This window comes from Chimaeribacter arupi (assembly GCF_002858805.1).
GTDB classification, from domain to species: Bacteria; Pseudomonadota; Gammaproteobacteria; order Enterobacterales; family Enterobacteriaceae; genus Chimaeribacter; species Chimaeribacter arupi.
The window spans coordinates 1-213447 of the sequence record NZ_PJZI01000003.1 but is presented as its reverse complement, the minus strand read 5'-3'; the positions used below and the strand labels follow the sequence as shown (position 1 = coordinate 213447).

189 protein-coding genes, 4 tRNA genes and 4 pseudogenes are annotated in these 213447 nt (G+C 58.3%); 91 read left to right on the top strand and 106 right to left on the bottom strand.

All coding sequences use genetic code 11. The features are described from left to right. A partial coding sequence (locus tag CYR52_RS03550; RefSeq protein WP_277622361.1) for a S4 domain-containing protein occupies window positions 1-332 on the bottom strand: 332 nt, incomplete at its 3' end. A 558-nt stretch (window positions 333-890) separates the two neighbouring features. Here CYR52_RS03550 and rne point away from each other — a divergent pair. After that, entirely contained in the window at window positions 891-4508 is a 3618-nt protein-coding gene (gene rne, locus CYR52_RS03545; RefSeq protein ID WP_101827958.1) for a ribonuclease E, read from the top strand. Between the two features lie 73 nt (window positions 4509-4581). Here rne and CYR52_RS03540 read toward each other — a convergent pair whose 3' ends face one another. Then, window positions 4582-4869 (bottom strand): putative quinol monooxygenase, encoded by a 288-nt coding sequence (locus tag CYR52_RS03540; RefSeq protein WP_072925445.1) that lies wholly within the window; start codon window positions 4867-4869, stop codon window positions 4582-4584. A 229-nt stretch (window positions 4870-5098) separates the two neighbouring features. Here CYR52_RS03540 and pyrC point away from each other — a divergent pair, with 229 nt between their 5' ends. The 8 genes from pyrC to CYR52_RS03500 all read left to right on the top strand — a co-directional run bounded on the left by pyrC (window position 5099) and on the right by CYR52_RS03500 (window position 11176). Continuing rightward, window positions 5099-6151 (top strand): dihydroorotase, encoded by a 1053-nt coding sequence (gene pyrC / locus CYR52_RS03535; RefSeq protein WP_101827957.1) that lies wholly within the window; start codon window positions 5099-5101, stop codon window positions 6149-6151. 90 nt (window positions 6152-6241) lie between these two features. Beyond that, window positions 6242-6484 carry a DNA damage-inducible protein I gene (dinI, locus tag CYR52_RS03530; protein ID WP_072925457.1) on the top strand — a complete coding sequence of 81 codons (243 nt, stop codon included), beginning with the start codon at window positions 6242-6244 and terminating at the stop codon, window positions 6482-6484. A 232-nt stretch (window positions 6485-6716) separates the two neighbouring features. Beyond that, window positions 6717-6986 carry a hypothetical protein gene (locus CYR52_RS03525; RefSeq protein WP_072925462.1) on the top strand — a complete coding sequence of 90 codons (270 nt, stop codon included), beginning with the start codon at window positions 6717-6719 and terminating at the stop codon, window positions 6984-6986. A 225-nt stretch (window positions 6987-7211) separates the two neighbouring features. Continuing rightward, window positions 7212-7466: a biofilm formation regulator BssS gene (gene bssS / locus CYR52_RS03520; protein ID WP_072925467.1), complete on the top strand. Its 255-nt coding sequence runs from the start codon at window positions 7212-7214 to the stop codon at window positions 7464-7466. 158 nt (window positions 7467-7624) lie between these two features. Continuing rightward, window positions 7625-8740: an N-methyl-L-tryptophan oxidase gene (gene solA / locus CYR52_RS03515; protein WP_072925469.1), complete on the top strand. Its 1116-nt coding sequence runs from the start codon at window positions 7625-7627 to the stop codon at window positions 8738-8740. 202 nt (window positions 8741-8942) lie between these two features. Further along, window positions 8943-9587: a response regulator transcription factor gene (locus tag CYR52_RS03510; RefSeq protein ID WP_072925472.1), complete on the top strand. Its 645-nt coding sequence runs from the start codon at window positions 8943-8945 to the stop codon at window positions 9585-9587. Window positions 9588-9994: 407 nt separating this feature from the next. Further along, window positions 9995-10549 carry a cytochrome b gene (locus CYR52_RS03505; protein WP_072925474.1) on the top strand — a complete coding sequence of 185 codons (555 nt, stop codon included), beginning with the start codon at window positions 9995-9997 and terminating at the stop codon, window positions 10547-10549. Between the two features lie 51 nt (window positions 10550-10600). Continuing rightward, window positions 10601-11176, top strand: a complete 576-nt coding sequence (locus CYR52_RS03500; protein WP_072926838.1) for a YceI family protein — start codon at window positions 10601-10603, stop codon at window positions 11174-11176. Between the two features lie 89 nt (window positions 11177-11265). On the opposite strand, the gene trhO is transcribed toward CYR52_RS03500, so the two are convergent. Then, window positions 11266-12324, bottom strand: a complete 1059-nt coding sequence (trhO, locus tag CYR52_RS03495; protein WP_072925478.1) for an oxygen-dependent tRNA uridine(34) hydroxylase TrhO — start codon at window positions 12322-12324, stop codon at window positions 11266-11268. A 292-nt stretch (window positions 12325-12616) separates the two neighbouring features. Here trhO and CYR52_RS03485 point away from each other — a divergent pair, with 292 nt between their 5' ends. The 6 genes from CYR52_RS03485 to CYR52_RS03460 all read left to right on the top strand — a co-directional run bounded on the left by CYR52_RS03485 (window position 12617) and on the right by CYR52_RS03460 (window position 17999). Continuing rightward, window positions 12617-13723: an NADH:flavin oxidoreductase/NADH oxidase gene (locus CYR52_RS03485; RefSeq protein ID WP_101827956.1), complete on the top strand. Its 1107-nt coding sequence runs from the start codon at window positions 12617-12619 to the stop codon at window positions 13721-13723. A gap of 313 nt (window positions 13724-14036) precedes the next feature. Then, window positions 14037-14957: a Kdo(2)-lipid IV(A) acyltransferase gene (locus CYR52_RS03480; protein ID WP_072925487.1), complete on the top strand. Its 921-nt coding sequence runs from the start codon at window positions 14037-14039 to the stop codon at window positions 14955-14957. A 66-nt stretch (window positions 14958-15023) separates the two neighbouring features. Beyond that, window positions 15024-15308, top strand: a complete 285-nt coding sequence (locus CYR52_RS03475; protein ID WP_072925490.1) for a YciI family protein — start codon at window positions 15024-15026, stop codon at window positions 15306-15308. A 274-nt stretch (window positions 15309-15582) separates the two neighbouring features. Beyond that, window positions 15583-16812, top strand: a complete 1230-nt coding sequence (gene mdtG / locus CYR52_RS03470; RefSeq protein ID WP_072925494.1) for a multidrug efflux MFS transporter MdtG — start codon at window positions 15583-15585, stop codon at window positions 16810-16812. 249 nt (window positions 16813-17061) lie between these two features. Further along, window positions 17062-17442 carry a MysB family protein gene (locus CYR52_RS03465; RefSeq protein ID WP_101814285.1) on the top strand — a complete coding sequence of 127 codons (381 nt, stop codon included), beginning with the start codon at window positions 17062-17064 and terminating at the stop codon, window positions 17440-17442. Further along, window positions 17439-17999, top strand: a complete 561-nt coding sequence (locus CYR52_RS03460; protein WP_072925501.1) for a GNAT family N-acetyltransferase — start codon at window positions 17439-17441, stop codon at window positions 17997-17999. The genes CYR52_RS03465 and CYR52_RS03460 overlap by 4 nt, the downstream gene beginning before the upstream one ends. 12 nt (window positions 18000-18011) lie before the next feature. On the opposite strand, the gene CYR52_RS03455 is transcribed toward CYR52_RS03460, so the two are convergent. From CYR52_RS03455 to CYR52_RS03440, 4 genes are all read right to left on the bottom strand, one after another. Then, window positions 18012-18227: a YceK/YidQ family lipoprotein gene (locus CYR52_RS03455; protein ID WP_101827965.1), complete on the bottom strand. Its 216-nt coding sequence runs from the start codon at window positions 18225-18227 to the stop codon at window positions 18012-18014. A gap of 145 nt (window positions 18228-18372) precedes the next feature. Next, the gene (locus CYR52_RS03450) at window positions 18373-18981 is read right to left on the bottom strand and encodes a hypothetical protein (protein ID WP_072925506.1); all 609 of its coding nucleotides are present in this window, start codon (window positions 18979-18981) and stop codon (window positions 18373-18375) included. A gap of 161 nt (window positions 18982-19142) precedes the next feature. Then, window positions 19143-21701, bottom strand: coding sequence for a glucans biosynthesis glucosyltransferase MdoH (gene mdoH / locus CYR52_RS03445; protein WP_072925509.1), 2559 nt, complete (start codon window positions 21699-21701; stop codon window positions 19143-19145). Further along, a complete protein-coding gene (locus CYR52_RS03440) occupies window positions 21694-23196 on the bottom strand; it encodes a glucan biosynthesis protein G (protein WP_072925512.1) in 1503 nt (500 codons plus the stop codon). Before CYR52_RS03440 ends, mdoH begins: the two co-directional genes overlap by 8 nt. Before the next feature lie 358 nt (window positions 23197-23554). On the opposite strand from CYR52_RS03440, the gene mdoC reads away from it, so the two are divergent. Further along, entirely contained in the window at window positions 23555-24712 is a 1158-nt protein-coding gene (mdoC, locus tag CYR52_RS03435; RefSeq protein WP_072925516.1) for a glucans biosynthesis protein MdoC, read from the top strand. 72 nt (window positions 24713-24784) lie between these two features. On the opposite strand, the gene CYR52_RS03430 is transcribed toward mdoC, so the two are convergent. Beyond that, window positions 24785-25819 (bottom strand): HlyD family secretion protein, encoded by a 1035-nt coding sequence (locus CYR52_RS03430; protein WP_072925519.1) that lies wholly within the window; start codon window positions 25817-25819, stop codon window positions 24785-24787. A gap of 44 nt (window positions 25820-25863) precedes the next feature. Then, window positions 25864-27477: an MFS transporter gene (locus tag CYR52_RS03425; protein WP_072925521.1), complete on the bottom strand. Its 1614-nt coding sequence runs from the start codon at window positions 27475-27477 to the stop codon at window positions 25864-25866. Between the two features lie 243 nt (window positions 27478-27720). Here CYR52_RS03425 and CYR52_RS03420 point away from each other — a divergent pair, with 243 nt between their 5' ends. The 3 genes from CYR52_RS03420 to CYR52_RS03410 all read left to right on the top strand — a co-directional run bounded on the left by CYR52_RS03420 (window position 27721) and on the right by CYR52_RS03410 (window position 29376). Then, window positions 27721-28503: an IclR family transcriptional regulator gene (locus CYR52_RS03420; protein ID WP_072925525.1), complete on the top strand. Its 783-nt coding sequence runs from the start codon at window positions 27721-27723 to the stop codon at window positions 28501-28503. Window positions 28504-28533: 30 nt separating this feature from the next. Beyond that, complete coding sequence (locus tag CYR52_RS03415; RefSeq protein WP_072925528.1) at window positions 28534-28977, top strand: universal stress protein; 444 nt, start codon at window positions 28534-28536, stop codon at window positions 28975-28977. Window positions 28978-29136: 159 nt separating this feature from the next. Beyond that, a complete protein-coding gene (locus CYR52_RS03410) occupies window positions 29137-29376 on the top strand; it encodes a hypothetical protein (RefSeq protein ID WP_072925530.1) in 240 nt (79 codons plus the stop codon). Window positions 29377-29597: 221 nt separating this feature from the next. Here CYR52_RS03410 and CYR52_RS03405 read toward each other — a convergent pair whose 3' ends face one another. Further along, a complete protein-coding gene (locus tag CYR52_RS03405) occupies window positions 29598-29792 on the bottom strand; it encodes a hypothetical protein (RefSeq protein WP_139300248.1) in 195 nt (64 codons plus the stop codon). A gap of 412 nt (window positions 29793-30204) precedes the next feature. Continuing rightward, window positions 30205-30336, bottom strand: coding sequence for a hypothetical protein (locus CYR52_RS22995; RefSeq protein ID WP_276327344.1), 132 nt, complete (start codon window positions 30334-30336; stop codon window positions 30205-30207). Between the two features lie 208 nt (window positions 30337-30544). Here CYR52_RS22995 and CYR52_RS03400 point away from each other — a divergent pair, with 208 nt between their 5' ends. After that, the gene (locus CYR52_RS03400; RefSeq protein ID WP_072925535.1) at window positions 30545-30760 is read left to right on the top strand and encodes a YccJ family protein; all 216 of its coding nucleotides are present in this window, start codon (window positions 30545-30547) and stop codon (window positions 30758-30760) included. Window positions 30761-30796: 36 nt separating this feature from the next. Here the strand turns inward: CYR52_RS03400 and CYR52_RS03395 are convergent, their stop codons facing one another. From CYR52_RS03395 to CYR52_RS03385, 3 genes are all read right to left on the bottom strand, one after another. Continuing rightward, complete coding sequence (locus tag CYR52_RS03395; protein WP_072925539.1) at window positions 30797-31057, bottom strand: hypothetical protein; 261 nt, start codon at window positions 31055-31057, stop codon at window positions 30797-30799. 29 nt (window positions 31058-31086) lie between these two features. Next, on the bottom strand, window positions 31087-31359 hold the full coding sequence (locus CYR52_RS03390; protein ID WP_072925542.1) for a hypothetical protein: 273 nt from the start codon (window positions 31357-31359) through the stop codon (window positions 31087-31089). 101 nt (window positions 31360-31460) lie between these two features. Then, window positions 31461-31976, bottom strand: coding sequence for a YlaC family protein (locus CYR52_RS03385; RefSeq protein ID WP_072925545.1), 516 nt, complete (start codon window positions 31974-31976; stop codon window positions 31461-31463). 442 nt (window positions 31977-32418) lie between these two features. Here CYR52_RS03385 and adiC point away from each other — a divergent pair, with 442 nt between their 5' ends. The 4 genes from adiC (at window position 32419) to CYR52_RS03365 (ending at window position 38602) form a co-directional block, all read left to right on the top strand. Further along, window positions 32419-33756 carry an arginine/agmatine antiporter gene (gene adiC, locus CYR52_RS03380; protein WP_394853980.1) on the top strand — a complete coding sequence of 446 codons (1338 nt, stop codon included), beginning with the start codon at window positions 32419-32421 and terminating at the stop codon, window positions 33754-33756. A 55-nt stretch (window positions 33757-33811) separates the two neighbouring features. Beyond that, window positions 33812-36127: an Orn/Lys/Arg family decarboxylase gene (locus CYR52_RS03375; protein ID WP_101827954.1), complete on the top strand. Its 2316-nt coding sequence runs from the start codon at window positions 33812-33814 to the stop codon at window positions 36125-36127. Between the two features lie 316 nt (window positions 36128-36443). Continuing rightward, complete coding sequence (locus CYR52_RS03370) at window positions 36444-36623, top strand: hypothetical protein (RefSeq protein ID WP_072925555.1); 180 nt, start codon at window positions 36444-36446, stop codon at window positions 36621-36623. 503 nt (window positions 36624-37126) lie between these two features. Next, the gene (locus tag CYR52_RS03365; protein WP_072925558.1) at window positions 37127-38602 is read left to right on the top strand and encodes a sugar porter family MFS transporter; all 1476 of its coding nucleotides are present in this window, start codon (window positions 37127-37129) and stop codon (window positions 38600-38602) included. Window positions 38603-38674: 72 nt separating this feature from the next. On the opposite strand, the gene CYR52_RS03360 is transcribed toward CYR52_RS03365, so the two are convergent. Continuing rightward, entirely contained in the window at window positions 38675-38914 is a 240-nt protein-coding gene (locus tag CYR52_RS03360) for a hypothetical protein (RefSeq protein WP_146000769.1), read from the bottom strand. A 278-nt stretch (window positions 38915-39192) separates the two neighbouring features. Here CYR52_RS03360 and CYR52_RS03355 point away from each other — a divergent pair, with 278 nt between their 5' ends. After that, window positions 39193-39444 (top strand): CsbD family protein, encoded by a 252-nt coding sequence (locus tag CYR52_RS03355; protein ID WP_072925563.1) that lies wholly within the window; start codon window positions 39193-39195, stop codon window positions 39442-39444. 169 nt (window positions 39445-39613) lie between these two features. Continuing rightward, window positions 39614-39829 (top strand): GhoT/OrtT family toxin, encoded by a 216-nt coding sequence (locus tag CYR52_RS03350; RefSeq protein ID WP_072925566.1) that lies wholly within the window; start codon window positions 39614-39616, stop codon window positions 39827-39829. Between the two features lie 4 nt (window positions 39830-39833). On the opposite strand, the gene CYR52_RS03345 is transcribed toward CYR52_RS03350, so the two are convergent. Beyond that, the gene (locus CYR52_RS03345) at window positions 39834-40388 is read right to left on the bottom strand and encodes a helix-turn-helix domain-containing protein (RefSeq protein WP_101827952.1); all 555 of its coding nucleotides are present in this window, start codon (window positions 40386-40388) and stop codon (window positions 39834-39836) included. 70 nt (window positions 40389-40458) lie between these two features. On the opposite strand from CYR52_RS03345, the gene CYR52_RS03340 reads away from it, so the two are divergent. Genes CYR52_RS03340 through CYR52_RS03330 form a run of 3 tightly spaced genes read left to right on the top strand, consistent with a single transcriptional unit; the run spans window position 40459 to window position 41991 of the window. Then, window positions 40459-40983, top strand: coding sequence for a GNAT family N-acetyltransferase (locus CYR52_RS03340; protein ID WP_101827951.1), 525 nt, complete (start codon window positions 40459-40461; stop codon window positions 40981-40983). 40 nt (window positions 40984-41023) lie between these two features. Then, a complete protein-coding gene (locus CYR52_RS03335) occupies window positions 41024-41731 on the top strand; it encodes an SOS response-associated peptidase family protein (RefSeq protein ID WP_072925574.1) in 708 nt (235 codons plus the stop codon). 29 nt (window positions 41732-41760) lie between these two features. After that, complete coding sequence (locus tag CYR52_RS03330; RefSeq protein ID WP_101827950.1) at window positions 41761-41991, top strand: hypothetical protein; 231 nt, start codon at window positions 41761-41763, stop codon at window positions 41989-41991. Between the two features lie 11 nt (window positions 41992-42002). Here CYR52_RS03330 and CYR52_RS03325 read toward each other — a convergent pair whose 3' ends face one another. The 7 genes from CYR52_RS03325 to uvrY form a co-directional block, all read right to left on the bottom strand. Then, window positions 42003-42512 carry a GNAT family N-acetyltransferase gene (locus CYR52_RS03325; protein ID WP_072925578.1) on the bottom strand — a complete coding sequence of 170 codons (510 nt, stop codon included), beginning with the start codon at window positions 42510-42512 and terminating at the stop codon, window positions 42003-42005. 155 nt (window positions 42513-42667) lie between these two features. Beyond that, a tRNA-Leu gene (locus CYR52_RS03320) sits at window positions 42668-42753 on the bottom strand. A gap of 11 nt (window positions 42754-42764) precedes the next feature. Then, window positions 42765-42838 (bottom strand) — tRNA-Cys (locus CYR52_RS03315). Between the two features lie 64 nt (window positions 42839-42902). Further along, window positions 42903-42978: transfer RNA gene (locus tag CYR52_RS03310), tRNA-Gly, on the bottom strand. Between the two features lie 141 nt (window positions 42979-43119). Next, a complete protein-coding gene (gene pgsA, locus CYR52_RS03305) occupies window positions 43120-43668 on the bottom strand; it encodes a CDP-diacylglycerol--glycerol-3-phosphate 3-phosphatidyltransferase (protein ID WP_072925581.1) in 549 nt (182 codons plus the stop codon). 57 nt (window positions 43669-43725) lie between these two features. Then, window positions 43726-45558 carry an excinuclease ABC subunit UvrC gene (uvrC, locus tag CYR52_RS03300; protein ID WP_101827949.1) on the bottom strand — a complete coding sequence of 611 codons (1833 nt, stop codon included), beginning with the start codon at window positions 45556-45558 and terminating at the stop codon, window positions 43726-43728. Further along, window positions 45551-46207, bottom strand: coding sequence for a UvrY/SirA/GacA family response regulator transcription factor (gene uvrY / locus CYR52_RS03295; protein ID WP_072925586.1), 657 nt, complete (start codon window positions 46205-46207; stop codon window positions 45551-45553). The genes uvrC and uvrY overlap by 8 nt, the downstream gene beginning before the upstream one ends. 715 nt (window positions 46208-46922) lie before the next feature. Between uvrY and CYR52_RS03290 the strand changes: the two genes are divergently transcribed. Further along, a complete protein-coding gene (locus tag CYR52_RS03290) occupies window positions 46923-47147 on the top strand; it encodes a DUF2594 family protein (RefSeq protein WP_072925590.1) in 225 nt (74 codons plus the stop codon). Window positions 47148-47189: 42 nt separating this feature from the next. Here CYR52_RS03290 and CYR52_RS03285 read toward each other — a convergent pair whose 3' ends face one another. From CYR52_RS03285 to CYR52_RS03275, 3 genes are all read right to left on the bottom strand, one after another. Beyond that, window positions 47190-47825 (bottom strand): glycoside hydrolase family 19 protein, encoded by a 636-nt coding sequence (locus CYR52_RS03285; protein ID WP_072925593.1) that lies wholly within the window; start codon window positions 47823-47825, stop codon window positions 47190-47192. A 537-nt stretch (window positions 47826-48362) separates the two neighbouring features. After that, window positions 48363-48854 (bottom strand): CinA family protein, encoded by a 492-nt coding sequence (locus CYR52_RS03280; protein ID WP_072925596.1) that lies wholly within the window; start codon window positions 48852-48854, stop codon window positions 48363-48365. Between the two features lie 97 nt (window positions 48855-48951). After that, window positions 48952-49248: a hypothetical protein gene (locus CYR52_RS03275; RefSeq protein ID WP_072925598.1), complete on the bottom strand. Its 297-nt coding sequence runs from the start codon at window positions 49246-49248 to the stop codon at window positions 48952-48954. A 255-nt stretch (window positions 49249-49503) separates the two neighbouring features. Here CYR52_RS03275 and CYR52_RS22585 point away from each other — a divergent pair, with 255 nt between their 5' ends. Next, window positions 49504-49662, top strand: coding sequence for a hypothetical protein (locus CYR52_RS22585; RefSeq protein WP_165699063.1), 159 nt, complete (start codon window positions 49504-49506; stop codon window positions 49660-49662). A gap of 108 nt (window positions 49663-49770) precedes the next feature. Here CYR52_RS22585 and CYR52_RS03270 read toward each other — a convergent pair whose 3' ends face one another. Beyond that, window positions 49771-51354, bottom strand: coding sequence for an ABC transporter substrate-binding protein (locus CYR52_RS03270; protein WP_101827948.1), 1584 nt, complete (start codon window positions 51352-51354; stop codon window positions 49771-49773). A gap of 492 nt (window positions 51355-51846) precedes the next feature. Between CYR52_RS03270 and cycA the strand changes: the two genes are divergently transcribed. Further along, window positions 51847-53247, top strand: a complete 1401-nt coding sequence (gene cycA, locus CYR52_RS03265; protein WP_072925603.1) for a D-serine/D-alanine/glycine transporter — start codon at window positions 51847-51849, stop codon at window positions 53245-53247. A gap of 58 nt (window positions 53248-53305) precedes the next feature. Here cycA and CYR52_RS03260 read toward each other — a convergent pair whose 3' ends face one another. Continuing rightward, window positions 53306-54295, bottom strand: coding sequence for a metal-dependent hydrolase (locus tag CYR52_RS03260; protein ID WP_072925606.1), 990 nt, complete (start codon window positions 54293-54295; stop codon window positions 53306-53308). 157 nt (window positions 54296-54452) lie between these two features. Further along, entirely contained in the window at window positions 54453-55175 is a 723-nt protein-coding gene (gene rutR, locus CYR52_RS03255) for an HTH-type transcriptional regulator RutR (RefSeq protein WP_101827947.1), read from the bottom strand. Between the two features lie 315 nt (window positions 55176-55490). Here rutR and rutA point away from each other — a divergent pair, with 315 nt between their 5' ends. From rutA to rutG, 7 genes are read left to right on the top strand one after another with little or no spacing between them, the layout of a single operon-like run. Beyond that, entirely contained in the window at window positions 55491-56588 is a 1098-nt protein-coding gene (gene rutA, locus CYR52_RS03250) for a pyrimidine utilization protein A (RefSeq protein WP_072925611.1), read from the top strand. Then, a complete protein-coding gene (gene rutB, locus CYR52_RS03245; RefSeq protein WP_072925614.1) occupies window positions 56588-57361 on the top strand; it encodes a pyrimidine utilization protein B in 774 nt (257 codons plus the stop codon). The genes rutA and rutB overlap by 1 nt, the downstream gene beginning before the upstream one ends. Window positions 57362-57378: 17 nt before the next feature. Further along, window positions 57379-57768, top strand: a complete 390-nt coding sequence (gene rutC / locus CYR52_RS03240; RefSeq protein WP_072925617.1) for a pyrimidine utilization protein C — start codon at window positions 57379-57381, stop codon at window positions 57766-57768. A 22-nt stretch (window positions 57769-57790) separates the two neighbouring features. Then, on the top strand, window positions 57791-58582 hold the full coding sequence (gene rutD, locus CYR52_RS03235; RefSeq protein WP_101827946.1) for a pyrimidine utilization protein D: 792 nt from the start codon (window positions 57791-57793) through the stop codon (window positions 58580-58582). Next, window positions 58579-59169 carry a malonic semialdehyde reductase gene (locus CYR52_RS03230; protein WP_101827945.1) on the top strand — a complete coding sequence of 197 codons (591 nt, stop codon included), beginning with the start codon at window positions 58579-58581 and terminating at the stop codon, window positions 59167-59169. The genes rutD and CYR52_RS03230 overlap by 4 nt, the downstream gene beginning before the upstream one ends. 22 nt (window positions 59170-59191) lie before the next feature. Further along, on the top strand, window positions 59192-59737 hold the full coding sequence (gene rutF, locus CYR52_RS03225; protein ID WP_101827944.1) for an NADH-dependent FMN reductase RutF: 546 nt from the start codon (window positions 59192-59194) through the stop codon (window positions 59735-59737). Between the two features lie 48 nt (window positions 59738-59785). Next, window positions 59786-61114, top strand: a complete 1329-nt coding sequence (gene rutG, locus CYR52_RS03220; RefSeq protein WP_101827943.1) for a pyrimidine utilization transport protein G — start codon at window positions 59786-59788, stop codon at window positions 61112-61114. A gap of 46 nt (window positions 61115-61160) precedes the next feature. Here rutG and CYR52_RS03215 read toward each other — a convergent pair whose 3' ends face one another. Then, window positions 61161-62072: a DMT family transporter gene (locus tag CYR52_RS03215; protein WP_394854008.1), complete on the bottom strand. Its 912-nt coding sequence runs from the start codon at window positions 62070-62072 to the stop codon at window positions 61161-61163. Window positions 62073-62268: 196 nt separating this feature from the next. On the opposite strand from CYR52_RS03215, the gene CYR52_RS22990 reads away from it, so the two are divergent. Both CYR52_RS22990 and CYR52_RS03210 read left to right on the top strand, forming a co-directional pair. Beyond that, window positions 62269-62397: a hypothetical protein gene (locus CYR52_RS22990; protein WP_276327345.1), complete on the top strand. Its 129-nt coding sequence runs from the start codon at window positions 62269-62271 to the stop codon at window positions 62395-62397. Between the two features lie 219 nt (window positions 62398-62616). Then, window positions 62617-64341: a potassium/proton antiporter gene (locus CYR52_RS03210; RefSeq protein ID WP_101827942.1), complete on the top strand. Its 1725-nt coding sequence runs from the start codon at window positions 62617-62619 to the stop codon at window positions 64339-64341. A gap of 332 nt (window positions 64342-64673) precedes the next feature. Here the strand turns inward: CYR52_RS03210 and osmE are convergent, their stop codons facing one another. After that, window positions 64674-65009: an osmotically-inducible lipoprotein OsmE gene (gene osmE / locus CYR52_RS03205; protein WP_072925633.1), complete on the bottom strand. Its 336-nt coding sequence runs from the start codon at window positions 65007-65009 to the stop codon at window positions 64674-64676. 413 nt (window positions 65010-65422) lie between these two features. On the opposite strand from osmE, the gene CYR52_RS03200 reads away from it, so the two are divergent. Beyond that, window positions 65423-65926, top strand: coding sequence for a cupin domain-containing protein (locus CYR52_RS03200; RefSeq protein ID WP_241506049.1), 504 nt, complete (start codon window positions 65423-65425; stop codon window positions 65924-65926). Window positions 65927-65947: 21 nt separating this feature from the next. Here CYR52_RS03200 and CYR52_RS22580 read toward each other — a convergent pair whose 3' ends face one another. The 3 genes from CYR52_RS22580 to CYR52_RS03195 all read right to left on the bottom strand — a co-directional run bounded on the left by CYR52_RS22580 (window position 65948) and on the right by CYR52_RS03195 (window position 66960). Further along, the gene (locus CYR52_RS22580; RefSeq protein ID WP_165698426.1) at window positions 65948-66112 is read right to left on the bottom strand and encodes a hypothetical protein; all 165 of its coding nucleotides are present in this window, start codon (window positions 66110-66112) and stop codon (window positions 65948-65950) included. Window positions 66113-66136: 24 nt separating this feature from the next. After that, complete coding sequence (locus CYR52_RS22575) at window positions 66137-66277, bottom strand: hypothetical protein (protein ID WP_165698427.1); 141 nt, start codon at window positions 66275-66277, stop codon at window positions 66137-66139. A gap of 595 nt (window positions 66278-66872) precedes the next feature. Beyond that, window positions 66873-66960: transfer RNA gene (locus tag CYR52_RS03195), tRNA-Ser, on the bottom strand. Window positions 66961-67179: 219 nt separating this feature from the next. On the opposite strand from CYR52_RS03195, the gene yccA reads away from it, so the two are divergent. Next, a complete protein-coding gene (yccA, locus tag CYR52_RS03190) occupies window positions 67180-67836 on the top strand; it encodes an FtsH protease modulator YccA (RefSeq protein WP_072925639.1) in 657 nt (218 codons plus the stop codon). 152 nt (window positions 67837-67988) lie between these two features. Beyond that, entirely contained in the window at window positions 67989-68318 is a 330-nt protein-coding gene (tusE, locus tag CYR52_RS03185; RefSeq protein ID WP_072925642.1) for a sulfurtransferase TusE, read from the top strand. Between the two features lies 1 nt (window position 68319). On the opposite strand, the gene yccX is transcribed toward tusE, so the two are convergent. Beyond that, complete coding sequence (gene yccX, locus CYR52_RS03180; RefSeq protein ID WP_072925644.1) at window positions 68320-68598, bottom strand: acylphosphatase; 279 nt, start codon at window positions 68596-68598, stop codon at window positions 68320-68322. 91 nt (window positions 68599-68689) lie between these two features. Between yccX and rlmI the strand changes: the two genes are divergently transcribed. Then, window positions 68690-69880 (top strand): 23S rRNA (cytosine(1962)-C(5))-methyltransferase RlmI, encoded by a 1191-nt coding sequence (rlmI, locus tag CYR52_RS03175; RefSeq protein WP_101827941.1) that lies wholly within the window; start codon window positions 68690-68692, stop codon window positions 69878-69880. Between the two features lie 64 nt (window positions 69881-69944). Then, window positions 69945-70262: a heat shock protein HspQ gene (hspQ, locus tag CYR52_RS03170; RefSeq protein WP_072925650.1), complete on the top strand. Its 318-nt coding sequence runs from the start codon at window positions 69945-69947 to the stop codon at window positions 70260-70262. A 58-nt stretch (window positions 70263-70320) separates the two neighbouring features. Here hspQ and CYR52_RS03165 read toward each other — a convergent pair whose 3' ends face one another. Further along, entirely contained in the window at window positions 70321-70740 is a 420-nt protein-coding gene (locus tag CYR52_RS03165; protein ID WP_072925654.1) for a CoA-binding protein, read from the bottom strand. Between the two features lie 251 nt (window positions 70741-70991). Between CYR52_RS03165 and CYR52_RS03160 the strand changes: the two genes are divergently transcribed. Both CYR52_RS03160 and CYR52_RS03155 read left to right on the top strand, forming a co-directional pair. Next, a complete protein-coding gene (locus CYR52_RS03160; protein WP_072925657.1) occupies window positions 70992-71663 on the top strand; it encodes a DUF2057 family protein in 672 nt (223 codons plus the stop codon). Window positions 71664-71799: 136 nt separating this feature from the next. Then, window positions 71800-72258: a methylglyoxal synthase gene (locus CYR52_RS03155; protein WP_101827940.1), complete on the top strand. Its 459-nt coding sequence runs from the start codon at window positions 71800-71802 to the stop codon at window positions 72256-72258. 17 nt (window positions 72259-72275) lie between these two features. Here the strand turns inward: CYR52_RS03155 and helD are convergent, their stop codons facing one another. Beyond that, entirely contained in the window at window positions 72276-74321 is a 2046-nt protein-coding gene (gene helD / locus CYR52_RS03150; protein WP_101827939.1) for a DNA helicase IV, read from the bottom strand. A gap of 166 nt (window positions 74322-74487) precedes the next feature. Here helD and CYR52_RS03145 point away from each other — a divergent pair, with 166 nt between their 5' ends. Next, complete coding sequence (locus CYR52_RS03145) at window positions 74488-74925, top strand: YccF domain-containing protein (RefSeq protein ID WP_101827938.1); 438 nt, start codon at window positions 74488-74490, stop codon at window positions 74923-74925. An 83-nt stretch (window positions 74926-75008) separates the two neighbouring features. Then, window positions 75009-77156 carry a YccS family putative transporter gene (yccS, locus tag CYR52_RS03140; protein WP_101827937.1) on the top strand — a complete coding sequence of 716 codons (2148 nt, stop codon included), beginning with the start codon at window positions 75009-75011 and terminating at the stop codon, window positions 77154-77156. 63 nt (window positions 77157-77219) lie between these two features. Here the strand turns inward: yccS and CYR52_RS03135 are convergent, their stop codons facing one another. Continuing rightward, complete coding sequence (locus CYR52_RS03135) at window positions 77220-77846, bottom strand: TfoX/Sxy family DNA transformation protein (RefSeq protein WP_072925671.1); 627 nt, start codon at window positions 77844-77846, stop codon at window positions 77220-77222. Window positions 77847-78061: 215 nt separating this feature from the next. Here CYR52_RS03135 and sulA point away from each other — a divergent pair, with 215 nt between their 5' ends. Together sulA and ompA are read left to right on the top strand one after the other, a co-directional pair. Further along, on the top strand, window positions 78062-78568 hold the full coding sequence (gene sulA / locus CYR52_RS03130; RefSeq protein ID WP_101827936.1) for an SOS-induced cell division inhibitor SulA: 507 nt from the start codon (window positions 78062-78064) through the stop codon (window positions 78566-78568). 356 nt (window positions 78569-78924) lie between these two features. Further along, the gene (ompA, locus tag CYR52_RS03125; RefSeq protein WP_072925676.1) at window positions 78925-79995 is read left to right on the top strand and encodes a porin OmpA; all 1071 of its coding nucleotides are present in this window, start codon (window positions 78925-78927) and stop codon (window positions 79993-79995) included. Window positions 79996-80095: 100 nt separating this feature from the next. On the opposite strand, the gene matP is transcribed toward ompA, so the two are convergent. After that, window positions 80096-80551 carry a macrodomain Ter protein MatP gene (gene matP, locus CYR52_RS03120; protein ID WP_072925680.1) on the bottom strand — a complete coding sequence of 152 codons (456 nt, stop codon included), beginning with the start codon at window positions 80549-80551 and terminating at the stop codon, window positions 80096-80098. Between the two features lie 209 nt (window positions 80552-80760). On the opposite strand from matP, the gene CYR52_RS03115 reads away from it, so the two are divergent. Together CYR52_RS03115 and fabA are read left to right on the top strand one after the other, a co-directional pair. Further along, window positions 80761-82512 carry an AAA family ATPase gene (locus CYR52_RS03115; protein WP_072926841.1) on the top strand — a complete coding sequence of 584 codons (1752 nt, stop codon included), beginning with the start codon at window positions 80761-80763 and terminating at the stop codon, window positions 82510-82512. Between the two features lie 66 nt (window positions 82513-82578). Beyond that, window positions 82579-83097, top strand: coding sequence for a bifunctional 3-hydroxydecanoyl-ACP dehydratase/trans-2-decenoyl-ACP isomerase (fabA, locus tag CYR52_RS03110; protein WP_072925683.1), 519 nt, complete (start codon window positions 82579-82581; stop codon window positions 83095-83097). 60 nt (window positions 83098-83157) lie between these two features. On the opposite strand, the gene rmf is transcribed toward fabA, so the two are convergent. The 6 genes from rmf to rlmKL form a co-directional block, all read right to left on the bottom strand. Next, window positions 83158-83328: a ribosome modulation factor gene (gene rmf / locus CYR52_RS03105; protein ID WP_072926843.1), complete on the bottom strand. Its 171-nt coding sequence runs from the start codon at window positions 83326-83328 to the stop codon at window positions 83158-83160. Between the two features lie 282 nt (window positions 83329-83610). Then, window positions 83611-84180: a membrane integrity-associated transporter subunit PqiC gene (pqiC, locus tag CYR52_RS03100; protein WP_072925690.1), complete on the bottom strand. Its 570-nt coding sequence runs from the start codon at window positions 84178-84180 to the stop codon at window positions 83611-83613. Further along, window positions 84177-85817, bottom strand: coding sequence for an intermembrane transport protein PqiB (pqiB, locus tag CYR52_RS03095; RefSeq protein WP_101827935.1), 1641 nt, complete (start codon window positions 85815-85817; stop codon window positions 84177-84179). The genes pqiC and pqiB overlap by 4 nt, the downstream gene beginning before the upstream one ends. After that, complete coding sequence (pqiA, locus tag CYR52_RS03090) at window positions 85804-87093, bottom strand: membrane integrity-associated transporter subunit PqiA (RefSeq protein WP_101827934.1); 1290 nt, start codon at window positions 87091-87093, stop codon at window positions 85804-85806. The genes pqiB and pqiA overlap by 14 nt, the downstream gene beginning before the upstream one ends. Before the next feature lie 65 nt (window positions 87094-87158). Next, window positions 87159-89066, bottom strand: a complete 1908-nt coding sequence (locus CYR52_RS03085) for an ABC transporter ATP-binding protein (RefSeq protein ID WP_072925700.1) — start codon at window positions 89064-89066, stop codon at window positions 87159-87161. A 5-nt stretch (window positions 89067-89071) separates the two neighbouring features. Further along, window positions 89072-91192 (bottom strand): bifunctional 23S rRNA (guanine(2069)-N(7))-methyltransferase RlmK/23S rRNA (guanine(2445)-N(2))-methyltransferase RlmL, encoded by a 2121-nt coding sequence (rlmKL, locus tag CYR52_RS03080; RefSeq protein WP_101827933.1) that lies wholly within the window; start codon window positions 91190-91192, stop codon window positions 89072-89074. Between the two features lie 101 nt (window positions 91193-91293). Between rlmKL and CYR52_RS03075 the strand changes: the two genes are divergently transcribed. Continuing rightward, window positions 91294-92397, top strand: a complete 1104-nt coding sequence (locus CYR52_RS03075) for a YcbX family protein (RefSeq protein WP_101827932.1) — start codon at window positions 91294-91296, stop codon at window positions 92395-92397. A 161-nt stretch (window positions 92398-92558) separates the two neighbouring features. On the opposite strand, the gene CYR52_RS03070 is transcribed toward CYR52_RS03075, so the two are convergent. Then, on the bottom strand, window positions 92559-93107 hold the full coding sequence (locus CYR52_RS03070) for a cell division protein ZapC (RefSeq protein WP_101827931.1): 549 nt from the start codon (window positions 93105-93107) through the stop codon (window positions 92559-92561). A gap of 228 nt (window positions 93108-93335) precedes the next feature. After that, window positions 93336-94346 carry a quinone-dependent dihydroorotate dehydrogenase gene (gene pyrD / locus CYR52_RS03065; protein ID WP_101827930.1) on the bottom strand — a complete coding sequence of 337 codons (1011 nt, stop codon included), beginning with the start codon at window positions 94344-94346 and terminating at the stop codon, window positions 93336-93338. Between the two features lie 292 nt (window positions 94347-94638). Between pyrD and ssuE the strand changes: the two genes are divergently transcribed. The 5 genes from ssuE to ssuB are packed head-to-tail and all read left to right on the top strand — an operon-like array spanning window position 94639 to window position 98999. Further along, entirely contained in the window at window positions 94639-95214 is a 576-nt protein-coding gene (gene ssuE / locus CYR52_RS03060) for an NADPH-dependent FMN reductase (RefSeq protein ID WP_072925713.1), read from the top strand. Between the two features lie 23 nt (window positions 95215-95237). Further along, window positions 95238-96209: a sulfonate ABC transporter substrate-binding protein gene (locus CYR52_RS03055; protein WP_101827929.1), complete on the top strand. Its 972-nt coding sequence runs from the start codon at window positions 95238-95240 to the stop codon at window positions 96207-96209. A 57-nt stretch (window positions 96210-96266) separates the two neighbouring features. Then, window positions 96267-97418 carry an FMNH2-dependent alkanesulfonate monooxygenase gene (ssuD, locus tag CYR52_RS03050; protein ID WP_072925716.1) on the top strand — a complete coding sequence of 384 codons (1152 nt, stop codon included), beginning with the start codon at window positions 96267-96269 and terminating at the stop codon, window positions 97416-97418. A 10-nt stretch (window positions 97419-97428) separates the two neighbouring features. Beyond that, window positions 97429-98226 carry an aliphatic sulfonate ABC transporter permease SsuC gene (ssuC, locus tag CYR52_RS03045; protein ID WP_072925719.1) on the top strand — a complete coding sequence of 266 codons (798 nt, stop codon included), beginning with the start codon at window positions 97429-97431 and terminating at the stop codon, window positions 98224-98226. Further along, the gene (ssuB, locus tag CYR52_RS03040; protein ID WP_072925721.1) at window positions 98223-98999 is read left to right on the top strand and encodes an aliphatic sulfonates ABC transporter ATP-binding protein; all 777 of its coding nucleotides are present in this window, start codon (window positions 98223-98225) and stop codon (window positions 98997-98999) included. Before ssuC ends, ssuB begins: the two co-directional genes overlap by 4 nt. Before the next feature lie 72 nt (window positions 99000-99071). On the opposite strand, the gene pepN is transcribed toward ssuB, so the two are convergent. Further along, window positions 99072-101702 carry an aminopeptidase N gene (gene pepN, locus CYR52_RS03035; protein ID WP_101827928.1) on the bottom strand — a complete coding sequence of 877 codons (2631 nt, stop codon included), beginning with the start codon at window positions 101700-101702 and terminating at the stop codon, window positions 99072-99074. A gap of 497 nt (window positions 101703-102199) precedes the next feature. Here pepN and pncB point away from each other — a divergent pair, with 497 nt between their 5' ends. The 4 genes from pncB (at window position 102200) to CYR52_RS03015 (ending at window position 107855) form a co-directional block, all read left to right on the top strand. Beyond that, complete coding sequence (gene pncB, locus CYR52_RS03030) at window positions 102200-103405, top strand: nicotinate phosphoribosyltransferase (RefSeq protein WP_101827927.1); 1206 nt, start codon at window positions 102200-102202, stop codon at window positions 103403-103405. Between the two features lie 226 nt (window positions 103406-103631). After that, window positions 103632-105032, top strand: a complete 1401-nt coding sequence (asnS, locus tag CYR52_RS03025) for an asparagine--tRNA ligase (RefSeq protein ID WP_072925730.1) — start codon at window positions 103632-103634, stop codon at window positions 105030-105032. Between the two features lie 301 nt (window positions 105033-105333). Next, complete coding sequence (ompF, locus tag CYR52_RS03020; protein WP_072925732.1) at window positions 105334-106437, top strand: porin OmpF; 1104 nt, start codon at window positions 105334-105336, stop codon at window positions 106435-106437. Window positions 106438-106664: 227 nt separating this feature from the next. Further along, window positions 106665-107855: an amino acid aminotransferase gene (locus CYR52_RS03015; RefSeq protein WP_072926846.1), complete on the top strand. Its 1191-nt coding sequence runs from the start codon at window positions 106665-106667 to the stop codon at window positions 107853-107855. Window positions 107856-107925: 70 nt separating this feature from the next. Here the strand turns inward: CYR52_RS03015 and CYR52_RS03010 are convergent, their stop codons facing one another. The 7 genes from CYR52_RS03010 to cmoM all read right to left on the bottom strand — a co-directional run bounded on the left by CYR52_RS03010 (window position 107926) and on the right by cmoM (window position 118729). Beyond that, window positions 107926-108573, bottom strand: coding sequence for an MBL fold metallo-hydrolase (locus CYR52_RS03010; RefSeq protein WP_101827926.1), 648 nt, complete (start codon window positions 108571-108573; stop codon window positions 107926-107928). Between the two features lie 57 nt (window positions 108574-108630). Beyond that, window positions 108631-109182, bottom strand: a complete 552-nt coding sequence (mepK, locus tag CYR52_RS03005; RefSeq protein ID WP_072925738.1) for a peptidoglycan L,D-endopeptidase MepK — start codon at window positions 109180-109182, stop codon at window positions 108631-108633. 182 nt (window positions 109183-109364) lie between these two features. Continuing rightward, window positions 109365-111227, bottom strand: coding sequence for a L,D-transpeptidase (gene ldtD / locus CYR52_RS03000; RefSeq protein WP_101827925.1), 1863 nt, complete (start codon window positions 111225-111227; stop codon window positions 109365-109367). 231 nt (window positions 111228-111458) lie between these two features. Beyond that, entirely contained in the window at window positions 111459-115907 is a 4449-nt protein-coding gene (gene mukB, locus CYR52_RS02995) for a chromosome partition protein MukB (RefSeq protein ID WP_072925740.1), read from the bottom strand. Then, window positions 115904-116638, bottom strand: a complete 735-nt coding sequence (mukE, locus tag CYR52_RS02990) for a chromosome partition protein MukE (protein WP_072925744.1) — start codon at window positions 116636-116638, stop codon at window positions 115904-115906. Before mukE ends, mukB begins: the two co-directional genes overlap by 4 nt. Beyond that, window positions 116619-117941 carry a chromosome partition protein MukF gene (mukF, locus tag CYR52_RS02985; RefSeq protein WP_072925747.1) on the bottom strand — a complete coding sequence of 441 codons (1323 nt, stop codon included), beginning with the start codon at window positions 117939-117941 and terminating at the stop codon, window positions 116619-116621. The genes mukE and mukF overlap by 20 nt, the downstream gene beginning before the upstream one ends. Continuing rightward, window positions 117938-118729 carry a tRNA uridine 5-oxyacetic acid(34) methyltransferase CmoM gene (cmoM, locus tag CYR52_RS02980; RefSeq protein ID WP_072925750.1) on the bottom strand — a complete coding sequence of 264 codons (792 nt, stop codon included), beginning with the start codon at window positions 118727-118729 and terminating at the stop codon, window positions 117938-117940. Before cmoM ends, mukF begins: the two co-directional genes overlap by 4 nt. Window positions 118730-118862: 133 nt before the next feature. On the opposite strand from cmoM, the gene elyC reads away from it, so the two are divergent. Then, entirely contained in the window at window positions 118863-119618 is a 756-nt protein-coding gene (elyC, locus tag CYR52_RS02975) for an envelope biogenesis factor ElyC (protein WP_072925752.1), read from the top strand. Window positions 119619-119632: 14 nt separating this feature from the next. On the opposite strand, the gene CYR52_RS02970 is transcribed toward elyC, so the two are convergent. The 15 genes from CYR52_RS02970 to CYR52_RS02900 all read right to left on the bottom strand — a co-directional run bounded on the left by CYR52_RS02970 (window position 119633) and on the right by CYR52_RS02900 (window position 135724). After that, window positions 119633-120526, bottom strand: a complete 894-nt coding sequence (locus tag CYR52_RS02970) for a YcbJ family phosphotransferase (RefSeq protein ID WP_101827924.1) — start codon at window positions 120524-120526, stop codon at window positions 119633-119635. Between the two features lie 188 nt (window positions 120527-120714). After that, window positions 120715-121464 (bottom strand): 3-deoxy-manno-octulosonate cytidylyltransferase, encoded by a 750-nt coding sequence (gene kdsB / locus CYR52_RS02965; protein WP_101827923.1) that lies wholly within the window; start codon window positions 121462-121464, stop codon window positions 120715-120717. Beyond that, complete coding sequence (locus CYR52_RS02960; RefSeq protein ID WP_072925774.1) at window positions 121461-121643, bottom strand: Trm112 family protein; 183 nt, start codon at window positions 121641-121643, stop codon at window positions 121461-121463. The genes kdsB and CYR52_RS02960 overlap by 4 nt, the downstream gene beginning before the upstream one ends. A 68-nt stretch (window positions 121644-121711) precedes the next feature. Beyond that, window positions 121712-122962 carry a winged helix-turn-helix domain-containing protein gene (locus CYR52_RS02955; RefSeq protein ID WP_101827922.1) on the bottom strand — a complete coding sequence of 417 codons (1251 nt, stop codon included), beginning with the start codon at window positions 122960-122962 and terminating at the stop codon, window positions 121712-121714. A gap of 90 nt (window positions 122963-123052) precedes the next feature. Further along, window positions 123053-123268 (bottom strand): cold-shock protein, encoded by a 216-nt coding sequence (locus CYR52_RS02950; protein WP_072925779.1) that lies wholly within the window; start codon window positions 123266-123268, stop codon window positions 123053-123055. Window positions 123269-123480: 212 nt separating this feature from the next. Continuing rightward, window positions 123481-123690 carry a transcription antiterminator/RNA stability regulator CspE gene (cspE, locus tag CYR52_RS02945; RefSeq protein WP_072925782.1) on the bottom strand — a complete coding sequence of 70 codons (210 nt, stop codon included), beginning with the start codon at window positions 123688-123690 and terminating at the stop codon, window positions 123481-123483. A 323-nt stretch (window positions 123691-124013) separates the two neighbouring features. Next, window positions 124014-125006: a tetraacyldisaccharide 4'-kinase gene (gene lpxK / locus CYR52_RS02940; RefSeq protein ID WP_072925786.1), complete on the bottom strand. Its 993-nt coding sequence runs from the start codon at window positions 125004-125006 to the stop codon at window positions 124014-124016. Then, window positions 125003-126751, bottom strand: coding sequence for a lipid A ABC transporter ATP-binding protein/permease MsbA (gene msbA / locus CYR52_RS02935; RefSeq protein ID WP_072925788.1), 1749 nt, complete (start codon window positions 126749-126751; stop codon window positions 125003-125005). Before msbA ends, lpxK begins: the two co-directional genes overlap by 4 nt. A 36-nt stretch (window positions 126752-126787) precedes the next feature. Further along, window positions 126788-129022 carry a DNA internalization-related competence protein ComEC/Rec2 gene (locus CYR52_RS02930; RefSeq protein WP_101827921.1) on the bottom strand — a complete coding sequence of 745 codons (2235 nt, stop codon included), beginning with the start codon at window positions 129020-129022 and terminating at the stop codon, window positions 126788-126790. Between the two features lie 266 nt (window positions 129023-129288). After that, the gene (gene ihfB / locus CYR52_RS02925; RefSeq protein WP_072925795.1) at window positions 129289-129573 is read right to left on the bottom strand and encodes an integration host factor subunit beta; all 285 of its coding nucleotides are present in this window, start codon (window positions 129571-129573) and stop codon (window positions 129289-129291) included. Between the two features lie 60 nt (window positions 129574-129633). Then, entirely contained in the window at window positions 129634-131307 is a 1674-nt protein-coding gene (gene rpsA, locus CYR52_RS02920; RefSeq protein ID WP_072925799.1) for a 30S ribosomal protein S1, read from the bottom strand. 122 nt (window positions 131308-131429) lie between these two features. After that, window positions 131430-132119, bottom strand: coding sequence for a (d)CMP kinase (gene cmk, locus CYR52_RS02915; RefSeq protein WP_072925803.1), 690 nt, complete (start codon window positions 132117-132119; stop codon window positions 131430-131432). Between the two features lie 208 nt (window positions 132120-132327). Beyond that, on the bottom strand, window positions 132328-133614 hold the full coding sequence (gene aroA / locus CYR52_RS02910; RefSeq protein WP_101827960.1) for a 3-phosphoshikimate 1-carboxyvinyltransferase: 1287 nt from the start codon (window positions 133612-133614) through the stop codon (window positions 132328-132330). Between the two features lie 117 nt (window positions 133615-133731). Further along, window positions 133732-134817 (bottom strand): 3-phosphoserine/phosphohydroxythreonine transaminase, encoded by a 1086-nt coding sequence (serC, locus tag CYR52_RS02905; protein WP_072925806.1) that lies wholly within the window; start codon window positions 134815-134817, stop codon window positions 133732-133734. Window positions 134818-135031: 214 nt separating this feature from the next. Next, on the bottom strand, window positions 135032-135724 hold the full coding sequence (locus tag CYR52_RS02900; protein WP_072925809.1) for a DUF421 domain-containing protein: 693 nt from the start codon (window positions 135722-135724) through the stop codon (window positions 135032-135034). Between the two features lie 237 nt (window positions 135725-135961). Between CYR52_RS02900 and ycaO the strand changes: the two genes are divergently transcribed. From ycaO to pflA, 4 genes are all read left to right on the top strand, one after another. Continuing rightward, on the top strand, window positions 135962-137719 hold the full coding sequence (gene ycaO, locus CYR52_RS02895; protein ID WP_101827920.1) for a 30S ribosomal protein S12 methylthiotransferase accessory factor YcaO: 1758 nt from the start codon (window positions 135962-135964) through the stop codon (window positions 137717-137719). A 464-nt stretch (window positions 137720-138183) separates the two neighbouring features. Next, entirely contained in the window at window positions 138184-139041 is an 858-nt protein-coding gene (gene focA, locus CYR52_RS02890) for a formate transporter FocA (protein ID WP_072925814.1), read from the top strand. A gap of 59 nt (window positions 139042-139100) precedes the next feature. Continuing rightward, window positions 139101-141383 (top strand): formate C-acetyltransferase, encoded by a 2283-nt coding sequence (gene pflB / locus CYR52_RS02885; RefSeq protein ID WP_072925817.1) that lies wholly within the window; start codon window positions 139101-139103, stop codon window positions 141381-141383. 234 nt (window positions 141384-141617) lie between these two features. Next, window positions 141618-142358 carry a pyruvate formate lyase 1-activating protein gene (gene pflA, locus CYR52_RS02880; protein ID WP_072925820.1) on the top strand — a complete coding sequence of 247 codons (741 nt, stop codon included), beginning with the start codon at window positions 141618-141620 and terminating at the stop codon, window positions 142356-142358. A gap of 51 nt (window positions 142359-142409) precedes the next feature. On the opposite strand, the gene CYR52_RS02875 is transcribed toward pflA, so the two are convergent. From CYR52_RS02875 to lrp, 13 genes and pseudogenes are all read right to left on the bottom strand, one after another. Further along, window positions 142410-143555 carry an MFS transporter gene (locus CYR52_RS02875; protein ID WP_101827919.1) on the bottom strand — a complete coding sequence of 382 codons (1146 nt, stop codon included), beginning with the start codon at window positions 143553-143555 and terminating at the stop codon, window positions 142410-142412. Between the two features lie 111 nt (window positions 143556-143666). Next, on the bottom strand, window positions 143667-143906 hold the full coding sequence (locus tag CYR52_RS22860; protein ID WP_241522381.1) for a 4Fe-4S dicluster domain-containing protein: 240 nt from the start codon (window positions 143904-143906) through the stop codon (window positions 143667-143669). A gap of 108 nt (window positions 143907-144014) precedes the next feature. After that, window positions 144015-144227, bottom strand: a pseudogene (locus CYR52_RS22855) (4Fe-4S binding protein); the annotation flags it as partial. Further along, window positions 144227-144826 carry a Tat proofreading chaperone DmsD gene (gene dmsD, locus CYR52_RS02865; protein ID WP_101827917.1) on the bottom strand — a complete coding sequence of 200 codons (600 nt, stop codon included), beginning with the start codon at window positions 144824-144826 and terminating at the stop codon, window positions 144227-144229. The gene dmsD and the pseudogene CYR52_RS22855, both read right to left, overlap by 1 nt. Window positions 144827-144889: 63 nt before the next feature. Beyond that, window positions 144890-145753: a DmsC/YnfH family molybdoenzyme membrane anchor subunit gene (locus CYR52_RS02860; RefSeq protein WP_101827916.1), complete on the bottom strand. Its 864-nt coding sequence runs from the start codon at window positions 145751-145753 to the stop codon at window positions 144890-144892. 1 nt (window position 145754) lies between these two features. Next, complete coding sequence (locus CYR52_RS02855; protein ID WP_101827915.1) at window positions 145755-146372, bottom strand: DMSO/selenate family reductase complex B subunit; 618 nt, start codon at window positions 146370-146372, stop codon at window positions 145755-145757. 10 nt (window positions 146373-146382) lie between these two features. Beyond that, the gene (gene dmsA / locus CYR52_RS02850) at window positions 146383-148830 is read right to left on the bottom strand and encodes a dimethylsulfoxide reductase subunit A (RefSeq protein ID WP_101827914.1); all 2448 of its coding nucleotides are present in this window, start codon (window positions 148828-148830) and stop codon (window positions 146383-146385) included. 302 nt (window positions 148831-149132) lie between these two features. After that, window positions 149133-150425, bottom strand: a complete 1293-nt coding sequence (gene serS / locus CYR52_RS02845) for a serine--tRNA ligase (RefSeq protein WP_072925839.1) — start codon at window positions 150423-150425, stop codon at window positions 149133-149135. Window positions 150426-150531: 106 nt separating this feature from the next. Beyond that, the gene (locus CYR52_RS02840; RefSeq protein WP_072926851.1) at window positions 150532-151875 is read right to left on the bottom strand and encodes a replication-associated recombination protein A; all 1344 of its coding nucleotides are present in this window, start codon (window positions 151873-151875) and stop codon (window positions 150532-150534) included. Window positions 151876-151882: 7 nt separating this feature from the next. Continuing rightward, window positions 151883-152494 carry an outer membrane lipoprotein periplasmic chaperone LolA gene (gene lolA / locus CYR52_RS02835; RefSeq protein WP_072926853.1) on the bottom strand — a complete coding sequence of 204 codons (612 nt, stop codon included), beginning with the start codon at window positions 152492-152494 and terminating at the stop codon, window positions 151883-151885. Window positions 152495-152669: 175 nt separating this feature from the next. Next, window positions 152670-154736: pseudogene (locus CYR52_RS23060) on the bottom strand (DNA translocase FtsK); the annotation flags it as partial. Between the two features lie 1254 nt (window positions 154737-155990). Further along, a pseudogene (locus CYR52_RS23055) lies at window positions 155991-156551 on the bottom strand (DNA translocase FtsK 4TM domain-containing protein); the annotation flags it as partial. 122 nt (window positions 156552-156673) lie between these two features. Further along, the gene (gene lrp, locus CYR52_RS02825) at window positions 156674-157168 is read right to left on the bottom strand and encodes a leucine-responsive transcriptional regulator Lrp (protein WP_072925842.1); all 495 of its coding nucleotides are present in this window, start codon (window positions 157166-157168) and stop codon (window positions 156674-156676) included. Window positions 157169-157779: 611 nt separating this feature from the next. Between lrp and trxB the strand changes: the two genes are divergently transcribed. The 5 genes from trxB to infA all read left to right on the top strand — a co-directional run bounded on the left by trxB (window position 157780) and on the right by infA (window position 163713). Then, on the top strand, window positions 157780-158754 hold the full coding sequence (trxB, locus tag CYR52_RS02815) for a thioredoxin-disulfide reductase (RefSeq protein ID WP_072925844.1): 975 nt from the start codon (window positions 157780-157782) through the stop codon (window positions 158752-158754). A gap of 256 nt (window positions 158755-159010) precedes the next feature. Further along, window positions 159011-160783, top strand: coding sequence for a heme ABC transporter permease/ATP-binding protein CydD (gene cydD / locus CYR52_RS02810; protein ID WP_101827911.1), 1773 nt, complete (start codon window positions 159011-159013; stop codon window positions 160781-160783). Window positions 160784-160785: 2 nt separating this feature from the next. Then, window positions 160786-162498 (top strand): heme ABC transporter ATP-binding protein/permease CydC, encoded by a 1713-nt coding sequence (cydC, locus tag CYR52_RS02805; RefSeq protein ID WP_101827910.1) that lies wholly within the window; start codon window positions 160786-160788, stop codon window positions 162496-162498. 27 nt (window positions 162499-162525) lie between these two features. Continuing rightward, window positions 162526-163263, top strand: coding sequence for a leucyl/phenylalanyl-tRNA--protein transferase (aat, locus tag CYR52_RS02800; RefSeq protein WP_101827909.1), 738 nt, complete (start codon window positions 162526-162528; stop codon window positions 163261-163263). Window positions 163264-163494: 231 nt separating this feature from the next. Next, on the top strand, window positions 163495-163713 hold the full coding sequence (infA, locus tag CYR52_RS02795; protein WP_002211347.1) for a translation initiation factor IF-1: 219 nt from the start codon (window positions 163495-163497) through the stop codon (window positions 163711-163713). Window positions 163714-163931: 218 nt separating this feature from the next. Here the strand turns inward: infA and clpA are convergent, their stop codons facing one another. Next, entirely contained in the window at window positions 163932-166208 is a 2277-nt protein-coding gene (gene clpA / locus CYR52_RS02790) for an ATP-dependent Clp protease ATP-binding subunit ClpA (protein WP_072925857.1), read from the bottom strand. Between the two features lie 26 nt (window positions 166209-166234). After that, window positions 166235-166555: an ATP-dependent Clp protease adapter ClpS gene (gene clpS, locus CYR52_RS02785; protein WP_072925860.1), complete on the bottom strand. Its 321-nt coding sequence runs from the start codon at window positions 166553-166555 to the stop codon at window positions 166235-166237. Window positions 166556-166911: 356 nt separating this feature from the next. Between clpS and cspD the strand changes: the two genes are divergently transcribed. Continuing rightward, window positions 166912-167133 carry a cold shock-like protein CspD gene (gene cspD, locus CYR52_RS02780; protein WP_072925863.1) on the top strand — a complete coding sequence of 74 codons (222 nt, stop codon included), beginning with the start codon at window positions 166912-166914 and terminating at the stop codon, window positions 167131-167133. A 170-nt stretch (window positions 167134-167303) separates the two neighbouring features. Here cspD and CYR52_RS02775 read toward each other — a convergent pair whose 3' ends face one another. Further along, window positions 167304-169001: an ATP-dependent nuclease gene (locus CYR52_RS02775; protein ID WP_072925866.1), complete on the bottom strand. Its 1698-nt coding sequence runs from the start codon at window positions 168999-169001 to the stop codon at window positions 167304-167306. A 324-nt stretch (window positions 169002-169325) separates the two neighbouring features. Here CYR52_RS02775 and poxB point away from each other — a divergent pair, with 324 nt between their 5' ends. The 3 genes from poxB (at window position 169326) to CYR52_RS02760 (ending at window position 173516) form a co-directional block, all read left to right on the top strand. Next, window positions 169326-171047, top strand: a complete 1722-nt coding sequence (gene poxB, locus CYR52_RS02770; RefSeq protein ID WP_072925869.1) for a ubiquinone-dependent pyruvate dehydrogenase — start codon at window positions 169326-169328, stop codon at window positions 171045-171047. 149 nt (window positions 171048-171196) lie between these two features. Then, window positions 171197-172210 (top strand): low-specificity L-threonine aldolase, encoded by a 1014-nt coding sequence (gene ltaE, locus CYR52_RS02765; protein ID WP_101827908.1) that lies wholly within the window; start codon window positions 171197-171199, stop codon window positions 172208-172210. A gap of 283 nt (window positions 172211-172493) precedes the next feature. Next, entirely contained in the window at window positions 172494-173516 is a 1023-nt protein-coding gene (locus tag CYR52_RS02760; RefSeq protein ID WP_072925874.1) for an NAD-dependent epimerase/dehydratase family protein, read from the top strand. 15 nt (window positions 173517-173531) lie between these two features. Here CYR52_RS02760 and CYR52_RS02755 read toward each other — a convergent pair whose 3' ends face one another. Next, entirely contained in the window at window positions 173532-174365 is an 834-nt protein-coding gene (locus CYR52_RS02755; protein WP_072925877.1) for an N-acetylmuramoyl-L-alanine amidase, read from the bottom strand. 2 nt (window positions 174366-174367) lie between these two features. Further along, window positions 174368-174697, bottom strand: a complete 330-nt coding sequence (locus CYR52_RS02750) for a heavy metal-binding domain-containing protein (protein WP_072925881.1) — start codon at window positions 174695-174697, stop codon at window positions 174368-174370. A gap of 126 nt (window positions 174698-174823) precedes the next feature. Between CYR52_RS02750 and CYR52_RS02745 the strand changes: the two genes are divergently transcribed. The 9 genes and pseudogenes from CYR52_RS02745 to sanA form a co-directional block, all read left to right on the top strand. Continuing rightward, window positions 174824-175411: a lipoprotein gene (locus tag CYR52_RS02745; RefSeq protein ID WP_072925884.1), complete on the top strand. Its 588-nt coding sequence runs from the start codon at window positions 174824-174826 to the stop codon at window positions 175409-175411. 267 nt (window positions 175412-175678) lie between these two features. Next, window positions 175679-176407, top strand: coding sequence for an arginine ABC transporter ATP-binding protein ArtP (gene artP / locus CYR52_RS02740; RefSeq protein ID WP_072925886.1), 729 nt, complete (start codon window positions 175679-175681; stop codon window positions 176405-176407). Between the two features lie 18 nt (window positions 176408-176425). Further along, complete coding sequence (gene artJ, locus CYR52_RS02735; protein WP_072925889.1) at window positions 176426-177157, top strand: arginine ABC transporter substrate-binding protein; 732 nt, start codon at window positions 176426-176428, stop codon at window positions 177155-177157. Window positions 177158-177166: 9 nt separating this feature from the next. Further along, a complete protein-coding gene (gene artQ, locus CYR52_RS02730; protein ID WP_072925892.1) occupies window positions 177167-177883 on the top strand; it encodes an arginine ABC transporter permease ArtQ in 717 nt (238 codons plus the stop codon). Next, window positions 177883-178551, top strand: coding sequence for an arginine ABC transporter permease ArtM (artM, locus tag CYR52_RS02725; RefSeq protein ID WP_072925898.1), 669 nt, complete (start codon window positions 177883-177885; stop codon window positions 178549-178551). Before artQ ends, artM begins: the two co-directional genes overlap by 1 nt. 239 nt (window positions 178552-178790) lie before the next feature. Beyond that, window positions 178791-179522: an arginine ABC transporter substrate-binding protein gene (locus tag CYR52_RS02720; RefSeq protein ID WP_072925900.1), complete on the top strand. Its 732-nt coding sequence runs from the start codon at window positions 178791-178793 to the stop codon at window positions 179520-179522. A 196-nt stretch (window positions 179523-179718) separates the two neighbouring features. Then, window positions 179719-180600, top strand: a complete 882-nt coding sequence (gene cdd / locus CYR52_RS02715; RefSeq protein ID WP_072925902.1) for a cytidine deaminase — start codon at window positions 179719-179721, stop codon at window positions 180598-180600. Between the two features lie 232 nt (window positions 180601-180832). Next, a complete protein-coding gene (locus CYR52_RS02710; protein WP_072925903.1) occupies window positions 180833-182530 on the top strand; it encodes an NAD-dependent malic enzyme in 1698 nt (565 codons plus the stop codon). Between the two features lie 178 nt (window positions 182531-182708). Then, a pseudogene (sanA, locus tag CYR52_RS02705) lies at window positions 182709-183443 on the top strand (outer membrane permeability protein SanA); the annotation flags it as partial. Window positions 183444-183685: 242 nt separating this feature from the next. Here the strand turns inward: sanA and mglC are convergent. The 7 genes from mglC to CYR52_RS02670 all read right to left on the bottom strand — a co-directional run bounded on the left by mglC (window position 183686) and on the right by CYR52_RS02670 (window position 192198). After that, window positions 183686-184696, bottom strand: a complete 1011-nt coding sequence (gene mglC / locus CYR52_RS02700; protein ID WP_072925907.1) for a galactose/methyl galactoside ABC transporter permease MglC — start codon at window positions 184694-184696, stop codon at window positions 183686-183688. A gap of 20 nt (window positions 184697-184716) precedes the next feature. Then, window positions 184717-186237: a galactose/methyl galactoside ABC transporter ATP-binding protein MglA gene (gene mglA / locus CYR52_RS02695; protein WP_072925909.1), complete on the bottom strand. Its 1521-nt coding sequence runs from the start codon at window positions 186235-186237 to the stop codon at window positions 184717-184719. Between the two features lie 170 nt (window positions 186238-186407). After that, entirely contained in the window at window positions 186408-187406 is a 999-nt protein-coding gene (gene mglB / locus CYR52_RS02690; RefSeq protein ID WP_072925910.1) for a galactose/glucose ABC transporter substrate-binding protein MglB, read from the bottom strand. A 296-nt stretch (window positions 187407-187702) separates the two neighbouring features. After that, window positions 187703-188701 (bottom strand): HTH-type transcriptional regulator GalS, encoded by a 999-nt coding sequence (gene galS, locus CYR52_RS02685; protein ID WP_072925912.1) that lies wholly within the window; start codon window positions 188699-188701, stop codon window positions 187703-187705. A gap of 304 nt (window positions 188702-189005) precedes the next feature. Beyond that, window positions 189006-190166: a DUF418 domain-containing protein YeiB gene (gene yeiB, locus CYR52_RS02680; protein ID WP_072925914.1), complete on the bottom strand. Its 1161-nt coding sequence runs from the start codon at window positions 190164-190166 to the stop codon at window positions 189006-189008. Between the two features lie 60 nt (window positions 190167-190226). Then, window positions 190227-190889 (bottom strand): GTP cyclohydrolase I FolE, encoded by a 663-nt coding sequence (gene folE, locus CYR52_RS02675; protein WP_072925916.1) that lies wholly within the window; start codon window positions 190887-190889, stop codon window positions 190227-190229. Window positions 190890-191049: 160 nt separating this feature from the next. Beyond that, complete coding sequence (locus CYR52_RS02670; protein ID WP_072926855.1) at window positions 191050-192198, bottom strand: YbfB/YjiJ family MFS transporter; 1149 nt, start codon at window positions 192196-192198, stop codon at window positions 191050-191052. A gap of 195 nt (window positions 192199-192393) precedes the next feature. On the opposite strand from CYR52_RS02670, the gene ptrR reads away from it, so the two are divergent. The 4 genes from ptrR to CYR52_RS02650 all read left to right on the top strand — a co-directional run bounded on the left by ptrR (window position 192394) and on the right by CYR52_RS02650 (window position 196409). Further along, on the top strand, window positions 192394-193293 hold the full coding sequence (ptrR, locus tag CYR52_RS02665) for a putrescine utilization regulator PtrR (RefSeq protein WP_101827907.1): 900 nt from the start codon (window positions 192394-192396) through the stop codon (window positions 193291-193293). Between the two features lie 66 nt (window positions 193294-193359). Next, a complete protein-coding gene (locus CYR52_RS02660; protein ID WP_072925919.1) occupies window positions 193360-194484 on the top strand; it encodes an S-(hydroxymethyl)glutathione dehydrogenase/class III alcohol dehydrogenase in 1125 nt (374 codons plus the stop codon). Window positions 194485-194502: 18 nt separating this feature from the next. Then, window positions 194503-195342, top strand: coding sequence for an S-formylglutathione hydrolase (gene fghA / locus CYR52_RS02655; protein WP_072925921.1), 840 nt, complete (start codon window positions 194503-194505; stop codon window positions 195340-195342). Window positions 195343-195509: 167 nt separating this feature from the next. Next, window positions 195510-196409, top strand: a complete 900-nt coding sequence (locus tag CYR52_RS02650; protein ID WP_101827906.1) for an SDR family oxidoreductase — start codon at window positions 195510-195512, stop codon at window positions 196407-196409. Between the two features lie 95 nt (window positions 196410-196504). On the opposite strand, the gene CYR52_RS02645 is transcribed toward CYR52_RS02650, so the two are convergent. The 11 genes from CYR52_RS02645 to fucR all read right to left on the bottom strand — a co-directional run bounded on the left by CYR52_RS02645 (window position 196505) and on the right by fucR (window position 213144). After that, window positions 196505-197581: an aldo/keto reductase gene (locus CYR52_RS02645; protein ID WP_072925925.1), complete on the bottom strand. Its 1077-nt coding sequence runs from the start codon at window positions 197579-197581 to the stop codon at window positions 196505-196507. A gap of 118 nt (window positions 197582-197699) precedes the next feature. Further along, the gene (gene narI / locus CYR52_RS02640; RefSeq protein ID WP_165698430.1) at window positions 197700-198380 is read right to left on the bottom strand and encodes a respiratory nitrate reductase subunit gamma; all 681 of its coding nucleotides are present in this window, start codon (window positions 198378-198380) and stop codon (window positions 197700-197702) included. Beyond that, entirely contained in the window at window positions 198377-199078 is a 702-nt protein-coding gene (gene narJ / locus CYR52_RS02635) for a nitrate reductase molybdenum cofactor assembly chaperone (protein ID WP_101827905.1), read from the bottom strand. Before narJ ends, narI begins: the two co-directional genes overlap by 4 nt. Further along, entirely contained in the window at window positions 199078-200613 is a 1536-nt protein-coding gene (gene narH / locus CYR52_RS02630; protein WP_072925929.1) for a nitrate reductase subunit beta, read from the bottom strand. Before narH ends, narJ begins: the two co-directional genes overlap by 1 nt. Then, window positions 200610-204347, bottom strand: a complete 3738-nt coding sequence (locus tag CYR52_RS02625) for a nitrate reductase subunit alpha (protein WP_101827904.1) — start codon at window positions 204345-204347, stop codon at window positions 200610-200612. Before CYR52_RS02625 ends, narH begins: the two co-directional genes overlap by 4 nt. Before the next feature lie 102 nt (window positions 204348-204449). After that, on the bottom strand, window positions 204450-205808 hold the full coding sequence (locus tag CYR52_RS02620) for a NarK family nitrate/nitrite MFS transporter (RefSeq protein ID WP_394854007.1): 1359 nt from the start codon (window positions 205806-205808) through the stop codon (window positions 204450-204452). A gap of 702 nt (window positions 205809-206510) precedes the next feature. Next, window positions 206511-207425, bottom strand: a complete 915-nt coding sequence (gsiD, locus tag CYR52_RS02615; RefSeq protein ID WP_101827903.1) for a glutathione ABC transporter permease GsiD — start codon at window positions 207423-207425, stop codon at window positions 206511-206513. A gap of 6 nt (window positions 207426-207431) precedes the next feature. After that, window positions 207432-208352, bottom strand: coding sequence for a glutathione ABC transporter permease GsiC (gsiC, locus tag CYR52_RS02610; protein ID WP_072925937.1), 921 nt, complete (start codon window positions 208350-208352; stop codon window positions 207432-207434). Between the two features lie 63 nt (window positions 208353-208415). Continuing rightward, window positions 208416-209957, bottom strand: a complete 1542-nt coding sequence (gene gsiB, locus CYR52_RS02605; protein ID WP_072925939.1) for a glutathione ABC transporter substrate-binding protein GsiB — start codon at window positions 209955-209957, stop codon at window positions 208416-208418. 27 nt (window positions 209958-209984) lie between these two features. Further along, entirely contained in the window at window positions 209985-211829 is a 1845-nt protein-coding gene (gsiA, locus tag CYR52_RS02600; RefSeq protein WP_246538531.1) for a glutathione ABC transporter ATP-binding protein GsiA, read from the bottom strand. A 583-nt stretch (window positions 211830-212412) separates the two neighbouring features. After that, entirely contained in the window at window positions 212413-213144 is a 732-nt protein-coding gene (gene fucR, locus CYR52_RS02595) for an L-fucose operon activator (RefSeq protein ID WP_101827902.1), read from the bottom strand. Window positions 213145-213447 lie beyond the last annotated feature (303 nt).

The window sequence follows — 213447 nt, the reverse complement described above, 5'->3', positions numbered from 1 at the left end:
GTACCGGCGGGTTTGTTCAGGATCAGCAGGTGCTCGTCCTCATACAGGATACAGTCGGCCAGTGCGGCCACCTTATCCAGTTTGGCGGAAACCTGCGGCTCCTCGCGCTCAGCCACCCGCACAGGCGGAATGCGCACTTCATCCCCCGCCTCCAGTTTATACTCGGGTTTGATGCGCTTTTTATTTACCCGGACTTCGCCTTTACGCACGATGCGGTACACCATGCTTTTCGGCACCCCTTTAAGTTGGGTGCGCAAAAAGTTGTCGATTCGCTGGCCGGCCTGATCGTCAGAAATAGTGACGATTTGCACTGATGGATTCTCTGTTTTCATGGCGGCGATTCTAAATACCCGGCCGCCTTCGCGCCACTGATTTTTGTGACGCAGCCCGGCTTTTGGCCGCAGACCCGGCATAATTTTGTTTATTTACTCAGCAACCGTTACCGTCCTGCTTTCTTGTGCGTGAGTTTCTTGTAAGGCACTGCTAAAGTCACCTTGCTATAACCGTGTCTGCAATGGAATAATGCGATTTCTTTCCGCGTTAATCTCGTTAAGACAGGGAAAATAGCGGAATCAGAACGTTGCCTGATGGCACACACGCAGCAATGGCGTAAGACGTAGCGTGAAATCAAGCAATTAGCGGGCTGCGGGTCGCAGCCTGGCCGGCATAATGGAATGAGATCTGTCGACGTAACTGAGAGGCTATTCCCCTACAAAGAGCGCTGCTTTTCACAAAGAAAGGCAGGCTTACCGAAGTAATGCGCCCCTATGCAGGCGACAACCGGGAGGTTGACGGCTTTGCGAGAAGACACGGGGCCAACGGTAACACCGGTCAGGAGGTTATTTTGCCCGCAGCTTTATCGACAATGCAAAAATAACGAGTAAGTTAAGATGAAAAGAATGTTAATTAACGCAACTCAGCAGGAAGAGTTGCGTGTTGCCCTCGTAGATGGACAGCGTTTATATGACCTGGATATTGAAAGCCCAGGCCATGAACAGAAAAAAGCCAATATCTATAAAGGCAAAATCACCCGTATAGAACCGAGCCTTGAAGCCGCTTTTGTTGATTACGGTGCCGAAAGACACGGTTTTCTCCCCCTCAAAGAAATTGCCCGCGAATATTTTCCCAGTAACTACTCCTCTCATGGTCGCCCCAACATCAAAGATGTGCTGCGTGAAGGCCAGGAAGTCATCGTTCAGGTTGATAAAGAAGAGCGCGGCAATAAAGGCGCTGCCCTCACTACCTTTATCAGCCTGGCCGGCAGCTACCTGGTATTGATGCCGAATAACCCGCGCGCCGGGGGCATTTCACGCCGTATTGAAGGGGATGACCGCACAGAGCTGAAAGAAGCCCTCTCTTCACTGCAACTGCCGGACGGCATGGGGCTGATTGTCCGCACCGCCGGTGTCGGTAAATCTGCTGACGCGCTGCAGTGGGATCTCTCTTTCCGCATCAAACACTGGGAAGCGATTAAGAAAGCCGCGGAAGGCCGCCCGGCCCCGTTCCTGATCCATCAGGAAAGCAACGTGATCGTCCGTGCTTTCCGTGACTATCTGCGCCCGGATATCGGCGAGATCCTGATCGACAACCCGAAGATTCTTGACCTGGCCAAAGAGCACATTGCTGCCCTGGGCCGTCCTGATTTCAGCAGCAAAATCAAGCCATATACCGGTGAGATCCCGCTGTTCAGCCACTACCAGATCGAATCGCAGATTGAGTCTGCGTTCCAGCGCGAAGTGCGCCTGCCGTCCGGCGGCTCTATCGTTATCGATACCACCGAAGCGCTGACCGCCATCGACATCAACTCCGCCCGTGCGACCCGCGGCGGCGATATCGAAGAAACCGCCTTCAACACCAACCTGGAAGCGGCTGATGAAATTGCCCGCCAGCTGCGCCTGCGTGACCTCGGCGGCCTGATTGTCATCGACTTTATCGACATGACTCCGGTGCGCCACCAGCGTGAAGTGGAAAACCGCCTGCGTGATGCGGTGCGCCAGGATCGTGCCCGCATCCAGATCGGCCGTATTTCACGGTTTGGCCTGCTGGAGATGTCACGCCAGCGCCTCAGCCCGTCCCTGGGTGAGTCAAGCCACCATGTCTGCCCGCGTTGCAGCGGCACCGGCACCATCCGTGACAACGAATCCTTGTCGCTCTCTATCCTGCGTCTGATTGAAGAAGAAGCGCTGAAAGAGAACACCAAGGAAGTGCACGCGATTGTTCCGGTACAGATCGCCTCTTACCTGCTGAACGAAAAACGTGAAGCCGTCAATGCCATCGAAAAACGCCAGGGCGGCGTGCGCGCCATCATCGTGCCAAGCGACCAGATGCACACCCCGCACTACTCGGTGCTGCGCGTGCGTAAAGGCGAAGAGACGTCAACCCTGAGCTACCTGCTGCCGCAACTGCATGAAGCAGAGATGGTCCAGCCTTCAGATGACCTGCCGGCTGAGCGCAAACGTCCGGAACAACCGGCGCTGGCGACCTTTGCCCTGCCGGTTGAAGCACCACCGGTGTTTGAAGAAAAAGCCGCCGGTAAGCCTGTCGCCGCTGCCGCAAGCCAACCGGTGAAAAAAGAGGAAGCGCCTGCTGCGCCTGGCTTTATCAACCGCCTGCTGAGTGGCCTGAAAAACCTGTTTGTGGGTGAGCCGCAGCAACCTGAAGCCAAACCGGCTGAAGAAGACGTGGTGGTGAAGGAAGAGAGCACCGAGCCTCGCCGTAATGAGCGCGATCGCCGTACACCGCGTCGCCAGAGCAATAACCGTAAAGAGCGTAACGGGGAGCGTCGCCCGCGTGACGACCGTGAGCCGCGTGAATCCCGCGAACCGCGTGAGGCCCGTGAACCACGTGAATCCCGCGAACCACGCGAAGCCCGTGAGCCGCGCGAACCTCGTGAAATGCGTGAACCCCGTGACGAGCAGCGCCGTAATAAGCGCAATCAGGACGTGGTGGCTGAGCCGCGCAGTGAAGAGGCTGAAAAGGCCCTGCGTGAAGAGCAGCAGCAACGTCGTGAGCAGCGAGCTGAGCGTCAGCGCCGTCGTCAGGAAGAGAAGCGTAAAGCACCGCAGGATATCGCCGCTGAAGAGGTGATCGCCCCGGTAGATGTGACGGCCGCCGTCAACACGGATGACAACGATCAGGACGATCGCCAGCAGCCGGTGATGCCGCGCCGCGAACGTCGCCCATTGACGCAGAAAGTGCGCTTTAATGGTGAGGCTGCGGTGGAAAGCACCCCTGTTGCGGAGAGCCAGCCGGTTGCAGAGGCGTCCGTTCAGCAAGATGATGACAATGCGGAAGGCCGTAACGCCAACGGTGAAACCGGGATGCCGCGTCGTTCCCGCCGTTCGCCGCGTCACCTGCGTGTCAGCGGCCAGCGCCGTCGTCGTTACCGTGATGAGCGTTACCCTTCTCAGTCACCGGTGCCGCTGGCAGGTGCCTTTGCCTCGCCGGAAATGGCGTCAGGTAAGGTCTGGGTCAGCTACCCTGTCACTGCGTCCACTGACGAGCATCATGACGAGCCGATGTCTCCGCACACTGCGTTGTCCGCCGGTATCGCTGAGCTGCATGAAAATGGTGATTACGTTTATCCGTCCTCTACCCCGGAAGAGATTGCCGGTACAGATGCTGCCCGTACTGACATTACGGCAGACGATGTGACAGAGGACACCGTAACCGTTGAGACCCCGACCCTGGAAATCATGGCTGATCCGCTGACCGCGGAAACCATCGACCAGGTGGAAACTGTCGCACCGGAAGCAGGTATTGAGCTGGACGTTGAGCCGGTAAAAGAGGCCCCTGCTGCTGAGCCACAGCCTGTGGCTGAAGAGCGCGCGCCTGCACCGGTCAGCATGCCGGACACTGCGCCTGCTGTAGCTGCTGCTCAGGCACAAAAGGTTCCTGCTCAGGCCCCTGCCGTAGAAGCCCCGGTAAATGCCGCTGTAGAGCCGGTTAACGCTGCTGAAGAGCCTGTTAACGCTGCCGAAGCGCCGGTTAACGCTGCTGAAGCACCGGTTAACGCTGCCGAAGCACCGGTTAACGCTGCTGAAGCACCGGTTAACGCTGCTGAAGCACCGGTTAACGCTGCTGAAGCACCGGTTAACGCTGCCGAAGCACCGGTTAACGCTGCTGAAGCACCGGTTAACGTCGCTGAAGCCCCGGTTAACGTCGCTGAAGCCCCGGTAAATGCCGCTGAAGCACCGGTTAACGCCGCTGTGGCACCTGAGGCTGACGTTGCGCCGCTGGAAGAGGAAAAGGCGGTCAAAGAGACGCTGATTGCTGAAGCCACGGCCGCTGCGGCTAAACCTGCGGTGTCACCGGCTCCGGTTGAGTTTACTCACCACGCGACCGCGCCGATGACCAAGGCACCGGCACCGGCATACACTCCGGAACCGGCCCGCCAAAGTGACTGGCAGCGTCCGGTGTTTAACTTTGAAGGTAAAGGCTCTGCGGGCGGACATGCGGCGGTAAACACCGCCACTGCCCCGGCAACCAAACCGGAAATGAGTGAATAACTCCGCCGCAAAAAACAAAACCCGCCATCCGGCGGGTTTTTTTATGGGCAATGCCGGGCGGCGGCACAGCGGCTCAGGCGATCTGTTTTAATGTTTTGATGTCCAACGACGCGAGTTTGCCTTCCAGTTGGCTGGCAAAGCGGCCGAAATGTTCGCTGTTGCTGTGCTTATCCAGCGCCTCTTGTGAACGCCAGCGCTCAAAAAACACGAAGCAGGCAGGATTTTCTTCATCCTGATGCAGTTCATATTGAATGCACCCGACTTCCAGGCGGCTCGGCTCAATAATTTCATGCAGGGTATTGGTCACGTCTTCCAGGTATTCTGGTTTGGCAACCAGACTTGCGACGACACGCACTTCCATACTCATGACTCCTTATTTTTTAATGCCGGACGGCGCGCTTAAGGCAATATCGCCGCCGGCCGGATGACCAGGTTTACTATGGCCCTATCTTGCCGGTGATTTCAACTTTGGATTAACAAACAGATGCATCTGATCAAGTTTACGCTTATCCTTACACCCCGCCATAAATCGCCTGTTTATACGGCTGATGCCTTTAACGCCTTTTCCATTTATGCCGGAGTGTTGTGAAATGACCGCCCAACCGCAAGTTCTGAAGATCCGCCGCCCTGACGACTGGCACATCCATCTGCGTGATGATGACATGCTCAGAACCGTGGTGCCTTACACCAGTGACGTTTTTGGCCGGGCGATTGTCATGCCGAACCTGACGCCCCCCGTCACCTCAGTCGCGCAAGCGATTGCCTACCGTGAACGCATCCTGGCGGCGGTGCCTTCCGGCCATCACTTTACCCCACTGATGACCTGCTACCTGACAGACTCCCTGGCCGCCAGTGAGCTGGTACAAGGGTTTGAGCAAGGGGTCTTTACCGCAGCAAAACTCTATCCTGCGAATGCCACCACCAACTCGTCTCACGGCGTGACTGATGTGCCGGGCATTTACCCTTTATTTGAAGAGATGCAAAGGATTGGGATGCCGCTGCTGATCCACGGTGAGGTCACGCATGCGCACGTTGATATTTTCGACCGCGAAGCGCGTTTTATTGACGAAGTCATGGACCCGATCCGCCGCCATTTCCCGGCCCTGAAGATTGTGTTCGAACATATCACCACGAAAGACGCCGCGGATTACGTCCTGGCGGGTGACCGCTATTTAGGGGCCACCGTAACGCCCCAGCATTTGATGTTCAACCGCAATGACATGCTGGTAGGCGGTATCCGCCCGCATCTGTTCTGCCTGCCGATTTTGAAACGTAATATCCACCAGCAGGCACTGCGCAGTGCCGTTGCCAGCGGCAGCGATCGTTTCTTCCTCGGTACCGACTCCGCGCCCCATACCCGCCACCGCAAAGAATCCAGCTGCGGCTGTGCCGGCTGCTTCAATGCGCCGTTAGCCATGTCAGCTTATGCCACGGTGTTTGACGAGCTGGGCGCACTGGAACACCTGGAAGCCTTCGCCTCGCTGAACGGCCCGCAATTCTACGGCTTGCCGGTCAATGAAGGGTTTATTGAGCTGACCCGGACAGAAGTGGTGCAGGAAGAGGAGATTGCGGTAGCCGGTGAAAGTGTGGTGCCGTTCCTGGCGGGCCAGACCCTGCCCTGGCGCGTGACGCGCGTTTCCTGACCACGCTTTCCGGTTTCCTTTAAAACAGGCTTGCGCCCCTGCACAGCATACTGTATAAATTAACAGTATATTCTGATGTGGGGGTGCACTATGCGTGTTGAACTTACCGTGGATAAAACCAAACCCTTGCCGGCGGGCGCGCTTGAAGCGCTCTCGGGTGAGCTGAGCAAACGCCTCAACCAGCAGTTTACCGATGTGGCCGTACAGGTGCGTTACGCCGGGGCCAATCATCTGTCGGTGCTGGGCGGCGCGAAAACGGACCGGGCGCTGATCGAAGAGATCTTACAAGAAACATGGGAAAGCGCCGACGAGTGGTTCGTCACTGACTTTTAACCCTTTGCTGTTTTTTTGCCGGGCGTCGCTTCCCGGCTTTTTTATATCTCAGGCCAGCCTGTTTTTCTTCCCCGGACCGATATAACATTATGTTACATACTCAGCGTTAACCGCTGTCGCGTGTAACAGGGCCGTTTGTGATGGGTCAACCGGGTCGCCATTTACCGTGCCGCCCCTGCCCCGTTCACGGCCCGTAATCTGTCTGGCTTGTATTCACACAGGAGGTAGGCACATGGCCGCCGAAAAACCGGAAGAGGCAATGACGTTTGGCGAGCTGCTGGAGCTGATACGCGATCAGCAACGTCGGCTGAGCGTGCTGGAGACGGCATTCTCTTATCTGGCTTTCAGTCACGATGATAAATCAGCCCAATTAATGATTCACAGCCTGAAGCTGGAATCGCAGAACCAGAACCGGGATGAAGAGACACAAAAACATTTTGCGCAGTTGGCAGCGCAGTGGGAAAAACGCTTTTCACCGGTTATTACCCCTTCGGCCGAGTAATCTTCAGCCTCTCCGGTTATGCCGGGGAGGTTTCTCCTGATTAATCGCCAAAAACACCGCATCATGTTCATTTATTGCCCATTCGGGCCTCTTTTTAGCCTATTATCAACTTTTACTTCCCAAAAACCTGTCGGCCGTGCTTATACTTAAGTGCTCACTTCATAAAGAGCCGCATTGCTCCTCAGTTAGTCACTCACGTTAGTCACTACCAAAGAAGGGGTCTATATGGACAGAAAAGATGAAGTAATTCAGACACACCCGCTCGTAGGTTGGGATATCAGTACCGTCGATGTTTATGATGCCATGATGATTCGTCTTCATTACCTGTCTTCAACAGACCAATCTCCAGAAGAAGCACATGTTGACAGAACGTTATGGTTAACGACAGATGTGGCGCGGCAACTTGTTTCCATTCTTGAAGCAGGCATCGCAAAGATAGAATCCAATGAATACCTGGATCTGGACCATCGTAAACATTAACGTTATTTATCGCTTGGCCTGAGGCACCCGTTATCCGGGTGCCTTTTGCATTTCTGGCCCCCAACCCTTTTTCTCTGCCGGTGCGGATTGTCAACGCCGGGTCACTCTCTCTATGATGGCAGGGTCTTTTTACCCTGAATCACGAGGAAGCACCTTCCATGGAATATGATCTGATCATTGTCGGCAGCGGTTCAGTTGGCGCAGCGGCAGGCTACTATGCCACCCAGGCCGGCATGAAAGTGCTGATGATTGACAGCGCCATGCCCCCGCACAAAGGCGCGAGCCATCACGGTCAGACGCGCATCATCCGCCATGCGTATGGCGAAGGGGAACGCTATGTCCCGATGGTATTGCGGGCGCAGGCATTATGGGAGCAACTGGCCGACATCAGCGGCCAGCGCCTGTTTCACCCGTGCGGCGTGATTAACCTCGGGTCGGCAGATTCAGCCTTTATGCGCAATGTGCGTCTCAGTGCCGAAACCTACGGGCTGCCGGTTGAGATCCTGGGGCCTGACCAGGTGCAGGCCCGCTGGCCGGAGTTTACCGTGCCGGATAACTTCATCGGCATCTTTGAGCCGGGATCAGGCGTGCTGCAATGTGAACAGGCGATTAGCGAATATATCCGGCTGGCACGCGAAGCCGGATGCGCCCAATTGTTTAACTGCCCGGTCACCGCCCTCACGCCGCTGGAACAAGGGATGCAGGTCACCACGCCGGAAGGGGCGTTCACCGCCCGGAAAGTGGTGATCAGCGCCGGTACCTGGGTGCAGGCGTTGCTGCCCTCCCTGCCGATACAGCCATTGCGTAAAGTCTTCTCCTGGCATCAGGCCGATGGCCGCTACAGTGAGGAAAATCATTTCCCGGCCTTTACGGTCGAAATGGCCGAGGGCGACCACTATTACGGCTTCCCGGCGGGTAAAGAGGGTCTGAAGCTCGGCAAACACCAGGGCGGCCAGCCGATTTCGGCACCGGAACAGCGTAAACCGTTCGGCAGCATTGCCGAGGACGGCACGGAAGTCTTCCGCTTCCTGCGGCGTTTTTTGCCGGGGGTTGGGGTTTGTCTGCATGGGGAAGCCTGCACCTATGACATGACGCCTGATGAAGACTTTATCATTGATACCCTGCCCGGCTGCCCGCAGGCGATGGTTATCGCCGGGTTGAGCGGGCATGGGTTTAAATTTGCCAGTGTACTGGGTGAAATTGCCGCGCTGTATGCGGATGACCAGCCCCTTCCCTATGATCTTACGCCGTTTAGCCTGTCCCGTTTCGCCTGACTGAACAGCCGCTGCCCCGGTGGCGGCGGCTTTAAATAATAATCAGGACAAATCTTTTATTATTAAATATAGAACCCGCCCATATATTCGGAAATTGTATTCTGTTGACCCTGCTTTTTCAGAATTGACGCCTCTTCTGGATGTGATTAATTTGCCCGGTTATTAAAAAGGAAATTTAACCCATCCCCGAGGAGAGCGGCAAATGCGGATCATGATAATTGACAGTTGTGTCTTTACCCTATTGGGCACCTGCTGCTTTTTGGAAAAATACCCTACTGTCATTACGGAACATGCCACAGCCATTGACCTCGCGCTGCCGCTGATTGAGGATTTCCATCCGGATCTGGTGTTGATTAACATGACGCATTATTGTCGCCGCGGCGGCGAGTTTCCCCAGCTCGTTGATTTCTTTCTCGCCTGCGGTGATGCCCATGTTTATATTTATGTTGATGCGCCTTACCCCACGGCGATCGAACCTATTACGCTGTCCGGCCGGGTCTCTTTGATGAATAAACAGTGTCTGCTGCCCTTACTGCACCAGATAGGTGATGTTTGCCAGCCCCCGGCCTTCTTTAAGCGCAACGGCAGAGGCTACCTCTACAGCCGCCAGGAGTTAGCGGTGATTTCCCTCTGGATGGCGCAACAGACGAACAATGATATTGCGCGGCAACTGGGCATCTGCGGGCGGACGGTCTATGTGCATAAACGCCAGGCCATCCGTAAGCTGGCAGTGCGTAACCGGCTGGAATTCTGTTTTCTCTACCCGGTTATTAAGCATGTCATCTACCCGCCTTTTTTCTTCCCGGAACGGGACAGGATCATAGCCGAATTGCATCACGCCTTATAATTTCTCCTTTCTGTGCCTTTCCCCCTTGTTTACCTGAGTGCCTGCCGGGTCTCCCCCGGCATCGCCCGTGCATCTGCCCCGGCTCACCTGCCTCTTTTTTTCACCCCGTTATCCTGTTTTGCTCTTTCCTTTTTCACGTGGCGGAAATTAATTTGCCGCTGTTCTGAGATATGCCCATTTATACTGACAAACCCTGACAATTATTGACAATACCTGTCCCGCCCTGGGTATTTACGTTATCCCTCATTCACGTTATTTCGCCGAAGCCACTGAATAAGATAACCATGACTAAATCAAAATTTATGAAAGAAATTTCAAATTGATTACAAATAAAAAATAACCGTTGATTTTGTAAAATCAGATGTCTATTTTTTAAAAACTCGTTACCGTCCGGTAAAGGTTTCAAAATGCATTTCAAAAACGATACGCAGGCTTTCGGCCATACCAGTGTGCTGATCCATTGGCTGGCCGCGCTGGTCATTTACGGCATGTTTGCCCTCGGCTTATGGATGGTGACCCTGGGCTATTACGACGTCTGGTATCACCGGGCGCCGGAGCTGCATAAAAGTATCGGGGTGCTGCTCGCCGCCCTGATCCTGTTCCGTATTGTCTGGCGGTTTGTCTCCCCGCCGCCCCTGCCACTCAGTACCTACAGCGCAGCCACCCGCATCGCGGCGACCACGGCGCATTTGCTGCTGCTGGCGGGCCTGATCGGCATCCTGGTCACCGGCTACCTGATTGCCACCGCAGAAGGCCAGCCCATCAGCGTCTTCGGCTGGTTTGGCGTACCGGCCCTGGTGACCCTCGGCCCGGCGCAGACTGACCTGGCCGGTGACCTGCACCTCTGGCTGGCCTGGGGCGTGGTGGTGCTCTCGGTATTGCACGCGCTGGCCGCCCTGAAACACCACTTTATCGACGGCGATGTCACCCTTAAACGGATGCTGGGTCGCCGCTCATCTTAAGACTCACCTACTGGTAACATGGAGATTGCTATGCTGACGATGACTCCGCGACTGAAAAAGCGCGCCCTGGGCCTGACACTGGCCTCATTACTGCTGAGCACCGGAAGTGCGGTGGCCGCTGATTATAAAATTGACAAAGAAGGCCAGCACGCCTTCCTGCAGTTTCGCATCAAACACTTAGGTTACAGCTGGATCTACGGCAGCTTTAAAGATTTTGACGGCACCTTTACCTATGACGAGCAAAACCCTGCGTCAGACAAAGTCAACGTCACCATCAACACCAACAGCCTCGATACCAACCATGCCGAGCGTGACAAACACCTGCGCAGCCCTGATTTCCTGAATACCGGTAAATATCCGCAGGCGACGTTCGTCTCCACCAAGGTGGAAAAAGACGGGGATGAACTGAAAATCACCGGTAACTTTACGCTGAACGGCGTGACCAAGCCGCTGACGCTGGAAGCGAAGCTGATGGGCCAGGGTGATGACCCGTGGGGCGCCTACCGTGCCGGGTTTGAGGCAGAAGGCGAGTTTGCGCTGAAGGATTACAACATCAACACCAAACTTGGGCCTGCCTCGCAGAATGTGCAGCTGATTATCTCGCTGGAAGGGGTACGGCCGAAATAAGGCCGGCCGGGCAGTGTGATGTATAAAAAAAGGTCACCTCAGGTGACCTTTTTTACTGCGTGTTTCTTACCGTGCGCCGCCTATCAGCATCAGGCTTCGTTGTCTGGTGCCGGGATCTGCAAGCGGGGGCGCAACAGGCCTTTAGACTTGTTGAAGATTTTATTGCCGTTTTCACGGCCGGCGCGGCGGGCGCGTTGCTCTTCCGGCGGCAGTTTCAGCTCTTCCTGGCACAGGGCGCTGCAACAGCCTTCGTAAGCCGCCGCACAACGCGGGCACTGGATAAACAGCAGGTGGCAGCCATCGTTTTTACAGTTGGTGTGGCTGTCACACGGCTCACCACACTGGTGGCACTGGGCGATCACATCGTCGGAGATGCGCTCCCCCATCCGCTCATCAAACACAAAGTTTTTGCCGATGAATTTCAGCGGCAGGCCTTGCTCACGCGCCCGGCGGGTGTATTCAATGATGCCGCCCTCAACGTGATAGATGTTTTTAAAGCCGTGGTGCAGCATGTAGGCGCTGGCCTTTTCACAACGGATGCCGCCGGTGCAGTACATCACGATGTTTTTGTCTTTCTGATCCTGCAGCATTTCGACTGCCATCGGCAACTGCTCGCGGAAGGTGTCTGACGGCACCTCAAGCGCGTTTTCAAAGTGCCCGACTTCATACTCATAATGGTTGCGCATGTCGACAAACAGCGTATCAGGATCGTCAATCATCTGGTTGACCTGATCGGCTTTCAGGTACTCACCCACCTGGGACGGGTCGAAGCTTTCATCCTCGATGCCGTCAGCCACAATGCGCTCACGCACTTTCATGCGCAGCACCCAGAACGACTTGCCGTCATCTTCCAGCGCAATGTTCAGGCGCACCTGATCCAGCGCCGGGTGGCTGGCAAACAGCGCCTGTTTGAATGCCTCAAAACGGCTTTGCGGCACGCTTATCTGGGCATTAATCCCCTCTTTTGCCACATAGACGCGGCCAAAGACCTGCTCAGCCTTAAACGCCAGATACAGGGCGTCACGGAAGGCTTTCGGGTCGTCAAGGGTAAAATATTTGTAGAAAGAGACAGTGGTACGCGGCTCGGTTTCGGCCAGCATACGTGCCTTCAGTTCTTCGTTGGAAATTTGGTTGTGTAACACTGGCATGGTGTACGTTCCTGGGGGTAATCAAGTCTCAACAAAACGGCGTTTGCGCCGCAGCGGGCGTAAACGGGGGCGTATGATACATGATAGTTTTTTCCAAAACATCACCATAACCAATGAATAGTGGCTTTTCCGCCCCCGGCTCCACTGGAAACAATTTGTTGCCGACCCGCAGGTTGACGTCAGGCAGAAAAGGGATAAGCCTTAAGAGTGAGACAATTAAAACACGTATCTCCGGTGGGGGGCCGCCGGCCATACGGCACCCCTTTCCCTTTCATTGACAAGCGAGGTCTTCATGAGTCAGCTGTTTACCCCTTTTCACCTGGGTTCCTTGACACTGCCAAACCGTATCGTCATCGCCCCGATGTGCCAATACTCCTCCGATGACGGCAAAGCCACGTCCTGGCACACCATCCATCTCGGCCATCTAGCGCTTTCCGGTGCCGGTCTGCTGATTGTTGAGGCCACGGCGGTGGAAGCGGTGGGCCGCATCACGCAACAGGATCTCGGCCTGTGGGACGACGACACTGAACAGGCGCTTTCCGGCGTCGTTAAGGCGATCCGCGAAAACAGCGCGATCCCGCTCGGCATCCAGCTTGGCCATGCCGGGCGCAAAGCCTCCTGTAAGCGCCCGTGGGAAGGCGGCAGCTCTATTCCTGACGGCCAGCCGGGCGGCTGGAAAACCATCGCCCCGTCGGCAATCCCCTATAACCCGGAACAGGATGAAACGCCGGAAGCGATGACGCAGGCGCGCATCGATGAACTGAAACAGGCCTATGTGGCGGCGGCCAAACGTGCTGACCGGCTGGGCTTTGACCTGCTGGAGCTGCACGCCGCTCATGGCTACCTGTTGCACCAGTTCCTTTCCCCGCTCTCCAACCAGCGTACCGACCAGTACGGCGGCTCGTTGCAGAACCGGATGCGGCTGGTGCTGGAGGTGTATCAGGCGCTGCGCGAGGCATTCCCGGCGGAAAAACCGATCGGCATGCGTATTTCAGCCACAGACTGGGTGGAAGAAGGCGGCTGGGATATCGAACAGTCGGTGGCGCTGGCGAAAGCGCTGGACGAGCTGGGTTGCAGCTACATCCACGTCTCCAGCGGTGGGAACGCCAGGGAGCAGAAAATCAGCATCAGCCCTAACTATCAGGTGCCGTTTGCCGATCAAATCCGTCAGAACGTGAAGATGCCGGTCATCGCGGTCGGCCTCATCACCGAACCGGAACAGGCGGACGCCATTGTGGCGACCGGCCAGGCGGATCTGGTGGCCCTGGCGCGCGGGATGCTGTATGACCCACGCTGGCCGTGGCATGCGGCTGCTAAACTGGGCGAGAAAGCCATCGCGCCCGATCAGTACAAGCGCTCGGAACCCCATGCGCTGAAAGGGTTGTTCAACGATAAGTAACCCCTGCGAGGCGGGCCGCCCGGCCCGCCATCTTTGCGCTGACCCACATTATGCTGAAAATCACCCCAATCTGACGTGGTTTTGTACACGACTCTAACAAAATGAACCTTTTATGCGGTGAATTTTCACCTATGCTGCTAATAATGGCACAATAGCCAACAATGTAGCGGCTGAATACATAGGGTTCATCCCTGCCATACTGCGTTTCTGACCCGCCACCGGCAGCTTTAGGCATGGAGCTTCTGCCGCGCTGACAGGGACGTATTGTCCAGAGCATGATTGTTACGTCGTAACAAAATAAAGCAGAGAAATTATGACGCACCTTCCTACCTTTAACCGTTCTCTTTTGCACCCGCGATACTGGCTGACCTGGCTGGGCATCGGCCTGTTATATGTGCTGGTGCTGCTGCCCTACCCGGTGATTTACTGGCTGGGTACCCGCCTGGGCCGCTTCTCAATGCGGTTCCTTAAACGCCGGGTGCATATCGCGCAGCGTAATCTGGCGCTCTGTTTCCCGGAGATGCCGGCCGCCGAACGGGATGTCCTGGTGCGCAAAAACTTTGAATCCGTCGGCATGGGGCTGTTTGAAACCGGCATGGCCTGGTTCTGGCCGGATTGGCGGGTACACCGCTGGTTTGCCGTGAGCGGTGAAGAAAACATTGCCATGGCGAAGGCCAAAAAACAGGGCGTGCTGCTGGTCGGCCTCCATTTCCTGACGCTGGAACTGGGCGCGCGCATTTTTGGCCTCTACAACCCCGGTATCGGCGTTTATCGCCCGCATGACAATAAACTGATGGACTGGATCCAGACCTGGGGCCGCACGCGCTCCAATAAAACCATGCTGGACCGCAAAGATCTGAAAGGTATGATCCGTTGCCTGAAGCAGGGTGACATCATCTGGTATGCGCCGGATCATGACTACGGCCCGCGTGCCAGCGTGTTTGCGCCGCTGTTTGCGGTGCCGGACGCCGCCACCACCACCGGCACCTATCTGCTGGCGCGGATGGCCAAACCGGCGATTATTCCGTTTGTGCCGCGCCGCCTGCCGGATGGCCGCGGCTATGAGCTGGTGATCCTGCCTGATGTCGAGGATATGCCGCTGGACAGTGAGCTGGCCGCGGCCACGCGCATGAACCAGGTGGTCGAAGAGGCGATCATGATGGCCCCTGACCAATATATGTGGCTGCACCGCCGTTTCAAAACCCGCCCGGAAGGGCAGCCTTCGCTGTATTAAGGCGGCGGCACACCCGTTACTTTCACCCCGGAGGGCGCCGCCCTCCCTGTTAAAGCGGAGATCGCGATGTATATCATCAGCCTGACCTACACCCAGCCTCTGGACACCGTAGACACTCACCTTGAAGGCCATCTGGCCTGGCTCGACCAGTATTTCCGTCAGGGCACGTTCCTGGCTGCCGGCCGCAAAGATCCGCGTAACGGCGGCGTCATCCTGGCGCAGGGCGTGTCGCGTGATGAACTGGACCGTATTCTGGGGGAAGACCCGTTCCAGGCGGTTGCCCGTTATGAGGTCACTGCCGTTGAAGTCACCCTGACCAACGCCCAACTGGCCTGCCTGAAAGGCGTGTAATATTTTTCCGGACTGCGGCTTGTCCGGTCTGCTGCCGGTGGGTGCCCGTGCCCTGCCGGCCATCTCCCCCCTTGTTTCACGCCCTGTTCTCTTTCGCTGCCCCTTTCCTTTTGCCCAGCTGGTTGATAATACAGCGGTTGCGGCGCATACTTAACGCGCTAACTGTCTGCTTTTCATGCTCTGCCCTCCCAGGCGCGCCTGCGTTTTCTCTTCTGCTCAGGTGACACCGGCGGCAGTGCGGTGTTTACCCCTGACCGCAGGATATTACCCCGCTGTGCAGAATACGCTTCCCGCTGCTCTCCCCATTAACTGGAAACGCAACCTGGCGGTTGCCTGGCTCGGCTGCTTCCTGACCGGCGTGGCCTTCAGCCTGATTATGCCTTTCCTGCCGCTGTACATCGAAACGCTCGGCGTCACCGGCCACGAAGCGGTAAATATGTGGTCGGGGCTGGTGTTCAGCATCACCTTTCTGTTTTCCGCCGTGGCCTCGCCGTTCTGGGGCGGCCTGGCTGACCGCAAAGGGCGCAAACTGATGCTGCTGCGCTCAGCGCTGGGCATGGCCGTGGTGATGGTGCTGATGGGGCTGGCGCACACCATCTGGCAATTGCTGGCACTGCGGGCGGTGCTGGGGCTGCTGGGCGGCTTTGTGCCGAATGCCAATGCGCTGATCGCCACCCAGGTGCCGCGCAACCGAAGCGGCTGGGCGCTCGGCACCCTCTCTACCGGCGCGGTCAGCGGCGCGCTGATTGGGCCACTGATTGGCGGGTTGCTGGCTGACCGCTATGGCCTGCGCCCGGTGTTCTTTATTACCGCGCTGGTGCTGTTTGTCTGCTTTGTCTTCACGCTGTTCCTGATCAAAGAGCAGTTTGTGCCGGTGTCGAAGAAAGAGATGCTCACAGGCCGCCAGGTGCTTGCCTCGCTGAAAAACCCGAAGCTGGTGCTCTGCCTGTTCGTCACCACGCTGATCATCCAGGTGGCGACCGGCTCCATTGCGCCTATCCTGACGCTGTACGTGCGTGAACTGGCCGGCGATACGCAGAACCTGGCCTTTATCAGCGGCATGATCGCCTCCGTACCGGGCGTGGCAGCCCTGATTAGCGCGCCCCGGCTGGGCAAACTGGGGGATCGCATCGGCCCGGAACGCATCCTGATTACCATGATGGCGCTGTCGGTGGTGATTTTGATCCCGATGGCATTTGTGCAGAACCCGGTACAGCTCGGCATTTTACGGTTTTTGCTCGGCGCGGCGGATGGTGCCCTGCTGCCGGCAGTGCAGACGCTGCTTATCTACAACAGCACCCAGCAGGTGGCCGGGCGGGTGTTCAGTTATAACCAGTCATTCCGCGATATCGGCAATGTTACCGGCCCGCTGCTGGGTGCGGCGGTCTCTGCCGGTTATGGGTTCCGCGCCGTGTTTGGCGTAACGGCCTGTGTAGTGTTGTTCAATGCGGTTTACTCTTACTGGTGCCTGCAACGCGCCCCGAAACGGGCCTTGCTGAAATAACCGGCAGCGCATCCCGAGCGCCCCGGAAGGTTCGTGCTGCCCGTGCGTCTGCGCCCTATGTTATTGATTAAATTTCACCTGATAAAATAGCGTAAGATCAGTGATGTCCCCGTTGCAGGCAGCATAAAAAATTTTATTCGTATTCCCTGCGCCAAAAACTTGCATCCTCCGCCTCACCGGCAACACTTAACCGGTACCCCTGTTTACTGCGCTGACACGGCGCAACCGTGTCATTGAAGGAGGCCAACAATGAGCATGTATGCAACCCTGGAAGAAGCCATTGAAATTGCGCGCGAAGAGTACCTGGAAGCGCTCGCAGATGACTACGCGGATGATGAGATCCCTTCGCCGCAGCAGTTTAACCTGCAAAAATATGTGCTGCAGGATGGCGACATTATGTGGCAGGCAGAATTTTTCCTGGATGAAGGCGATGCGATAGAGGGCCTGCCGTTCCGCAGCGGCGCGGCGGCGCAAGCCATCTATGAAGACGATTTCGATGAAACTGAATTGCGTCTGGAGTGGCTGGAAGAGAACACCCTGCATGAGTGGGATGAAGGCGAATTCCAGCTCGACCCGCCGCTGGATACCGAAGAGGGCAAAACTGCGGCCGATGAGTGGGATGAGCGGTGAGTGAGGCAGCCGTCCGGGTGCGGCGCGCCCAGGCAGAGGATTACCCGCAGATTCTGGCGTTACAGCACGCCAACGTGCGCGATAACCTCAGCCCGGCAGAGCGCCGCCAGGGGTTTATTGTGTCTGCCCTGGATAACGCGCAACTGACGCGCATCAACCAGGCACTGGGCGTGCTGGTGGCCGTGCAGGATGAGCGGGTAATTGGTTTCGTCTGCCTCTCCCCCACCCACTTCACCCCGCGCCCCCCGGTGGTGGACACCCTGTTGCAGGTGAAGAACCGGCACTATTTCCGCAATAAACCGATGTCCACCCAGCGGCTGTTCCTGTATGGCCCGGTGTGTGTGGATCACGGCTGGCGTGGGAAAGGGGTGTTAAAGCAACTCTACCAGGGGGTGCAAACCTTTACCCGTGACCGCTATGACAGCGGCATTGCGTTTATCGACAACAGCAACCCGCACTCACTGGCCGCGCATGTGGATGGGCTGGGCATGACGGATATCGCCGGGTTTACCTGCAACAACCGCGGCTATCAGATGGTGGCCTTTGCAGCCGGGTAATCCCCGGCATGCTTATTCGTAGGGGCCGTGGCGGGCGTCGATCGGCAGCATAAAGGTATCCACGATCATCGACAGCGGCACATCAATCACCGTAACGTAGCGCCATGCACTGTCACGCAGATCCCATTGTACGCCGGGGTAGTACTGATTACCGTGCCCCTGCCCCGGCATTGTCCGGCTGATGATGCTGCCGCACCCGCTCAGCGTGGCCGCCAGCACCCCCATCATGATGATCCGTAACACCTTGCTCTGCACCACACCCTTACCTTTCGTCGTCTGCTGCGCGGGGTGCGCAGGCTATGAGATTGTATGCCTTAGCATAGCATGTCACCCGCACGCCCGGCGCAGGCGGGAAAGTTAAGAGTATGTAAAGTCAGGCGCGCGGCAACCCGCGCATAAATTGCAGGCTGGCCAGGAAGCACAGGGTATAGCCAAACAACTCCACCCCCTCCTCCACCACATTTTTGGCGGTACGGTCATAACCGTCCAGCAACACATGCGACCAAATCACATGCATGCCAATCAGCCGGGAGAACAGCAGGATACAGAGCAGGCCGCAGAGCATCATGCCGTAGCTGCGCGCACGGACAAAACAGGCCAGCCCGGCCAGGGTGGAGCGCAGGTGGGTAGCCGCCGCGATCAGGCACGCCAGGGTAACGGCCACGGCCACATAGACCCAGCAGCCATGTTTGATAAGATCAAACACGGCATCCAGTTCACGGATCAGCATCGTGGTCAGGAACCCCCCAAGCAGCACAAAGCCATAACGCCATGCCGGATAACGCCGCGCCAGCAGGAAGAAAACCAGCGCCGTGCCGGCCAGCAGCCCTTCCTGGGCGATCTCGGTCATGGAGATCTCTTTGACAAAGTTATGCAGCCAGATGACATCCACAAACAACAACGATGAGAAAAGCGCGATAACCACAGCACACAGCACAAAGTGCCGGAGTGCGCGGAGAATGGTGTAAAAATCAGAAGACATAGTATTACTCTTATAATTATTAACAGCGTAAGTATTGACGGCGTGCATAGTAGTCAGGTTAAACCGGGTATTTTAGGCATTTGGTGCCGATCGCCCGGTAACAGACCATAAAAAAAGCGGAATGCTCACGCATTCCGCTTTTCATGAGACCTTTCAGGCCATCAGTTCGCGTTGGGGAACGCCAGCTCATTGCGCGGCAGGGTGCGATAATAATCGCGCCACTGCTGGCTGTGCTCCGGGTGGCTCCAGACTTCACTGTGCAGCCGCGCCATCAGCACCGGATCACTCAGCAGCAGCAGACGCTCTGCTTTGTTCAGCCGGGCCGGGCCGACCTGCAACGCCTGGCTCAGGCGCTCACTGCGCCAGTGCTCAATGGCCGCGCGGGTATGGTGACGTGAGGTCGCCATTGCCGTGGCCAGTGCGTTGAAGGAAGGATCGACCACGGCATGCATAAAGCCGTTTTCCAGCGCCCGCGTACGGTTCAGCGACAGGTACTCGTCGGTCGCCACCAGTTCACGCGGCGGGTTGTACTCCTCCGGGATCAGGAACAGCTTAGCACGCTTGCTTTTCAGGCCCAGGGTCGCCCGACTCGACAGCACCGACACAATCGGCGACAGGATCAGGGAGAAGACAATCGGTGCCAGCCACCAGAGGAAACGCAGGTCCAGCCAGGCCATGCCGCCCGCCCATACCAGGCCCAGCAGCATCTGCGAACCGTGACGGCGGAAGGACTCACCCCACGGGGTGTCATCGTCATCACGCTGCGGCGAGTTCCAGACCACTTCCCAGCCCAGGAAGGCGCTGACCACGAACACCGTGTGGAACAGCATCCGCACCGGTGCCAGCAGCACCGAGAACAGCATTTCCATCAGCATGGAAATAAACAGCCGGAAGGCCCCGCCGTACTCCTTCGCCCCTTTCGCCCAGATCAGCACCACACTGAGCAGTTTCGGCAGGAACAGCAGCACCAGCGTGGTGGAGAACAGCGCAATCGCCAGCTCAGGACGCCACTGCGGCCACACCGGGAACAGCTGGCGCGGCTGGAGGAAGTATTGCGGCTCCATCAGCGTATGCACCACCTGCAAGGCCGTGGAGAGCGCCAGGAACATAAACCAGAGCGGTGCCGACAGGTAGGACATCACGCCGGTCAGGAACACCGCACGGTGCACCGGGTGCATGCCTTTCACCAGGAACAGGCGGAAGTTCATCAGGTTACCGTGGCACCAGCGACGGTCACGCTTCAGCTCATCCAGCAGGTTCGGCGGCAGCTCCTCGTAACTTCCCGGCAGGTCATAGGCGATCCAGACGCCCCAGCCCGCCCGGCGCATCAATGCCGCCTCGACGAAGTCGTGGGAAAGGATGGAACCGGCAAACGAGCCTTCGCCCGGCAACGGTGCCAGCGCACAGTGCTCAATAAACGGCTTCACGCGGATGATGGCGTTGTGGCCCCAGTAGTGCGACTCGCCCAGCTGCCAGAAGTGCAGACCGGCGGTAAACAGCGGCCCGTACACCCGGGTGGCAAACTGTTGCAGGCGCGCATAGAGGGTATCCATGCCGGACGCTTTCGGCGAAGACTGAATGATCCCGGCGTGCGGGTTGGCATTCATCAGGCGCACCAGGCCGGTAAGGCACTCACCGCTCATTACGCTGTCCGCATCCAGGATCACCATGTAGCTGTAATCCCCGCCCCAGCGGCGGCACCAGTCATCGATGTTGCCGCTTTTGCGTTTCACCCGGCGGCGGCGGCGGCGATAGAAGATCTTGCCGTGGCCATCCACCTCGTTGCACAGCTCCAGCCACGCCTTCTGTTCTGCCACGCAGATGTCCGGGTCGTAACTGTCGCTCAGCACGTAGATGTCAAAGTGCTCGAGGTCACCGGTACGTTTGACCGACTCATAGGTCGCGCGCAGCCCGGCGAAGACGCGTTCCACGTCCTCGTTACAGATAGGCATGATAAGCGCGGTACGCTGGGCCGGGTCGAGCGGCTCGGTGCCGGTGCTGGAGGCAGAGATACTGTATTTATCCTTGCCGATCAGCAACTGCAAAAAGCCCATCAGCGCGGTCCAGAAACCGGCCGAGACCCAACAGAAGAGAATGGCGAACAGCACCAGGATGCCGGTCTGCAACACATAGGGCAGCAGTTGCAGCACCGATTGCATCAGGTCCTGGTTGAAGATCTCCATCGGGTCGATCAGCGCCCAGCCCTGATAAGGCAGGATGGTTTTCATGTACCAGGTGGCGATGCCGGTCTGCACCAGCATCAGGAACAGCAGGATGTAGCGGCGCAGTGAACCGACCACACGCCAGCGCTTTTCCGATTCCGCCATCTCCTGGGAAATCGGCTCTTTCGGCATGGCGCTGCGGCCCAGCAGGGAGTCCCAGAACCGTGCCAGCGGGTTGGTACGCCAGGCTTCCGGGAACATGCTGGAACGCCGGATAGGCGGCATCGCCTTCAGCGTGGTGCGCCCTTCTGCATCCTCACCCAGCAGATCGTGTTGGGCAGAGACGCCCGGCCAGGCGTGTTGCAGCCGGGTTTTGACCGAGGCCAGCGGCGCGTCGTCCGCCGGGGCGGCAGCCTCTGCCCCCGCCAGCTGGTGGTGCAGATCGGTAAAGGCCACCTCGCTGCCGGCCGGCAGGCGGCCGGTCAGCGTGCCCTTCTCCTGGTCGGAGAGGGGCAGTGCCTCAATATAATCGTGGGGTAACGGCGTTGACTTATTCATTGGCAGGCAGCTGATAGCTCCAGGTTTCACTCAACGGTTTGTCACCATTAACCAGCGCGGCGCGCATCTCGACCGGTTTCTTCGGATCCTTGACCTTGACGCGCAAGGTGAGACGCCAGCCTTTGGTGACCGGATTGTAACGGACGCTGTTTTCTACCATGTCCGCATTGTCATTCACACTGACCTGTGAGGCGACCGGGGTATCGTCTTTCAGTGCTTTCAGCACCGGGCCGACGAAATCCACCAGCAGCGCGGTGCTGCCGTCCGGCTCACGGATCAGGTTAGACTGTTTCACGTCGCCCGCGGAACGCAGGGTCTGCTTGACGTAAGCCAGATCCGGCGAATGCAGCTTCTCTTCCTCACGGGTGAAGTGCAGGCGGTAGTTCAGATCCAGCGGCTGGCCGGCATCCGGCAGTTTTTCCGGTGACCAGTACGCCACGATGTTGTCGTTGGTTTCATCCGCTGTCGGGATCTCCACCAGCTCGACCCGGCCTTTGCCCCAGTCACCGCGGGTTTCCACCCAGCCGCTCGGGCGCAGGTCATAGCGGTCGTCCAGATCTTCATACTGCGCGAAATCACGGCCGCGTTGCAGCAGGCCGAACCCTTTCGGGTTCTCAATGGTATAGGTGCTGACGGACAAATGGCGCGGGTTGTTCAGCGGGCGCCAGATCCATTCGCCGTTGCCGGCATGGATAGAGAGGCCGTTTGAGTCATGCAGCGCCTGGCGGTAGTTCATGGTCGGCGAAGGCTGGTTCGGCCCGAACAGGAACATACTGGTCAGCGGGGCGATGCCCAGCTTGCCCACTTTGTCACGCAGGTAGACTTTGGCCTGCACGTCAACGGTGGTTTCACGCCCTGGGTAGAGGTCAAAACGGTAGGCACCGGCGGCGCGCGGGGAGTCCAGCAGCGCATAGATAACCAGGTGTTTCTCATCCGGGTTCGGGCGCTCAATCCAGAACTCGCGGAAACGCGGGAACTCTTCGCCGGAAGCGAGTGCGGTATCAATTGCCAGGCCGCGGGCAGAGAGGCCGTACACCTGGTCTTTACCGATGACGCGGAAGTAGCTCGCGCCCAGCACGCTCATGATTTCGTCATTCTTGTCCGCTTTATTCAGCGGATAGAGCACTTTAAACCCGGCAAAGCCGAGGTTTTTCACGGCGTCGGCATCGTGCTTGACGTTACCGAAGTTAAAGTAGTCCGGGCTGTATTTGATCTCACTCGCCTTGTTGGCGGTGATTTCGTTGATTTTGACCGGGTATTCGAAGTACATGCCCTGGTGGTAGAACTCCAGCTTGAACGGTGTGTTCAGCTTGTTCCAATAGGCTTTGTCATGGTTGAACTGGATCTGCTGGTAGTCCGCAAATTTCATTTCGCGGAACTGGGAGGGGAGATTGCTCTTTGGAGCCTCAAATCCCTTACCTGCCAACTCCTTAGCTTGTTGGGCGACATCATCAATAGAGAACGCCCATGCCGGTGCTGCGCTTAACGTCATCATTACAGCGGCACTCAACACGCAAATTTTTGCCACACGCGGCCCCTTGGCTACATTTTTAACTCGCACAACCCCCCCTTTCGAGTGCTGAAATCATTCGAAATCCATATTAAAGGATTATTTGGCTATCCGACAACATGATAAATGGATGGTTCCTCTCTGTGGGTCACTGTTTAATCAGATGACCGGGATCAAGGGTAGCAACAGAGAGATTAAACGGCTATGGAAAATTGCCGGACGCTATAGTAGGGTTTTTCTCCCGCGATTTAAGCCAAACGCTTTGAGAGTAACCCGAATCGCCCGGATTTATGAAACGCGCTAAAATAAGCGCCAGGACCAAAAGTAAAAAACCTGGAAACTTATGACAAAAAAAACAGTATCACGGGAATACTTTCTCGATTCAATCCGGGCCTATTTGATGTTGCTCGGCATTCCGTTCCATCTTTCTTTGATCTACTCCAGCCATCAATGGGCGGTCAACAGCCAGACCTCCTCTGCCCTGCTCACCGTGCTGAATGACGTGATCCACGCCTTCCGTATGCAGGTGTTCTTCGTTATCTCCGGCTACTTTTCCTATATGCTGTATGAGCGCTATGAGCCGCAGCGCTGGCTGAAGGTGCGGCTCGAGCGGGTGGCGATTCCGATGCTCTCGGCCGTGGTGCTGATCACCTTGCCGCAATTCCTGATGCTGAAGAATTTCACCAACCGGATTCAGGGCTGGGCGGCCTTTACCTTGTATGAAAAAATAAATGTCACGATCTGGGAATTAGTTTCACATCTCTGGTTTTTGTTAACATTAATTATTCTGACCTGCCTGGGCTTCGCTATTTTCCGCAAATTGAAAACAATTCAGACGAATCGTATTCCTTTTCCGGCTAATCATTTTCAGAGCTTAGGAAAACTCTTATTTTATTTCCTGTTGTTCAGCCTGGGCTACGCGGTAATTCAGCGCGGGATCCTTATTGCCTCACCTGAGCTGTTATTTAACAGCGTATTTAATTTTGTGGTGATGGAATCGCTGTTTTATCTGCCGTTCTTTATTCTGGGGGCACTGGCGTTTAAATATGCAGGGCTGAAGGCCATGCTGCTCCGGCCTTCGCCGCTGGCGCTGCTGCTGGCCCCGCTGCTGTTTGCTGCCTATATCGCCAATCAGCATCTCAATGATACGGCTCACTTCTCCCCGGAGATTGACACGCTGATTACCGGCACGCTGGGCATCGTGATGGTCAATCTGGTGTTCTCCTTCGGCCACCGGTTGCTCAACAGCCACTCGCCGCGTATTACCTATCTGGTTAATGCGTCGCTATTTATCTATCTGGTGCACCACCCGCTGACGCTGATATATGGGGCCTTTGTCACTCCGCGGATTGAGAATAATCTGGTGGGGTTTGCGCTGGGGCTGATATTTGTTTTCGGGCTGGCGTTCCTGCTGTATGAAGTGCATCAACGTATTCCGCTACTGCGTTTCCTGTTCTCCGGCAAATCACAAAAACCGGTGGTGGCCCCCTCTTCCCAGTGATCTCCCCACAGCAAAACGCCCGCCCCGGTCACCGGGGCGGGCGTTCTGTTATCAGACCGTCTGCAATTGCGCTTAAGGCTGGGTGGTATCGATGGTCGGCACCACGGACATCCCGACTTTCAGGCGCTGTACCTGCGGCTGGTTGCCCTCCAGCACAATCTTCACGGCCAGACGCTGGGCGACTTTGGTGAAGTTACCGGTGGCGTTATCCGCTGCAATCGGTGAGAAGGTGGCACCGGTCGCCGGTGCAATGCTCTCCACATGGCCATGCAGCTCCACATCCGGCAGCGCGTCCACCCGCAGGCTGACCGGCTGGTCCGGCACCACGCTGCCCAGCTGGGTTTCCAGGTAGTTCGCCACAATATAGGCGTGCTGCAACGGCACCACCGCCAGCACGCGGGTTCCGGCGCTGACATACGCCCCCACGCGCAGCGAACGCTGGCCGACTGTCCCGGCCACCGGGGCGGTGATGCGGGTATAGGAGAGGTTCAGTTTTGCCTGCTCAAGGTCGGCCGTGGCGGCGTCAATCGCGGCCAGCGCTTCGGCGCGCTCCGCCTTCAGCACATCCACTTCCTGTTGGGCGGCTTCCAGTGCGGCCACGTTGCTCTGGTGCGCAGCGGCTTTCTCGCGGTAGGTCGCGTCTGACTCATCACGCTGGTCGGCGGTGCCGGAGCCTTGCTGTAACAGACGACGATAACGGTCTGCACTCTGACGCGCGTAATTCATCCCGGCTGAACTGGAGCTCAGCGCGGCCTGCGCCTGGATGATCACCTGTTGCTGTTTAACCAGCTGCGCATCCAGGCTTTTCAGCTGTGCCTGTTTGCTCTCCAGCGTTGCCCGGGCGGTATTGAGTGCATTGAGGTAATCCCGGTCATCAATCCGGGCCAGCAGTTGCCCGGCCTTGACCTGCTGGTTGTCTTCCACCAGCACCTCGGCGATATGCCCGGAGATGCGCGGGGCCACCAGCGTGTAATCCGCGGTGACGTAGGCATCATTGGTGGTTTCATGGCCATGGCCGGCCATCCGCCAGACCGCGAAGCCGGCCAGCAGGGCAATCAGGATCACTGCCACCAGCAGCGGAATACGTTTTGAAGATGTTGCTAACATGGTTCTCTTCTCTTAAGGCTCACTCAGAGCGGACATAACGGCAATCAACGGTTGACCAGCGACTGCGGCGGATAGGTGCGCTGCGGCAACAGCGCCGCCAGCAGAATCAGCCCCAGCGCCACGCACATGATCATCAAATAGGTATCACTCAGGCCAAGAATGGTGGCCTGATGCTTCGCCAGGGTGGAGAAGCGCGCCAGCACTTCGCTCGAAACGGCACTGCCGTCAGCATTCAACGGGGCCGGTGGTGCACGGTTACCGTCATAAGGCTGTGACAGCAGGTAGCTCACCGACCCGGCGTGGTCCAGCAGCACATGGGAATGGAACTTCTCCCGGTGGCTGATAAAGGTTTCCAGCAGCGCAGAGCCTGCCACACTGCCCAGCCCGCGCACGGTATTGAACATCGCGGAAGCGAACGGCCCCTCAGGCGGCTGCACCACGCTGGTGGCGCTCATCAGGATCGGGATCACGGCCATCGGCTGGGCCACGGCCTGCATCGCCTGCAACCAATAAAAGTTATCCTGTACCCAGGCGCTGTTAATCTCTGACCCGCAATAACAGGCAAACGCCAGCAGCCCGAGCCCGGTCGCCAGCACCCAGCGGCTGTCCACCCAGCGCAGGTTACAGACTGCCGCCACCAGCGGGGCCATCAGCAGTTGCGGCACACCGATGGTCAGCGACAACGGCCCCATTTCGGCGGCACGGAAACCGTTGACGGACATCAGGTAGTTAGACGGCAGTGCCGAACCGGAGAGGTAAACCACCATCAGCCCGGCCAGCGTCAGCAGGCCATGCGCCAGGTTACGCCGTTTCAGCATCTGTAATTTGAATAGCGGCAGCGGGTGATACCACTCATTGATCAGGAACGCCGTCAGCAGCACCACGGCCCCAAACAGCAGCGCGCAGATCTGCGTGGATTCCAGCCAGTCCTGCCGTTCGCCCTGTTGCAGCGCCAGCACCAGCATCGCCACCCCGCTGCAGCCGGTGACCATGCCAAAGGCATCAATCTGCCTGAACCGCTCCAGCCGCAGCGGGTCCTGCGGGATGCCGTGGCTGATCATGGCGAAAGCCAGCAGACACGGTGGGATCACCTGCCAGTAAACGAACTGCCAGCCGACATGATCGGTCCACAGCGCGGCCAGCGAGGTCGCCATATTTGGGCCAAAGGTGGCGCTGAGTGCATACGCCCCCAGCCCATACAATTTAAAGCCGGGCGGCAGGAAGCGCAGCGCCACCGTCATCAGCAGCGGCGGCAGCGCCCCGCCAAACAGCCCCTGGATCACCCGCAGGGTGATAAATACCGGCAGGTTGGGCGCAAACGGGATCAGCGCGCCCAGCACCCCAAACCCCAGCACCATCGACATCGCAAAACGGCGCATGGAGAAGGTCATGGCCAGCCAGGGTGCCAGCATCATCGCGGCCACTTCTGCCGCCTGATAGCCGCCAATCAGCCAGGAGCCTTCATCACTGCCGATGCTCAACGCGCCCCGCACATCATTCAGAGCGATGTCGGTCACCCGGTCATTCAGGCCGGATGAGAGGGCGGCAATCAACACGCCGATAAGGCCGGCCACCAGCCGCCCGTTAAAGGGCTGCGCCGCGGGGGCAGCGGGGGGAGCGCCGCCGGCGCTCACCGGCGGCACACTGACTACACTCATAAATAAACTCGTTTGTTTTACGCACGCCGCTCCGGGTTGCCGTGAGGGCAACAGGCCATACGTCATGACACAGCAGGAAGCAGAGGCGAATAATGGCAGGTGACGTGCCGGCAGCATCATGTGATGCCGGTCACGCTGCGGATACTACAATACGGTTAGGTGTATTGCAATGTGGTACTCATTGAGTTCAGCAGCGGAATGCCGTTAAATACCTGCGGTTTTTACCTTAAAAGGAAGCGTAGTGTGACAACCCATGACAGCCATGCCACCGATGAGGAGCGCAGCGGCGGCATCCAGGTGATTTCCCGCGCGGCGTCGATCCTGAATGCCCTGGGCGCACACCCGGAAGGAATGAGCCTGGGGGCGATTGCCCAGGCGGTGGCCCTGCCCCGCTCCACGGTGCAGCGCATTGTGGCGGCGCTGGCTGACGAAGGCATGGTGCGCAGCCACGGCAGCAGCGGTTTTCGCCTCGGCCCGACGCTGTTGCGGCTGGTGGCCACGGTGCACAGCGACATCATCGCCATCGCCACGCCGTTTTTGCAGGCGTTATGTAATGAAACCAACGAGACAGTGACGCTGGCGCGCCCCAGCGGGCGGCAGATTGCGATTGTCCATATGGTGGTGGCGAACCGCGAGCTGCGCGTGGTGCCGCGTTTTGGCCTGAATCTGCCGATCTACAGCACCTCCGGCGGCCGGGCGCTGCTGGCCCTGAGCAGTGATGACGAAATCCGCCGGTTGCTCGGTGAAACGTTTGAGCCGGTCACGGCCGACACCGTGTGCGACATTGATACCTTGCTGGGGGCGTTGCAGCAGGTGCGCCAACAGGGCGTGGCGGTGGAGCATGGTGAAACGCTGGAGGGGATTTCATCAATGGGCGTCGCGATTGACACGCTGCTCGGGCGTTATTCTGTTTCCCTGCTGGTGCCGACCGATCGCCTGCACCGGCATTACCCGGCCCTGCACACGGCCATTCTGGCGTGCCGGGCTTCATTAATGGGCGAGATCGGCAGGCTGGATCGCCGTTGAGACCGGCGGATGCCGGCAAAAGGAGTCACTATGTTTACCCAAATTCTGCTGGCCGTGGACGGATCACGCCAGACCCCGCGCGTAATCGCCCTGGCGGCCGATCTGGCGGCGGCCTCCGGCGCCCGCATTTCCGTAACCTGCTGCGTCGATGCCTCCTATGCCGTTGACAGCGGCAGCGACCCGGCCGGTGAGGTCACCCTGTATCAGCCTGCCTGTGAAGAGGAGAACGCTGCCGCCCGGATCGTGCGGGACGCGATGCGGCAACTGCATGCATTGGGGGATAAGGTGACCGGGCAGATTATTGTCGGTGATGCGGCCCAGGCGCTGGTGGCCGAGGCGACGCAGCAAGAGGCGTCGGTGATTGTCATGGGACACCGCCACCGCGGCCTGGTTGACCGGTTATTGAAAGGGTCAGTCTGTGCAGACATTATGGCCACCGCGCCCTGCCCGGTACTGGTTGAGGTGCGCGACTGACCGGCAAAAAAACAGCGGCAGATTAAAGATATTCCTATTGACATAAGCAAAATTTATAATTCATTTTCATCATTTTCTTATTTTTTATAGGTTGGCTAAAGGTTAGACTGTTAAATGCATTACGGCATGTTATGTCCCCTTTAACACAAGGAGTTAGCTATGAAGAAAGTGATGACCGTGGCCGCCATTGCGCTTTACCTGGCCGGGGCGTCGGCAGCCTTTGCCGCCACCACCGCCGGCGCTGAGATCGCTGCAGGCACCGGCACCGGTGCCGCCGCTGCGACGGATGCGACCCTGCTGTCTGGTGGCGTCGCCGCCGCTGCCGCAGCCAGCGATCCAAGCGGCAGCACCGGCACCTCGACCGCCACCTCAACGTCGACCACTACCCAGACCCGCTAAGGGCCGTGCGCCACACAGGCACGCGTCAAGGCGTGTCCATCAAACCAGCCTGACGGCTGGTTTTTTTCTGCCCCCGATCCCTGAACGGTGCCCTGAAAACGCCCCCGGAAACGCATAAAAAAAGCTGCCCAAAAAGCCGGCAGCCTGGAAATATCACTGGGGTAACGCTGTTATTATCTGTACACCCTGGTGTTGGCCGTACAATTATTTATCCCCGGAAATTAATTGACACCCATTTTTTCCGCCCATTGAGCAATTTGTTCACGATAAATAAAGACCACCTCATTCGCCATCGGCTGGTTAATTGAGGTGCTGATCATCGCCAGGCAAGGATAATCCAATGGCCGTAAATCAAAGAGATATTCATCCAGTTCCTCATCCGATAATAATGAGGTGCCGTCGACATTATCGATCATAAAATAATTCGTCATCATCCAATGACGATATTCAAACGGGTTAGTTAACAGGTGCATAGCGTGGCCTTTCAGCTAAAACAGACTCCGGCAGGGGTGAAATGGCGCCTTCTGCCCGTTCACCCGGCTCTTAACGCATTCCCGCGTAAATGAGGCGTTCCGTTGCTTTCTTGATATTGAAAATAACAAAACAGCAACAGTGAAGCAATAAAGAAAATTTAAATTTTCATTTTTAATTAAACTTCGGCGTAAATGCCGAAAATCTCTACAGTAATATTATTACCATGAATTAATACCAATCATTAAATAATATAATTCTATTGAATGTGTTAATTTTTTAACAGCTAATCATTTCACTCCAGGCACAAAAAAACCGCCGCAGCGGTTTTTTGGATTTACCCCTGTCGGGTAAGCGTCAGATTTTGCAGCCTTCGCACTCGTCTTCGCCACCCACCACCTCAGGCAGTTCAGCGGCTTTTTTTTCGGTCTTCTCAGCCGCTTTTTCCAGCTCAGCGTCGATGTCAAAATCGAAAATATCATCACTCATGGTTACTCTCCTCACAGTTTTGCAGCACGGCAGTATACCTGACACGCCACCGCCTGTACCGGATTGCGCACAGATTGCCAACTGTTCACAATCCCGTCAGTTAACGGCGGCTGATTTGCATACCCGCCGGGTCAGTACCATAGTTAACAGGTCAACATCACCACAACCAGAGGATCACCCCTGGCGATCGCAATAAGGGAGAGTTTGAATGACCGATATCAATAATGTTAAATCCTGGGCCAATGTCAGGGACACATCGATCGAGATTGCAGAAGCGATTTTTGAGCTGGCGAATGACGATGAAGTCCTGGCACAGAAAATCTGGGAAGAAGGCAATGATGAAGTGCTGCTGAAGGCGTTTGAAAAAACCGATGCCGATCACCTGTTCTGGGGCGAGGAGAAGATCGACCGCAAGAACGTGTAAGCCTCAGGGCTGCCGCCGTCTCCGGCGGCGGCCCGGTCAGCTGCCGAAGCCGAAGCCCATCTGGTGGGCCCAGTCAAAGATCTGCTCTTTGTAGATAAATTCCGGCTCGCACACCGCCGGTTCCCCTTTGGTCTGCACCATCACCGCAATGCAGGGATAAGCCGTCGGGCGGGCATCAAAGATAAAATCCTCGATTTCCTGCTCCACAAACAGCGTACTTTCCCGCAGCTCCCGTACCATAAACAGTTCCGCCATAATCCAGCGGCGGTAATCAGCCTCATTTTGCAGCATTTGCATCACTGGCTCCCTGGTAAGTCCCGGTTAAATTAATGCCACTCGTCGCCGCCGCAGCATGGGCAGACCTCGGCGCGGCTGACGGACATTGCCGCGCAGCCGTCGGTGTCCCATTCCACCCGCAACGGCTGGCCGTTGTCATCCGCCGCGCTGAGGTAACGCGGGTAATGCAGCGCCTGCCCTGACATGGTTTCGGTAATGATCAGGCGATCGCCGGCATAGATGCGTGCGGTGGCACGTGCATCCTGTTTGCCGTCGGCATGGTCCTGATAGAGGTGATGGATGGTGAGCTTAATCTTGTGCACGTCGGCTCCTGATCGGGACAACGCATTGATTGCGTGAATAGGTATAGTCTACCCGATCCGGTGCGGCCAGGGATATGCACAATGTGCATATCCCCTGTTTCTCAGTGTGCGGGGTGCTGCTGCCCGGTAGGGGCCACAGGGGCGGGCTGCCTGGCCTGCTTGCGCGCCAGGTCATAGATGTCATAGAAATCGATGGTGCCTTTGTGGTGGATGATTTCCCGCATCCGCGTTTTGATGCGGCTGTCCACCTGCGGGTGCGCCAGGATCTCGTCTACTGCCTTCACCGGCACTTCCCGGCTGAAATACCATTCGCCGTTGTAACAGACCCGCAGATCCAGCACGCCGATATCCTCATAGCGGTAGACCGGTTTGATGTCCATCAGCAGGCCGCCGGAGACCAGCACCAGAAACGCGGTGAAACCGGCAAACCATCCCAGCCCCATATAGGGAGAGCAGTACATCACGATGCCCACCGCCACATAACCGGCCAGCATCGCCAGACAGAGCCAGGGGTGCTTGGTAAAGAATTCCGTATTGAAACGCGCCTTGCCGTCGCGGCGTTCCTGTTGGTTAATCTGTTGGATCTCTCTGACCAGGATGGTCTTGATGGCGTCCATCGTGTCACCCTCATGGGATTGTTAGGAATGGAGGAGCAGTGCGACGCATAGCGTAGCACACTGACTGTTATAGCCTGCATAGCAGTTAAAGGATATTCACCGCATAACTGTTATAGCCATCAGTGTGAATGAGAGCATGATATTTCGCGAAGCCGCGACGCCTGTTCCCCTCTTTTTCACCCACGGCGAGCGCCTTTATCCGCTCTGCCTACGCACGGTTTCCCTGCCTCCATATGCCCCTCCCCGCCATCACACCGGCGGTAAAATAAATGATAGGCCGATGATTTTTATCAGTGAAACAATATGAGTTCTTTTTCATCGTTTTATCACCCGAAAGCTGGCTATCTTTCCCCTATTCCCTGTACCGCCGGTCAGCCGCAGGCGTTCTTTTTCTCCTCTCCGGGCGGGCATCGGCAAAAGTAACCTGAGGGAGAAAATCACGATGGACTCAGAAAATCAGAAAGTGGGGCTTATTCCCGTCACCCTGATGGTGTCCGGGAATATTATGGGTTCCGGCGTTTTCCTGCTGCCGGCGAATTTAGCGGCCACCGGCGGTATTGCCATCTGGGGCTGGCTGGTCACCCTTCTCGGCGCGCTGGCGCTGTCGATGGTCTACGCCAAAATGTCCTCGCTGGATGCCAGCCCCGGCGGCTCTTATGCCTATGCCCGCCGCGCGTTCGGGCCGTTTATCGGCTATCAGACCAATGTGCTCTACTGGCTGGCCTGCTGGATCGGCAATATTGCGATGGTGGTGATTGGCGTAGGCTACCTCAGCTACTTTATCCCGCTGCTCAAAGCGCCCATTCCGTTGACCATCGCGTGTGTGGCGATCCTCTGGCTGTTTGTGTTGCTGAATATTGTCGGGCCGAAAATGATCACCCGGGTGCAGGCGGTGGCCACGGTGCTGGCCCTGGTACCGATTGTGGCGATTGCGCTGTTCGGCTGGTTCTGGTTCCGCGGGGAAACCTATATGTCCGCCTGGAATGTCAGCGGCCTCGGGCCGCTCGGGGCGATTCAGAGCACGCTGAGCGTGACCCTCTGGTCTTTTATCGGGGTGGAAAGCGCCTCGGTGGCAGCGGGCGTGGTGAAAAACCCGAAACGCAATGTGCCGATCGCCACCCTCGGCGGCGTGCTGATCGCCGCCGTCTGTTATGTGCTCTCCACTACCGCCATCATGGGCATGATCCCCAATGCGGAACTGCGCCTCTCCACCTCACCCTTTGGTGATGCGGCCCGGCTGGCGCTGGGCGATCTGGCCGGCGGCACCGTGGCGCTCTGCGCCGCGCTGGGCTGCCTCGGCTCGCTCGGCGGCTGGACGCTGCTGGCGGGCCAGACTGCCAAAGCCGCCGCAGACGACGGCCTGTTCCCGCCCATTTTTGCCAAAGTGAACAAAGAGAACGTGCCGGTGGCCGGGCTGTTGATTATCGGCGTGCTGATGACCCTGTTCCAAATCGCCAGTATCTCGCCTAACGCGACCGCGCAATTCGCGCTGGTTTCTTCGGTGTCCGTGATTTTTACGCTGGTGCCCTACCTCTACACCTGTTCGGCGCTGTTGCTGGTGGGGCGCGGCCATCTCGGCAACCGCCATGCCCTCTACTTCTTCATCACCCTGCTGGCGTTTGTGTACTGCATCTGGGCGGTCATCGGTTCCGGCGCGCAGGAGGTGATGTGGTCCTTTGTGACGGTGATGGTGATCACCTCCATGTACACCGTGAACTACAACCGGCGGCATAAAACCCCCTTCCCGCTCGATCGCCCATTCGTACGCGATGATGACTAAGCGCTCCCGGTAATCCGGCGGGCAAGCCCCGATGACGTTGACAGAGGCAGGCAGCATGATCGATTCAGGCATGAACAAGAAACGCAAAGTCCTGGTGGTGGACAGCAATATCCTGGACAGCAACACCGCCAACAGCCGGGCGGTGCAGGAGTTGATCACCGCCCTGCAAGCCACCGGCCTGGACGTGATCCCGGCGGCGACCTTTGAGGACGGCAAAGCCACGGTGATGTCAGATGCCTCGCTCTGCTGCATCTTTGTGGACTGGACATCCGGCGGTAACGACGACGCCTCCCACAGCCAGGCGTCCGCGCTGCTGAAAGAGATCCGCTACCGCAACAAAGAGGTGCCGGTATTGCTGATGGCGGAACACTCCTGCATCGACAGCCTGACGCTGGACATCATGCGCATGGTGAATGAATACGTCTGGATGCATGAGGACACGGCCGATTTTATCGCCGCCCGCGCCAGGGCGCTGATCGCCAAATATTATGACCAGTTGCTGCCGCCGTTCACCAAGGCGTTATTCCACTATACGCTGACGTCCCCGGAGTACTCCTGGGCCGCGCCGGGCCACCAGGGCGGCGTCGCCTTTACCAAAAGCGCCGTCGGCCGTGAATTCCTCGATTTCTTTGGGGAAAACCTGTTCCGCACTGATACCGGCATCGAACGCGCGGCAATGGGATCGCTGCTTGACCACAGCGGGCCGATCAAGGCGTCCGAAACCTATGCGGCCAAAGTGTTCGGCGCGCACCAGAGCTATTCGGTGCTCAACGGCACGTCCGGGTCTAACCGGGCGATCATGGCGGCGGTCATCGGGGACCGGCAGGTGGCGCTGTGTGACCGCAACTGCCACAAGTCGATTGAACAGGGCCTGGTGATGACCGGCGCACTGCCGGTGTTTTTTGTGCCGACCCGTAACCGTTTCGGCATTATTGGGCCGATCCCCAGGCAGCAATTCCGGCCGGAGAGCATCCGCGCCAGCATTGCCGCCCACCCGCTGATTAACCAGGCCGCCGACCGCACGCCGGTGTATGCGGTGGTCACCAACTGCACCTATGACGGCATGTGCTACCACGCCGGGCAGGCGCAGGATCTGCTGGCCGAAAGCGTAGACCAGATCCATTTTGATGAGGCGTGGTACGCGTACGCCCGCTTCAACCCCTTCTACCAGCACCGTTTTGCCATGCGCGGCGACCCGGCAGACCACGACCCAAACGGCCCTACGGTATTTGCCACCCATTCCACCCATAAACTGCTGGCCGCGCTGTCACAGGCGTCCTATATCCATATCCGTAACGGCCGCAAGCCGGTGGTGCACTCCCGTTTCAATGAGTCTTATATGTTGCAGGCCACTACCTCACCGCTCTATGCGATTATTGCCGCCAATGAGGTCGGTGCCGCGATGATGCGCGGGGGCCAGGGGCAGACCTTAACGCAGGAGGTGATCAACGAAGCGGTGGATTTCCGGCTGGCGCTGGCCAAGGTCAATGCCACGTTCCACGACCGCGGCGAATGGTTTTTTGCACCGTGGAATGCCCCGGAAGTGACAGACCCGGAAACCGGCAAAAAAATCCCGTTCCGCATGGCCTCAAAAGCACAACTCTCCACCGACCCCGGCTGCTGGGTGCTGAAGCCCGGTGAGCGCTGGCACGGCTTTGACCAGCTGGAGGAGGAGTGGTGTATGCTCGACCCGATCAAGGCCGGGATTTTGTCGCCCGGCATGAACGATGACGGCACCCTGATGCAGACCGGCATCCCGGCGGCGATGGTGACCGCCTTCCTGACCCAGCACGGCGTGGTGCCGTCACGCACCACTGACTTTATGGTGCTCTGCCTGTTCTCGGTAGGGATCACCAAAGGGAAATGGGGCACGCTGATCAACGTCCTGCTGGAGTTCAAACGCCACTATGATGAGAACACGCCGGTCATCGCCTGCCTGCCGGATCTGGCCGGGGGCTATCCGGCGCGCTACGCCGGAATGGGGCTGAAGGATCTCTGCGACGAGATGTTCAGTTACATGAAAACCAGCCAGATGGACAAACTGCAATCAGAGGCGTTCGGCCAGTTGCCGGAGCCGGTGGTGTTACCGCGCCGGGCGTTTCAGGCGCACATGGCCGGGCGTTGCAACCATCTGCCGCTCGGCCGGCTGGCGGGCCGGGTCTCTGCCGTGGGGATTATCCCTTACCCGCCCGGCATCCCGATTGTGATGCCGGGCGAGCGCTTCGGCCGTGACGACCAACCCTGGTTGCGCTATATCCGCAGTATTGCCGAATGGGGCGAAAAATTCCCAGGCTTTGAAAAAGAGCTGGAGGGGGCCGAGATGATTGACGGGACATACCATATCTGGGTTCTGGAACCCGACGCCGGCTAACCGGCAGCAAAAAAAACGCCAGCCCGATGGCTGGCGAAAAATACTGGAAGCAATGTGAGCAATGTCGTGCCTTCGATACGGCATGAACTGCCGTAACAGAAGACGATTGGATGATAACGATTATCATTACACAAAGTAAAGCGCTTTTTATCTGCCTGTGTGCCCGGCCCCTGAATGGCCACCCCAATGCTGCGTCAGCCTCTCCCCGCCGAACGATGATTTACGCTAATGTGATCACGATACCCATAATAAGCTTATTGGCATTTTTCAACGCTGGGGGTAGTCTGGCAAGACGTCTGCAACGGAGGGGAATATTATGAGCATTGGCGTTAATTCTCTGGTCAAACATAAAACCGGCGAGATTATTGGCCGGGTTATTTCCATGCTTTCCAAACAGGAAAAGCCCTGGGCGATGGTTGACTGGGGCAACAGCGGCATTTCGATGCACGCGCTGAGTGATTTGATTGAAGTGAGCCAGGAAAACCGCCGTTTATAATGTGCTGATCTGCGCTCTTTTGCCGGCCTTTCACCTTCCTCCCCTTTGTTGAGCGTCTCTTCACAATAGGCGATCAGCCCGCGTTATCCCGCTTTGCCCGGCCATGCCCGTTTCAGAAAAAATGAAATATGCGCCTTGTCACAGTGCCTCAGGTAAGCGGTTGATCTGCTGCACCCCTGCCCCTGCTCCTTCAGATAATACATTCCCCGCTCACTTCATTTAGAAATAAACATTCTATTTTACAGAGAACCATTTCCTTTTTTCAGCGAAGAAATAGAGCAGCCCGCCTTTTTATCCGCAACATAGCAGTAACACATGGCTATTTTATGAGCCAGACCACAAAATTAAATTTCCATTATTTTAAAAAATGAAATTTTCTGTCTATAAATATTTGCCTGCTCTTGAGTAATAGCCACAACGACTTTGTTATTCGTGTTTAACGTGAGGTTTTTTTATCTGCCTTCTCTGTCACGACCAGACCCTGCGAGACCACTGGAGCTATCATGGAACAATACATAACAACCAACCCAGCTTCTGGGCCAAACAGCCAAACCAAAACCGAACCCTTTGTTAAAATCATCGTGCTGATCTCCACGCTGGGCGGCCTGCTGTTCGGCTATGACACCGGTGTGATTTCCGGTGCCCTGCTGTTTATGGGCCAGGAACTGCACCTGACGCCCTTTACTACAGGGCTGGTCACCAGCTCCCTGCTGTTTGGGGCGGCCTTTGGTGCGCTGATGGCCGGCCACCTGGCGGATGCTGCCGGGCGCAAAAAGATCATCCTGTTTCTGGCCGTCATCTTTGCCGTCGGCGCGATCGGCACGGCCCTGGCACCGGATGTCACCTGGATGATCGCCTTCCGGCTGGTGCTGGGCGTCGCGGTCGGCGGTGCGGCCGCCACGGTGCCGGTCTATATCGCGGAGATCGCCCCGGCCAACCGCCGCGGCCAGTTGGTCACGCTGCAGGAGCTGATGATTGTCTCCGGGCAGATGCTGGCTTACATCTCGAATGCCACCTTCCATGAATTATGGGGCGGGGAATCCACCTGGCGCTGGATGCTGGCAATCGCCACACTGCCGGCGGTGCTGTTGTGGTTCGGGATGCTGTTTATGCCGGATTCCCCACGCTGGTACGCCATGAAAGGGCGGATGGCCGAGGCGCGCCGGGTGCTGGAGCGTACCCGTTCTGCCCAGGATGTGGACTGGGAGATGACGGAGATCGAAGAAACCATCGAAGAAAACCGCCATCAGGGCAAAGGCCGCCTGCGGGATCTCGCCACGCCGTGGCTGATGAAGCTGTTCCTGTTGGGCATCGGGATTGCGGTTATCCAGCAGCTCACCGGCGTCAACACCATTATGTATTATGCACCGACCATGCTGGAGGCGACCGGCCTGAGCACCGACGCCGCGCTGCTGGCGACCATCGCCAACGGGGTGATTTCCGTGGCGATGACCTTTGCCGGCATCTGGCTGCTGGGCAAAATCGGCCGTCGGCCGCTGGTGCTGCTTGGGCAGATAGGCTGTACCTGCTGTTTGTTTTTCCTGGGGGCGGTCTGCATCCTGATGCCGGAAACCGTGGGCGGCCTGCCTAACCTGCTGCGCAGCTACCTGGTGCTGGGCGGGATGCTGATGTTCCTGAGCTTCCAGCAGGGCGCACTTTCGCCGGTAACCTGGCTGCTGCTCTCTGAAATCTTCCCGATCCGTATGCGCGGCATCTGCATGGGGGCGGCGGTCTTTGCGATGTGGATCGCCAATTTCATGATCTCGCTGGCCTTCCCAATGTTGCTGGCCGGTGTCGGGCTGGCCGGGGCCTTCTTTACCTTTGCCTGCATCGGCATTGCCGGTTCGTTGTTTGTGGTGCGGTGTGTGCCGGAAACCCGGGGCCGCAGCCTGGAGCAACTCGAACACTATTTCCGCGAACGCTATCAGCCGGTCGCTGCCGGCCCGCGCCTCTCCACCCACCAGAAGCGCAAAGCCTGACAGCAAAAAGCCCACCTGGTGGTGGGCTTTTTTCACTGCGCAAGCTGCCGCCGGGCGTAACGCGGCTGAGCCTTAACGCGGCTGATCGTGCGGCGCAACCTGCTTTTTCGGCGCCGGCTTTTTCACCGGTTTTTTCTTCACGTGCTGCACGGTTTTTTTGTGGCTGACCGGTTTTGCCGGCTGTGCCGTGCGGTGGGCCTGGCTCTGTGCAGCCTTGTTTACTGGTGCTGCGTCCGCGTGTACCGGTTCAGCCATCGCAGCACTGCTCAGCGCTAACAGTGATCCCAGCATCACTGATTTCATTACCTTCATTATTACCTCTGTGTCTGTTATTCAGCGATTTATTCGCGAAAGCAAGAGTACAGGGTTTGCCTGTAAGGATTCCGGCAGCAGAATGTAACAACATGCTAACCCCAGGCAGGCTGTATGCCGCGTACGCGATAAGCAGGCGGGCCGGGGTTTCACGCCCGGAAAAGCCCCGTTTAAGCGCTTTGTGCGGCGAAACCATTGTTACTGCATGTTAATAACCCGGTCAGATCCGTTTTTCTGGTCTATGCTTTTAATACGTTCACAACAAATGGAGTTTGCATATGTTTGATAAAGTAAAAGATAAAGCAGAAGAAGCTGTAGGTGCGGGCCAGGAGCAATTTGGTCGTGCAACAGATGACGGCAAGACTCAATTTGAAGGGGCGGTGCGTAAGAATCTTTCCCAGGCCTCTTATGCCGTTAACGATGCCGTAGATACCGTGAAGCGTACTACGTCTGATAACCCGGTTCCGGCCCTGCTGGTCGCTGCGGGTGTTGGCTTCGTGCTGGCAAAACTGCTGGGTGGCCGCCGCTAAGCGGTAAGTGCGCCCTGTGAAAGCCCGGCCTGGCCGGGCTTTTTTACGCCTGAAGAGGGGGCAACACCCTGAAGGCGTGAACGATACCCGGTTTATGGAAGCCGTTCTTTTTAATTTGTCTATTACCCTGATCAAAGAATTGATAGAAAAGTGCAAAATCAATACAATAATGACATTGTGTAAACGACAGGTAATAGATGTGTCTGCTCATACCGCCTGGGAAGCGTTAAAAACCATTTTCCTTATCGGCTTTGCCCTCTCCGCCCTTTTCACCTTACTGATCAGCCGCGATTCCTCATTTAAGATCCGCTTATTCACGTCCGGCATTATTGGTTTGACCTGGCCGCTGAGTTTTCCGGTGGTGCTGCTGTTTTCCCTCTTCTGAGCCGTCAGGCTGACGTCATGACCAACAGATACCGGCAGGGCTGGCTGCCCGGATTGGCGAATGTCAGCGGCGCATCGACGCCAAAACTCAGGCAATCCCCCGTGGCCAGCGTATAGCAGGTGTCACCGTAGGTCAGATCCAGCGCCCCCTCGCACACCCATAACTGCTGCCGGTAGGGTGCGGCGTTCCAGCGCGGGTAATTGATCCTGGCGCCCGCCGGTAAGGTGATTTCCACCAGTTCCGCGCCCTGCCCGTCACTTTTCTCACTCACCTGCCGCCGCAGATAGCCCAGATCGGGATCGCGCCAGACCGGTTGCTGCGCCCGGCGGCGCAATGGGTACGGCTGCGGCGCATGTTCGGTAATCAGCTCCGCCAGCGCAATACCCAGCCCGGCGGCCAGCCGCCCTAACGTCGCCGCACTCGGGCTGCTGGCCTGACGCTCGATTTTCGAGATCATGGCTTTACTGACCCCGGACTGCTGCGCCAGCGTGTCGAGGCTCCAGCCTTTTTCCTTGCGCCTGGCCTGTAATTGCCCGGCGATAATCTCATCAATTGACATGGCTGAAGCCCGCGTTTACTTTAGGAGAATAATATTCATTATAGTAAACAGCACAGCAGGAGTGTTCAAGATGAACTGGGTAGAATGCAACGAAGAGCGGCATGCAAAGGCGATCCTGGCCATTTTTAATGAGGCCATCCTCACCTCTACCGCGCTGTATGATTACCAGCCCCGCCCGCTTTCCGCCATGCGTACCTGGTTTGCCGTGAAACGGGACAACGGCTTCCCGGTCATTGGCCTGGAAGATGAGCACGGCTGCCTGCTGGGCTTTGCCAGTTACGGCACTTTCCGCCCGTTTCCCGCCAATAAATACACTGTCGAGCACTCGCTGTACGTCCACCCGGATCACCGGGGGCGTGGCCTGGGCCGCCTGCTGCTGGAACGGCTGATCGCTGAAGCGCAGGCGCGCCAGGTGCATACGCTGGTGGGCGGCATTGACAGCACCAATCAGGGCAGTATTGCGCTGCATGAGCGCCTGGGCTTTACCCATTGCGGCACGGTGCGGCAGGCGGGGTATAAATTTGACCGCTGGCTCGATCTCGCCTTTTACCAGTTATTGCTGCCGACGCCGGAGCGGCCGATCGCTGCCGTCTAAGTTTCCTATACTTAGCCTGTTAGCCATAACAGGAGGCACTATGTGCGGACGCTTTTCACAACATCAGACGCGGTCAGAGTATCTGGAGGCGCTGGCCCCGGATATTCCCTTCAATGGCGCGCTGGACCCGGTGCCGATTGACCGCTATAACGTGGCGCCCGGCACCCGCGTGCTGCTGCTGAACCAGCGCGATGACCAGCTCTATCTCGACCCGGTGCGTTGGGGCTATCAGCCGCATTGGGCCAAAGAGGCGCACCGGCCGCCGGTGATCAATGCCAGGGTAGAAACCGCCGCCGAAAGCCGGATGTTTAAACCGCTCTGGCAACATGGCCGGGCGCTGGTGATGGCGGATGGCTGGTTTGAGTGGAAGAAGGATGCAGAGGACGCCAAACGCAAGCAACCCTATTTTATTTACCATCAGCACCGCACACCGCTTTTCTTTGCCGCCATCGGTAAATTCCACCCTGACGCCCCAACGCCGCCGGACGATGATGGTTTTGTGATCGTCACGGCGGCCTCGGATGCCGGGCTGCTCGACATTCACGATCGCCGCCCGCTGGCGCTGACGCCGGACGCGGCGCGGGCCTGGCTTGATCCTGCCCTCAGCCCGCAAGAGGCCGGGACACTGGCCGCTGAGGGGGCAGTTCCGGTGGACCAGTTCAGCTGGCACCCGGTCGACAAGGCCGTCGGCAACCCGCACCATGAGGGGCCGGCGCTGCTGGAGCCTATTGATAATCCGCTGGTCTGACGGCCTTGCCGGTCGTCTTCGGAGGAAATATGCTGAATATCAACGCCCTTAGCCATATCTACCATAATCTGCCGGAGCTGATTGAAGAGACGGCCGGGCAGAGCGGCACCAACCTGGCCAGCGCACGCGGCGTGGCCCGGCAGATCATGGCGGAAAAGACATTGGCTAACCTGTCACCGGCACAGATGAAAGTCTTTGACCAGGCCCTGCGCCCATTGATTGAAAACGCCCAGTGGGACAAAAGCTGGGAGCAGGAGTAAGCCGCACTCCCCTATGCCGGGGCGGACCAGCAGTAAAATTTGCTGTCTACTGCCATACGCGGGAACGTTGCAGGCAAGGTGTCGGCCGCCACTTCACTGAACCCCTGCTTTTCATAAAAGCGATGGGCGGCCAGGAATTTGTCGGTGGTGCCCAGGTAAATATCCCGGATGCCCACCTCCCCGGCGTGGCGGAACAAAGCGGCCAATAACTGGGGTGCCACTGACCACGCCCGGCCGCGGTAGGCGGCGGTAACGAACATTTTACGCAGCGCCGCCTGCCGGTTACCGATATCTTTCAGCCCCAGCGTACCAATAATCTCATCCCCACAGCGTGCCACCCAGAACTCCCCGTTATCGCACTGATAAAACCCCGGGATATCGCTGAGATCCGGCTGTTGCGCTGCCGTGATGGCAATGCCGAACTCCTGATTCTGAATGGGTAAAATAACGTTGATCACCTGATCACGTTCTGACGGCTGAAAACGGCTGATGGTAACCGGGGGCTGGGTACGCTCTGGCATGGTCTGTCCTCAAAAAAGAAGGGAGAGATGAGCGTATAAAAAACCGGCGGCGGTGGCTATGGATTTTGGGGGGAATGGGTGACAAAAACAAAAAAACCGCCTCTCGGCGGTCTACGACATTACTGCTTATTGCTTTGTTATTCTTTTACTTTCCGTGGTACCCGGGGCGGGACTTGAACCCGCACAGCCATAAGCCGAGGGATTTTAAATCCCTTGTGTCTACCGATTTCACCACCCGGGCATCGGGAAAAGTGGAGGCGCGTTCCGGAGTCGAACCGGACTAGGCGGATTTGCAATCCGCTACATAACCGCTTTGTTAACGCGCCGTAACTGATTTGCCATGTTGTATGGCTAAACTCGTAATGCTTCGCTTACCAGTTTACTTAAATTTGGAGCGGGAAACGAGACTCGAACTCGCGACCCCGACCTTGGCAAGGTCGTGCTCTACCAACTGAGCTATTCCCGCAATAATCAGAAGTTCCTGATTTTCTTATCTTTCAGCAAGCTGCGCTGCCGTCTGATGCGATGCATTCTACTTACCTGTGCCGATGAGTCAACAGAATTATCAGCGCAAAATGTTCGTTTGGCGTTTTTTAAGTCACATCGATCACGGTTCAAGCAAATCTTTCCGGGCCGCATGCAAATATTGGAACATTGACCAGAAAGTCAGCACCGCCGCGATGTACAGCGCAATGATCCCCACAAACTCCAGGGTCGGATCGGGCCGCCACAGCAGCGCCACCAGAGAGAGCATCTGCGCGGTGGTTTTCACCTTGCCGACCCACGAAACGGCCACGCTGCTGCGTTTCCCGACTTCCGCCATCCACTCCCGCAGGGCCGAGATAATAATTTCACGCGCAATCATGGTGGCGGCCGGCAGGGTTATCCACCAGGCATGGAAATATTCCGCCACCAGCACCAGCGCAATCGCCACCATGACCTTGTCTGCGACCGGGTCAAGGAAAGCGCCAAAACGGGTCGTCTGCTTCCAGCGACGGGCCAGGAAGCCATCAAACCAGTCTGTGATGGCTGCCACCACGAAGATCAGGGCACAGGCCATAGGCGCCCAGACAAACGGGAGGTAGAACGCCAGCACGAAAAAGGGAATCAAAACCACGCGAAACAACGTGAGGCAAGTCGGTATATTAAATTGCATAGCGCTCAGTAACTGTCTGGCAAAAGGGATTATTGTGAGTATGTTGCTACATTGCCCCTAGTGTTTCAACGCATTGTAGATTTTTTCTGCCAATGCATGTGAAATACCCGGCACTTTTGCAATTTCCTCGATGCTGGCGTTGAGCAGGGGTTGCAGCCCGCCCATATATTTCAGCAATACCTGCCGGCGTTTCGGGCCAACGCCCTCAATCGTTTCCAGCGCACTGGTATTGCGTACTTTCGCCCGTTTTTTCCGGTGGCCGGTAATCGCATGGTTATGGGAATCGTCCCGGATATGCTGGATAACGTGCAACGCCGGTGAGTCGGGCGGCAGGGCCATCCCCTCTCCTTCCGGTTTAAAGAACAGCGTCTCCAGCCCCGCCTTGCGGTCGGTGCCTTTGGCAATGCCAATCAGCTTCGGCCGTGTTTTGTCCCAGGTCACATTGAGTTCCGCAAACACATCCATCGCCATGCCCAGCTGCCCTTTGCCGCCGTCGATAAAGATCACGTCCGGGATTTTATTCTCTTCCAGCGCTTTACCGTAACGGCGTTTCAGCACCTGTGCCATTGCCGCATAGTCATCGCCCGGCGTAATGCCGGTAATGTTGTAACGGCGGTACTCGGCGCGGACCGGCCCGTTGCCGTCAAACACCACGCAAGAGGCGACGGTTTGCTCGCCCATCGTATGGCTGATGTCGAAACACTCCATGCGGTTAATCTCAGGCAGGTTCAACACTTTCGCCAGCTCACTTAGCCGCTGGTGAATCGTGGACTGCTGAGAAAGCTTGGTGGCCAGCGCGGTGGCCGCATTGGTACGCGCCAGTTTGAGGTAACGCGCCCGGTCACCGCGCGGCTTGGTCTGGATCGCAATTTTGCGGCCGGACATCTCGCTCAGGGATTCCGCCAGCAGCTCTTTCTCCGGCAGGGCGAAATCCAGCAGAATTTCACCCGGCAGGGTCCGGCCTTCACTGCCCTGCAAATAAAACTGGCCGATAAAGGTCTGCACCACTTCGGCAAGCTCCGTGCCGCCCGGCACTTTCGGGAAGTAGCTGCGGCTGCCCAGCACTTTCCCCTGCCGGAGAAACAGCACATGCATACAGGCCAGCCCGGCATCATAGGAGACGCCGATCACATCCAGGTCGTCACCGTCACCGGAGACAAACTGCCGCTCCGTGACCCGGCGCACTGCCTGGATCTGGTCGCGGATACGCCCGGCTTCCTCAAAGTTCAGTGATTTACTGGCCTGCTCCATGCGCTCAATCAGCTGGGTCAGCACCTGCTGGTCTTTGCCGGCCAGAAACAGCCGCACATACTCCACCTGTTGCCGGTACTCCTCTTCGCTCACCAGCCCTTTCACACAGGGGCCGAGGCAACGGCCAATCTGGTACTGGAGGCAGGGGCGCGAACGGTTGCGGTAGACGCTGTTTTCGCACTGCCGGATCGGGAACAGTTTCTGCAACAGCGCCAGCGTCTCACGCACGGCATAGGAGTTGGGGAACGGCCCGAAATACTCGCCTTTCGCGTGCTTGGCCCCGCGGTGAATGGCGATGCGCGGGTGATCATCGGCACTCAGGAAAATCAGCGGGTAGGATTTATCATCACGCAGCAACACGTTATAACGCGGCTGGTAGAGCTTGATGTAGTTATGCTCCAGCAACAGCGCCTCGGTTTCCGTGTGGGTCACGGTGACGTCAATCTGGTCAATATTCTTGACCAGATTTTCCGTTTTGCGGCTGCCGACATGGGTGCGGAAATAGCTGGAAAGACGCTTTTTCAGGTCTTTCGCTTTCCCTACATAGATGACCGTCCCGGTGGTATCGTACATCCGGTACACACCGGGCTGGCTGGTGACAGTTTTCAGAAATGCCTGGGAATCGAAACGCTCACTCACTGCTGGTTAGGCTCTCGGTGTTGAATAAGCCGTGACGAATAGCCAGATGGGTCAGCTCAACGTCACCGCTGATATTTAACTTACTGAACATGCGATAACGATAGCTGTTCACGGTTTTTGGGCTGAGATTAAGCTGCTCGGAGATCTCATTGACTTTCTGGCCCTTGGTAATCATAAGCATGATTTGCAGTTCGCGCTCAGAAAGACAGCCAAACGGCGTCTCAGTCTGCGGCTCAAGCTGGCTCAGGGCCATCTGCTGGGCAATGTCAGACGCAATATAGCGCTGGCCGGCCGACACCACCCGGATCGCGTTAATCACTTCCTGCGGGGCCGCCCCCTTACTCAGGTAACCTGCCGCCCCGGCCTGCATCACTTTGGCCGGTAACGGGTTCTCGGTATAAATCGTCAACATGATGACTTTAATATCGGGTGAAAAACGCACAATTTTGCGCGTGGCTTCCAGCCCGCCGATCCCCGGCATGTTCATGTCCATAAGCACAATATCAACGTCATTGCTGCGGCACCATTTTACGGCGTCTTCGCCGCACTGTGCCTCACCTGAGACTTTGATACCTTTCACATCTTCAAGAATGCGTCGTATCCCTGCGCGCACCAATTCGTGGTCATCAACAAGAAGAACGCTAATCAAAGAGAATTCTCCAAAAAAGGGGAGTAACGCCGTCAGCTAGTGTCCACTGACATCGGTCAGTGTCTACGCCAGAAATGAACACAAGAGAGCGTGCACAGCGCCCGAAACCACGGGATACGCCACACCGGCACGCGTCAGGCTCTGTTTTTCACAACATCCATTTTTCTATCATCCAAACATGACAAACTGCGCACTGCCGTCAGCGAACCTTGTTTTTATTCGTTGCGAAAAGGAAGCGGCTATTTGCAGGGGTCATTTTACTGTATGCCCGCTTATTTGACCAATAAACACTGTAAAAAATTGCTAGCGTTTTCATCAAGGCTTACCATTTTAGCAAACCTTTGAATTTAGTCGAAAAACGCAAAAAACACCAACACTGTCAGATCATTTTTACAGCATGTTTACATTAAACTCAGCGAATTATTTCGCTATCCTGGCCCCATCAATTAGCTTACCGCACGTTTTGCCCGATAATTGGCCTGATAATGAAATTAATAATGGTATCTTTTAAATACCTGTTTTCATGTCACGCCTTTTTTTATAACTTTTTTGCGCATTTTATCCTTTTTCTGACATATGCCCCCGGTGCGTCTGCGTCATCGCCGGTTGCCGGAGGAGAGACGCCGCCCTTCCTGTGGTATACTCGCCCGCTTCTGTATTTTACGTTGCGGTACGGTATGCCGTGACGCGTTGTTCATCGCAAGGAGATGAGATTGTGAGCCTTAACGAATTTGCCACTGACCCGAATGTAGAAACCCTGGCGACTGAAATTGCCTGCCTGAAAGCGACCCTGACCATGATCCTGAAGGCGCTGGGCCAGGCTGATGCCGGTAAAGTGGTGCTGAACCTGGAAAAATTCATCGCCCAGATCGAAGATGAGCAGCAGGCGGACACCTTCCGCACCACGCTTGCCCAGATCAAACAGGCCTACCGCCAATAATCTGCCGAGCCAGACGCCTGCCGTCTGGCTCCCCTTTCAGGCTCACTTCATCAGCCCCAGCGCTTTCTGCGCCACCCGCAGGCGCGCCTGCCGGTCTTCAATGCCGTTCAGCCCACCGTTAATGGCTTTGGTCATGCCGATAAAATCCCCCATGTCCGCAAAACGGCTGAGATTTTTCTCCCGCCAGAACCACCCCGCAGAACGGGCCGCATTGATGTCCAGCAGCAGCAGATCCGGGTTCCCCAGCAGATCCAGCCCCAGCGCCCGGCCGCACAGCAAATAGTTGCCTTTGAATGTCACCTGCTTCAGGCCGCGGCCGCGGTAAGTCCAGCCGTCATCAGGCTGCGTATTGCCGACCCGCCCCCCGTACACCAGGTTGGCAATCGCCCGTTGCCGCTCCACCGGCAGTGCCGGTTCGCCGGGTTTGCGCCCCAGTGCCTGGCGTTGCTGCGGCGTCATACGCGGGCCAAAAATAATCAGGCCGGTGACGCTGTAATTAAAGGACTCAATAATCCGGGTAAACCCGCCGGACTCCGTGCCAATCTGCGCAATAAAACAGGCCTGGCGCGGCAGGGTGTCAATCACAAACTCGTGGCAGGTCTGCATAAAAGGCTCGTACCAGCGGTCGGCCAGCGTATCAGTCAGGGCAGCGGCGTGTTTAAATTGATCGCGTGTCATGGGTGTGCTCTCCGATTGGTAAGTTTTTTTAAACGGTAGCATCCACACGAAATAGAATAGCCAGCCCGGCAACACTAAATATCACGGCATAAAACAAAATAACTCAATGATAATGATGAGAATCGTGAGGGGACGCGGCGCTTACTCTATTATACGCGCATCGTTATTTGCGGAAATAAAACACCGCCGGAAATAAAAATAAAGAGGCCGGATTGTGATGGCGCATCATAAATACTCACCCGCCCCTCATTTGAATAAATAAAGGCGCGTAATAAAATAAATTATGCTCATTACTTTTATTTCCCATACATGATTCCGCGGGCGGAATAACAGCTTGAATAGGCCTGAGAACTTCAACCGGTGCCGCACCGGCTGCCGGTTGCCTGACGCACAAACAAGGTGGCCGGGCAGAAGCGCGGCTTATTGATATGCACGTGATTCGACCCTCAGGCCATAAAGGGGATAACGCGGGAAACCGCGACAGGATAAACCGGGGGCACCAGGCCCGCCATACACGGGCCCGGTATGGGGTGTCGATCAGCGGTTTTTCAGCAGGGCGATCAGGCGCGTCAGGGCAAAGTGGGCCGCTGCGGTAATCACCTCCTCGCAATCACCGGAAAAGGTTTCCACCTCGGCAACGGTCAGCCCGTCAGAGAACGCCCAGCCAAACCAGACCGTCCCGGCGGGTGTGCCGTCCGGCCCGCCATCCGGCCCGGCGTAGCCACTGATGGACACCGCGGCCTGCTCCCCGGAGATACGCAGCGCACCTTGCGCCATCTCCCGGACCACCGGCTCACTGACGGCAGTATAAGTGTCGAGCGCACTGCGGCTCACCCCCAGGACTTCCTGCTTCGCCTGGTTGGTATACGTAATAAAGCCGCGGCTGAAAAAATCCGCGCTTGATTCTGCTGAGGCCACCGCCATCGCGGCCAGCCCCGCCGTGCAGGATTCCGCAAACGTCACTTTCATCCCGCGTGCTTTCAGGACTTCACCCAATTCTTCCGCAGTCTGTTGCAGCTTTTTATCCATATTACCTCCAGCGTAATGACCCATATCCCGGCCCAGGCGACAGGCCGGGAAGTCTATAAGCATAGCCTGCTTTAACGCACCCGGCCGGAGGAATAGGCTATTCGCCGTGCGCCCTGCGCCATGCCTCTACCTGTTCCTCCGGGACATCCTCTTTATAACAGAGGGGTTCCGCGCCGCCCGGTTTACTCCAGGCACTGCGGCCGCCGCACTGGCTGCCGTTACGGGCGCTGTTATAAGGGCAGGCGCAATTGCCGGAATAGCCGGAAATAGACGCTTCAATCAATAATTGTTTTATTTCATCGTCCGACGTCTGTGTTTTTTTTGCTGTGGCGTCATACGCCGTCAAACTCAGGCACGCCAGCAGCAATGCCCGATAAGAGAGAGTCCTTAACATCGTATGTCCTTTTTAATGAAAAATGGTATAAAGGCGCAGTAAATGCCAGGATATCTTATTAAGAACCCGAAACGCGAAATGAGATCAATGAGTCAATTTTATAAGGTTTTTTAGCGTATTACCGGCCACCTCAACAGAAACAGTGAGACAGAGTCTTACCCCCGGCGTCAGGCGCTGCGCCTGTCCGCTCACTCTGCCGGTAAGAGGTGATAGCCTGCTGAGGACTTACCAGGAAATAACTGCACAGGAGATAGGATGTCCACGTTTACGATCATTGCCATTCCAATGATGGTGGTAGGGTTAGTGATGCTGACCCTTGCTGCCACGATGAAAAACCAAACATTTCTTATTGTGGGAGGGGTGTTTATCACCTCGTCTTTCGTCAATGCCGTTATCGGGATGAGCGTAAGCTGACGAGCGCTGTACGCCTGCCCTGCCGGAAAACCGCAAAAAAGGGCGTGCGCGATCATTGCGCACGCCCTTTTACGGTGGTTCCACACCTGTCGCAGCAATCAGGCGGCCTCAGCGTTTTTTGCTGACGGCATCATAGAACAGCATACTGTTGCCGAGGTTCTGGCTGGCCCCCTCAATATCGCTGCGCAACCCGACCTGCCGCTGCCCCTGAAGCGTCACCACATACGGTGAATTCTGCTGAATCTCTGTCTGCAACTGCGTATAGAGCGCGTGGCGCTGCGTCGCATCGCTGGCTGCTGCGGCAGTGCGGGTCTGCTCACTGAGCGACGGGATCTGCCAGCCCACGCGCCATGCCAGGGTTTTTGGCCCACCCGGCACGTTATAGGCAAAGGTGCTGGCGTTGGTGTTCGGGTCGATGTAGTCCGGCCCCCAATAGATGAAAATCGATTGGAAATCGCGGCTGCGCATTTTGCCCCACAGCTCCGCCTCCGGCACCGGTTTGATGTTGAGCGTAATATCCGCCTGGGCAAAGCTGGCCTGTAACGCCTGCGCCACATCGGTATACGGTGGCTGGTTGACGATGGTCAAATCAACGTGGGTGCCCGGCTTGATACCCGCCCCGGCCAGAATGGCTTTCGCTTTTGCCACATCCAGATGGAAGGGTTTGCTCTCCAGCGCCCCGTCGAAGCCTTGCGGCAGAAATGCCTGATGCACCTGGAACTGCCCTTTCAGCAACTGGTTGGCGATGCCGTCATAATCCACCAGCCAGCGCGCCGCCTGCCAGAATGCGGGGTTGCCGAGCACCGGCTGCTGCGGGTTCTGGGTGTTAAAACCGAGATAATAGATAAGCCCGGAGGGGAAGCCCGCCACCCGCACACCCGGCTGGTGCGCCAGCGCGGCAAACTGGTCTGCACCCAGATCGTAGGCCACATCGGCGTCGCCCTGCTCCAGCAGCAAGCGGCGGGTGCCGGGGTCAGCCACGTTTTTCAGGATCACCCGTTTCAGTTTCGGGGCCGTGGCAGCCTGCGGGTTCGCTTCCAGGATCAGCGCCTCATGGGGAATGTAGTTGCGCACGCGGTAAGCTGCGCTGCCGGCGGAGTGGGTGCGCAGCCAGCCGTTGCCAAAATCATTGCCCTGGGTCTGTTGCGCCAGCAGTTTGCTGTCCACGATGGAGGCCACCGGCGCAGAGAGCAGGCGTAAGGCCAGATCGCGGCCAATCGGCGACGTCCAGCGGATCTCCAGCTGGTGGTCATCATAGCGGGTGAACTGCGCCCCAATGTTCTCCGGCGTCCAGCCAAACTCACTCAGGATAAACGACGGGGTCTTGTTCAGCTTTACCACGCGGCTCAGCGAATAGATCACATCATCCGCCGTGACCGGGTTGCCGCCGGCGAAACGCGCGTCGGGGTTAAGGGTAAACCGCAGGCTGTGCTCACTGGTGCCCGGCTGCCACCCGGTCGCCAGCGCCGGCACCAGTTTACGCGGGTCCTGCCGGTCCGGGGCCACCAGCCCCTGGTAGATATCCACCAGGCTGCCGGTGCTCACCGTCTCAAAACTCTCGGCCGGGTCGAGGCTGATTACCCCATCCAGCGAAATGGCCACAATCAGCGTATCCGCCGGTGTGGCGGCCTGTGCAGGGGAAAAACCAAGGAGTGCGGCGAGGGCCGCCGTCACGGGCAACAGTCTGGGCATGGCATCTTCCTGAAAGAAAAGCGATATCCCGACTATAGGGGTTTCCGCGGCCGGGTGAAATGCCGGATCCGGCAATGCTTAGCACCTTTCAGAGAATAGCCAGATCAACGGCTTATCACAGCACGCCGCAGGATAACCGGCGCTGATGGCGGCATAAGTGCCCGCCTTCGCCGCTTTATTCACCGTATTTCGCTCAGAAAAAAATAGCTGCCCGGCAGAACGCACAATTTACTTTCTCCGTGACCGGAATCACGTTGTTTGGATGTATTTATTTTGTTAGCCTCTTGCGCTTTGCTATTTACCCCGACGGACGTTCCACCCGCGTAAAAATAAGTATACAAGCCGTACGTTCGCCCCCGCAGAAAATAGCTTTCGCGAAACTAACAGTTAACACAAATATTACATTATCTTGATAACCGCTTCAGGCACAACACAACATCAACAAGAGCCATTCAGAGCTCCTCACTGATAACAAGACAGGAACCTTTATTAATGGTTGATCAAACAAAAGAACTCAACGCCGCCCCCGCGCGCGGTGAAGAGAATCTGAAACGCAATCTGACAAACCGGCATATTCAGCTTATTGCCATTGGCGGGGCCATCGGCACCGGGCTGTTTATGGGCTCCGGCAAAACCATCAGCCTGGCCGGGCCGTCGATCATCTTCGTTTATATGATCATCGGCTTTATGCTGTTTTTTGTGATGCGCGCGATGGGCGAGCTGCTGCTGTCCAACCTGGAATATAAATCGTTCAGTGATTTTGCCACCGACCTGCTTGGCCCGTGGGCCGGTTATTTCACCGGCTGGACGTACTGGTTCTGCTGGATTGTCACCGGCATTGCCGATGTGGTCGCCATCTCCTCCTATGCGCAGTTCTGGTTCCCCGGCTTATCGCACTGGGTTGCCTCGCTGCTTTGCGTATTGCTGCTGCTGAGCCTGAACCTGGCCACGGTCAAGCTGTTCGGCGAGATGGAATTCTGGTTTGCGATGATCAAGATTGTCGCGATTGTGGCGCTGATTATCGCCGGCGTGGTGATGGTGATGATGCACTTCCCTTCCCCGTCGGGCAGCGTGGCCGCGTTCAGCAACATCTGGAATGACGGCGGCATGTTCCCGAAAGGCCTGAGCGGCTTCTTTGCCGGCTTCCAGATTGCCGTGTTCGCGTTTGTCGGCATTGAGCTGGTGGGCACCACCGCTGCCGAAACCAAAGATCCGGAAACCGTGCTGCCGCGCGCCATCAACTCCATCCCGCTGCGTATCATCATGTTCTATGTGTTTGCGCTGGTGACCATCATGGCCGTGACGCCGTGGCGTTCCGTGGTCGCGGATAAAAGCCCGTTCGTCGAGCTGTTTGTGCTGGTGGGCCTGCCGGCAGCAGCCAGCATCATTAACTTTGTGGTGCTGACCTCGGCAGCCTCCTCGGCCAACAGCGGCATTTTCTCTACCAGCCGTATGCTGTTTGGCCTGTCGCAGGAAGGCAGTGCGCCGAAAAGTTTCGGCCGCCTCTCCCGCCGCGCGGTGCCGTCCACCGGGCTGATCTTCTCTTGCATCTGCCTGCTGAGCGGTGTGGTGCTGATCTACCTGATCCCGAATGTGATGACGGTGTTCACGCTGGTCACCACGGTGTCGGCAATCCTGTTTATGTTCGTCTGGAGCATCATTCTCTGCTCCTATCTGGTCTACCGCCGTACCCGCCCGCAACTGCACCAGGCGTCTGCCTATAAAATGCCGCTCGGCGTGGTGATGTGCTGGGTATGTCTGGCGTTCTTCGCCTTTGTGCTGGTGCTGCTGACGTTGCAGGAAGACACCCGCCAGGCGTTGATGGTCACGCCGCTCTGGTTCCTGCTGCTGGGCGTGACTTACGCGGCCCTGCGCCGTAAACAGCGCGCCTGACCGGCCTGCCCCGCCCGCTGCGGCGGGGCAGTCTCCTCATTCCCGCCCCCGCGTCCCCCTATTCCGCTTTCAACTGTTGCCACACCCGGCCAATCATCTCACTGACCGGCGGGCGCACACTGTTGATCCGTGTCGGCAGCACTTCTCCGTTGGGCGCATTCAGCGGCCCCAGATCAAAGGTAAAGGTGTAATACGGCTCCTCGCCCATGCGCAGATCGCTGAGCCACAGGTGCCCGTTCTGTTCCTGCATCCGGAAAAAGCCGTGGGTAAACCATGCCATGCGCGCCACATACGGGTTATCACGGTGCGCCGCATACAGCGCCTCACCGCGCGGGTAGAAGGTGAACGTCAGCGGCTGATCCGGTGCCAGCAGCGAATAGAAGCCTTCGCCGTAGGTGCCCGGCGTCATCACCACCACCCGCCATACCAGGGTATTCAGGCTGGTCGGCGTCACCAGCACCCGCTCGCTGTTGATATAGTTCCGGGCGATCGCCTGCCGGGCGGCGTCGGTTGCCTGCTGCTGGGCAAACACACTCCAGAGCAGATACACGCAGCTCAGCAATAACCCGCCGTGGTTCCAGCGCAGGCCGCGCCGGTTACGCAGGATGAGCGCCGCGATGACGCCCACCAGCAGCGGCAGGGTATAGAGCGGATCGATGATAAACACGCTGCCGATGGCATAAGGGTAATCGGTAAACGGCAGGCCGAACTGGGTGCCGTACACCGTCATGGTGTCCAGCAACGGGTGGGTAACCAGCGCCAGCCACACCGCGAGCCAGAGGCGGATCACCTGGCCGCGCAGCCGGAACAGGATGCCGGCCAGCCAGGAGATCAGCGGCGACACCAGCGTCAGGTAAAACAGCGCGTGGCTTTCGGTGCGGTGCATGGTCATGTTGCTGACCGGGTCGCCGCGGTCAAAAAATACATCGAGATCGGGCAGCGTGCCGCATACCGCCCCCAGCAGGGCCGATTGCCAGACCGGCATCCGGCGGCCCATCACCGTCACGCTGAGGGCGGCACCCAGCGCCAGTTGTGAAACAGAATCCATCGCATCTCCCTGAACGGCAAAAACGAAAAAGAGAACGGTATGACGGCATCAGCGTCCGCCGTGGCTGGTTTAACCCTATGCGCTGATGGGCAAAATTACCAAAACTCCGTCGGATGGGCACTGAGATTAGGATTAATGCCCCTGGCCGGCAGGCGGCTCAGGGGCGCAGGCGGATGCCGTCGATAATGATGCGCTGGAGGGTGTCCAGGGTCTGCTGGAAAAAGGCCTCATCCTGCAATGAGCGGCCGGAAATCGCCTCAACCTGCACCCAGAAATCCGCGTAGTGCTGGGTAGTGGCCCACAGCATAAAGATCAGCTGCAACGGCGCGACCGGTGCGATGCGCTGCGTTGCCACCCACTCTTCGATGATCGCGGATTTCTCCGCCACCAGCGTTTTCAGCGAGCCTTGCAGCTCCTGCTTCAGCAGCGGCGCGCCCTGAACCATCTCCAGGCAGAACAGGCGCGACGCCTGCGGGTGATCGCGCGACACCTCCAGTTTCAGCCGGATGTAGTCGCTGATCGCCGCCAGCGGTGCCTGGTCGGCGCGCAGCGCTTTCAGCGGGGCCAGCCAGATGTCGAGGAGATCCTTCAGCACCGCCACATAAAGCGCCTCTTTGGACGGGAAATAGTAGAGCAGATTGGTTTTGGAGACGTCCGCCCGCGCCGCCACCTGATCGAGGCTGGTGCCGTGGATGCCGTACTGGGAAAAAAATTCCAGCGCCGCGGCCATAATCGCCTGCCGTTTGGCGGCCACGGCCCGTGAACGGCGGGTGGGTGTTTTTGCTTTGGTGGCCGCGGCCACCGGTTGGCCATCCTGTTCTGCGGGTAACTTCACATCCCCTCCAGGGACTCTCAATGGTTTACATGATGTTTTCTTCATCAAGCATAACAAATGACGATGAATGCGCCTATGTTAGCGCCCCAAAGCCGTTCCCTACCCCGTCTGGGTTAATTTTTTAACAAATCTGCACCATTTTTGCTCAAATCTGCCTGCTTTTTGTGCACAAATTTTTTACCAAATGGTCTGTTTCAGACCATTCAGTCAGTAGTCACTGCCCGTTATTTTTTAACCTGCTGATTAGCTTACTGTTTAAAAAAGTGGCATTGGGTTTGCAATACCTCCCTTACCCCGGCACCGCGTTGCACCGGCAACCTGCCTGATGACATGACTGTCCTGACTACATGAGGTGTGCAGATGAAAATTGGCGTCTTTATCCCGATCGGCAACAACGGCTGGTTAATCTCCACCAACGCCCCGCAATACAAGCCGACTTTTGAGCTGAACAAAGCCATTGTGCAGAAAGCGGAGCATTACCATTTCGATTTCGCACTGTCGATGATCAAGCTGCGCGGCTTTGGCGGCAAAACTGAGTTCTGGGACCATAACCTGGAGTCCTTCACGCTGATGGCCGGGCTGGCTGCCGTGACCTCCCGCATCAAAATCTTTGCCACGGCCGCCACCCTCACCATGCCCCCGGCGATTGTGGCGCGCATGGCCTCGACGATTGATTCCATCTCCAACGGGCGTTTCGGCCTGAACGTGGTGACCGGCTGGCAGAAACCGGAATATGAGCAGATGGGTATCTGGCCCGGCGACGACTACTTCAGCCGCCGTTACGACTACCTGGCCGAATATGTGCAGGTGCTGCGTGACCTGTGGGGCACCGGCAAATCGGACTTCAAAGGCGATTTCTTCCAAATGGACGATTGCCGCCTCAGCCCGCAGCCGCAGGCGGAGATGAAAGTGATTTGCGCCGGGCAGAGCGACGCGGGCATGGCCTTCTCCGCGCAGTATGCCGACTACAACTTCTGCTTCGGCAAGGGCGTCAACACCCCGGCGGCCTTTGCCCCAACCGCAGCCCGGATGAAAAGCGCTGCGGAGAAAACCGGGCGGGACGTCTCCTCCTACGTCCTGTTTATGATCATCGCCGATGAAACCGACGAGGCGGCGCGCGCCAAATGGGAGCACTACAAAGCGGGTGCAGACACCGGGGCGCTGGCCTGGCTCACCGAGCAGAGCAGCAAAGACACCAAATCCGGCGCGGACACCAACGTGCGCCAGATGGCTGACCCGACGTCCGCCGTCAACATCAATATGGGCACGCTGGTCGGCTCTTATGCCCATGTGGCGAAAATGCTGGATGAAGTGGCCACCGTGCCCGGTACCGAAGGCGTCCTGCTGACCTTTGACGACTTTATCAACGGCATCGAGCAGTTTGGCGAACGCATCCAGCCGCTGATGAAAACCCGCCAGTCGGTGCTCACCGGTGACACCAACCGCGAGGTAGCGTAATGAACATTGTTGACCCCCATCACGATGCAGAGTCCACCCCGGTAGTGCGCCGCCAGCCCGGTGAGCCGGGCAGCGAAGTGATCCTGCCCGCCCGGCCGGAGGCGCTTGCCTTCAGCCCGCAACAGACCGCGCTGATCGTGGTGGATATGCAGAATGCTTATGCCTCGCAGGGTGGCTATCTGGACCTGGCCGGGTTTGATGTCTCCGCCACCGGGCCGGTGATTGCCAATATTAACACCGCCATTGCCGCCGCCCGCGCCGCCGGCATCAAGGTTATCTTCTTCCAGAACGGCTGGGACAACCAGTATGTGGAAGCGGGCGGCCCCGGCTCGCCGAATTTCCACAAATCCAACGCGCTGAAAACCATGCGCAAACGCCCGGCGCTCCAGGGCAAGCTGCTGGCGAAAGGCGACTGGGATTATGAGCTGGTGGATGAGCTGCGCCCGCAGCCGGGTGACATCGTACTGCCGAAACCGCGCTACAGCGGCTTCTTCAATACCCAGCTCGACAGCCTGCTGCGCAGTTACGGCATCCACCATCTGGTGTTTACCGGCATCGCCACCAACGTCTGCGTGGAATCCACGTTGCGCGACGGCTTCTTCCTGGAGTATTTCGGCGTGGTGCTGGAAGACGCCACCCATCAGGCCGGGCCGCCGTTTGCCCAGCAGGCCGCACTGTTCAACATCGAAACCTTTTTCGGCTGGGTCTCGGACGTGGCAAGTTTCTGCCGCGCCGTGGAGGGGCAACGCGCCCCGCTCAGCCAGACCGCCTGACTTCAGGGAGAGACGCAATGCCTAAACACGCCATTATTCCCCCCGGCAGCGGCGTACCGCTGGCGCCCTTTGTCCCCGGCACGCTGGCTGACGGCGTGGTGTATGTCTCCGGGACGCTGCCGTTCGATAAAGAGAACAACGTGGTGCATGTCGGCGATGCCGCCGCCCAGACGCGCCACGTGCTCGAGACCATCAAAAGCGTGATTGAAACCGCAGGCGGCACGATGGATGACGTGACCTTTAACTCGATTTTTATCACTGACTGGGCCAATTACGCGGCGATTAATCAGGTCTACGCCGGGTACTTCCCCGGTGACAAACCGGCCCGTTTCTGCATCCAGTGCGGGCTGGTGAAGCCGGACGCGCTGATTGAGATCGCCACCATTGCCCATATCGGCACCCGCTGACCGTCACCTAAGAGAGGCCATGATGTATTACGAGGTGCTGGGCGACCCGTCGCCCACTGCTGAGACCGTCGTGCTCAGTGCCGGTCTGGGCGGCAGCGGCAGTTTCTGGCAGCCGCAACTGGCCGCGCTGGCGGCCGGACGCCGGGTGATCCTTTACGACCACAACGGCACCGGCCGCAGCGGCGGCACCCTGGCGCCGGGCTACCGGATGGCAGACATGGCCGCCGAACTGGCTGCGTTGTTACAGCGGCTTGAGGTGCAGCGCTGCCATCTGGTGGGCCATGCGCTGGGCGGCATTATCGGGTTGCAGCTGGCGCTGGATTACCCCGGCCTGCTGCACAGCCTGGTGGTGGTCAACGGCTGGCCGGTGCTGGACAGCCAGACCCGGCGCTGCTTCAACGTGCGCCGCGATCTGCTGCTGAACAGCGGCGTGGAAGCCTATGTGCGCGCCCAGCCGCTGTTCCTCTACCCGGCGGACTGGCTGTCACAGCATGAGGCGTTGCTGGAGCAGGAGCAGGCGCACCAGGTCGCGCACTTTCAGGGCATGGAAAACCTGCTGCACCGGCTGGAGGCGCTGATGGCCGCCGATCTGCGTGCCCGGCTGCCGGCACTGGAGGCACCGGTGCTGGCACTGTGCGCGCGGGATGACCTGCTGGTGCCCTACCCTTGTTCAGCGGCGCTGGCAGCGGCCCTGCCGCAGGGCCATTACCAGGAGATGGCCTATGGCGGCCATGCCATGAGCGTGACGGACCCGGAGACCTTTACTTCCCTTTTACTGGCGTGGCTGAAACGCCACCCAATGGAGCCTGTATGAATGAAGCCCTGAGCGCTGCCGCCCTGGCCACGCTGTTTACCGAGGCGCGCAGCCAGAATGGCTGGCTGGATAAGCCGGTGAGTGATGCGCTGTTGCAGGAGGTGTACCAGCTCGCCAGCCTCGGCCCGACCTCCGCCAATTGCAGCCCGGCGCGCATCGTGTTTGTGCGCAGCCCACAAGCCCGCGCACGGCTGCTGCCTACGCTCTCCAGCGGCAATGTCGCCAAGACGCAAAGTGCGCCGGTCACCGCCATTATGGCCTGGGACCCGGCGTTTTATGACGCCCTGCCGGAACTCTTCCCGCACGGCGATGCCCGCAGCTGGTTTACCTCCAGCCCGGAACTGGCCCACGAGACGGCGTTCCGTAACGCCAGCCTGCAAGCCGCCTACCTGATCATCGCCTGCCGCTCACTGGGGCTGGACACCGGGCCGATGTCCGGTTTCGACCCGGCGAAAATCGAGCAGGAATTTCTGGCGGAACAGGGCTGGAAAGTCAATTTTCTGATCAATATCGGCTATGGCGATGCCGGCAAGGTGTATGGCCGCCTGCCGCGCCTGCCGTTCGACCGCGCCTGCCGGTTATGCTGATTTCATAGTAAGGAGCTGACATATGCACACTGCATTACCCTATGCGGATACCGCTGCGCAGGCGGCCCCCCCGGTTGAGCCGGTGACGCAACACACGTTCCGCCAGGCCATGTCCTGCCTGGGGGCGGCGGTCAATATCATCACCACCGATGGCCCGGCAGGTCGCGCCGGTTTTACTGCCTCGGCGGTATGCAGCGTGACCGACACCCCGCCGACGCTGCTGGTCTGCCTGAACCGTTCCGCCTCGGTGCACCCGGCCTTTGCCCGCAACCAGCAGCTTTGCGTTAACACGCTGTCCGCCGGGCACGAGGACCTCTCCAACCTGTTTGGCGGCAAAACGCTGATGGAGGCCCGCTTCGCCGCTGCCGACTGGTCGCGGCTGGCGACCGGCTCGCCGGTGCTGGCCGGGGCAGTGGCCAATTTTGATTGCCGCATCACCCAGACGGTCAGCGTCGGCACCCATGACATCCTGTTCTGTGAGGTGGTGGCGTTGCGGCGCAATGACGCGGGCCACGGCCTGGTCTATTTCGACCGGCGCTACCACCCGCTGATGCGCCAGCTCAGTTAACCGGCCCGCCGCACTGCGGCGGTCTGCATTCCACCTCTGGAGAACACCATGACCTCTTCCTGGTTTCCGAAATGGCATAAACGGCAGGGCAATCTTGACGGGGCAATCATCGCCCCGGATGAGCGGTTGCCGCTCTGGCCGACGCTGGTGATGGGGCTGCAACACTCGGTGGCGATGTTTGGTGCCACGGTGCTGATGCCGCTGCTGATGGGCTTTGATGCCAATCTGGCGATTCTGATGTCCGGCATCGGCACCCTGCTGTTCTTTCTGGTGGTGGGCGGCCGGGTGCCCAGTTACCTCGGCTCCAGCGCGGCTTTTGTCGGGCTGGTGATCGCCGTGACCGGCTACGGCGGCCAGGGGCCGAACCCCAATATGGGGGTGGCGCTGGGCGGCATCATCGCCTGTGGGGCCGTCTATACGCTGATCGGGGTAATTGTGATGGCGGCCGGCACCCGCTGGATTGAACGGCTGATGCCGCCGGTGGTCACCGGTGCGGTGGTGATGGCGATTGGCCTCAACCTGGCACCGATTGCGGTGAAAAGCGTCTCAGGCTCGACGTTTGACAGCTGGATGGCGGTGATCACGGTGCTCTGTATCGGCAGTGTGGCGGTGTTTACCCGTGGGCTGCTGCAACGCCTGCTGATCCTGATCGGGCTGCTGGCAGCCTACCTGATCTACATCGCGGTGACCAACGGGCTGGGCTGGGGCACACCGGTGAATTTTGCGCCGGTGGCACAAGCTGCCTGGTTCGGCCTGCCGGCGTTCAGCACGCCGGTATTCAGCAGCCAGGCGATGCTGCTGATCGCGCCGGTGGCGGTGATCCTGGTGGCGGAGAACCTCGGCCATATCAAAGCGGTGGCGGGCATGACCGGCAAAAACCTCGACCCGTACATGGGGCGCGCCTTTGTCGGTGACGGCCTGGCGACCATGCTTTCCGCCTCGATGGGCGGCACCGGTGTGACGACCTATGCTGAGAATATCGGCGTGATGGCGGTGACCCGCATCTACTCCACGCTGATTTTTGTGGCGGCGGCGCTGGTTGCCATTCTGCTGGGCTTTTCGCCCAAGTTTGGTGCAGTGATCCACACCATTCCCGGCCCGGTGCTGGGCGGCACCTCGATTGTGGTGTTTGGGTTGATTGCCGTGGCAGGCGCGCGTATCTGGGTGCAGAACCGGGTGGATCTCAGTGAGAACGGCAACCTGATCATGGTCGCCGTGACGCTGGTGCTGGGCGCCGGGGATTTTGCCCTGAGCCTGGGCGGCTTCACGATGGGGGGCATCGGCACCGCTACCTTTGGGGCCATTCTGCTGAATGCCCTGCTGCGCAACCGGCGTAGAGTGCCGGTTGGCACAGAAGCTGCATTAAAAGATCGCTGACGACCTCAGTTTCTCCTTAGCTCATCATCTTGATGATCGCCGGCCGCTATCCAGCACACCCGTCTGAGACAGCGGCCGGTTTTTTTCTTTTCAACCGCAGCTCACTGACCAGCACCCCCAGCACAATCAGCGCCCCGCCCAGCAGCGCAACGCCCGGCAACCGTTCACCGGCCAGCCGCCCGACCACCCCGGCCCAGACCGGCTCACCGGCGTAGATCACCGTGGCGCGCGTGGGTGAGACACTCTTCTGCGCCCAGTTCATGGTGACCTGGATCAGCGCACTGGCACAGCCTAAGCCCAGCGCGCTCCAGAGCAGCCGGTCAGAGAGCGGCGGCAGGCTTTCCCCGGCCGGGGCCATCATCAAAAAAGCCAGCAGCGAGGCGGTGCCGAGCTGGATAATAGTGACGCGGCGGATATTCACCTGGCCGGCAAACGCGCCAATCAGCAGGATCTCAGCAGCAATCGCCAGCGCACTCACCAGCGTAATGATCTCGCCAAAGGTGAAACTGAGCGAGGCGTTGTCCGGCCCGGCGAGCAGAATCAACCCGGCGAAGGCCAGCACAATGCCCAGCGAAGACATGATGCCCGGCGCACGTCGCAGCACCAGCCACTGTAACAGCGGCACAATCGGCACATACATGGCGGTGATAAAGGCGGATTTGCTGCTGTTAATGCTCTGCAACCCCACCGTTTGCAGGCCGTAGCCAAACATAATGGCCACCCCCACCAGGCTGCCGGCTTTCAGCTCGGCCCAGGTCAGGCCGCGCAGCGTATGGGCGGAGAACAGCAGCAGCACGGCGGTCGCCGTGGCAAACCGCAGGCCAACGAAAAAGAACGGGCCGCTGACCTGGACGGCCAGATGAACGATCAGAAACGTGCCGCCCCAGATCATGGTAATGCCGATCAGCACCCACTCCTGAAGCGCGAGACGCAGGCCCGGCCGGGCCGGGGCAGAGATGTCAGACAAACGCGAATCCTTGATAACAACAGCCCGCCAACCGGGCACAGCGCGGCAGTATACCCGTTCGCGGCCGGTGGCCCAACCGCGGATAGCCGGCAAAACGCTCACAAAACACACAAGCCGCAAGGCATACACTACACTACGTTAAGCTGCCACCCGGCAGAGGTGCTTCCTTTCTTTACCGGAGATCCCGATGCAAACCACGTTAATTATGTTGATGGTGGTATTCTGCGTACTCGCGGTCTATGCCCTTTACCGCCATATCCAGCTCAGCCGGTCACGTAACCTGCTTAACCCACGCGCACGCCGCCACCCGCGTTGATTCCCGGCCCCATTACGGGGCCCTGTTCCTGCGCTACCCCTGTCGCACGGTTGCAACATGCTGCCTGTCACCCGCCAAAAGCCCGGCGTATCGCTCATTTTCCTAAATTATCAAACACCTCTTTGATATTCTCAGGCTAAATTACACTATAGTGGTTCTGCATAATCAGTTAACTGGCATAGTTGCTGCATAACCGGCAAAAACAGGGGAGAAAGCGATTTGGAAGCAAGCACTATCAACACATTGTTTGTGATTAGTGCCGTGTTGGTAGGGGCAAGCATTCTGCTGAGTTCGCTCTCTTCACGGCTCGGTATCCCGATCCTGGTGATTTTTCTGGCCATTGGGATGCTGGCCGGCGTGGATGGCCTGGGCGGGATTGAGTTCGATAACTATCCGCTGGCGTACATGATAAGCAACCTGGCGCTGGCGGTGATCCTGCTGGATGGCGGGATGCGCACCCGGGCCTCCTATTTCCGCGTCGCCCTGTGGCCTGCGCTCTCGCTCGCCACCGTAGGCGTGGTGCTGACCGCCGCGCTGACCGGGCTGGCCGCCGCCTGGCTGTTCCATGTCAACCTCTATCAGGGGTTGCTGATTGGGGCGATTGTCGGCTCCACCGACGCGGCCGCCGTGTTTTCCATGATTGGCGGCAAAGGGCTGAATGACCGCGTCAGCGCCACGCTGGAGATTGAGTCCGGCTGCAATGACCCGATGGCGGTGTTCCTGACCATTACCCTGATCGACATGATCGGCAAAGGCGAGCATGGCCTGAGCTGGATGTTTATTGTGGACATCATCCGCCAGTTCGGCCTGGGCATCGCCCTCGGGTTTGCCGGTGGCTGGCTGTTACAGCAGTCGATCAACCGCATCCCTCTGGCGCCGGGGCTTTACCCGCTGCTGGCCCTGAGCGGCGGCCTGCTGGTGTTTGCCCTCACCACCCTGCTGGAAGGCAGCGGTATTCTGGCGGTTTACCTGTGCGGCCTGAAGCTCGGCAACTCGCCGATCCGCAACCGCCACGGCATTTTGCAAACCTTTGACGGCATGGCCTGGCTGAGCCAGATCGGCATGTTTATGGTGCTCGGCCTGCTGCTGACGCCCAGCCAGTTGCTGCCGATTGCGCTGCCGGCCCTGCTGCTTTCGGTGTGGATGATTGTGTTTGTGCGGCCGGTGGCGGTGTTTGCCAGCCTGCTGCCGTTCCGCAGCTTTACCGGCCGTGAGCGGGTATTCCTGTCATGGGTTGGGTTGCGCGGCGCGGTGCCGATTATCCTGGCGGTGTTCCCGATGATGGCGGGCATCCCTGATGCGCGCCTATTCTTCAATGTGGCGTTCTTTATCGTGCTGGTGTCGCTGCTGGTACAGGGCACCTCACTGGCCTGGGCTGCCCAGCAGGCGCGGGTCATTGTGCCGCCGACACCGACGCCGGAGTCACGCATCGGGCTGGATATCGACCCGCAGAATATCTGGCAGCATTTCACCTACAAGCTCGGGGCGGAAAAGTGGTATATCGGCGCGGCGATCCGCGATTTACAACTGCCGCCGCAGACCCGCATCACCGCGCTGTTCCGCGGCCAGGAGATGCTCTACCCCACGCGCAACACCCGCCTGCAGGAGGGCGATATTTTGTGTGTGATTGGCCGCGAAAGCGATATTCCGCAGTTAGGCAAACTCTTCAGTGAGACGCCGCGCACCAAGGTGGACGAGCGCTTCTTCGGCGACTTTATTCTGGATGCGGATGCCCGGCTGGGCGCAGTGGCGGAGCAATATGGCCTGACGCTGTCAGCGGATATCGACCCCGGCCAGCCATTGCATCACTTTATGTTGCAGCGGCTGGGCGGAGAACCGGTTATCGGTGACCATATCGACTGGAACGATCTGATCTGGACGATTGCCGAGATGGAAGGCGGGAACGTGACCCGGATCGGGGTGAAGATCAATAACGACGCCTGAAAGGGACTCAGAGGCCGGTACGGTACATCACCGTCAGCAGGCCGATAATCGCCACGCCGCAAATCAGGCTGAGGTATTTGAAAAGGCGTTCGGTGCGTAAGCTCATGGTTATTCCTGTCAGGCTGGTTAAGTGGCATCAGAATACGCCTGCCGCCAAAAAAGCCATTGCGCGAATAACCGGCTGCTGTGGGCCTAAATTCAACGATAGCCGCTGTTTTTTCCCCTGTCAGCCGTTGCCCCCCCAGATGCCCAATAAAAACGGCCGCCGGAAGAACCAGGCGGCCGTTTCTGTATTGTCGCTTTGCGCAGGCTTATTTACCCTTGTCGGGGTATTATTTGCCCTGCTGCGGGTCGGTGTCGTAATCCGCACATGACTGGTAGCCTTTATTCAGGACATGGCCGGTCTCATCAAAGCTGACAAAGTAAACCTGCGCTTTGCCGTCACGCGGTTTGATCGCGTAGTTGCTGCACGTCCCTTTCGCATGGATCATGGTCACATCGGTGGACGGCGGCCCGGCGATGGCGCGTACCTGCTCGCGGGTCATGCCGACTTTCACGTCGCTCACGACCGGCTCATCAACATAGCTGGATGCGCGGTCATAAGCGGTACATCCTGACAGCAGCGTTACAGCTCCCATCGCTGCCATTAACAGTGTTTTTTTATTCATGACTTCTCCTCCTGAAGTGCTTTATGTTCTTTAAGCCTAGAAGATAAAGGTTTTTTTTCAAATCCATTTCCCCTCTTTCACCACGGCCTGATGTTGCGCCCCCTGCAGCACGCAACGTGCGGCACGCGCGAAGCCCGGTGACAGCGGGCTTCCGGCCATGTGGCCTCCCAAAAATGCGTCGCGTACGCCGGCGCCCGGTTTCAGAAAAAGATCAGCAGAAAACGATCATCATCACGTTTTGCGCTATACCTGTTGGATGTAACCCCGCGCGGTTGCTGTGCTTATCTCACTGTGACACATGGAATGGAGGAACGTGGATGCCCATTGACCGCCGCCGGTTTTGCCGCATTCTGGCAATACTGGCCGCTGCCCCTGTCTGCCCTTTTACCCGCGCCCAATCGAGAGAGGTTGCTATGGAGAGGATTAGCCTGACCACACCGGCGCACGGCGTGCCGAACAGCCCCTACCCGGTGATGCTCTACCACCATGTGATTCCGCCGGACACTGCGGATAATGCCGCCTATCTGGAGCACCTGTTCACGGCGAACGGCTGGCCGCCGCAGTGGCGTTACCCCGTCTACCCGTTTACCCATTTTCACACCACCACGCACGAGGTGGTAGGCTGCTATGCCGGAACGGCCCGCCTGCAACTGGGCGGCGAGCAGGGGCCGGTTCATGAGGTAAAACCCGGTGATGTGCTGCTGATCCCGGCGGGCGTGGGCCATAAACAGCTCTCGGCTGATAAGGAATTTATGCTGGTGGGGGCCTATCCGGCCGGCTTCAGCCCGGATTTATGCCGTGATGAACCGGCCCTGCTGTCCGCGCGCACGAAAGCCGTGCAGGATGTGCCGCTGCCGAAGAGTGACCCGGTGACCGGGCATAACGAGGGCGTGTTGAAATACTGGGCCGCTCCCTGAACGGAACCGGCCTGGGAAGCGTCACTCTTTGATGTAGCAGCGTTTAACGTCCAGCCGCGCCGCATCGTGGTTTTTGATATCGGAAAAGTATGTCATGCCGAACAACACAGAGACCACAATCAGGCTGGAGACGAGCAACGCAATGATTGCGATCAGCTTGTTGTCATCAAGACGTTTTTTGTCCATGTTACCGGCTCCCTGCATCATCCGTTATGTCACCAGCAGCGTAATGATCAGCGTGAAAACGATCAATGTACAGGATGTCAGCACCAGTACCGCCACAGCAAACTGCGCATCTCCCAGGGTTTCCTGGTACAACGGCTTCTCCGGGAGAGAAGATCTTTTTTTCACACCATCTCACTTTGCCACTGACGTGTTCATTACTGTCTGAGTTCACCACGGCCTGCCGGTATCGATGCCCTGATGCAGGCATTGCCGGCACGGCACATGATGAAGGTGATTCATTCACGACCGTTATGAACATATGATAAACAATCCATAAAAGTTGTGCCATCTCTGTCGGGTTGAAAATCCGGCCAGGCACTGCCCTGCACAGCCCAGGTACAAAAAAACCCTGCACCAGGCAGGGTATATTTTGAAAACGACATCATTTTACTTATTCAGGAGGCTACTGCTTACAGAAGTCCAGTCAGAAAAATGTGTTGTTCCCCGGCGCTTATCTCCGGTTGTCAGGCAAGTCAGCTCTTTAACGGAACACACAGCAGACAACTTCCGTTCGTCTATTGGCACTAATCCTAATTTAATTTTTACTTGCCTGTCGTGATGGCGATCACTTTCGGGGCGAAGAGAATATGGTTTGCGGGTAATTCAGAGCTGGATCACGTTTCGTGATGCCGGAAAGGGTAAACGCGCCGGACGGCAGAGCAGATGTCCTGAAACGCTGCAAAGCAAAAGGGGCTGCCTTTCGGCAACCCCTTAAATTTGATGGCGGAGGAGGTGAGATTCGAACTCACGGATAGTCGCCCATCGACGGTTTTCAAGACCGTTGCCTTCAGCCGCTCGGCCACTCCTCCGCAACGACGCGAACTATAAACATCCCTGATCGGCTTGTAAAGCCCGGGATGATTCAATCGCCTGAAAAATAGACGCATGCCGCGCAATCGCCGTAAAAACCAGCAGGCTGCCGCTTTTTCACTCGTCATGACCGCGTAAAGAAGGGTAAAACGTCTATGCGGCGCGGCACCAACTTTCTATGATTCTGTTTCTTTTCACTATACCTGGTGGGATCGCATATGGATCGTATCGTCGTTTCGTCACGTGAACGCTCACTGTTGAGCACGCATAAGGTGTTGCGTAACACCTATTTCCTGTTGGCGTTGACGCTGGGCTTCTCGGCCCTGACGGCAACGGCCAGTACGCTGCTGATGTTGCCGGCCCCCGGCCTGCTGCTGATGCTGGTCGGCTTCTATGGCCTGATGTTCCTGACGTACCGCCTGGCTGACAGCCCGGCCGGTATCCTGGCGGCGTTCGCCCTGACCGGCTTTATGGGGTATACCCTCGGCCCCATCTTAAGCTCGCTGCTGTCTGCCGGTGCCGGGGACATCATCATGCTGGCGCTGGGCGGCACCGCGCTGGTGTTCTTCTGTTGCTCCGCCTACGTGCTGACCACCCGTAAGGACATGTCTTTCCTCTCCGGCATGATGATGGCCGGGTTTGTGGTGTTGCTGGTGGCGGTGATCGCCAACCTGTTCCTGCAGATCCCGGCGCTTTATCTGGCCATCAGCGTGATGTTCATCCTGTTCTCCTCGGGCGCTATCCTGTGGGAAACCAGCAACATCATTCACGGCGGGGAAACCAACTATATCCGCGCGACCGTGAGCCTGTATGTGTCACTGTATAACGTGTTTGTCAGCCTGCTGAGCCTGCTGGGCTTCGCCCGCAGTAACTGATGCTGTGCCTGCTCACCCCGCTGCGGCGGGGTGACGCCCCCTTGCCTTTCCCTGAGACGGCCTTCACGCTGCTGCAACCTGCGAACGGTTATTGTTGGCACCGCCCCAATTTTGGTAAACTGCCCGCCGATTTTTCCCGTTTCTGAGGTTGTATGTTCGAGTTTGAAGGCCGCACCATCGACACCGATACCCAGGGCTACCTGAAAAACAGCGCGGACTGGCAGGAAGGGATGGCCCCGCTGCTGGCTGCGCAGGAAGGCATTACCCTGACTGACGCCCATTGGGAAGTGGTGCGTTTCGTGCGCGCGTTTTATCTGGAGTTCAATACCTCACCGGCCATCCGTATGCTGGTGAAAGCGATGGCGCAAAAATATGGGGAAGAGAAAGGCAACAGCCGTTACCTGTTCCGCCTGTTCCCTAAAGGGCCGGCCAAACAGGCCACCAAAATTGCCGGCCTGCCCAAGCCGGTGAAGTGCCTCTGACTTAATGCCGGATGCTGAAGTCGCTGTATTCCCCGGCGGCTTTGGGTTCCGTCAACACCCGGTCTACCCTGGCGCTTTTCGGCCCGCCCTGCTTCAGCCAGCTTATCAGCTGGTCCAGCTTCTCCTGCGGGCCGCAGGCCACTACTTCCACACTGCCGTCTTCCAGGTTACGCGCGTAACCGGTCAACCCCAGGCTTTTTGCCTGATGCTGCGTCGAGTAACGGAACCCGACGCCCTGAACAAGCCCATACACATAGGCAGAAACACAGACCTTTGCCATAATCTTCTCCTCATCTGGTGTGATTCGTTGCATTTTCGGCGTCATACTCCGACAATGTCGCTCTTTTTTTTAAGCTGGCAGCCTTTATATTATGACCGTACGTTTATATCTCGCCAAAGGGCGCGAAAAATCCCTGCTCCGCCGCCATCCGTGGGTTTTTTCCGGTGCTGTTCACCGCGTTGAAGGTGACGCCGTTTCCGGTGATACCGTTGAGATCTACGACAACCAGGGCAAATGGCTGGCACGTGGCGCTTACTCGCCCCAGTCCCAGATCCGTGCCCGCGTCTGGACGTTCGACAAGCAGGAACAGATTGATACCGCCTTCTTTGTCCGCCGGCTGAAGCAGGCCCAGCAGTGGCGTGACTGGCTGGCCAAACGTGACGGCCTGAACGGCTACCGCCTGATTGCCGGTGAGTCCGACGGCCTGCCGGGCATCACCATCGACCGTTTCCAGAACTTCCTGGTGCTGCAACTGCTCTCTGCCGGTGCCGAATACCAGCGCGCCGCCCTGCTGACTGCGCTGCAGGAATGTTTCCCGGAATGCGCCATTTACGATCGCTCTGATGTGGCGGTGCGTAAAAAAGAGGGCTTGCCGCTGGCCCAGGGCCACGTGCTGGGCGACATGCCGCCGGCCCTGCTGCCGATTACCGAACACGGCATGCAGCTGCTGGTGGATATCCAGCAGGGCCACAAAACCGGTTTTTACCTGGACCAGCGTGACAGCCGCCTGGCTGCCCGCCGTTATGCAGAAGGCCGCCGGGTACTGAACTGCTTCTCCTATACCGGCGCATTTGCCGTCGCGGCCCTGATGGGCGGTTGCGCGCACGTCACCAGTGTGGATACCTCCCAGGCTGCGCTGGACATTGCCCGCCAGAACGTCGAGCTCAACCAGCTTGATCTCAGCAAAGCGGACTTTGTCCGGGATGATGTGTTCCAGCTGCTGCGCGCTTACCGCGACCGGGGTGAAACCTTTGACCTGATCGTGATGGACCCGCCTAAGTTTGTTGAGAACAAAAACCAGCTGGCCGGTGCCTGCCGCGGTTATAAAGACATCAACATGCTGGCGATGCAGTTACTGTCGCCGGGCGGCATTCTGCTGAGCTTCTCCTGTTCAGGTTTGATGCCGGTTGAGCTGTTCCAGAAAATTTTGGCCGATGCCGCCGTAGATGCAGGGCGTGATGTACAATTTATAGAGCAGTTCCGCCAGGCGGCGGATCATCCGGTTATCGCGCCTTACCCTGAAGGCCTCTATCTGAAAGGCTTTGCCTGCCGGATGATGTAACTTGAAAACGTGCTTTTCGCCCCCATTTCTCTCAGGCAAAGGCACGGTTTCTCAGGAGGTCATGATGATTGCCAGCAAATTTGGTATTGGCCAGCAGGTACGCCATAAGCTGCTGGGTTTTTTGGGTGTCGTGATTGATATTGACCCCGAATACTCATTGGAAAAACCAAGCGCAGAAGAGGTTGCAGGTAATGAACGCCTGCGTTTTGCGCCCTGGTATCACGTTGTGATGGAAGATGATCAAGGCCAGCCGGTACATACGTATCTGGCCGAAGCGCAACTGGACAGAGAAGTGGCAGACGCCCACCCTGAACAGCCTTCTCTGGATGAACTGGCGGCAAAGATCCGCCACCAGCTTCAGGCGCCGCGTCTGCGCCATTAATGATGCTGCTGAGAAACGCCGGAGCCCAGACCTTGTCTGGGCTTTTTTATGGGCCGCGTCAGGCAGCGCGATGCAGGCCGAGGCGCGGGATCTCTATTTTCGGGCAGCGATCCATGATAACGCGCAGCCCGGCATCCTGCGCCAGTACCGCCGCCTGCTCGTTGATCACCCCAATCTGTAACCACAACACATCGGCCCCGATCTCAATCGCCTCCTGGGCCACCCCGTAGGCCGCCTCGGTATTGCGGAACACATCCACCATATCCACATGGCGGCCGATCTCTTTCAGCGATGCGACCACCGGCTGCCCCAGCAGGGTACTGCCGGCCAGTTTCGGGCTGACCGGGATCACCTCATACCCCTGCGACAGCAGATACGCCATGACGCCATAACTGGGCCGGGACGGATTATCACTCGCGCCCACCAGCGCAATGGTTTTCACCTTTTTCAGTACCTGTGCGATGTCACTGTCTTGCATCCTGATGCTCCCTTTGATGTGGTATCAGCCAAGTGTACGTCACCGGCGCGGATTACACCGGCAGCGGGCCACATTTTCTCAGTAACGGCCGCAAAAAAGTTCGGTTGCACCCAATATTCATCATCAAAACACATACTTTACGCCCCTCTCATTCACCTTAAAAATATATATAAATCAAATGGTTGAATGCTTTGACTCACCGGAAACCTTGCCGGACAATACGCCGGACTTTTTTGCTGAGGAACTGAGAAATGAAACGAGGATGGATAGTCACCGGCCTGCTGGCGCTCTCTGTGTGCCTGCCTGCCACCGCGGCCACGCTGGCGTTGTCGCCGGACGTTGATGTACTGGTGGTTGACGGTAAAAAGGCGGCGGGGTCGTCGCTGAATCAGGCTGAGCAGCTGACACTGGCACCGGGCCGGCATCAGTTGCTGTTCCGCGTCTCCAGAGTGCTGCGCGCCGGAGCGCGTGACCAGTACCTGTACCATTCGTCACCGCAGATTGCGGCGTTCGATATCCCGGCTGAGGGCGCATGGCAGCTTACCCTGCCGCGGCTGGAAAATGACGCTGACGGCAAACGCTTTGATGCCCACCCGGATTACCAGGTTGTTGATGGCAATCAACACCCGCTGCCGGTGCGCCGCGACACGCTGCAGATCCCCGGCCTGAGCCTGGGTGCCGATCTGGAAAAAGCGATAGCGGAGTATAACGCCGCGAACCAGCCGGCCTCGGTGACGGCGCTGTTACCTGCCGCAGCCGCCAGCCCGGCGCTGCCGGCCACATCCGGCACCGTAAGCCAGGCTTCCGTCACCGTACAGGGCGAAAACGTGGCGGAGCAGATGCTGCAATACTGGTTCCAACAGGCGGACGCCCCAACCCGCCAGCGCTTCCTGAACTGGGCCGAAAAACACCCGGCGCGTTAATCCCTCCAGGCGCTTTTTACCCTAAAAAGCGCTTTTTCCTATGGCTTCCCGCTTTTTTCAGCCATCAGCCATTTGCAGGAAAAACCAGTTTCAGTACTCTGTCCGTTATCTCTTACCTTTGATAAAGGGCTTTTATATGGAATTCACCACCCGCACCATTGGCATACAAAAACACATCGCGCTGGTCGCCCACGATCACTGTAAAAATATTCTGCTGAGCTGGGTTGATGAGAATAAGGCGTTGCTGGCGGAGCATCGGTTGTATGCCACCGGCACCACCGGCAACCTGGTACAGCGCGCCACCGGGCTTAAGGTGACCAGTATGCTCAGCGGCCCGATGGGCGGGGACCAGCAGGTCGGCGCGCTGATCTCTGAAGGCAAAATCGATATGCTGATTTTCTTCTGGGATCCGCTCAACGCCGTGCCGCATGACCCGGACGTCAAAGCGCTGCTGCGCCTGGCGACGGTGTGGAACATTCCGGTCGCCAATAACCGCTCGACGGCGGATTTCCTGATTGAGTCCAGCCTGTTCCGCCGGGAAGTGCAGGTCACCATCCCGGACTATCAGCGCTATCTGCAGGATCGTCTGAAATAACCCGGCCGGGCGCGCCATTACGGCTTACGCTGCACCGGCACGCCCCGCTTCTTCAATTCGTCCACAAAACGGGACGGGTTACCGGGCGAATAAAGCAGCCACACCCGCCCGGCCGCCCTGGTCAGCGCCGTATACAGTAACCGGTGCTCCTGCTCGTGCGTTGCAGCCCCTTGTACCGGTGTTAACACCTGATCGGCCGCTGTCTCCCCTTCCGGGGCCGGAAAACCTTCATGCCCGCCCTGCAACCCCAGCACTATGACGTACTCCGCCTGTTGCCCCCGGCTGCCATGAAGAGTGGAAAAACGGAGATTGAGCTTCGGCCAGCGGGTTGCCGCTTTCTGCACGATGGCGGGGCGCAAGGCAGCGTGGCGGGCCAATAACAGCACCTGCTCCGTGGGGGAAACAAAGCCGCTCAGTTTGTCCAGCAAGGCATCCAGTTGGTCATCCGGCAACAGCTGGAGGCTTTTTTTATCGCCGCGGCGCAGGCTGGTCAGCGCGGGGCGGCCCTGCCCGGGCGGCAGCGGGATAATGCCGGCCGCCACGTCTGCAATAAGATCATTCAGCCGGTAGGTGGTTTCCAGTTCACACTGCGCATGGGGCTTATCAAAAAGGGAATACAGCGGGCCGTCCGGGCTGGTGGTGTCGCGGCCTGCCAGCACGTTATCCAGCACGGCAAACAGGCCGGTATGGCTGTTCTGCGCCCGCAGGGCAACCAGCAGCTGCACCCAGGGCGGGGAGACGGCGTGGAGGTCGTCCACCAGGATCTGTTTCCAGGGGCTGATAAAGCGCCCTTTATTGAGTACATCCATTGCCTGATGCAACAGCGCGCCGGCATCCACCGCCCCCTCCTCTTTCAACGCCGCTTTCCAGGCTTTCAGTAACGGTGCCAGCAGGCGCATCTGTTTCTGGAACGCGCTCTGCAGCGCCTCCGGCGCTTCACTTAACATTTCTGCCTGGCTGCCGCCGTGGTTGCGCATCAATGCCAGCCACTGATCCAGCCGGGGGGCCAGCTGTTCCCCCAGCGCCCGGTTTTTCCAGAAGGCTTTGTCAGGGATCGCCCAGCCCAGGTCGTCCGTCAGCAATGTGCGCCACCCGGCTGCCTGGGGCTTTTTCGTCTCGCACTGCTGCTGCCACACTTTGAGCAGCATTTTCCGGCGCGCGCTGCCGTCCTCTTCCAGTTTGCTGATTTTCGGCACTTTTCGCCCGCTTTGGGCGATGATTTGCAATGCCAGCGCCTGAAACGTGAGGGCCTCCACCCCGGCCTTGCCCAGCCGGGCAGCGATCCGCTGGTTCAACGCGTCCGCGCCCTGCCGGTCAGGAGCCAGCAACAGTATCTGTTCAGGCGCGGCCTCCCCCCGCTGCAACAGCCAGCCGGCACGCGCTGCCACCAGCGCGGTTTTGCCGCTGCCCGCGCCGCCCAGCACCTGCACCGTCTCTTCACCGTTCACCACCGCCTGCACCTGGGGCGCATTCAGCGGGCCTTGCTCTACCGAGGCAAAAAAGGGTGCATACTCCGCTGCCATCCGCCCGGCCCAGGCCCGGTTCCGCGCCTCACACTGCGCCCTGCCCTCGTCCAGCCAGCGCAGGCAGTGCTCACAGGCCTCCCGGCAGGCGGCGAACTCCGCCATGCGCGCCACCGGCATCGGCAGCGCCTCAAATGCCTCCCGGATACCCTGCTGCAACGTGGCCAGATCATGCTCCGTCAGCCAGCGCGGCTGTTGTTCTGCCTGTGCAATCACCGCCTGCTGCGCCACCAGCACCTGCGCGCTGATCTCAGCCATCTCCTCACTCCACTGCTGCCAGCGTGAAAAGAGATGATGGTAAAAACGCTGGGTCTCCTGCCATTCGGTGCCGTGCAGCCGCACTACTTTCCTTTCCGGCAGCTCAAACTCCAGCTCCCCCCACACGATTCCTCGTTTACACTGAATAGCGATCAACTGGTTAAAGGGGATCAGGTAGTGGTGTTTATCCCCGCTGACTTCCACACCGGCGTTAAGCAGCCTTACCCGGTTATAGGGGTGCTGAGCCAGATGTTTGCCGAGGGGCGTCGCTTTGAGTTCCATAATTCTGTGCCATGAAAGTAAAGGGCTTTTTACTGTGCCGGTGCCGGTCTGCCTGGAGCAGGCAGAGAGGCTCCCGCGTGAAAAAAAGAGTAGACTCTGGGGTTGTGGCACGGCCATAACGCACACACATCCCTGTTGGTTTTTTATTTAGAGCACATTTCTTATTATGCGTACTGTACTGAATATCTTAAATTTCGTGTTAGGCGGCTTTTTTACTACTCTGGCCTGGGTGCTGGCAACGGTGGTCAGTATCGTCCTGATCTTTACCCTGCCGCTGACCCGCTCCTGCTGGGAGATTACCAAACTTTCGCTGCTGCCTTACGGTAATGAGGCGATTCACGTTGATGAACTTCATCCGGAGAGCCGTAACGCCGTGCTGAGCAGCGGGGGCACCTTGCTGAATATTGTGTGGTTCCTGCTGTTTGGCTGGTGGCTTTGCCTGTCCCACATCGCGACCGGGATTATGCAATGCGTGTCAATTATCGGTATTCCGGTGGGGCTCGCCAACTTCAAAATTGCGGCCATTGCGCTCTGGCCGGTAGGCCGCCGGGTAGTCCCGGTCGAAGTGGCCCAACAGGCACGGCTCAATAACGCCCGCCGCTGATGAATGCCGGGCCGCCGCCACCCGGTGGTTGCCCGCTTTTCCGGCCCTGAGCCGGGCTGACCTTCTCGCTTCCGGAGTCTTTTGTGCTCGCTTACGCCCCCGGCCTGCGCCGGTATATTTATAACAGCAGTATTCTTTACTATATCCGCATCACCCTGGCCCTGACCGGGGCAGCGGCAGCACCGTGGTGGCTTGGGCAACCGAAGCTGACCATTCCGCTGACGCTTGGGGTGGTGGCGGCGGCCCTGGCGGATCTGGATGACCGGCTGGCCGGCCGCCTGCGTAATCTGTTTATCACCCTGCTGTGCTTTTTTATCGCCTCGGCCTCTATCGAGCTGCTGTTTCCCTACCCGTGGCTGTTCGCGGCCGGGCTGATGTTGTCCACCTGCGGCTTTATCCTGCTGGGCGCGCTCGGGCAGCGCTATGCCACCATCGCCTTCGGCGCGCTGCTGATTGCCGTCTACACCATGCTGGGCACGTCGATGTACCAGGTATGGTATCAGCAACCGCTGCTGCTGTTGTGCGGTGCTGTCTGGTATAACCTGCTGACGCTGATGGGGCACCTGATTTTCCCTATCCGGCCGTTGCAGGAGCAGATTGCCCGCAGTTTTGATCAGCTGGCCCACTATCTGGATGCAAAATCCAACCTGTTTGACCCCGACCTCGAAGAGGGAGACCAGCCCTTGATTGAGGTCGCGATGGCCAACAGCGCACTGGTGGCGACCCTGAACCAGACCAAAATCTCACTGCTGACCCGGCTGAAAGGCGATCGTGGCCAGCGCGGCACCCGCCGCGCCCTGCACTACTATTTTGCCGCGCAGGATATTCATGAGCGTGCCAGCTCCACCCATGCGCAGTACCGCGAACTGAATGAAAAATTCCGCTACAGCGACATCATGTTCCGCTTCCAGCGGATGCTGAGTATGCAGGCCCGCGCCTGCCAGCACCTGGCCCAGTGTGTTTTGCTGCAACAGTCTTACCAGCATAACAGCCAGTTTGAGCGGGCTTTCAGCCAGTTGCAGGCGACCCTGGTGCGCCTGGCTGATGACCCGGATAACCGTGATCCGCTGCGTGCCTTACAGCATCTGCTGAAAAACCTGCGGGCGATTGACGCCCAGCTGGCCAATATTGAATCGGAACAGGCGCTGGCAACCGGCCAGCAACAGGAAACCCGGCTGGCCGAGGAGCGCCTCTCCGGCTGGGGCGATATGCTGTTGCGTTTCCGCCGCAACCTGACGCCGCAATCGGCCCTGTTCCGCCACGCCATCCGTATGTCGGTGGTTTTGTGTGCCGGCTATAGCTTTATCCAGGTCACCGGCATGGATCATGGTTACTGGATTTTGCTGACCAGCCTGTTTGTCTGCCAGCCTAACTACAATGCCACCCGCCGCCGGTTGGCGCTGCGGATTATCGGCACTCTGGCCGGGGTGCTGCTGGGCTTGCCGATCCTCTATTTTGTGCCCTCCACCGAAGGGCAACTGGTGCTTATTGTCATCAGCGGCGTGCTGTTTTTTGCCTTCCGGAATGTGCAGTACGCCCATGCCACCATGTTCATCACCTTTCTGGTGCTGCTCTGCTTCAACCTGCTGGGCGAAGGGTTTGAAGTCGCCCTGCCGCGTGTGATCGATACCCTGCTGGGGTGTGCCATCGCCTGGGCCGCCGTGACCTTTATCTGGCCTGACTGGCGCTTCCGCCAGCTTCCGCTGGTCATTGATAAGACACTGAATGCCAACTGCCGTTATCTGGATGCCATCCTGGTGCAGTATCACCAGGGGCGTGACAACCGGCTCGACTACCGTATCGCGCGCCGGGACGCGCACAACGGCAATGCAGAGCTGGCCTCCGTGATTTCCAATATGTCCGTTGAGCCGGATGCCAGTGCCACGATGCAGGAGCAGGCGTTCCGGCTGCTATGCCTGAACCATACGCTGCTGAGCTACATTTCGGCGTTGGGCGCCCATCGCGGGCAACTGAATGACAGCAACGTGCTGACGATCCTCGACGATGCCGCCTGTTATGTTGACGGGGCGCTGCATCTGATGGCGAATGATGCCGGGCGGCTGCAACGGCTGCTGGCGGGCCTTTCACAGCGGGTGGCGGCGGTGGTGCCGGAGGCGGAAAGCCGCGAGCAGCTGGTGCTGCAACAGGTCGGGTTAATCCTGGGCCTGCTGCCTGAATTAATCGCGCTGCATCAGCGGCTGACCCGCCCGTCACCTGACCCGCAGGCGTGACTGAACCACCGCTTTTACTGAACAATGCAATCACGATGGCCAGCCGGGCGCTGGCCATCTCTTTCAGCGGCGGTATTTGGTGGCTGCCTCAGGGTGCTGCGCCTCATACCAGCTACGCAACTCATCACGTTTTTCCGCCGGCAGGGCCGCTTCGTGGTAACCGGTGACGGCCCCCTCCAGGGCATAGAGCACTTTAAGGCTGAGCGGAATATCATCCGTATCCAGTTTGAGATAGCATGCCTTTGCTCCCTGCGCTTTTAACTGTTCCTGATTGTGGATACCGGCTTGTAACAGCAGGCTTTCCAGATGCCCGCCGATGTTGGGCAAGGCTTTCAGCCGCTCACGGTTCTGCTTTTCTGCCAGCTCCTGCCTGGCCCCATTCAATGCCAGGGTAGCCAATTGCAGAAACAGGGCCGGATCCTGCCAGCCCGCCTCGGTAAGCTGAAAATAAGAGAGTGTCAGGGGCAGGCCACGCCGGATATAACGTAACCGCGTCATCTGATGCCGGTGGAATACCTCTTCTATTTGCGCCGTTGCCCTCAGGTAGACCTCACCCTGCAAAAACAGGCCAAACATGGTGTTATCAGCCAACAGCCCATATCCCCCAAACTGGGAACGTGTATGAATTTCCCCCAATGGAGCCAGTATCTGTTTTGCCTGATCGATCCTTTTTTCGTATAGGTTCTTCATTACTATTTCCTTTAGTAAATATATTCGCTACCTAAATAATTTCATTAAGAACAAGGAATTACAAAATACGGAAAGTTACCGGCGCTGCCAATGACAAAATGCCGTTACAAGGATTTACGTATCAAATCTGCGAGACGTATTGAAAGAATCGCATTGATCTTTGTGGAAAGTGGGGATACTGTATATACATACAGTGACATCGGAGCAGGGAAATTATGCGTCCATCTTCTCATAACTATCAGACCGGCGAACACGCTCAGATAACCATGCCATCCTCCTCTTTTCAGGCGCCTGCGGCTCAGCCCGGTGGCCTGGTCAGTGAGTTCGTTTACAGTGATGATCAACCTGCTCTGGCCCAGATTCTTCTTCCCCTTCTCCATCATCTGGGTACTCAGTCACGCTGGCTGCTCTGGCTGGCACCGCAACAAAAACTGAGCCGTAACTGGCTGCGCCATTCCGGCCTGCCGGTAGACAAAGTGGTACAGTTACGCGCCATCCAGCCGACCTCCACGGTCGATGCCATGGAAAAAGCGTTGCAAAGCGGGAATTACAGCGTGGTATTAGGGTGGTTACCGGAACTGACTGAGAAAGAGCGGGAAAGGCTGCAACGGGCCGCGCAATCGGGGCATGCTTACGGTTTCATTATGCGGCCTCAATATGAGGGACGCGCAGGCCGGGGACATCTGCCTTCACTTAAAATTCACTCTCCCCGCTTTCATTAAAAGAAATTAGGAATATTCTCATGAAAAAAGCCTTTTTTTCGGCCAAAAGCGCTTTCAACAGCGGTTTTGGCGGCTTGTTTAACGCTTGTTAAGGGTTTTTTTCACGTAATTTCGTCACCAATTGCCCGAACATGTTAAAAATTATGTACGTTTTGCGCCTTTTTGCGGGTTCAGGAAAACTTCATACTTGTAAGTTTCACACCACGTTGTAGACTTTACATCGCCAAGGTTGCTCTATAAGGCCAAATTAATTGGCAAAGTAACTAACGGAAGCAATAACCTTGGCGAAGGATTTTAACCAAGGGCTTATAACAGCTTAAAGCTCATTGCCTATTTGGATGATAACGAGGCGCAAAATGAAAAAGACAGCTATCGCATTAGCAGTGGCACTGGCAGGTTTCGCTACCGTAGCGCAAGCCGCCCCGAAAGATAACACCTGGTACACCGGTGCTAAAGTGGGCTGGTCCCAGTTCCATGACACAGGTTTCTATGGTAATGGCTACAACGGTGTTGGCAATGGCCCGACCCATGACAGCCAAGTGGGTGCAGGTGCGTTCGCGGGCTACCAAGCGAACCAATACCTGGGCTTTGAAATGGGATATGACTGGCTTGGCCGTATGCCTTACAAAGGCAGCGTCAACAACGGTGCTTTCAAAGCACAGGGCATCCAGCTGGCAGCTAAACTGAGCTACCCAATCTATGATGACCTGGACCTGTACACCCGTCTGGGTGGTATGGTTTGGCGTGCTGATTCCACCGCTTCTGTGAACGGCAACCGCATCAGCGACCACGACACCGGCGTTTCCCCGCTGGCAGCTGTTGGTGTTGAATACGCACTGACCAAAAACTGGGCTACCCGCCTGGACTACCAGTGGGTTAACAACATCGGTGACGCAGCGACCGTTGGCGCACGTCCTGACAACGCCATGCTGAGCCTGGGTGTTTCTTACCGCTTCGGCCAGGACGAGATGGCTGCTCCGGCACCAGCTCCGACTCCGGCACCGGCTCCGGTTGTTGAAACCAAGCGTTTCACCCTGAAGTCTGACGTTCTGTTCAACTTCAACAAATCCACCCTGAAAGGCGAAGGCCAGCAGGCTCTGGATCAGCTGTACACCCAGCTGAGCTCCATGGATCCGAAAGACGGTTCCGTTGTTGTTCTGGGCTTCAGTGACCGTATCGGTTCTGACCAGTACAACCAAAAACTGTCTGAGCAGCGCGCTCAGAGCGTTGTGGATTACCTGGTATCCAAAGGTATCCCGGCTGACAAAATCTCCGCACGTGGCATGGGTGAAACCCAGCCGGTTACCGGTTCTACCTGTGACAGCGTGAAAGGCCGTGCTGCCCTGATCAACTGCCTGGCACCAGATCGCCGCGTAGAGATCGAAGTTAAAGGCATCAAAGACGTTGTAACTCAGCCGCAGGCTTAAGTTAAACGTACGTGATTTTAAAACCCCGCTCCGGCGGGGTTTTTTTATGGGAGGTATAAACCGGGAAAGAGAAGAAGGAAAGGGAGGAGCCCAGCGGGCATTACTCTTTTTTCGCCAGGATTTCTTGCAAATCCTGCCTCAGGGAGGACATCTGGCTGGCGTATTTTTCTTTGCGCTCTGCATCTTCAATCAGCTGTACCACGGTTTCGGACAGCGTGACGCCGCGCCGGCGTGCCAGGCCTGCCAACCGCTGCCAGACCAGAAACTCAAGGTCGATAGATTTTTTGCGGGTGTGCTGATGCTCAGCATTAAAATGCCGTTTACGCCGCGCCCGGATAGTCTGTTTCATCCGGTTGTCGAGGGCCGGGTTCATATGCCGGGTGATCCATTGCAGCACATTGACCGGATTGCTTTCCATTTTCAGTAATTCGTGTACGGCTTCTTGCGCAGCGCTGTTTTCAAGATAGCGGGTAATGCGTTCCCCTTCCCGGTGCTTTTTTACCAGGTATTTCCATTTCCATCCGCTTTCCAGATTTTCCAGTTGCTGATATTTCATCGCGAGCCTTAATGTGACCGTGTAACTTTCTTAAGCATAACAGTTTTGCCGGGAGTTTTTATGAATTTTCACCGTCTCGCTTGTCTGTTTTTTACACAGCCCAGCATTATTGTCAAACCGCATTCGCCGAAGAATAACTCTGCTTATATGCAGCCTTCGTTATTCTTGTATAATCGCCCTTTCCCTTTTTGCTGATTGACCCTAACACTTTGACCAATAACCGACTTGAATGGCAGTCACTCGTTCCTGACGCCGCGCCTTACCAGACATTATTCGCTACGGCGCCTGACTTGGCCCCGATAACCTTCGCAGTGACCCAGCCCCGCCTGGAAAATGGCCTGACGCTGTTCTGTCATCCGCAGTCGCGCCCGCGCATCATGACGGTTAAAGCCCAGGAGAGTCGTGCCTATCTTGCGGTGATCGCTGAAGCGGTCGACAGCCTGCTGCCGGATGACGACCAACCGATCGGCAGCCATTATCAGATTACCGGAACCCAGGCGACGCTTGCCGCGTCCCTGCCCCGGCGCGGCCCTTTTGTGGCGGACACGCGCTGTCTCTACCGGGAATGGATTGAGCCGGAGCAATTATTCGGCCGCGCCAGCCTGTTTAATGGCGAAATCGTGCTGCACCCCGGTGCCGTACATCAGGTTAACGGCGGGGTATTAATCCTCAGCGCCCGTACCCTGCTGGCACAGCCGCTGATGTGGCTGCGCCTGAAACAGATCATCAGTGAGGGGCTGTTCCGCTGGGTTTCTCCGGATGAAACGCGCCCGCTGCCGGTGAATATCCCGGCGATGCCGCTGGATCTCAAACTGATTATTGTGGGTGACCGCCCCGGCCTGGCCGATCTCAATGAGATGGAGCCTGAGCTGGCGGAGCACGGGTTATACGGTGAGTTTGAAGGCGAATTGCCGCTGACCGACCCTGAGGATATGGCCACCTGGTGCGCCTATATCAACAGCCTGGCCGACAGCCAGAACCTGCCGCGCCCGGCTGAAAACGCCTGGCCGACGCTGTTAACGCAGGCAGTGCGTTTCAGTGGCGACCAGGGCAGCCTGCCGCTCTGCCCGGAGTGGATCAGCGCCCTGCTTTCTGAAGCCGCCCTCTATAATGAAGAGACGCTGCTGGATGAAAAAGCCCTTGATGCCGCGTTACAGGCCAAAGCCTGGCGTGAAAGCTATCTGGCAGAACGGATGCAGGATGAGATTGAGCTGGGCCAGATCCTGATTGAAACCGAAGGCGAAGTTATTGGGCAGATCAACGGCTTATCCGTGCTGGAATACCCCGGCCACCCACGCGCCTTTGGCGAGCCGTCACGCATCAGTTGTGTGGTGCACGCCGGTGACGGTGAATTTAATGACGTCGAGCGCAAAGCGGAACTGGGCGGTAATCTGCATGCCAAAGGCATGATGATTATGCAGGCCTACCTGATCTCTGAATTGGATCAGGATCAGCCGCTGCCCTTCTCTGCATCACTGGTTTTTGAGCAATCTTATGGTGAAGTGGATGGCGACAGCGCCTCACTGGCTGAGCTGTGTGTGCTGATCAGCGCCCTGGCGCAACAGCCGATTAACCAGCAGATTGCGGTGACCGGCTCCGTAGACCAGTTCGGTAACGTCCAGCCGATTGGCGGCGTGAACGAAAAAATTGAAGGCTTCTTTGAAGTCTGCCAACGGCGCGGCCTGACCGGCAAGCAGGGCGTTATTCTGCCGCTGTCTAACCTGCGCCATCTCTGCCTGCAACCGCAGGTGGTAGATGCCGTGCGTGAGGGGCAGTTCCATCTGTGGGCGGTCTCCTCTGCGGCAGAGGCATTAACGATAATCACGGGCGTAACGTATGCTGACGAGCAGCAACCCAGCTTACTGGGCGCCATTCAGGATCGCATAGCACAAGTCACCGCGCATGAACGCCGGCACCTGCCCTGGTTCTTACGCTGGTTAAACTGGTTCAGCCGCGGCTGATCGGACTTGTTCAGCTTACACATGTAAGCTAATCTGCGACCTTCATTAAAATAAGGCTACATCGACATGGTAGAAAAACGCGACTCTTACACGAAAGAAGATCTGGAAGCCTCCGGCCGCAGTGAGCTGTTTGGCGCAGGCGGCCCACCGCTGCCGTCAGGCAATATGCTGATGATGGACCGCATCGTTAAAATGAGCGAAGACGGCGGCAGCCATAACAAAGGCTACGTGGAAGCGGAGCTGGATATCAACCCTGACCTGTGGTTCTTTGGTTGTCACTTTATTGGTGACCCGGTCATGCCGGGCTGCCTGGGTCTGGACGCCATGTGGCAGCTGGTCGGTTTCTATCTCGGCTGGCTGGGCGGTGAAGGCAAAGGCCGTGCGCTGGGCGTGGGCGAAGTGAAGTTCACCGGTCAGGTTCTGCCGACCGCGAAAAAAGTCACTTACCGCATTAACTTCAAGCGTGTGATCAACCGTAAGCTGATCATGGGCGTGGCAGACGGCGAAGTACTGGTCGACGGTAAAGTCATCTATACCGCCAGCGACCTGAAAGTGGGCTTGTTTAAAGACACCAGCGTCTTCTAAGCCCCCAATAAAAACCTCCGCGCCTGGCGGAGGTTCTTCCCTTTTCTTACAGGGCGCCGCTTATGCAGCGGTCACGGCCCTGTCCTCCATGGCTTGTCGCCAACCTCCCAACCAGTGAGACCGGGCGTCCAACGATTGATAGGGACATAATTCCCTGGGACGACCTGAAATACCTGCGTGATACCCGCGTGAATGTGCCCGTTCCAGGCGATCGCGTTTTTGTCTCTTCATCATATGCCTTATTTCCCTCATTCATGGTCTGGTGGAAAGAAAACAGTGGTCGCCGCAGTCTGCGCACGCCACGTTTAAGCAATAGCCCTTTAAGAGGGGAAGATCAATGCGCAATATTCACGCCAATGTCACATTTGTGAGGTATATAAGCAGAATCAGGTAACTCACTGATGTAAATGATGATGATACAACTCGTTGATTACTATAAGAATAAATAAAAAGCCCGATGAGCAGACCGCATTCAGCGATCCCATCACCGGGCTTTACCCTTTTTTCAGATGACTATTTTACGTAGGCGGCAATGACGTCAGCTTGCTGTTGCCAGCCCTGCGCCAGGGTGCGCACCAGCGTGTCATAGCCATCTTCCGGCTGATCCAGTTGCAGGTTAAACGGCTGGGTAACGGTTTGGCCGTTCTGTGTCAGCGTCCACTGCCCGCTGACCACCGCTTTGCCGTCATAACGCCCGTGGAAACCCGTAACCGTCACGTTCAGTACGTCCTGATCGCCGGCCAAGGTCTGCGCTGACACCAGCCAGCCCGGCAGATCCCGGCTCAGCTGTGTGACCAGGTTCTGTTGCAGTTGCTGCTCCAGTGGGCTGGCCCACAGATTGTCCTTGGCGATGACGTACTGCACATCGTTAGTCTGGTACACCACCCCACTGCCGTTCAGGTAATCCGCGACGCCCACCTGCTCAATCCATAACTGGCGTTGCGTGGTCTGCGCCTGTGTGGCTGACGCAGCCGCAGCCGGCTGCGTGGGTACCGGCAATTGATAGTAGGTTTTGCCGCTGTCATCACTGCTGCACGCGGCCAGCAGGGCAGCCAGCGTGACAGGAAGTATCCATTTCATCATTTTTTGGCCTTCTTCGGCTGAGGATCGGGGCTCTCTGACGCTTCAAACACCAATGCATTGCTCTTGTCATTGATGGTGCGCAGTACCGGTTGCAGTTCGCGCATCACCTGATCGAGGCGCTGCATATCCGCGACCATTTTGGTGTACGCCGGTGAACCGGGCTGGAAGCCTTTCATGCTGCGGTTCAGCTCCAGCAGCGTTTTCTGCATGTCCGCCGGCAGGTTCTGCATCTCTTTGCTGGAGGTAATTTTGTTCAGCGAGGCCATCGTGCGCTGTGTTTCTGCCAGCGTACGTTTACTCTGCGCCAGGGTCTGCGTGGCTTCTTCAATCAGCGGGTTCAGCGGCAGCGCATTGATCTTGTCCAGCGTCATCATGACTTTCTGCTGGATCTGCGCCAGGCCGCCGCTGGTCGTCGGCAGGAGTTCATAGCCGCCCAGTTTACGCGGCCCTTTCCACGCCTTCTCATTCGGGTAGAAATCAAGATCGATATACAGCGCGCCGGTGAGCAAGTTACCTGACTTCAGCGACGCCCGCATACCCCGTTGCAGGGCATCTTTCAGGGCCGCTTCCATATCAAAGTTTTTGCCCAGTTGTTTGGTGAAGCGATCGGGTTCAATGCGGATCAACACCGGGATGCGGTAATCGCTGTCCATTTGCTGTTCAATACCGGGAATGGTGAACGGGACTGACGAAACGGTGCCCAGCCGGATGCCGCGGAACTCCACCGGCGCGCCCGGCGAGAGGCCACGGATCGAGTCAGAGAAGAACATCACAAAGTCGCGGTGTTCCGTGTAGAGCGAATCCTGGATGCTGCGCTGATCGTCAAACAGGGTGTATTCCGCATGTTCCTGCGCCTGTTCCCCGCGCTCCCAGCCGTTCGGCACATCAAAACTGACGCCGCCGCTGAACAGCGTGGTCAGCGATCCCATCTCCACCCGCATACCCTGCGAGGACATATCAAAGTTGACGCCGCTGTCTTTCCAGAAACGCACGTTGCTGGTCACCAGCGAGTCATACGGCGCATTGATAAACAGCTGATAATGCATTGAGCGCGTCTCGGTATCAAACCGGCTGGTCTCCACTGAGCCGACCCGGTAACCGCGGAACAGCACCGGATCGCCGGGGTTAAGCTGGCCGGAGCGTTCGCTGTCCAGCACCACGCGGATCCCTTTGGCATCCGGCGCGGCCAGCGGCGGGGAGTCGAGCAACTGGTATTGCGCCGGTTCCTCGCCTTTGCGGCCCGGTTGCAATTCAATGTAAGCCCCGGAAAGCAAGGTGCCGAGGCCTGAGACGCCCTCTTTGCCAATCTGTGGTTTCACTACCCAGAACGCGGAGTCCCCTTTCAGCAGCTTTTTCATGTCCGGGTTCAGGCGGGCTTTAAGGATCACGTGGTTAAGATCATCGCTCAGCGTCACACTTTCCACCCGGCCGACGTCAACGTTGCGGCTTTTAATGGTGGTTTTACCGCCCTCAATGCCTTCGGCTGTGGTGGTGATCAGGGTCACTTCCGGCCCCTGATGGCTGAAGTGGTAGAACAGGATCCAGGCGCCAATCAGTGCCGTCACAATCGGCACAATCCATACCGGTGACCAGCGCTTGATCTTCTCCACCCGGGCGGTGCCTTCATTTGCTGTCAAGATGCAGCTCCTTTTGGTTTTTTCTATTCAGACCATCCCAGCTTAATCTGGGATCAAAGGTCATGGCGGCAATCATCGTCAGGATCACCACCATGGCAAACAACACCGCAGCGACCTGCGGATACACATTCATCAGCTGCCCGATTCTGACCAGCGCGGAGAGCACCGCAATCACAAACACATCGATCATTGACCAGCGGCCGACGAACTCCACGACTTCATAGATCAGGTGCATCCGCTCGCTGTCACGCTGCCGGTCAGGGTGGCGCGCGTCCCAGCAGAGCCAGGCGATCGCCATCATCTTCAGCGTCGGCACCATGATGCTGGCGATAAAAATCACCAGCGCCACCGGGTAGGAGCCGTCGCTCCACAGCAATATCACGCCCGCCATAATGGTTGAGGGAGCCGGGTTACCCAGCAGCTCGGTATTCATGATCGGCAGGACATTAGCCGGGATGTAGAGCAGCGCCGCGGTGATCAGCAGCGCCATTGTCCATTGCAGGCTGTGTTTTTTGCGCAGGTGCCCTTTGGTGCCGCAACGCGGGCACTGCTCCTGCCCGGCCGGTAACACCGCGGTGCAGCAGGGGCAGGCGCGCAATTGCTGCTGCAACCCGCTCTGCCCCACCCGCAAGACGCGCCCCGGTACGGGTGCGGGCGCGATGTCATTCCAGAGGGTGCGGCGGTCCAGGCACTGGAACGCCCGCACCTGCAACAGGCAGAACAACACATACGCGTAAAAGCTCAGGTTGATGCCGATATTGCCGTACGCCATCAGCTTGACGAAGCTGACCAGCACACCGGCCAGGAAAATTTCCACCATGCTCCAGGCTTTCAGCATAAACAGCCAGCGAGCCAGCCTGACTTTCAGCGACTGCGGCATCTGCACCCGCAGGCAGAGCAGAATAATAGTGACCATGCAGAACGCGGGCACCAGCTGCACAAACAGGATGAACATCCCGGCCATGCTGGCGTAATCCTCTGACATCATCACCTGCGGGATCTGGTACAGCGTAATCTCGCTGCTCAACCCTTTGACATGGATACTGACGAACGGAAAAAGATTGGCGAGCAACAGCATAAACAGGGCGCTTAACGCAAACACCATTGGGCGGCGGCGTGGTTCAGCCCAGGCAGTCTGGAGGGTGGTATGGCAGCGCGGACAGTTTGCCCGGTTGCCGGGAGACAATGCAGGCAACGCGACCATCAGGTCACATTGCGGGCATAACAGGGGATCATCAGAACGATGCACGTGCACGGCTTTACTCCTCAACGGCATGGCGCTCTCAGCGGCATAATGCTCCTTTGCAGGGGATGGCGGCCGGGAGCCGGCCGCCGTGTTTCTTATCCGTTTTTCTGTGCTTCGAGGCTTTCCCAGCGCTCGAAGGCGGCTTCCAGGTCGCTTTCTGCTTTTGCCAGTGCATCGATAACACGTTGTGTTTCGTCATGCGGCTGGCTGAAGAAACCGGCATCGCTCATGGTGTCCTGCAATGCGGTGATCTCTTTTTCCAGCGCATCAATGCGTTGCGGCAACTGCTCCAGTTCACGTTGCAGATTATAGCTTAGCTTGTTTGCCGGACGTTTGGCGCTGTCCGCTTTGGGTGCGGCAGCGGGGCTTTTCTCCTGCACAGCCGGGGCCGCGCGCAGGGAACGGGTGGCGGCACGCTGCTGATGGGCATCATGGTAACCGCCGACGTAACTGTTGATCACGCCCTGCCCTTCGAAGATCCAGCATTCGGTCACGCAGTTATCCACAAACTCACGGTCGTGACTGACCAGCATCACGGTGCCCTGGTAGCCGTCGATCAACTCTTCCAGCAGCTCCAGCGTTTCGACGTCGAGGTCGTTGGTCGGTTCATCGAGGATCAGCAGGTTGCTGGGGCGCAGGAACAGGCGCGCCAGCAGCAGGCGGTTACGCTCCCCGCCTGACAACGCTTTCACCGGCGTCATGGCGCGTTTCGGGTGGAACAGGAAGTCCTGCAAATAGCCCAGCACATGGCGGGAACGGCCATTGACCATCACTTCCTGTTTGCCTTCGGCCAGGTTGTCCATCACCGTGCGTTCCGGGTCCAGCTCGGCGCGGTGCTGGTCAAAGTAGGCCACTTCCAGCTTGGTGCCGCAATGTACCCGGCCGCTGTCGGCTTTCAGCTGGTTGAGCATCAGCTTCAGCAGGGTGGTTTTACCACAGCCGTTCGGGCCGACCAGCGCAATTTTGTCACCACGCTGCACCTGGGCGGTGAAATTGGACACCAGTTGCTTGTCGCCGACGCGGTAGCTGACATTTTCCAGCTCAAACACGATTTTGCCGGAACGGCTTGCCTCTTCGACCTGCATTTTCGCAGTGCCCATGACCTCACGGCGTTCGGAACGCTCACGGCGCAGCGCTTTCAGGGCGCGCACGCGCCCCTCATTACGGGTACGGCGCGCTTTGATGCCCTGACGGATCCACACCTCTTCCTGCGCCAGCTTGCGGTCAAACTCCGCGTTTTGCAGCTCCTCGACCCGCAACGCCTCTTCTTTGGTGGTGAGGTAGAGATCGTAATTGCCTGGGTAGGAGACCAGCTTGCCGCGATCCAGATCCACAATGCGCGTTGCCATATTGCGGATGAACGAACGGTCGTGCGAGATAAAGATAATGCTGCCCTGGAACTCTTTCAGGAACCCTTCCAGCCAGTTGATGGTTTCGATATCCAGGTGGTTGGTCGGCTCATCCAGCAGCAGAACCTGCGGGGAACTCACCAGTGCCCGGCCCAGTGCCGCTTTACGCAGCCAGCCGCCGGAGAGCGAGGAGAGCTCCGCGTCGCCGTTCAGCGAGAGCTGTGCCAGCACCTCCTGGATACGGCTGTCGAGCTGCCACAGCCCCTGATGGTCGAGGATTTCCATCACCTGCGCCATTTTGGCCAGGTTCTTCTCGCTCGGGTCGCTTTCTACCAGATGGGAAATGGCGTGATACGCCTTCAGGTGTTCCGCCTGTTCGGCGACACCTTCGGCCACAAAGTCAAACACCGTGCCGCCGATGTTGCGCGGCGGGTCCTGTTGCAGGCGCGCCACGATCAAATCCTGCTCATACACGATGCGGCCATCATCCAGCGGCACTTCGCGGTTCAGGATTTTCATCAGCGTGGATTTCCCCGCGCCGTTACGGCCGACCAGACAAACACGTTCATTAGGCTCGATGTGGAGTTCGGTGTTATCCAGCAGAGGGGCATCACTGAAGGAGAGCCAGGCACCTGACATACTGATTAAAGACATAAACGTTACTTTTCCTCGCCGGCGCGGGTGAGCAGCCAGCAGTTGTGAATCTGACGGTTACGGGCAAAATCCTGGGACTGCGTCTGGGCGGTGATCTCTTTCGCCACCAGGCCGAGTTCGGCCAGACCGGCCACGTCCATCTGGAAGCCGCGTTTGTTGTTGGAGAACATAATGGTGCCGTTGCGGCGCAGCAGACGGGTCAGGTGCTTCATCAGCGCCAGGTGGTCACGCTGCACGTCAAAGGAATCTGCCATGCGTTTGGAGTTGGAGAAGGTCGGCGGATCGATGAAAATCACGTCGAACTGCTCGTTGGCCTCGCTCAGCCAGGAGAGGCAATCTGCCTGGATCAGGCGGTGCTGGCGGCCGGTCAGGCCGTTGACCCGCAGGTTTTTCTCCGCCCACTCCAGATACGTCCGGGACATATCCACGGTGGTGGTGCTGCGCGCGCCGCCAAGCCCGGCGTGTACGCTGGCGGTGCCGGTGTAGGCAAACAGGTTCAGGAAATCTTTCCCTTTGGTCATCTCACCCAGCATCCGGCGGGCGATGCGGTGGTCCAGGAACAGGCCGGTGTCGAGGTAGTCGGTCAGGTTGACCCACAGTTTGGCGTTAAACTCCTGCACCAGCAGGAACTCGCCTTTCTGCGCCAGTTTTTCATACTGGTTTTTGCCTTTCTGCCGCTCACGGGTCTTCAGCACCAGTTGGTTGGACGGCAGATCCAGCACCGACAGCGTGGCGTTGATCACGTCAAACAGGCGCTGGCGCGCTTTCTGCGCATCCACGGTTTTCGGCGGCGCATACTCCTGTACCACCACTTTGCTGCCGTAGCGGTCCACCGCCACGTTATATTCCGGCAGGTCGGCGTCATACAGGCGGTAACACTCAATGCCCTGCTGCTTCGCCCACTTCTCCAGCTTACGCAGGTTCTTGCGCAGGCGGTTGGCGAAATCCTCGGCGATCTGGCCGCCGGCCACGCCTTCGGCGTTCTCCGCCAGCTGATAGTTTTTCTGCACGCACTCCAGCGGGCCGTTTTTGGCCTTGAACTGGCGCTCTGCCCGCAATTGCAGGCAGCTCAGCAACTCCGGCGAGGCGCTGAACAGCGACAATTGCCAGCCGCCGAACTGGGTTTTCATGATGCGGCCGAGCAGGTTATGCAGCGCGATCAGCGCCGGTTCACTCTCCAGACGCTCACCATACGGCGGGTTGCTGATCACGGTGCCGCGCGGGCCTTCCGGCAGCGGGTTGACCAGCTTACTGACATCACCGCTGTTGAAGGTAATCAACTCCGCGACACCGGCACGGCGGGCGTTGGCACGCGCCATCTCAATCACACGGCGGTCGATGTCCGAGCCGAAGAAGCGGGAGGTCGTCTCCTGCAGGCCACGGCGGGCGCGCACCTGCGCCTCAGTGGTGACTTCGCGCCACAGGTCGGCGTTGAAGTCTTTCCAGGCGGTAAAGCCCCAGTGTTGGCGATGCAGGCCGGGCGCACGGTCAGAGGCGATCATCGCCCCTTCAATCAGCAGCGTACCGGAACCGCACATCGGGTCGAGCAGCGGCGTGCCGACAGCCCAGCCGGAACGCAGCACAATCGCCGCCGCCAGGTTCTCTTTCAGCGGGGCCGCGCCGGTCAGGTCACGGTAGCCACGCTGGTGCAGGCCGTCGCCGCTCAGATCCAGCGCGACGCTGGCGGTGTCACGTTGCAGGAACACATTAACGCGGATGTCCGGCTGCTGTTTCGCCACGTTCGGCCGCTGGTCAATTTTGCGGGTGAAGCTGTCAACGATGGCATCCTTGACCTTCAGCGCGCCGTACTGGCTGTTGCGGATTTCATCATTCAGGCCGCTGAAATGCACGGCAAAGGTTTTGTCCACGCCGAACACTGACGGCCAGTCAATCGCCATCACGCCGAGGTAGAGGTCCAGATCGCTGTGCACCTTGAATTCATTCAGCGGCAGCAAAATACGTGACGCCAGGCGGCTCCACAGCAGGCTTTGGTACAGAAGACGATCGTCGCCCTGAAAATGTACCCCACCCTGTACCACTTTACAGGCGTGGGCGCCCAGCGCTTCCAGTTCGCTTTTTAACAGTTCTTCCAGACCACGCGCCGTGCTGGCAAACAGAGAGTTCATATCGACTTATCACCAAATAGAAAATTGTTGCGCATTATAGCTAATCCCACCCGCTTGTCATAAAGTTGCTGACTCTCATTTATGCCGGCAAGGAGTCAGCAGTGATTACCCTTTCAAAACTTTTCATCCATCCGGTGAAATCGATGCGTGGCCTGCAACTTTCGCAGGGCCTGGCTGACCGCGCCGGCATGGCCTTTGACCGGGCGTTTATGCTGACCACGCCGGACGGCACCTTTATTACCGCCCGGCAACTGCCGCAGATGGTGCAGTTTACCCCGGCACTGCTGCCGGATGGCCTGTACATCACCGCGCCGGACGGCGACAGCGCCGTTATCCGTTACGATGAATTCAGTGAGGCAGAGAGCCCGACGGAAGTCTGGGGCAACCATTTTACCGCCCGCATCGCCCCGGAGGCGATTAACCGCTGGCTGAGCGGTTACCTGGCGCGCGAGGTGCAGTTGCGCTGGCAGGGGCCGGCCCTCAGCCGCCGCGTGAAAAGCGCGCCCGATACCCCTTTGACCTTCGCGGACGGCTATCCGTTCCTGCTGGTGAATGAGGCGTCGCTGGAGGCGTTGCGCCGCCGCTGCCCGGCGGGGATCAAACTCGAACAGTTCCGGCCGAACCTGGTGGTTGCCGGGGCCACTGCCTTTGCCGAAGACGGCTGGGCCGAACTGCGGGTCGGCAGTGTGGTATTTGAGGCGGTGAAACCCTGCAGCCGCTGCGTGCTGACCACCGTCAGCACCGAGCGTGGGGTAAAACACCCGGCCGGGGAGCCGCTGAAAACACTGCAATCCTTCCGCACGGCAGACAACGGCGACGTTGATTTCGGCATGAACCTGATGGCGCGTAACAGCGGCATTATCCGGGCTGGCGATTCGGTGGAGATCCTCTCTACCCGCCCGCCCCGTCATTATAGCGCCGGTAAGGCCAGCACGCCGGTCGCGCCCCCGCCCCCGTCTGAGCAGCAGGTCGCGATCACCTACCAGGGGCAGCGTTTCAGCGGCAATAAAAAAGAGGTCCTGCTGGATCAGCTGGAGCAGCAAGGGTTCCGCATCCCCTACTCGTGCCGCGCCGGGCTGTGCGGCAGTTGCCGCCTGACGCTGGAACAGGGAAACGTGGCCCCGCTGGTGCAGGATGCACTGGGCACCGACGGTACGCTGCTGAGTTGCAGTTGCATCCCGTTGGGAGATGTCACCCTGAGTTAGCCGGAAAAAAGGGGTCAGAAAGGTGGCGCGCCCGTGGGTGCGCTATGTCAGAAGCCGGCCGTTCTCAGCGCCGACTTTTTTGGGAAGCGGCCCGTTTTCAACACCGATCGTTCTTAAACACCGACCGCTTCTGAAAACATGCCGTTTTACATACCGGAAAATTACACGGCCTGATCGTACAGTGCCGCCAAATCCAACTCTTCTGCCACCGGCATCATCCGGTCATGCATGATTTTTATGGCATCGCCGCACTGCATGGTGCGCCCGGCCAGCGTCAGCTGATGTTGTGCCAGCAGGCACAGGCTGGCATTGTCGCCGGATTCCACCACCAGCAATTGCGCCCGGTCACCGCTTTCCGTCACTTTCACTGCCACTACGTCACCGGTTTTGGGTGCCAGTGCGCGCGCCTGCTGGGTGAAGTGCCAGCTTTTCGGCATCAGCGGCTTCAGGTAACGGAACGCCACCAGCGCATTTAATACCAGTTCAGCCCGCTGCTCTGATTTCAGCTTAATTTTGCGGCACTGTTCTTCATAATCAAAATAGAGCGCGGCATCTTCCACGGAAAAAGCACACTCACCAAACGCATCCGGCGTTAACATTTTGGCGGGAAAGCGCGAGCGGAATATCATGCCGTTTGCCAAATCCAACATCAGCCGATCGTGATCGGCGTCAAAATACCAACGCCAATTGTCGTCAGGTTTGATTCTCATCGGGTTACCCCTTTACGCCTGTTAATTTCAAAAAAACCCCAACAAGACCGCCGTAAAAGTGTCGCTGCCGACGGTATGCTAATAAATGAGGCCGGTGAGGATCGCTGAACATATTATTTAGTCTGGTAACACACTGCATCCAGCGCCTATAACCCCGGCAGTGGACAAAATATAGACGAGCCGGGAAGAGAAATAAACCCCCCGGCCCGGCATGTTGGTTAAAAACTATCAAATCGCGTTAATTATATTTTTTATCAGCGCCGGGCCGTGATAAATAAAGCCGGAATAGACCTGAATCAGTGAGGCACCCGCCTGCATTTTCTCCCGCGCGGCGGTCAGGGAATCAATGCCGCCGACACCAATAATCGGCAACCGGCCCTGTAATTCCAGCGACAACCGGCGAATCACTTCCGTGCTGCGCAACTGTACCGGACGGCCGCTCAGACCACCCGCCTGCTCGCAATAATTGAGGCCATGCACCAGTTTGCGATCCAGCGTGGTATTGGTGGCGATCACCCCATCGATATTATGGCGAACCAGGCTGTCGGCAATTTGTACCAGTTCTTCTTCTGACAAATCCGGTGCAATTTTCACCGCCACCGGCACATATTTGTGGTGCTGTTGCTGTAATTCGGCCTGCTTATTCTTGATGACGGCAAGCAATTCATCCAGCGCCTCGCCATACTGCAATGAACGCAACCCCGGCGTATTGGGTGATGAGATATTAACCGCAATATAGCCGGCATGGGGGTAGACTTTCTCCATGCAGAGCAGGTAATCATCCTTGCCGTTTTCCACCGGCGTGTCTTTATTCTTGCCGATATTGATGCCGAGGATGCCGCCGAAACGCGACTTCCTGACGTTTTCGACCAGATTATCGACCCCGCGGTTATTAAACCCCATGCGGTTGATTAACCCTTCTGCCTCGACCACCCGGAACAGCCGCGGCTTATCGTTGCCCGCCTGCGGGCGCGGCGTGACGGTGCCGACCTCGACAAACCCAAACCCCATTGCCCCGAAGGCGTCAATGCACTCCCCGTCTTTATCCAGCCCGGCCGCCAGGCCCAACGGGTTTTTAAATGACAGGCCCATGCAGCTGACCGGCTTGGCAGGCAACGACTGGCGGATAAGGAATTCAAACGGCGAGCCGGAAAGGCGGCGAAGCTGGCGGAAGGTCAATTCGTGTGCGTGTTCAGGGTCGAGCTGGAAAAGTGCTTTTCTGACGAGGGGATAATACATGAAATCTCCTGAGTTCCCGGTGGCAAACCGGGGGCGTATTATCCGCGAATGCCCGGCAAAAGGGAAATGATCCACCGCAAAAAAACGCCCTTTCCGCAATCGTTTTCCCGCCTGCCCTGCCGCCCTTTCCCCCGGCTCTCTTTTTCCTTTGCTGACTTGCCCGCGGTTATGCCCTTTTTCAGAAAAAGAAAGCAAAAAAAGAGATTTTAAGAAATAAGCGCCGGCTGATAGCGTGTTAACACTTGGTTAGGAAAAACGCCCCAACTATTCTTTTTAGTTATAAGGAGTCAGTATGCACGTTATATCTCTGGCAGGCAGCCCGCGACAACCCTCCCGTTCTTCTGCCCTGCTGCGCCGCAGCGAGCAGTGGCTGCAACAGCGCGGGGTGACGATCACCGCCTATAACCTGCATGATTTCGACGCTGAAGATCTGCTCTATGCCAATTTCAACAGCCCCCAGGTCAAGGCGCTGGCTGACGCACTGGCCGGGGCCGATGGCCTGCTGGTGGCAACGCCGGTCTATAAAGCCGCTTACTCCGGCGCGCTGAAAACCCTGCTCGACCTGCTGCCGGAGCGCGCGCTGGAGCACAAAGTGGTGCTGCCGCTGGCCACCGGCGGTTCCCTCGCCCATATGCTGGCAGTGGACTACGCGCTGAAACCGGTGCTGTCAGCCCTGAAAGCGCAGGAGGTGCTGCACGGTGTCTTTGCGGATGACAGCCAGATTGATATGAAAGCCCAGCCGCACCCGCTGCCGGCCCCGGCGCTGGCGCTGCGGCTGGAAGAGGCACTGGAGAGCTTCTATCAGGCGCTGGACCGCCGTGCACCGGTACGTGCCGCCGGGGCTGACCTGCTGCGGCATTTTGCCTGAACCGGCGATAAGGAGAGCAGAAAATGACACCGATGTCGCTGTTTCGTCGCTGGGGCCGTGCCGCGGCCGTGTTTACCCTGCTGACGGCCCTGACCGGCCTGGGCCAGGCGGCACAGGCCGCACAGGACCCGGCGCAGTTCCGTATCGGCTACCAGAAAGGGTCCGTCAGCCTGGTGCTGGCCAAAACCCATCAGATGCTGGAAAAACGCTACCCGCAGACCCGCATCAGCTGGGTGGAGTTCCCGGCCGGGCCGCAAATGCTGGAGGCGCTGAATGTCGGCAGCATCGACATGGGCAGCACCGGCGACCTGCCGCCGCTGTTCGCGCAGGCGGCCGGGGCCGATCTGCTGTATGTCGGCCAGGAGCCGCCCAAACCCAAAGCGGAAGTGATCCTGGTGGCAGCCAACAGCCCGATCCAGAGCGTGGCTGACCTGAAAGGGCGCAAAGTGGCGTTCCAGAAAGGCTCCAGCTCGCACAACCTGCTGTTACGTGCGCTGCAACAAGCCGGGCTGACGTTCAAAGACATTACCCCGGTCTACCTGACTCCGGCTGATGCGCGCGCCGCGTTTGCCCAGCATAACGTCGATGCCTGGGCGATCTGGGATCCGTACTACTCCGCTGCGCAGCTTCAGGGCGGCGTACGGGTGCTGAAAGACGGCACCACGCTGAACCAGACCGGCTCCTTCTACCTGGCGGCGCGCAGTTATGCCGAGGCGCACCCGGCGTTTATCCGTGACGTGCTGACCCAGCTGACCGCCGCCGACGCCCTGACCCGCACCGACCGTGCGCGGAGCATTACCCTGCTGGCCAACGCCATGGGGCTGCCGGAGCCGGTGATCGCCACCTATCTGAGCCACCGCCCGGTCACCGTGATTGAGCCGGTGGACAAACGCACCGAACAGGCCCAGCAGAACACCGCCGATCTGTTCTATGAAAATCACCTGTTACCGAAAAAGCTGGATATCGCCAGCCGTATCTGGCGCGCCGCGCCCTGACCCATTGACCACCCAGCCCGGCGCTGCGCTCGCCGGGCCGCACAAGGAGCAGACACCATGAGCCTTAACGTTTTCTGGTTTTTACCGACCCACGGCGACGGCCACTACCTCGGCACCAATGAGGGTGCACGCACCGTTGATCACGCTTACCTGCAACAGATTGCCCAGGCGGTGGATCGCCTGGGCTTTGGCGGGGTGCTGATCCCGACCGGCCGTTCCTGTGAGGACTCCTGGCTGGTGGCGGCGTCGATGATTCCGGTGACACAACGGCTGAAATTCCTGGTGGCGCTGCGCCCCGGCATTATCTCCCCGACGCTGGCGGCACGGCAGGCCGCCACGCTGGACCGGCTTTCCAACGGGCGCGCCCTGTTTAACCTGGTCACCGGCGGCGACCCGGATGAGCTGGCGGGTGAAGGGCTGTTCCTTGACCACGAAGCGCGTTATGAAGCCTCAGCGGAGTTTACCCATGTCTGGCGCCGGGTACTGGAAGGTGAAACCGTCACCTTCACCGGCAAACACATCCAGGTAAAAGAGGCGCGCCTGATGCTGCCGCCGGTGCAGCAGCCGCGCCCGCCGCTCTACTTTGGCGGCTCGTCCGATGCCGCGCAGGATCTGGCCGCCGAGCAGGTCGAACTCTACCTGACCTGGGGCGAACCGCCTGCACAGGTCAAAGCGAAGATTGACCAGGTACGTGCCAAAGCCGCGGCCAAAGGGCGTCAGGTGCGGTTCGGCATCCGGCTGCATGTGATTGTGCGTGAAACCACTGACGAGGCGTGGCGCGCGGCTGACCGGCTGATCGCCAACCTGGATGACGACACCATCGCTCGCGCCCAGCAGTCGTTCGCCCGGTTTGACTCCGTCGGCCAGCAGCGGATGGCTGCCCTGCACGGCGGCAAAAAAGACAACCTGGAGATCAGCCCCAACTTGTGGGCCGGGGTCGGGCTGGTGCGCGGCGGGGCCGGCACCGCGCTGGTCGGCGATGGCCCGACGGTGGCGGCGCGGATGCAGGAGTATGCCGATCTCGGCATTGATACCTTTGTGCTCTCCGGCTATCCGCACCTGGAAGAGGCGTACCGGGTAGGCGAATTGCTGTTCCCGCACCTCGATCTGGCGGCCCCTGACGCCGCCCCCGGTAACCTGCGGGTGATCCGGCCGCAATCCGAGGTGATTGCCAATGATTTCTACCAGACCACTGCGTCACAGAGCTGAGGAGCGCACTATGCATCATTTTGCCAAACGTGGGTTATACCGTCTCGCGCCCTGGGCGGTGCCGGTGCTGTTGATTGCCGTCTGGCAACTGGCGGTGGAGGCGGGCTGGCTCTCCAACCGGATCCTGCCTGCGCCGAGCGCGGTGGTCACGGCCTTCTGGTCACTGAGTGCCAGCGGTGAACTCTGGCACCATCTGGCGATCAGCAGCTGGCGCGCCGGGATTGGGTTCGCCATCGGCGGCAGCCTCGGCCTGCTGCTGGGCTTTATTACCGGCCTGTCACGCTGGGGTGAGCGGCTGCTGGACAGTTCGTTACAGATGCTGCGCAACATCCCGCATCTGGCGCTGATCCCGCTGGTGATTTTATGGTTCGGCATCGATGAGTCCGCCAAAATTTTCCTGGTGGCGCTCGGTACGCTGTTCCCGATCTACCTGAATACCTATCACGGCATCCGCAACATTGACCGCGGCCTGCTGGAGATGGCGCGCAGTTATGGCCTCTCCGGGTTGCCGCTGTTTGTGCAGGTGGTGCTGCCCGGCGCCCTGCCCTCAATTATGGTCGGCGTGCGGTTTGCACTCGGCTTTATGTGGCTGACACTGATTGTGGCCGAAACTATCTCCGCCAATGCCGGGATTGGCTATCTGGCGATGAACGCCCGTGAGTTCCTGCAAACTGACATCGTGGTGGTGGCGATTGTGCTGTACGCCATCCTCGGCAAACTGGCCGATTTCAGCGCCCAGTTGCTGGAGCGCGTCTGGCTGCGCTGGCACCCCGCCTATCAACTGACCTCCCAAGGAGGCAACGCATGAGTACGCCAACCCGTATCCCACAAGGCACCCCGCTGACGCTGAACCATATCAGCAAACGTTACGGCGCCCGCACGGTTCTGCATGATATTGATTTACGCATTGTCCCCGGCCAGTTTGTGGCGGTGGTGGGCCGCAGCGGCTGTGGCAAAAGTACCCTGCTGCGCCTGCTGGCCGGGCTGGAACACGCCAGCGAGGGCGCGCTGCTGAGCGGCAATGCGCCGTTGGCCAGCGTACAGGAGGATACGCGCCTGATGTTCCAGGAAGCCCGGTTGCTGCCGTGGAAGCGGGTCATCGACAATGTCGGGCTGGGCCTGAAAGGCAACTGGCGCCCGGCAGCGCAGGAGGCGCTGGCGGCGGTCGGGCTGGCAGAGCGCGCCGGGGAATGGCCCTCGGCCCTCTCCGGCGGGCAGAAACAGCGGGTGGCGCTGGCGCGCGCGCTGATCCACCGCCCACGGCTGCTGCTGCTGGATGAACCGCTGGGCGCGCTGGATGCCCTGACGCGCATCGAGATGCAGGGGCTGATTGAGTCACTCTGGCTGACGCACGGTTTCACGGTGCTGCTGGTCACCCATGATGTCAGCGAAGCGGTGGCGCTGGCCGATCGGGTATTGCTGATTGAAGAGGGCCGGATTGGGCTGGACGTCACGGTGGATGTGCCGCGCCCGCGCCGCCACGGGTCAGTGCGGCTGGCAGAGCTGGAAAGCCGGGTGCTGGACCGCATCCTGGCGCCTGCGCCTGTGTTGCAGCCGGTGGTGTCGCGCGGCTACGCCTGAGGCCGGTTTCCCCCATAAAAAAAGGCGCGGTGCCTGATGGCCCGCGCCTTTTTCATGGCTTACGCCCAGGGATCAGGCATCCAGCGCTTTGCTGATTTTCTCATACAGATCGCCGGAGAGGTTCGGCAGGCTTTTGAGCTGTTCCAGTGCCGCACGCATCAGCGCCTGACGCGACTCATCATAACGTTGCAGGCGGATCAGCGGCTCAACCAGACGTGACGCCACCTGCGGGTTACGGGTGTTGAGGTCGGTGAGGATCTCGGTCAGGAAACGGTAACCGCTGCCGTCTGCCGCATGGAACGCCGCCGGGTTGCCGGACGCAAACGCCCCGATCAGCGACCGTACACGGTTCGGGTTACTCAGGCTGAAGGAACGGTGGTTCAGCAGGCTGCGCACGTTCTCCAGCACATTTTCCGCCGGGCTGGTCGCCTGGAGGATGAACCACTTGTCCATCACCAGGCCATCCTGGTGCCAGCGCTCATCAAACGCCGTCAGCAGCGCCGTCCGGCACGGCAACTGGGCGGCAACCGCCGCCGACAGCGCGGCCAGCGCATCGGTCATGTTATCCGCTGCGTGGTACTGCTTCGCCACCAGCTGGTCAGCCCGCGCCGGATCGCCAAAGGCCAGATAGCTGAGGCAGAGGTTGCGCAGGCTGCGCTTGCCGATGTCGGCGTGATCCACGCGGTATTCCGGCGTCAGGTTGGCGTAGTAAACCGCCAGCCATTCGTCCGCCATTTCGGTGGCCAGGCAGCCGACAATCGCAGCGTGCACCGCATGGATCGCTTCCGGATCGATGGTGGTAAACAGCTCCGCCATCTCATTTTCGGTCGGCAGCGACAGGATCTGGGCAATCAGTGCCGGTTCCAGCTTGTCATCCAGCAGAATACCGCGGAAGGCATCCGCCACATGCAGCGGCAGTGACAGCGGTTGTTTCTGCTGGTGGCGTGCCACGTTCAGGCGGATATAGAGCGCCAGCAGGCTTTGCGCCGCATCCCAGCGGGAGAACGGGTCGGTGGCGTGCTGCATCAGGAACGTCAGTTGCTGGTCACTGTAGGGGTAATCCAGTTTCACCGGGGCGGAGAAGTGGCGCAGCAGCGACGGCACCGGCGGCAGGGCGATGCCGTCAAACACAAAAGTCTGCTCCGCTTCGGTCACGTTCAGCACCGAATGCACCGGGTTGCCGTCACGCACCAGCGGGATGACATTCCCTTCCTGGTCGTACAACTCGATATCCAGCGGAATATGCAGCGGCAATTTCTCCTGCTTGTCCGCTGTCGGTGGCGTGGTCTGGCTGACATGCAGGCGGTACTGCTGAAGCTCGGTGCTGAACTCGTCACGTACCGTCAGCACCGGCGTACCGGACTGGCTGTACCAGCGGCGGAACAGCGACAGGTCAACGTTGGAGGCATCTTCCATCGCCTGCACGAAATCATCACAGGTGGCGGCGCTGCCGTCATGGCGCTCAAAGTAGAGCTGCATCCCGGCCTGGAACTGCGCCTCGCCCAGCAGCGTGTGCATCATGCGGATTACTTCCGCGCCCTTCTCATACACCGTCAGGGTGTAGAAGTTGTTCATCTCGATGACTTTGTCCGGGCGGATCGGGTGCGCCATCGGGCTGGCGTCCTCGGCAAACTGCGCGCTGCGCATCAGGCGCACGTTGGCGATGCGGTTGACCGGGCGGGAGCCGAGATCGGCGCTGAACTCCTGGTCACGGAACACCGTCAGCCCCTCTTTCAGGCTGAGCTGGAACCAGTCACGGCAGGTGACGCGGTTGCCGGTCCAGTTATGGAAATATTCATGGCCGATGACTCGCTCAATGTTCAGGTAGTCGGTGTCGGTGGCGGTTTCCGCCTTCGCCAGCACATATTTGGAGTTAAAGACATTCAGCCCTTTGTTCTCCATCGCGCCCATGTTGAAGAAGTCCACCGCCACAATCATATAGATGTCGAGGTCATACTCCAGGCCGAAGCGGGTTTCGTCCCACTTCATCGACTGTTTCAGCGAGGTCATCGCCCAGTCAGCGCGGTCCAGGTTGCCGCGGTCCACGTACAGTTCCAGCGCCACGTCACGCCCGGAGCGGGTAGTAAAGGTGTCACGCAGGACGTCAAAGTCCCCGGCCACCAGCGCAAACAGGTAGCAAGGTTTCGGGAACGGGTCTTCCCAGCGGCTCCAGTGGCGGCCATCGCCGAGGTCGCCCTGCTCCAGCCGGTTACCGTTGGAGAGCAGGAACGGGTAGCGCGCCTTATCTGCCACGATGCGGGTAGTGAAACGTGCCAGCACATCCGGGCGGTCAAGGTAATAGGTGATGTGGCGGAAACCTTCGGCTTCACACTGGGTGCAGAGCGCCTCGCCGGAGCGGTACAGCCCGTCCAGCGCGGTGTTCTGGGCGGGGTGGATCTGGTTAATGATGGTCAGGCTGAAGGCATCCGGCAGCTGATCCAGCACCAGCGTATGGGACTGCTGGTGATAGTGCGGCCAGGGCTGGCCGTCTACCGTGACGCTGAGGAGCGTCAGGTTTTCCCCATTCAGCACCAGCGGCGCGCCTACCGCGCCCAGGCGTTTGACCTGGCTGATGGCGGTGACGGTGGTGGTGTCGGCGTCCAGCTCAAAATTTAGGTCGATATCGGTAATGGTGTAGTCCGGGGCACGGTAATCGTGCCGGTATTTAGCCTGCGGCTGTGTTGCGGTAGAGACCTGTGTCATAGAAGCCCTTTGACGTCCGGATGATGGAGGTTAAGTAAGTGTATTCGGCTTGCGCCCTGCTGCCACCCTTCTTGCGGCAGGCGCAGCAGGAAAAGCCGGAAACGCCTTTTGCCTGACTTTATCATAGCCGGGATAAAATCCTAGTTTGTAAGCAACTTGTGAGCCTTTTGTGCTGTCCTGTGTTGTGCCTGCCGCTGTCTGAAAAGAGCCGGCGAACCGGGCCGGAAAAGCAGGCTGTGATCACAATGGGTAAGCCGCCGTGACCCTGAAACCAGGCGGGTTGCCGGTTCGTAACCACAATTTAATTTCATTGTCATATCATTTTTATAACATTTAAAACACATTAACGCGGCTGACGGCACGTTTACCTCTCGACCTTGCGTCGCCTTTTATGGTGTGATGAGGCTTCAATAACCGGATAATCAAGGTATACTTCACGCTCTTTGCTGATTATTCCGACTGTGGAAATGCTCCCAACGAGGATGCTGTAACGCGCTATGACTCACTACGCTTCCCCGATTTTGACGTCAATACTGGACACTGATGCCTATAAATTGCATATGCAGCAGGCTGTCTACCACCGGTATCATGACATTACCGTGGCCGCGGAATTCCGCTGCCGCGGCGATGAGCTGCTCGGTGAATACCGCGACGAGATCCAGGCGCAAATCACCCTGATGAGCGAACTGGCCCTGACCGACGAGGAGTACCAATACCTCGCCGGCCTGCCGTTTTTCCGCAAGGATTATCTGGACTGGCTGAAAGCATTCCGCTTTAACCCACAACAGGTGCAGGTCACCAACCGCCTCGGTACGCTGGAGATCCGCATCAGCGGGCCGTGGCGGGAAGTGGTGATGTGGGAAGTGCCGCTGCTGGCGGTGATAAGTGAAGTGGTGCACCGCCACCGCTCGCCGGATGCAACGCCGGAACAGGCAGTCAGCCAGTTGCGCGGTAAGCTGGAACGGTTCAGGGAACTGGCCGGTGAAACCGATATCTCACGCTTCCGGCTGATGGATTTCGGCACCCGCCGCCGTTTCTCACAGGCGGTGCAGCAGGCGATTGTCACCACCCTGAAAAGCGATTTCCCTTATCTGGTCGGCACCAGCAATTACGATCTGGCGCGCCGCCTCGATCTGGCACCGGTCGGCACCCAGGCCCACGAATGGTTCCAGGCGCACCAGCAGATCTCCCCGGTGCTGGCCAACAGCCAGCGTGCCGCCCTGCAGGCGTGGCTGGATGAGTACCCGGCCCAGTTGGGTATCGCCCTGACGGACTGCATCACGATGGATGCCTTCCTGCGTGATTTCGGGCCGGACTTTGCCGGCCGTTATCAGGGCCTGCGCCACGACTCCGGCGACCCGCTGGAATGGGGCGAAAAAGCGATCGCCCATTATGAGAAGCTGGGCATCGACCCGATGAGCAAAACGCTGGTCTTCTCCGATAACCTGGATCTGGACAAGGCACTGGCGCTCTACCGCCATTTCGACCGCCGCATCAATCTGGTGTTCGGCATCGGCACCCGGCTGACCTGCGATCTCCCCGGCGTCAAACCGCTGAATATCGTGATCAAGCTGGTGGAGTGCAATGGCAAGCCGGTGGCGAAGCTCTCTGACAGCCCCGGTAAAACCATTTGTGAAGACCCGGCATTTGTCACGGCGCTGCGTAAAGCGTTCGATCTGCCGCGGGTACAAAAAGCCAGTTAAGGGCTGCCCGCTTTGCACCGGTTTTCCGGCCGGTGCAATTTTCCTCCTTTATATACCTCTCCTGCCCTATTCATTATGCGTATGAATTCCTCTGACATCCCTGAGAAATGTTGCGCTGCGCCCGTGATTTCTGCTTGTGTCCTGCGACGCGGTAAGTAACATAGCAAAACCCGCCTGTGCGCGGGTTCCGCAATTCTGAATTAACCTTTATTAAAGAGAGAAATCTATGAGCGTTGTGCCTGTAGTCGACGTACTGCAAGGCCGTGCTGCGGTTGACAGTGAAGTCACCGTACGCGGTTGGGTGCGTACCCGGAGAGATTCTAAAGCCGGCATCTCCTTCCTCGCCGTTTATGACGGCTCCTGCTTTAATCCATTACAGGCCGTCGTAAATAATTCTCTGTCCAATTACCAGGCTGATGTGCTGCGCCTGACGACAGGGTGCTCTGTGGAAATCACCGGCACCGTAGTGGCGTCACCAGGTGAAGGCCAGAGCTTTGAATTGCAGGCCACGGCAGTGAACGTGGTGGGCTGGGTGGACGATCCGGACACCTACCCGATGGCGGCCAAACGCCATAGCATCGAATACCTGCGGGAAGTGGCGCACCTGCGCCCGCGTACCAACCTGATTGGTGCCGTTGCCCGTGTGCGCCACACCCTGGCGCAGGCGATCCACCGCTTCTTCCATGAAAATGGCTATTTCTGGGTGTCCACGCCGCTTATCACCGCGTCCGATACAGAGGGTGCCGGTGAGATGTTCCGCGTTTCAACGCTGGATCTGGAAAACCTGCCGCGTGACGATCAGGGCCGGGTTGATTTCAGTGAGGATTTCTTCGGGAAAGAGGCATTTTTGACCGTTTCCGGCCAATTGAACGGCGAAACCTACGCCTGTGCCCTGTCCAAGGTCTATACCTTTGGCCCGACGTTCCGTGCGGAAAACTCCAACACCAGCCGCCACCTGGCAGAATTCTGGATGATTGAGCCGGAAGTCGCCTTTGCGAACCTGGATGACGTAGCAGGTCTGGCTGAAAAAATGCTGAAATATGTGTTTCAGGCCGTGTTGGACGAGCGTGCTGATGACCTGGCGTTCTTTGCAGAGCGTGTGGACAAAGACGCGATTTCCCGCCTTGAGCGTTTTGTCAGCTCTGATTTCGCCCAGGTGGATTACACCGATGCGATTGAGATTCTGATCAACTCCGGCCAGACGTTTGAAAACGCCGTGAGCTGGGGCATTGACCTCTCCTCTGAGCATGAGCGTTATCTGGCCGAGAAACACTTCAAAGCGCCGGTGGTGGTGAAAAACTACCCGAAAGACATCAAAGCGTTCTATATGCGCATGAATGAAGACGGCAAAACCGTAGCAGCCATGGACGTGCTGGCACCGGGCATCGGTGAAATTATCGGCGGTTCCCAGCGTGAAGAACGCCTGGACGTGCTGGATCAGCGTCTGGAAGCGATGGGCCTGAATAAAGAAGACTACTGGTGGTACCGCGATCTGCGCCGTTACGGCACCGTGCCGCACTCCGGTTTCGGTCTTGGTTTTGAGCGTTTAATCGCCTATGTCACCGGCGTACAGAACGTGCGTGATGTTATCCCCTTCCCGCGTACCCCACGCAACGCCAGCTTCTGATTGTCAGAAACTGTACAATTAAGACAATTTTGTTACAAATCAGAGGCCAGCAATGCTGGCCTTTTACATTTTTTTAAATTTAGATCCCGGTCACAAAGTTCCCTAATTTTTACATTTTGTAATAATTAGTTTCCTTCTGAAACCTCATTAGGCCTTTGGTAGCATTTTCGCGGTAGATTAACCGCATCGCGAATGGAACACTGCGTGCAGACACAGGAAGACACCATACTCTCAACAATAGTTCCCTGAATTATTGGCGGCAGTGGCAAGGTGTCCGAATAACACCAATGAGGGTAATATAATGATGAAGCGCAACATTCTTGCAGTGGTTATCCCGGCTCTGTTGGCTGCTGGTGCAGCAAACGCCGCCGAAATCTACAACAAAGATGGCAACAAGCTGGATCTGTACGGTAAAGCCGTAGGTCTGCATTATTTCTCCGATGACGAAGGTTCTGATGGTGACAACACCTACGTTCGTTTCGGCTTCAAAGGTGAAACCCAGATTACTGACCAACTGACCGGTTTCGGCCAGTGGGAATACAACGTTCAGGCGAACAACTCCGAAGGTTCCGACGCGCAAGACGGTAACAGAACCCGTCTGGGCTTCGCTGGTCTGAAATTCGGTGACTACGGCTCCTTCGACTACGGCCGTAACTATGGCGTGATCTACGACGCCATTGCCTGGACCGACATGCTGCCGGAATTCGGCGGTGACTCCAGCTACTCCGATGGCTTCCTGAGCGGCCGTTCTACCGGTGTGGCCACCTACCGTAACCAGAACTTCTTCGGCCTGGTTGACGGCTGGGACTTCGCTGTACAGTACCAGGGCAAAAACGAACGTGAAGACGACATCCGTCGTGCTAACGGTGACGGCTGGGCACTGTCTACCTCTTACACCAGCGAAATCGGTGTAGGCATCGTGGGTGCATACGGCGAATCTGACCGTACCAACGAGCAAAACGCAGCTGGCGTGCTGGGTAGCGGTGACAAAGCTCAGAGCTGGGCAACTGCGCTGAAATATGATGCCAACAACATCTACCTGGCAGCCATGTACGGTGAAACCCGTAACGCCACCCCAGTTTCCGGTACGGTAACCACCCCTGCGGGCAACGAAGTGGATGTCAGCGGCTTCGCTCAGAAAGCGCAAAACTTTGAATTGGTTGCTCAGTACCAGTTCGACTTCGGTCTGCGTCCGTCCCTGGCGTACGTTCAGTCCAAAGGTAAAGACATCGAAGGCATCGGCGACGTTGACCTGATCAAATACTTCGATGTGGGCGCGACCTACTACTTCAACAAAAACATGTCCACCTACGTTGACTACCGTATCAACCAACTGGATGACGATAACGCACTGGGTCTCAACAACGACGACATCGTTGCACTGGGTCTGGTTTACCAGTTCTAATCGACCTGCTGCCTGACCCCGGTCAGGTATGCTGAAAGGCAGGGCATAGGCCCTGCCTTTTCTTTTTGCTTTTTTCAGCCTGTCCTGTTGCTTTCCCGCCCTTCCGGTACTTGTCGAACCACCTTCACAAATCACGTACTTTTTGCCGCAAACGGTTGGCAAAGCAGAAACATGGCGTTAACCTGAAGCTTCTGCCCGCTTATCACCAAGCCATGGATATTTCTGACATGTTTGAGAAAATCACCGCTGCCCCGGCCGACCCGATTCTGGGACTGGGCGATCTGTTTCGTGCTGATGACCGTCTGACCAAAATCAACCTCGGGATCGGCGTCTATAAAGATGAAACCGGCCAAACCCCGGTGCTGACCAGTGTGAAAAAGGCCGAGCACTATCTGCTGGACAATGAGACGACCAAAAACTACCTGAGCATTGACGGCATTCCGGCCTTTGCTGAGTGCACCCAGGCTCTGCTGTTCGGTCGCGACAGCGCCATCATCGCTGACCGCCGCGCCCGCACCGCCCAGACACCGGGCGGCACCGGCGCCCTGCGTGTGGCGGCTGACTTCCTGGCCACCCAGACCACCGTGAAACGGGTCTGGATCAGCAACCCGACCTGGCCAAACCATAATAATGTGTTTGGCTCTGCCGGGCTGGAGGTGGTGAATTACGATTACTACGACGCAGAAAACCATACGCTGAATTTTGAGGGTATGCTGGCAAGCCTTGAGGCGGCGCAGGCCGGTGATGTGGTGCTGTTCCACGGCTGCTGCCATAACCCGACCGGAATCGACCCGACGCCGGCGCAGTGGCAACAACTGGCTGACCTCTCCCGCGCCAAAGGCTGGCTGCCGCTGTTTGACTTTGCCTATCAGGGCTTTGCCAACGGGCTGGAAGAGGATGCCCAGGGCCTGCGGATTTTTGCGGCCCAACATGCTGAACTGATCGTGGCCAGCTCCTACTCGAAAAACTTTGGCCTGTACAACGAGCGCGTCGGTGCCTGTACGCTGGTCGCCGCGGATGCAGAGAATGCTGACCGGGCGTTCAGCCAGATCAAGGCCACGGTGCGTGCCAACTACTCTAACCCACCGGCGCACGGTGCGGCCGTGGTCGCGACCATTCTCGGCAACGACGCCCTGCGCGCCCTCTGGGAACAGGAGCTGACTGACATGCGCCAGCGCATCCAGCGTATGCGCCAGTTGTTTGTGCATACCCTGCAGGAGAAAGGCGCACAGCAAGATTTCAGCTTTATCATCAAACAGAACGGGATGTTCTCGTTCAGCGGCCTGACCAAAGATCAGGTGCTGCGCCTGCGTGACGAGTTTGGCGTGTACGCCGTGAACTCCGGCCGTGTCAACGTTGCCGGTATGACGCCGGATAACATGGCGCCGCTGTGTGAGGCGATTGTCGCGGTGCTCTGAACCCCAGGCACAAAAAAGCCAGCCGCGAGGCTGGCTTTTTTTATGGCGGCCTGTGCCCGCTCAGCAGGCATTACCACACGGGCGGTTCATCCTGCAGGAAGGGGTTGGTCAGGCGTTCATGGCCCAGCGTGGAGCGTGGCCCATGCCCCGGCAGGAAAGTGACGTCATCTCCCAACGGCAGCAATTTGGTGCGGATGGCGTGGATCAACGCCTGATGGTCACCGCGCGGGAAGTCCGTCCGCCCTACTCCGCCTTTGAAGATCACATCCCCGGATACCAGCATTTTCGCCGCCCGGTTCACAAACACAATGTGTCCCGGCGTATGGCCGGGGCAATGCAGCACATCCAGCTGCATATTGCCCACGGTCACGCTTTCCTCTTCGTCCAGCCAGCGGTCCGGCGTCAGCGGCGCACACTCCGCCAGCCCGAACATCTGACTCTGCGCCGGCAGCGCCTCCAGCCAGAAGCGGTCTTCCGGGTGCGGCCCCACCAGCGGCACGCCGTAATGCTGCGCCAGCTCTGCCGCGGCCCCGACATGGTCGAGGTGGCCGTGGGTCAGCAGGATCTGGGTGACATGGACATTTTTTGCCGCTACCTGGGCGATAATGGTTTCAGCGTCACCGCCCGGATCGACAATCGCCGCGTCATGGGTGGCATCACACCAGATCAAAGAACAGTTTTGCGCAAACGCTGTGACAGGAATGGTAAGAATATTCATAAGGCTCCATGGCCGGTGCAGGACGCCTCCCGCACCGGTTAAAACGCATACGGATACTTAAGACCAGTGGCGTACCGGGCCGGTATCAATATGCACAAAGTTGCTTCGTGGGTAATATCCTACACCACCGGCACGCATTTTTAATGCCGCCTTACGGATATTACTCAGTTGCACGCCTTCAATATGAAAATCCATAGCACGACCCAGCGTATGGTAGCTGTGTTTAGCCACCCCGCTGCTGTGTTTACGTAAATCATCATTGGTGGCAACAGAACGATAGCCGGAGATTAACTGAATGGGTTTGTTATTTCCCAATAATACCTGCAGGCGATAAAGCTGATCGAACAGTGCGGTATCAATGGTTTTCATTTTATTTGCGCGAAAATCGCGGAACAAATGATTCAGCCTGGACAACTCATCCTTGTTGTAAGACTTCCCGTCAAAGAACTCGGCTTTGAGAGATTCCCCGGTATGCAGATTATTCAGCGTTAATACGCGGGGACGAGGAGTTGAGAGCGTTGCGAACGCCTGCCCTGGAAGCAGTGCGATCCCCATAGCGGCGCCACCGAGCGCCAGCCACTTTCGGCGTTGTTTATCGATTTGATCCATGAACTGTCTGATTACCCGGCAAGAGAGTCAAAAAATAAGCACATTATTTGTGCTGTCCCGAACCATAACTGCCATTGAGGAGCGAGTCAACCCACGCTAAAACAGGCTGACTTGCCGCCCCGGCCGGGGCGGACAAAAATCAACCTATTGATCAGACCGTTAATTCAGTGGAATTGCTGCATTTATTGCAGCAGGCGTTCAGCCTGAGGCAGGATTTGTGCGCCGGATCGCACTGTATTATCGTAATTGTAAATATCTGTACGAAATTGTGGCTTGCCGTCATCGGCAACCCAGGCCGTCAGATAATAAAGCTGTACCGGAATATGGTGACGGATCGGCACATAGGTCGTATTCCCGGCTTCCAGCGTCGAATTAACCCGTGCGTCATTCCAGCCGGCATCCTGTAATAACATGCCAGCCAATACCGATGCTTTATTAACCCGCACACAACCGGAACTTAACGCGCGAATATCTTTCTGGAACAGCGCATGGTTCGGCGTGTCATGCAGGTAAATCGCATCGGAACTCGGCATATTAAATTTATAACGCCCCAGCGAGTTGGTGGCGCCCGGTGCCTGGCGCAGCCGGTACGGGAAGTTTTGCGGCGATACCATACTCCAGTCAATCATCGACGGGTCGATCACTTCCGCATCATTACTCCACCCGCTCAGCACCGTATAGCCGTGAGTTTGCAGGTAACTGGCGTCATGCATCGCCTTGGGAATAATATCCTGGCGAATAAGCGTGGTCGGCACATTCCAGGGCGGGTTGACCACCACATTATTCAGCGCACTGCTCATCAGCGGGGTTTTGCGGCTCGGGCGGCCGACAATCACCCGTGACGACAGCACTTCGCTCCCGTCGCGGTAGTACACCAGCGAATAGTTAGGGATGTTGACCATAATGCCGGTGTTCACGTTCGCCGGCAGAATGCGCAGCCGCTGGATGTTCAGCGCCAGCAGCGTCGCGCGGGTATGGGGCGACACGTTCAGCCATTCGCGGGTGCGTTTCCCAATGACCCCATCTTCGGCCAGCCCTTGCCATTTCTGGAAGCGCTTGACGCCCTCCACCAGATCCGGCGTGTACTGGTTATCCTGGACTTCGGTGGCGGTATCCGGCGTGGCGGCCGGTGGGCTTTGCGGCGTAGGCGGCACATCGTTCACCGGTGCGGCCGCCGGGCTGACGGTCGCCGGTGGGCTGTCCTCATGCGCGGAAGTCTCATCAACGAACAGATCATCTTCCGCAGACGGCTTACTGGCAGCGATTTGTTCCGCCGGGATAGGATCCGGGTCAGCCGTGGCCGGGGCATCGGCATTCATCATGCCGGACCGGGCCAGAATTTCCCGCAATGCCGGAATATCATCGCTCAGCTGGCCCGGCCGCAGGCTCGGGCCGTTAACCAGTTGCGGCCAGGGGCGGCTGTCAGCCAGCATGTCTTTCAGCGCCTGGTGCATACGTGCATATTGCGGGTGCTGCGGTGCCAGTGACGCCAGGTAGTGTTGCAGGCTGGCCGGGTTCTGCGCCTGATGGGCGAGCGCCACCTGCCATTGGTTGATCACCGTGGCTGCCGGCAATGACATTTTGTACGGCGTGCTGCTGTAGAGCCAGTTGCTGCCGTTGGCACTGACGCCCGACACAAACTGCAAGTAACCGAGCATGGCATCAGACAGCACAATGTCGCGCGCCATCCCGGTTAAATCAGGGTTACTCAGTTGACGCACCCACTGGGTAAATTGTGGCTGCACGCCGGAGATGGCCAGCTCCGCGAGTTGCTGCTGGAACAGCTGTACCGCCTGCTCATCCTGCCACATCGGTTGCATATGGCGGGCCGCATAAAGTGAAGACAGCGTATTCAGATAAAAAGGCGTTATCTTTTGCGGCAGCGCAGCCCGGAGTTGGTTACCGGCATCATGTGCGCTCATGTTGCCCGTCGCGTGGGGTAATGCCGGCATCGCCGCATCCGCCCGCAGCGGGGACGCAGTGCCCCAGGCCAGTGCGCAGGCAATGGCCAGACTCTTCAATGTAGTAGGATGTATAAGCATCATCCCTTGCCCCCTGATTAAATACAAATAGATATCAATCATCTACTTGTGCTGAAACATCCTATAAGTATAAAGCAGAACTGGCTTTTTGCTCTTTTGCGGCCGCAATCAGTGAAACCGGGAAAGCGCAGCCGGCCATCTGCCGTGCCAAACAGCGTGGCAGAAAGGCACACAAATGAAAAGCCGCCCGAAGGCGGCTGGAAAGATTTATTTTTCTCAACTATTACGCGCTGCTCAGGCTTCTGCGGCCAGGCTGCGATCCGTTTCCGGTTCACCGGCGGCGAAACCACGCAGCCCCACCACATGCACATGCTCATGGTTCTGCACCACTTTACGCACCAGTTTGTAGGTGGTGCCCTTTTCAGGGCTGATGTTTTCCGGCGCAGCGATGATCAGCTGCATCTCAAGGCGGTCGCATAACTCAAACAGCGTGGCGATCGATTTGGCATCCAGACGGGCTGCCTCATCCAGGAACAGCAGGCGGCAAGGGGAGATGTCTTTGCCGCGCAGGCGGCGTGACTCCTCTTCCCAGCTCTGCACCACCATCACCAGAATGGACATCCCGGTGCCGATGGCCTCCCCGGTGGAGAGCGCCCCACTCTCTGCACGCAGCCAGCCGTCCGATCCGCGGTAGACCTCCACTTCCATTTCCAGGTAGTTGCGGTAGTCCAGCAACTCCTCGCCAATGGTTTGCGGGGTGCGCTGGCCCATGTCGATCTGCGGGTTCAGGCGCTGATAGAGTTTCGCCAGCGCTTCAGAGAAGGTCAGGCGGTTGCTGTTGAACAGATCCTGATGCTGTTCCTGCTGCTCGGAGAGCACATCCAGCAGGGTGGCATGGGCTTCACGCACATTGACGTTGAGGCGCACACTTTTCACCTGACCGAACGCCACCGCCTGCAAGCCCTGGTTCAGCATACGGATGCGGTTTTGCTCGCGCTGGATGGTTTTGCGGATGATGTTTGCCACACTCTTCGAGCTGATCGCCAGCTTCTGCTCGCGCGCCGTCAGTTCTTCCGTCAGGCGGCCCAGCTCAATCTCCATCTGTTCGATCGCTTCCACCGGATCATCGGTGCGGATGATGTCCTGGCGGATACGTTCGCGCAGATGCTGGTAGACCGCAATATAGAACTGGATTTTGCGCTCCGGCCGTTTGGGATCTTCAGAAAGGCGCAGCACATCGCGCAGGTGCTCGTTGTCTGACACTGCCAGGCGCAGCGCGCCCAGCGCCTTATCCGACATGGAGCGCAGCTCATCGGCACTCATGTACGCCAGTTCGCGACGGTGCAGGCGGCGTTCGACGCCGTTATCTTTCACCAGACGCATCACGGCGCACCAGCCCGCTTTCGCGGAAACCACCTGCTCACGCAGCTGATGGTAGTCACGCTCTACTTTACGCAGCCGTTTTTGCAGCCCGTCCATTTCGGCTTCGCAGAATGTCAGCTGTTTCTCAAGCTGGTTGCGGCGCGCGCGGTTATGGCTGAGCGCAGCGTGCAACTCATCCCGGCGCGTCCGGGCGCGGGCTTCGGCATCGGCATCGGCCTGAACGCCGATCTCCAGCAGCTCCTGCCCCAGCTCTTTCAGCATGTCGCGTTTCGCGTCATACGAACTTTTCAACGACGCCAGCACCTGGCTGTACTGGGTCAGCTGGGCCTGATGCTGACGCAGCAGGTCACGTGCGCGGCTGCGTTCCGCCTCAGCATGTTCCAGCTGCTGACGCAATTTATCATTCAGGTCAGCGTTGTCGTCCAGCATCCCGGCCGATTGGGTATAGCTGAAGTGCGCGCGGCGCTGCACCACTTCGGTCAGGGCGAAGGCCTGCTGCTTGGCCAGCCGCTGGGTATGCTGGGCGTCGGCGTAATCCGCCTTCAGTTGCTCATGCTGTTCCGGGTCGCTTTGCAGTACCGGCACCAGCGGCTCCAGGCGGGCCAGCGCCGCGCCGTGCTGTTGCAGGAAACGGGCCGCCTCCTGTGCTTCCTCCAGCTCTTCGCGGATTTCGTCCGCCCGGTCAGCCAGCGTTTCATCACACAGCAACCCCACGCGCGGCAGCAGGCGGTTCAACAGGGCAATACCCTCTTTTGCCTGCTCAAACTGCTGGCGCTGTTGCTGGTGCTGGCCCTCATAGGCGGCCAGCGCCCGCTCCAGCTCACCGCGGCGGGTAGTCAGCGCCCGGATTTCCGCTTCCGGATCATCCTCAAAGGCCACGGCCAGATGGGTACCGATAAAGCGGCTGAACGCCTGATGGGCACGCTGGATTTTCTGCACGTCAAACGAGAGCGTGGCGTAGCGTTCCGCCAGCTTTTCGCGTTCCTGATTCAACGTCTCCAGCCGGCTTTCACGGGCGGCGCGGCCAAACAGCGGCACCGACGGGAAGCGGGAGTAACGCCACTGGCGGTCAGCGACTTTCACCAGCACCGCGCGTTCCATCTCTTCCACGCCAAAGACGCTGTCATCAAAGGATTGGGGATCCCCTTCGATCAGGTAGAGATCTTCCGGGCACTCTTCCAGGCCGTTGATCTGATCGCGGATCAGCGAGAGATCCGGTACCACGATGGCATGGCGCGACGGGCCATACAGCGCGGAGAAGTACGGCGCATCCTCCAGCGTGACGTCATCATAAATTTCAGAGAGCAGCACACCGCCAAACCGCTCGGCCAGCGCCACCAGGCGCGGATCTTCCGCGCCGCCCGGTTGGCTGAGGCGCTCAATCTGCCCCTCAATCCGGCGTTTGCGTGTGGCCACTTCATCACGTTCAACGGTGGTTTCGCGCTCGCTCTCCAGCAACTGCTGCATGTACTCGGTGACCTGGGTGCTGCTCTCCAGCGCCTCACCGCTCTGCGTGGCGAGCTGGTCGAGTGCTTCCTGCGCGGCCAGCCAGACCGGCGCACGCGCCGTCAGCGCTTTGATGCGCTGCTGCAACTGCTCAGACTCCTGGCGCATCTCCATGCGGTGTTCACCGGCTTCCGCCACCGTGGCGGAGAGCGTTTCAATGCGCTCTTCCAGCTCGTCCTGCACGCCTTCCAACTCTTCCGGCTGGTAGTCACGCCCGGTACGTTTGCAGAACTCCTGCAACTGGCGCTCCGCATCCTGCTGTTCACGCAGGCGCTGCTCCAGTTCGCTCAGGCGCATCCGCAACGGCTGAACCCGCTCCGCCTGGTGCTGCTGGTTGCCCCAGTCACGCAACAGCTCGCGTGCCGTCTGCCAGGCATCACTGCGGCTGACGTCACCGGCGATATTGACCACCAGCTGGTAGGCGGTTTCGAATTGCGTATGCGCGGCCTCGGCCACGCTCATTTTCTGCTCAAGCTGTAACAGCGTCTCGGTGCTTTCCTGCTCTTTCGCGCGGAACGTCTCCAGCCACGACTCCGCGTTGCCGATCTCCAGATCCGGCAGATCGCAGAGTTCACGCGCGCGGGTCAGCGCATGTAACGCCTGCTGGTACTGGATGGCGCGGGTCTGCTGCACATCCAGCGCCTGCTGGTAATCGGCAAGCTGGCTTTTCAGCTCATCCACTTCGGCCTCGGCCGCTTCAGCACGCGCTTCATGCTCGGCATGCAGCTCGCCGGCTTCGGCCACCACCTCATTCTGTTCTTCCAGCCGGTAGGTCAGCTCGTCGAGGTCGCCCTGGTAGCGCTCGATTTTCTCCTGCTGGCGCATGGCGGTCTGCACCAGATTAAGGTGATCGCTCGCGGCCTGGTAATCCGTTTCGAGATCGGATTCGGCACCGCTGTGCTCACTCAGCTCGCGGGCCATTTCCACATGGCGGTACTGTTCGTGCGCCAGCTGTTTGCGGCCCGACAGCAACTCCTGCCGCAACGCCAGGGCGCCGTCCAGATGCACCCGGCGCTCATTGGCGTGGCGCATATAGTCCGCGGCCACGTAGGACGTCGCTTCGGTGATCAGGTGCTTGAAGAGATCGCGGTCTGACTGGGTCACGCGGATCGCTTCCAGCGTCATGCGGTTTTCACGCAGCGCGGCTTCCATGTCCTGGAACGCCTTGCGCACCCCGCTGTTCTCCGGCAACAGGTAGTCGCGCAGCGAGCGGGTAATGGTGCTGGAGATGCCGCCATACAGCGACGCCTCAATCAGGCGGTAGAATTTACTGCGATCGGATGAGGAGCGCAGGCGGCGCGGGATAATCCCCAGATCAAACATCAGGGAGTGGTAATCGGTGATGGAGTTGAACTGCTTGAACTGCACCCCTTCGATCGACTCCACCCGCTCTTTCAGCTCCTGCAGGGAGAGCACGCGTGCCTGGCGTTCACCCACGGTTTCCGTGAGGATCTGCGTCGGTTGCAGGGAAGTCGGCAGCCCCTGGATGGTAAAGGGTTTGATGTCCACTTTACGATCGCGCCCGGCGACCTGTTGCAGGCGCACGCCGACAATCACCCGCTGGTGGCGGGAGTTCACCGTGTCCAGCGCCGAATAGCAGACGCCGGCCCGCAGTTTGCCGTGCAGCCCCTTGTCACGCGAGCCGCTGGTCGCCCCGGCTTCGGTGGTATTACGGAAGTGCAGCAGCGTCAGGTCCGGGATCAGGGCGGTGACAAACGCCGCCATGGTGGTGGATTTACCGGCCCCGTTCCCGCCTGACAGCGTGGTGACCAGCTCATCAAGATCAAAGGTTCTGGCAAAAAAGCCGTTCCAGTTAACCAGTGTCAGTGAGCGAAATTTACCGCGTTCAATCATTCCTGTTCATCCTCTGCACGCACCGGCGCACTGTTGCCGGTCTGTTCGCCTTCGCTGTCGTCGGTATCATCCTGCAGTGACAGGCTGCTCTCCACCGGCATGGCTTCGCCGTCACGGATCATGCGCAGTTGCGCCTCGCGCGGGTCATCGCCGCTGCGCACATCGGCGCCAAAGCGGAACACCGCCTCCGTGATACGGAATTTGCTGTTGTCGCCGCCCATGAAATAGACCATGCCGAGGCGGCGCAGGCGGTTCAGTGACGTGCGCACCTTATCCTGCAACTTCTGGCGGTCCAGATCCGAGCCGGTCGAGCGCTGGTTCACAAATTTCAGCAGTTTGTTCTCATCCGCCAGGCTCAGCAGCTCATCATACAGCTCCTGCTGGCTGAAGATGCCCTCATGCGCCAGCCGCTCGGGGCTGAGGTAGAGGTAACAGAGGATCTTGCCGACCATCATGTCCAGCTCGGAGAGCACCGAACGCGGGATCAGGGTGGTAGAGCGCGGGCGCAGGTAGAAGAACCCTTCCGGCGCGCGGATCAGCTCCACGTTGTAGCGCAGGTAAAACTGCTCAATCTCTTCCTGGTAGTCCATCAGGAAGGCATGGTTATCCAGCTCTTCAATACCGATATGGCGGCCGCTGCGCAACTGGCTGTCGAGCGACGGAAACAGGGGATTTGCCAATGCCTGTGCCAGTTTAACCGGCATAACTGCTTCAATATTTATCGATGACATGGGCCTGCACCTTGGCTCCGTAATCATTGATTGCCTGCCATTCGGCCGGCAATCCGGTGAAATCTGCTTCGGCCACACCAAGGCGTACCGCCTGGTCGACCACGATGCGTGCCACATCAAAATGACGCGCACGCGGGTACTGTGCCAGGTAGTCACGCATGACACTACCCAGGTTAAGCGGGGTGTTCTCGTCACGGTAGACCGCCAGCGCCTGTTCAATCATGGCGGCCAGCTGCTCCCGGATTTCGTTAAATTCTTCAAACTCCAGATCAGGCGGCAGTTCGCCGGTGACCTCTTCATTGCGCAGCGCCAGCTCCTCATCACGCATGTCGAGCAGACGCTCGGCGTTGGCGTAGGTGAGCGTCCAGGGCTGGTCAAAATAGCCCTGCACCGACTGGCGCAGGCGCTGGGCAAAGACCCGGTTCTTGTCCATGTCAATCGCGGTACGGATGAACTTATGGACATGGCGGTCGTAGCCGATCCAGAGGTCAATCGCCTGCTGGCCCCAGCTGATGATGCGGTCCAGCTTGTTTTGCAGGTCAAATACCTGTTTGTCGATAAAGCTCAGATCCATTTCCAGCGGCATCGCCGCCTGGATGCGCAGCAGGTTGGCCTGCAACTTGTCACCGGCCGCCTCCAGGGTATCCTGCAACTCACGCAGCGTACCGGAGGTTTCCGACAGCAGCAGCTCACAGCTGGAGATGGCCGCGCGCCAGTCTTTGTTCAGCAGGGCGGCGATATCCTCTTTCACGCCCTGTTGTTGCTCATCCATCACCCGCTGGCTGAGATCGATGCTGTCAAACACCTCGGCGACCGAATATTTCAGCGGCGCAAACACGTCGCGGTGCCAGTGGAGCTCATCCCCGCCCTCTTCGGCGGCATCGGCGGCGCGCTTCAGCTCCTGGGCCACCATCGACAACTGCATCGAGAGCCGCAGGGTCGAGAACTCCCGCTGGCGGATGTAGTAATCCGTAATGCCGATGCCGAGCGGCGTCAGGCGGTAGATGGCGAGGCCATCCGCCTGTTCACTGGTGAAGCGGTTAATGAGCCGCTGTTTGACCATGTCGTTGATGGCGTTGTTGGCACGCACACTGATGGTTTCACTGGTCTGCTCAAAGCCGTCACTGACGTGGCGAAAGGCATCGATCAATTCGCCTTCACTCATTTCACCGTCAAGGCGTTCGCCGTTGAGGGTGGCGATAGCCAGTAAAAAGGCCAGCCGCTCCGTGGGAAGCGAAATAGCGAAGTCATTTTTCCGTGCCCAGGCGACCAGTTCGGGTACAGTCTGGGAAAATTCACTCATGATTCGTCCTTCACATTCGGTTTGTGCGCCATCACATGGATGTAACGCCCCAAACTCACAAAAGGTTCCTGCCGGCAGTAACGCTGCTCCAGCGCCAGCAGGTCAGCGAACGCTTCTGTCTGCTGCTGTTTATTTTTCAGGTAGTCATGGAATACCCGGACCCCGGTTTTGCCGCGGATCGTCATGCCCATCTCTTCCAGCCAGCGGTAAACCTCCGCCGGGATCAACGGGTAGTCCGGCGCCAGTGAGCGCTTGTTTTTGACCGGCATCCCTTCATTTACATACTCAAAATTGCCGACCACCATATGGCGCATCAGCAACCCGTGATGGTTAAAAAACATCAGTGACAGCGCGCCGCCGGGGGCCAGGCAGGCATTGAGCGCGGCCAGGGCCTGCTGCGGCTCTGCCACCCACTCCAGCACCGCATGGAACAGGATAAGATCCACCGGTTGCGTGAGATGCTGCGCAATATCCTGCACGGCGCTTTGCACACACTGCATGTTGTGGCTGACCCCTTTTGCCTGCGCCGCCTCTCTGGCGCGCTGGATCATCTCACCGGAGAGATCGCACAACAAGACCTGATGTCCTAAAGCGGCCAGTTCGCAGGCCATTTTTCCCTCACCGCCGCCTGCATCCAGAATGCGCAGGGGCCGTTGCGGCAACGTCGCCAGCAACCCGGTCAAATCCTGCCAGACAACCGCCTCGCGGATTTTGCCTTTGGTGGTGCCGTAGATATTGCGTGCAAACTTTTCAGCAATATCATCAAAATTGCGGCCGGGTATCGACATGAGGGGTAACAGGCTCCGTAACGGCTGGGGAATTTCGAACCTGCTATTTTGGCACAGGCTGACGTAGAATAAATCTTATTGCCGCGCAAACTTGCCTGGATGTCGTTTTTTCACCCAAAAGGATCGGTTTTTCATGCTTTTTGACCTGAAAAAGTTGCTGGGCGGCCTGATGATGCCGCTCTCTTTTCTGTTGCTGATGATGGGCGTGGCGCTGATTCTGCTGTGGTTTACCCGCTGGCAGCGGAGTGGAAAAGTGTTGTTTTCACTGGCCTGGCTGGTTTTACTGTTATTAAGCCTGCAACCGGTGGCTGACCGGCTGCTGCGGCCGCTGGAAAATAGCTACCCTACCTACCAGGGTCAGCAGCCGGTGACCTATATTGTGGTGCTGGGCGGCGGCTACACTTTCAACCCGGCATGGGCACCCAGTTCCAACCTGATCGGCAACAGTTTACCGCGCGTCAATGAAGGGATACGCCAATACTTGCGCCATCCGGGGGCAAAGCTGGTGTTTACCGGCGCAGCGGCCCCGACCAACCCGGTAAGCAGTGCCGCCACCGCCGCCCGGGTGGCCGAAAGCCTGGGGGTGCCGGCAGCCGATATTGTGCTGCTGGACACGCCGCGTGATACCGAGCAGGAAGCAGCACAGGTTGCCGGGCTGGTCGGCCAACAGCCTTTCCTGTTGGTGACCTCAGCTAACCATCTGCCGCGGGCGCTGGTGTTTTTCCGCGCCAGGGGGTTGCAGCCGGTTCCGGTTCCGGCCAACCAGCTTGCGATCACCTCGCCGCTTAACTGGTGGGAGCAGGCGATTCCGCAGGCGATGTACCTGTCGCACAGCGAACGGGTCTGGTATGAGGGCCTCGGCCGCGTGTGGCAGTGGCTGAAAAGCTGACGACCCCCGGTTTGTCAGTCCAGCCACGGCAACAGCTGGCGGGCAGCGTGGGAAAAATGGGCATGATCCAGGCGGCCGGTGTGCAGCAGGCGCGCGACCGCTTCCCACAGCACATACAGCCAGCGCCGCGCGACAAAGGCTTCTGAAACCGGCGCCCGTTGCAGGTAGGCAAAGAGCAGCTCGCCGGACATCCCCTCTTCACACAGGCGGAACAGGTCATATTCCCGTGGTGCCCAGAGCATAATGCCGGGGTTAACCATCGCCAGCAGCTGATCGCTGCGCGGGTCTTTCATCATGCTGCGTAAGGTCAGATTACCGTGAACCAGCACCGCATTATCATCAAAGCCCTGAAACAGGCGCGGCAGCGCGGCGCGCGAACGATAGAGCAGTTCACGATCCACATGCGTCAGCACCGGGGCCTGCACATGGCTGAGGGTCGACCACAGCACTTCTACCCGCTGCTGATACCAGTTACGCCAATTGTTTTCCTGGGTGCTGTCCACCGTTCCGACACACCGGTGGCTGTCTACGCGGTGCCAGGCCAGCAACCCCTCCACAATCTGATCTTTCAGCGTTTCCCAGCGTTGTGGGTTACGTGTTGGCACCTCAACCGGCACACCGCGCAGGCGCTCTATCAGTAACACTTCTTTATAAGGCGGCATCTGCGTCGGCATCAGCCCATAGACGGCCGGCATCCTGACGTCCCCTTCGTGAGTCAGGACAGAGAGTTTATACGCTTCCTGCCGGGCAATGCCGGCGGTCAGAAATCCCTTGGCCAGCAGCGGCACGGCATGGCCCTGCGCATCGTAGAGGCTGAACAGATGGGCATAAGGCTGCTCGCTGATACGCTCAATGCGTGACAGCGGCTCCCCCAGTACCTGACTGAGTTCGGTTTTAAGCTGATCCATGAGGCAGTGATCTCCATTGGTTGAATCAATCCATGATGGAAGTATCACCAGGCTAATTCTTCAATGTAGATCAAGATTGGCGGGATTAACCACACGGCAGCCGAAAGCCGGTAAAGGAGACAAACAAAAAAGGCAGGGAAAAGCAGCAGAGGCTGACAGGCCGGGCAAAATGCCCGGCCGCACAGGGGTCAGCCGGCAAAGGCCGCGCGGACGCGTGCCAGATCCTCAGCGGTATCGACGCCCACGGTCGGCACCGCATGGGCGACGTCGACATGGATTTTCTCGCCGTACCACAACACCCGCAGTTGCTCGAGCAATTCAATATTCTCCAGCGTACTCGGTGCCCAGGTCACATAACGGCGGATAAAACCGGCACGATAGGCATAAATCCCGATATGGCGCAGATAGTGCTCGCCAATGTGCTCACGCGACTGCGCAAACTTATCGCGATCCCAGGGGATGGTGGCCCGTGAGAAATAGAGCGCAAAGCCCTGGGCATCACGGACGACTTTAACCGCATTCGGGTTAAACGCCTCTTCTGCCGACTCAATCGGCACCGCCAGGGTCGCCATGCCTGCGGCACACCCTGCCAGGTTTTGTGCAACCTGACGGATGATGACCGGTGGGATCATCGGCTCATCACCCTGGACATTCACAATGATGTCGTCATCAGAAAAACCATAACGATCAATCACTTCAGCCAGACGTTCAGTGCCGGACTGGTGATCGGCACGGGTCAGGCAGACTTCCCCGCCCGCTGCTTCTACCGCGGCCACAACATCAGAATGATCGGTCGCGACAATGACCCGGTCAGCGCCGGACTCACGCGCACGCTCCATCACATGGACGACCATAGGTTTGCCGTGAATATCGGCCAGCGGTTTGCCGGGCAGCCGGCTGGAGCCGAAACGGGCGGGAATAATGGCAATAAAACTCATGGGTGTGTCTCGTCAGCCGGCAGCGCACGCGCTTCATTTTCCAGCAATACCGGAATACCTTCCCGGACCGGATAAGCCAGGCTATCCGCTTTGCATACCAGTTCTTGTTTTTCTTTGTTGAAATAGAGTTTGCCGTTGCAGACCGGGCACGCCACGATTTCCAATAAACGATGATCCATAATCCCTCCACGCTGGAGATGTGGTTAAAAGCTCAGGGGGCAAAGAATACCATAACCGGCAGAGAGGGTTAATCATCGTCCTGCAAGAATGCGGGCCGGGTTCCACATACCCACCCCTGCTGCCAGTGCGGCTGTAACGCCTCCGGCACCCCGCCAATACGCACCTGCGTGGCCCCATGCCATTGCGCACAGCGGGTGATGGCCTGGGTCAGATCGCGGATGCGCTGCGGCCCCAGCCGCACGCCTGGCTCCAGGTAAAACTGTTTAATCTCGAAGACCTGCGCTTTGCGATGCATTTTGGCATCGGTGCGGCCAATCAGCTCACCGCGCTGCAATACCGGCAACACAAAATAGCCATAGCGCCGTTTCTCCTGCGGCGTATAACACTCGAGACGGTAATCAAACCCAAACAGTTCCAGGGCGCGTTTGCGGTGCCAGACCACCGGATCAAACGGCGACAGCAGCGTGGTCACGCTCGGGCGCAAACGCGTTTCCTGCCGGCAAAGCGGTTGCAGGCTGTGGTGCAGGTAAAATGGCTCGCTGAACCCTGCCACACTCACCGGCACAATTTCCCCCTCATCCAGCAGCGAGGCAATACTCTCGTTGAGCGGCACGTGCTTTAGCCGGTAATAATCCGGCAACCAGTCCGGCTTAAAAATACCCAGGCTGCGGGCGCTGCGGCGTAACATCTCCCGGCGGGCCTCCGCTTCACTCAGGGTGCTGGTTTCATCACACCAACCGGGCCTGACCCGTGACGTCAGATCATACACCCGGTGAAAGTTGCGCCGTTCCGCCACCATGACCTGCCCCAGAGTAAAGAGGGTTTCCAGATGGCGTTTTTCCGGTTTCCAATCCCACCAGCCCGTGCCGCGGCCCTGCACACGGGTAAAATCCGCCGAGCGCACCGGGCCATGCTGTTCAATGTACTGCAACAGTTGCGTCATGGCCGCCTGATGTTCCTGGTGCCAGGCCGCATTGTATTTCCAGCCCATTTTATCGGGGGCCAGCATCCGGTGGCGCAGCAGGCGGAAATCGTCGGCAGGGATAAAGCAGGCCTCATGTGCCCAGTACTCAAACAGCTCACGCTGTGCCAGTGCCTCATCAAGCCAGGATGCAGGATAAGCGCCTAAACGGCTGAAAAGCACCAGATAGGGACTGCGCGCCACCACACTGATGGTGTCGATTTGCAGAAGGCCCATCGCCCGGATAGCGTCCAGCAGATGATGCCGCTGTGGCGGTGAAGCAAGGGGGTGCAATAACTGCTGCGCAGTGAGGTGTAGCGCGCGGGCGGTAGGCAGAGAGAGTGTAAAGCCTGGCATAACGATATCCATTCTTCGTGTAATAACACGGTATTGGATATCGATAGCACACTTTACGCAGCAGGTAAAATCAGGGGAAAACGCGTTGAATCAATGGAAGGCAATAACATCCGCAGCGGATAAACCGTGATTGACGCTGTGGTAACAGGTAAATTCAACCTGCTGTCCTTCCAGGAGAGATTTATTTTTAGTATTGGCAATCGACATACGGCTGACATAAAGATCGCTGCCGCCGTCATTCGGAGAAATAAAGCCATACCCTTTTGCCTGGTTGTACCATTTCACACGGCCTGTTTTTAACATCATATTTTATTTTCCTTAATTTTTGTGAGCATCCTCAGCACGCCTTAGTGGCACCGGATGCTGTTGCTCAATTGTGTCTTCAATAAATAAAACCTTTTTTGAGCTTTTAAAAAACCCGCAGTAGTGCGGGTCTAGAATTGATCAGTTTATGATGAAGGGGAATCAGCACTAGTCTGAATTTACCCGGCTATTCATCATGACTGGGAGTGTCACGCTTAAAGCGCGATAACGTTGGCTGCAGCCGGACCGCGTGGGCTGTCCTGGATGGTGTATTCAACACGCTGGCCTTCAGCCAGGGTTTTGAAACCTTCCGATGCAATAGCAGAGAAGTGAACGAACACATCTTTACCGCCATCCTGCTGCTCAATAAAACCAAAACCTTTGCTTTCATTGAACCACTTAACTTGACCCATTTTCTTGGACATCAGAATTACCTTTTAATTTTTAAATAATTTGCCCTACGGCATATACGGACTGTTTGACAGAAATATTACTGATGGGGGACAACAAGAGGGTTCATCTTTGAAAGCGGAATCGGATGACAACGTTTTGGGAGGAACTGCTGAACTTTAGCTTAACTCTGTAGTAGGTCACACATACTCATAAATAGGTCTGCATCACAGGCAGGCGGCTATTTACTCATAAAGCCCGATTGATAGCAAGTTTTTCCACACTAACAATCGGGTATTTCTGTAAAGTTATGTCTTTATGCGCTTAAGTGGCTATTATTGCTCGATAAATAATAACGCTATTTTTTACCGGATGAGGTTGCGGCTAATCCTGACAACAGTGTTAATAATTTTTCTGCCTGCGCGGCAGGAATATCGGCATTCACCGGCAGGTACCACCAGTTTTCCTGCGCAAACGCCCGGCATTTGACTGCGTCTTTCTCCGTCATCAATAAAAGCTCATCGCCGGTAGTCAGGGCAGCCAGTTGCTCAGGCTGGTAGTTCTGGTGGTCAGCAAACGCCACACAGTGATGCGGCCGGACGCCCAACGCCTCCAGCGTGGCGAAAAAGCGCGGCGGATGGCCGATGCCGGCCACAGCAACCACGCTCTTTAACTGCTCCGGCGAACGATGCTCCCCGGTAAGCAGATTGACGGCGTGCCCGGCCTGTAACGTCATGGCAATTTCACCGGACGCAGGCTGGCCGCCGTTAGTGATGACGGCATCCACGTGCTTAAGGCGGCCGGCACGCTCACGCATCGGCCCGGCCGGCAACCACCAGCCATTTCCGAAACGGCGCACACCGTCCACCACCACAATCTCCGCGTCACGTTGCAGGGCGTAATGCTGCAGGCCATCATCCGTGACAATAATATCCACCGGTTCAGAAAGCAGCGCCTGAACCGCATCACGGCGTACCGGTGCCACCGCAACCGGCGCACCGGTGCGCTGGAAAATCAGCACCGGTTCATCCCCGGCTTGCCGGGTAGAGGTTTCAGGCGTTACCCGCAGCGGGTACTGTTCCGCTTTGCCGCCATACCCGCGGGAAACCACCCCTACCCGCAGGCCACGCTGCTGGAGTTGCTCCACCAGCCAGATCACCACCGGCGTTTTACCATTGCCTCCGGCGGTGAGGTTTCCCACCACCACCACCGGCACCGGCGCCCGCCAGCTTTTACGCCAGCCCCACTGGTAACTCAGGCGAATCAGTGAGGACACGGCTCCGTAAAGCCAGGACAGCGGTAATAACAGCAGATACAGCGGTGACCGACCGGCCCAGATCTTTTCTATCATTGGCCAAACTGCATCCGGTAGAGTTGCGCATACGCCCCACCCTGTGCCAACAGCGTCGGGTGATTGCCGCGTTCAACGATACGCCCCTCTTCCACCACCAGGATCTCATCTGCGCTCTCAATGGTAGAAAGGCGGTGGGCAATCACCAGCGATGTGCGGTTCTTCTGCAATTCATCCAGGGCTTTCTGAATTGCCCGCTCAGACTCGGTGTCCAGTGCCGAGGTCGCCTCATCCAGGATCAGTACCGGTGAATCACGCAGCAATGCGCGGGCAATGGCAATACGCTGGCGTTGCCCACCCGACAGCAGCACCCCGTTCTCCCCGATAACGGTATCCAGGCCATTGTCCATTTTGCTGATGAAATCCATCGCATAGGCCATGTTCGCCGCTTTCTCAATCTGCTCACGCGAGTACAGGTTCTGGCTGGCATAGGCAATGTTATTGGCAATGGTGTCGTTAAACAGGTGTACGTTTTGCGACACCAGCGCGACCTGCCGACGCAGTGAAGACAGGGTATATTCACGCAGATCATGACCATCCATCAGAATTTCGCCCTGCTGGATATCATAGAAACGGGTCAGCAAGTTGGCGATGGTCGATTTACCGGAACCTGAACGCCCGACCAGGGCAACTGTTTTACCGGCCGGAATGTGCAGGTTGATATCACGCAGTGCCGGCGTGTCTTTGCCTGGATAACTGAACGTCACATGGCGGAATTCAATCTCTCCCACAGCACGGGTGACTTCACGGGTACCTTCGTCCTTCTCCTGATCCATGTCCAGAATGGAGAACAAAGTCTGGCAAGCGGCCATACCGCGCTGGAACTGAGCATTCACGTTAGTCAGGGATTTAAGCGGGCGCATCAGGGCGATCATGGAAGAGAAGACCACGGTAATAGTACCGGCCGTCAGGGTCTCCATCACACTCGGGAAGCTCGCTGCATAGAGGACAAATGCCAACGCCAGTGAGGCAATCAGCTGAATAATCGGGTCAGAGATGGAAGAGGCAGAGACCATTTTCATGCCCTGCTGACGCATACGGTTACTGACCTGATTAAAACGCTCTGTTTCAACCTGCTGGCCGCCGAAGATCAGCACCTCTTTGTGGCCTTTCAGCATCTGCTCTGCGCTGGTCGTCACCTGCCCCATCGTATTCTGCATATTTTTACTGATATTGCGGAAACGCTTGGAGACCAGGCGGATAGCCACAGAGACAACCGGCGCAATCACAATCAGGATGAGCGACAGCTGCCAGCTGTAATAGAACATCATGATAAACAGACCGATAATCGACGCGCCTTCACGCACAACAGTAATCAGTGCACTCGATGAGGAGGAAGCGACCTGTTCTGAGTCATAAGTAATGCGTGACAGCAGGGTACCGGTGGATTGCTGGTCAAAAAAGGAGACCGGCATGCCCATCATGTGGCTGAAAAGGCGGCGACGCATCTGCATTACCACTTTACCGGAAACCCATGAGATACAATAGCTTGAAACAAAGCTGGTGATACCCCGGACTAACATTAATCCAATCACTGCCAGCGGCATCCACAGTAAGATTGAGTTATCCGCTTTGCCGAAGCCGTCATCCAATAAGGGTTTCAGCAACGACAGCATAAACGTATCACTGGCAGCATTAAGAATCAGTGCAATGGCCGCCGCAATCAGGCCTGTTTTAAACGGTGTGATCATCGGCCAGAGGCGACGAAAGGTCTGCCAGGTGGAGAGATCTTTATCATTCATCATGCAATTAACCAGCTTCGTAAGTAATAGCGGCTCATTCTACTCATTATCCCCCTGTACGCCAAACCGCTGGTGATACCATCGGGGCAGAATTTGTTCACGGAAGCCCTTTATTTGCCAGCGATCGTGTGAAAAAAGTACGCTTATCTGCCCTGTCCGGGCTGTCTCCCACCATCCGATACGGTTTTTCTGATAGCGCAGCCTGACCTTTTTAGCGGGCAGGCGCCAGGCATTGAACCGGGAAGCAGAAACAATCGCAGCGTCAGGATTAACCGCCCGCAAAAACGGTGCAATGGAGGAGGTGTTACTGCCGTGATGAGGTACCTGAAGCAAAACAGACGCCAGCGATGGCCGCTGCTCTCTGAGCAGGGCCTGTTCCGCCTCCCGTTCGATATCGCCGGTCAACAGGATCTGATGGTACCCATCGTTGACGGCCACCACACAGGACTGATTATTACCCGCCTGCCCGGCCAGCGTTTTGGGCCACAGGGCGTGAAACATTAACCCCCGCCACTGCCAGGTTTCGCCTTGCCGACAGGGCAAACTGGGCAGTCCCTGCTGGGAAGAGCGGATTCTGGCCTGCGGAAAAGCCGCCTGTAAGGTCGCCAGCCCACCTTGATGATCTAAATGGCTATGGCTGATGATGATCTCTTCCAGCTCAACATTGCGCCAGCGTAAGAATGGCAGAATTGTTCGTTGTGCACTGTCTCCCCCTTCCCAACGGTTGCCGGTATCAAAAAGTACCCCCTTCCCCTGTTTTTCAATCAACACCGCCAGGCCATGTCCGACATCAATCATATCCAGCCGCCATGTTTCAGCTGGCCGTTCCATCATATAGACCGCGATTAATAAGAGCGTCGCCAGGCCTATCGCCATATGATTCCGCACGCTTCCCAGACGCCAGGCGATGACGGCTAACCACCCTGCACCACTCCAGAACAGAGCTCGCCTGTCCAGAAAAAACCAGCCAGTTTGCAGAGAAGATAAAGGCATCAGCGCCCAACCCAGCAGGAGGTCTGCCAGAGTCCAGAGGTGCCCGGCCGGCCAGAGCCAGAATGAAACCGATAATGACAGCAACACCAAAGGGACAACCAGGCAGGACACCCAGGGCACCGCCCATAGGTTTGCTGCCAGTGATGCGGCGTTAAACCCGCCAAAGATGCCGGCCTGAAGGGGGATCAGTAAGATGAACATGCTGAATTGCAGATGGAACCAGCGCACCCCTACGCCGCGCCAGCCGGTTGCATAGCGGTGCGGTAACGGGCACCAGTGATACCAGAATAGGAGTGCGCTCACCGCAAAACATGAGAGCCAGAAACTGTCAGAAAGCACCAGCAACGGGTCAAACAGCAGCATCAGAGCCATACACCATAGCCCAACCTGCCAGCTGCTGCACCTGACAGAAAATAGCCGCAGGGCCAGCCATACCCCCAGCGCAAGCCCGCTTCTTACGGCGGGTGGGTTCGCCCCCGATAACCCAACATACAGCAGCGCAACCAGGCCGCTCAGTATTAGTGGGAAACTATAGCCTATCCATTTTACCGGCAGAAAAAATTGTATTGCCCGCGCCAGCCACCAGCCAAACAGGGCGGCGACAGCAATGTGTAACCCAGAGATGGCCATTAAATGCGCCACACCGGTTTGTTGCAGCAATCGCCGGGTTTCTGTATCAAGGAAACGGCTTTCCCCGAAAGCCAGCGCCAACAAAATGGCATGATGCCGGGTCTTCGGCATATGGCGCTGGATATAGCTGATAAATTGCTGGCGATAGCTGCATTCGGTCACCACCGGTATCGCATTAAGGACTTTTCCCTCTAAAGGCCGGTGATTAGCGATTGCCCAGCGTTGACTGTCAAACCCACCCTCATTCAACTGACTGTGTACCGGCCGTAATGCCATGTTTAATTGCCAACGCTGCCCGGCGCATCGTGCAGTTTCTGCCTGAGGCCAGAATGCGGTGACCGTCATCGGCGGGAATAGCCATTTCCCTTCAGCCTTTTGTATCCTGATGGTTGTCCGGTCATTTTGCTGATCAGGCAGGGTAATGGCTGTTACTACGCCTTCAATATCCACATGACGCCGGGAAAGCGTTTCTATCTGCGTTAAGGCAGCGAGGGCATGTATCAGCGCCCATGCCATTGCCAGCAGTACTATCGCCAGCCATGCGGTTGCCGTCACCCGGTAAAAACGCCCGCCATGATCAGCAGCAATGCACCAGCCCAGGATGACGGCAATTCCGGCAAGCACATCAATGGCAAGGTGCCAATGACCCATGCTGAGGCAAGATGAGATAGAGAGAGTTTAATCGCGACGCCCGCCCGTAAAAAATTGTTCAGGTAAGCAGTGTGCAGCGGAGTGAAAAGCGGCGGTAAACAGAGAAAAAAGGATTACGAGGCAGGTGCGAAAGAAAGTGCAGTGTTGCAGAAAAGAGCAGACAGAGTGGAATCCGTCTCCCAATCCGGCTGTTTTACCCATAAAAAAACGGTGCCGTCAGGCACCGTTTTATCATCTCTAAGGCAATAACACTATGCCTTGCTATATCAGGCATAAATGTTCGCGCGATCGCGTAGCTCTTTACCCGGTTTAAAGTGAGGAACATATTTGCCGTCCAACTCAACTTTATCGCCGGTTTTTGGGTTACGCCCAACGCGCGGAGCACGGTAGTGAAGTGAAAAACTGCCGAATCCGCGAATTTCAATGCGTTCACCTTCAGCCAGCGTACCGGCCATATGTTCAAGCATTTCTTTCACCGCATCTTCAACGGCTTTCGCCGGAATATGAGATTGCTGGCCAGCAAGTCTTTCAATGAGTTCAGACTTGGTCATAGTTCCTCCAAGCTTTGCAGCTAAACTACCGTTTCGGGGCGGCAGGGCCGCCCCCCGTCATTACTCGCCTTTAGCCGCTTTGAAAGCTTCAGCCATAGCGTTAGAGAAGTTACCTTCTTCTGGTTTGTTGTTCACAGAAGCGATGGCATCTTTCTCGTCAGCTTCGTCCTTAGCACGAACGGACAGGCTTACAACGCGGTTCTTACGGTCAACACCGGTGAATTTAGCTTCAACGTCGTCGCCAACATTCAGAACCAGGGTTGCATCTTCAACGCGGTCGCGAGAAGCTTCAGATGCACGCAGGTAGCCTTCTACGCCGCCTGCTAATTCAACTGTAGCACCTTTAGCGTCAACTGCAGTGACTTTACCGGTAACAATAGTACCTTTCTTGTTCATAGACAGGTAGTTATTGAACGGGTCTTCAGCCAACTGCTTCACGCCCAGGGAGATACGCTCGCGCTCTGCGTCAACTTGCAGAACAACAGCAGCGATTTCGTCGCCTTTCTTGTATTCACGTACTGCTTCTTCGCCTGCAACGTTCCAGGAGATGTCAGACAGGTGAACCAGGCCGTCGATGCCGCCGTCCAGGCCGATGAAGATACCGAAGTCAGTGATAGACTTGATTTTACCTTCAACGCGGTCGCCCTTGTTGTGGGTCTCAGCGAACTGCTGCCACGGGTTGGATTTGCACTGCTTCAGGCCCAGAGAGATACGACGACGTTCTTCGTCGATGTCCAGAACCATAACTTCCACAACGTCGCCAACGTTAACAACTTTGGACGGGTGGATGTTTTTGTTGGTCCAATCCATTTCGGAAACGTGTACCAGACCTTCAACGCCTTCTTCGATTTCTACGAAGCAGCCGTAATCAGTCAGGTTGGTAACACGACCGGTCAGCTTGGTGCCTTCCGGGTAACGTTTAGCGATAGCAACCCACGGATCTTCGCCCAGTTGCTTCAGACCCAGAGAAACACGGGTACGCTCGCGGTCGAACTTCAGCACTTTAACAGTGATTTCGTCGCCAACGTTCACGATTTCACTCGGATGCTTAACGCGTTTCCATGCCATATCAGTGATATGCAGCAGGCCGTCAACGCCACCCAGATCAACGAATGCACCGTAGTCAGTGAGGTTCTTAACGATACCTTTAACTTCCATGCCTTCCTGCAGGTTTTCCAACAGTTGATCGCGCTCAGCGCTGTTCTCGGATTCGATCACGGCACGACGGGAAACAACAACGTTGTTGCGTTTCTGGTCCAGCTTGATGACTTTGAACTCAAGTTCTTTGCCTTCAAGGTGCAGGGTGTCGCGTACCGGACGCACGTCAACCAGGGAACCTGGCAGGAACGCACGGATGCCGTTCAGCTCAACAGTGAAGCCACCTTTAACTTTGCCGTTGATAACACCGGTAACAGTTTCAGCGTCTTCGTAAGCTTTTTCCAGCGTGATCCAAGCTTCATGACGTTTAGCTTTCTCACGGGACAGCAGGGTTTCACCGAAGCCGTCTTCAACTGCATCCAGAGCAACGTCAACTTCGTCACCCACCTGGATTTCCAGTTCACCCTGGGCGTTCTTGAACTGTTCTGCCGGAATAGCAGACTCAGATTTCAGACCGGCATCAACCAGAACGATATCTTTGTCAATGGCAACAACAACACCACGAACGATGGAACCCGGGCGGGTTTCGATGGTTTTTAAGGATTCTTCAAATAGTTGAGCAAAAGATTCTGTCATATTGATAATCTTCAGGATTCTTCAATTTAACGTCCATCTAGCATCCCGCCGGATGGGGTTGTTTCACATGCCCTGCCGCCGTACCTGGCAGCAAGGTAAAAAATTCGTCAGACCGGGGTCTGTTATTTTTGCGTCAGCGCCAGGATATCCCGTGCGTGTGACAGGGCCTTTTCAATCACTTCATTAATGGACATGCTTGTTGAATCAAGCAACAGGGCATCAGAAGCAGGCACCAGCGGCGCAATAGCCCGATTACGATCGCGATCATCGCGTTCTTTTATCTCGGCTAAAAGACGTTCAAAGTTAACACTAAAGCCCTTTTCCTGCAACTGTAGCATACGTCTGTGTGCACGTTCTTCTGCGCTGGCATCCAAAAATATTTTTACAGGCGCATCAGGGAAAACCACTGTGCCCATATCACGGCCGTCGGCAATCAGGCCCGGCAGGTCACGGAATGCACGCTGACGGCGCAACAACGCCTCGCGTACCCGCGGGAAAGCTGCAGCCTGTGACGCAGTATTCCCTACTGTTTCAGTGCGGATCTCGTGGCTGACATCTTCACCTTCCAGAATCACCTCGATCTGCCCGTTGCGCGAGATAAACCGGACATCAAGATGCGCCGCCAGAGGCACCAACGCCTCTTCAGACTGAATATCTACCTGATGGTGCAGCGCAGCCAGCGCCAGCACACGATAGATAGCGCCGGAATCCAGCAGGTGCCAACCGAGTGACTCTGCCAGCGCCTTACACAGTGTGCCCTTACCGGCACCACTCGGGCCGTCAACGGTAATAACCGGGGCTGTGACCGTCATATCTCACTCCTTTAGATTGGGGAAACCCGCTTTATTATCCAGTAGGCTATTTTCAGGTGCAGCATTATACGCTGCCTTGCGCAGAACTGTTACCTTTGCGCAACACCATGAGTAAAATTAACCCCACAAACATTCAGAGAGTCTAGAAGATAGTCAAAATATGGCCGGGATAAAAAAAACGGGCATTATTTGCCCGTTTTGGTCAGCGCTATGCCGGCTGGCTCAGCGAGGCCAGCCGGTCAAAATAGTCCGGGAAGGTTTTGGCTGTGCATTTCGGATCCAGAATGGTGACTGGCGTGTCCGACAACGCCACCAGGGAGAAACACATTGCCATGCGGTGATCGTCATAGGTGCCGATCTCTGCTTTCTGTAGTCTGGCAGGCGGGGTGACGCGGATATAATCGTGCCCCTCCTCCACTTCTGCGCCGACTTTGCGCAATTCTGTTGCCATCGCGGCCAGGCGGTCAGTCTCTTTTACGCGCCAGTTATAAATATTGCGGATTGTGGTTGTGCCCTGGGCAAACAGTGCCGTGGTTGCAATGGTCATTGCTGCGTCAGGGATGGCATTCATGTCCATGTCGATGCCCTGTAACGTTCCGCGGGTGCACTCAATATAAGCATCCCCCCAGGTGATCCGGGCGCCCATCTTTTCAAGCACATCAGCAAAGTGAATGTCACCCTGCATACTGTTGCGCCCGATGCCGGTCACCCGCACGGTGCCGCCTTTGATGGCCGCCGCCGCCAGGAAATAGGAGGCGGAAGACGCATCCCCTTCAACCAGATAGTCGCCCGGTGCCTGATACGTCTGGTTGCCGGTAATGTGGAAGACCTGATAATTGTCGTGATCGACCCGGATACCAAAGCTCGCCATCATATTCAGGGTAATATCAATATAGGGTTTGGACACCAGCTCCCCCTTGATATGGATGACGGTGTCCTGCGGGGCCAGCGGTGCTGTCATCAGCAGCGCCGTCAAAAACTGGCTGGAGACCGAGCCGTCCACCGACACCTCTCCCCCGGTAAACCCGCCATGCAAACGCAGCGGCGGATAGTTTTCCTGCTCAAGGTAGTCAACCTTTGCGCCGCCCTGCCGCAGGGCCTCGACCAGGTGCCCAATCGGGCGCTCTTTCATCCGCGGCTCCCCGGTCAGGGTAATGTCGCCTGACGAGAGGCAGAGCGCCGCTGCCAGCGGCCGCATGGCGGTGCCGGCATTGCCCAGAAACAGTTCCAGGCCATCCGCACTGTGTAACGGCCCGGCATTACCTTCTACTTCACAGCAGGTCCGATCATCGGACAGACGGAACGTCACACCCAGTTTCTCCAGGGCATTCAGCATATGCCGCACATCATCACTGTCGAGCAGGTTGGTGAGCTTTGTGGTGCCCTTTGCCAGCGCAGCCAGCAGCAGCGCCCGGTTAGAGACGCTCTTTGAACCGGGAAGGTTAATGGTGCCACTGATTTTGGCGATAGGTTGTAGGGTTAACGAGTCCTGCATGTAAAACACACTCTCTAAAGTCAATCATAAAAGAACCCCGGTTTTAGGCCGGGGTTCCTGGAAAATCATCAGGTTAACAATCTTTTTCTCAGCCAGCGCTACCCCACCGGCGTGGGGTCAGCCGTGGCGGCGCTCAAATTCTGCCATAAAATCGGTCAGAGCCCTGACGCCCTCAATCGGCATGGCGTTATAGATAGACGCCCGCATTCCCCCCACCACCCGGTGGCCTTTCAAGGCATGTAACCCGGCTTTAACAGACTCATCAAGGAATACCTTGTCCAGCGCTGCATCAGCCAGTTGGAAGGGAATGTTCATCCAGGAGCGGTTGGCTTCAGCCACCTCATTACGATAAAAATCGCTCTGATCAATCACACCATACAGCAATTCCGCCTTGGCTTTATTGCGTTTTTCCATCTCAAGCAGCCCGCCCTGCTCTTTCAGCCATTTAAAGACCATGCCGGACAGATACCAGGCAAAAGTAGGCGGCGTGTTAAACATGGAGTCATTTTCAGACAGCACGGTGTAATCCAGAATCGACGGCAGGGCCTGTTTTGCCTTGCCCAGCAGATCGTCCCGTACAATCACCAGGGTCAGACCGGCAGGGCCGATATTTTTTTGCGCACCGGCATAGATAACGCCAAAACGGCTGACATCAATCGGGCGGGAAAGAATGGACGAGGAGTAGTCAGCCACCACCACTTTGTCACCGAAGTCCGGCATATCATGAATGGCGACGCCATCAATGGTTTCATTTGGGCAGTAATGCACATAGGCCGCATCATCATGCAGATCCCATTGGTTCATTGGCGTGACGGCGCGGCGGCCATCCTGCGTGGTCGCCGCATTAATCACATGCGGCGTACAATATTTTTGCACTTCCTGGATGGCGCTGTGGGCCCAGTAACCGCCATCGACATAATCAGCGGTGGTTTTCTCACCCAGCAGGTTCAGCGGTACGGCGGCAAATTGTGCCCGCGCCCCGCCGTGACAAAACAGCACTTTATAGTTGGCCGGGATCTTCAGCAGGTCGCGCAGGTCACGTTCCGATTCTTCTGCCACCTGGATAAATTCTTTGCTGCGATGGCTGATTTCCATGACAGACGTGCCTAACCCATGCCAGTTGCAGAGTTCTTGTTCGGCACGACGCAACACTTCTACCGGCAGCATGGCCGGACCCGCACTGAAATTGAAAACCTGAGTCATTTCCCTTCACCACTCGCTAAGATAACTGTTATGTATGACCAACCTGTTATCGGTTTTATCACTCGAACCCGTGCCCTGCAACGGTTATTCTGCAACGGGAAAGCGCCTTCGGGAAACAACAGCAAGATCCTGTGCTTATACTGTCCCACTCTTCCCCGGTTGTGCCTTTATCTTCTTCCTTATCAGGACGATAATTTGGCAGGATGTTCTGAGTTTACACAATGCGGCGGTGCGTCAGGGCCGTGACCCATTTATCGCTTCCGCATTGCGGGCAGCGGCAGGTTTCCCCCTTTTTCAGGGCGTGAATCAGGCTGCAATGGTGGCAGGCATACTCATCATCTTCCGGGACTTTCTGAAGGAACGTGACGTAATCTGCAGGCATTACCGGCAGGCCGGGCCTGACATGCTCAGGCTCGAAAAAGAAGACGCTGATCCCGCCGTTGACTTCCAGGATCGCCAGCCTGACCTGCCCCAGGTGCTCAACGCCGGCCAGCCGGAATTCCATAAAGAATTCATCGTGGGTGATATTGCGTTTCTTCATAGTGTGCCATTCAAACTGGCCATCCCGTACGATCACCACTGGCTTGCCTTCCAGCCAATTCTGGAACATCCGGTGACGGGACATCAGCCAGGTCGCCAGCCGGTAAAAAATCATGATGGAAATGAAAACGGCGAACACCGGCAATAAAGGCACATCATCATAGAAAGCCACGTCCCCGGCGGCCGACCCCAGCGTCAGAATGATCAACACTTCAAACAGCGACATTTGCCTGACGCCGCGCCGGCCACTGACCTTAAGAAAGATAAACACCAGTACAAAGGTAAATAAACTGCGGGCGGCCACTTCAGCCAAAAACTCCACCGGCGCGTCGTCCAGCAGCATCCGTTGAATATCAAATGCTTTCATGATGTCTTCCCTTTCAGAGCAATGGTAAGTGTGCAGGGCTGAGAGGCGTGCCGCACCGCTGCCGGGCAGGCAACAACAGGCACCGGGGTGCTCAGCCTGCGCTATGATAAAAAATCCCTATTATCAATCCATAAGAATAATCAGTTTCTCCCGGCGACGGCCGCCTCATCAACTCATGGAGCTTAGGAATAAAAGTCCGTATTATGGCGGTTTTCAGTACGATAAAAAGTGAACCCCATGACCCAAACCTTTATTCCCGGCAAAGATGCAGCGCTTGAAGACTCCATCGCCCGCTTCCAGCAAAAACTCACCGATCTGGGCTTCCATATTGAAGAAGCTTCCTGGCTTAACCCGGTTCCCCATGTCTGGTCAGTGCATATCCGCGACCGCGATTGTCCGCTGTGCTTTACCAACGGCAAAGGGGCCAGTAAGAAAGCTGCACTGGCGTCTGCATTGGGTGAATACTTTGAACGCCTGTCGACCAACTATTTCTTCGCCGATTTCTATCTGGGCAAAGAGATTGCCGAAGGCGATTTCGTGCATTATCCGAATGAAAAATGGTTCCCGCTGCCGGAAGACAACAGCCTGCCCCAGGGCATTCTGGATGAGCGCCTGCACGCGTTTTATGATCCGGATCAGGCACTGACCGCCGGCGATCTGATTGATCTCCAATCGGGTAATGCAGCGCGCGGCATCTGTACCCTGCCGTTTACCCGCCAGTCCGATCTCAATACCGTGTATATTCCGATGAACATCATCGGCAACCTGTATGTCTCCAACGGCATGTCTGCAGGTAACACCGCCAATGAAGCACGCGTCCAGGGGCTGTCTGAAGTCTTTGAGCGTTATGTCAAAAACCGGATTATTGCGGAATCCATCAGCCTGCCGGAAATCCCGCAGGAAGTCCTGGCGCGCTATCCGGGCGTGGTGGAAGCCATTGCCAAACTGGAAGAGGAAGGTTTCCCGATTCTCTCTTATGACGCCTCACTGGGCGGCCAGTACCCGGTCATTTGCGTGGTGCTGTTCAACCCGGCTAACGGCACCTGCTTTGCCTCCTTCGGCGCGCACCCGGACTTTGGTGTCGCCCTTGAGCGCACCGTCACTGAGTTGTTGCAGGGCCGTAGCCTGAAGGATCTCGATGTCTTTACCCCGCCGACGTTTGATGACGAAGAAGTGGCAGAACATGCCAACCTCGAAACCCACTTTATCGACTCCAGCGGTCTGATCTCCTGGGATATGTTTAAACAGGATGCCGATTACGCCTTCGCTGACTGGGATTTCAGCGGCACGACAGAAGAAGAATTCGCCACCCTCATGGCCATTTTCCAGCAGGAAGACGCAGAGGTGTATATCGCTGACTATGAGCATCTGGGGGTGTACGCCTGCCGTATTCTGGTGCCGGGCATGTCCGATATCTATCCGGCTGAAGACCTGCTGCTGGCAAACAACAGCATGGGCGCTCACCTGCGGGATAAATTGCTGGCGTTGCCGGCCAGTGACTGGTCTCAGGAAGAGTACCTGGCGCTGATCCAGGAGCTGGATGATGAAGGCCTGGATGATTTCACCCGGGTACGTGAACTGCTGGGCCTGGCGACCGGTAAAGATAACGGCTGGTATACGTTGCGCGTTGGTGAACTGAAATCCATGCTGGCCCTGGCCGGCGGTGATCTGGATCAGGCACTGATTTGGGCGGAGTGGACGCAGGAGTTCAATGCTTCCGTCTTTACCCCTGAGCGCAGCAACTACTACCGCTGCCTGCAAACCCTGCTGCTGCTGGCGCAGGAACCGGAGCGTGAACCGGCGCAATATTATGCGGCATTTGTGAAGATGTACGGCCAGGACGCTGTGGATCAGGCCTCTGCGGCCTTGAGCGGCGAAAGCCGCTTCCACGGCTTGTTTGCCATTGATGACGAACTGAAAGCCCTGCCGGCCCACCAATCCTTGCTGGCTGCTTATGAAAAATTGCAGCAGGCTAAACGTCGTTATTGGGCGTAAGACTGAGGAGGCGATGGGCATATCCCATTAACCTGCTCTTCTGATCCCGGCTGATTCTTCAGCTCCGGTAATGAATATTTTTACCGGAGCTGTTTTTTCTGAATGTTTTCTTTTGAGGCTTACCGTTTTCTTCACGATTTATCAAGACAAAAGCCGTAGGAATGTTATTTAAGTTAACCCAAAGTAAATAAAATGATAAAAATATACTGCACATTATTTTATGAATTAAACAATAGCACATAAATATCAACTTTATTGGGCATCACCTCAAACCATCATCAAAAATTAATATAAATATTAAAATTTTTTTTCTTCTTATCTATCAAATAGATAAATTAAAAATTGCTTATATAATATACAACGCAGGTGCGATCTCCCCACGTATTATGATCTAAATCAACTTTTCTACTATACTGCTTTGTTAGTATCTCTTTGCACTGTCTTAACCATCAGAGAGAGTTAGTGTGAAAGCTGAGAATCCTTTCGATCTTCTTCTTCCGCCCGCCGCAGCAAAAGTGGCCGAAGATGCAGGCGTATATAAAGCAACAAAACACCCGCTGACAACGTTTTATTTAGCGATTACTGCCGGCGTGTTTATTTCTATTGCCTTCGTTTTTTATATTACCGCCACAACCGGCACTGCCGCCGTACCCTATGGGTTTGCCAAGCTGGTTGGCGGGCTCTGCTTCTCATTAGGGCTGATGCTGGTGGTGGTCGGTGGCGCTGACCTGTTCACCTCCACGGTGCTTATCGTGGTCGCGAAAGCCAGCAAACGGATTACCTGGGGTCAGTTAGCCCGTAACTGGATTAACGTTTACCTGGGTAACCTGGTGGGGGCGCTCTTCTTTGTGGCCCTTATCTGGTATGCGGGCGAACATAAAGTTGCAAATGGTCTGTGGGGGCTGAATGTGCTTCAGACTGCCGACCATAAAATGCACCACACGTTTATTGAAGCCGTCTGCCTCGGCACCCTGGCCAACCTGATGGTGTGTCTGGCGGTGTGGATGAGTTATTCCGGCCGCAGCCTGATGGACAAAATGTTCGCGATGTTATTACCGGTCGGCATGTTTGTCGCCAGCGGTTTTGAGCACAGCATTGCCAACATGTTTTTAATTCCCCTCGGCATTGTCATCAAAGAGTTTGCTACACCCGAGTTCTGGCAAGCGGTGGGGGCAACACCTGATCAATTCTCACATCTGACCGTCAGCCATTTTATTGTCGACAACCTGATCCCGGTGACCCTCGGCAATATCATCGGCGGCGGCATTCTGGTCGGGTTGACGTACTGGGCGATTTATTTGCGTGGTGATGCCCATCACTAGCTGTTCAGCATCACTACACCGGGTTTACAAAGAAATTCACATCTTAAGGTAGGTGCATAATGTCCGAGCTTAATCAAAAATTGGCAACCGCATGGGAAAGCTTCCGCAACGGTGACTGGCAACATGAGGTCAATGTCCGTGACTTCATCCAGAAAAACTACACCCCGTATGAAGGTGACGAGTCTTTCCTGGCGGGCGCAACGGATGCCACCACTGCCCTGTGGGCCGATGTCATGGAAGGGGTCAAAATTGAAAACCGCACCCATGCGCCGGTAGATTTTGATACCCATATTGCTTCGACCATTACGTCCCACGATGCCGGCTACATCAATAAAGACCTGGAGAAAATTGTTGGTCTGCAGACAGAAGCCCCACTAAAACGTGCGCTGATTCCGTTTGGCGGCATCAAAATGGTGGAAGGTTCCTGCAAGGTTTACGGCCGTGAACTCGATCCGCAACTGAAAAAAGTGTTCACAGACTACCGTAAAACCCACAACCAGGGTGTGTTTGACGTCTATACCCCGGACATTCTGCGCTGCCGCAAATCCGGCGTGCTGACCGGCCTGCCGGATGCCTACGGCCGTGGCCGTATTATCGGTGACTATCGCCGCGTTGCGTTGTACGGCATCGATTTCCTGATGGCAGACAAATTTGCTCAGTTCAAATCCCTGCAGGAAAAACTGGAAAACGGTGAAGATCTGGAAATGACCATTCAGCTGCGCGAAGAGATTGCTGAACAGCACCGCGCACTGGGTCAGATCAAAGAGATGGCTGCCAAATATGGTTATGACATTTCCGGCCCGGCCAAAACCGCTCAGGAAGCCGTACAGTGGACTTACTTCGGTTATCTGGCAGCAGTAAAATCCCAGAATGGCGCGGCGATGTCCTTTGGCCGTGTCTCTACCTTCCTGGATATCTACATTGAGCGTGATATCAAAGCCGGCAAACTCACTGAGCAGCAGGCACAGGAACTGATCGACCATCTGGTTATGAAACTGCGTATGGTGCGCTTCCTGCGTACGCCGGAATATGATGAACTCTTCTCCGGCGACCCGATCTGGGCCACAGAATCCCTGGCAGGGATGGGCGTGGATGGCCGTACGCTGGTCACCAAAAACAGCTTCCGCTTCCTGAACACCCTCTACACCATGGGGCCGTCCCCAGAGCCGAACATGACCATTCTGTGGTCTGAAAAACTGCCGCTGAACTTCAAGAAATTCGCCGCTAAAGTCTCTATCGACACCTCATCCGTTCAGTATGAGAACGATGACCTGATGCGTCCGGACTTCAATAATGATGACTATGCCATCGCCTGTTGCGTCAGCCCGATGATTGTCGGCAAACAGATGCAGTTCTTCGGTGCCCGCGCCAACCTGGCGAAAACCATGCTTTATGCCATCAATGGCGGCATGGATGAAAAAATGAAAATGCAGGTCGGCCCGAAAGAAGCGCCGATGATGGATGAAGTGCTGGACTACGATAAAGTGATGGATCGGATGGATCACTTTATGGATTGGCTGGCAAAACAGTATGTAACTGCCCTGAACATCATCCATTACATGCACGATAAATACAGTTATGAAGCGGCCTTGATGGCCCTGCATGACCGTGACGTTTACCGTACCATGGCTTGCGGCATCGCTGGGTTGTCCGTTGCGGCTGACTCCCTGTCTGCCATTAAATATGCCAAAGTCTCTACTATTCGTGATGAAGATGGCCTGGCCGTGGACTTCAAAATCGAAGGTGAATATCCGCAATTTGGTAACAACGATGCCCGCGTGGATGACATCGCCTGTGACCTGGTTGAGCGCTTCATGAAGAAAATTCAGAAGCTGCGCACTTACCGTCACGCGGTACCGACGCAATCCGTGCTGACGATCACCTCCAACGTGGTGTACGGTAAGAAAACCGGTAACACCCCGGATGGCCGCCGCGCCGGTGCGCCGTTTGGCCCAGGTGCCAACCCGATGCATGGCCGCGATCAGAAAGGTGCCGTTGCCTCGCTGACATCTGTTGCCAAACTGCCGTTTGCCTACGCGAAAGATGGTATCTCTTATACCTTCTCTATCGTCCCGAATGCCTTGGGTAAAGATGATGATGTGCGTAAAGCTAACCTGGCCGGGTTGATGGACGGTTATTTCCACCATGAAGCGTCGATTGAGGGTGGCCAGCACCTGAACGTTAACGTCATGAACCGCGAAATGTTACTGGACGCCATGGAGCATCCGGAAAAATATCCGCAATTGACGATTCGTGTTTCAGGTTACGCGGTACGCTTTAACTCGCTGACCAAAGAACAGCAACAAGACGTGATTACCCGTACCTTTACTAAGTCGCTGTAATTGTCCCGGTGATATCAAGGCCCCTGCTCAGGGGCCTTTCACCCCTCACTCCTCTCTGCGCATTCACTTTCCACGCTGAGTGTCGGTTTTGCCGGGCATCTATACTGAAGGTGGCAGGCAAAACCGTTATTCAACGCCGGGCCGGCATTCATACCATGCCAGGTACATCGCTGTACTTCCCGCCGTTTATTTAAATAAGACTGCTGATGAACAGTCACTATTGGAGAGCCCGCAATGTCAGTAAAAGGTCGTATCCACTCTTTTGAATCCTGTGGCACTGTTGATGGCCCAGGCATCCGGTTTATCGTCTTTTTCCAGGGTTGTCTGATGCGTTGCCTCTATTGCCACAACCGCGACACCTGGGACACCCACGGCGGTAAAGAAGTCACGGTAGAGGAACTGGTCAACGAGGCAGTGACTTACCGGCACTTTATGAATGCCTCAGGGGGCGGCGTGACGGCCTCCGGCGGCGAAGCCATTTTGCAGGCGGAGTTCGTGCGTGACTGGTTCCGCGCCTGCCATAAAGAGGGCATCAATACCTGCCTTGATACCAATGGTTTTGTGCGCCGTTATGATCCGGTGATCGACGAACTGCTGGATGTAACGGATTTGGTCATGCTCGACCTCAAACAACTCAATGACAGTATCCACCAGAATCTGGTCGGGGTGTCTAACCACCGCACGCTGGATTTTGCCCGTTATCTGGCTAAACGCAATCAGCGTACCTGGATCCGCTATGTTGTGGTGCCAGGATGGTCAGATGATGATAACTCAGCGCATATGCTGGGTGAATTTACCAAAGACATGACTAACATTGAGAAAATTGAATTGCTGCCCTATCACGAACTGGGCAAGCACAAATGGGTGGCCATGGGTGAAGAGTACAAGCTTGATGGCGTGAAACCACCCAGCAAAGAAATCATGGATCGGGTTAAACATATCCTTGAAGGCTATGGCCACAAGGTAATGTATTAAAAAGGTCTGTCTTAAAAATAAGGCGCGGAGATAATTCTCCGCGCCGCTCTGTCAGGCCGTTGCAATTGGCGTTGAGGAAGCGCCGGCTTTCTTGAAAAGCATCACCATATAAACCAATGCCACCGCCGCAATCATGACAAACAGCAATTGATCCGAATAATGCTGCATTAATATCGCGGTCATGGTGGGGCCGGTCAGGCTGCCAATGGTATAACTCATTAACAACGCCTGATTCATTGCCACCAGCTCATGCGCCGGGACACGTTCACATGCCCAGGCCATCGCAACCGGGTATAAAGTGAAACCTGCACAGCCAAGAATGAACAGCGTAGGTGCCATCGCATAGCCGCTTAACATCGCCACACTGCCCAGCACGATCACAAACACCTGAATGCGCAGCACCAGCAAACGTCCGTAACGATCGGCCAGCCGCCCTACCGGCCACTGCCCGATAATCCCGGCACTGACCAGTAACGCCATCCAGTAGCCGACATTGCCGTCGCTCATTCCCTGATGGGACAGGTACAGCGGCATCAGCCCATACAGGGAGCCCAACACAATCCCGGAAATAATGCAGCCGTTAATGCCTAACCGGGCATCACGGCGTTTCAGCATCGGCCATACCGACGTATGGGGCTGGGTAACATCCTGATAGCCGAAAGCGGCAAAGAACAGCGGCAGCATGGCGAAAAGCACCAGCGCCGTCACCCAGGGCAGCACATTCAGCAGCCCGGTAGGCATCACACCTAACAGGAGTTGCCCGCTTACGGTCGCCAGGTAATAGGTCATCATATACGCCGCCAGTAATTGGCCGCGGTTCTGCACCGTGCCGCTGCGCAGCAATGCACTCTCCACCACCACCCAAATCAGCGCACACCCTATCCCAGCAATGTAGCGGCAGCCCAGCCAGGCCCAGAAGTTGATGGAATAGGCCATTCCGGCCGTCGCCAGGGCGAACACCAGGCAGGAAAAATAGTAGCTGCGATTAAAGCCATAGCGTTTAATCACCGCGCCGGCAATCAATGTCCCGACAAGGTTACCGCAAAAATAAGCAGAGCTGACAAGCCCGATTTGCCAGGTCGGCAATGCTTCGTGGGTCAGCCATAACGGCACCAATGTGTTCAAAACCGCAACAGAAACGGTCAGCAATAAAAGCCCACAGAGCAATAACAGCACCGGGCGAGAGTAGGCAGACATAGTGTGGATGATAATCAGGAGGCGAAGAGTGCGCGCATCATGCCACCCGCCGTTAAAAAGTCAATGCGGTAAAAAACCTCGGCAGCACAAAGTGTTACTCGTTGATTGAAATCATTTATCAATGCTTGCAGGGTGAATGCCGCGCGCAACGGGAATTAATTCAATATGCCCATGATAACAAGCAAGTTTACAGGCGCCGCATCCCCAACATTGTGCAGCAATAATCGATGGCACTTTTTCTTGATTAAAAAATATTGCCGACACAGAACAGGCATTTGCACATACCCGGCATATGACAGCCAGAGGGCTTAAACACCCGGCAGTGATAACCGGGCGCAGATTAATGGCCATTCTGACGTCAGCGGAAAGTGCGCCGGCACGACAATGCTGCGTACACCCCAGGCAACCATCACATGCCGCAGTATCGACAACCAATTCTGCCTTTCCCTGAATCAGGCAGATTATGCCTACCGGGCACGCGGCCGCGCACGCCCCGCACCCATTACAGCGTGCCAGAAACACCGTTTCCGGCACGGCCTGGGGCGGCCTGACAGCCACCCGACTTGCTGTCGCAGGCTGAGTGGGCCGGGCTGCATTACGCAGGCTCCGCAATAAGCCGCGACGGCTGATCCGGCGGGAGAGTGTCGCCTTTGGTGTATTGTCAGCACTCATCAGCGATACAGTGTTTTTGCGAGCACCTCGATTTCCCGTGCCTTGTGCCAGCCGGCGAGCGTGAGGCGGGTCAAGGATGCGGCGGCCTGATAAAAAGGATGTCCGGCGGCAGGTTCCAACAGCGTGATATAACGCGGTGCCCAGGGTAACAGGTGTCCGGCAAGAAACGCATCCACATCTGCCGGGCGCTCCTCCGCCAGCCAGGCGGCCATCAACAACAATAAGCCGATATGATCTTCCGGTTCCTGCGGCGGATGATAGGACGTAATGCCCCGGGCGGCCAGCCAGTGGCGCAGTGCCAGAGTAGAGTCACCAAATACCACGCCGTCCCGATCAAGATAAACCGACCCCCACGGGGGCGCTGCAAGCGCATCAGGCCCAATAAACAGGCGCTGGTAGGCATCATTTAGCGGCTCATGGGCGTGCTGGGCAAACCGTTCAGCAAGCAAAGAGAGTTCGTCATCGGTGCCATAAGGCCAGGCCCTGACCCACGCTGCTGACATAAAAAGCGGCTTCACTGTCTCAAATTCGGGTGCGCCTGGCGGATGATAGAGCAGCGCACCACACAGGCGGCCGGTCAGGGCAAGGTTTTGCAACATGATAATAACCTTTGAAGTAAAAAAACCGGCTTATACAGGTGATAAGCCGGTGATAGGAAGGCGCTAACCGCCGTAGGTCAGGCCGACGGTCATATGCAAGCCATAGAAGATCCCGCGCCCAAGCAGCTCACCGGCTACCACCAGCGCCAGACCGCTTGCCAGAATGAAAACGCCGGGCGCTTTTTGGGTGACCTGCGGCACAATCCAACAGCCCAGCCCAATAGCGATTAACGCCAGCCGCCAGCCCAGCAGTGCGCCCAGTGCCGGCACCAAAGAAGACGCCGACTGAACTGAGCTATGGAGAGTGTTTACCGTCGCCACCTGGCTGAACCAGACCACCGCGCTGATGACCAACGCCAGCAAGCTGACTAACGGCAACCACCGCACACTGCCGCGGGCCGCTACGCCCGCCGAGCGCAGGAGCAAGCCGCCCAGCAGTGGGCCGCCGATCAGGGCCGTCAGGGCAAAACTCAGGGAGGTGTACATGGGATCCCAGGTCGGCACGGTCGTGATGTGATAAACACGCCCCATAGCATAGACAAAACCTATGCCTGCCAGGCTGGTTACCAACAGCCAGAAGTTGCTGAGCGCTGTCGGCAATGTCTTGCATACCGCCAACAACCAGTACAAGCCGCCCAGCGCAAAAAACAGTGAGCCGCACGCGATCTCATTGCTGAGGGGCGAGGCACCGAGGCGGTTAAGCGCATTAAATGCCCGCAACGGGGAACCGAGGTGCATGACTGACGCCACAAAAGCCACGCCCATCACCACCCACAGGAAAAACATCCGCATCCGGGCAGTGTGTACTACCCGGCTATCCTGTTTTCCCTCCGCCAGCACCCACGCCATCGCGATAAACGCGCCCACCACACACTGCCCTAATACCGTAAAGATGATCAGCGGCCATTCATGCCATCCCGTTCCCATTTCACACCTCCTTTGGATTAGCCAGATGACCGGTGGTGTCTCCTACCGGCCGGCTGTTGGCATTGGGCTTAATCACGATATTCGGCCGGGTAAAGTGCGCGGCAGGCAAGGGAGCAACGCCCGCCAGATCGCCATATTTCGCGCGCAGTTCTTCTATCGGTGCCATGTCCAACGCACGTAACGGGCAAGATTCCACGCAAATAGGCTTTTTACCCTCCGCGACACGGGCGTAGCACCCGTCGCATTTGGTCATATGCCCTTTGGCCACATTATATTGCGGCGCGCCATAAGGGCACGCCATGTGGCAATAACGGCAGCCGATGCAGACCTCTTCATTCACCACCACAAAGCCATCATCCCGTTTATGCATCGCCCCGCTGGGGCAGACTTTAGTGCAGGCCGGGTCAGCGCAGTGATTGCAGGAGAGCGAAAGATAGTAAGCGAACACATTCTGCTGCCACCCTGCCCCCATTTTTTGCCAACTGCCGCCCGCATATTCATAGACGCGGCGGAAACTGACATCGGGCGTCAGATTTTTAAAATCCTTACACGCCAGCTCACAGGTCTTACAACCGGTACAGCGGCTGGAATCCATATAAAAGCCATATTGGGTTGTCATGATTTGCTCCTTAACCCTTTACTTTTTCGACCTGCACCAGATTGCTGTGGGAAGGGTTCCCTTTCGCCAGCGGAGAAGGCCGTTGGGAGGTCAGCACGTTAATCGAGCCGGCGTGATCGATACGCTGCGCATCAGGCGCATACCAGGCTCCTTCACCCAGGGCCACCACGCCCGGTAAAATGCGCGGCGTCACCCTGGCAGTAATCCGCACTTCACCGCGATCGTTGAAAATACGGATCAGATCACCATTGGCGATTTGCCGTGGCGCGGCATCATGCGGGTTGATCCACATCTCCTGGCGGCAAGCCGCTTTCAATACCTCTACGTTGCCGTAGGTAGAGTGAGTACGGGCTTTATAGTGAAAGCCCGTCAGTTGCAGAGGGAAGCGATGGTTGAGCGGATCATCATGACTTTCAAACCCGGCAGCGTAGATCGGTAAAGGATCAATGACATCACCCTCAGGCAGTTGCCAGATCGCAGCGATCTCCGCCAGTTGTGCGGAATAGATTTCAATTTTGCCGGACGGGGTAGCCAACGGATTGGCAATCGGATCCTGCCGGAATGCCCGATAGGCAATGTGATGGCCCTGGGGATCGCGCTGTTTAAATAGTCCCTGGCGGCGAAACTGGTCAAAATCAGGCAGCTCTGGAATAGCCTTCCGGGATTGCTGGTAGAGGTAACGCAGCCACTGCTCCTGAGTGCGGCCTTCGGTAAACTGCGCTTCGACGCCCAGCCGTTTTGCCAGCGCGCTGGTCATCTCATAAAGGGTTTTGCACTCAAAGCGTGGTGTGATGACTTGATCGGCAAAAATTACGTAGTCCATGTTGCCGCAGGAGGCATCCAGGCAGAAATCCATCTGTTCAGCGGCGGTGCAATCGGGCAAGAGAAGATCGGCGTAGCTCGCCGAGGCGGTCATGTGGTTGTCAATCACCACAATCGTCTCACACAGTGAATCATCCTGAAGGATTTCATGCGTCCGGTTAATATCGGAATGCTGATTGATCAGGCAGTTACCGGCATAATTCCAGATAAATTTAATGGGCACATCTAACTTATCTTTGCCGCGTACCCCATCACGCAGTGCAGTCATTTCCGGGCCACGAAGGATAGCGTCCGTCCACATAAACATGGAAATGCTGGCCTTCACCGGGTTTTCCAGTGTCGGCATCCGCACGAAAGGCATGGCGTATGCCCCTTCGCGGGCACCTGAATTCCCGCCTGAAATACCGACATTGCCGGTCAGGATCGCCAGCATCGCGATGGCCCGGGTAGTTGTTTCACCGTTGGCATGGCGTTGCGGCCCCCATCCCTGGGAGATAAAAGCGGGTTTGGCCTGGCCGATTTCCCGCGCCAGCTGGATAATTTTCGCTTCATGGACGCCGGTAATGGCCGCCGCCCAGGCAGGGGTCTTCGCGGTGGCATCTTTACCCTGGCCCAGGATGTAGGCTTTATAACTGGCCTGCGCCGGAATGCCGGGGGGCAAGGTTTTCTCGTCGTAACCCACACAGTAGGTATCAAGAAACGCCTGATCCACCAGGTTTTCGGTGATCATTACATAGGCTAATGCCGCGGCCAGGGCGGCGTCCGTGCCGGGGCGCAAAGGGACCCATTCATCTTCCCTGCCTGCGCCGGTATCGGTATAGCGCGGGTCAATGATAATCAGGCGGGCGTTGGATTTCTGGCGTGCCTGCTCCAGATAATAAGTCACCCCACCGCCGCTCATCCGCGTTTCACCTGGGTTGTTGCCGAACAGTACCACCAGCTTGCTGTTTTCAATATCAGACGGGCTGTTGCCGTCTGCCCAGCCGCCGTAGGTGTAATTCAGGCCGGCGGCAATCTGGGCCGAGCTGTAGTCACCATAGTGGTTAAGATAGCCGCCGCAACAGTTCATCAGCCGGGCAATCAGGGTTTTTCCCGGCGGCCAGGAGCGGGTCATGGTGCCGCCCAGCGTCCCGGTACCGTAATTCAGATAAATAGCTTCATTGCCATAATCCCGGATAATGTGTTTCAGCGTGCCGGCCAGCGTATCTAAGGCTTCGTCCCAACTGATGCGTTTAAACTTCCCTTCGCCACGCTTGCCTACCCGCTTCATCGGGTACTTCAGACGATCGGGATGCGCGATCCGCCGCCGCATTGAACGCCCGCGCAGGCAGGCACGCACCTGATGCAGCCCTTCATAGTCATCGTCGCCGGTGTTATCGGTTTCTACATAAAGAATTTCATCGTTAACGACGTGCATGCGTAACGGGCAGCGGCTGCCGCAATTAACCGTACAGGCACTCCAGACGACCTTTTCCTGCCTCTGAATTGCCTTTTCCGGCACGGTTTCCACGCGACCCTGCGCGAAGGGCAATGTTATGCCGCCGGCTGCCCATGCCAGCGCACCAGCACCGCCTTTCATCAAAACGCGGCGGCTGAGGGGGGTTTCCAGTAAGGGGGTTATTTCAGAATCGCTCATGTCATTCCCTTTTCTTGGCTCACAAATGTGTCGTTACGGACACCCTGCGCGGCAACCTGTCGTGTTTTTTAATAAAAGGGGCCGTCATCCTGTTCCCCCTCTGCCGCATGACTGGCCGGAAAATACGCCTCTTATCGGGTAAGCACTTTGTTTCGTATCAAGTAAATGCCAATGCCGGGCTCTGCCAATCAGGCAGTGATCAAAAATGGGAAGTGGCGCGAAGAAATGAAAGAAAGGAAGGCAGCACTGAAAAAAAGGCATAAAAAAAGCGCCCGCAGGCGCTTTTCAGTCAAACGTTGGCATCAGCCGATGTGGGTCGCGCCACGCATATAAGGACGCAGCGCTTCTGGGATCTCAATGCGGCCATCTGCCTGCTGATAGTTTTCCAGCACGGCCACCAGCGTACGGCCAACGGCCAGACCGGAACCGTTCAGGGTATGCACCAGGCGCGGTTTCTTCTCGGTTTTGCTGCGGCAACGGGCTTGCATACGGCGTGCCTGGAAATCCCCCATATTGGAACAGGAAGAGATTTCACGGTAAGTATTCTGCGCCGGCAACCACACTTCCAGATCGTAGGTTTTCGTCGAACCAAAGCCCATATCACCGGTGCAGAGCAGCACTTTGCGGTAAGGCAGGTTCAGCAGCTGCAACACCTTCTCTGCGTGGCCGGTCAACTCTTCCAGCGCCTGCATCGACTCTTCCGGACGCACGATCTGTACCATTTCGACTTTATCGAACTGGTGCATACGGATCAGGCCACGGGTATCACGCCCGTATGAGCCCGCTTCAGAACGGAAGCACGGAGTATGCGCCGTAAGTTTCAGCGGCAGCGACTCTTCTTCCAGGATCTCATCACGCACCAGGTTGGTCAGCGGCACTTCTGCCGTTGGGATCAGCGCATAGTTGCTGCTGGTGGACTCTTCTTCCAACGGTTTGGTATGGAACAGATCTTCACCGAATTTCGGCAACTGGCCGGTACCGTACAGGGTGTCATGGTTGACCAGATAAGGCACATACGCTTCCTGATAACCGTGCTGCTCAGTGTGCAGATCGATCATGAACTGTGCCAGCGCGCGGTGCAGGCGGGCAATCTCCCCTTTCATGACTACAAAGCGGGAACCCGTCAGCTTAACGGCTGCGGCAAAGTCCAGCCCGCCGGCCATTTCACCCAGCTCAACATGGTCACGTACCGGGAAATCATACTGGCGTGGTTCACCCCAGCGGCTGATTTCCTGATTTTCGCTGTCATCTTTGCCGTTAGGCACTGCATCATCCGGCAGGTTAGGGATCGCTAGGGCAATGTCACGAATTTCACTCTGCAGGGCATCCAGCTGCACTTTCGCGCTATCCAGTTTCTCACCCAGTACGTTTACTTCCTGGCGCAGAGGTTCGATATCTTCGCCACGGCCTTTGGCAGCACCGATCGATTTCGATCGTGCATTACGCTCAGCCTGAAGATTTTCGGTTTCGACCTGCAACACTTTACGGCGTTCTTCCAGCGCACGTAATTTTTCCACGTCGAGAGTGAAGCCCCTGCGAGCCAGTTTTTCAGCGACCGCGTCCAGCTCAGTACGCAGTAAATTGGGATCGAGCATGCTAATCCTGTGCTTGTAGTTATTGAATGATATGTAACGAAAGATACCGCGAATAATCGCGGTATCCTGACGGTAATAATGAGATAACCTTACCGCAAGCCACCCATCAGCGGTAGCGTTTTATCGGGCTATTTTGATCCTGTTCAGACAACCATGCCAGCTTTTCACCAATTTTACCTTCCAGCCCACGGCTGGTCGGGAAATAGTACTGGGTGGCCGCCATTTCAGGGGGGAAATAGTTCTCACCGGCCGCGTAGGCGTTGGGTTCATCATGCGCGTATCGGTACTCTGCCCCAAGCCCCATCTCTTTCATCAGCCTGGTCGGTGCGTTACGCAGATGCTCCGGCACGTCAAAATCGTTCTGTTCACGCGCATCACGCATTGCGGCTTTAAATGCGGTATACACAGCATTACTTTTCGGCGCGCACGCCAGATAAACAATGGCCTGCGCAATCGCCCGTTCGCCTTCAGCCGGGCCGACACGGGTAAAACAGTCCCAGGCGGCGATGGCAACCTGCATGGCGCGCGGGTCAGCATTGCCGACATCTTCGGACGCAATAGCCAATAACCGGCGCGCGACATACAGCGGATCCCCGCCGGCCGTAATAATCCGCGCATACCAGTACAGGGCGGCATCCGGTGCGGAGCCGCGTACGGACTTATGCAAGGCGGAGATCAGGTCATAATAGCGATCGCCTTTGTTATCAAAGCGGGCGCTGCGCTCACCGGAGACCTCTTTCAGCAGCGCCGGAGTCAGGGTACGTACCCCTTTCTTATCCGCCTCCGCCATATCTGCCATCATTTCCAGGCTGTTCAACGCCCGCCTGGCATCGCCGTTCACCAGTTCAGCCAGCATACGGCGTGTCTCATCCGGTACCACAATCTGCCGCCCGCCCAGCCCGCGTTTGCTGTCATTCATGGCCTGATCGATCACTTTTTCAATGTCGTCAGGCGTCAGAGCTTTCAGCAGATACACCCGCGCGCGGGACAACAATGCGGAGTTGAGTTCAAACGAGGGGTTTTCCGTGGTCGCGCCAATAAAGGTAATAGTGCCGTCTTCGATATGCGGCAGGAACGCATCCTGCTGGCTTTTATTGAAACGGTGCACCTCATCCACGAACAAAATAGTGCGCCGCCCGGCATTGCGGTTTTGCCGCGCCCGCTCAATGGCTTCACGAATCTCTTTAATGCCGGACGTCACCGCAGAAATGCGCTCGACATCAGCCTGCCCATAACGGCCAATCAGCTCAGCCAGTGTGGTTTTACCGGTACCGGGCGGCCCCCACAGGATCATAGAGTGCAGGTGACCGGCTTCAATGGCACGCGGCAACGGTTTGCCGGGGGCCAATAAATGCTGCTGGCCGATATACTCGGCCAGCGTTTCAGGCCGCATCCGTGCAGCCAGGGGTTGGAACTCGTTCTGTGAAAAATCGAGTGACAAATTACTCACGCGCACCTCACTGGCGCTGGTCGTCCAGCGTCACCCCCTTCGGCGGGGTAAATTTGAATTTCCCGGCATCAACAGCGCCATTCTGCTGAGTTTTCAGGTTATAGGCGCTGCGCTGCCCATCCTGCTCTACAGCGGTAAAGCTTTTGATCGTGCCGTCATTGGTCACGGTAATGGCGAACTGCTTCAGGTTGCCGTTGGCGGATTTCGGCGTCAGCTCAAAATTATCGCCCTGCTGTTTCACATCGTAGTTCGCCCAGTCGCTGCTGCTGTTACGGGTGATCAACATAAACGGCGTGTTACCGGTGGCGTTCTTCAGCCAGGTGGCCGTGACCTGCTCAACAAAAGGATTATAGAACCACAGTGTTTCGCCGTCAGAGACCAGCACGCTTTCGTCCGGGGATGTCATATGCCAGTTAAACAGATTCGGGCGTTTTACCCACAGTTCACCTTCGCCCTGCTGGACGTCAGATCCATCATCTGCGGTGACTTTCTGGGTAAAACTGGCGTGGAAACTGTTTACTTTGCCCAGGCGGCTTTTCAGATCGCTGCTGGCATCCGCCAACACGGAGGCTGAGGTAAATGCCGCCAACAGGCAGCCTGCTGCTAATAATTTTTTCATTCTGACCATGACCTCATACATTCCATGATTACCGGGACACACTAATGATTTCATTAGCTAAGTGGTGTAACTGTATCGGATTGTGGTTTATCGCCGGTAGGTTATTTATCTCAAAACGCCTGCTTTTACGCTTCTTTGCATAAGGGCCGCGATGCGGCCCTTATCAGTGGAGAGATTACTCGTGCGGAGGCGGTGCCAGCACATCGCGGTTGCCGTTGTGCCCCGGCTCACTGACGATCCCCTGCGCTTCCATCTGTTCAATGATACGTGCCGCCCGGTTATACCCGATGCGGAACTGGCGCTGCACCCCGGAAATCGAGGCACGGCGCTTATCAATCACAAAAGCGACAGCCTGGTCAAACAGCGGATCCAGCTCCTCATCACTGTCAAGGCCACCGCCGCCCTCGCCCTCTTCAGCGCCACTGGTGATGCTGTCGATATAACGTGGGCGCCCGCGGGCTTTCCAGTCCTGTACCACGGCGTGCACTTCCTGATCGCGCACGAAGGCGCCATGCACACGCACCGGGATAGAGGAGTTAGGTGCCATATAGAGCATGTCCCCCATGCCCAGCAGAGATTCTGCGCCGCCCTGATCCAGGATGGTACGCGAGTCAATTTTACTGGAGACGGTAAAGGCGATACGCGTCGGGATGTTGGCTTTAATCAGGCCGGTGATCACATCCACCGATGGCCGCTGGGTAGCCAGCACCAGGTGAATACCGGCGGCACGCGCTTTTTGCGCCAGCCGGGCGATCAGTTCCTCAACCTTTTTACCCACGGTCATGATCAGGTCAGCAAACTCGTCAACCATCACCACGATGTAAGGCTCACGCTCCAGCACCGGTGGTGTGATGTCCATGCTGTCGGTGGGTTTCCAGAACGGATCGGGGATCGGGCGGCCCATTGCTTCAGCCTGGTCAACCCGCTCGTTATAGCCGGCCAGGTTACGTACCCCTAACGCGGACATCAGCTTATAGCGGCGCTCCATCTCGCCTACGCACCAGTTCAGCGCATTGGCCGCTTTCTTCATGTCTGTGACCACTTCGGTTAACAGATGAGGAATGCCTTCATAGACCGACAGCTCAAGCATTTTCGGGTCAATCATGATAAAGCGCACATCTTCCGGCTTCGCTTTATACAACATGCTGAGGATCATGGCGTTAACGCCCACAGACTTACCGGAACCCGTCGTACCGGCAACCAGCAAGTGCGGCATTTTCGCCAGATCGGCCACCACCGGCTGACCGGAAATATCTTTACCGAGCACCACAGAAAGCGGTGAAGGGTTGTCACGGAAGGCCGGGCAGTCCAGCACTTCGCGCAGATAGACCGTTTGCCGTTTGGTGTTCGGTAACTCCAGCCCGACATAAGGCTTGCCGGGGATCACTTCGACCACACGCACTGCAGACGTTGAGAGCGAGCGGGCCAGGTCTCGTGACAGGTTGGAAATACGCGCGGCCTTCACGCCCGGCGCCAGATCCAGCTCAAAGCGGGTGATGACCGGCCCCGGCAGAATATCGACGACATCTGCCTTCACGCGGTAGTCAGCCAGGCTGGCTTCCACCAGCCGGGCTTTCTGCTCCAGCGCAAACATGTCGACCGGTGCCACTTCGGTAGGCGCAGCCGTCAGCAGATCCAGCGTCGGCAGCGGCGTAGTGGGCTTCTCCAGCGGCTGATCGTGACGCACCAGGAACGGGTGGAACAGGCTGTCCATTGCCGGTTTAGGGGTATCCTCAACCGGCGGCGAATAGGCCTCTTCCGGTTCTGCGCGATAAACCGGCTGCTCGGGTTGCCGTGCCGGTTGCGGTGCTTCCGGGCGATAAGCCGGGGTTGCCGGTTCAGGCCGGTAAGCGGCCGGTTCTGCCGGGCGGGCCGGTTCTGCCGGGCGGGCCGGTTGCGGCGCTTCCGGGCGGTAAGCCGGGGTTGCCGGTTCAGGCCGGTAAGCGGCCGGTTCTGCCGGACGGGCTGGTTGCGGCGCTTCCGGGCGGTAAGCCGGGGTTGCCGGTTCAGGTCGGTAAGCGGCCGGTTCTGCCGGACGGGCAGGTTGCGGCGCTTCCGGGCGATAAGCCGGGGTTGCAGGCTCTACATGGTAAGCAGGTGCCTGCTGCGGCGCCTGGTAAGCGGCCGGTGGCTGTTGAGCCGGCGCGTAGGCAGGCGGCGGCGTCACGGCGTCCGTCTCCGGCGGCAATGTAAACATCGGCTCTGACGAGGCATTATCCGTCAGGTCATCCGCCGGTGAGAAGGAGAACGCATTGGTGTTGCGGGCCATACTGGCCGCTGCCGCAGTCACCGCAGCTGACGCCACAGACGCGGCAGCCAGGCCGCTGCCCTGTCCCGCCGCAGGGCCAGACGGTGCCGCAGGCGGTGTGCTGCCGTAGCGCGCCTGTTCCCGCGCAGCGAAGGCGGTACGCAGGCTATCTTCATCTTCATGCAACGGTTCTGCCGCTGGTTGCGGCGCGGCGTCAGAGACCGTGTTATGCGGTGTGCTGTAACGCTGCTGCTGTTGCTCGGCGAACGCGCGGCTCAGGGCGGCCTCTTCATCGGCGTCCGCCTGCGCAGCAGCAGGGGTTTCTTCCGCCTGATAACCGGCACCATAGCGTTGCTGCTGTTGCTCAGCAAATGCCGCACCCAGCGCCTCTTCATGAGCGGCATCCTCGCCATCATCTGAGGCGGCGGAGGCCTCACGGGCGGCCTGTTCTGCCTGGCGTTGTGACGGCAGTTTAATGCCATAAGACGCCAGTTCACGCCGGGTAGGGATACGTACCGGGTTTGGTCGCGGCAATTCCGGGCCAATGCCCTGTTTCACCTGCGGGTTGCTTTCACTCACCGCGCTGAACGCAGGCATAAAGGTCGCACCTGCTACAGACGCATCGTCTGCATCAGCCTGGCGTGATGCCCCGCCCAGTACGTTGCCGTTAGCCGGCAGATCGTCACTCTCCTGCTGAGCCGCTGAGAAATCGAAAGGTGAATGGGCCGTTTCCGCGTCCTGCCAGTTGCCAAGGCGCGGGCCTTCATCCTCATCGGCCAAAGGCTCAGGGCGGCCGCCGGTAAGGTGGGTCGGGGTGGGCGTGACCTGCGGCGGTGCCTCTGCCTCTTCCGGCAGTTCAAAGCGGTAGCGCGGCGGAGCCGGTTGCACGGCCTCAGCAGCGGCAACCACAGGCGTTGCATCCACCGGGTTTACCGGCGCGGCGGCAGGGGCCTGCGCCACCGGTGTCACGTGCTCAGCCGGAGCAGCCGGAGCAGCCGGAGCAGCCGGAGCAGCCGGAGCAGCCGGAGCAGCCGGAGCAGCCGCGAGGGTAGCCGCAGACGGTGCGGAGAACAATACATCGTCGTCGTCCGCGGTGGTCAGCTGAGGCACGGGTTCCGCCGTGTCATGGCGCACAGCCGGCACGTCCGGCAACGCCTCTTCCTCGTCCTCATCATCATAAGGATCATCATGGCGCGAGCGGTTGGTCATAAAGGTGGCCGCACCCAGCACGACCCCACCGATGCGTTCAGCAATCGTCAGCCAGGACCAGCCGGTAAACAGCGTAAAAGCGATCGCCCATACGCCGAGCAGGGCCAGCGTCGCGCCCATGCTGTTGACCCACGGCGTCAGCGCGTTGCTCAGCAGGCTGCCGATTACGCCGCCGGAGGCGAAGTAATAGAGATCATCGATGTTCAGCGCCGCCAGACCACAGGAGGTCAGCACCAGCGCCAGCACGCCGATAAGCCGCAGGGAAAGGGTGAAGTAATCGATGTATTCACTGCTGCCGCGCTGGCGGTAAGAGGCCCAGCACATCATCAGCATCAGGGGAGGAATGGCATAGGCAAACACACCAAAGGTGAAGAACAGCGTATCAGCCATCCAGGCACCGACTCCGCCACCCACATTATGAATCGGCTCATGCCACGCTGTCTGTGACCAACTGGGGTCAGAAGGATTAAAACTGAGCAGCGCTGCCATGAGATAAATCCCGAAAAGCGCAATCAGCACCAGCAAGGCTTCAAGTAACCGCCGGCTGCCGCTGACTTTTTTCAGGCCAAACTCTTTATCTTCTGTGTATTCCTGGCTCAAGAAAGGCTCTCCAGGTTCCTGTGAACTGAAATAGCAACAGCGCCGGGAACCCTTCCCGGCGCGTGGGCTGTATGGATAAACAGGAGTGTAGCGAATATATTCAGGTTTTGCACCTGCAGGTTTTACCGGGTCTTGATGACCAGACGGTTACTCTGTTTCACTTCTTCCATTACCACATACGTACGGGTGTCATTGACGCCCGGCAGGCGCAACAGCGTTTCGCCCAACAGTTTGCGGTAAGCGGACATATCCGGCACACGGGTTTTCAACAGATAGTCGAAATCCCCGGAGACCAGATGACACTCCTGGATATCTTCCAGCTTCTGAACTGCAGCATTGAATTGCTCAAAAACATCCGGCGCACCACGGTTGAGGGTGATCTCAACGAACACCAGCAGCGAGGCATCCAGATAATGAGGATTGAGCAATGCGGTATAACCATGAATGAAATTCTGCCGCTCAAGGCGACGGACACGCTCCAAACACGGCGTAGGGGATAACCCTACCCGTTTAGAAAGCTCGACGTTGGAGATGCGGCCATCCTTTTGTAATTCATTCAGGATGTTGCGATCTATGCGGTCGAGATCTTTTCCCGGTCGTTTTTTGTTGTCTGCCATTATTATTGTCTCTCTTCTGTCCTTCCCTGTCTTTACACACCCTGCCAACTTCATGTGTTAAGGGTTTGTCCCAAGCGAATACCCAATGCCTGTGTTTGCCGCCAGACACGACGCTCCACCCTTCCCGGCGCTTGCCTGTCAACCGGCACCGTTCAGTGATGAAATCTGGCTAACAGAAGAATTAATCGCTGAATATTCTGCCGGTGAGGCATGGCAGAACGCTTTGCGTGTGTTTAATTTCTTCTTGCAGAGATGTTTTCGCAAATGCGCAGCCGATTGTCAAAGTAAAAGAACCAAAATCAGAAGAACGTGCCAGATTAAAAAATAACCACAGGGCACTTTATAGTGGATTCCGCTGTACAGCAGCGCATCGGCCGGAAAGCATGAGCCGCGCCAACGCTTGATATCACAGCATTTATCACTGTCTTCCCTTTACACACCGCGTGAGACGCAGTCGATTGCTTTTTCACACATTTCCGTTTCTGACTAATTAAAAATAGGTAAAAACTATCAAACAAATTGATAACAACATCAGCGCACTCTTTTGTTAGCGAGATAATTTCCCTACAATCGCTTTCATTAGATTATTCCGCAGGCGGAGACGAAAATTCATGGATACAGTGAAACACAGTAAGTTGTTGATTCTGGGCTCAGGCCCGGCCGGTTATACCGCAGCAGTCTATGCGGCGCGTGCCAATTTGCATCCGGTTCTGGTGACCGGTATGGAGAAAGGCGGCCAGCTCACCACCACCACAGACGTCGAAAACTGGCCGGGTGATCCGGAAGGCCTGACCGGCCCGCTGCTGATGGAGCGGATGCATGAGCACGCAGCCAAATTCAACACTGAAATTCTGTTTGACCATATCCACAGTGTTGACCTGCAAACCCGCCCGTTCCGCCTCACCGGCGACAACGGCGTGTATACCTGTGATGCGCTGATCATTGCCACCGGGGCTTCCGCACGCTACCTGGGCCTGCCGTCTGAAGAGGCGTTCAAAGGCCGCGGCGTGTCTGCCTGCGCCACCTGTGACGGCTTCTTCTACCGTAACCAGAAAGTCGCGGTGGTCGGCGGCGGCAACACCGCGGTGGAAGAGGCGCTTTACCTCTCCAACATCGCCTCTGAGGTTCACCTGATTCACCGCCGTGACACTTTCCGTGCGGAAAAAATCCTGATTGACCGCCTGAACGAAAAAGTGGCCAGCGGCAACATCGTGCTGCACACCAATCGCACCCTGGATGAAGTGGTTGGCGATCAGATGGGCGTGACCGGCGTGCACCTGCGCACGGCGCTGACGGATGAGATCGAGAAAGTGGAGGTCGCAGGCGTCTTTATTGCTATCGGCCACAGCCCGAACACGGCGATTTTCAACGGCCAGCTGGAACTGGAAAACGGCTATATCAAAGTTCAGTCCGGCCTGCACGGCAATGCGACCCAGACCAGCATCCCCGGCGTCTTCGCCGCCGGTGACGTGATGGACCACAGCTACCGCCAGGCGATCACCTCCGCCGGTACCGGTTGTATGGCCGCCCTGGACGCCGAGCGCTACCTCGATGGACTGGCTGCGGCACAATGCAGCGCTGAGTAACCCGCACTGACTGATTTCTTTCAGAAAATTATGCGAAAAGGCGGCCTCCGGGCCGCCTTTCTATTTTCAGCCCGGCCACTGACGCGGTAACATGTGCGCGGTCGTGAAAATAGACCTTCAACGATCAGGGATTTGGCACCCGTGCCATATTTTTTCATGCGCTTATCTTTCCCGTCGGCCGGTATTGGCCGCTGCCGGTAATGCGCATGCCACCGCTATGCAGCCCTTTGCATGTTCTGTGCGGACAGATGGCCTGATGAATAAAACAAGACAACAAGAATTACTCCAGTGGCTCCGTCAACAGCGTGCGCCTGCGCGTCGCTGGCTGCAGGTGTCTATGCTGCTCGGCGTGTTCAGCGGCCTGCTGCTGCTGTTGCAGGCGGCCCTGATGGCGACCTTGCTGGATGCGCTTATCGTGCACGCTCTGCCGCGCGAATCCCTGCTGAAACTCTTTATCCTGCTGGCGGTGGCATTCCTGCTGCGCGGCCTGCTGGCGCTGATGCGTGAACGCGTGGGCTTCCAGTGTGGTGTGCAGGTGCGCCGGCTGATCCGCCGGCGTGTGCTCGACCGGCTGGCGCAGCTTGGCCCGGCCTGGATCAGCGGCAAACCGGCAGGCAGTTGGGCAACGCTCATCCTGGAACAGATTGACGATATGCAGGAGTATTATGCTCGCTACCTGCCGCAGATGTTTCTGGCAGGCATTATCCCGCTGATGATCCTGCTTGCGATTTTTCCGCTTAACTGGGCCGCCGGGCTGATTCTGCTGGTGACCGCCCCGTTGATCCCGCTGTTTATGGCACTGGTCGGGATGGGGGCCGCTGATGCCAACCGGCGCAATTTTGCCGCGCTGGCACGCCTGAGCGGCAATTTCCTCGACAGCCTGCGCGGCCTGGACACCCTGCGCCTGTTCCACCGGGCACATGCAGAGCGCCACGCCATCCGCCAAGCGTCAGAGTCTTTCCGGGCGCGTACCATGGAGGTGCTGCGGCTGGCCTTTCTCTCCTCCGCGGTGCTGGAGTTTTTTGCTTCGGTGTCGATTGCCGTCGTCGCGGTCTATTTCGGCTTCTCCTATCTCGGTGAGCTGCATTTCGGCAGCTACGGCACCGGCGTCACGCTGTTTGCCGGTTTTCTGGTGCTGATTCTGGCACCCGAATTCTTCCAGCCCCTGCGCGACCTCGGCACCTTTTACCATGCCAAGGCACAGGCAGTCGGCGCCGCTGAAACGCTGGTCACCTTTCTGACCCGGCAGCCGGATGGGCGGACGCCGGGGCAAGGCGATACGCCGTTCAGCGCCGATGCACCGGTGAGCCTAGAGGCAGACGCGCTGGAGATCCTCTCGCCGGACGGCAACGTGCTGGCCGGGCCGCTGACTTTCCGGGTTGCAGCCGGTCAGCGCATCGCGATCGTCGGGTTGAGCGGGGCCGGGAAAAGCTCCCTGCTGAATGCCCTGCTCGGTTTCCTGCCCTACCGCGGCACGTTGCGGGTAAACCAGCAGGCCTTAGAGACGCTTGAGCCACTGAGCTGGCGGCAGCACATTGCCTGGGTCGGGCAAAACCCGCACCTCCCGGCAGCCACCGTGCGGCAAAATATCCTGCTGGGTAACCCGGAGGCAACGCCCGATGCGCTGCACACCGCCCTGGCGCGCGCTTACGTGGATGAATTTTTGCCGCTGTTGCCTGACGACCTCGATACCCCCATCGGCGACCATGCGGCCCGCCTCTCTGTCGGGCAGGCCCAGCGGGTGGCCGTGGCGCGGGCGCTGCTGGCCCCCGGCCGGTTACTGCTGCTGGATGAACCCGCCGCCAGCCTGGACGCCCACAGCGAACAGCGGGTCATGGCGGCGCTTGGCGAGGCGGCCACACACCAGACCACATTGCTGGTTACGCACCGGCTGGAAGATACCCGGCAATGCGATGAAATCTGGGTAATGCAGCACGGCCAGATTGCCGAACGCGGCCACTACGATCACCTGTGCACTCAGGCGGGCCCCTTCGCCCGCCTGCTGGCCCAACGCAGCGGAGAACTCTGACCATGCGCCTGCTCTTGCCCTATCTCGCCCTTTACCGTCGCCACAGCGGCCGCATGTTGCTCGGCATCCTGCTGGCGATTGTGACGTTGCTGGCCAGTATCGGCCTGCTGGCCCTCTCCGGCTGGTTCCTGGCGGCGTCTGCCGTGGCCGGGTTCGCCGGGCTGTACAGTTTTAACTATATGCTGCCGGCGGCCGGGGTTCGCGGTGCCGCTATTTTCCGCACTGCCGGGCGCTATGCTGAACGGCTGGTCAGCCACGACGCGACTTTCCGCGTGCTCTCCCACCTGCGGGTGGACACGTTTTCCCGCATTATGCCGCTGTCACCCGGCGGGCTGGTGCGCTTTAAACAGGCGGACCTGCTTAACCGGCTGGTGGCGGACGTCGACACGCTGGACCATCTCTACCTCCGGGTGATCTCGCCGCTGGTCAGCGCGCTGGTGGTGATTCTGGTGGTGGCGGCCGGGCTGAGCTGGCTGGATCTCACCCTGGCCCTGACACTTTCCGGCATCATGCTGGCATTGCTGCTGCTGTTGCCGCTGATGTTCTACCGCGCCGGTAAACCGGTCGGCCGGGCGCTGACCACGTTGCGCAGCGACTACCGCATCCAGCTCACCGCCTGGCTTCAGGGTCAGGCGGAACTGGTGATTTATGGCGCCGGTGGCCGCTTCCGGCAGGCGCTGGACGCCACGGAGCAGCAATGGCAGCACCAGCAGCAGCAGCAGGCGATGCTGAGCGGGTTGGCGCAGGCGATCATGATCGGGGCCACCGGGCTGACGGTCACGCTGATGTTCTGGCTGGCAGCGGGCAGCATGGATTCCACAGGGGCGTTGATGGCGCTGGTGGTGTTCGCCACGCTGGCCGCGTTTGAAGCACTGGGGCCGGTCGCCGGGGCGTTCCAGCACCTTGGGCAGGTGATTGCCTCCGCCGGGCGGTTGCAGGCCATCACCGGCCAGCAGCCAACAGTGACGTTCCCGCCTCAGGGCGTGGCGGCGGCCTCACCCGCCCTGACGTTGGATAATGTCAGCTTTACTTATCCCGGCCAGCCGTTCCCGGTGGTGAAAGGCGTCACGCTACACGTGGATGCCGGGGAACATATCGCGCTGCTCGGCCGCACCGGCTGTGGTAAATCGACCCTGCTTCAGCTGCTGACCCGCGCCTGGGATGTGCAGGCCGGGAGCATCCAACTGGGCGGCCACCTGATTGCAGACTATGATGAAGCCACCCTGCGCCGCACTATGACGCTGGTGCCGCAGCGGGTGCATGTGTTCAACAGCACACTGCGTGACAACCTGCGGCTGGCCGCGCCGGAGGCGGAGGATGCCCGGCTGTCTGAGGTGCTGCATCAGGTCGGGCTGGGCGCGCTGCTGGAAAACAGCGGCCTGAACAGCTGGCTGGGTGAAGGCGGGCGGCCGCTCTCGGGTGGTGAGCAACGGCGGATAGGCATTGCGCGTGCGCTGTTGCATGATGCGCCGCTGGTGCTGCTGGATGAGCCCACCGAGGGGCTGGATGCCGAAACCGAACAGCAGATCCTGGCGCTGCTGCGCCGGCACTGCCGGGGTAAAACGCTGATCATGGTGACGCACCGCCTGCATGGCCTGCACCACCTGGATCGGATCTGCGTGATGGATGACGGTAAACTCCTTGAGCAGGGGCCGCATCACCTCCTGCTGGCGGCCGGCGGCCGTTATGCGCACTTCCAGCAACACCTGGCCTGATACCCGACAACGGAAATAAGGAGCGTTATGCGTGTCGTACAACTTTCGCCTCACTCGCTGTTATTTCCTCACGCGGAAAGCGCCTTGCGTGAGCCGAACGGGCTGCTGGCCGTCGGAGGGGATCTTTCCCCTGCCCGCCTGATGTCCGCTTACCGTTGCGGCATTTTCCCCTGGTTTAACCCCGGTGAAATGATTTTATGGTGGTCGCCCGATCCGCGTGCGGTGCTGTTCCCGGCGGATCTGCACATCAGCCGCAGTATGCGCCGCTTTCTGCGCCACTGCCCGTTCAGCTTTACCCTGAACCATGCGTTTAAGCAGGTGGTGGACGCCTGCGCCGAAGCACGCAGTGACGGCACCTGGATAGGGCCGCAGATTGCGCGGGCCTATCACCGGCTGCACCAGGAAGGGATCGCGCACTCCATTGAAGTCTGGCTGGGCGGCGAGCTGGTGGGCGGGATGTATGGCGTGGCGCAAGGCAGGCTGTTTTGCGGCGAATCGATGTTCAGCCGCAGCACTAACGCCTCGAAGGCGGCGATGGTGGTGTTCTGCCACCATTTCACCGGGCACGGCGGCCAATTGCTGGATTGCCAGGTGCTGAATGACCATACCGCATCACTGGGTGCGACAGAGATCCCGCGCCGGGCATTTCTCGCCGCCTTACGGGAAATGCAGCAGCAAACCCTGGCGGAGGGGTGCTGGCAAAAGCAGGTATTATCGCTGCCGCCCACCCTGTTCACGCCTGCCGCATCCGGCCCGCGCCCTTGACAGGCCGCCCCGGCGGCGGCATTGGCTGAAATTAATTCCATGCCGGGCGCAGAAATGTGGTATCATTTTCTTTCACCATACCCCTGATTTATGTACATTTTTGGTTGCGTCTCCCACCATATCCGGTTTAACAACCACTTAGGGCGGAGCGAATGCCTCCTTTACATAATGTGGGTTTTTCGGCATTATCTTGCCGGTTAAAAACTAAGGTAGTAAAACCTAGAGGACTCGATGGCCAAAGAAGACAATATTGAAATGCAGGGTACCGTGCTTGATACGCTGCCGAACACCATGTTCCGCGTTGAATTGGAAAACGGACACGTGGTTACCGCACACATCTCCGGTAAAATGCGTAAGAACTACATCCGTATTCTGACGGGCGACAAAGTCACTGTTGAGCTGACCCCGTACGACCTGAGCAAAGGCCGCATTGTCTTCCGTAGCCGTTAATCGGCGCATCTCCCGCTGATCTATTCCGGCGAACAATCAGGGAATTTATCCCTTGCGCCCTTCCGGTTTCCGGTCAGGGCGTTTTGTTATGGATGCAATATGCGGTTTATGTCCCGGTAACGGCGATCGGCAGGTGAAAAAAAAGAGCGATCTGATGATCGCTCTTTTTGCATTCCGGCGGCCCGGTTTTCAGGCCACCGCAGTTATCGCAGGCTGACTCAGTGTACCGCCCCTTCCTCTTTGCGTTTTTGCGCGCTGAGGAATTCGTAAGTCAGTTTGTCTTCGTCTTTATCCAGCTCGACTTTCACCGATCCGCCGTCAACCAGGCTGCCGAACAGCAATTCGTTCGCCAGCGGTTTTTTCAGGTTTTCCTGCATCACACGCGCCATCGGGCGGGCACCCATCGCTTTGTCATAGCCTTTCACAGCCAGCCAATCGCGGGCCTCGTCACTGACTTCCAGCGACACGCCTTTGGCATCCAGTTGCGCCTGCAGTTCGACGATAAACTTATCGACAACCTGCTGGATAACCTCGGTAGAGAGATGGTTGAACCAGATAATGTTATCCAGACGGTTACGGAATTCCGGCGTAAACACCTTCTTGATCTCTTCCATCGCGTCGGTGCTGTTGTCCTGATGGATCAGGCCAATCGACTTACGTTCGGTCTCACGCACCCCGGCGTTGGTGGTCATCACCAGGATCACGTTGCGGAAGTCCGCTTTGCGGCCGTTGTTATCGGTCAGCGTCCCGTTGTCCATCACCTGCAACAGCAGGTTGAAGACGTCCGGGTGTGCTTTTTCAATCTCATCCAGTAACACCACCGCATGCGGGTGCTTGATCACCGCGTCGGTCAACAGGCCGCCCTGGTCAAAGCCCACATAGCCCGGAGGCGCACCAATCAACCGGCTGACGGTGTGGCGCTCCATATACTCGGACATATCAAAGCGCAGCAATTCGATGTCCAGCGCTTTGGCGAGCTGCACCGTGACCTCGGTTTTCCCGACCCCGGTCGGCCCGGCGAACAGGAAAGAACCTACCGGTTTGCGGTCCTGGCCCAGCCCGGCGCGGCTCATCTTGATCGCTTCGGTCAGCGCCCCGATGGCCGGATCCTGGCCGAACACCAGCATCTTCAGGCGATCGCCCAGATTGCGCAGCACATCGCGGTCACTGGCGGAGACGGTTTTCTCCGGGATACGGGCGATACGTGCCACCACAGACTCGATATCACCGACGTTAACGGTCTTTTTGCGCTTGCTCACCGGCATTAACCGGCTGCGCGCGCCCGCTTCATCGATGACGTCAATCGCCTTGTCCGGCAGGTGGCGGTCATTGATGTATTTCACGGACAGCTCCACGGCGGCCCGCACCGCTTTCGCGGTATAGCGCACGTCGTGGTGGGCTTCATACTTGGTTTTCAGCCCGTTGATGATCTGCACCGTCTCTTCAACTGACGGCTCGGTGATATCAATTTTCTGGAAACGACGCGCCAGCGCACGGTCTTTTTCGAAAATATTGCTGAATTCCTGATAGGTGGTGGAGCCAATCACACGGATCTTGCCGCTCGACAGCAGCGGTTTGATCAGGTTAGCCGCATCCACCTGGCCGCCGGAGGCCGCACCGGCCCCGATGATGGTGTGGATCTCATCGATAAACAGGATGCTGTTCTTGTCCTGCTCCAGCTGTTTCAGCAAGGCTTTGAAGCGTTTCTCGAAATCACCGCGGTATTTGGTGCCGGCCAGCAGCGAACCGATGTCCAGCGAATAGAGGGTGCAATCCGCCATCACTTCCGGCACATCACCCTGCACAATCCGCCACGCCAGCCCTTCCGCGATGGCCGTTTTACCGACACCGGACTCCCCTACCAGCAGCGGGTTGTTTTTACGGCGGCGGCACAATACCTGGATAGCACGTTCGAGTTCTTTGTCGCGGCCGATCAGTGGGTCAATGCCCCCGACGCGCGCCAGTTGGTTCAAATTGGTGGTGAAGTTTTCCATACGGTCTTCCCCTGCCGGCTGCTCTTCGTTGACCGGGTTTTCCGCATTGGGAGCCTGGCCCGGTTCGTCTTTGCGCGTGCCGTGGGAAATGAAGTTCACCACGTCAAGGCGGCTTACGTCATGCTTGCGCAGCAGATAAGCTGCCTGCGACTCCTGTTCGCTGAAGATAGCGACCAGGACGTTTGCGCCGGACACCTCGTTCCGCCCGGAGGACTGAACATGAAACACGGCACGTTGCAGCACGCGCTGGAAGCTGAGCGTAGGTTGCGTGTCGCGCTCCTCTTCGCTGGCGGGCAGGGTTGGCGTCGTCTGTTCGATGAACGCTTCCAGCTCCTGACGCAACGCCACCAGGTCGACTGTGCAAGCCTCCAGGGCCTCCCGCGCCGCAGGGTTGCTCAGTAGCGCAAGCAACAGGTGCTCCACGGTCATAAACTCATGTCGGTGCTCGCGCGCCCTGGCGAAAGCCATGTTGAGACTGAGTTCCAGTTCTTGATTGAGCATAAGCACCTCCCCAATAGATTGCCCTTTCAGGCTTTTTCCAGCGTACAAAGCAACGGATGCTCGTTCTCCCTCGCGTAGCGATTCACGTGCGCGACCTTGGTCTCAGCCACTTCGGCGGTAAACACGCCGCAAATGGCTTTTCCTTTATAGTGCACCGTGAGCATCAGTTGCGTTGCACGTTCAATATCATAAGAAAAGAACTTTTGAAGAACGTCAATCACAAATTCCATGGGCGTGTAATCGTCGTTGTTAAGTATAACTTTATACATAGATGGCGGTTTTACCGCATCCAACTGCTGATCCTGGATTAAGTGCTCAAAATTTAGCCAATCCTGATTATTACCCATTGCTTGCCCGTCATCAATTGTCTGGTCTGAATGCCCGCCCGATGGCGGGAGCTCTGCTTACAGCGTACACGCTTTAGCCCCTATTTTACCATCTCCGGACGCCCGCTGCCGCCCTGTATGGCCTTCCGGTCTGCCGGGCGGCGCGTATAAATTTTAGCCGTGGAAAGCGAATAGCGTTACCTGCTTCAAACTTTAAACAACTGGTCAGCCAGAGCAAAAGCCCTTCCCTTGACGTGCCCGGCTATTCCTCTAGAGTGTAAAATCGTGAGCTGATGGAGTTTTAATCAATCAGCCTTCACTCGCAAAAAATCTTACCTCACCTACCTACAGAATAAACACGCGAGGGATGTAGAAGCATGGAGACGGGTACAGTCAAGTGGTTCAATAATGCCAAGGGCTTTGGTTTTATCTGCCCGCAAAATGGCGGTGAAGATATCTTTGCCCATTATTCCACCATCCAGATGGAGGGTTATCGAACGCTGAAGGCGGGTCAACAGGTCAGTTTCGATGTCCACCAGGGGCCGAAAGGTAACCATGCGAGCCTCATCATACCGCAGGTCAGCGAAGCCGTTGCCTGACCACCCGCAAGGATTGAGCCCTTCACATGCCAGTCACTCCCGACTGGCATTTTTATAAATGGGGTTGCCTGCCGCACTTTCAAGGTCAATTCTTAACCTTTTTCTTACCGTTTGGCTAACAGATTTCACGCGCCCCGCACAGTTTCATTACCCCTTTGTTTGCTGAGCGGTTAATCCGCATGGCCGCGCGCCAGCCGCACCACGCGGTCAAACATCTGCCGTAACAATGGCGGCATCGCTTCCGGCCCGCGCTGGCCGGCCGCCAGCGCCACTTCAATCGCCAGGTCAGGTTTGGAACTGCGCTGGATGGCCTTATGGATAATACGCCGGGCGGGCATCGGCACCTTGTCCGGCAACCCGGCCACCCGGTGGTAGACGTCAGCGAACCCGTGGTGATAGAGGAAATGCTCCATGTCCGCGGCCGGTAATGCCGTGAGCCGGTGGTGCTCACTCTCCCCGGCGCGCCCGGCCATGTCACGGGCGGTCGCCGCATACTTTTTCCCGGCCTCGTCACCGTCCACCATCGCGTACCACTCAATGCCCATCTGCCGGGCAAACTTCAGCAGCGGGCGCAGGCCGCATTGGGCGAATTCGATCACCTTGATCCCTTCTGCCTCAAAATGGCACCCGCACTGGCGCGCCAGCTGGCTCAGGATCCAGACCTCCGTTTCCCCTTCCACCAGCAGCCAGCAGCGGGCAAACAGCGCCGAGGGCCGGTTAGTGCGGATATGGAACGCAAGCTTGCGGCTGTCTGCCGGGTTGAGGCCCTCTGGCCCCAGGCGATAGGCGGCGACGCGCCCCGGCTCGCGCACCAGCCGGGTCACCTCCTCCATCGGCGTCAGCGAGATCAGTTCACCGGAATTGGTGGTGGTCAGCCGTTGCAGCGGCAACTGGTTCAGCAGTTGCCAGGCCACTGACAGCATGATCGGGTGCAGCCGGGTTTCCGGGTCTTCGATCAGCAGCAGCGGCCGTGCGCCCGGTGCCAGCCGCACCGCCCCGCGCGCCTGTAATAAAGTCGAGAAGATGCCGAGCAGGATCAGGCGCGTGCTGCGGCCTTCCGGCGCGCCGACTACCCGGTTCAGGGCATCGAGCGAGTGCCAGGCCTGTTTTGGCTCCGGTTGCCGCACGCTGCCGCGTGTCGCCACCGGGCCGGCTGCGCGGTGCTGCTCGGCAAAATAGTGCTCCAGCAATTGCCGCATCGCCGTCACGCCCTGCTCAAGCGCCTGATCGCTCAGCATATGCGGGCTGCGACCCAGTTGCCGCGTCAATACGCCGATCTGGCGGGCCGCGGCCTGCTGTTGCGTCTCTGTCTGCGGGCTGTCCGGCCCCGGCAGCAGGGCTTTGCCGCGTAACCGGCCGAGAAAGCGCGCATCGCGCAGGCGCAACACCGGGTGCAAATGTGCCAGCGTCAGGGCCAGCGTGTCGATGTCCGGCAGCGACAGCGGCTCACCCTGCGGATCCAGAAAACGCCGCCAGGTCAGCACGGTGCCGTCATCTGCCAGCTCGCCTTCCAGCTGGTAATAAAGGCGGCGGCAGCCGCCGGCACCCGGCACCGCCGCGGCGGCCAGCGCCCGGTAACGCGGCTGCCGCAGCTGGCCCGGTGCCGTTTCCGCAAAGCGCAACAGCACCTGCAACCGGCGTTCGCGCGCCTCCTGTTCCCCGGCAGGAAAATGGAAATCCCCGGCGGTAAAGTGATAGAGCTGCGGCTCCGGTGACAGCAACAGCGTCAGCGCATCCAACAGGCTCGACTTGCCCCAGGCATTTTCACCAATCAGCAGCGTGCTGCCCGGCAGTGTGCCGCCTGATAACGGTAACGACAGCCGGTTAATGCCGCGAAACCCGGTAATCTCAATCTGCTCCAGAATCATGGGTACGCCTCCCGCGTTTTTCCTGTGCCTGAGCATGACCAAAAAAGCAGCGCAGGGTCAAGCGGATAGCGCAAGAGATGCAGCAAAGACGGTCATTTTACCCACCCGTGAACAGTGGGCCGCGTGTTGCAGCCTTGCGTTAATCCTGACCGTTTATCTGCCCAGGCGTGTTAATTGTTCTGGTGCTCCGCCTTTTTCCGCTTTTGCAGCAGGCACCCGCCTGCCGCACGCCCATCGTCTATGCTTAGCTGTGCAGAAAAAATGTGAAAGGGATCTCATTTGGCAGATCCACGCCATCAGCAACTTGGACATTGGGGGAAAGCGATGAAACAGACTGTGGCCGGTTTACTGGCAAAGACACTGGAAAAAGCGGGCGTGAAACGTATCTGGGGCGTCACCGGCGACTCCCTGAACGGGCTGAACGACAGCCTGAACCGCATGGACACCATCGAGTGGATGGGCACCCGCCATGAAGAGGTCGCGGCTTTCGCGGCCGGGGCAGAAGCACAGCTCACCGGCGAACTGGCGGTGTGCGCCGGGTCATGCGGGCCGGGCAACCTGCACCTGATCAACGGGTTGTATGACTGCCACCGCAGCCACGCGCCGGTGCTGGCGATTGCCGCGCATATTCCTTCCAGCGAAATCGGCAGCGGCTATTTTCAGGAAACCCACCCGACGGAGCTGTTCCGCGAATGCAGCCACTATTGTGAGCTGGTGACCAACCCGGAACAGTTGCCGCAGGTGCTGGAGATTGCGATGCGCAAGGCGATCCTCAACCGCGGCGTATCGGTCATTGTGTTGCCGGGCGACGTGGCGCTGAAACCGGCCCCGGAAGAGGCCCGTATCGCCTGGAACGCCCCGCAGGTGCCGCTGATGCTGCCGAACATTACTGAGCTGGATACGCTGGCGGAAGTGCTGAACCGCTCGAAAAACATCACCCTGATGTGCGGCAGCGGCTGTGCCGGGGCGCATGATGAAGTGGTGCAACTGGCAGAGACGCTGAAAGCGCCGATTGTGCACGCGATGCGCGGCAAAGAGCACCTGGAGTGGGACAACCCCTATGACGTCGGCATGACCGGGCTTATCGGCTTCTCGTCCGGCTATCAGGCGTTAATGAACGCCGACACCGTGGTGCTGCTCGGCACCCAGTTCCCCTACCGCGCCTTCTACCCGACCGACGCGACCATCATTCAGGTTGATATCAACCCCGGCAGCATCGGCGCGCATTGCAGTGTCGATCTGGCGTTGATGGGTGACATCCACACCACCCTCACCGCGCTGTTGCCGAAACTCACGGTGAAACAGGATCGCCGCTTCCTGGACAAGGCGCTGGCGCACTACCGCACCGCCCGTAAGGATCTGGATGCACTGGCAGTGCCCACGCCGGGCAAGCCGATTCACCCGCAATACCTGACCCAGCAGCTCAGCCGACACGCCACCGAAGACGCCATCTTTACCTGTGACGTCGGCACACCGACGGTATGGGCAGCGCGTTACCTGGAAATGAACGGCAAACGCCGCCTGCTCGGCTCCTTCAACCACGGCTCGATGGCGAACGCGATGCCGCAGGCGATCGGCGCGCAGGCCACCGCCCCGGACAAACAGGTGATCGCCCTGTGCGGCGACGGCGGGTTCGCCATGCTGATGGGGGATTTCCTGACGCTGGCGCAGAAAAAATTGCCGGTGAAAGTGGTGGTGTTCAACAACAGCTCACTGGGCTTCGTGGCGATGGAGATGAAGGCCGGCGGCTACCTCACCGACGGCACTGAGCTGGAGAACCCGGACTTCGCCGGCATTGCGCAGGCGTGCGGCGTCAAGGGCATCCGCGTCACTGAGGCTGCCCAGCTCGACGCAGCGATTGAAGCGGCGCTGGCCCACCCCGGCCCGGTGCTGCTGGATGTGGTCACCGCCACGCAGGAACTGGCGATGCCGCCGTCCATCAAATTTGAACAGGCCAAAGGCTTCAGCCTCTACATGTTGCGCGCCATCATCAACGGCCGCGGCGACGAGGTGATGGAACTGGCCAAAGAGAACCTGATCCGCTGATCCTGCCGGACAGGGCGCACTGCCCTGTCCTTTTCCCGCTGATTTTCATCTGGCCTGCCGCGCCATTCTGGTTATGATGGGGTTTCCCCACGCCCGTTGCCGACGCAGCCGGGCGCGTCCGTTTACCGCCCCGAAGAAGGAAAGTGAGTGTGATTGATCTGCGCAGCGATACCGTAACCCGCCCGACTGCCGCCATGCGGCAGGTGATGGCCCAGGCTGACGTCGGTGATGACGTTTATGGCGATGATCCCTCCGTGAACGCGCTGGAAGCGCAGGTGGCTGAACGCGCCGGTAAAGCGGCGGCGCTGTTCCTGCCGACCGGCACCCAGGCCAACCTGGTGGCGCTGCTCAGCCACTGCCAGCGCGGTGAGGAGTACATTGTGGGCCAGAAGGCGCACAACTACCTGTATGAGGCGGGCGGCGCAGCGGTGCTCGGCAGCATCCAGCCACAGCCTCTCGACGCCGCTGAGGACGGCACCCTGCCGCTCGACAAGGTGATCGCCGCGATCAAGCCGGATGACATCCACTTCGCGCCGACCCGGCTGCTGAGCCTGGAAAACACCCATAACGGCAAGGTGCTGCCGCTGGCGTACCTGCAACAGGCCTGGCAACTGACGCGGGAGCGCGGGCTGGCGCTGCACATTGACGGCGCGCGCATCATGAACGCCGCCGTGGCGCTCGGTGTGGACCTGGAGGCGATCACCCGCTACTGCGACAGCTTCACCCTCTGCCTGTCGAAAGGGCTGGGCACGCCGATGGGCTCCCTGTTATGCGGCCCGGCGGAGTATATCGCCCGCGCCCGCCGCTGGCGCAAAATGACCGGCGGCGGGATGCGCCAGATCGGCATCATGGCGGCGGCAGGCAGTTACGCGATGGAACACCATGTGGCGCGGATGCAGGAAGACCACGACAACGCCTGCTGGCTCGAGCAGCAACTGCGCGCGCTCGACGTGGAGATTGTGGCACCCGGCGCGCAGACCAACATCCTGTTCGTGCGCCTCAGCGACACCCGCGCCGCCGCCCTCGGCCCGTGGATGCGTGAGCGCGGCGTGCTGCTCAATGCCGGGCCGGTAACGCGGCTGATCACCCATCTGGATGTCACGCGCGACCAGCTTGGGCAGGTGGTCAACCTGTGGAAAGCCTTCCTGGCGGAACACGCCTGACCCTGAGCCGCCGCCCTGCGGCGGCTTTTCTGCCCTTTGCTATACTCACCCCCCTGACAGGCAGGGACTCCCCGTGTGGCGGGCGGCACGCGGTTTTCCCCAGGACGCGCAATTCCTCCCTATAAACCGGGCAGCGCGGCTTATTTTTCAGCCGGTTGCGCGCCTTTCATCACGGCGTTCCGCTATTGGGATTGCCTGCCGCACATTTTCCAGAAAGAATGGCACCCTCTTTGCTATGGGGACAGGCCTCCTGCGCATCACGGGTTTGGTGGGATAAGTATTTATGACGTTTTTGGTAACCGGGGCAACCAGCGGTTTGGGCAGAAATGCCGTGGATTTCCTCCTGCAACAGAGGATCCCGGTGCGGGCGGCCGGCAGCCATGCGGCGATTGGCGCACTGCTGGCAAAACGCGGCGCGCAGTTTATTCCGGCAGACATGAACAACCTGGTGTCATCCCAGGCGCGGGCAATGCTGACCGAAGTAGACACCTTATGGCACTGTTCCGGCTTTTCCGCCCCGTGGGGTGCGGAGGAGGCGTTTGAGCTGGCCAACGTGCGGGCCACCCGCCGTCTCGGCGAATGGGCGGCGGCCTATGGCGTACGCAACTTCGTTCATATCTCGTCACCGGCGATCTATTTCGATTTCCATCACCACCGCGACATCCGGGAAGATTTTCGCCCGCAGCGCTTTGCCAATGCGTTTGCCCGCAGCAAAGCGGCCGCCGAGGAGGTGATTCAGCATCTGGCGCAGGCCAACCCCCAGACCCATTTCACCATCCTGCGGCCACAGGGCATGTTCGGCGCGCATGACAACGTACTGCTGCCGCGCCTGTTGCAGATGATCCGCCACGGTTCATTGCTGTTGCCGCGCGGCGGCGATGCGCTGGTGGATATGACGTATGTGGAGAACGTGGTGCAGGCGATGTGGCTGGCGACGGAGAACAGCAACACCCCGTCCGGCCGGGCGTATAACATCACCAACCAGCAACCGCGCCCGCTGCGCACCATTGTGCAGCACCTGATGGCGTGCCTGGATATGCCGTGCAAAATCCGCTCAGTGCCCTACACTCTGCTGGATGTGATGGCGCGCGGCATGGAGCGGCTGAGCGCCGGTAACCATAAAGAACCGGCGCTGACCCACTACAGCGTCGCCAAACTCAACTTTGACCTGACGCTGGACACCCGCCGCGCACAGGAGGAGCTGGGCTACCGGCCGCGGGTGTCACTGGACGAGGGTATTTTGCGCACCGCCAACTGGCTGCGCGAACACGGCAAACTTCGCGGCCTGCCGGCCTCCGGCAAATAGTGCCGCCCGGCCGGGTCAGCGGCCTGGCGGGTATTGCGCCAGCAAGGCCCTGGCAATCGCCTCACTCTCCGCATCCGGCAGGCCACGGTAGTCTGCCGGGCGGAAATGCATCTGAAACGCAGCGATCACCTGCCGCTGCGCCGCATCATCCATGCTTTCCGTCACCGGGTAACCGTATGCCGCCAGCAAGGCCAGCAACCGCGCCTGCGCCACCGGTTCCCCCGGCGGCCGCCCCTGTAAATAGCCACTGACCCGCGCCGGGTCGGGCCACGCGCCGATGCCCGCCGCCGCCAGCGCCTGCCACGGGAAGCAGGGGCCGGGATCCTGCTTACGCTGCGGTGCGATATCCGCATGGCCGACCACATTCTGCGGGGCAATCTGGTAGCGCTTTACAATCTGCCCGGCCAGCTCCGTCAGGGCCGCGATTTGCGCAGGCGGGAACGGGTACCAGCGGCGGCCCAGCAGTGTGCGCCGGAAGCCGGGGTTTTCCAGTTCAATGCCCACCGAGGTGTCATTGAGGTTGGTGCGATCGCGCCAGCCGCTGGCCCCGGCGTGCCAGGCGCGCGCCTGCTCCGGCACCAGTTGCCACACCACCGGCTTACCGCCCCGCTGCGGCGGCGCGGCCGGGATCAGGTAATGGGCGCTGACGTGCTCCTCGGTGAGGGTCGCCAGTGCGGTGGGAAAATCCCCGGCGGTGTAGTGGATAACCAGAAAGCGGATGCGCTGGTCCACACCGCGCGCCGGGGCGGAGCGCTCCAGCAACAGGTTGCCGCTGGCAGCCATGCCGGGCGGCACCGGTTGCTGGCAGGCGCTGAGCAGCAGCACCGGCAACAGCAGCAGCAGGCGCATTATCACGCGCCGCGCGCCACCTTCACCGCCGTGCCGGTCACGCTGACCATCAGCATACTGCTGTCTTTGCCCACCGTTTCATAGTCGATGTCGATACCGACCACCGCGTTGGCACCCAGCTCTTTGGCCTGCTGCTCCAGCTCGCGGAAGGCAATCTGGCGCGCTTTGCGCAACTCTTTTTCGTACGCGCCCGAGCGGCCGCCGACGATGTCCCGCACACCGGCAAAGAAATCGCGGAAAATATTGGCACCCAGAATCGCCTCGCCGGTCACGACGCCGCTGTATTCCGTGATGGTAAAGCCTTCCAGTGAGGGGGTGGTTGAAAATTGCATCATGCACTCCTTAAGCAGGGAAAGCGGCAGGCACCCGGCTCCGCAGCCAGAAACCATGCAGCAGTGAAAATCACATTTATACTAAGCTAAAGAGTTCATGGCAGAAACGTTCAATAAGGTAATGAAATGAAAAATAACATGATCGCCGCTGTGTTGCCGCTGGCCCTGTTACTGAGCGCCTGTACTACGCCCGTTGAACCGGCTTTCCAGCCCCAGGAGAACGGCAGCCACGCGGCCGCCTGTGTGGAGGGCGGGCCGGACGAGGTCGCCCAGAAATTCTATGATTTACGCATCCGCCAGCGCAGTAACGGCATTCCCTCCGCCACCGCGCTGGACGCCTACCGCCCTTACCTGAGCAATGCGCTCTATACCGCGCTGCGCGAGGCGGGCCAGGGCAAACGGGTGGATGTGGCCGCCACGCCGAATGAAAACACCGGCTTCAGCGATGGCGACCTCTTCTCCAGCCTGTTTGACGGCCCGACCGATGCCGCCGTCGCCACCGCGTCCACCATCCCGAACCGCGACGCCCGCAACATCCCGCTGCGCGTCAACCTGGTCAACCAGAAGCCCGGCAGTGACACCGCCACCCAATGGCAGGATGAAATCCTGATGATCCGTGAAGGTCAGTGCTGGACAGTGGATGACATCCGCTACCTGGGGCCGTGGGAATTCGCCTCCAGCGGCACACTGCGGCAGGTGCTGGAGAACCGCTGATCCAGACGCCCTGCACTGTTTGGGTCGCTAATGAATTGATTTTGCGCGGCATGTCCGGTTTCCGTTCACATTTCGCGCAAAACAAGCAAATTCGCTACCCTAAATGGCAGCAGGGCGACAAATGCCCCCAGCCGTCCGGCAATACCGCATCTTGTGCTGCGCCTCCCCGCCCTCCAGGGTGATAAATAAATTTTAACGCACAATGATTGCATAACTATTCTGTGGAAGTTAACATTTGCGGCATCAATTGCTATTCAGATTCAGCGCATGAGTATTCAACTTAACGGCATTAACTGCTTTTACGGCGCGCATCAGGCGCTGTTCGACATCACGCTCTCGTGCCCGGCCGGAGAGACGCTGGTGCTGCTCGGGCCGAGCGGTGCCGGTAAGAGTTCGCTGCTGCGGGTGCTCAACCTGCTGGAGATGCCGCGCGCCGGCCAGCTCCAGATTGCCGGCAACCAGTTTGATTTTGCCCGTGCGCCGGGCGAAAAGGCGATCCGTGAACTGCGCCAGAACGTCGGCATGGTGTTCCAGCAATACAATCTCTGGCCGCACCTGACGGTGGTACAAAACCTGATTGAAGCGCCCTGCCGGGTGCTGGGGCTGAGCAAAGCGGACGCGATGGCGCGGGCGCAGAAACTGCTCGACCGGCTGCGGCTGAATGACTACGCCGACCGCTTCCCGCTGCACCTTTCCGGCGGCCAGCAACAGCGGGTGGCGATCGCCCGTGCGCTGATGATGGAGCCGCAGGTGCTGCTGTTTGACGAACCGACCGCCGCCCTTGACCCGGCGATTACCGCACAAGTCGTGAATATCATCCGTGAGCTGGCCGGAACCGGCATCACGCAGGTGATCGTGACCCACGAGGTGGAAGTGGCACGCAAGACCGCCAGCCGCGTGGTGTACATGGAGAATGGCCGCATCGTGGAACAGGGTGATGCCGGCCGCTTTACACAGCCGCAAACCAGCGCGTTTGCCAGTTATCTTTCCCACTAGGATTGTCCGGAGTTTGCCATGAAAAACGTCTTATTCGCCGCGGTGCTCGCGGGCCTCAGCCTCTCTGCCACTGCGGCGGACAACATCCGCTTCGCCACCGAAGCCTCCTACCCGCCGTTTGAATTCATGGATGCCAACAACACCATGCAGGGCTTTGATATCGATCTGGCCAAAGCGCTCTGCCAGGAGATGCAGGCTAACTGCACCTTCACCAACCAGGCGTTTGACAGCCTGATCCCAAGCCTGAAATTCCGCCGGTTTGACGCGGTGATCTCCGGTATGGACATCACGCCGGAGCGGCTTAAGCAGGTGGCGTTCACCAAACCTTATTATGACAACTCTGCATTATTCATCGCCCAGAAAGGCAAGTTCGCGGACCTTGCAGCGCTGAAAGGCAAGCGCGTAGGTATGCAGAACGGCTCGACCCACCAGAAATTCCTGACCGAGAAACACCCGGAAATTACCCCGGTGCCGTATGACAGCTACCAGAACGCGGTGCTGGACCTGAAAAACGGCCGCCTGGACGCGGTATTCGGTGACACGGCGGTGGTGAATGAGTGGCTGAAACAGAACCCGAACCTGGGCGCAGTAGGGGATAAAGTCACCGACGCCGCCTACTTCGGCACCGGCCTCGGCATCGCCGTACGCCAGCAAAATACCGAGCTGCTGACCAAACTGGACGCCGCACTGGCGAAAGTGAAACAGGACGGCACCTACCAGACCCTCTACCAGAAATGGTTCACGCAGTAATCTGCCGCGATGACTGAATTCCAACCGTTACTCAGTGCCGCCGGGATGACCGTCGGCCTGGCACTTTGCGCACTGCTGCTCGGGCTGGCGCTGGCGATGCTGTTTGCCGTCTGGGAATCGGCACGCTGGCGCGCGGTCAGCTGGCTCGGCACCGGGCTGGTGACGCTGCTGCGCGGGCTGCCGGAAATCCTGGTGGTGCTGTTTATCTACTTCGGCTCCTCGCAGCTGCTGCTGATGCTGTCAGACGGCTTCACGCTCAACCTCTTCCTGTTCCAGGTGCCGGTGCAATTGCCGATTGAGAACTTTGAGGTCAGCCCGTTCCTGTGCGGGGTGGTGGCGCTGGCGCTGTTGTATGCCGCCTACGCCTCGCAGACGCTGCGCGGCGCGCTGAAAGCGGTGCCGCACGGCCAGCGGGAGTCGGGCCAGGCGCTCGGCATGAGCAAGTCTGCGATCTTCTTCCGGCTGGTGATGCCGCAGATGTGGCGGCATGCGCTGCCCGGCCTCGGCAACCAGTGGCTGGTACTGCTCAAAGACACCGCGCTGGTGTCACTGATCAGCGTCAATGACCTGATGTTGCAGACCAAAAGCATCGCCACCCGCACGCAGGAGCCGTTTAACTGGTACCTGATTGCCGCGGCGATCTATTTGGTTGTGACCCTGTTCAGCCAGTTTATCCTGCGGCGCATTGAACAACGCACCACCCGTTTTGAGCAGAGGCCGCACTGATGCTTGAGTATTTACCTGAGATCCTCAAGGGGTTGCACACCAGCCTGACGCTCACGGTGGCGTCGCTGATTGCCGCGCTGGTGCTCTCCCTGCTGTTTACCCTGGTGCTGTCTTTGAAAACGGCGGTGTTAAGCCCACTGGTGCGGGTCTACATCACGCTGTTTACCGGCACGCCGCTGCTGGTACAGATCTTCCTGATTTACTACGGGCCGGGGCAGTTCCCGTCCATCCAGCACTATCCTTGGCTCTGGAGCCTGCTCTCCCAGCCGTGGCTCTGCGCGGTGCTGGCGCTGTCGCTGAACAGTGCCGCCTACACCACCCAGCTGTTTTACGGCGCGGTGCGGGCCATCCCGGCCGGGCAGTGGCAATCCTGCGAGGCGCTGGGCATGTCGAAGATGCAATCGCTGCGCATTCTGCTGCCGTTTGCCTTCAAGCGCGCCCTCTCCTCATACTCCAACGAAGTGGTGCTGGTGTTTAAAAGCACGTCGCTGGCCTACACCATTACGCTAATGGAAGTGATGGGCCACAGCCAGCTGCTGTATGGCCGCACCTATGATGTGATGGTGTTTGGCGCAGCGGGCATCGTTTATCTCTGCGTCAACGGCCTGCTGACGCTGCTGATGCGGCTGGTGGAACGCCGGGCGCTGCGGTTCGAACAGCGCAATTAACTCCCCAGGGGCGACCGGTTCGCCCCTTTTTTTCGGCCCGCAAACCCTGTTTTCCCGCCTGCAGACTCTCCCCCTGTGCAAAATTCACGCACTTATTTAATTTTTTAAGCGAATTTATTGCATAATAATTCATTTGATGTCAGCGTAAGGGGTATCCCGGCAGGGGTGGCCCGGCACGTTCCGCCCGCTTGCGCCCTGCTCCGTGGGAACCCAACAGATAACAATAAAGGAGTGCCACCATGAAAAAATTGCTGCTTGCCGCCCTGCTCTCCGGTGTGGCCTTTACTGCCGGCGCGGCTGATACTATCCGTTTTGCGTCGTCTGCAACCTATCCGCCGTTTGAATCCATGGATGCCAATAACCAGATTGTCGGGTTTGATATCGATCTGGCCAACGCACTGTGCAAACAGTTGCAGGCCAACTGCACCTTCACCAACCAGGCATTTGACAGCCTGATCCCGGCGCTGAAATTCAAGCGTTTCGATGCCGTGATCTCCGGCATGGATATCACCCCGGAGCGCCAGAAGCAGGTGGCCTTCACGGCACCTTATTACGCCAACTCGGCAGTGGTGATTGCGCCGAAAGGCAAATACAAGACGCTGGCGGATCTGAAAGGCAAGCGCATCGGCATGGAAAACGGCACCACGCACCAGAAATACCTGCAGGAGAAGCACCCGGAAATCACGACCGTGGCCTATGACAGCTACCAGAATGCGATCCTTGACCTGAAAAATGGCCGTCTGGATGGGGTATTCGGTGATACGGCGGTGGTGAACGAATGGCTGAAAAATAACCCGAACCTGGCCGCCGTGGGTGAGCACGTCACCGACCCGCAATACTTCGGCATTGGCCTCGGCATTGCGGTGCGGCCGGATAACACCGCGTTACTGGAGAAGCTGAACGGCGCGCTGACCGCCATCAAAGCGGACGGCACCTACAAAGCCATCAACGACAAGTGGTTCCCGCAGTAACCGCCTCTCCCCCACCCTGGTGGGGGATTTTTTTCCCCTTTCCCTGCGCTGGCCGTTGCCCCTGAAGATGCGCGATATCTCTCATTTTCAGCCTTTGATTACACTGATTTCATCAATAGTGTGACAGGCATCACATTGCAATCCTTTGCGGCTCCCTATATTGGTCAGCCGAACTTTGTCATGAGATGGACTGACTATGCATGCACGATTTCATACCGCCTTTTCCGCGCTCTCCATAGAGCTTGCCACGGCCCTGGAGCCGCTGCTGCGCCATGATGATTTTCCGGCGTTCCTGACGGCGGCCGAGGTAGACAAACTGGCGCAGGAGAGCGGCATGGACGAAGACGCGCTGGCCTTTGCATTGCTGCCGCTGGCCGCGGCCTGCGCCCTGACGCCGGTGTCACATTTTCTGGTCGGGGCGATTGCCCGCGGCATCAGTGGTAACTGGTATTTCGGTGCCAATATGGAGTTTGCCGGTACGCCGTTGCAACAAACCGTGCACGCAGAGCAGTCGGCCGTGACCCACGCCTGGCTGCGCGGTGAGCGCGAGCTGACCGCCATCACGGTGAACTACACCCCCTGCGGCCACTGCCGCCAGTTTATGAACGAGCTGAACAGCGGCACCGATTTAATCATCCATCTGCCGGGCCGCGCGGCTGCCCGCCTGGGCCACTATTTGCCGGATGCCTTTGGCCCGCGCGATCTGGCGATCTTCACCCTGCTGATGGATCAGGTCGATCACGGTTACAGCGCCGAAGGCGATGCGCTGGTGAAGTATGCGCTGACGGCCATCAACCAGAGCCACGCGCCGTACAGCCAGTCGCACAGCGGCATCGCGCTGGAAGGCGCTGACGGACGCATCTTCCCCGGCCGCTACGCAGAGAACGCCGCCTTTAACCCCAGCCTGCCGCCATTGCAGGCCGCCCTGAACCTGATGAACCTGGCCGGGGGTGACTGCAATGCCATCACCCGTGCGGTGCTGATTGAACGCCGCGATGCGCTGCTGACCCAGGCGGACGCTACCCGCGCCACCCTGGCCGCACTCGGCTGCACCGATCTCACTGTGGTACACGTCTAACCTTCTGCCCGGCCGTGCCCCGGCCGGGCTTCTTCGCCTTTTGCTTTCCCCTGCCCCCGGCGTTCCTTCCCGGTCTGCTGCGCGTTTTCTGTTAAAAAGGACAACCTGCTGTAAGTTAATGCACGGTTCGCGGATTTTTTGTCAAAGCCTGATAACAATTGCTGTACATATCAGCATTATCTTTTAGGATCAGCGCAGAAATTCCTTACCTCAGACCGTGAAGAGTAGATCAATGGAACTTGAATACGAGAGCAAACGCCCCCTTTACATCCCTTATGCCGGCCCGATTCTGCTTGAATTTCCGCTGCTGAATAAAGGCAGCGCCTTTACCGAGGACGAGCGCACCCATTTCAACCTGCACGGTCTGTTGCCGGAGGCGGTAGAAACCATTGAAGAGCAGGCCGAGCGTGCCTGGCGCCAGTTCCAGGATTTCAAAACCGATATTGATAAGCACATCTACCTGCGCAATATCCAGGACACCAACGAAACCCTGTTCTACCGCCTGCTGGATGCCCACCTGAGCGAGATGATGCCGATCATCTACACCCCGACGGTCGGTCAGGCCTGTGAGCACTTCTCTGACATCTACCGCCGCGCGCGCGGTATTTTCCTTTCCTACCCGAACCGTGACCACATCGACGACATGCTGCAAAACGCCACCAAGCAGAATGTGAAAGTGATCGTGGTGACCGACGGCGAGCGCATCCTGGGGCTGGGCGATCAGGGCATCGGCGGCATGGGCATCCCGATCGGCAAGCTGTCACTCTACACCGCCTGCGGCGGCATCAGCCCGGCCTACACCCTGCCGGTGGTGCTGGATGTCGGCACCAACAACCCGCAGCGCCTGAATGACCCGCTCTACATGGGCTGGCGCCACCCGCGCATCACCGGCGAGGAGTACAGCGAGTTTGTGGACATGTTCATCCAGGCGGTGAAACGCCGCTGGCCGAACGTGCTATTGCAGTTTGAGGACTTTGCCCAGGCCAACGCCACGCCGCTGCTGAACCGCTACCGCGACGAGATCTGCTGCTTCAACGATGACATCCAGGGCACCGCCGCCGTGACCCTCGGCAGCCTGATCGCCGCCAGCCGTGCCGCCGGTTGCCGCCTGCGCGACCAGACCGTGGCCTTCCTGGGTGCCGGTTCGGCCGGGTGCGGCATCGCCGAGCAGATCATCGCCCAGATGAAATCGGAAGGGCTGAGCGAAGATGAGGCGCGCGCCAAAGTCTTTATGATCGACCGTTTCGGCCTGCTGACCGACAAACTGCCGAACCTGCTGGAATTCCAGGCCAAACTGATCCAGAAAAGTGAAAACCTGCTGGAATGGGACGTCAACAGCGATGCCATTTCGCTGATGGACGTGGTGCGCAACGCCAAGCCGACCATCCTGATTGGGGTCTCCGGCCAGCCGGGGCTGTTCACGGAAGAGATCATCCGTGAAATGCACCGCCACTGCCCGCGCCCGATTGTGATGCCGCTCTCCAACCCGACCTCCCGCGTGGAAGCGCGCCCGGAAGATATCCTGAAATGGACGGACGGTGCGGCGCTGGTGGCGACCGGCAGCCCGTTTGCCCCGGTGCATTACAAAGATCAGGTCTACCCGATCGCCCAGTGCAACAACTCCTACATCTTCCCCGGCATCGGGCTGGGCGTGCTCGCCTCCGGCGCCACCCGCGTCACCGACAGTATGCTGATGGCCGCCAGCCGGGCGCTGGCTGACTGCTCGCCGCTGGCGACCGAAGGAGAAGGCTCGCTGCTGCCGGACGTCAACGACATTCAGGGCGTGTCCAAAGTGATCGCGATGGAAGTGGGCAAAGCGGCGCAACTGCACGGCGTGGCGATGGTCACCTCCGAAGATGCGCTGTCGAAGGCGATTGAGCACAACTTCTGGCAACCGCAGTACCGCAGCTACAAACGCACCTCGTTCTGAGGCGCGGCATTCCACACCGGCAAGGGGGCTCCCCTTGCCTTTTTTATGCCCGTTACCTGCCCAAGCTGATGAAAAACCCAGCGAAACATGCGCGGAAACGGGACATGCCTTGCGTCAGGCAAACAGGTAAAGTAGCCTTGGAACCCCTACCTTTCCTCATCCTTTAAAGGCAAAAACCATGTGGAAACGCCTGATAGCCAGCTTTTTACTCATCGTGACGGCGATGGGCGTGGCGGCTATTGCGCTGGATCGCTGGGTGAGCTGGAAAACCGCCAACTACATCTATGAAGATGTGCAGGTGCTGCCGCACCGGCAGGTCGGCGTGGTGTTGGGTACCGCCAAGTACTACCGCACCGGCGTGATTAACCAGTACTACCTCTACCGTATCCAGGGCGCGATCAACGCCTACAACAGCGGCAAAGTGAAATACCTGCTGCTGAGCGGCGACAATGCCCAACAGAGTTACAACGAGCCGATGACCATGCGCCGTGACCTGATGGCCGCCGGCATCCCGGCCGGCGACATCGTGCTCGACTACGCCGGCTTCCGCACGCTGGACTCAATTGTCCGCACCCGCAAAGTGTTCGACACCAACGACTTTATTGTGATTACCCAGCGTTTCCACTGCGAGCGTGCGCTGTTTATCGCGCTGCATATGGGGATTCAGGCGCAGTGCTATGCGGTGCCGTCGCCGAAAAACATGCTGACGGTGCGGGTGCGGGAAATTTTCGCCCGCCTCGGCGCGCTCAGCGATCTCTACCTGCTCAAGCGCGAGCCGCGTTTCCTTGGCCCGCTGATCCCGATCCCGGCGGTGCATGCCATCCCGGACGACGCGCAGGGCTACCCGGCCGTGACGCCGGAGCAACTGCTGGCGCTGCAACAGCGGCTGGCGCAGGAGCGCCAACAGGAGCAGGAGAAACAGCAGCGCGAGGCGCAGGCGAAACAGCAGCGTGAGGCGGCGCAGAAGCAGGCGGAGGAACACGCCGCCCAGGAGAAAGCAGCGCAAGAGAAAGCCGCCCAGGAGGCCGCCGCGCAGCCACACCCCGGCCACCTGTTGCCGCCGCCGGACACCCCACCCGCCCCGCTTCCCTGATCCACAGACGCAAAAAAGGGCGACCGTAGTCGCCCTTTTTGTTGAGTGCTGTCTGCTGCCGGTTACTTCTTCTTCGCGTATTTCAGCGAGTCGAGCGCCACGGCGAAGATAATGATGCCGCCCTTGATGATGTACTGCCAGTACGGGTTCACGCCGATGTAGGTCAGCCCGTAGTTGATCACGGTGAAGATGATCACCCCGGTCACCACGCCCGCCACGGTACCGACGCCACCCGCGAACGACACGCCGCCCACCACGCAGGCCGCAATCGCATCCAGCTCATACATAAAGCCGAGGTTGTTGGTGGCGCTGCCGATACGGCCCGCTTCCAGCAACCCGCCGAAGGCGTAGAACACACCGGAGAGCGCATAGATCATGATCAGGTTCAGCGGCACGTTCACACCGGAGACTTTGGCCGCTTCCGGGTTACCGCCGATGGCAAAGATGTTTTTGCCGAAGCGGGTTTTGTTCCACAGCACCCAGACAAACACGATGGCGATCAGTGCGTAGAAGGTGATGTAGGAGAGCTTGAAGTCACCGAGGCGGATAAAGCCCTGGGCAAAGGCCGAGAACCCGGCGTCAAACCCGGCAATCGGTGAGGCACCCACGAAATCGTAATAGAGTGAGTTGATGCCGTACACGATGATCATGGTGCCGAGGGTGGTGATAAACGGCGTCACGTTCAGGTAGGCGATGATGATGCCGTTAAGCAGGCCAATCAGCGCGCCCACCACACACACCGTGAGGATCACCAGCGGGATGGGGATGGTGTCGATGTCCGGGAACACCTTGTTGACGTTGTCCATCGCCTGCAGCATGGTGGCCGCGACCACCGCCGCCAGCCCGACCTGACGGCCGGCAGAGAGGTCAGTCCCCTGGGTCACAATCAGCCCCGCCACCCCCAGCGCGATAATAATACGCACTGACGATTGGGTCAGGATGTTACTCAGGTTCATCAAACTTAAAAAGGTCGGGTCCTGGAAAATAATAATTGCCAGCAGCACCAGCAATACCACATAAATCCCGCCCTCTTTGAGATAAGTGAGCATACTTTTCTTATTTAACGCAGTCATAATAAGAACCTTCAACAAGATTAGAGGTGCAAGGAGGCAAGACGTAATATTTCGTTCTGCGAGGTTTCTTTGGTATTCACAATGCCTGCCACCTGGCCATTGCTCATGACCAGAATCCGGTCAGTAATCCCCAGCAATTCCGGCATTTCAGAAGAGATAATGATGATGCCCTTCTCTTTTTTCGCCAGTTCGGTAATCAGCTGGTAAATTTCAAATTTGGCCCCGACATCAATACCGCGCGTCGGCTCATCCAGCATTAATATTTCCGGCTGGGTCAGCAACCAGCGGCCGATAATCACTTTTTGCTGGTTACCGCCGGAAAGCGAGCCAATATTGGTGTGATGGCCGGGGGTTTTTACCCGCATCGAATCAATCACCCATTGGGTATCACTCTTCATCCGGCTGTTATCCAGCAGGCCGAATTTGTTTTTATAATTGCGGATATTGGAGATAAGCGAGTTAAAGCCGATATCCAGGTAGGCGTAAATCCCGGTGGAGCGCCGCTCCTCGGTCACCAGCGCGAAACCGTGGTTAATCGCCTCGTTGGCGCTGTTGTTGTTGATCGGTTTGCCGTGCAGTTTGATGGTGCCGCTCACCTTTTCGCGGATGCCGAACAGCGTCTCCACGATGTCAGTGCGCTTGGCGCCCACCAGCCCGGCAATGCCGAGGATTTCACCCTTGTGCAGGTTGAACGAGACATCCCGGATCGACGGCTGGCGCAGTGACGTCAGGTTTTTAACCTCAAGAATCACCTCTCCCGGCGTATTCATGCGGTCAGGGAAACGCTGGCTCAGGGAGCGCCCCACCATCATCGAGATAATCTGGTCCATCGTCATGCCTTCCAGCGGCTGGGTCGCAATCCACTGGCCGTCACGCAGGATGGTGATTTCGTCACACAGCTGGAAAATCTCTTCCATCTTGTGGGAGATATAGACGATACCGCAGCCACGCTCTTTCAGCTTACGGATAATGGTGAACAGGTGGTTCACCTCTTTTTCCGTCAGTGACGAGGTTGGCTCATCCATAATGACGATCTTGGCATCGTAAGAGAATGCCTTGGCAATTTCGATCATCTGCATCTGGGACACAGAAAGCCGGGCGACTTTATCGCGCGGGTCGATATTAATATCCAGTTCGTCAAAAATGGCTTTGGTATCGTTATACATTTTCTCCTGGTCGACAAACAGCCCCTTCGTCGGATAACGGCCAAGCCACATGTTATCCATTACCGTACGCTGCAGAACCAGGTTTAATTCCTGATGCACCATCGACACGCCTTTTTCCAGCGCCTCTTTGGAGCTTTTAAAATCGATTTCTTGCCCCTGGAAAAGAATACTTCCGGCATCTTTGCTGTAAATGCCAAACAGGCACTTCAATAACGTTGATTTGCCTGCGCCATTCTCGCCCATTAATGCGTGAATGGAGTGGGGGCGGACTTTTAAATTCACGTTATCCAATGCTTTTACGCCTGGAAATGACTTCGAGATATTGGTCATTTCCAACAACCACTCGCGCGGTTGTCCCGTCGTGTTATCGGCCATAATTACACCTGGCTAGAATAAGGGATCTGCATTCGGGGTGCCGGACGCCCGGCCACCGGAAAAACCGGTCACCTGGTGCGCAGCATCCTGATAAGGCGGACGCTGCCGGCCATCCTGACCGGCAGCGGGTATACCTGTTGGTTACCGTTAAACTAAACGGGTCATGCGTATTACTTACCGATAAATTGTGCCAGGTTGTCCTGGTCTACGCCGACGTAAGGGATACGTACGACTTTATTATCGATTTTCCAGTTGGTGCCCTCTTCTGCCTTTTTACCCTCGGCCAGATTCTTCGCAAGCTGGAAGGTTGCTTTCGCCTGGTTGTTGGCATCGTTCAACACTGTCCCGGCCATGGCACCGGATTTCACCATCGCCAGCGCTTCCGGCAGGGCGTCAACGCCGAATACCGGGAGCTTGGATTTGTTATGCGCCTTCAGCGCTTCTACGGCACCCATCGCCATTGCATCGTTGTTGGCGATCACCACTTCGATCTTGTCGGCATTCGGGCCGGAGAGCCAGGCGTCCATCTTGTCTTTCGCCTGGGCGGTGTCCCACATTGCGGTGTCGAGCTGCAATTGCTGGGTCTTCATGCCGTCTTTGCCGTTCAGGGTGTCCACCACATATTTGGTGCGCGCTTCGGCGTCCGGGTGGCCCGGTTCACCTTTCAGCAGCACAAACTGGATGGTGCCGTCTTTGTTCAGATCCCATTCCGGGTGAGCTTTCCAGTGCTTGGCAATCAGCTCGCCCTGGATAATGCCGGACTCTTTGGAGTCAGTCCCGACATAGTAAACCTTGTCATAGCTGTCGAGCGCTTTGCGGCTCGGCTCTTTGTTGTAGAACACCACCGGCACGTCATTGCCGCGTGCTTTGTCGATAACCACCGGGGCTGCCGCCGGGTCAACCAGGTTGATCGCCAGGGCTTTCACGCCTTTGGCCAACAGCACGTCGATCTGGTCATTCTGTTTGGATTGGTCGTTCTGCGAGTCATTCATCAGCAGTTCGATATCCGAGGAGGATTTGGCTTCTTTCTCGATCGCCTTACGCACCACGGACATAAAGTTGTCATCGTATTTGTAAATGGTGACGCCGATGCGGGTGTCTGCGTGTGCCGCAGTTCCGAACAACATGGCGGCTGCCAGCGTGGCCAGGGTAAACACCTTCTTATTCATTTTTTCTCTCCGGTTTTATGTAGGGTACGACCAGGTAGTGCCGTCCTGCCGGTGTGCGGCGGGGATTAACCGTCCTCCTTGACCCTGCTTTCTCCTGCGTTTGCTGTGGTGTCTCTGCGTCCGGCAGACGCGGCAGGAAACCTGTCAGGAGTCCCGAAAAAGGATCACGCCTTGACACATCCTGACAGAAAACGCTCGCATCATAATCGCTGCATTGTTAATAAACTGTGAATGCCTTCACACTTTGAAAACGGTTACACAACTGAAACATCACAGTCCGTGAGCACCCGCGCATTTCAGCCCGCCGCCACAGAGTGGCGGCGCACCAGCGTCGGCATAAAACAGTGGCTTACGCCGCTCTCCAGCGTGTTTGCTGCCCCTTTCAGCGCCAGCTCGGTGGCCAGCGTCGCCATCGAAATAATCGGGTAGCGCACGGTGGTCAACTTGGGGCTGGTGTAACGGGCGATCGGAATATCATCAAAACCCACCAGCGAACAGTGCTGCGGCACGGTGATACCGTTTTCTTTCAGCACCGCCAGCGCCCCGGCCGCCATCGCGTCGTTATAGGCAAAAATCGCCGTAAGGTGCTGATTGCGCCCCAGTAATTCTACCATGGCCGCTTCCCCGCCCTGCAAGTCCGGTGAGGCGGCGGCGTACCAGGCATCCGGCACGGCCAGCCCGGCCTCGGCCATCGCCTGGCGGTAGCCTTTCCGCCGCTGCACTTCATCCTCGATTGGGTGGCTGGAACCCACATAACCGATGCGCTGGTGGCCGTTGCTCAGCAGCAGGCGGGTCGCCATGTGCGCCCCGCTGACGTTGTCCAGCCCCACGCAGCGGTGCTCAAACCCGGCGATGATGCGGTTAATCAGCACCATGCCGGGGATCTGGTTAAGAAAATCAATCAGCTCGGCATCGCTCAGCGCTTTGGCATGCACAATCAGCGCGTTACAGCGCTGGCGGATTAGCACTTCAATCGCATGGCGCTCTTTTTCCGCCTGGTGGTAACTGTTGCCGATCAGCACATATTTGTGGTTTTGCTGCGCTACCGTGTCCACCGCTTTCACCAGTGCGCCGAAAAAGGGGTCAGACACATCCATCACCACCACGCCGATGGTGTCACTGGTCTGGGTGGCGAGCGCCTGCGCGTTGGCATTGGGCCGGTACCCCAGCTCTGACACCGCTTGCAGCACCAGTTCACGCGTCTCTTTGCTGGCAATGGCGGAGTTGTTCAGCACGCGGGATACCGTCGCCACCGACACCCCGGCGCGCTTGGCCACATCACGGATGGTGATCATAGGCGGCTCCGGGCAAAGGGGCGCGGCAGGCACAGGCTCGTCCTGGTCTGGTCAACATCAGAGGTAAAAAGGCAAAAGGAGCAACCATGTGAAGTCCTGTTATCAGGGTTATTAAGCGGCATTCACTGCACGCCGCTATCCTAACGGGTTTGCCTCAGGGCCTGCGTGAAATACGTCACAGGAAAGAAAACGTTTTCACACGAAAGCAATATTTCTTCACAACATTGCAACGTTTTGCGGGGGAAACAGGGAGAGAAGCGGCATGAGGAAAGGGGCACGGCAGCCAGGCGTGCCCCGCTCGGGGTCAGGGTTTGGCAGGCTCCACCGGGCGTCCGGCTGCCAGCGCAGTCAGCCTGCGCCACAGCCACTCCATCGGCCCCTGCGTAAAGACGCGCAGCCAGAGCAGCGAAAACAGCAGGTTGACCAGCCACACCAGCGGCACGATCGCCAGCAGTTGCAGGCGGCTGAACTGGTCATACAGGCCAAAGGTATAGAACAGCGTATTGCAGATCAGGGTTTGCAGCAGGTAGTTACTCAGCGCCATGCGGCCGATCTGCGCCAGCCAGCCGGTGACGCGCCAGCCTGACAACGTCGGCCAGAAGCCGTAAAGCAGCGACAGATAGCCGATGGATTGCAGCGCCGCGCCCGCTTCCCGCGGTGCCTGCAACAGAAAGCCGCTCCAGCGGTAATCCCAGCCCAGGTGCCACTGTACCATCACCGACGGGATCTGGATGAGCCATGAAAGCGTTATCAGCCACAGCGCCAGCCGCCGGTAGTGGCGGAGGCTGAATTCGCCGCGCAACCAGCCGCTGCGCATCAGCCCGGCACCAAACAGCATGGCCCCTGCCAGCTCCCAGCCATATTGCGCGCCCACGGACAGCAGCGTGGAGGAGAGCATATCCAGCCGGTTGCGCCACGCTTCTTCCCCGCCCTGCAACTTCCAGAACGCCTCATACTGCAACGAGGCCGGGCCGGGCTGCCAGAAATCACCGGGGTTGGGGTTGGTCATAAAGGCAAACATCACCAGAATCCCCACCCCGAGGGCAAACAGCAGCGCACCGGTCATCAGCAGCGTGCGGCTGCCGGTCGCCTCGCGGATCAGCCGCCAGCAGACCAGCCCGATCAGCCCATACGAGAGCAGGATGTCGCCGTCCCAGAGGAAAATCGCGTGCAGCAGCCCGAACAGCAGCAGCCAGGAGAGCCGCGCCTGGATCCAGCGCTTGCCGCGCGGCAGCAACAGCTGTAACCCGGCACCAAACAGCAGCGCGAACATGGTCAGGAATTTAGCCTGCGCCAGCACATCCATGACGGCCCAGGTCCAGGCGTCAGCCGTGGTGGGCAGCCCGTGGTACGCCGGGTTAAGGTAGGCGGCTTTCGGCAGGCCGAAGGCGTTGATATTGAGCAGTAAAATGCCGAGGATGGCTATCCCGCGGGCGCAATCCAGCGTAGCAATGCGTTGGCGCATAGGTCACAACATCCTGCGAGTCGGGCAGCACCGGGCGGTGCTGCCAATAACGGGAGCGGATCAGACGTGGCGGACGGCGCGCAGGAACTCCTGGCGGGTGTTCTGGCTGGACTTGAACAGACCGCCCAGCGAGGTGGTGGTGGTGGCGCTGGTCGCATCACGGATGCCGCGTGCTTTCACGCAATAATGTACTGCATCAATAGATACCGCAACGTTATTGGTGCCGAGCAGGGTTTGCAGCGCCACCAGGATTTGCTGGGTCAGACGCTCCTGCACCTGCGGCCGCTGGGCAAAGAACTGCACAATGCGGTTGATTTTCGACAGGCCGATCACCCCGTCTTTTGGGATATACGCCACAGTCGCTTTGCCGTCGATGGTCACAAAGTGGTGCTCACAGGTGCTGGTCAGGGTGATGTCACGAACCGTCACCATTTCATCCACCTTCATCTTGTTCTCGATGATGGTGATTTTGGGGAAATTGTTGTAATCCAGCCCGGAGAAGATCTCCTCGACATACATCTTGGCGATGCGCAGCGGCGTTTCCGCCAGGCTGTCGTCAGTGAGGTCAAGGTTCAGCAACTGCATGATGCTGGTCATGTGCTCCTGGATGTGACGGGTGCGCGTCTCCCTGTCGAGCATAGGTTCTGGTCTCAAAGGGGTTTCCAGGCCGCGCGCCATCAGCGCTTCATGAACCAATGCGGCTTCTTTACTCAGCGTTGCCATTTCTCTTCTCCTGCGGGTATTACGATTCTGACGCCGATTCACGCCAAAATTGGGTGCCTCACTTTAGTGGAGTGCGCCCTGATGATCCAGTGATTACGCTTCATGATTGATGAAATAGCTACAAGTTATTGAGCGGAGCAATAAGTATGCCCCGCCCCGCTCAGGAACGCACCGCATCAGGCTGGGTGCGGCCCGGCAGCACCAGCCCACCGGCGACGAACAGCGCCAGCATCGCCACATAGAGCGCCGGTTCCAGCCGGTGGGTCAGCGCCGTGGAGAGCGCCGAAAGCACCGGCCCCACCAGTTGCCCGACCGCGTACCCGGTGGTCAGCAGCCCGGCCAGATAACGCGCATGGTGCGGTGCCAGCTCCCGGCCATATTGCAGCGACAGCTGCACCACGCAGAGGAAACCGCCGCCGGTCAGCAGCGCGCCCACCGCCAGCCCGGCGATGCCCGGCAGACATGACGCCCCGAGCACGCCCAGCGCCTGCACCCACAACACGATCGCCAGCCGGGTGCGGGTCGCCAGCCAGCCGCGTGTCAGGATGCCGAGCACAATCCCTGCCACCGCCGCGCCGCCAAACACCGGCCAGAGGAACTGGGCCATCAGGCTGTCGGGAAAGCGGCTGTGCGCCATCTGCGAAAAGAAGGTGGCAGGCAGGATGTAACCGAACCCGGCCAGGCTGTAGCTCCACACCAGCCGCCGCAGCGCCGGGGTCAGCGGCAGCGGGGCCGGGGCGGTGGCCGGGCGGTGCAGTTCGCCTTTGCGCGGCAGGTTCATGCTGATGGCGGCCACCAGCAGCAGCGCCAGCCCGCCATACAGCAGCCAGCCCTGCGCCGAGGAGAGGTGATACGCATTGATCACCAGCGCCAGCAGCCCGCTTAACAGAATGCCCATGCCCGGCCCGGCAAACACCGCGGCGCTGAGGCCGGGGCGGCCGTAGTGCGCCAGTTGCTCATTGCACCAGGCGGCCACCAGCACCAGCGCCCAGCCGCTCGCCATCCCGATCAGGAAACGTACCGCGCAGTGCAGCACTTCGCCGCCCACCGCGGCTGACAGCAGCGTCAGCACTACCGCGCCCCAGACGCCGAGCCACAGCCGCCGCTCCACATGGCGGGTGGCGCGCATCGCATCAAACGCCCCGGCGAGGTAGCCCAGGTAGTTAAACGCCGCCACCAGCCCCGCGCCGGTCAGGCTGAACTGGTGTTCGGCAATCATCAGCGGCACCTGCGGGGTAAACGCAAAGCGCCCAATCCCCATTGCCACCACCAGCGCCAGAAATCCACTCACTGCAATGCGTAGTGCCATCGACATGCTCCCTCCGGTCGCCCGGTTCAGGCGAATCAAGACGTTATCAAAAGGTTAACCTTTGCCCAAGCGTTACCTGTTTGTAGCCGCCAATTGCCGTACAGGTTAATTAGCAGTTGCCACCACTCTGCCTGACCGTTAGACTCACGGAAACTGAATAATTCAGATCACGTTATTCACAATAAGAGAACAGTTATGGACCTCACCCAGCTCCGGATGTTTTGTTGTGTGGCCGAGACCGGTTCGCTGGCTAAAGCGGCCGAGCAATTGCACCGCGTGCCCTCCAACCTCACCACCCGCCTGCGCCAGCTGGAACAGGAGCTGGGCACCGATCTGTTTATCCGTGAAAAACAGCGCCTGCGGCTCTCGGCGATGGGCCATAACTTTCTCGGCTATGCGGAGCGTATTCTGGCGCTGAGTGACGAGGCGATGAGCCTGACCCACGCCGGTGAACCCGCCGGGCAGTTTGCCCTCGGGTCAATGGAGAGCACCGCCGCCACCCGCCTGCCCGCGCTGCTGGCCGCTTACCACCAGCAGCACCCAAAAGTGGCGCTGTCCCTGGTGACCGGCACCTCCGGTGACATCATCGACAGCGTGCGCGCCGGCACCCTGGCCGCCGCCCTGGTGGACGGCCCGATAGACCATGATGATTTGAACGCCTGCATCGCCTTCCGTGAGCGGCTGGTGGTGATCTCCCCTGCCAACCGCCCGCTGGCGGCACACGGCGCAGGCGCGTCGCTTACGCTGTTCGTGTTCGGCCCGTCCTGCTCCTACCGCCGCAAATTTTACGCCTGGCTGAAACAGGCCGGCTGGGCGGTAGGCGCGTCGCTGGAGATCCACTCCTATCACGCGATGCTGGCCTGTGTTGCCAGCGGCGCGGGCATCGCCATTTTGCCGGAATCAGTGCTGGCACAACTGCCGGGGCATGAGGGCGTCACGGTCAATATCCTGCCGGACGAGGTGGCCGACACCGCCACCTGGCTTATCTGGCGGCGCGAGGCGTTCAGCGCCAACGTCCGCGCGCTGAAAGAGATCATTATCGAGCACAATCACGGCGTCATTCCCGTACTGAAACACCCGATCGCCGGTGAGTGAGATACACTTAACCAACGATTAATTATTAACCACCCATCCCGCATTAACCCGTAAAGGAGCACTACCATGGAGATGATCAAAACCCGCGCCGCCGTTGCCTGGGGGCCAGGCCAGCCACTGAAAATTGAAGAAGTGGACCTGATGCCGCCGCAGAAAGGCGAAGTGCTGGTGCGCATCGTCGCCACCGGCGTCTGCCACACCGATGCCTACACCCTGTCCGGCAAAGACCCGGAGGGCGTGTTCCCGGCGATCCTCGGCCATGAGGGCGGCGGCGTGGTGGAAGCGGTTGGTGAAGGCGTCACCAGCGTGGCCGTCGGCGACCATGTGATCCCGCTCTATACCCCGGAGTGCGGCGAGTGCAAATTCTGCCGTTCCGGCAAAACCAACCTCTGCCAGGCGATCCGCAGCACCCAGGGCAAAGGGCTGATGCCGGACGGCACCACCCGCTTCTTCAAAGACGGCAAGCCGATCTTCCACTACATGGGCACCTCCACCTTCTCGGAGTACACCGTGGTGCCGGAAATTGCGCTGGCAAAAATCAATAAAGACGCGCCGCTGGAAGAGGTCTGCCTGTTGGGCTGTGGCGTCACCACCGGTATGGGCGCGGTGATGAACACCGCCAAAGTGCAAAAAGGCGACACCGTGGCGATCTTCGGCCTCGGCGGCATCGGCCTTTCTGCCATCATCGGCGCACAGATGGCCGGCGCGGGCCGCATCATCGGCATCGACATCAACACCAGCAAGTTCGACCTGGCACGCAAGCTGGGCGCGACTGACCTGGTCAACCCGAAAGATTACGACAAGCCGATTCAGGACGTGATCGTTGAAATGACCGACGGCGGCGTCGACTTCTCCTTTGAGTGCATCGGCAACGTGAACGTGATGCGTTCCGCGCTGGAGTGCTGCCACAAGGGCTGGGGCGAATCCGTGATCATCGGCGTTGCCGGGGCCGGGGAAGAGATCTCTACCCGTCCGTTCCAGCTGGTGACCGGCCGCGTCTGGCGCGGTTCCGCATTTGGCGGCGTCAAAGGCCGCAGCCAGTTGCCGGGCATCGTGCAGGAGTACCTTGACGGGAAATTCCAGCTCAACGATTTCATCACCCACACCATGGGTCTGGATGACATCAATGAGGCGTTTGACCTGATGCACGAAGGCAAGTCGATCCGCTCCGTTATCCATTTCAATAAATAAACAAGGCACCGCGCTGCGATGAGCATTGAACTTCTTGAAGAACACCGGCTGTTTGGCGGCTGGCAACAGCGTTACCGCCACCACAGCAGCAGCCTGAACTGCACCATGACGTTCAGCCTCTACCTCCCGCCGCCGCGGGATGACACACCGCCGCCGGTGCTGTACTGGCTGTCAGGCCTGACCTGCAACGATGAAAACTTCACGCAGAAGGCCGGTGCACAACGCGTGGCGGCAGAGCTGGGGCTGGTGCTGGTGATGCCGGACACCAGCCCGCGCGGTGACGGGGTGGCAGACGATCCGGGCTATGATCTCGGCCAGGGTGCCGGTTTCTACCTCAACGCCACGCAGGCACCGTGGTCAGCGCATTACCGCATGTATGACTACCTCAATGATGAGTTGCCCGCGCTGGTGCGCCAGCAGGTCAGCGTCAGTGACCGGCAGTCAATCTGCGGGCATTCGATGGGCGGCCACGGCGCACTGATGCTGGCCCTGCGCAACCCGCAGCGCTACTGCTCGGTGTCGGCGTTTGCGCCGATCGTCAACCCGAGCCAGGTGCCGTGGGGCCGTAAGGCGTTTACCGCCTACCTCGGCAGTGATGAGAACCAGTGGCTGGCGTATGACAGCTGCCACCTGTTGACCCGTACCCCGGCCACGGCGCTGCCGATGCTGGTGGATCAGGGCGACAGTGACCAGTTCCTGCCGGACCAGTTGCAGCCGGCCAAACTGGCTGAGCTGGCTGAGCAGTTCGGCTGGTCACTGACCCTGCGCACCCAACCGGGTTATGACCACAGCTACTTCTTTATCGCCAGCTTTATTGAGGACCACCTGCGGTTCCACGCGGCGCACCTGTTTGCCTGAGACGTTGTTTTCCCCCCGGTGGCCCGCCTGCGGGCCGCCGTTTCCTACCCCGCTGACTGGCAGACTCAGCATTTTCAACTACACTTTATGGTTCGTACAGATTTTTACGTGCGCAAAGCGTCAGCTTTACGCGCCTCCTGTTGTTTCATGTGAATGGAGAAAAAACAATGTCGAAACCAGACCAATACACCCGTCAGAATCCACTCACCCAGTACAAGCATGACCGTTATCCAAAGCAGACTCAGCCCGCGCCGGGGCTGGCGATGAACATGCAGCCTGCTCCGGATCACGGTGAAGAGAGCTACCGTGGCAGCGAGCGCCTGCAAGGGCGTAAAGCGCTGGTCACCGGCGGTGACTCCGGCATCGGCCGTGCCGCGGCGATTGCCTATGCCCGCGAAGGGGCGGACGTCGCCCTCTCCTACCTGCCTTCAGAACAGCGTGACGCTGAAGAAGTGGCGGAGCTTATCCGTGAGGCCGGGCGCGAAGTGGTGCTGCTGCCGGGCGATATCAGTGACGAAGCGTTCTGCCAGAAACTGGTGGCCGATGCCCATGCCAAACTTGGCGGGCTGGATATCCTGGCGCTGGTGGCCGGTAAGCAGGTGGCGATTCAGAACATCAGTGACCTGACCACCGATCAGTTCCGCAAAACGTTTGAAACCAACGTCTTCTCGCTGTTCTGGATAACCAAAGCAGCGCTGCCGCACCTGCCGGAAGGGAGTTCGATCATCACCACGTCGTCAATCCAGGCTTACCAGCCCAGTGAGTTCCTGCTGGATTACGCCTCGACCAAGAGCGCGATTGTGGCTTACAGCCGCGCGCTGGCAAAACAGGTGGCGAGCAAAGGCATCCGCGTGAACATCGTGGCACCCGGCCCGATCTGGACACCGTTGCAGGTCAGCGGCGGCCAGTTGCAGGAGAACATCCCGGACTTCGGCGCGGCCACCCCGCTGAAACGTGCGGGCCAGCCGGCTGAGCTGGCACCAATTTACGTGTTCCTCGCCTCGCAGGAATCCAGCTATGTCACTGCCGAAGTGTTTGGTGTGACCGGTGGGAACCACACGGCGTAAGCCGGGCGTCCGCAGCGTTCTTTTACAACAGTACCTTAACGATAAAAAAGCCGGGCACATGCCCGGCTTTTGTTGTTGGCTGAGGCGCTGAAACCTCAGCGGTCTTTGCGGTGCTCCACGGTTTCGCGGTATTCGTCCAGGAACGGCTGCTCCGCCGGATCGATGCGGTCCATCCCGGAGGTAAAGCGGTGCCAGTACGGGTAACGCGGTGCCGGGCGGGTCGCCCGCTCAATCTGCTGTAATTCCTCTTCGGACAAGTGCAGGTCGGCTGAGGCCAGGCTGTCGCGCAATTGCGCTTCGTTACGTGCGCCCACAATCAGGCTGCTGATGCCGGGGCGGCTGTTGAGCCAGGCCAGGCAGACGCGCGCCGGGGAGGCATCATGTTTTTCCCCCACCGCCGCCAGCACGTCGATCACATCGTAGGCATGTTCCATATCGTGCACATAGGGTTCCGGCCAGCCGTTACCCTGACGTGAGCTTTCCGGCGTTTTCTGGCCGCGCCGCACGGTGCCGGTCAGCAGCCCTTCGCCCATCGGCCCCCAGATCAGCGTGCCGATGTTCTGATCCAGTGCCAGCGGCAGTAACTCAAACTCCGCTTCGCGTGATTCCGGCGTGTAGTTGATTTGCTGGCTGATGGGCTTATGCACCCCGAGCAGTTCCGCTTTGCCCAGGGTTTTCATCATTTGCCAGCCGGTGTAGTTGGAGGTGCCGAAATAGCGGATTTTGCCGCTCTGCACCAGTGACTCCAGCGCATACAGCGTCTCTTCCACCGGGGTGACGCCGTCCCAGTTGTGGATCTGGTAGAGGTCGATGTGGTCGGTTTTCAGGCGGCGCAGGCTGTTTTCACAGGATTTGATCAGGTGGTAACGCGTAGCCCCGCTGTCGTTCGGGTCATCGCTCATCGGGCTGCGCGCTTTGGTGGCGAGGATGATGCGCTGGCGGTCGCGGCCCAGTGCCTCGCCCACCACGTGTTCTGCGCCGCCTTTTGAGTAAAGGTCAGCGGTATCCACAGTATTCACACCCTGTTCAAAGGCGATGTCCATAAACCGGCGGGCGGTTTTGGCATCCACATTGCCGGTTTTTTCGAAACCGTCGGAGCCGGCAAACGTGAGGGTCCCCAGTGTCAATTCCGAGACAAACAGGCCGGAGTGGCCGAGTTGGCGGTATTTCATTGCTGACTCCTTGTACGTTGGATTAAGAGGAGGAACCTATAGGTATAGCTAAAAATTCCTCACCCTTCATCGAATTAGGAGTCCCCTTAGTTGCCCGCCCGGCCTGCGGCCGCGCTGCTTAGCGTCTGGCCCGCACCACCTGGTAACGGCGCGTCAGGTATTCCACCGGTGCGCTCCAGACGTGCACCAGCCGGGTAAACGGGAACACCAGGAAGATCGTCATGCCCAGAATCAGGTGCACGCGGTAGATCCACTCCACGCCGTCCAGCCACTGTGACGCGTTGCCCTGGAACGTCACGATCGCCTGCGCCCAGCCCACCAGTTTCATCATCCCCAGGCCGTCCAGGTGTTGCAGTGAGAACCAGATGGAGGTCAGCCCCAGCGTCACCTGCACGATCAAAATCCCCAGGATCACGATGTCAGCACGGGTTGAGGTGGCGCGTATCCGCGGATTGAATAAGCGGCGTCTCAACAACAGCAGCCCGCCCACCAGCGTCATCAGGCCAAACACCCCACCGGCCACCATCGCCAGTTTCTGTTTGGTGGCGATGGCGAGAAACGGCTCATAGACCCAGTGCGGCGTCAGCATCCCGAACAGGTGGCCAAATAAGATGCCGATAATGCCGATGTGGAACAGGTTAGAGCCGAGGCGCATGCCCTTTTTATCCAGCATCTGGCTGGAGGCCGCCCGCCAGGTGTACTGGCCGTAGTCATAACGCAGCCAGCTGCCGATTAAAAACACGGTGCCGCAAATATAGGGATAGATGTCAAAAAACAGGATATTGAGGTAATGCATTATTTCGCTCCTCCGGCAGAGAGATCCAGATACTGCGGCAGCACGTTCTGGCCGGCCCGGCGCGCATGTTGCGCCGGGCCGTCGCCGCAGGGGGTGTCCAGGACAGCGTGGCTGCTCATAAATTTCACCTGCTCCTCTTCCCAGACGGCGTCCATCGCCGCCGGGGAGTCGTCGCGTGCTTCACCGGCCACCTGCCCGGCCAGCGCATCACTGCGCAGCGGGCTTTGCGCCGCGGCCAGCAGGGCGTCAAACAGCACGCCAAACCCGCTGTCGCGCGCGTTCAGGCGGCTGCCCAGGAGCGCCAGGATCGGGGCGATATCCTGCAACCCCTGCCGGGCGGCGGCGGCGTCCTGCATACTCAGGTATTCCAGATAGAGCGGCAGATAGTCCGGCAGTTCACGGCAGCTGAGCTGCAACCCCGCCGCCTCATACTGGTTCAGCAGATCCACCATCGCCTGGCCGCGCTCGCGGGATTCGGCATGCACATGCTCAAACAACAGCAGCGAGGTGGCGCGCCCGCGCTCAAACAGGGCGCACCATTCCGCCTGCTTATCCAGCACCGGTGTGGCCAGATAGCGCTGCACAAACGGCAGCAGATCGGGCTGCGCCTGTGCCGTCTCCGCCAGCAGTTCTTCGCGGTGCTGCCACAGGTCAGCGTCCGGGTATTCCAGCAGCAGCGAGATGATTTTCAGCAACGGCATCATTCACCCCCGGCCTGGTCGCCGATGTTGATGGCATCAATGCGGCGGCTGTTGAACAGGTTGAATTTGCTGTCACTGCCGTGGCAGCCGTCGCCAAAGCTGAACCCACAGCCGTTGCGTTCCGGGAAGGCGTCACGCGCCAGCTCACGGTGGCTGCTCGGGATCACAAAGCGGTCTTCATAGTTGGCGATAGCGAGGTAGCGGTACATCTCTTCTACCTGCGCCTCGCTCAGCCCCATCTCATCAATCGCGCGGGTGTCCCTGACGCCCTCCACGCTCTGCGCGCGTTTATAGTGGCGCATCGCCATCATGCGTTTCAGCGCCCGCAATACCGGCGCGGTGTCCCCGGCACTCAGCAGGTTCGCCAGGTATTGCACCGGAATGCGCAACTGCTCCACCGCCGGTAACACGCTTCCCGGTTGCGCCAGGGCGCCCGCTTCCACCACCGATTGAATCGGCGACAGCGGCGGCACATACCAGACCATCGGCAGCGTGCGGTATTCCGGGTGCAGCGGCAGCGCCAGCTTCCAGTCCATCGCCAGTTTCCACACCGGCGAGGCCTGCGCAGCATCGATCACGCTCTGGGCGATGCCCTGTTTCAACGCCTCCGCGATCACCGCCGGATCGTTAGGGTCGAGGAAGATGTCACACTGGCGTTCATACAGGTCGTGCGGGTTTTCGGCACTGGCGGCATCACTGATGCGGTCGGCATCGTAAAGCAGCACGCCGAGGTAGCGGATGCGCCCGACGCAGGTTTCCGAGCAGACGGTGGGCATCCCGGACTCAATGCGCGGGTAACAGAAAATGCACTTCTCCGATTTCCCGCTTTTCCAGTTGAAGTAGATTTTTTTATAGGGGCAGCCGCTGATGCAGAGCCGCCAGCCGCGGCATTTATCCTGATCGATCAGCACAATGCCGTCCTCTTCGCGCTTGTAGATGGCACCGCTCGGGCAGGTCGCCACACAGCTCGGGTTCAGGCAGTGTTCACACAGGCGCGGCAGGTACATCATGAACGTATGTTCAAACTGTCCGTAGATCGCTTTCTGAATGGCGTTGAAATTGGTGTCCGCCGACCGTTTGCCGAATTCACCGCCCAGCAGCTCTTCCCAGTTGGGGCCGCCCTCGATTTTGTCCATCCGCTGGCCGCTGATCAGTGAGCGCGGCCGCGCCGTGGGCTGGCTTTTGCCCTGCTCTGCGGTATGCAGATGCTGGTAGTCATAAGTGAACGGCTCGTAATAGTCGTCGATGCCGGGGATCACCGGGTTGGCGAAGATTTTTGACAGCACCCCGGCGCGGCTGCCGAGGCGCGGCTCAAGTTTCCCGTTGATTTTACGGATCCAGCCGCCGCGCCATTTGCTCTGGTCTTCCCACGCCTGCGGGTAGCCCACGCCCGGCTTGGTTTCCACGTTATTGAACCAGGCGTACTCCATGCCTTCGCGCCCGGTCCAGACGTTTTTGCAGGTGACGGAGCAGGTATGGCAGCCGATGCATTTATCGAGGTTCAGCACCATGCCGACCTGAGAACGGATTTTCATTTTGACGCCTCCTGAACCTGATCGCGGCCCTCATCATCCAGCCAGTTAATGTGTTTCATTTTGCGCACCATGATGAACTCATCGCGGTTGGAGCCCACCGTGCCGTAGTAGTTGAAGCCATACGCCAGCTGGGCGTAACCGCCTATCATATGGGTCGGTTTCGGGCTGACGCGGGTCACGGAGTTATGGATGCCGCCGCGCATCCCGGTGATTTCTGACCCCGGAATGTTCAGCAACCGCTCCTGCGCGTGGTACATCATGGTCATACCGGCCGGGACACGCTGGCTGACCACCGCGCGGGCGGTCAGCGTGCCGTGGGCGTTGAACACCTCGATCCAGTCGTTGTCCTCAATGCCCAGCTCAGCGGCATCCGCCTCACTCATCCACACAATCGGGCCGCCGCGTGACAGCGTCAGCATCAGCAGGTTGTCGCTGTAGGTGGAATGGATGCCCCATTTCTGGTGCGGCGTCAGGAAGTTCAGCGCCTTTTCCGGGAAGCCGTTGGAAGGAATATGCGACAGCGCCTCCAGGCTGCGGGTATCCACCGGCGGGCGATACACCACCAGGCTTTCGCCAAAAGCGCGCATCCACGGGTGATCCTGATAAAGCTGCTGGCGGCCGGTCAGGGTGCGCCACGGGATCAGCTCATGGACGTTGGTGTAGTTGGCGTTATAGGAGACGTGTTCATCTTCCAGGCCTGACCAGGTCGGGCTGGAGATGATTTTGCGCGGCTGCGCCTGAATATCGCGGAAGCGGATTTTCTCCTCTTCTTTGGTGCGCGCCAGGTGGGTATGGTCGCGGCCGGTGATGGTGCTCAACGCCTCCCACGCTTTGACGGCCACCTGCCCGTTGGTTTCCGGGGCGAGGGTCAGGATCACCTCGGCGGCGTCAATGGCGCTGTTGATCTGCGGCTGCCCTTGTGCCGGGCCGCCGGCTTTGGTGTAGTTGAGCCGGCGCAGCAGATCGACCTCGCTGTCGGTGTTCCAGCTGATGCCTTTGCCGCCGTTGCCCAGTTTTTCCAGCAGCGGGCCAACCGAGGTAAAGCGTTCGTAGGTGGCCGGGTAATCCCGCGTGACGGTGACGATATGCGGCGCAGTCTTGCCGGGGATCAGGTCACATTCGCCCTTTTTCCAGTCCTGAATCTCATACGGCTGCGCCAGTTCCGCCGGGGAGTCATGCTGGATCGGTTGCAGCACCACATCCGTCTCCTCGCCGAGATGGCCGGGGCAGAGTTCAGAGAAGGTTTTCGCGATGCCTTTGTAGATCTCCCAGTCGCTTTTCGATTCCCACGCCGGGTCAACCGCCGCCGACAGCGGGTGGATGAACGGATGCATGTCCGATGTGTTCATGTCATCTTTTTCGTACCAGGTGGCAGTCGGCAGCACGATGTCAGAGAACAGGCAGGTGCTGGACATGCGGAAGTCGAGCGTCACCACCAGGTCGAGCTTGCCCTCGATCGCCTGGTTGCGCCATTCCACCTCTTCCGGCATCACGCGCTCATCACTCAGCGCCTCGCCCTGGATGCCGCTGTCGGTCCCCAGCAGGTAACGCAGCATGTACTCGTGGCCTTTGCCCGAGGAGCCCAGCAGGTTGGAGCGCCAGATAAACATATTGCGCGGGTGGTTGTTGCCGTCATCAGGCTGCTCGCTGGCAAAGCGCAGCGCACCGGATTTCAGCGCCTGCACGGTGTACGCCTGCGGCGACAGGCCCGATTTCTGTGCATCGGCGGCAATCTGCAATGGGTTGGTGTTGAGCTGCGGCGAAGAGGGCAACCAGCCCATGCGCTCGGCACGCACGTTGAAATCGATCAGCTGGCCGGAGAAATCCTCCGGTGATGCCAGCGGTGACAGCAGCGAGGCGATGCTGAGTTTCTCGTAACGCCACTGGCTGGAGTGGTTGTAGAAGAACGAGGTGCTGTTCATCTGGCGCGGCGGGCGGTTCCAGTCCAGCGCAAACGCCAGCGGCGTCCAGCCGGTTTGCGGGCGCAGTTTCTCCTGCCCGACATAGTGTGCCCAGCCGCCGCCGCTCTGCCCCACGCAGCCGCAGAAGATCAGCATGTTAATCAGCCCACGGTAGTTCATGTCCATGTGGTACCAGTGGTTCATCCCGGCGCCCACGATGATCATCGACCGGCCGTGGGTTTTGTGGGCGGTATCGGCAAATTCACGCGCAATGTTGATGATGGAAGCGCGCGGCACCCCGCAGATCTGCTCCGCCCAGGCCGGGGAGTAGGCGCGGATGTCATCATAATCCGCCGGGCAGGCGTTATCGTTCAGCCCACGCTCAATGCCGTAGTTGGCGAGCGTCAGGTCATACACCGTGACCACGCGCGCCTCGCGCCCATCCGCCAGCGTCAGGCGTTTCACCGGCAGTCGGTGCAGCAGGATCGGGTCTTGTTTCACATGGCGGAAATGCGCATTTTCGATACCGCCGAAATATGGGAAGCCGACGTCCGCCACCTCGTCATGCGCGTCCAGCAGGCTGAGGCTGAGCGTTTGCGGCGTACCTGCGGCCACCGGCTCCAGGTTCCATTTGCCCTTCTCGCCCCAGCGGAAACCGATGGCCCCGTTCGGCACCACCAGTTCACCGGCGTCGTTCAGCGCCACGGTTTTCCAGTCCGGGTTATTGGCTTCGCCCAGGTTGTCCACCAGGTCGGCCGCGCGCAGCATCCGGCCGGGCGCGAAGGTGCCGTCATCACGCGGCTCCAGCAGCACCAGCATCGGCATGTCGGTATAACGGCGGGCGTAGTTCAGGAAATAGTCGCTGGGGCGCGCCAGGTGGAACTCTTTCAGGATCACATGCCCCATCGCCAGCGCCAGTGCGCTGTCAGTGCCCTGTTTCGGGGCCAGCCACTGGTCGCTTAATTTGGCGACTTCGGAATAGTCGGGCGTGATCGCCACGGTTTTGGTGCCTTTGTAGCGCACTTCGGTGAAGAAGTGGGCGTCCGGCGTGCGGGTCTGCGGCACGTTCGACCCCCAGGCGATGATATACCCGGCGTTGTACCAGTCTGCAGATTCCGGCACGTCAGTCTGCTCGCCCCAGGTCATCGGCGAGGCAGGCGGCAAATCACAGTACCAGTCGTAGAAACTGAGGCAGGTGCCGCCAATCAGGGAGAGGTAACGGGTACCGGCCGCGTATGACACCATCGACATCGCCGGGATCGGCGAGAAGCCGGCAATGCGGTCCGGCCCGCAGTGTTTGACTGTCCAGATGTTGGCGGCGGCGATAAGCGCATTCAGTTCCTGCCAGGTGGAGCGCACAAAGCCGCCGTGGCCGCGCGCCTGTTTATAGCTCTGCGCTTTTTCAGGATCAGTGACGATGGCGTCCCAGGCATCAACCGGGTCAGGATGCTGGGCCAGCGCCTCGCGCCAGAGTTCAATCAGCCGTTTGCGTACCAGCGGGTATTTCAGGCGGTTAGCACTGTAAAGGTACCAGGAGTAGCTGGCCCCGCGCGGGCAGCCGCGCGGTTCGTGGTTCGGCAAATCCGGGCGGGTGCGCGGGTAGTCAGTCTGCTGGGTTTCCCAGGTTACCAGCCCGTTTTTCACGTAGATCTTCCAGCTACAGGCCCCGGTGCAGTTTACGCCGTGGGTGGAACGCACCACTTTGTCGTATTGCCAGCGCTGGCGGTAACTGTCTTCCCAGTCGCGGTTGGTGTGATAGGTCTGACCATGCCCGGCGGCGAAACTGTCACCCTTTTGTTTAAAATAACGAAAACGATCCAACAACTTGCTCATGATTGTTCTCCTGCCGGGGTCAGATGCCCTGACGTTTTTTTAATCATTGCTCTATGCCCTGGGGGCGGGGTAAAGGCCGGAACCACCGCGTTCCGGCAAGCGTTATGCCGACGGCGTCGTGCGGTGGCGGCCATACACCAGCCAGGTCACCAGGAAACAGACCGCGTAGAAAATCAGGAAGATTTTCATCGCCCCGACCGGCGAGCCGGTGAGGCTCAGCGAGGTGCCGAAGGCTTTCGGGATAAAGAAGCCGCCAATGGCGCCGATGGCGGAGATAAAGCCCAGCGCGGCAGCGGTGTCGGTCACGGCGACATGTTGCGCCTGTTCCTGGGTGCCGCCTTTTTTCAGCACCGCCGTCATCGCCAGCTGGCGGAAAATCACGGCGATCATCTGGAAGGTCGAGCCGCTGCCCAGCCCGGCGGTCAGGAACAGCCCCATGAAAATCAGATAGAAGGCGGCAAAGCTGCCGCTGCTGTGGCTGTCCGGCAGCGTGAAGAACAGCGCCAGGGTGAACAGGGTCATCAGCAGGTAGTTGATGATGGTGACGCGGATGCCGCCAAATTTGTCAGAGAGGATGCCCCCGCCCGAGCGGGCGAGCGCGCCCAGCAGCGGCCCGAAGAAGGCCAGCCTGATGATGTCGATGTCGGGGAACTGCGTTTTCGCCAGCATGGCGAACCCGGCGGAAAAGCCGATAAAGGAGCCGAAGGTCGCCAGGTAGAGCATCCCGAGCAGCCAGAGATGGCCGCTTTTCAGCACCGGCAGTTGCTGCCGGAACGAGGCTTTCAGGCCGGCGAGATCGTTCATGCCGAACCAGGCTGCCAGCGTGGTGACCACCAGCAGCGGCACCCAGACCCACGCGGCGTTCGCCAGCCACAACGTGCCGCCGGCGGGCTGTGCCACGCCCTGCACGCCGATAAAGGTAAAGAGCGGCAGCGCCACAATAAACGGCGAGAGCAGTTGCATCACGCTGACGCCCATATTGCCCAGCCCGCCGTTAATCCCCAGCGCGCTGCCCTGCTGTTTTTTCGGGTAGAACAGGCTGATGTTGCCCATGCTGGAAGCAAAGTTTGCCCCGGCGAAACCGCACAGCAGCGCGATGATCACAAACACCCAGAACGGCGTCTGCGGGTTCTGGATGGCATAGCCCAGCCACACACAAGGTACGATCATGATGGCGGTGCTGATAACCGTCCATAAGCGCCCGCCGAGGATCGGCACGGCAAAGGAGTAAGGCACCCGCAGCAGCGCACCGGAAAGCGACGGCAGCGCCGTGAGCCAGAACAGCTGGTCGGTGGTGAAGGCAAAGCCCACACGGTTAAGGTAGACCGCCACCGTGCTGAACAGCATCCAGACGCAAAACGCCAGCAGCAGCGCCGCCACCGAGATGACCAGGTTACGGCGTGCAATGAATTTACCGGTGTTCTCCCAGAAGACGGGGTTTTCAGGTTCCCAGCCGGAAATAAGGTGGCCGGTATCCGGCTTATTTTCCGGGTTTGGAGTTCGTTTGGTTTTTTGGTTATTGCCTATGACTTGGTTGTTTTCCACGACATGCGCCCCTTTAAAATCAATCCGCCTGACCAGGCATCAGGCGGTAATTTTATTGAGGCGCAGAATACGGTTACTGAGAAATATCAAAGAAACGCCGATTAAGCGCCGGTGGCTAATAAAAATTCGCGCTGTCGCGCATTATTACGGCGGGCCGGGCAGGTAGAAGCAAAGTGAAAAACACCTATTTCCTGACAGGAACGCACACCAGGAAAAATAGGTTATTTATTGATTATTAATGGCTTATTCAGGTAGTCAGAACGTTCTTAGCCCGCATAAATAGTGAACGCTTACACGCCTCTACCTCATCCGGAGTAGCAGGCACCGCGTACGTGGCTTATTTTCAGGCCAGCTGACTTTCGAAGCCAAATAATGGCAACGGCAAACAGGCGAATAAACTAACCCTAAAGGGTTACTATTTTCTGCCGTGAGAAATAATATTACCCCGAAAGGGGTAATTCACCGCCACCTGCCCCGAATATCTCTACAGGCGAGCGGCAGAGAATAGCGCGCTTATTTTGCGATACGCATTCCACCTTTACCTGAAATAGCCTGAACACCGGCGGCGTTCAGGATAAAAGGCAAAAAAAGCGGCAGCATAAAAGGTGGGTAGGAGGCTCAGGTTTTCAGTTTTGGGTCCAGGGCATCCCGCAGCCCGTCACCCAGCAGGTTGAACGCCAGCACCGTGAGGAAAATCGCCAGGCTCGGGAAAATCGCCACATGCGGTGCCATCACCATATCCGCCCGCGCCTCGTTGAGCATCGCGCCCCATTCCGGCGTCGGCGGTTGCGCGCCCAGCCCAAGGAAAGAGAGGCTGGCGGCGGTGATTATCGAGGTGCCGATGCGCATGGTGAAGTAGACCACAATCGAGGAGAGCGTGCCCGGCAGCACATGGCGCAGCAGGATGGTGGCATCAGACGCGCCGATGCTGCGCGCGGACTCAATAAACGTCTGGTGTTTCAGCACCAGCGTATTGCCGCGCACCAGCCGGGCAAACGCCGGGATGCTGAAAATCGCCACCGCCACAATCACGTTGGCCATGCCGCTGCCCATGATCGCCACCACGCCTATCGCCAGCAGAATGCCGGGAAAGGCAAACAGCACATCACAGATGCGCATGGTGATGCGGTCCCACCAGCCTTCGTAGTAGCCGGCCAGCAGGCCGAAAAACGTGCCGATGGCCGCACCGATTACCACTGAGCCCACCCCGGCCGCCAGCGAAATACGCGTGCCCATCAGGATGCGGCTGAAAATATCCCGCCCGAGGGAGTCCACGCCCAGCCAGTGCATTGCGGACGGCCCCTCGTTCAGGCGGTCATAGTCGAAGTAATTTTCGGCGTCATACGGCACCAGCCAGGGTGCCAGCAGCGCCACGGCAATCAGCAGCAGCACAAACACCCCCGCCACCAGCGCCACCGGCTGATGGGTGAAGCGTTGCCAGAAGGCGCGCCACGGCGTGCGCGTTGCGCCCAGCCCCGCCACCCGGATTACCGGCATCCCCGCCAGTGTGGCATCACGTCTCCAGAATTTCATGCGGCCTCACTTATAGCGGATGGTAGGGTTGATGGCGGCGTACAGGATATCCACCACCAGGTTAATCAGGATGAACTCCAGCGAAAACAGCAGCACTTCGGCCTGGATCACCGGGTAGTCGCGCATCTCCACCGAATCCACCAGCAGCCGCCCCAGCCCCGGCCAGTTAAAGACTTTCTCCACCACAATCGAGCCGCCGAGCAGAAACCCGAATTGCAGGCCCATCATCGTCACCACCGGGATCATCGCGTTGCGCAGGCCATGCTTAACCACCACCACGCTTTCGCGCACCCCTTTGGCGCGCGCGGTGCGCATGTAATCCTCCTGCATCACCTCCACAAAGGAGGCGCGGGTGAAGCGGGCCATCACCGCCGCCACCGCCGCGCCCAGGGTGATGGAGGGCAGAATGTAGTGCTGCCAGCTGTCAGCACCGACGGTGGGCAACCAGCCGAGGTTCACGGAGAAGACCTGCATCAGCAGCATCCCCAGTGCGAAGGCCGGGAAGGAAATCCCGGAGACGGCCAGCGTCATGCCGAGGCGATCCGGCCAGCGGTTGCGCCAGACGGCAGACACCACGCCAATCACCATACCGAACAGCACCGCCCAGGCCATGCTGGCGAGGGTCAGCCACAGCGTCGGCATAAAGCGCTGGGCGATCTCCTCCGCCACCGGCCGTTTTGACACCATTGACGTGCCGAAATTGCCCTGCACCACATTGGTAAAGAAGTGGAAGAACTGCACCGGCAGCGGTTTATCGAGGCCGAGATCCTGGCGCACCAGCGCCACCACGCTCTCATCCGCATCCTGCCCGGCGACCAGCCGCGCCGGGTCGCCCGGCAGCAGATGGACAAACAAAAACACCAGCACCGCCACAATCAGCAGTGTCGGGATTAACCCTAAAACACGTTTCAGAAAATAGTTCAGCATCGGTCCAAAAGCCCCTGGCTGCCGGTGACCGGCGGGCACCCGTGATGGCTGCCCGCCGCCGCCTTATTTGATGTCGGCGTCATCAAAGCTGAACAGGGTATCCGGCATCATATAGAACCCTGTCAGGCGTTTGTTATGCGCGGAGACCAGGCGTTCCGTGGCCAGGAAAGCCCACGGCGCGTCAGCCCAGATCTTATCCTGCGCATCTTTATAGAGCTTGGCTTTCGCCGCGCGATCGGTGGTGGCCAGCGCGTCGCTTAAATCTTTATCCACCTGCGGGTTGCTGTAGAACGCTGTGTTGAACTGTTTCGGCGGCGCAGACTGGCTGGCAAACAGCGGCGTCAGCGCCCAGTCGGCTTCCCCGGTAGAGGCGGACCAGCCGGTGTAGAACATGCGTACCCCGGCCTCTTTCTGGCCGACCGCTTCTACCTGTGCGGCACGCTGGCCGGCATCCATTGCCGTCACCGTGGCCTTGATCCCGACCTGCGCCAGTTGTTGCTGGGTAAACTGCAACACTTTCTGCGCGGTGCTGTGGTTATGCGACGACCAGAGCGTGGTGGTAAAGCCGTTCGGGTACCCCGCCTCTTTCAGCAATTCACGCGCTTTGGCCGGGTCATACGGCCACGGCTTGTACTGCGCGGCGTAATCGATGCCCGGCGGCACCGGCCCTTCAGCCGGCACGGCATAGCCGGAGAAGGCCACTTTGATCAGGGCCTCTTTATTGATGGCGTAGTTGATCGCCTGGCGCACTTTCAGGTTGTCGAACGGTTTCTGCGTGACGTTAAAGCTGATGTAACGCTGCAGGATCGACGGCGTGGTGACCAGATCCAGTTTCGCGTTTTTCTTCAGGATGGCGGCCTGCTCGTAAGGGATCGGGTAGGCGAAATCCGCCTCGCCGGTCTGGAGCATCGCCGCGCGGGTGTTGTTGTCCACCACCGGGCGCCAGGTGATGCTGTCGAGTTTCGGCAGGCCCGGCTTCCAGTAACCGTCAAATTTCTTCACTTTGACGTAGTCGGTCTGGTTCCAGGCGACAAACTGGTACGGCCCGGTGCCGACCGGGTGGAAGCCGATCTCTTTGCCATATTTCGCCAGTGCCGCCGGGGAGATCATCACCGCCGACGGGTGCGCCAGGTTATTGATAAAGGCCGAGAACGGCGCTTTCAGGGTGATTTTCACCGTCGCCGGGTCCACCACCTCGGTCGAGGCGATCATCTTGAACAGGTTGTAGCGCTTGAGGCGGCTGTCCGGGTTGCTGGCGCGGTCGAGGTTGACCTTCACCGCCTCCGCATTGAAGTCGGTGCCGTCCTGGAATTTCACCCCAGGGTGCAGCTTGATGGTATAGGCCAGGCCGTCACTGCTGACCTGGTAGCTGTCCGCCAGCACGTTGACCAGTTTCATGTCCTTATCGAAGCCGAACAGCCCCTGATAGAAGGATTTTGCCACCGCCTGCGACAGCGAATCGTTGGCGTCATACGGGTCAAGCGAGGTGAAATTCGACCCGACGGCGATGGTGGCGTCTTTCGCGGCCCAGGCGGGCGCGGCGGCCAGCATGGCCAGGACGGCACCGGCCACCAGGGCGCGGCGGGGCAGAGTCTGCTGAGTCATTTTATATTCTCCTGGGGTTATTCCCTGTCAGTAAGCACCTGCAATCGGATGCCGGGCCACGAAATGCCCGTCCCCTACCTGCACCAGCGGCGCAACGATAGGCTCGTCACCTGCTGCCCGGATCGGGCTTGGGATCTCATCCACCAAAAGGGCCTGCTCCGGCCGGCGGTGCGCCGGGTCGGCCACGGGTACGGCTGCCATCAATTTGCGTGTATAGGGGTGTTGCGGGTTTTCAAATACGGCGCGGCGCGGGCCGATCTCCACAATCTGGCCCAGGAACATCACCGCCACCCGGTGGCTGATGCGCTCGACGACCGCCATGTCATGCGAGATAAACAGGAACGCGATGCCGAACTCGCGCTGGAGATCCATCAGCAGGTTCACAATCTGCGCCTGTACCGACACATCCAGCGCCGAGACGGATTCGTCGGCAATCACCACTTTCGGGTTCAGCGCCAGCGCGCGCGCAATGCAGATGCGCTGGCGCTGGCCGCCGGAGAACTCATGCGGGTAACGGGCGGCATGCTCCGGTTGCAGCCCGACCCGCTCCAGCAGCCAGGCGACGCGCGCTTCAGCCTCTTTGCCGCGCGCCACACCGTGCACCAGCAGCGGCTCCATGATCGCGTAACCCACCGTGAGGCGCGGGTCGAGCGAGGCGTAAGGGTCCTGGAAGATAAACTGGATGTCGCGCCGCAGGTGTTGCAGCGCCGCGCCGGAAAGATGGGTGATCGACTGGCCGTTAAAGGTGAGGCTGCCGCCCTGGCTCTCCACCAGCCGCAGCAGCGACCGCCCGGTGGTGGATTTGCCGCAGCCGGACTCCCCAACCAGCGCCAGCGTCTCGCCGGGGTAGAGATCAAAGCTGACCTTTTCTACCGCATGCACCTGGCGGGTGACGCGGTTGAACACCCCGCTGCGGAGGTCAAAACGCGTCACCAGATCGCGCACCTGCAGCACCGGCGCGGCGCCGGGCGGGACGGTGTCCTGCGGCGGGAATGCCTCCCGGCCCTGCTCCCCGGCGTGGATCAGGTCAAACCGTGCCGGGAAAGGTTTCCCGCGCATCGCGCCCAGTTTCGGCACCGCCGCCAGCAAGGCGCGGGTGTAGGGGTGTTCAGGGGCGGCAAACACCTGTTTCACGTCGCCGGTTTCCACGCTTTCGCCGCGGTACATCACCAGCACCCGGTCAGCCACTTCGGCCACCACGCCCATGTCATGGGTGATAAAGATCACCCCCATGTGCATCTCTTGTTGCAGCACGCGGATCAGTTGCAGGATTTGCGCCTGGATGGTGACATCCAGCGCGGTGGTGGGTTCGTCGGCAATCAGCAGCGCTGGTTTGCAGGAGAGTGCCATCGCAATCATCACCCGCTGGCGCATCCCGCCGGAGAGCTGGTGCGGGTAGCGGTCCAGGATATTGCGCGCTTCCGGGATGCGCACCAGATCAAGCATCCGCAACGCCTCCTGCCGCGCGCTGCGGCGGTCCATGCCCTGATGCAGGCGGATGGACTCGGCGATCTGCTCGCCGACCGGGAACACCGGGTTGAGGGAGGTCATCGGCTCCTGGAAGATCATCGCCATATCGGCACCGCGCAGGGTGCGCAGGGTGGATTGCGTCGCCCGCGCCAGGTCAAGCACGGCGCCGCGCCGGCGGCGGAACAGCATCTGCCCCTGTTCAATCACGCCGCCGCCCTGCTCCACCAGCCGCATCAGCGCCAGCGAGGTCACGGATTTGCCGGAACCGGACTCCCCGACAATCGCCAGGGTTTCGCCGCGCCGCACCTCAAAGCTGAGCTGCTTTACCGCCTGGATGTGCTGTTTTTGCGAAGTGAACCCGACGCTGAGATTGCTGACGGCCAGCACCTGGTCGTCCGGCAAGAGGCCGGCCGCCGCCGCAGGCGAGACAGAAAAGGAAAGCGCACGCACCGGCCCGGCCCCGCTCAATGCGCGCGCCCGGTTGGGCGGCGCGGCGCGGTCAGCCGGTTCGCGGGAAAGGCGGTAACGGCCACGGCAAGGCCGGACGCTGCTTGCGCACCGCCGTGAACGGTCATCTCTGGTTTACTCATGATGGCACTGCACCCTGTTGGTCAACTGTCCGTAAAAACGCGCGCATCCCGGCGCGTTCTGGCGTCACTGTTTTTCTGGCTTATGTCACGAAGTATTGAGCAGATGAATAAGCCAACGTTTTTTAGTGTGGCACTGAATGGCCGGACGCGCTTTTTTTTGACTATATTTAGCCGCACGGCGTAAGTAAAGCGGAAACTGCGTCCGGCTTAGACGGTAATTTACTTAGCATATTCAAAGTAATATCAGTAAGCGGTGCAGAGGCAGGCGAAAAAAGGCGGGGGCCGCGGCGGCCGGGCGGGCCCGGTTTACCGTACCGCCGCGCGGGAATAACATCAGGGTAAAATAATCACCAAACGCAAATAAGCAGGCCGGTGAAACACTGTTGTGGGGCGCGTCAGACGCACCCGGCGGCTTGCGGCAGGTTCAGTTCGCGGTTGCTGATGATGATATCGACCTCCTGTAACAGGCAGATTCGCGCCACGCCTTGCCGCCACAGCTTGCTTTTGTCCATCAGCAACAGGGACTGGGCTGCGCGCTTCACCAGGATTGCTTTGTATTCGGCGTTATGGTCGTTGGAGTCCCACAGCAGCCCCTGTTTATCCAGGCCTTCGCAGGAAAACATAAACAGATCGATATCATAATGTTTGATCAGCGCGAAGAAGGCCGGGTTACGGTAGACCTCTTCTTTGCGCAGCAGCTCCCCGCCGGTACAGATCACGCGGATGTGCTGCCGCCGTTCCAGTTCCCGCACGATACGCGCGCTGTTGGTCAGCACGGTGAGCGGCACGTCCGGCAGTTTACGCGCCAGATACCAGCAGGTGGAGCTGGCATCCAGCGCCAGCAGCATCCCCGGTTCGATATAGGCCAGCGCCTGGCGGGTGATGTCATCTTTATCGCTGAAATGGCTTTTTGCCCGGTGGATAAAGGGTTCACCGATGTCATCCTGCTGGATAATCCGTTTGGCTTTGCCGTGACGCCGCATGATAAGCCCCTGCTCCTGCAACTCGCTCAGGTCACGGCGGATCGTCTCCCGGCAGACATTTAATTGCAGGGACAACTGGTTCACGCTCACCACATCCTGCTCGGCAACAAGTTTCAGCAACGCTTCATGGCGGCTATTTTTCATTCTCCGGTCACGCTCCCTCTGCGCATCAACGGTGCCAGCATACCGTGCGGGGGATGACACTTTTGGGATCGGCCGCTATTTATTGCAAACGGTATCACGGTTTTTTGTTTTTAAATTTTTCAGGGGTGGGGCATCACATTGGCATGTGGGGGCGCTTTCTTAGATCGGCGCCGGTAGGGTGGCATGTTTCGGGTGTTCATGCGTGGTGGGTTAGTTTCTTGATCGAGGTTTGTTGCGTTGGCATACGCCCGCTGTCTTTCTGCAGCTCCGCTGCCGTCATTGGTCGTAAAGTGGCATGTTTCG

What these genes read in the sequence shown, in the direction of transcription:
- matP (WP_072925680.1), bottom strand. Translation starts at nt 80,551, where the DNA reads ATGAAATATCAGCAACTGGAAAATCTGGAAAGCGGATGGAAATGGAAA.
- ihfB (WP_072925795.1), bottom strand. Translation starts at nt 129,573, where the DNA reads ATGACCAAGTCTGAACTCATTGAAAGACTTGCTGGCCAGCAATCTCAT.
- cdd (WP_072925902.1), top strand. Translation starts at nt 179,719, where the DNA reads ATGCATGCACGATTTCATACCGCCTTTTCCGCGCTCTCCATAGAGCTT.
- gsiC (WP_072925937.1), bottom strand. Translation starts at nt 208,352, where the DNA reads ATGCTGAACTATTTTCTGAAACGTGTTTTAGGGTTAATCCCGACACTG.
- helD (WP_101827939.1), bottom strand. Translation starts at nt 74,321, where the DNA reads ATGGAACTCAAAGCGACGCCCCTCGGCAAACATCTGGCTCAGCACCCC.
- CYR52_RS03340 (WP_101827951.1), top strand. Translation starts at nt 40,459, where the DNA reads ATGAACTGGGTAGAATGCAACGAAGAGCGGCATGCAAAGGCGATCCTG.
- CYR52_RS02950 (WP_072925779.1), bottom strand. Translation starts at nt 123,268, where the DNA reads ATGATGTTAAAAACAGGCCGTGTGAAATGGTACAACCAGGCAAAAGGG.
- artM (WP_072925898.1), top strand. Translation starts at nt 177,883, where the DNA reads ATGCTTGAGTATTTACCTGAGATCCTCAAGGGGTTGCACACCAGCCTG.
- ssuC (WP_072925719.1), top strand. Translation starts at nt 97,429, where the DNA reads ATGCATCATTTTGCCAAACGTGGGTTATACCGTCTCGCGCCCTGGGCG.
- CYR52_RS03055 (WP_101827929.1), top strand. Translation starts at nt 95,238, where the DNA reads ATGACACCGATGTCGCTGTTTCGTCGCTGGGGCCGTGCCGCGGCCGTG.
- mglC (WP_072925907.1), bottom strand. Translation starts at nt 184,696, where the DNA reads ATGACTGCGTTAAATAAGAAAAGTATGCTCACTTATCTCAAAGAGGGC.
- mglB (WP_072925910.1), bottom strand. Translation starts at nt 187,406, where the DNA reads ATGAATAAGAAGGTGTTTACCCTGGCCACGCTGGCAGCCGCCATGTTG.
- ssuD (WP_072925716.1), top strand. Translation starts at nt 96,267, where the DNA reads ATGAGCCTTAACGTTTTCTGGTTTTTACCGACCCACGGCGACGGCCAC.
- CYR52_RS02860 (WP_101827916.1), bottom strand. Translation starts at nt 145,753, where the DNA reads ATGGGAACGGGATGGCATGAATGGCCGCTGATCATCTTTACGGTATTA.
- artJ (WP_072925889.1), top strand. Translation starts at nt 176,426, where the DNA reads ATGAAAAACGTCTTATTCGCCGCGGTGCTCGCGGGCCTCAGCCTCTCT.
- artQ (WP_072925892.1), top strand. Translation starts at nt 177,167, where the DNA reads ATGACTGAATTCCAACCGTTACTCAGTGCCGCCGGGATGACCGTCGGC.
- rutR (WP_101827947.1), bottom strand. Translation starts at nt 55,175, where the DNA reads ATGAAGAAAACATCATGTAAACCATTGAGAGTCCCTGGAGGGGATGTG.
- CYR52_RS02900 (WP_072925809.1), bottom strand. Translation starts at nt 135,724, where the DNA reads ATGAAAGCATTTGATATTCAACGGATGCTGCTGGACGACGCGCCGGTG.
- CYR52_RS03415 (WP_072925528.1), top strand. Translation starts at nt 28,534, where the DNA reads ATGTTTACCCAAATTCTGCTGGCCGTGGACGGATCACGCCAGACCCCG.
- CYR52_RS03345 (WP_101827952.1), bottom strand. Translation starts at nt 40,388, where the DNA reads ATGTCAATTGATGAGATTATCGCCGGGCAATTACAGGCCAGGCGCAAG.
- CYR52_RS02960 (WP_072925774.1), bottom strand. Translation starts at nt 121,643, where the DNA reads ATGGATCATCGTTTATTGGAAATCGTGGCGTGCCCGGTCTGCAACGGC.
- CYR52_RS03275 (WP_072925598.1), bottom strand. Translation starts at nt 49,248, where the DNA reads ATGTTAAGGACTCTCTCTTATCGGGCATTGCTGCTGGCGTGCCTGAGT.
- CYR52_RS03145 (WP_101827938.1), top strand. Translation starts at nt 74,488, where the DNA reads ATGCGTACTGTACTGAATATCTTAAATTTCGTGTTAGGCGGCTTTTTT.
- yccX (WP_072925644.1), bottom strand. Translation starts at nt 68,598, where the DNA reads ATGGCAAAGGTCTGTGTTTCTGCCTATGTGTATGGGCTTGTTCAGGGC.
- CYR52_RS03270 (WP_101827948.1), bottom strand. Translation starts at nt 51,354, where the DNA reads ATGCCCAGACTGTTGCCCGTGACGGCGGCCCTCGCCGCACTCCTTGGT.
- ompF (WP_072925732.1), top strand. Translation starts at nt 105,334, where the DNA reads ATGATGAAGCGCAACATTCTTGCAGTGGTTATCCCGGCTCTGTTGGCT.
- cycA (WP_072925603.1), top strand. Translation starts at nt 51,847, where the DNA reads ATGGTTGATCAAACAAAAGAACTCAACGCCGCCCCCGCGCGCGGTGAA.
- CYR52_RS22860 (WP_241522381.1), bottom strand. Translation starts at nt 143,906, where the DNA reads ATGGCCATTAATCTGCGCCCGGTTATCACTGCCGGGTGTTTAAGCCCT.
- rutB (WP_072925614.1), top strand. Translation starts at nt 56,588, where the DNA reads ATGAACATTGTTGACCCCCATCACGATGCAGAGTCCACCCCGGTAGTG.
- aat (WP_101827909.1), top strand. Translation starts at nt 162,526, where the DNA reads ATGCGTGTCGTACAACTTTCGCCTCACTCGCTGTTATTTCCTCACGCG.
- CYR52_RS03395 (WP_072925539.1), bottom strand. Translation starts at nt 31,057, where the DNA reads ATGCAAATGCTGCAAAATGAGGCTGATTACCGCCGCTGGATTATGGCG.
- CYR52_RS03365 (WP_072925558.1), top strand. Translation starts at nt 37,127, where the DNA reads ATGGAACAATACATAACAACCAACCCAGCTTCTGGGCCAAACAGCCAA.
- CYR52_RS02745 (WP_072925884.1), top strand. Translation starts at nt 174,824, where the DNA reads ATGAAAAATAACATGATCGCCGCTGTGTTGCCGCTGGCCCTGTTACTG.
- bssS (WP_072925467.1), top strand. Translation starts at nt 7,212, where the DNA reads ATGGACAGAAAAGATGAAGTAATTCAGACACACCCGCTCGTAGGTTGG.
- ompA (WP_072925676.1), top strand. Translation starts at nt 78,925, where the DNA reads ATGAAAAAGACAGCTATCGCATTAGCAGTGGCACTGGCAGGTTTCGCT.
- CYR52_RS02645 (WP_072925925.1), bottom strand. Translation starts at nt 197,581, where the DNA reads ATGAAATACCGCCAACTCGGCCACTCCGGCCTGTTTGTCTCGGAATTG.
- artP (WP_072925886.1), top strand. Translation starts at nt 175,679, where the DNA reads ATGAGTATTCAACTTAACGGCATTAACTGCTTTTACGGCGCGCATCAG.
- cspD (WP_072925863.1), top strand. Translation starts at nt 166,912, where the DNA reads ATGGAGACGGGTACAGTCAAGTGGTTCAATAATGCCAAGGGCTTTGGT.
- CYR52_RS03330 (WP_101827950.1), top strand. Translation starts at nt 41,761, where the DNA reads ATGCTGAATATCAACGCCCTTAGCCATATCTACCATAATCTGCCGGAG.
- clpS (WP_072925860.1), bottom strand. Translation starts at nt 166,555, where the DNA reads ATGGGTAATAATCAGGATTGGCTAAATTTTGAGCACTTAATCCAGGAT.
- CYR52_RS02750 (WP_072925881.1), bottom strand. Translation starts at nt 174,697, where the DNA reads ATGCAATTTTCAACCACCCCCTCACTGGAAGGCTTTACCATCACGGAA.
- pyrC (WP_101827957.1), top strand. Translation starts at nt 5,099, where the DNA reads ATGACCGCCCAACCGCAAGTTCTGAAGATCCGCCGCCCTGACGACTGG.
- rutF (WP_101827944.1), top strand. Translation starts at nt 59,192, where the DNA reads ATGCACACTGCATTACCCTATGCGGATACCGCTGCGCAGGCGGCCCCC.
- adiC (WP_394853980.1), top strand. Translation starts at nt 32,419, where the DNA reads ATGGACTCAGAAAATCAGAAAGTGGGGCTTATTCCCGTCACCCTGATG.
- CYR52_RS03475 (WP_072925490.1), top strand. Translation starts at nt 15,024, where the DNA reads ATGTATATCATCAGCCTGACCTACACCCAGCCTCTGGACACCGTAGAC.
- hspQ (WP_072925650.1), top strand. Translation starts at nt 69,945, where the DNA reads ATGATTGCCAGCAAATTTGGTATTGGCCAGCAGGTACGCCATAAGCTG.
- pflB (WP_072925817.1), top strand. Translation starts at nt 139,101, where the DNA reads ATGTCCGAGCTTAATCAAAAATTGGCAACCGCATGGGAAAGCTTCCGC.
- mepK (WP_072925738.1), bottom strand. Translation starts at nt 109,182, where the DNA reads ATGGATCAAATCGATAAACAACGCCGAAAGTGGCTGGCGCTCGGTGGC.
- rmf (WP_072926843.1), bottom strand. Translation starts at nt 83,328, where the DNA reads ATGAAGAGACAAAAACGCGATCGCCTGGAACGGGCACATTCACGCGGG.
- CYR52_RS03260 (WP_072925606.1), bottom strand. Translation starts at nt 54,295, where the DNA reads ATGGATTCTGTTTCACAACTGGCGCTGGGTGCCGCCCTCAGCGTGACG.
- galS (WP_072925912.1), bottom strand. Translation starts at nt 188,701, where the DNA reads ATGATCACCATCCGTGATGTGGCCAAGCGCGCCGGGGTGTCGGTGGCG.
- CYR52_RS03355 (WP_072925563.1), top strand. Translation starts at nt 39,193, where the DNA reads ATGTTTGATAAAGTAAAAGATAAAGCAGAAGAAGCTGTAGGTGCGGGC.
- CYR52_RS02875 (WP_101827919.1), bottom strand. Translation starts at nt 143,555, where the DNA reads ATGTCTGCCTACTCTCGCCCGGTGCTGTTATTGCTCTGTGGGCTTTTA.
- CYR52_RS03510 (WP_072925472.1), top strand. Translation starts at nt 8,943, where the DNA reads ATGCGGATCATGATAATTGACAGTTGTGTCTTTACCCTATTGGGCACC.
- CYR52_RS02755 (WP_072925877.1), bottom strand. Translation starts at nt 174,365, where the DNA reads ATGCGCCTGCTGCTGCTGTTGCCGGTGCTGCTGCTCAGCGCCTGCCAG.
- ptrR (WP_101827907.1), top strand. Translation starts at nt 192,394, where the DNA reads ATGGACCTCACCCAGCTCCGGATGTTTTGTTGTGTGGCCGAGACCGGT.
- rutA (WP_072925611.1), top strand. Translation starts at nt 55,491, where the DNA reads ATGAAAATTGGCGTCTTTATCCCGATCGGCAACAACGGCTGGTTAATC.
- CYR52_RS03015 (WP_072926846.1), top strand. Translation starts at nt 106,665, where the DNA reads ATGTTTGAGAAAATCACCGCTGCCCCGGCCGACCCGATTCTGGGACTG.
- CYR52_RS03325 (WP_072925578.1), bottom strand. Translation starts at nt 42,512, where the DNA reads ATGCCAGAGCGTACCCAGCCCCCGGTTACCATCAGCCGTTTTCAGCCG.
- rne (WP_101827958.1), top strand. Translation starts at nt 891, where the DNA reads ATGAAAAGAATGTTAATTAACGCAACTCAGCAGGAAGAGTTGCGTGTT.
- sulA (WP_101827936.1), top strand. Translation starts at nt 78,062, where the DNA reads ATGCGTCCATCTTCTCATAACTATCAGACCGGCGAACACGCTCAGATA.
- pepN (WP_101827928.1), bottom strand. Translation starts at nt 101,702, where the DNA reads ATGACACAGGTCTCTACCGCAACACAGCCGCAGGCTAAATACCGGCAC.
- CYR52_RS03455 (WP_101827965.1), bottom strand. Translation starts at nt 18,227, where the DNA reads ATGATGGGGGTGCTGGCGGCCACGCTGAGCGGGTGCGGCAGCATCATC.
- CYR52_RS03370 (WP_072925555.1), top strand. Translation starts at nt 36,444, where the DNA reads ATGAGCATTGGCGTTAATTCTCTGGTCAAACATAAAACCGGCGAGATT.
- CYR52_RS02670 (WP_072926855.1), bottom strand. Translation starts at nt 192,198, where the DNA reads ATGGCACTACGCATTGCAGTGAGTGGATTTCTGGCGCTGGTGGTGGCA.
- infA (WP_002211347.1), top strand. Translation starts at nt 163,495, where the DNA reads ATGGCCAAAGAAGACAATATTGAAATGCAGGGTACCGTGCTTGATACG.
- gsiD (WP_101827903.1), bottom strand. Translation starts at nt 207,425, where the DNA reads ATGAAATTCTGGAGACGTGATGCCACACTGGCGGGGATGCCGGTAATC.
- fabA (WP_072925683.1), top strand. Translation starts at nt 82,579, where the DNA reads ATGGTAGAAAAACGCGACTCTTACACGAAAGAAGATCTGGAAGCCTCC.
- CYR52_RS03350 (WP_072925566.1), top strand. Translation starts at nt 39,614, where the DNA reads ATGACATTGTGTAAACGACAGGTAATAGATGTGTCTGCTCATACCGCC.
- lpxK (WP_072925786.1), bottom strand. Translation starts at nt 125,006, where the DNA reads ATGATAGAAAAGATCTGGGCCGGTCGGTCACCGCTGTATCTGCTGTTA.
- lrp (WP_072925842.1), bottom strand. Translation starts at nt 157,168, where the DNA reads ATGGCAGACAACAAAAAACGACCGGGAAAAGATCTCGACCGCATAGAT.
- yccA (WP_072925639.1), top strand. Translation starts at nt 67,180, where the DNA reads ATGGATCGTATCGTCGTTTCGTCACGTGAACGCTCACTGTTGAGCACG.
- solA (WP_072925469.1), top strand. Translation starts at nt 7,625, where the DNA reads ATGGAATATGATCTGATCATTGTCGGCAGCGGTTCAGTTGGCGCAGCG.
- fghA (WP_072925921.1), top strand. Translation starts at nt 194,503, where the DNA reads ATGAGCATTGAACTTCTTGAAGAACACCGGCTGTTTGGCGGCTGGCAA.
- CYR52_RS02760 (WP_072925874.1), top strand. Translation starts at nt 172,494, where the DNA reads ATGACGTTTTTGGTAACCGGGGCAACCAGCGGTTTGGGCAGAAATGCC.
- cmk (WP_072925803.1), bottom strand. Translation starts at nt 132,119, where the DNA reads ATGACGGTCACAGCCCCGGTTATTACCGTTGACGGCCCGAGTGGTGCC.
- CYR52_RS02775 (WP_072925866.1), bottom strand. Translation starts at nt 169,001, where the DNA reads ATGATTCTGGAGCAGATTGAGATTACCGGGTTTCGCGGCATTAACCGG.
- fucR (WP_101827902.1), bottom strand. Translation starts at nt 213,144, where the DNA reads ATGAAAAATAGCCGCCATGAAGCGTTGCTGAAACTTGTTGCCGAGCAG.
- trxB (WP_072925844.1), top strand. Translation starts at nt 157,780, where the DNA reads ATGGATACAGTGAAACACAGTAAGTTGTTGATTCTGGGCTCAGGCCCG.
- msbA (WP_072925788.1), bottom strand. Translation starts at nt 126,751, where the DNA reads ATGATGAATGATAAAGATCTCTCCACCTGGCAGACCTTTCGTCGCCTC.
- asnS (WP_072925730.1), top strand. Translation starts at nt 103,632, where the DNA reads ATGAGCGTTGTGCCTGTAGTCGACGTACTGCAAGGCCGTGCTGCGGTT.
- tusE (WP_072925642.1), top strand. Translation starts at nt 67,989, where the DNA reads ATGTTCGAGTTTGAAGGCCGCACCATCGACACCGATACCCAGGGCTAC.
- CYR52_RS03375 (WP_101827954.1), top strand. Translation starts at nt 33,812, where the DNA reads ATGATCGATTCAGGCATGAACAAGAAACGCAAAGTCCTGGTGGTGGAC.
- pgsA (WP_072925581.1), bottom strand. Translation starts at nt 43,668, where the DNA reads ATGCAATTTAATATACCGACTTGCCTCACGTTGTTTCGCGTGGTTTTG.
- rutG (WP_101827943.1), top strand. Translation starts at nt 59,786, where the DNA reads ATGACCTCTTCCTGGTTTCCGAAATGGCATAAACGGCAGGGCAATCTT.
- ycaO (WP_101827920.1), top strand. Translation starts at nt 135,962, where the DNA reads ATGACCCAAACCTTTATTCCCGGCAAAGATGCAGCGCTTGAAGACTCC.
- CYR52_RS02970 (WP_101827924.1), bottom strand. Translation starts at nt 120,526, where the DNA reads ATGGATCAGCTTAAAACCGAACTCAGTCAGGTACTGGGGGAGCCGCTG.
- narH (WP_072925929.1), bottom strand. Translation starts at nt 200,613, where the DNA reads ATGAAAATCCGTTCTCAGGTCGGCATGGTGCTGAACCTCGATAAATGC.
- trhO (WP_072925478.1), bottom strand. Translation starts at nt 12,324, where the DNA reads ATGCCAGTGTTACACAACCAAATTTCCAACGAAGAACTGAAGGCACGT.
- folE (WP_072925916.1), bottom strand. Translation starts at nt 190,889, where the DNA reads ATGGCAACGCTGAGTAAAGAAGCCGCATTGGTTCATGAAGCGCTGATG.
- cydD (WP_101827911.1), top strand. Translation starts at nt 159,011, where the DNA reads ATGAATAAAACAAGACAACAAGAATTACTCCAGTGGCTCCGTCAACAG.
- CYR52_RS03165 (WP_072925654.1), bottom strand. Translation starts at nt 70,740, where the DNA reads ATGCAAGACAGTGACATCGCACAGGTACTGAAAAAGGTGAAAACCATT.
- CYR52_RS03485 (WP_101827956.1), top strand. Translation starts at nt 12,617, where the DNA reads ATGAGTCAGCTGTTTACCCCTTTTCACCTGGGTTCCTTGACACTGCCA.
- rlmI (WP_101827941.1), top strand. Translation starts at nt 68,690, where the DNA reads ATGACCGTACGTTTATATCTCGCCAAAGGGCGCGAAAAATCCCTGCTC.
- pqiA (WP_101827934.1), bottom strand. Translation starts at nt 87,093, where the DNA reads ATGCCGTTGAGGAGTAAAGCCGTGCACGTGCATCGTTCTGATGATCCC.
- CYR52_RS03085 (WP_072925700.1), bottom strand. Translation starts at nt 89,066, where the DNA reads ATGTCTTTAATCAGTATGTCAGGTGCCTGGCTCTCCTTCAGTGATGCC.
- osmE (WP_072925633.1), bottom strand. Translation starts at nt 65,009, where the DNA reads ATGAATAAAAAAACACTGTTAATGGCAGCGATGGGAGCTGTAACGCTG.
- CYR52_RS22585 (WP_165699063.1), top strand. Translation starts at nt 49,504, where the DNA reads ATGTCCACGTTTACGATCATTGCCATTCCAATGATGGTGGTAGGGTTA.
- CYR52_RS03540 (WP_072925445.1), bottom strand. Translation starts at nt 4,869, where the DNA reads ATGGAAGTGCGTGTCGTCGCAAGTCTGGTTGCCAAACCAGAATACCTG.
- CYR52_RS03230 (WP_101827945.1), top strand. Translation starts at nt 58,579, where the DNA reads ATGAATGAAGCCCTGAGCGCTGCCGCCCTGGCCACGCTGTTTACCGAG.
- CYR52_RS03135 (WP_072925671.1), bottom strand. Translation starts at nt 77,846, where the DNA reads ATGAAGAACCTATACGAAAAAAGGATCGATCAGGCAAAACAGATACTG.
- CYR52_RS03430 (WP_072925519.1), bottom strand. Translation starts at nt 25,819, where the DNA reads ATGTTAGCAACATCTTCAAAACGTATTCCGCTGCTGGTGGCAGTGATC.
- CYR52_RS22580 (WP_165698426.1), bottom strand. Translation starts at nt 66,112, where the DNA reads ATGGACAAAAAACGTCTTGATGACAACAAGCTGATCGCAATCATTGCG.
- pncB (WP_101827927.1), top strand. Translation starts at nt 102,200, where the DNA reads ATGACTCACTACGCTTCCCCGATTTTGACGTCAATACTGGACACTGAT.
- pqiC (WP_072925690.1), bottom strand. Translation starts at nt 84,180, where the DNA reads ATGATGAAATGGATACTTCCTGTCACGCTGGCTGCCCTGCTGGCCGCG.
- CYR52_RS03450 (WP_072925506.1), bottom strand. Translation starts at nt 18,981, where the DNA reads ATGTCTTCTGATTTTTACACCATTCTCCGCGCACTCCGGCACTTTGTG.
- rutC (WP_072925617.1), top strand. Translation starts at nt 57,379, where the DNA reads ATGCCTAAACACGCCATTATTCCCCCCGGCAGCGGCGTACCGCTGGCG.
- mukF (WP_072925747.1), bottom strand. Translation starts at nt 117,941, where the DNA reads ATGAGTGAATTTTCCCAGACTGTACCCGAACTGGTCGCCTGGGCACGG.
- ldtD (WP_101827925.1), bottom strand. Translation starts at nt 111,227, where the DNA reads ATGATGCTTATACATCCTACTACATTGAAGAGTCTGGCCATTGCCTGC.
- CYR52_RS03285 (WP_072925593.1), bottom strand. Translation starts at nt 47,825, where the DNA reads ATGACACGCGATCAATTTAAACACGCCGCTGCCCTGACTGATACGCTG.
- lolA (WP_072926853.1), bottom strand. Translation starts at nt 152,494, where the DNA reads ATGAAAAAATTATTAGCAGCAGGCTGCCTGTTGGCGGCATTTACCTCA.
- CYR52_RS03505 (WP_072925474.1), top strand. Translation starts at nt 9,995, where the DNA reads ATGCATTTCAAAAACGATACGCAGGCTTTCGGCCATACCAGTGTGCTG.
- cmoM (WP_072925750.1), bottom strand. Translation starts at nt 118,729, where the DNA reads ATGTCGATACCCGGCCGCAATTTTGATGATATTGCTGAAAAGTTTGCA.
- CYR52_RS03155 (WP_101827940.1), top strand. Translation starts at nt 71,800, where the DNA reads ATGGAATTCACCACCCGCACCATTGGCATACAAAAACACATCGCGCTG.
- narJ (WP_101827905.1), bottom strand. Translation starts at nt 199,078, where the DNA reads ATGCCGTTGCTGAAAATCATCTCGCTGCTGCTGGAATACCCGGACGCT.
- CYR52_RS02855 (WP_101827915.1), bottom strand. Translation starts at nt 146,372, where the DNA reads ATGACAACCCAATATGGCTTTTATATGGATTCCAGCCGCTGTACCGGT.
- CYR52_RS03335 (WP_072925574.1), top strand. Translation starts at nt 41,024, where the DNA reads ATGTGCGGACGCTTTTCACAACATCAGACGCGGTCAGAGTATCTGGAG.
- pyrD (WP_101827930.1), bottom strand. Translation starts at nt 94,346, where the DNA reads ATGTATTATCCCCTCGTCAGAAAAGCACTTTTCCAGCTCGACCCTGAA.
- CYR52_RS03400 (WP_072925535.1), top strand. Translation starts at nt 30,545, where the DNA reads ATGACCGATATCAATAATGTTAAATCCTGGGCCAATGTCAGGGACACA.
- CYR52_RS03425 (WP_072925521.1), bottom strand. Translation starts at nt 27,477, where the DNA reads ATGAGTGTAGTCAGTGTGCCGCCGGTGAGCGCCGGCGGCGCTCCCCCC.
- CYR52_RS03160 (WP_072925657.1), top strand. Translation starts at nt 70,992, where the DNA reads ATGAAACGAGGATGGATAGTCACCGGCCTGCTGGCGCTCTCTGTGTGC.
- mdoC (WP_072925516.1), top strand. Translation starts at nt 23,555, where the DNA reads ATGACAAAAAAAACAGTATCACGGGAATACTTTCTCGATTCAATCCGG.
- CYR52_RS02720 (WP_072925900.1), top strand. Translation starts at nt 178,791, where the DNA reads ATGAAAAAATTGCTGCTTGCCGCCCTGCTCTCCGGTGTGGCCTTTACT.
- CYR52_RS02955 (WP_101827922.1), bottom strand. Translation starts at nt 122,962, where the DNA reads ATGCCAGGCTTTACACTCTCTCTGCCTACCGCCCGCGCGCTACACCTC.
- CYR52_RS03360 (WP_146000769.1), bottom strand. Translation starts at nt 38,914, where the DNA reads ATGAAGGTAATGAAATCAGTGATGCTGGGATCACTGTTAGCGCTGAGC.
- CYR52_RS22995 (WP_276327344.1), bottom strand. Translation starts at nt 30,336, where the DNA reads ATGAGTGATGATATTTTCGATTTTGACATCGACGCTGAGCTGGAAAAA.
- CYR52_RS03480 (WP_072925487.1), top strand. Translation starts at nt 14,037, where the DNA reads ATGACGCACCTTCCTACCTTTAACCGTTCTCTTTTGCACCCGCGATAC.
- aroA (WP_101827960.1), bottom strand. Translation starts at nt 133,614, where the DNA reads ATGCAGGACTCGTTAACCCTACAACCTATCGCCAAAATCAGTGGCACC.
- CYR52_RS02650 (WP_101827906.1), top strand. Translation starts at nt 195,510, where the DNA reads ATGTCGAAACCAGACCAATACACCCGTCAGAATCCACTCACCCAGTAC.
- CYR52_RS03385 (WP_072925545.1), bottom strand. Translation starts at nt 31,976, where the DNA reads ATGGACGCCATCAAGACCATCCTGGTCAGAGAGATCCAACAGATTAAC.
- CYR52_RS02625 (WP_101827904.1), bottom strand. Translation starts at nt 204,347, where the DNA reads ATGAGCAAGTTGTTGGATCGTTTTCGTTATTTTAAACAAAAGGGTGAC.
- dmsA (WP_101827914.1), bottom strand. Translation starts at nt 148,830, where the DNA reads ATGAGCGATTCTGAAATAACCCCCTTACTGGAAACCCCCCTCAGCCGC.
- rlmKL (WP_101827933.1), bottom strand. Translation starts at nt 91,192, where the DNA reads ATGAACTCTCTGTTTGCCAGCACGGCGCGTGGTCTGGAAGAACTGTTA.
- CYR52_RS03405 (WP_139300248.1), bottom strand. Translation starts at nt 29,792, where the DNA reads ATGATCGATAATGTCGACGGCACCTCATTATTATCGGATGAGGAACTG.
- rpsA (WP_072925799.1), bottom strand. Translation starts at nt 131,307, where the DNA reads ATGACAGAATCTTTTGCTCAACTATTTGAAGAATCCTTAAAAACCATC.
- pflA (WP_072925820.1), top strand. Translation starts at nt 141,618, where the DNA reads ATGTCAGTAAAAGGTCGTATCCACTCTTTTGAATCCTGTGGCACTGTT.
- CYR52_RS03280 (WP_072925596.1), bottom strand. Translation starts at nt 48,854, where the DNA reads ATGGATAAAAAGCTGCAACAGACTGCGGAAGAATTGGGTGAAGTCCTG.
- serS (WP_072925839.1), bottom strand. Translation starts at nt 150,425, where the DNA reads ATGCTCGATCCCAATTTACTGCGTACTGAGCTGGACGCGGTCGCTGAA.
- kdsB (WP_101827923.1), bottom strand. Translation starts at nt 121,464, where the DNA reads ATGAGTTTTATTGCCATTATTCCCGCCCGTTTCGGCTCCAGCCGGCTG.
- CYR52_RS03200 (WP_241506049.1), top strand. Translation starts at nt 65,423, where the DNA reads ATGGAGAGGATTAGCCTGACCACACCGGCGCACGGCGTGCCGAACAGC.
- ssuB (WP_072925721.1), top strand. Translation starts at nt 98,223, where the DNA reads ATGAGTACGCCAACCCGTATCCCACAAGGCACCCCGCTGACGCTGAAC.
- cydC (WP_101827910.1), top strand. Translation starts at nt 160,786, where the DNA reads ATGCGCCTGCTCTTGCCCTATCTCGCCCTTTACCGTCGCCACAGCGGC.
- yeiB (WP_072925914.1), bottom strand. Translation starts at nt 190,166, where the DNA reads ATGCGCCAACGCATTGCTACGCTGGATTGCGCCCGCGGGATAGCCATC.
- cspE (WP_072925782.1), bottom strand. Translation starts at nt 123,690, where the DNA reads ATGTCCAAGAAAATGGGTCAAGTTAAGTGGTTCAATGAAAGCAAAGGT.
- CYR52_RS22990 (WP_276327345.1), top strand. Translation starts at nt 62,269, where the DNA reads ATGCAAACCACGTTAATTATGTTGATGGTGGTATTCTGCGTACTCGCG.
- CYR52_RS03070 (WP_101827931.1), bottom strand. Translation starts at nt 93,107, where the DNA reads ATGAGAATCAAACCTGACGACAATTGGCGTTGGTATTTTGACGCCGAT.
- ssuE (WP_072925713.1), top strand. Translation starts at nt 94,639, where the DNA reads ATGCACGTTATATCTCTGGCAGGCAGCCCGCGACAACCCTCCCGTTCT.
- mukE (WP_072925744.1), bottom strand. Translation starts at nt 116,638, where the DNA reads ATGTCATCGATAAATATTGAAGCAGTTATGCCGGTTAAACTGGCACAG.
- CYR52_RS02660 (WP_072925919.1), top strand. Translation starts at nt 193,360, where the DNA reads ATGGAGATGATCAAAACCCGCGCCGCCGTTGCCTGGGGGCCAGGCCAG.
- CYR52_RS03410 (WP_072925530.1), top strand. Translation starts at nt 29,137, where the DNA reads ATGAAGAAAGTGATGACCGTGGCCGCCATTGCGCTTTACCTGGCCGGG.
- elyC (WP_072925752.1), top strand. Translation starts at nt 118,863, where the DNA reads ATGCTTTTTGACCTGAAAAAGTTGCTGGGCGGCCTGATGATGCCGCTC.
- gsiB (WP_072925939.1), bottom strand. Translation starts at nt 209,957, where the DNA reads ATGACTCAGCAGACTCTGCCCCGCCGCGCCCTGGTGGCCGGTGCCGTC.
- dinI (WP_072925457.1), top strand. Translation starts at nt 6,242, where the DNA reads ATGCGTGTTGAACTTACCGTGGATAAAACCAAACCCTTGCCGGCGGGC.
- dmsD (WP_101827917.1), bottom strand. Translation starts at nt 144,826, where the DNA reads ATGTTGCAAAACCTTGCCCTGACCGGCCGCCTGTGTGGTGCGCTGCTC.
- rutD (WP_101827946.1), top strand. Translation starts at nt 57,791, where the DNA reads ATGTATTACGAGGTGCTGGGCGACCCGTCGCCCACTGCTGAGACCGTC.
- serC (WP_072925806.1), bottom strand. Translation starts at nt 134,817, where the DNA reads ATGACTCAGGTTTTCAATTTCAGTGCGGGTCCGGCCATGCTGCCGGTA.
- clpA (WP_072925857.1), bottom strand. Translation starts at nt 166,208, where the DNA reads ATGCTCAATCAAGAACTGGAACTCAGTCTCAACATGGCTTTCGCCAGG.
- CYR52_RS03440 (WP_072925512.1), bottom strand. Translation starts at nt 23,196, where the DNA reads ATGATGACGTTAAGCGCAGCACCGGCATGGGCGTTCTCTATTGATGAT.
- CYR52_RS03010 (WP_101827926.1), bottom strand. Translation starts at nt 108,573, where the DNA reads ATGAATATTCTTACCATTCCTGTCACAGCGTTTGCGCAAAACTGTTCT.
- mdoH (WP_072925509.1), bottom strand. Translation starts at nt 21,701, where the DNA reads ATGAATAAGTCAACGCCGTTACCCCACGATTATATTGAGGCACTGCCC.
- CYR52_RS02930 (WP_101827921.1), bottom strand. Translation starts at nt 129,022, where the DNA reads ATGGGTCATTGGCACCTTGCCATTGATGTGCTTGCCGGAATTGCCGTC.
- CYR52_RS02710 (WP_072925903.1), top strand. Translation starts at nt 180,833, where the DNA reads ATGGAACTTGAATACGAGAGCAAACGCCCCCTTTACATCCCTTATGCC.
- poxB (WP_072925869.1), top strand. Translation starts at nt 169,326, where the DNA reads ATGAAACAGACTGTGGCCGGTTTACTGGCAAAGACACTGGAAAAAGCG.
- mglA (WP_072925909.1), bottom strand. Translation starts at nt 186,237, where the DNA reads ATGGCCGATAACACGACGGGACAACCGCGCGAGTGGTTGTTGGAAATG.
- CYR52_RS03465 (WP_101814285.1), top strand. Translation starts at nt 17,062, where the DNA reads ATGAGCATGTATGCAACCCTGGAAGAAGCCATTGAAATTGCGCGCGAA.
- CYR52_RS03525 (WP_072925462.1), top strand. Translation starts at nt 6,717, where the DNA reads ATGGCCGCCGAAAAACCGGAAGAGGCAATGACGTTTGGCGAGCTGCTG.
- mukB (WP_072925740.1), bottom strand. Translation starts at nt 115,907, where the DNA reads ATGATTGAACGCGGTAAATTTCGCTCACTGACACTGGTTAACTGGAAC.